Origin of the sequence: Mycobacterium liflandii (assembly GCF_022354805.1) — a bacterium.
GTDB classification, from domain to species: domain Bacteria; phylum Actinomycetota; class Actinomycetes; order Mycobacteriales; family Mycobacteriaceae; genus Mycobacterium; species Mycobacterium marinum.
Genome location: NZ_CP023138.1, coordinates 3400072 through 3630757, shown reverse-complemented (window position 1 = coordinate 3630757; position 230686 = coordinate 3400072). Strand labels below are relative to the sequence as shown.

Here is a 230686-nt window from a genome sequence, read left to right as displayed (position 1 = left end):
CACCAAGTGCGAGGACTTCACCACGCAAGACGAGAAGAAACAGAGCGAAGAAGTCGGCAAGATGCTCAAGGACAAGAGCGGCAAAGACCCGACGAACCTCGAGATCTCGGCCACTCGTCTGTCCGCAATGACTTACTGCCAAACGTTGGGCAAGCCCGACACCAAGATCTCCGAAGCGCCACACGGCTAGCACCATCTTCGCCGGACGCCTGTCCAGGACGGGACGTATTGGCTATCACCCAGCAACCTGCGGGACCACGGTGTCACCAGAATTGGCGTGACGCTAGATTTTGGTGATGAGCAGCGACATCCCCAGTGCGGTGCAGCGAATCTTCGCGCTGGCCGACCAGGTGCCTGGATTCATGCCGGCCGATGAGGGGGAGGCCCTGTTCAACGCCGCGCTGCGGTACTTCAATGGCGGGCTCGGTGTGGAAATCGGGACCTACTGCGGCAAGTCCACCCTGTTGCTCGGCGCCGCGGCGCAACAATGCTCCAGCGTCCTCTACACCGTCGACCATCATCACGGCTCTGAGGAACACCAGCCCGGTTGGGAATACCACGACGATTCACTGGTCGATGAGATCACTGGACTGTTCGACACCCTTCCAACCTTCCGGCGCACGCTGGACTCTTCCGGCCTGGACGACCATGTGGTGACCGTCGTGGGCAAATCGCCGATCGTGGCCCGGGGGTGGCGATCACCGCTGCAGTTGCTGTTCATCGATGGAGGTCACACCGAGGCTGCCGCCGCGCAGGACTTCGAGGGCTGGGCCAGATGGGTGAGCCCAGGGGGAGCGCTCATCATCCACGATGTGTTCCCCAACCCCGCAGACGGTGGCAGGGCGCCGTACCACATCTACCGCCGTGCCATCGATTCCAGTCAATTTCAGGAGATTTCGGCGACCGGGTCACTACGGCTTCTCGAGCGCACTAGCGGGGGCCCCGGCGACCAGATCGAGGTTAGCGGCCGGGCCTGCTGACGACGCACTCGCAATCGAAGTCGGTTTGCAGGCCCGTGGGCAGCGCATGCCCACGGAAGATGCCGGCACCCCGAGTGGTATTCGATAGCGCATCCGCGGCGAGGATCATCGCCGCAGCGGTCCAGGTGGTGCGTTCCTCGGGCCAACGCTTCCCGTCTGCGAAGACCAATCCCGTCCAGTAGGACCCGTCGTCTTCGCGCAGGTGCTGCATCGCCGCGAACTGTTCATGCGCCGCGGCGCGGTGACCGATGGCGTCGAGCGCCAGCACCAATTCGCATGTTTCGGCTCCCGTCACCCACGGCCGGTCGTCGACGCAGCGAATACCGAGGCCGCCGACAACAAAGTCATTCCAGCGGTGGTCAATTCTGGCGGCCGCTGCCGGCCCGCGTAGCGCACCGCCGAGGATGGGGTAGTACCAGTCCATCGAGTAGCGCTCCTTTTCAGCGAACGCCTCCGGGTGCGCGACGATGGCGTGGCCAAGCCGACCGAGCGCCAGTTCCCACTCCGGCTGGGGCTCCCCGACAAAATCCGCCAGCGCCAGCGCACACCTCATGGCGTGAAAGATGCTGGCGCACCCGGTCATCAGGGCCTCCGTCAGTGGCCCGGACTCACTTCGAGCCCAACATATTTCGCCATTACCCACCTGCAGGTCGATGACGAAGTCGATCGCCTTGCGCACCACCGGCCACATCGTGACGGCGAATGACTTGTCGCCGGTCACGAGCACATGGTGCCAGATTCCGGTCGCGATGTAGGCACAGAAGTTACTGTCACTGTTTTCATCTTCGACAGTGCCCGTGCGGATTTGAATCGGCCATGACCCGTCGGCCCGCTGCGCGCGGCGACTCCAGTCGAATGCGGCGCGCGCCTGCTCGAGAAGTCCGGCAGCGGTGAGCGCCATCGCACACTCCACATGATCCCACGGGTCGGTGTGGCCACCCACAAACCACGGGATGGCGCCCGAGGGTTCTTGTGCGGAAGCAATGGATTGGGCCGTCTGCCGACATTGATCGCGAGTCAGGGCACCCGGCACCGCCGGCGGATTAGGCCGATGCAACTGAATGTCCCAAATCTGCTGGGCTTTGCGCCGATTCCCGCTTGTCGAAATACATCGCGACACTCTTACCCACCAGCGGATTGAGAACCGACTCGGCCATCCGCGTTACCCTGGGCCGCCGCATCAGATCCCACACCAGCAGCTTGTGATACGCGGCCACCAAGGGGTGGTCCGCATTCGACACACCGACAGCGCATTTCAGCCACCAGAATGGCGAGTGCAGCGCATGGGCGTGATGGGCGTGGGTCAAGGCCATTGGGTGGCGAGTGATCTTTTCGCGCAACTCGCTGGCCCGGTAGACCCGCACGTGGCCACCTTCGTTGCTGTGGTACTCGTCCGAGAGCAGCCAGCACACTCGCTCGGGAAGCCATCGCGGCACGCTAACCGCAAGGGTGCCACCGACTTTGAGCACCCTGACCAGTTCAGCGATTGCTGCGTCGTCTTGTGGCACATGCTCCAGAATCTCGGACGCGATGACGCAGTCGAATGTTTCGTCCGGATACGGCAACGCAAGCGCGTCACCGAGAACCACTTTCGCCGATGCCGCGGCCGGCGCCTCACCCGTCTGCGCCATTGCAGCCAACATGGTGTCCACCGCACGCAGTTCTGCCGCATCCCGGTCGAAGGCGACGACATCGGCACCGCGTCGGTACGCTTCGAACGCGTGCCGGCCAGCACCGCAGCCTACGTCGATGACCGTGGCGCCAGGACCGATACCTAGGCGGTCGAAATCAACTGTCAGCATTGAGCATTGCTTTCAGGTGCGGTCGTTGTTCGCTCGATCGCAGCGGCATAGACTCGCACGGTTTGCGCGGCCACCGCTTCCCAGCTGAACACACCGAGGGCCCGCTGCCGCCCGGCTTCGCCGAGGCTGCGACGCTTGTCCGGAGAATCGAGAAGCTCGCCCAGCGCGTGGGTCAGCGCGCCGACATCGGCGGCCGGAACCAGCTGCGCGCAGGCACCGTCAGTGCCCAACACTTCGGGCAATGCTCCTACCCGGCTGGCGACTATCGGAGTTCCGCTCGCCATCGCTTCTACCGCGGGAAGCGAAAATCCCTCGTAGAGAGAAGGAATGCAGGCGACCTCAGCCGAAGCGAACAAGGCCGCTAGCTGCGCATCCGAGAGCCCGTTGCTGATGTGAACGATGTCGGAGACCCCCAGTTCGGCGATGAGTTTTTCGGTGGGGCCATTGGGTTCCACCTTCGCCACCAGCCGTAACTCAATCTCGCGGTTCACCCGCAGCTTGGCGACTGCGTGAAGCAGTGTGCTGACCCCTTTGAGGGGCGTATCGGCACTTGCGATCGCCATGACGCGGCCCGGTTTCCGTGGGCCGACTCCGGGCTCGAACAATTCGGTGTCGACGCCGAGTGGCACCACATTTAGCTGATCGGGCGAAACTCCGAAATCAGTGACGATGTCCGCGGCCGATGACGAGGAGACGGTCAGCAGGTGCGGCAGCTGGCGCGCCACCTGCTTCTGCATGGCAGAGAATCCATACCAGCGGTGCACCAACGGTTTTCGCCACCATCGCGCGGCCGCGAGATCAAGCACTCTGTCCCGCGTGATGGGGTGGTGGACGGTGGCCACCACCGGTAGCCCCATGGCGGCGATGCGCAGCAGGCCGGTTCCCAGGCTCTGATTGTCGTGCACGAGGTCGAAGTCGCCAATGCGATCGGCCAGCAGTCGGGCGACGCGCAGCGAGAAGGTTCGCGGCTCGGGAAAGCCCGCTGTCCACATGGTGAAGAGTTCCAGCAGGTCTATTGAATCGCGGATCTCGCTCGGATGCGGGACCCGAAACGGATCCGGCTCGCGGTAGAGATCAAGACTTGGCACTTCGGTCAGCCGCACCCGCGGATCAAGCAGCTCCGGATAGGGCTGCCCGGAAAAAACTTCGACGTCATGGCCGAGGTCCACCAACCCGCGGCTGAGATGACGCACATAGACACCCTGTCCGCCACAATGAGTCTTACTGCGATAGGACAACAGGGCAATTCGCATACTTAACTCTTCTCCACTGGTGAGCGGCCAGGGAAGCGCGCCAAGCCCAGGGCGGTCAACGAAGCCTCGGACACCGCGACAGCAAACTGGACATTTGTCCAGACTATAGTTCGATGAACTAATCGACGCAACGCGTGCAGACGCTGGCTCATGCCCGCCGGCCGCTACTGCGGGCTTCGCGAACCCAGCTGTGCCTCGGGCCGCAAGTCGTCGAACAGGTGGTCACCACCGGCGGCCGCGGCCAGCTCGCTGCCCAGCGCCTGTGCGTGCTTGAAGAGGTTGTGCCCGGCGATGAAGAAGATCCCGTCGCACTGCCAGACCCCCACGCCGTCGGAACCCCACGGTAGCTCGGTGACCCAGCAATGCCGGATGTCGACGGGAGCGGGATCAAGCCCCGGCAAAGCGCGCTCAACGTAGGCATTGGCCCGCTCGCCTAGCCGGGCAAGCGCGGCGGGCGCCAGCAGGCCACCGCCGGGAGCGTCAACGTATTCGTTGAGTCCGACGGCGTAGCGCCGGTTGCCAGCCTCCGCGGCCGCATAGATGCCGGTCTCACCGAAACCGGTGGCACCGTCCTGCAGGCACGCCAGCCGAGGTGGCGGCTCGCCGCGAACGCGATAGGTGAGACGCACGTGGGCGCCCTCGCGCACGGGTAGCGCTAGACCGACACCGCGAGCCAGCGCAGCGGTCCCGCGCCCGGCGCACACGGCCAGGCGGCCATGCTCGGCAACCGCGCCGCCGGTGCGAACTTCGACCGTGCCGGCGGAGGTGGTGCGGACCAGCGGGACCTCGTCGGTGACCAACCGGTCAGCCAGCGCGGCCGTGAGCGCCGAGATCGCCCGCGTGGTGCGAATCGCCCCACCGCGCTCGTCGAGCACCGCGACGCCGTCGAAGTCCGCGTAGATCGGTAGCCGACGGTGCAGTTCGTCGGTGCCGATCCGCCGCGCAGGGCAGTCGCCGACAGCCTCGAGCACACCCAACCGACGCTCGGCCACCGGGCCAATAGCCACTACTCCATCACTGCAGAGCAGTTCCACACCCAGGCGCCGCCCCCATTCGTCCCAGATCAGCCGGCTCCTTTTGGCGAGGGCAACCATGCGGGCATCGTCGTGGGCATGCCGAAAGATGCGCGACTCACCGCCTGATTGCCCGTGACCGGGCACCCCACGCTCGTAGACGGTCACCGAGATGCCGCCCAGGGACAGGGCGTAGGCGGTAGCCAGACCGACGATCCCGGCCCCGACAACCCCAACATCGGTGCAACGCACACTCCCAATCAACCACGACTGTCGATGTTTGTCAGTCGGGCGACACCCGCCTCACCCAGGTGCCGACGACCTGGCAACGAATACGGCTGGCACTGAAAAAACTTTCAGTGCCCGCGTTTTCGCCTCCGACGGCAGTCCGGCACGCTGCGCGCGAGGCCGATTGGTCACTCGTAGTACCGGGCTTCGACCACATTGCCGTCCGGGTCTGCGAAGTAATATCCCTGCGGCGCCCATCCCCGGGCGCCATAGCTGCGGTTAAGCCGCGCACTGGTGTCCACACCGGCCGCCTGCAAGCGCTGATCGAGCGCGTCGTATTCGGCTTTCGTCATAGCCAGGCAGACGTGGTTGACCCGATGGCCGGCGCTGCCCGGGCCTCCGGTGAGGGTTTCGGTGTCGGCAACGCTATCCGGCGGCAGCAGGTCGATGATGGAGTCGGCAGAAACCCGCACACTCGGAAACGGTGCGTCTCCAGCCTCGAACTCGCTGACCCGTACCGGCGCAAGCCCCACTACTTGGGTGTAGAAATCCACGGAGGCACGGGGATCTGTCGTCCACAAAACGATGTGGTCCAGCCGCATCACCCTTGTCTACCCGGTCTATACCGCGATGACAAAGCACCGCGGATCCAGGCCATTCGGAAAGCGCACCGGACCCCGGGGTTGACCGACCTGTCGTGTTTCAAGGACGTGTCATGTTCCTGGGAGGGCGGCCGTTAGCCGACTTGGTAGTGGCCGAGCAACCTAGGATGCCGTCACCGACGCCGCCAACACGCTGGCGTTCGCTAGACCGATCGGAGTGACACGAGATGGATTTCGCACTACTACCGCCAGAGATCAACTCTGCCCGGATGTATGCCGGTCCCGGGTCCGGGCCGATGCTGGCCGCCGCGGCGGCGTGGGACGGGTTGGCGGCCGAATTGCATTCGACAGCAAGCTCGTATCAGTTGGTGGTCGCGGGGTTGACTACCGGCCCTTGGGTCGGTCCGTCATCGGTGTCGATGGCTGCTGCCGCCGCCTCGTACGTGGCATGGACCAGAATCACTGCCACCCAAGCCGAACAGGCGGCCAGTCAGGCCGCGGCGGCAGTGGCCGCCTATGAGGCAGCGTTCGCGGAGACGGTGCCACCGCCAGAGGTGGCGGCCAACCGCGCTCTGCTGATGATGTTGGTGGCAACCAACCTCTTCGGTCAGAACACCCCGGCAATCGCCAGTACCGAGGCGCAGTACGCCGAAATGTGGGCCCAGGATTCCGCGGCGATGTATGGCTACGCCGGCTCGTCGGCGTCCGCGACGCAGTTGACGCCTTTCGACTCACCGCCGTCGGACACCGCTCCCAGTGGGCTAGCGACGCAAGCGGCGGCAGTCGCCCAAGTCGCCGAGACGTCGGCGGGCAACGTGCAGTCCACCGTGGCGCGCACGCCGCAGGCGTTGGCCGCCGTCCCCAATACGCTCAACAGCCTGGCCGCACCGGCGGCGCTCCCAACGCTGACGCCGCTGGAGCTGCTGGATCTGTTGTCTGACCTCAGCGGGCTGTTCATCGACCCGGAAATTGGCGCAGCGGGACTTGGTGTCGACTCATTTGTCGGGATCACGGCCCTGCCTTACGATATCGTCGGCTATCTGATCGGTGTACACACCGACGACATCGTCAGTGGGTGGGCTGGGCTCGAGACCTGGCCGGGGCTGGCTTCGGTGCCACCAACCCCATTCCCGGCAGCGATCACCAACCTGGGCGGGTCGGCGATATCGGCGGGTTTGGGTGAGGCGAATTCCATCAGTGGGCTCTCGGTACCGTCAGCCTGGACCGTGTCGGCGCCGGCAATACGCACGCTTGCCCTGGAATTGCCCGGCACCAGCGTCGCGGCCGCCGCCGAAGCCTCCAGCGGAGGCCTATTGGGACAGATGGCATTGGCCAGTGTCGCGGGCCGGGCGATCGCCGGCACCGGCGGCCTGGGACGGCGAGACCGGCCCGGCGGCGCTACCACCCGTGATCAGGCAGCGCCGCAGACCGGTGCGCCAACCGGGCCGATCACCAGCATTGCCGCTGAGCTACGTGAGCTGGCGGCCCTGCGCGATTCGGGAATCCTCACCGAGGAGGAGTTCACCGAGCAGAAGCAACGCCTGTTGCAGGGCTCCGGCGTTGTTGATTAGCAGGCTTGTGAGCTGGGTTGATGATCTTTGGTGCCGCGCTATTGGGGCCGGAGTGTAGGCACGGGCTATCTGGAGAACGATCGAGTTGGTTACTGTTCGTCGTTGGTCTGGAGTTGCCCGTGCCTACCGTTTCAGTATTGCCTGTGTCGTCGGTTCCAGAGGTGTTCGACCGCTGGAGTCCTGGTGAGCGTAGCGAGCTCATCGGATCGGAGTTTCTCGATGTGTTGGTCTCGGTGCCAGACCCGAGGGACCCACGCGGTCGGAGGTATTCGCTGATGGCTTTGTTGGCGATCGCGGTTCTGGCCACTGCCGCGGGGATGCGCGGCTATGCTGGTTTTGCTACATGGGCGGCCACCGCTCCCGATGATGTGTTGGCCTAATTAGGGGTCCGGTTCCGGCGGCCCAGTGAGAAGACCTTCCGCGCTGTTTTGTCTCGGCTAGACCCCGCCGACCTCAACGCCAGGATGGGCAGTTACTTCACTGCACACGTGGCCAGCAGCGACCCCAGTGGATTGGTGCCGATCGCGTTGGACGGCAAGATGCTGCGTGGTGCTTTACGCGCCAAAGCGACAGCCACGCATCTCGTGTCGGTGTTCGCCCACCGTGCCCGATTGGTGCTCGGTCAACTCGCTGTCGCCGAGAAAAGCAATGAAATTCCCTGCGTACGTGCCCTGCTCACGCTGCTGCCGGGTAGCTTGCGGTGGCTGGTCACCGTGGATGCGATGCATACCCAGGTCGTCACCGCGAAGTTGATCTGCGCCACCTTGAAGTCGCACTACCTGATGATCGTCAAGTCCAACCAAGCCAAAATACTTGCGCGTATCACCGCGCTGCCCTGGGCCGAGGTGCCCGCAGCCGCTACCGACGACTCCCGCGGCCACGGCCGTGTCGAGACCCGCACCCTGCAAATCATCACCGCTGCACGAGGAATCGGCTTCCCCTACGCAAAACAAATCATCCGGATCACTCGTGAACGCTTGATCACCGCCACCGACCAGCGCAGCGTGGAGGTGGTCTATGCCATCTGCAGCCTGCCGTTCGAGCACGCCCGCCCTACCGCGATCATGACCTGGATGCGTCAACACTGGGGAATCGAGAACAGCCTGCACTGGATACGCGACGTCACCTTCGACGAAGACCGTCAAAGGGCACATACCGGAAACGGCGCACAGGTCCTAGCAACGCTACGCAACACCGCGATCAATCTGCACCGCCTCAACGGCGCCGACAACATCGCCGAAGCCTGCCGGATCACCGCTTTGACCGCCAACCGCCGCCTAGACCTCCTCAATCCACAATTCCCCAGCTCACAAGCCTGCTAATCAACAACGCCGGAGCCCTGACGCCTGTTGCCACACTGATCCCGGCAAGCCGAAAGCCGGTGTTGATCGCTGCGCCGAAACCTCTTGCGGCCCAGCATGATTGCAGGTCGCAGCGGCCGAGAACGAACCGCAGGAAGTTCGGGTAAATGGCCGGCATTTCCCCGCGCCGAAATATGCAATTTTCGAGCGCCCGCCGCGTTCTGGACCAGCAATAGAACAATGCAGTGGCGAAATATATCCCAGGTTAACCCTGGAAATTTGGATAAGTATTAATGGGCAATAGTTTTGGATCTAGCGTAGCTAAGCCGGCGGGCTTAATCTGTTTCACGTACTGCGCACACTCGCTGACTCCACATCGGATCTTTATCCCAGAAAAAAAGGACGGGCATGACATGTCTGCACGTCACTGGCTAGCCGCCTGCACTGCCCCTGTCGCGGTTGGTGCCGCGCTAGTATTCGGCACCGCTGTCGCCACGGCCGACGCGACCGATGACGCGTTCCTCGCCCAGATGCACAAGCTGGGATTTACCTGGCCAGCGGGCGACGATTCCGACATCGTCTCCATGGGTCACCAGATCTGCGCTGACCGCATGAGCGGCAAGACGCCGGACGCGATAGCCCAGGACATTCACACGACCTTGGGCGAAAAAGGCATTACGTTCGCGGACGTGACATCCATGGTTAGCGCCGCGGAATCAACGTATTGCTCGGATTAGCAAATTGCGGCCACCGCCAACTGTGGCCGTAAGATACAAATAACCTAGTTGTCCTTTTTCCTGGCACGCCCCGGCTCCCTCGAGGCGCGCAACCGCTCACTGAGTCGTGCAATTTATTCGGTGATCGCTGCGAAATCCACCCACAAGTGGCGGGGCCCGCGAAATATCTGATTGTGCCGATACGGAGGCGGGTCGACCACCAGCTTGGGGGACTGCACCCGCCGCAGGAAGATCTCCAAGGCGAGGTTGACCTCCAACCGAGCTAGCGGGCCACCCATGCACGTGTGGATCCCGCTGCCCCAACCGAAATGCTCGTTGTCCTCGCGCAGCGGGTCGAACCGATTCGGTTTGTCGAATCGCCGCGGATCCCGGTTGGCCGCGGCGTAAATCAGATGCACCGCCGAACCCGCGGGAATCACCGTTCCGCCGATCTCGATTTCATCGGTGGCGCTGCGGCTGGGGAAGAACTGCACCGCCGACTGCAGTCGCTGCACCTCTTCGATGGTGCGCGGAATCAACTCCGGGCGCTGGCGCACCAGATCCCACGAGCCGGGGTTTCGCAGCAGCGTCATCACACAGTTGGTGATGGTGTTGACCGTCGAGTCATGGCCGGCGACCAGCAACAGCAGGGCGTTGGCGGTTGTCTCTGGCACCGACATCGGACCATGGGGTCCGTCGTCGTGCAGGAGCTTGGGCAACAAGCCCTCGCCGGGGGTCTTTGCATAGCTGCGCACCAGGTCGCCCAAATAGTCCGTCAATGCCGCGGTGCTGACCCGGCCTTTCTCGGCCAGCACCTGTCCCTCCTCGGTGTCCCCCTCGGGGCCGAGGTCGGTGCCCGCCATGAAATCGAAGATCCAGGCGTGGAATTTCGGCTCGTCCTCGATCGGCACGCCGAGGATTTTGCAGATCACGGCGACGGGTATGGGGTACGCAAAGTCCTCGACGACGTCTAGGCGGGTGCTACCGCGCGCGCTGGCCTGGTCCAGGAGGTCGTTGGCCAGCCGCACCACGAACGGCTCCATGCTTGGAATCAGATCGGGGGAGTGGGGCGGGGCGAAATGACGCATCACCTGCCGGCGGGCCCGGTCATGATCGGGCGGGTCGGAGACGATGATGCTGGCATCTTGTCCGTAGGCCTGCACGTGTTCGCTGCCCGGTTCGGGCTGGGGGGCTTCACCACCGAAACCCGAAGGGCTTCGGGTGATGTCGGAGCTGATCCGCGGGTCATGAGCCAGGGCGAGCAGTTCGCGGTAGCCCGTGACGACATAGGTCTTCTCGGCAACCTTGGCCACCGGCGTCTTGCGCAACTCGTCGAAATAGGGATAGGGGTTGGGGCGGTTCTCGAACTTCATCGCCTCGGCCCAAGCGGTTTCGGCATTCATCGCCATCTCCTCACATCCTCATGTCACCAGTTGCGCAGCAAGTCAGCCTCGGCGGGGCCGGAATTCGGCACCCCGCGAGGTCGGATCGTGTCCGGTCAGCACCACATCGGGCATTGCGGTCGGTTCGCGTGGGTCCGGGAACCGGGCCGGCATCGGCTCGCAACTGACGGGGCAGTCATAGCCCGGCGGGGGCGGCGGGAAGGGGGCAGACTGCTCGATCAGGCTCGCGTAGTAGGGCAGCCACTTGCCGTGATCGAACGTGACCGCGCCGACGATGCGGCCGCGGTAGCCGTATGCGGCCGCGAAGCGACGTTGTTCGATCGATCCCTGGGTGAATACGATCTCGTCGCCGAATGAGCACACGCCGACACTCTTGATGTTGACGCCGAACTGCCCCGACCAGAAAGAGGGCAGCGGCAGGTGCGGGCGCCGACCCATTTCCAGGCTGATCATGTTGTTGGCTGCCACCTCGGCACCGAAAACAGCGTTGTCCCAATGCTCTTGAGACATGAATTCGTACTCGTAGAGCACATGCGGGGCCCGCGCTACGTCTCCGGCGACGAAGATGTTGTCGGTCACCACTCCGTTGATGTCGAATGCGCGGCAGCCCGCATCGCAGGCCACCCCCCAGAACCCGCTTGCCAGTTGCGCGCCTTCGAGCCATTCGACGTTGCGGATCGAGCCCAGCGAGGCGACCACCACGTCCACGTCGAGCACGGTTCCATCGGAAAGGCGGGCCGCCCGGACGTGTCCTTCCGCGTCGCCCTCGAGGCCTTCTACGGCCACGCCGGTCCGCAGGTCGACTCCGGCTTCCAACTGCATCTTTGCCGCGATATCGCCGATCACGCCGCCAAGCGCACCGACCAGTGGCGCCTTGCCACGCTCGGCCACCGTCACCGGGAGATCGAGATCCCGGCACACCGAAGCGATCTCCGACCCGACAAAACCCGAGCCGACGATGAGCACCCGGCGTGGCCGCCGTTTCAAGGCCGCGGCCAGCTTCTCGGCGTCATCGCAAGTGCGCACCGTGAACAGACCCTCGAGCGCAGCCTCCTGCGGGTTGAACCAGGGGCGCGCCCGGGTTCCGGTAGCGATCAGCAACCGGTCGTACTCCACCCGTTCACCGTTGGCCAACAGCACCTGGCGGGTGGACCGGTCCAGACCCACCGCCGCCACGCCCAACCGCCACTGCGCGTCAACCGGACGCAGCCGGGGCAGCTTCGTGTGGTGTGCCGGCACCCAACCCTTGAGCACCTGCTTGGACAGCGGAGGCCGGTCGTAGGGTTCGTATTGCTCGTCTCCGATGATAGTGAGATGCCCCGCAAAACCCCTGTCCCGCAATGCTTCCGCAGCGCGCAGGCCAGCCAGCGAAGCGCCCACGATGACCACGCGTCCCTGGGCTTTGAAGGTGTCGACGAGTTGGCCGACCAACGACCCCGGGTTCATTTGGTGTCCCGATCTGCCGGCGGGTCCACCTCGAGGATGATCGCCTGCACCGGACACGACGCCGCCGCACGTAACACCCGCTGCCGCTGGGAGTCGTCGGGGTTGGGGTCATATGCCAGCGCTTCCTCGCCAACCAGCTTGAATACCTCGGGCGCCAGCGGGACGCACTGGGCGTAGCCCTGGCACTTGTTGAGATCGACCACCAATCGCATATCCCGACCCTTCGTCTCCGCCGCCTGGTGCCCTCGCGCGCAGAGACTACTGCGTCGCGGCCAACAAGCGCAGAAATAATCGCGATCGGTCCGCTTTACCTCGCACAAGCGGGTGGCCGGAGCGAGTCGATCGCGGCCCCAGACCGGTGCGGGAAGGCGAATCGCGGTGTGACCTGTGCGTAAAACCGGGGTGGGGAAGCGGGTATCTGGATAGTCTTACTCGCAACAACATCAAGGGTTGATGCGGAGGGGAGCGGCGTGTCGCTTCTGGTGGTGGCGCCCGAGTGGCTGACATCAGCGGCTGCAGAATTGCAGAGCATCGAATCGGCGCTGAGCGCGGCGAATGCGGCAGCCGCCGTTCCGACCACGGGCCTGGCCGCCGCAGCGGCCGACGAGGTATCGACCGCGGTCGCGACGTTGTTTGCCGGATTCGGCCAGGAATACCAGGCGATCAGCACGCAGCTCAGCGCATTTCAACAGCAGTTTGCCCTGACCCTGAACTCATCGGCCGGGTCATACGCGGCCGCCGAGGCCCAGTCCGTGTCGGTACTGGACACGCTGGGACGCGACGTGTTCGGGGCAATCAATGCGCCCACCGAAGCGTTGCTCGGGCGTCCCCTGATCGGCAACGGAGCGAATGGGACCGCCACCAGCCCCAACGGGGAAGCCGGCGGGCTGCTCTTCGGCAACGGCGGCATTGGCTACTCCCAGACTGGGTCGGGGATAGTCGGCGGGGCCGGTGGTTCGGCCGGGCTGATCGGCAACGGTGGCGCTGGGGGCACCGGCGGTGCCGGCGCGACCGGTGGTGCCGGCGGCAACGGCGGATGGCTCTTCGGTAGCGGTGGAATCGGCGGGACGGGTGGCGCCAACGCCGGGGGCACCGGTGGGACAGGTGGACTCGGCGGCTCGGCGGGCCTGTTCGGTGGGGGCGGCAACGGCGGCGCCGGCGGCCTCGGCATCAGCGGAGATCTCGGAACGGGCGGTGCGGGCGGCACCGGTGGCTTCTTGCTGGGTGACTACGGGGTCAGCGGTGCGGGCGGTGACGGTCGTACCGTGCCGCTGGAGGTTGTCAACGTCACTGAACCGGTGGTCAACGTCAACGTCAACGGCGGACACAGCACCCCGGTTCTGATTGACACCGGATCCGCCGGACTGGTGATGCAAGTCAAGGATGTCGGCGGCCCACTGGGGCTACTGCGCATGGGGCTACCCAGCGGAATCAGCATGAGCGCCTACAGCGGGGGACTGACCTACCTATTCGCCACGTACCCCACCACGGTGGATTTCGGCAATGGAATCGTCACCTCGACCACCGGTGTCGACGTTGTCCTGTTCTCCATCCCGACGTCGCCGTACGCCTTGACGACTTGGCTCAACGCCTTGTGGAGCAATCCGTTGACCACCCCGTTCGACGCATACTTCCAGTCCGCCGGTGTCGACGGCGTGCTCGGGGTCGGCCCCAACGCGGTGGGCCCGGGCCCCAGCATCCCGACTCAGGCGCTGGGCGGAGGCCTGGGTCAGGGGTTGCTCATCGACATGCAGGGCGGCGAGCTCGTGTTCGGCCCCAACCCGCTGACACCCAATTTCTCGGTGAGCGGAGCGCCGATATCCACCCTGTGGGTGTCGGTCAATGGCGGCGCGCCGGTCGCGGTTCCCTCGATCATCGATTCCGGCGGCGTGATGGGAACCATCCCATCCTCGGTGATCGGCGGCTCGACCCTGCCTGCCAACACCAACATCACCGTCTATACCGACTCCACGATGACCAACGAGGTCTACCACTACAGCACGAACGACTACCAGCCGACGGTGATTTCGTCGGGCCTGATGAACACCGGGTTCCTGCCCTTCTGGATGCAGCCGGTGTATATCGACTACAGCCCGGCCGGTACCGGGACGACGGTCTTCAACAACCCGTAGTGGCCTCAGACGATCAACGCGGCCCCGTGCCGCGGCGGCAAGTTCAGTTGAGCTTGCCGGCCGCGAATGAGGCCGCTTGGTCGGTCATCCCGGCCTGAATGTAGGAGACGTGCGCCATGATGTTGCCGCCGCCGGTACAGATCGGGTCATCGGCGGCACACAAGTTGATCGTCTTGGCGCCATAGAGCGGGTTGATCGTCGGCAGCGGTTGACCGCCCCACAACATGCTCGAGAATCCACTCGACGGCTCACCGAACAGGGCGACCGCCGCGACGTGATCGGCCACCGTCGACGGCATCGCGGTGCTGGCCAGATCGATTACCGTCGCCCCCTGCGAGTACCCGCCGAGCACGATCTTGGTGTTCGGGCAGTTGGCGACGGTGCCCTGGATGTGCGCGCTGGCATCGTCGGAACCGAGCGACGCGCTGGTGTGGTAGTCGTCGTTGGCCGGGTAGTTGACCGCGTACACGTCCACTGAGCGCCCGCCGACCTGCGAGGTCAGCGAATCGACGAAAGCCTGCCCGATGTTGCCGAGACCGGGTTCCTGGTGGGTGCCCCGGGCGAAAACCACCGCGACGTCGGAGCACGGGTCGGCAGTGGCGGACGGACTGTAGATGGGTGCGCTCAGCACTCCCAAAGCCACCACCGCGGCACCAAGGATGCGAGCAAAACTGCGTGCGATCATTCCCAAATGCTTACATATCGGCGGCGGGGGTGCCGGTGGGGTCGGAGCTTCCGCACGTCAGGGCCCTAACTGCCGGTGCTGATGCCAGCGCCGTCAATGCGTTGTCAGCGCAGTCCGATGGCGGCCAGGCCCCGTTGGCCGGGGACCACGGCCGCGTCGGTGATCAGGTGGAAGTGTTCCAGGCCGGGGATATGGGTGTGGACTGCGGTGACCCCGTTGGAGCTGGTGTGTAGGTGCCGGAAGTAGGCAGTGAAGCCGCGCGAGTGCAACATCTGCAGCAACTGCTGTAGGTGCTCGTCTGGGGTGGACGCCACGAGGGTGTCGATAAATCCCGTCGCGGACATGGAGGTGGCGAACCTGCTGAGATCGAGCGCCATGGCGGCCTGTAACCCCGGATAGTCAGCCAGTTGACTTATCGCCAGCACACGTTTGGCGGCCTGGCCGGCTCCGGCCCGCTCTTGTTCGAGCTGGACTTGAACCAGCTCGGTTAGGGCCCGATAGACCGAATAGTGCCGGCGACAGCGAGGCTCCGCTGCCCAGCAAATACCGGACTCGGGAACCGGGGGAGTACGCCAAGGTGCTGGGTACTCCCAAGTCGGTGGTGATGTCGATGAGCCAGACCTGGCGGCCGATTCGGTTTTGAACCCGGCGCAGCAGCTCCAGCAGCTCGTTCGGCAGAGTTTCGGTTGCCAGCGCGACCGGCGCATCGGGTTCCTCGGCAAGAAACGTTTTGGCCAGAAACAACGACAATGCGTCGCGCTCGATGGCCTCGTTTATCGCGTGCACGGTGGCTTCGGTGCGGCTCGTGCCGATCGCCGAACCGTTGTTGGACGAATAGCGCGCCACCGCTGTGTAGTCCGCGGTGTCGCCCACCTCGGCACGCCGTTCGGCGGTGGCCGCCTCCGCCCACCATGGATTGGACAGGAACTGCGGTATAGCCAAAGTGTCGCTGCCGTCGATGGTTTGATATCGCCGGCAGGCGATGTGGTTGTCGGGCTGGTCGGCGAGGATGGCCGCGTACGCTTCGCCGGATAGCGCCGAGTGCGCGATTTGCCCGCAGGGCAGTAACTCGATATTGAACGGGGTCAAGCTCTCTCGATGGATCAGGTAGTGCTCGAGCGCTTCGTAGAGGGCACCGACGCGCGCTTCGGCGACTTGGCCCTTGCCGAACCCGATGCCCTGCCGGGCTTGGCTATTGGTGTCGAACAACTCGCAGTGCCACGCGGTGGGGTCACCCCCGTAGTAGCGGAACTGCGCCGTCAGGCCTAGCTCTTCGAGCAAACCCATCCCGTGGGCCTCGGACTCGGTAAGCGGTAGCTGTCGCTCACCGTGCTGGTGTCGGACGCTGCGATGGTCAACACTTGTCTTGCCCCAATGCATCGTGTTCACAGGAGATCTCCGACCTCCGAAGGGAGGCGCCTTTCCGGGCCCAGGTGTGCGAGCCCCTGAAATTCCGCCCGGAAAGGCGCGGTACGCGCTTTGAAACTTAGGTGCACAGCAACTTCAGCACGGCCTGCTCAGCCGGCGTCAGCTTCGCCTCCGCGTCATCTACGGGCCGGAGCCAAGGCGATCGGGTTGGCCGAACTTTCATCCTCATCATCAATCTCCCTTCGGGGTATACCATACCCCCTAGGGTAGTAGTAGGGGCCTGCCACTTATCCGGGTCAACCTCCACGGGAGGTGAAGTTTGTTGTCAATTACCTGTGTGGATACCCGTGCACAGCGGAGCGCTCGTCGCATCGAGCAACTTTACTACACCGATGCGCAATTCGCCGCCGCCCGGCCCAGTACGACGGTCGGTATCGCAATCAGCAAGTCCGGGTTGGGATTACGACAGATCATTCAAACGGTGATGGACGGATACCCGCAACGTCCGGCACTTGGGCAGCGGGCGACGCGCGTTGTTACCGATCCGAATACCGGGCGTAGCTCGGCGCAGCTGTTGGCGGAGTTCGAGACCATCACCTATCGGGAGTTGTGGAACCGCACCAATGCATTGACCAACGCATTCGCCGCCGAGGCACTTGCGGATCGCGGTCAGCGGGTCTGTGTGCTGGGATTCGCGAGCATCGACTACGCCACCATCGACTTGGCGCTGACGTTGCTCGGCGCGGTATCGGTTCCGTTGCCGACGAATGCGGCCCGCGCCCAGCTGTGCCATATCGTCTCCGAGACCCAGCCCAGCCTGATCGCCTCGAGTACCGAAAACCTGCCCGATGCAATCTCTTTGGTGCTGTCGCACCGCGCACCACACCGGGTGGTGGTGTTCGACTACCGCCCCGAACTCGACGCACACCGCGAAGCCCTCGAAGCCGCTCGCGCGCGCCTGGCCGCCATCCCGGTGACCGTCGAAAAGCTCACCGCCATCATCGCGCGCGGTCGAACGGTGCGGCCGGCCGAGGCCGATTGCGGCGCCCAGTCCGCTGATGCACCGGCGCTTTTGATCTATACCTCCGGAAGCACCGGGGCACCCAAGGGCGTCGTCTACACCCGCAACCGGGTGGCGGACTTCTGGCGTACCTCGAAAGCCGAGGTCGAACCGACCGAACAACGAACCGCTCCTTCGATCACCCTCAACTTCATGCCGATGAGCCACGCGAACGGCCGCCAGGTGCTCTACGGGACGCTGTCCAACGGCGGCACCGCGTATTTCACGGCCCGCAGCGACCTCTCGACGCTCTTCGATGATCTCGCGTTGGTCCGGCCCACCGAATTGGGCTTTCCACCGCGCATTTGGGACATGCTGTTGGAGAGGTTTGGGCGCGAAGTCGACCGTCGGCTCGGGGACGGCACAGCCGAGGGCGCCGACCCGGGCGCGCTGAAGGCTCGCGTGGCGGCCGACCTACGCCAGGTGCTGCTCGGCGGACGGTATGCGCTGGCGATGATGGGCTCCGCGCCAATCTCCGAGCAGATGAAAGCATCCGTCGAATCCCTGCTCGATCTGGACGTCATGGAGGGCTATGGCTCCACGGAAGCCGGAACGGTCATCATCAACAACGAGGTTCAGCGTCCCCAGGTGATCGACTACAAGCTGGTCGACGTTGCGGAACTGGGCTATTTCCTTACCGACCGGCCATATCCGCGAGGCGAACTGCTGGTCAAAACGCGGACACTGTTTTCCGGCTACTACCGGGACCCCGAAGACGGCGCCCAGGTCTTCGACCCGGACGGCTTCTACCGGACCGGTGACATCATGGCCCAAGTCGGCCCCGATCGGCTCGCCTACCTCGACCGGCGCAACAACGTGCTGAAGCTGTCGCAGGGGGAGTTCGTCGCGGTCTCGCGACTAGAAGCAATATTTGCCAATAGCCCGTTGGTCCGGCAGATCTTCGTCTATGCAAACGGTGCTCGCGCCTACCCACTGGCGGTAGTCGTGCCCACCGAGGACGCACAGTCGCGCCACGGTCGCGCCGAACTCAAGGCCGAGCTCCATACATCGCTGCACCGCGTTGCCATGTCGGCCGGTCTGGCACCCTACGAGATCCCACGCGACTTCATTGTCGAGACAACCCCCTTCACACCGCAGAACGGCCCGCTCACCGCAATCCACAAGCTGGCCCGGCCGCACCTCACGCAGCGCTATGGCGCACGTCTGGAGCTGCTGTACGCCGAGCTGGCCGACAGCCAGACCCGCCGGCTGCACCGATTGCGCCAAACCGGTGGGCGGCTGCCGGCGCTCGAGACCATCAGGCGTGCCGCCGGGGCGCTGTTGGGCACGGCGACCACCGAGCCGCGGCCCGAGGCCCACTTCAAAGATCTGGGCGGGGATTCGGTATCGGCGGTGACGTTCTCCAACCTGCTATACGACATCTACGGTTTCGATGTTCCGGTCGGTGTGATCCTCGGCCCGGCAACCGATTTGCGGGCGCTGGCCAGCCACGTCGAGAGCCGGCGCGGTGCCGGATGGTCGGGGCCCAGCTTCGCGTCGGTGCACGCGCCGCGGGCGACCTCGGTACACGCCGGCGACCTGAAACTGGCCAAGTTCCTGGACACCAAGACGCTCGCAGCTGCCACGAGCCTGCCCGCTGCCGATGCCCGGGCACGGACGGTGCTACTCACCGGCGCAACCGGATTCCTGGGACGCTACCTGGTGCTGGAATGGCTGCGCCGGTTGCGGGCCGTCGGCGGCAAGCTGATCTGTCTGGTGCGAGCCGCGTCCGACGAACAAGCCCGGGTTCGGCTGGATACGGCCTTCGATAGCGGCGATCCGCGGCTGCCCGAGCACTTTCGGCAGCTCGCTGTCGACCGCCTGGAGGTCATCGCCGGCGATAAGAGCGAACCAGGTCTCGGTCTGGACGGCCCAACCTGGCAGCGACTGGCCGACACGGTCGACCTGATCGTCGACCCCGCCACGCTGGTCAACCACGTGCTGTCGTACCGGCAGCTGTTCGCCTCCAACGTGGCGGGCACCGCCGAGTTGCTCCGCCTCGCACTCACCACCAAACGCAAGCCCTATGCCTACGTCTCGACCGTCAGCGTGGCCAACCAGATCGAACCGTCCGCATTCACCGAAGACGCCGACATCCGGGAGATCAGCCGCACCCGAACCATCGATGATAGCTATGCCAACGGCTACACCACCAGCAAGTGGGCCAGCGAGGTGTTGTTACGTGAGGCTCACAATCTGTGCGGACTGCCGGTCACGGTCTTTCGTTGCGACATGATCCTGGCGGACACCAGCTACGCCGGCCAGCTCAACCTCGCCGATACCTTCACCCGGCTGATGCTCAGTGTGGCGGCCACCGGGATCGCGCCCGCCTCGTTCTACCGGCTGGGCCCCGACGGCAAACGCCAGCCCGCCCACTTCGACGGATTGCCCGTCGAATTCATCGCCGAGGCGGTGGCCACCCTGGGGGCGCGGCGCCACGACGGGTTCCAGGTCCACCATGTGGCGAATCCGCACCACGACGGCGTTGGGTTGGACGAGTACGTCGACTGGCTAGTCGATGCCGGTTGCCCCATCCGGCGCATTCCCGACTATGGCGAGTGGCTGAGTCGATTCGAGACGGCGCTGCACGCGCTGCCGGATCGCAAGCGTCGTCATTCACTGCTTCCGCTGCTGCAGAACTATCGAGAACCCGCCGAGCCGATCCGGGGCGGCATCGCGCCCGCACCACGGTTTCGCGGTGCGGTACGGCAGGCGAAAATCGGCCGCGACAACGACATTCCCCATGTCGGCCCGGCGATCATCGCCAAGTACGCCAGCGACCTGCAGCTTCTCGGCCTGGCTTGAGCGGCGAGCGCCGGGGCGAACCGGCAAATGGCGCCGTGCTCAGCGCCACTTGATGCCGCAGCCGATCGACGGCCGCTGATCGGGCTGCACCGCACGCCCCGCCAAGATGGCATCGACGGCGGCCCGGATGTCGGCGGCCGTCACCGGCAGGTCGTTGCGTGGGCGTGAGTCATCGAGTTGGCCACGGTAGACGAGTCGGCGCTCGCCATCGAACACGAAGGTGTCGGGTGTGCAGGCCGCGGAGAAGGCGCGGGCGACGTCCTGGCTTTCGTCGTAGAGGTAGGGAAACGTCCACCCGTGCCGGCGAGCCTCGGCGGCCATCTGGTCCGGCCCGTCCTGGGGGTAGGTGACCGCGTCGTTGCTGGAGATGCCGACCATCGGCACACCCTGATCCGCCAGATCACGACCGAGCTGCGCGAGCCCGGCGGCGACGTGCTGGACATAGGGGCAGTGGTTGCAGATGAAGGTGGCGACAAGCGCAGGACCGGTCAGCTCCTCGAGACTGACCGTGGCTCCGGTGGCCGGGTTGGGCAGTGAGAAGTGCGGTGCGGGGTGCCCAGGGCAAGCATGGTGGATTCGATAGCCATGTCCGCCAGCGTAGGGCCAAGGGCGTAGCGCGCCACAGGGTTGCCGCGCCGCGGGTTCACGGATCCGATGCCCGGCGGATGGTCGCAATTCGGGTCCGGCGACCGGTTCCTACCGGAACGCTCGATTGCCGTATCTGTCCAGCGAAACGATCTCTGCGACGGGCCGGCGCGTGGTGGGCCCGTACTTACCGATCGGCCATCCAAGCGGCACCACCGCGCATGGCGTCACGTTCCACGGAAGGCCCAACGCACGCCGCGCCAGCACCGTGCTTCACAGCGGCACGGTGATCAGCCCCGCGCCCAGTCCCGCCGCACGCGCGGCCAGTAAGAGGTTCTGCACGGCGGGATAGATGGAACCGTAGGCGCTGCTGGTCGATATCCGCGGCCAGGGCGCGATGACGCCCCTGAGGCAGGCCACCACGACAACCGGGATTTCTTCGAAGTGGTCCGCCTGCCATTGCACGGCCTTCTGCAGCCGCAGCATCTTCTCGTCGCCTCGGCGCGCGATGGAACGCCGGTAGATCGGGCCGAACAGTTGCATGGCGCGGCGATTGAGGCGGCCCAGTTTGGCGACCACCTCGCGGTCCTTGACGACGATGAACTCCCAATTCTGCGCGTTGGAACCGGTCGGCGCCTTCATGGCCAGCTCCAGTAGATGCAGTACCAGCGAGTCGTCTACCGGGTCGCTCTTGAGCCGTCGAATCGACCGTTGTGTGCGCATCGCGTCTTCCAGCGGCATGGTCAAAGGCTCTGCCTGCGTCATAACCCCGATTCCAGCACAACCAAGCCCCGGTAGCCGAGCATGCCGGAGCGATTGGGTGCGGTCTCGACGCCGCGCCCAATAATGATTAGGCTCCTAACTATGTCCGGGACGCGCAAGGTTCCTCAGCTGCCGCAGCCGATCGAGACCACCAGGCAAGAGACGCTGAAATGGGTCGCCGCGTCCGCACCCGGACTCGCCGTCGACGACGCGGAACTGGGCACCGCGTTGTTTGCCGGTTCGGTTCGGCTGGTGCGGACCGTCGAAAGCCACCTGCAGCGGTACGGCCTGTCGTCCGGCCGGTTCGCGGTGCTCATCACATTGGGCGCGGCGCCAGAGGGCCGCCATACGCCCTCGGCGATCGCCGAACGCATCGCCGTACGACGACCCACCGTGACCGGGATCGTGAACGGATTGGAAAGCGCCGGACTGGTGCGCAGGAGCGCCGATCCGACAAGCCGGCGCAATCAGCTGGTGGAACTGACCGAGCGGGGGCGCCGGCTCGTCGCAGAAATCGCGCCCGACCATTTTGGGCGGTTAGCCGCGGCGATGGGGGAGTTCACGCCGGCCGAACGGGACACTCTGCGCGCCGCGATGGGCCTGCTGGACCGATTCGGTGAAGTCCTGCTCGACGAAAGGGATGCATGATGCTCGCGCTGCTCTACGTTCTGGCCCTGGTCGCACTCGTCGTCAGCACCGGCGCGTTCTATCTGACGCTCATCCCGGCTTTTCCCGCCCCCTGGGTCTACTACCACTACCGGGTGCGTAAGCCTGCGGTGTGGACTTTGTTCGCCGTGGGCGTTCTCGTCGTCGGGTGGGCGGCCCTTCGGCAGGGGACGTTTCCACTCGCCGCGCTGTGGCCTCTGCTGCTATTGGCGCTGGCAACGGTGTTCACCTACCGCCTGCACCAGGAGGTGGTGTTCCCCGCGGTGGACTTCCCACCGATGGCACCGGATGCGCTGCGGCTGCCCCTGCACGACGACATGCAACTGGCCCTGATCGAGTACCAGGGAGTCAGCAAGGCGTACCCGCTCGACTATGTGATCCACCACCACATCGTCAACGACCGCTTCGGCGAGGCCACCGTTTCGCTGACGTACTGCGCCATGTGTCGCAGCATCATTCCGTTCGACGTCACCGACATCGGACCGCTGTTCGTCGGCTCCTTCAAGAACGCCAACATGATCGTCGCGGACCGGCGCACCAAGACGTTCTTCCAACAGGGCACCTTCAGCTCGATCGTCGGCCCGCTGCATCCGCACACGCTGAACATGATTTCGTTTCAGATCCTTTCCTGGGCCGATGTGAAACAGCTCGAGCCGCTCCCACAGGTTGTCGACGTCACCGAGAAGGATCTGCGGCCGTTCGAGCTGCCCATCCACGGAGTGTGGCGGCGGATCCTCGCCAGCCAGGCCACACCGGGATTGCGGCGCGAGGACCGCGATCAGTCGATGCCAGCCCGCACCCGGGTCGTCGGCGTTCTGGAGTCCGCAGGCCGCCCGAGCCCGGTCTATGTCAAGGACAAGCTGCTCGAGCATGGCGTGGTGAAGGACCCGGAGACGGGCTGCTACCTAGTCGCGGTGCACGGTGCCGTCAACGGTTTCCGGGCCCGCGTCGATGGACACGACGTCGCTCTGAGCCTCGGTGCGGACCTGCTGCTGCACGACAAGACCAGCGCAACAACCTGGGACCTCACCGGACACCGTGCTCGCGGTCGGCTCAATGCGAACCTCACGCCCATCGCGGTCTCCGACGAGTACTGGTTTTCCTGGAAGTACGTTCACCCCGATGCCCGGGTGATCGACGTCTGAGCGCTCCGCGCGGGGCCCGCCGCACGGAGAACCCCACCCCGGCGGTCGAGATTGGGTCGTCCGTCGATGTCGCACCGGACCTGCCCGCGGGCCAATGACAGGCCACGGGCCGCGGCAGCCACCCGGCTAGGCTTTCGAATATGCCGCTGAACGAAGGTGACATTTTCGCCGGATACGTCATTCAGCGGCTGCTCGGCACCGGCGGCATGGGTGAGGTCTACCTCGCCCAGCATCCCCGTCTGCCCCGTCTGGACGCCCTCAAGATCCTGTCCCTCGACGCCACCGACGACGACGAGTTCCGCGCCAGATTCACCCGTGAAGCCGAGCTCGCGGCCACACTGTGGCATCCGCACATCGTCGGCGTGCATGACCGCGGCGAGTTCGACGGCCGGCTGTGGATCTCGATGGACTATGTGGACGGTACCGACGCCCGCCACCTGGTGGAACAGCGCTACCGGTCCGGAATGCCGCTGGAAGACGTCATCGAGATCGTGACCGCGGTGGCCGAAGCGCTGGACTTTGCGCATGAGCGTCGCCTGCTGCACCGAGACGTCAAACCGGCGAATATCCTGGTCACAGAGCCATCCGAGAGCGCCCGGCGCCGGGTACTGCTGACCGATTTCGGTATCGCCCGCGAAATCGATGACAAGCACCGTCTGACCGAGGCCCAAATGGCCATCGGCACCGTGGCCTACGCAGCACCCGAACAGCTTACCGGTAAGCCGCTTGACGGTCGCGCCGACCAATACGCGCTGGCGGCGACGGCCTTCCACCTGCTGGCCGGTGTGCCACCCTTCGATCACTCGAATCGCGCCGTGGTGGTCGGCCAACACCTCAACATGCCTCCGCCCCGGATCTCCAAGCGCCACCCCAAACTCGCGCACCTTGATGCCGCGTTCGCCAAGGCGCTGGCCAAGGATCCCGATGATCGGTATCCCCGGTGCATCGATTTCGCCAAGGCTCTTGCCGCGGGGCCCGGCAGCATCGCCGAGCACCAGGCCCGCCGCGGCGCCACATCCACGGAGCCGTTCGACGTCAACGCGGAGATGTCGGCCGAAGCGTTAGAACCCGCACGTCCGTCCGGCACGGCCCCGTCGGCGCAAGCTCAGCCACACCCGTCAGAGGCAGGCGTGTCCACCGCTTCACTCGGTGCTGCCGACCAGCCCGGTGCCGGCAAGGCGCGTCACACCAAGCGGCTGGAGCGCATGACGGTGGACGGCACCGCCGTCTCGGTCCAGAAGCGACCGGCCGGACCCGAGCAGGATGAAGAAGTCTGGTTGTTCTGCGTGCAGCGCTACGAGTCGACCGGCGAACCACACACCGTCATTCCGGTCGAATTGCGCGGCACGTCAATCACCGGGCAACTCGCCAACGGCGACGCGGTCGGGGTCAGCGGAATCTGGGATGGCAGCACGCTGTTCGCCGATGCGGTCGTCAACTACACCGCCGCAAATCAATGCCGACGGCGATCGTCGGCATTGAAGGTCGAGGGGGGCCTGAAAGAGGGCGAGGCCAGCGCACCGGCCAGACCCCCCGGTTCGAAGTCACGCAAAGGCCGGGCCTTCGCAATCGTCGCGGCGCTGCTGGCGCTCGCGGCGATTGCGGTGGCCGCTGTCTTAACCCACGGGTTCGGGTTGTGGTCGACCAGCGAACCGGGTCCGGTGGTGAAAGCGCAGCAGGCCACCGTGTTCTCTCCGGGTGGTACACTCGATCATCCCGGGCAGGCCGGCCTCGCCATCGACGGCGACCCGAACTCGGCGTGGCCAACCGACACCTATGTCGATGCGACCCCGTTCCCCGCCTTCAAGCAGGGGGTGGGTCTGATACTGCGGCTTGCCAAGCCGACCGCGCTGAGCGAGGTGACCATCGACGTGCCCAGCACCGGGACCGAAGTGCAGATCCGTGCGGCCGGCAGCGCGACTCCGGCCAGCCTGTCCGACACCACTGCGCTGACGCCCAACGTGGCACTTCATCCGGGGCACAACCGCATCCGGGTGGACAGCACGACGAAAACGGCCAATGTGCTGGTGTGGATCAGCAAGCTGGGCACAACCAAGGGGGAGAGCCGTACCGCGATCTCCGACATCACGCTGCGCGCACGCTAATCCAGCACTCTCGCCCATGGCGGACCCGCCATGGCTATCTCGCCGATGAGCGCCCGCCGGCAGGACGGTTGAGAGCTGACCGGCGCTACTCGGCCTCGTCCGCCGGGCGCAGCACCGACGACAGTTGCAGTCTTCAGGTTGGTTTCAGATCGCCTGTGTATCAACACACATATGACAGGATTCGCGCACTTCACCGCAACGACTGCCCTAGTAATCGCCGGCTTCGGGGTAGTCGGTTCGGGTATGGCCACCGCTACCCAAGCCGGGGCAGCCATCGCCCAAGACAGCCCGAAAATTGAACTGTCCGGTCTTGCGGAGTTCGGTCCCCAAGGACCCAACCCGCGCGACCCCGGCCCAGGTTGGCCAGGCGGTCCGGGCGGACCCGGCGGACCCGGCATGGGCGAGCTTGGGCCCGGTGGCCCCGGCGGCCCCGGCGGACCGGGTGGACCCGGCATGGGCGAGCTTGGGCCCGGTGGCCCCGGCGGCCCCGGCGGACCGGGTGGACCGGGTGGCCCCCCTGATCCAGCCGGACCGGGCGGACCCGGCGGTCCCGGTATTGGCGGATTCGGTCCCGGCGGACCGGGCGGGCCCCCTGATCCAGCCGGACCGGGCGGCCCCGGCGGACCGGGCGGACCCGGTGGACCCGGCGGACCCGGTATTGCCGGATTCGGCCCCGGCGGCCCAGGCGGACCGGGCGGCCCCGGCGGACCGGGCGGACCCGACGGACCGCCCCCCGCTGGTCCCGCTGTCAACGGTCACGGGCTTGGCGGGCAGTCGCAGTCCCCAACCGCGGTGTAGGCGGTCCACCAACGAACGGATCCGTCGCGCACCGGAGCGGGCCGGGATCGTCGGCATGCCACCTGCAAAAATTCGTCCTCGTCTCGGGGCAAAACCCGCGTAGGCTCCACGATGTCAAGGACACATCGCAGGTCAGGGGCGCAGCATGGATGTCGACATCGAGAGCAACGCCGAAGATGCCCGTCGGCTACGCGAATTCTCCGCTTTCGACGTCTTCTCCGATGCTGAGCTGGAGCGTGTCGTGGAGGCGGCACAGCGCATTTCGCAGTCCGTGCCGTGGCCTTTGATCCGCGAACAGACTCCATCAGATGCCTGCTACATCCTGCTCAGAGGGGAGGCCGGCGTTTACGTCGGCCGGGACCGCATCGCCGTACTAAGGCCCGGCGAAGTGATCGGTGAATCTGCGCTTCGCCGTGGGAAACTGCGGTCTGCGACAGTAACGACAACCGGCCCGGCCGAGGTATTGCGAATCGGCCGCGACGATCTCGCCCGCCTGCTTGATGAGATTCCCGCACTGCGCGAGACCATGGAGGCCACTACCGCTCGGCATGTGCCGGTAGCCCAGCCGCCGAAGCCAAAACCCGAACGCTCACCGCTGAATGCCTCGGCGCCGACGGAAGCGGTCGAACGTTTCGAGCAGGCAGCCGCCGCTGCCGGGGTGAGCGTCGGGGCCGCGCTCGAGGATGCGCTCACCCAGTGGATCGACCGGAACCAGTAGGCGTAGGCGGTCATCGACCCAGGTCTGAGGGCTAGTCCGGCGAGGGCGCCGGGTCGCCATCCCAGGTGCTCGGCATCGCAGGTGTTCGCGGGCCGTCGTCGTACCCGTCACCGGCCAACTTGATCAACCCGGCTGCGGTGCGGTCGCCGGATTTGCCGGCGACACCGGAGAACCCGAAAGTCCCCGCACTACCTGCCAAGCCGGACGCGGTGGTGATCCGCTCGCTGCCCGTCATCGAGTCGGGAGCCGTCTCCGATTCCAAATCCATGTACTCAAAGCCGCGGCCGAGCTGGCCGACCTTCGTGCGCCGGCGGCGCTGCGAGCGAGCCGGCTCCGATTGGGCCGGCGCGACGACCGGCACCTCGGCACCATCGGGCCGCGGGGCCTTCTTGCGGGCGCTGGCACGTGCGGCGCTCTTGGCATCCGCGCCCAGGCCACCCACCATGTAGCCGAAATTCTCCATCCCCACTCCCAGACCAGCACCGCTTACCGGCGGTGGTGCGGTCGACGGCGGTGGCGGCGGGGCCTGCGTGAGGGTAAGGGTGCTCGCGTCCACGGGTGCTGGCGCCGGGGGAGTGGGCGGGACGTTGGGGGTTAGCGCGACCGGCGGAGCGGCGGGCGCGGCGACCGGTAGCGCCGGTGGCGGCACGGCGACCAGCGCCGCCAACCCCTTGGCACCAAGCGGCACCAGCACCGCGCCGGCCGCCAACGGCACCAGCGGAGCGGCCAACATCGGTGCCAGGGCCGCGAGAAGCACAGCGGTCTGCTCCAGCAGGGTCTTCAGCAGCGCGATCATATCGGTGATGATCGTGCCAATGGCTTCCACGCTGGTGAACAAGATGGTGAGGCCAATGGTCATGGGATTGCCCGACGCGAACGCGGCGGCAAGGTCGGCACCGATGAATGCGAACGTTTGTGACAGGAGGGTGACATACGTAGCAAAGTCCATCGGGTAGCCGAGGGCGAAGGCGATGTTGAGCGGGCTGAGGTAGGTGAGCGGATTGCCGAGGGTGAGCAGATACGGGTCAAATCCGGAGAACAGCGCCTGCAGGAAGGGGATGTTCGCCAGCCAATCGACGAACGGCTTGATCAGCTTGTTGTAGAGGTCGACATACCCGATGTCCTTGAGCCATTGCAGAAACTGGCTTTGCCGGTCGGGAGGTAGCTCCGCTGCCTGTGCGGCGGCAGCCGCCGGCTCGGCGGCGTTCATGATCGGCGGGGCCGGGGCGGGCTGCGGCGCGGCAGCCACCGCCGTGGCCGAGACGTCCTGGTAGCCGCCCATGACCGCGGCGGCCTGAATCCACATCCGCACGTAATCGGCTTCGTTGACCGCGATTGGGATGGTGTTGATGCCGAAAAAATTTGTGACTACCAGCCCCGTATGGATCGTGTGGTTGGCCCCCAGCTCCGCCAATGTCGGCATCGCCGCCAGGGCGGCGGTGTAGGCGGCGGCAGCGGTTTGCTGCTGACCGGCCATTGCAGCGCTGTTGGCGCTGGCCTGTATCAGCCACATCAGATATGGCACGTGGGCCGCCACGTAGATTTCGGCGGTCGGACCGTCCCACGCTCCGGCCTGTACGGCGGCTAGCAGAGCGGCAAGTTCCTCCGCCGCCTCGGCGTAGGTGATGCTCAGCGAAGTCCACTCGCCCGCGGCCACCAGCAACGAACCGGGGCCCGGGCCGCTGCTCAACAGGGCCGAATGCACCTCTGGCGGCGCCGCCATCCAGATCGGCGCGGTCATCGATCACCGCCAGCGAACCGATGCTCACCGATGTGAGGCGCGGCCGACATCCTGACGGTGTGGGCACGTGGGGCCATCAATAGTCCTCCGGTACGACGGGATGTCCGCGCCTGGTGAACCGTGTTAGCCGCTAGAGCCGATGAATGGCGCCGTCTGCCCGGCACCGTGTCTGCATACCTACGACCATCCGCCCAATCCACGAGGCGACGCGCGCCGAACACAACGTGCCCGGCGCAACTGGCAGGTCTTCGGACTCGCAGGCCCGCACCGACGATGGTGCTCCTACTAACCGTCGCTTCCCAGTCCCAGGCTGTGGGGCCAGTGCCGATGACGGTGTTCGTTCCTGCATACCGCTGCGGGACAGTCCCGGATTCCCACCGGGTTCCCTCTCACGACGAAGCTGCGAAAGCCTCCGCCGCTTGATGCCGACAACACTCAGAATGCCGCCAGCAAACCAGCTGCGCGGCTTAGATTACTCGACGCGCACGCTTTGGGCCCAACGCTCACACCTAAATCACAGCGGGAAGCCAGGCGGATAGGCGACGCTGTTGCGGATTGAGATCCAAATGTAGGTGGGGTGCCCCCCTCGGCGGCAGCACCAAATCCGTTCGAGGGGGAGCGGCTGGAACAGCCATGTTGGCGACGAGTTTGCTGAGGTTGGGTCACAACTGCCGTGACCGGGCTTCATATTCGCCGCCGCCGCGCTGGCATAGGTGATAATGGCCGAAGTGTGGACGTCCAATGATGCTGATGCTCGACCGGCCCAGAGGTGGCTGTTCGCGAGGTCACGGATGCGAGGCTCCCTAGGCCCGGTAGCCGCGTGAACGCCTACCTGCATCAGCGATTCCCCGAGCTGCGCACCACCCTCGAGCGCGTCACCCTCGGCGACGGTCCCACACCCGTGCGCCCCCTGTCCCATCTGATCAGCGCTTGCCCGTCGATCTGGATCAAAGACGACGGCGCCTACGGCAACGGGGGCTGGGGCGGCAACAAAGTCCGCAAACTGGAATGGCTGCTGCCCGAAGTAAGGCGCCAACGGCGAAGCACGATCCTGACCTTCGGTGGGCTGGGCACCAACTGGGGACTCGCGGCCACGCTCTACGCCGCCGAGCTGGGCATTCATACCGCTCTGGCACTCATCGACCAGCCGGTAGACGAGCATGTCGAAGCCCAGCTCGACCGCCTTCGGGCATCCGGTGCCGACATCTATCTGACGCGCTCCAAGGCCCGAACGGTGGCCGCCGCCCCGTACCTATACCTGCGCCACCGACGTCCCTACCTGCTACCGGCCGGCGGGTCCTCACCCCTGGGAGTCATCGGCTATGTCGAGGCAGCATTCGAACTCGCCGCGCAGCTTAGAGACGGTGCGCTGCCGACGCCATCGTCGATCGTCACCGCGGTCGGGTCTGGGGGTACGGTGGCCGGCCTGCACCTGGGCCTCACGCTCGCCGGCCTGACCGATATTCAGGTGATCGGCGTCGTTGTCAACGACAAGCTCCGACTCGACCATCGATCGATCACATCGCTGGCTCGACGGGCCGCACGTCTGCTGCAAGATCGCGGCGCCAAGCTACCGTCCATCGACCTGCCTGCCGAACGGCTGACCCTGCTGCGCGACTGGCTGGGGCCCGGTTACGGCCACCCGACCAGCCAGGGGACTCTGGCACTGAAACTCGCGCGCGAATCCGAGCATCTCGATCTCGAACCCGTCTACACGGCCAAAGCGATGGCCGCCCTGCTCGACCTGACCACCAGCGGCCGGCTGCCAGTGGGACCGACGCTCTACCTGCACACCAACGGGCCGCGGTAGCGCGCACCGGGGTGCCGCGCCCGCACTGCTACGCCAAGGTGGGTGCCCCTTACCCGCCCTCGCCATCACGGATCTGCACGTGGTGATGTGCTGTGTGCTGTGCCCTATCACCGGTGCGCAATGCTGGGCTGCGATGTCAAGGAGGGAATCGAACCCTCTGCGCTGCCCTCCGCGCGCCAGCAGAGACCGGACTTTGCCCGCCGATCTTGGGCTTGTGCACGCCTCCGCGACAACTACCTGCTCCACCTCGGCCCGCTAATCCAGCAGCTCGACCTCCCAGTTGGACTGTTGGATCCGAACATCGAGCTCACGAAGTTCGCGGGCGAGCTCGTCGGCCTGGGCGCGCAGTTCGGCAACGGGCAGGGCCGGCAGCATCTTGAGCTCGGACCGCAGTTGGCGCGAGTAGGTGGGCTGGTTGCTACCGGCGGCCGCGTCCGCGGCGGCGGTGAGCACGTAGTGACGCAGACGCAGGGCGTCTCGGCGGGCCAGCGCGTCGGTCAGCGTGCCGTCCGCGCCGATCGCCGTGGCGGCGTTGGTGCGGTTGATGCGCCGGATCAGCGTCTCGTACTCATCCAGCGTCTCGCCGGCTTCGGCGAGCAGAGCCGCGGCATCCTCGGCCGGTTCCTCGCCTTCTTGATAGCGGGCGTTGCCCACGATGCGCGTGCGCAGCTGCTCGACCCGCCGCGCCGCGTTCGCGCGCAGCGATAACGCCTCTGGCAGCTTCACAATCCCTGCTCCTCAGTTCGTCACCCCAAGCGCCGGCTCTCGCCAAGGCCCGGCTGCAAGCCCTTAGCATGATGGCTCCAAATCAGGTAGCTGGCAACGTATTTTCGGTGCCCGGTCAGATCCGCGGACCGCGCTATCGAGGGGCAACGCGGCACCGCCTATCCTGACCGGAGTGGCCGATCTGTCCGTTGCGCAGCTGCGCAGCCGTCTCGACGGTCTGAGCACCCGTGACGCCGTGCGTCTGGGCAGGCGCTTGAAGGGGGCTTCGCGGCGCCAAGCCGGAGAGGCTGCAGCAGCTGACCGAGCAGATCGCTGTCCAGATTTCTGCGGCCGAGGCGCTGATTGCGACGCGACAAGCCGCCGTTCCGACGATCACCTACCCCGACCTGCCGGTCAGCGAGCGTCGCCAGGAGATCGCCGAGGCGATACGGGCGAACCAGGTGGTCGTCGTCGCGGGGGAGACCGGGTCGGGCAAGACCACCCAGCTACCGAAAATCTGCCTGGACATCGGCCGCGGGGTCCGCGGGACGATCGGACACACCCAACCTCGGCGGCTAGCCGCCCGCACGGTCGCGCAACGCATCGCCGACGAGCTGCAAACCCCGCTGGGCGACGCGGTCGGATACGCCGTCCGGTTCACCGACCAGGTCAGCGAGCGCACCCTGGTCAAGTTGATGACCGACGGGATTCTGCTCGCCGAGATCCAGCGCGATCGACGCTTGCTGCGCTACGACACGCTGATTCTGGATGAGGCCCACGAGCGCAGCCTCAACATCGATTTCTTGCTCGGATACCTGCGCGAGCTGCTGCCGCGCCGCCCGGACCTGAAGCTGATCGTGACGTCGGCGACGATCGAGCCGCAACGCTTCGCCGCCCACTTCGGTGGGGCGCCGATCATCGAGGTGTCCGGACGGACCTACCCGGTCGCGATTCGGTACCGGCCGTTGGAGGTTCCCGTTTCGACGGGGTCCCCGGAAGACTCCAGCGACCCGGACGACCCGGACCACGAAATCGTCCGCACCGAGACCCGCGACGAGGTGGAGGCGATCGTCGACGCGGTCCACGAACTGCAAAACGAAGCCCCCGGAGACGTCCTGGTTTTCCTGTCCGGGGAGCGTGAGATCCGCGATACGGCCGAGGCACTCAGCGGCCTCGAACACACCGAGGTGCTTCCGCTGTATGCCCGGCTGCCGACCGCCGAGCAGCAGAAGGTGTTCGCGCCGCACACCGGGCGCCGCGTCGTGCTGGCAACCAACGTGGCCGAGACATCGCTGACCGTGCCGGGCATCCGCTACGTCGTCGACCCGGGCAATGCCCGCATCTCGCGCTACAGCCGCCGCCTCAAGGTGCAGCGGCTACCGATCGAACCGATCTCCCAGGCGTCCGCCGCGCAGCGGGCCGGCCGATGTGGTCGGGTTGCCCCCGGCATCTGCATCCGCCTCTACTCCGAGGACGACTTCGCCGCCCGACCGCAATACACCGACCCGGAGATACTGCGGACCAACCTGGCCGCGGTGATCCTGCAGATGGCGGCGCTGCAGCTGGGCGAGATCGAGAACTTCGGATTTCTCGACCCGCCGGATCGGCGCAGCGTTCGCGACGGCGTACAGCTGTTGCAGGAACTCGGCGCCTTCGACCCAACCGGCGCGATCACCGATCTCGGCCGTCGCTTGGCGAGGCTGCCGGTTGACCCCAGGCTGGGCCGGATGATTCTGCAGGCCGGGGTGGAGGGGTGTCTGCGTGAGGTCCTGGTCCTAGCCGCGGCGCTGACGATCCCTGATCCGCGGGAAAGACCAACCGACCGCGAAGAGGCAGCCCGCCAAAAGCATGCCCGATTCGCCGACGAGGACTCGGACTTCATGTCCTACCTCAACCTCTGGAGGTACCTCGGCGAGCAGCGAAGGGCTCTGTCACGCAGCGCTTTCCGGCGGATGTGCCGCAACGAGTTCCTGCACTACCTGCGCATCCGGGAGTGGCAGGACTTGGTCGGACAGCTGCGCAGCATCTGTCGCGACCTCGGCCTAGCCGAGTCAGGACCGCAATCGGATGATCCGGCCGAGCCCGCCCGGGTGCACGCGGCGCTGCTGGCCGGGCTGCTCTCGCATGTTGGGATGCGCCGTGAAGACGGCCGGGAGTATCTGGGTGCGCGCAACTCGAGGTTCGTTCTGGCGCCCGGATCGGTGCTCACCAAGCGACCGCCACGCTGGGTCGTGGTGGCCGAGCTGGTCGAGACCAGTCGCCTCTACGGGCGCATCGCCGCCCGCATCCAGCCGGAAGTGGTCGAGCGAGTTGCGGGGGAGTTGGCCCAACGCAGCTACAGCGAACCGCACTGGGACGCCAAGCGCGGCGAGGTGATGGCCTACGAACGGGTGACGCTGTACGGTTTGCCGCTGGCCGCGCGCCGACGCGTGGGGTACTCGCGGGTCGAGCCCACGGTGGCACGGCAGCTGTTCATCCGCCATGCGCTCGTGGAGGGCGACTGGCAGACCCGTCATCACTTCTTTGCCGACAACGCGCGGTTGCGCACGCAACTTGAAGAACTGGAGGAGCGGGCCCGCCGACGCGGCCTGCTGGTCGATGACGATGACGTCTATGAGCTCTACGACGCCCGCATCCCCGCCGAGGTCGTCTCCGCACGGCACTTCGACACGTGGTGGAAAAAGCAGCGCCACCAGACGCCGGATCTGCTCACCTTTACCCGAAATGAGCTGCTGCGCAGCGATGATCCTGCCGACACCGATCGGCCGGACGACTGGCAGACCGACGACGCGGCACTGCCCCTGACCTACCGGTTCGAGCCCGGCGCCGCCGATGACGGCGTCACGGTGCACGTGCCGGTCGACGTGCTTGCCCGCTTGGGGGACGACCAGTTCGCCTGGCAGGTGCCGGCGTTTCGCGAAGAACTGGTCACCGAGCTCATCCGCTCACTCCCGAAAGACTTGCGCCGCAACTTCGTTCCGGCCCCCGATGCCGCCCGGGCGGTGTTGGCCGGGATCGACCCGGCCAAAGAGCCGCTAATGCAGGCGTTGCAGCGCGAACTACGGCGTCGCAGCGGCGTCTTGGTACCCATCGATGCCTTCGACCTGACCAAGCTGCCACCGCACCTGCGGGTGAATTTCGCCGTGGAATCCGCCGATGGCACCGAGGTCGCCCGCGGCAAGGACCTCAAGGCGCTGCAAGCCGAGCTGGCGGCCCCCGCCCAGCGGGCGGGGGCCGACGCGGTTGCCGGCGATCTGGAACGAAAAGGGTTGCGCGCCTGGCCCGATGACGTGGACGAACTGGCGCGCGTCGTCGAGCGCAGCGTCGGCGGGCGGGCCGTGCGAGGGTTCCCGGGGTTCGTCGATCAAGGCTCGCACGTGGACTTGCGGGTGTTCGCGACATCAGCCGAACGTGACCATGCGATGGCACCCGGCACCCGGCGGCTGGTGCGGCTCGGTGTGGCCGCACCGCTGAAAGCCGTCGAACGCCAGCTGGACCCACGCACCCGCCTGCTGCTCGGGACCAACCCGGATGGTTCGCTGACCGCGCTGCTCGACGACTGCGCCGACGCGGCGACCGACGCACTGACACCGGGGCCGGTATGGACGCGGGCCGAGTTCGTCGCCTTGTGCGCCGACGTGGCGAAAGCGCTGGTCCCGATGACCATCGACATCGTGGGGCGCGTCGCGAAGGTGCTCGCCGCCGCGCAGGAGGTGCAGCTCGCCTTGCCCGCGAAGCCACCGTCGGCGCAGACCGACGCGATCGCCGATATCCGCGCCCAGCTGGACCGGTTGGTTCCACCGGGCTTCGTGGCCGCAACCGGGCGGGCACATCTCGGCGACCTCGCCCGCTACCTGATCGCGATCCGTCGACGCCTTGACCGGTTGCCGCATGCCGTTGCGGCCGACCGGGACCGGATGGAGTGGGTACAAGCCGTTGTGGAGGCCTACGACGAACTTGTGCACGCGCTGCCGCTGGCACGGGCCAGCGCCGCCGACGTCCGCGACATCGGCCGCCAAATCGAGGAGTTGCGGGTGAGCCTGTGGGCCCAGCAGCTCGACACCCCGCGTCCGGTCAGTGAACAGCGGATCTACCGGGCGATCGACGCCGTGCACCACAGCGACACGGAGCGCTGAGTTCGCGCCGGAATCCGAAGCGAAAGTGGCCCGCATCACAATAGGCTGTTGCTGACCCGAGCTCGTCGAAACCAGCCGGGAACCCCCCGGCTGGTTGTGAGCTTTATGGAGGTTCGACATGACCGCGCTGACGGCGGTTCCGGAAATCGTGGTACACGCGGCCACCTAGCTAAGGGACATAGGTTCTTCGGTCAACACCGCCAACGCCATGGCGACGACGCAGACCACAACCATCGTCGCCGCGGCCCAAGACGAAGTATCAGCGGCGATCGCGGCGCTGTTTTCTGTTCACGGTTAGACCTATCAGCAGTTGAGCGCGCAGGCGATAACTTTTCACGAGCAGTTTGTGCGGGCGCTGAGCAGCGCCGGAGGCGCCTACGCAGCTGCGGAGGCCGCCAACACCGGACCGCTTCAGCAGCTGCTGGAGGCGATCAATTCGCCGGTACAGGCGTTGACCGGGCGGCCGCTGATCGGCAATGGCGCCAACGGTGCGCCGGGCACCGGCGCCAATGGTGGCGATGGCGGCTGGCTGCTCGGCGATGGCGGCGCCGGCGGGTCGGGCGCCACCGGCCAAGTGGGAGGTAACGGCGGGGCGGCCGGGCTGCTGGGATCGGGAGGTGCGGGCGGGGCCGGGGGCGACTCCACGGTCGGTAACGGTGGTGCCGGAGGGGTTGGGGGACCGGGGGCTGGTTGTCGGGTAGTGGCGGAGTCGGCGGGGCAGGTGGGGCGACCAGCGACGTTGGCGCGGTCGGCGGGGCCGGCGGCGATGGCGGGGCCGGGGGTCTGCTGGGTGCCGGCGGAACCGGCGGGGCAGGCGGAGCGGGCCGTCTCGGGAGTGGCGCGACCGGTGGGGCCGGAGGAGCCGGGGGAGCCGGGGGGCCGTGGGCCGGACTGGTCGGTGCGGGCGGAGGCGATGGCGGCATCGGCGGGATGGGACAACACAATGGCGGAGCCGGCGGGACGGGTGGCAGCGCTGGGGTGCTCGGTGGCCCAGGCGGGGCCGGCGGCACCGGCGGATACGGCGGTGTGACAGGCGGCGGCGGTGGTTCCGGCGGTGACGCCGGCGGAATGTTCGGCGTGCGGGGGCTATTCGGCACCGGTGGGGCGGGCGGGACCGGAGGATTCGGCAGTACATCCGGGGCGGCCGGGGGGACCGGCGGTGACGGTGGGTTGTTCTTCTCCAGCGGCGGGGCCGGCGGGGAAGGCGGTGCCGGCGCGACCGCCGGCCCGGGTGGGGCGGCGGGGCCGGCGGATTGCTGTTCTCCGACGGCGGCGTCGGCGGAGTCGGCGGCTCCAGCACCGGCGGTGTTGGGGGCCAGGGGGGAACGGGAGGCCGGGCGGGCCTGCTGATCGGCAACGCAGGCGCCGGTGGCGCGGGTGGCGAAGGTACGGCGGCTGGAGGCGACGGCGGTAACGGCGGCAACGGAGTGCTGATCGGTAACGGTGGCAACGCCGGTACCGGCGGAGCGGGTCCGAGCAACGGTGGCAATGGTGTCGGCGGTACCGGTGGTGTGCTGCTGGGATTCGACGCCCCGGCGAGCAGCTCACCGCTGCACAGTTTGCAGCAACAAGCGCTGACCGCGGTCAATGCCCCCATTCAGGCGGCCACCGGGCGCCCGCTGATCGGCAATGGAGCCCCGGGGGCTACCGGCAGCGGCGCGAGTGGGTCGCCCGGGGGTTGGTTGCTTGGTGACGGCGGGGCCGGCGGCTCCGGAGCTGCCGGCTCGGGTATCGCCGGTGGTGACGGCGGGGCAGCCGGGCTCATCGGTACCGGCGGCACCGGCGGCGCCGGCGCTGGCTCGGCCTCCGATGACGGCGGCGGCGGCGGCTCCGGTGGGGCGGGCGGGTGGCTATCCGGTGCCGGCGGGAGCGGCGGGGTCGGCGGATTCTCACTGACCGGCGGTACCGGCGGGAGCGGCGGTGCCGGCGGCCTACTGGGTGGGCTGGTCGGCGCCGGTGGCGGCGACGGCGGGGCGGGGGGAGCCAGCGAGTCGGCAAACGGTGGCGCCGGCGGGGCCGGGGGCGATGCCGGAGCGTTCGGCGGGCCCGGCGGTGCGGGCGGGAGCGGCGGATTTGGCGATGTGGCTGGGGGGATTGGTGGCACCGGCGGCAATGCCGGGATGCTGTTCGGCAGCGGCGGGGCCGGCGGTGACGGTGGATTTGGCCTGGGTGTCGTGGGTGGGCACGGCGGGGACGGCGGCAACGCCGGCCTGTTGTTCTCCAGTGCGGGATCTGGAGGATTTGGCGGTTCCAGCACGAAAACCGCTGGTGACGGCGGGATGGGCGGGGCAGCCGGGTGGCTGGGCTTCGGTGGGGCCGGTGGAGCCGGCGGGTTCGGTGGCGTGGTCGGTGCAGGCGACGGGGGCTCGGGCGGCAACGGCGGTGCCGGCGGTCAATTGTTGGGAATCGGCGGGGCCGGCGGGGCCGGCGGACAGTCGCTATCGAGCGGCGTTGGAGGCGACGGCGGCACTGGCGGCAACGCCGTGCTGATCGGCAACGGCGGCAACGGCGGCAACGTTGGAACCGGCACCCCCGGCGCCGGTGGGTCAGGTGGGGTCCTGCTGGGCGACGAAGGGCTCAACGGCTCGCCCTAGTCGAGGCAACCAAACGACGGGGACCGCCAACTCAGGTCGCACGGCCCGCAGGTCGCGAATCAGTTCGAGGCGCTGAGGACCTTGATCGCGAAGACCAGTGTGTCGCCCGGACGGATGCCAGCGCTGGGCTGGCCGTCGGGGTAACCATCGGCGGAGGTCATTGCGACGGCAACCGTGGAGCTGACTTTTTGTCCCGCGATGGCCTTTTGGAAGCCCGGCACCACCCCATTGAGCGGGAAGACGACCGGGGCGCCCCGTTCGTAGCTGCTGTCGAAGACCGACCCGTCGCGCCCATTGACGCCCATGTAGCAGACGGAAACCCTCGCCGTACCCGGGACCACGGGGCCGTCGCCGGCTTGCAGCGTGTGCACCTGGGTTTGATTCACGCTGAACGGGGTCGACACCTTCACGACTGGAGCCGCCGTCTCGGTGGATCCGGTGACGGCAACGCTGCCGGTGGCCCCGTTGAGCGTCCACTCCGGCGTCGTGCCACTGGACGGCGCCGCGGTTGGACACGAAGCGGCGGCGGTTGCCGTTCCCGATGCGGCGAGCGGAACGCCGAATGCCGCGACGCAGGCGGCAAGTACAGCGGAGGAATAAACCCGGAAGGACTTCACGGCGCTCAGGCTACAGCCACTGGTCACCGCCCCAATTGGTAGCCCTGCCGTAGCCGACCAGGCGAAGCGGCGGCGCCACGCGGCGCATTGAGCTGTGTCCTTTGGAACCGCTCAGAAATGGCTGGGATTAGCGGGGTTCATCGGGCTCATCGGATTTGCCGGGTTCATCGGATTTGCCGGATTTGCCGGGTTCATCGGGTTTACCGGATCCATCGGGCTCGCGGGGTTGAGAGGACTGTTCGGCCCATACGCAGGGCTCCGGCGTTGTTGATTAGCAGGCTTGTGAGCTGGGTTGATGATCTTTGGTGCCGCGCTATTGGGGCCGGAGTGTAGGCACGGGCTATCTGGAGAACGATCGAGTTGGTTACTGTTCGTCGTTGGTCTGGAGTTGCCCGTGCCTACCGTTTCAGTATTGCCTGTGTCGTCGGTTCCAGAGGTGTTCGACCGCTGGAGTCCTGGTGAGCGCAGCGAGCTCATCGGATCGGAGTTTCTCGATGTGTTGGCCTCGGTGCCAGACCTGAGGGACCCACGCGGTCGGAGGTATTCGCTGATGGCTTTGTTGGCGATCGCGGTTCTGGCCACTGCCGCGGGGATGCGCGGCTATGCTGTTTTTGCCACATGGGCGGCCACCGCTCCCGATGATGTGTTGGCCTAATTAGGGGTCCGGTTCCGGCGGCCCAGTGAGAAGACCTTCCGCGCTGTTTTGTCTCGGCTAGACCCCGCCGACCTCAACGCCAGGATGGGCAGTTACTTCACTGCACACGTGGCCAGCAGCGACCCCAGTGGATTGGTGCCGATCGCGTTGGACGGCAAGATGCTGCGTGGTGCTTTACGCGCCAAAGCGACAGCCACGCATCTCGTGTCGGTGTTCGCCCACCGTGCCCGATTGGTGCTCGGTCAACTCGCTGTCGCCGAGAAAAGCAATGAAATTCCCTGCGTACGTGCCCTGCTCACGCTGCTGCCGGGTAGCTTGCGGTGGCTGGTCACCGTGGATGCGATGCATACCCAGGTCGTCACCGCGAAGTTGATCTGCGCCACCTTGAAGTCGCACTACCTGATGATCGTCAAGTCCAACCAAGCCAAAATACTTGCGCGTATCACCGCGCTGCCCTGGGCCGAGGTGCCCACAGCCGCTACCGACGACTCCCGCGGCCACGGCCGTGTCGAGACCCGCACCCTGCAAATCATCACCGCTGCACGAGGAATCGGCTTCCCCTACGCAAAACAAATCATCCGGATCACTCGTGAACGCTTGATCACCGCCACCGACCAGCGCAGCGTGGAGGTGGTCTATGCCATCTGCAGCCTGCCGTTCGAGCACGCCCGCCCTACCCAGGGCCCATACGGGCCGAGGTTGCATAGGGCATCCGCATTCGCCATGCAATCCGCAGGGTCAAACGGGTTGACCGGGTCCGCGCCGGCGGGGGCGGCAGCAATGAGGGCAGATGCGGCGCAAAAAGCGCCTATTGCCAATACTTTTCCAAAGCCACGGCGGGCACCAGAAAACGTCGTCAACCTCATCGAAATAATCCTTCTTTCTCTAGCGCCATCAAATAATCCTTCTTTCTCTAGCGCCATCAATGGTACCGAGGAAATCGATGCATATCGCACGGCGATCTTCCATGCCGTAAGTCCCGCCGGCGCCTGACCGACCCGAGACCCGGGGACCGGTCCGGTGTCACCGGTAGGGAACCCGTTTCACTAGCCTCTGGGGCATGAAGGCCATGGCGCAGCGAACGTGGAATCCGGCAGAACCGCTAGAACTCATCGAGCTACCCACGCCCGAACCGAAAGCCGGCGAAGTCCGGGTACAGGTCCAGGCGATCGGGGTCAACCCGGTCGACTGGAAGTCGACTGGAAGATGCGCAGCTCGGGCCCCCTGCGGCTGGCGGCACGCCTGATCGGACCAAAGCCACCGGTGGTGGTGGGGGTGGACTTCGCCGGAGTGGTCGAGGCGGTCGGTCCGGGCGTGACGCGCGCCGCCCCGGGAGACCGGGTGGTGGGCGGCACCAACTTCTCCCGTGGTCAGCGGGGTTCATACGCCGACACCGTGCTGGTGCGCGAGGACCAGCTCTGCCGCGTCCCGGACACGGTCGACATCGCAGTGGCCGCCGCCTTGCCCGTGGGCGGTGTCACCGCCTGGATGGCGGTCGTGGAGCTGGGCCGAATCCGGCAAGTGCCGCCCGCCGACCGGCGGGTGCTGGTGCTGGGTGCCTCCGGGGGCGTGGGCCAGCTGGCCGTGCAGATCGCCAAGCTGCAGGAGGCCTTCGTGGTCGGCGTGTGCTCGACAAAAAACGTCGAGATGGTCAAGGACCTAGGGGCCGACCTCGTTCTGGACTACAACCAGGGCGACGCACTGGCGCAGGCCAAGCCGCATGCCCCATTTCACGTCGTGATCGACTGCGTGGGCAGCTACTCCGGCGCCGGGTGTCGGGCACTGCTGTCTTCGCGCGGTCGCCACATCATGGTGGCCGGTGACGAGCCCAGCTCCGCCGTGCAAGTGGTGGTGCCCCCGTTCAAATCCAAGGCAATCCTGGGCAGACCCAACGGCGCGCGGCTGGAACCGCTGGTGGATGCTGTGGCCGCCGGCAAGCTGCGGGTGAGCATCGCCCAGAAGCTCCCACTCACCAGCGCCGAGGAGGCCCACCGGCTCAGCCAGACCAGCCGCATGACCGGGAAACTGATCCTCGAACCCTGAGATCGTCTGCCGGGCGCTTTGACTGTGCCGACGGTCAGTTGCGCGACAGTGCGGGGCCAATGCGGGGCACCCCGGGGCCCGACGAGTGCGGCGATGCCAACATCTCATGACGGTTTCGGTTGCGCAAAGGTACTGCAGCCCACCCGCGACGCAACGGCCAATATCGCTTTGATGTCTCTAGTGTTGGCTGTCATGGCCAGACTGGACAGCTTCGTGAAGCGCTGGCATACAGCGCTTCACGTCACTCTGTTGGCGTTGATGGTCGCCATCCCCGGACTCGCCATTAGCCCCGAGGCTCACGCAGCCGCGGCCACGGCAACGTTGACGGTGGAACATACGTGGCAGACCGGATTCATCGCGCGCTTCGCGATCACCAATGCGAGCCTGGTACCGATGAGCGACTGGCGGCTTGAATTCGACTTGCCGGCGGGAGAATCCATCTCGCACGCGTGGAATAGCACCGTCGCGCAATCCGGCACGCACTATGTTGTGAGCCCCGCGAACTGGAATCGCGTCATTGCACCTGGCGGTTCAGCTACCGGTGGATTCCGAGGAGTGTTGCTCGGCACGTACTCGCCACCGACCAATTGCATGCTCAACCGACAATATCGTTGCTCCTAGGAGCACTCCGAGGTCCAGAAGTCATCAGCCCTCGCGATGCGCCGGTGCAGCATCGGCGCTGGATGTGCCATGTCCTGCCTGGGCGTCCGACAGGAGTCGCCAAGTTGAGCTCGATGATCGGCTGTGCAGAATTCCGGCAACCTATAGGCTAACTACCGCGCGCGATGTCTGGCCATAGCGCGAACGTGACGGAGGGATGTAGCGCAGGTGAGTCAGGCACTCGGCGGAGGCACGCAGTGGTAGCCGTGTCGGCGCTGGTGCTTTCCGGCAAGGGCGGAACAGCGAAAACGCTTTGGCAGATGATGCTGGCAGGGGAAGCGTCGCGAGCCGGGATCTCGACCTTGCTGGTCGACGCAGACCCAGAGCGGAATCTGTCTAATCACTTTGGGGTGTCGCAGCATTCAACCGGCTTGGGTTCCGTCCTAGAAGATGCCGGAATCGACTTTTGAGGCAAGCCCGACCAGGGCGCCAAGCGGATACCCGAAGAGATTATTGAAACCACATGGCCCTCGGTGGATTTGGTGCCCGCCGGCGCTTCGTTAGGCCGCGTCGCGGGCATAGGCGTATCGGACACCGGGTTGTTGCGACGCATCTTTACAGTTGCGGGGATATTCGACCGCTATGAACTTCTGCTGATCGACACCGGCGGTCGCACCGGCTCTTTGGAAGCGCTGGCAATGCATCTAGGTGATGTGGCATACGCGCCGATCACCCCAACCCTCGATGCGGTACGGAAGGCCAAGGAGGCGCGGAACAGGGTGGAAAGTGTCCAACGAACACATCCACTCAGATGGTGCGGTGTTGGCTTGTCCGCCTTCGACAGTCGGATCGGCATCGAGCGGTCGATCCGGGAAAAGGCGTACCGCGAGTTTGGCGACGAAGTCCGCGCCGAGGTGCCGAGGCGTGCCGTCATAAATGAGGCTTTCCAAGGCGGCACGCGGCTCGGTGATTGCCACGACACCATCGCGACCAATCTCGCGCGAGTCTTCCAAGGCTTCCTGGAACGCGACCTGTTGGGTCGACCCGCTAGTACGCCCCCGAACGTGCAGCCCTGACGAATCGGTGGTTGGCGCAATAACACCGGTGAGGCTCTTGGGGTCTGTATGTCGCACGCGATGATGCCGAGCTCAGCGAACGCCAGCAGCGGCTATCGCGCATCGCCATTCCGATGCCCTTGATGGAGGTTCCACTGTCCGCAGTCCGGTGCCAGAACGTCGTTGACGTCGACTTCGAATCCGCCGACCCGCGGGCCAGGACTGGACTTGGTGCTCACGACGCGCTGGTAGAGAACGGCGGCCGGGTAGATCCGATGGCCGGACCAGGCTCGAGTTTGCCAGGCCCACCGGCGGCCGGGTGTGCCCGAAGATCCGATAACACCATCGGCCGCGGCCCACTGACACACATCGATTCCTCCGTAAACCCCGGTACGTTGAACCCCAAGAACCGAGTTGATTCCGCGAAACCATTGCAGCGCAACGCGGTTCCAGGTATCGCGATTGATGTCCTCATCGACCGTGAAGAAGACCGGCGCACCTTGGCCGCCGCCCGCGGCGGTGTGCAGCTGCCAGGCGGTGCGCGCATCCGCGACGCCGCCGGCATAGCCCCGCGTGAAGTCCGACGGCGCTGACCCACCCGGTTTGCCGTATTGGTAGTTACTGACTATCACCAAGCCCGCGGCCGTCAGTGAATCGGCGTAGCGCCGGGTAATCGGCTTAGCGCCAAACGATGAGCCGGGACGCGACAGCGAAACGTAGTTGACCACACCGCTGTAGCCGGCAGCTCGGATCTGCTGCGCCGGAATCTGATGCGCGGCGAAGTCGATCAGTCGAGGGGGAGCGGCGGCGGCCGCGGTGGGCATGCCGCAGGCCGCCGATGCGGCACCGAGCCCGGCCAACGCAGTCGTGTAGCGCAGCGCGTCGCGCCGGGAAATCGCTCGCGATCGAACAGCGCTGGGCGGCAGGGGCAAATTGTGCATCGCGCGATGTTAACGATGTGACTGCTGTTGCCGATAGACCTGCGCCAGCCGAAACGCGGGTGCGTTCCCAAATGGATACCAAGCGGTGACCGTTCGGCAATGGCCACGCCGAATGAGAACGCCTCGGCGTGTCGTTGGTGGGGCCGTCGACGTACGCTTCAGGTGGCGGCTACTGGTAACCCGCCATCTTCGGTTCTCTGCATAGTCATTCGGCCCAAGTGTCCGAACAGTCTCGAGTGTGCGTCCAAAGTGTGTCCAACGCCCGCGACTCCGAGCTGCCAAGTAATGCTTGGGCGTGGCGGTTGGGGACCACTCGGTATTGACCGACTCATCCCAGGATCGCCCGCGCTGCGCGCTCTGCGACCAGCATGACTGGCGCGTTGGTGTTCCCGGAAGTGATGGTGGGCATCGCCGACGCATCGGCCACTCGAAGACCGGCGACGCGGTACACGCGACAGTCGGTGTCGAGCACCGTGGCGGCCGACCTCGGCCTACCGCGTGCGTCAAAGGCTCCCATCGCGCAGGTGCCCACCGGATGAAAGATAGTTGTGCCGAGTTCGCGGGCCGCCTTCTGCAGGTCTTCGTCGCTCACCAGTTGCGGGCCGGGAAGCAACTCTTCTGGGCAGTAGCGAGCCAGCGACGGTGCCGCCATGATCTGCCGGGTCATCCGGAGGCCGCGCACGGCTAGTTGACGATCCTGGTCGGTGGACAGGTAATTGCAGAGGATCTTTGGCTTGGTCAGCGGATCTCCACTGGTTATGCGCACGTGGCCACGCGAGCTGGGTCGCAGATTGCACACCGAGGGAGTGATCGCTCCGAAACGGTGCAGGGGTTCGCCGAATTTCGGCAACGACAAGGGCTGCACATGCCACTCCAAATCGGGACTGGCCAGCGCGGGGTCGCTTCTGGCGAAGGCGCCCAGCGTGGAGGGCGGCATGGTCAAGGGCCCCGATCGCAGCAGTAGGTACTGAAGTCCCATGCCTGCCCGGCTGATCCAATTCCGGTACAGCGTGTTGACGGTCCGGGCGCCCCGGACCCGGTAGATCGTTCGCAGCTGCAGGTGGTCCTGGAGGTTTTCACCCACTCCCGGCAGGTCGACGGCCACCGGCACTTGATGCTCGGCAAGCAGCCCGGCCGGGCCCAGACCCGAGGCCTGCATCAGCTGCGGCGACCCGATCGCTCCGGCGCTCAGGATCACCTCTCGACGGGCTTGGACGTCGACGATTTGGCCATCTTTGAGCAGCCGCACGCCGGTGGCGCGGTGCTGAGCTGTGGTCCAGGCGCCGCGACGCTGATCGTCGTGAACCCGGTTGTCCACCAGTAGCTTTAAGGCCTGGGTCTGGGTGTAGATGGTGAGATTAGGCCGGTGGGCGACGGGATGCAGGAAAGCATCGGCCATCGACCAGCGCCGGCCACGCCGTTGGTTGACATGAAAGTACGCACTACCGGCGTTGTCTCCCCGGTTGAACTCGTCGATCGGAGCAATGCCCACCTGGGCAGCGGCGGCCTGCCAGGCGTCGAGGATCTTCCAATGCACCCTTGGCCGCTCAACGCGAATCTCGCCACCGGCGCCGTGCCAGTCGTCGGCTCCGCCGAAGTAGTTTTCCAACTTCTTGTAGATCGCCAGTGTCTCGCCGGAGCTGTCCGGGCCGCCCCAAAGCCATCGCTGGTCGCCGGTGGCCTGCGCCCATAGGTCGTAATCGCTGGCCTGTCCGCGCATGTGGATCATGGCGTTGATCGATGAGCAGCCGCCGATCACGCGGCCCCGTGCGTAGTGAATGCTGCGGCCGGCCAGACCCGGGTCAGCCTCGGTCGTGAAGCACCAGTCGGTGCGGGGGTTGGCAATTGTGTACAGGTAGCCCACCGGCACCTTGATTCAGAACCAGTTGTCCTTGCCGCCGGCCTCGATCAAGAGCACACGGTGATCAGGGTTGGCGCTGAGCCGGTTGGCGAGCAGGCAGCCCGCACTGCCTGCTCCTACGATGATGAAGTCGAATTCGGCGACCGGGCTCATTGCGGCATCGGTCTTCCATCTCATGCGTGTTCTGGTGTCACGCGAAGACAGCCCTATCCGCCGAGAGCGGGGTACGGCTGTCGGGTATCCGTCTTGTCAACCGGCAACTGCAGAATGCCATCTTCAGAGACATGGTCGTAGCGCGACTGTCTCAACGGTGTCCTCGTCTCCGTTGCAGCGGACGTGACCGATCGGAGTTCGCGGCCCTCAATGGCCCCCAGGTAGAGCCGAATGGATTCATCGTTGCCGCGGCCGGGGAGAGAAACCGCTCATGTGGCCCCCAACGATCGTCTTACAAAATGTCGTACACTGTTGCGATGGCTAACACCATCACCTTCAGGCCCGACGAAGACACAACGAAGGCGCTGGAGGTCTTGACCAAAGATGGAACTGCCGTGTCCGTAGCCGTTCGATCTGCTCTTATCGATGCCGCACGACGGAAGGCCAGCGCGGCGATTCGTGCCGAGGCGGAAAGGCTTGCTGAAGACGAGTCCGACCGCGCTGAGGCCATGCAGGTGCTCCGCGACATGGAGACGTTGCGTGCGTGGTGAGGTCTTTCAGTTGCGCGCCCCGCGGGGGAGTCGCGGCCACGAGCAGTCCAGTTCCCGCTACGCCGTCGTAGTCCAGTCAGATCAACTGCCCTTGTCGACCTGGCTGGTTGCACCAACATCCACGTCGGCTCGCGCCGCGAGCTTTCGTCCCGAAGTTGAAATCGCCGGCGTGAACACACGAGTGCTTGCCGAACAGGCCGCCGCGGTCGACCCAGGCCAGCTCGGCACGAGCGTCGGGTTCCTGAGCTTCGATGAGATGCGCCGCGTTGATGCGGCACTGCGCATCGTCCTCGATCTATGAGTATCCGGCAGCCTCTCTATAGCCAATGGATGCGAGGCCTTTTGGCCGACGCGGCGGGTGACGGCCGCTCACCACCGGTATGGCGGGCGAAAAGTCCTGCAACACAGCCGAAACGACGGGAGGAGCGGTGGCGAGAAACAGGTCAGGCGTTGATTCATCTGATGCAATATGCAGTGGTTAACTTGACATAATGTCACTTATCGGCACATTGGGTGGCATAGGGATCGCCACACACGTCTTGGTGACCGTCGCTTGTTGACACAGCCAGGTCTCCGACGTCGCCTGCCAACACCGCCACGACGACATCGACGCCGATGTGCTGCGCACGCACACCCCTGGGCACACGTTGACCCGGCGATGAATGACATGCCATTCCTTGACCACTCGGCCGCCTATGCCTACCGACCAACCGAAGTGGGCGCCCGACCTTCCCCGCGCCATGCGCACACGTTTTCGTCACGTGACAATAGCCAACGAGCGCATCTCCACAAACTATCGAGGCGATCATCGCGACGAGTCATCCCGAACGGACCGGCCGCGGATCCACACAACACACGGGACCGACCCGATTGCATGACCCCGCTTTGACCATCCGACCCGATTGCATGACCCCGCTTTGACCATCCGCGGATCTACCCCCCGTGCGTACCCCCCACCACCCAAAGAGCCCGCACCCGAGCCCCAGATCGAGGCCTAGCGCAGCACAGTTACGTCACATGACGTAATGGCAATCGATGGGCGAGATCCCCGAGCTCAATGGCCAGACGCGTCGAGTACGAAGATCGGCTTATGCCCGGCCTGCTTTGAGGTGAGCACCTCCGGCATCTCGTCCCATCCGTAGATCCCGGAGGTGACGAATTGGGGATGCAGCACATTCGCGGCAACCGCGTCGAGTGTCGGCGTCATGCTGGGCCGAGCGTGACCTTTGCCGTTGTGAAAATGGACTCCACGCATATATAGCTGCAGCATCGGCAACGCGACATCCTGGAAGTAGATGCCCACACTGTTGACATGTCCTTCCGGCACCACCGACCGCAGCGCCATCTTGAGCCGTTCGGGATCGGCAGAGGCATCCACCGCAAGATCGAAGTTTTTCTCCCGCTTGCCGTTGATGTCGGCGACTTCGGCTCCAAGTTGCTCAGCGACCGCCATCCGCACCGGGTCGTCGTCGTAGTAGACCGTGTGCGCACCAGCACAGTGCACCGCGGCGTCAACGCAGTAGAGCCCGATCGAACCCGTACCCCCGAAGACCGCCACCCGCGGGTCGGCGATCTCAGCGACCGTGGGCACCACCACTTCCCATCCCAGAGCTAGGTTGTCGCCGATGGAGGCCAGGTGCACGGGATCCACGCCGGCCGGCAGTGGCGCCAAGTTGTAGTCCGCGAACGGCACCCGAATCAATTCGGAGAACGTGCCACCCCACAGGCCGTTTACGGGCAGGCCATATTGCGCATCTCCGTAACGCAGGCATCGGGCGGGATGGTTGATACGGCACTGCGCGCACGTTCCGCAGGCGATATGCCACGCCACTCCCACTACATCGCCGATCGCGAAATCGGTACATTCGCTGCCGACCTCGACGACGGTACCCACGCATTCATGACCGAGGGCGAACGGTGCAGCCATGAGCGCGTCGCCCGGATCCAGGATGGTCGGAGCGTCGACCTCATCGAATCGCAACGTGCCGGGTGCAACGAAAGTCAGGCTCCTCATGGACACTCCTATAACGACCGTTATAACCTGGTGCCGACGCTAGACTATAACGATCGTCATAGCAAGGAGTACCGTCGTGGCCGAAGATTCCGGAAGACAGCGCATGGTCGCCGGTGCCGTAGAGATGATCAGCCGTCGTGGGCTCAACGCGACCAGCGTTCGCGAACTGGCCAAACACACTCAAGCGCCCCTGGGCTCGACCTATCACTACTTCCCCGGCGGCAAATACGACCTCGCGACCGAAGCCGTCCGGTGGGCCGACGACCTCACCGTTGGTGTCCTCGCCCGAGAGCTGGCGGCAGGACCACAGGCCGGTTTGTCGGCCTTCCTGGCGATGTGGCGAAAAATCGTGATTGACAGCAATTTTCATGCTGGATGCCCAGTCCTGGCGGTGTCAGTGGAGGACCTCCCCGAGGAGCATCACGCGCCCCGGAGTGCTGCAACCACCGCGTTCCAGCGCTGGACGTCAATGCTGGCCGATTCCCTGCGCGACGCCGGCGCTGCGGAGCAAGACGCACAACAGGTCGCAACTCTCATCGTGGCCTCCGTCGAGGGCACCGTCGCGATGTGCCGCGCCCAACAAAGCATCGCGCCGCTGGACCTCGTGACCGCTCAGCTCGGCCGTGCCATCGATGCCGTATTGCCCGGGGCCACGTCACCGGACGCCCACAGCTAGATCTCGTAGGGTCAGCCACCATGGTTGTGCGTTCAATACTGCTGTTCATTGTCGCCGCGGTCGCCGAAATCGGCGGCGCCTGGCTGGTCTGGCAAGGGGTACGTGAGCAACGCGGCTTGGCCTGGATCGGCGCCGGAGTCATCGCCCTGGGCCTCTACGGATTCGTGGCCACCCTGCAGCCGGATGCCCACTTCGGCCGGATCCTGGCCGCTTACGGCGGCATCTTCGTCGCCGGCTCACTGCTGTGGGGCATGGCCTTCGACGGCTTCCGGCCCGACCGCGCCGATATTGTCGGCGCCCTCATCTGCCTGGCCGGAGTGGGCGTCATCATGTACGCCCCACGCGCACACTAGATCGCGCCTAAACAAGCCGGAATGTCACTGCCCGGTAGCGCAATTCCTAGGAATGCTGCGCCGCTTGCTGAGCGAGTTGGACGCGGGAGTTGAAGCCGAGTTTGGTGTAGACGTGGGTGAGGTGCGTCTGCACCGTGCGCGGCGAGAGAAACAGCCGCTGGGCGATCTCCTTGTTGGAAAGGCCTTGCCCCACAAGACGTACCACGTTGAGTTCGGCTCGGGTCAGGGCCGCCCAGCCGCTTGTCGCCCGCTTTCTTTCGCCGCGGCGGTGTTGGAGGTAGTCGATCGCTTCCTCGGCGGAGAATGCGGCGCCGTGGGCCCAGGCGGTGTCGAATTCGTCAGTGCTCATCGTGGCGTGCAAGGCGGCTACCGACTTCTGATAGCCGGCGTCATAGATCTTGAACCGCATCGCGCCGATGCGCTGTCGGATGCCCTCGGCCGCGCCGTACACGCGAGCCGCCTCGCGATCTCTGCCCTGATCGGCGGCGAGCGCGCCGAGGCACTCGAGGATATCCGGCAGGCAGGTGCGCCCCCCGACGTCAGCCGCGCACGTGAGCGCTTCGTAAGCCGCACGTTCGGCTTGTTCCGGCTCGCCCTCGGCCATCGCCACCCGAGCGCGGGTGGTCAGCGCCAGCGCACGGTGCCACCCCGTCGTCACCGAGACGGCCTCATCGGCGCAGCGCTTGGCCCCGGCCACGTTTCCACAGGCAAGGGCGATCTCGGCCCGGAAGCTGTGCCAGAACATCGCCGCGTAGGGCTGCACACTCAGCTTGTGCCAGGCTAGGTCGCTTGCGTTGCGCGCCGTTTCGACGTCACCACCGGCCAGCGCCGCCAGCGCCACCGTCGAATAGCCCAGTCCCAGAGCATATTCGCTCGACTCGGCGGCACGCTCCAGCGCCGCCTCGGCCGCCGTCCTGGCTGCGTCGACGTCGCCGCGATAGGCCAGCGCGTCGCCGAGCCCCTTAGAGCTCAAAGAAGCAAGGTTTTCCGCTTCGGACAGCGCACCGAATTGCGTGGTGGCACCGGTCAAGTCGCCCTGCCAGAGTTGCGCGTATCCCAAGCTGAGCCGACACAGCCACGAATTGAACCGGTCCCCGATCGCATCGGCAAGATCGCGTCCTTCGGTACCGATTCGCCGTGCCGCAATCGCGTCACCGGCCACCACCGCCGCATTGCTCTGCCAGCTCAGAATCTGGCTCAGGCCCTACTGATCGTCCAATTCCTCAGCCAGGCTGGCCGCCTCGGCGAAATACTGCCCCACCGCTTCGGTGTGATGGCTGAAGCTCGCGGTCAATCCGCAGGCGGTCAGTGCCCGGACCAACGAGGCCGGGTCATCGAGCTCACGTGCGATCGCCAACGCCGCGGCGGCGCTTTCCAGACTTGTTGCGACGTCGACGAACATCGTCAGAACGGCCGCGTCGGCAAGCGCCCGGGCCCGCACCGTCGGGCTGACCTCGAGCACGCTCGCGCCGGCCAGGGCCGCATCAAACCAGCTGCGTCCCTCGCTGATCCGGCCCCGGACCAACCACAGCGGCTGCAGCCGCGACGCCAGCATCAGCGCCGATTCACCATCGGAGCTCTCCAACAACCACGCCGACGCGGCGCGCAGATTCTCTAGTTCGCCCTCGACCCGCGCCAGCAGGAAATCATAGTCGGCTCGCGCGGGTAGATCCAACGGGGCGACCACAGCCGTGTAATGGTCACAATGACGCGCACGCGCGATATCGGCCTCGCCGGCCTCACGCAGCTTCTCCAAGGCCAGCTGGCCTACCCCCTCGAACCGCCGATAGCGCGTTCTGCCGTTCGAGCTGTCGGCTACCACCAGCGATTTATCGACCAGCTGCGACAAATCGCCCAGCACGTCGCGGGGGTGCACGTCGCCGAAGGCGGCCACCGCTTGCGCCGCTTGCAGGTCGAATCCGCCAACGAACACACCGAGGCGGCGAAACAACACTCGTTCGGTATCGGTGAGCAGACCGTGGGACCACTCGAGTGATGCCCGCAGGGTCTGCTGGCGCGGGACGGCGGTACGCGCGCCGCCGGTGAGCAGCCGAATCTTGTCGTCCAGGCCCGCAGAGATCTCGGCCAATGACAGCGTCCGTACCCGCGCCGCCGCCAGCTCGATGCCCAGCGGCTGGGTATCCAGCCGTCGGCAGATCTGGCTCACGGTCCCCGCGTTGTCATCGGTGAGGGCGAAATCGGGTTGGGCCAGGCGGGCGCGATCGGTGAACAATGCGATCGCGTCGCCAACGGCCAACGGCGGCACCCGCCAGGTCACCTCGCCGGCGACCTTGATCGGCTCGCGGCTGGTGACCAGCAGCCTCAAGCCGGGGCAGTCGCGCAGCATGGCGCCCAGACGCGGGGCGCTGGCATCGAGTAGATGCTCACAGTTGTCGACCAGCAGCAGCATCTGGCGATCACCGAGGTGGTGCAGCAGCGTGTCCATCGCCGAGCGGCCGGGCTGGTTCGGCAGGCCCAGCGCGCGAGCCATCGTGATCGGCGCGACGGCGGGATCGGTGATCGAGCCCAGATCGACGTAGCGCACACCATCGACGAACTGCGCCGCCAGTTGGGCAACGACCTGTTCGGCTAGTCGGCTCTTGCCCACCCCACCGGACCCGATCAATGTCACCAGTCGGTTCTCCACCACCAGCCCGTGGACCTCGGCCAGCTCGCGGCCGCGGCCCACAAAACTTGTCAGGTGCACCGGAAGACCGGACGCGGCAGGGCTTTTCGTCACACAGAGCGGCGGGAACTCGTTGCGAAGGTTGGGATGGCACAGCTGCGCTACGCGTTCGAAGTGAATGAGATCGCGCAGCGGCACCAATCCGCGGTCGGTTAACCAGGCCTGCTCCGGAAGCTGGTTGATAACAATGTCCTTGGTCGCGGCCGACAGCAGCGTCTGGCCGCCGCGCGCCAGGTCCCGCAGCCGCGCCGTGCGGTCGATCGTCGGGCCGACGTAGGTGCCGTCGTCACGCGGCTGTGCCACCTCACCGGTGTGTATTCCGATACACAACCGAATGGGCGCCAGCGGCGCCTGCTGCAGCTGCAACGCGCACTCCACCGCGTCCTGCGCACGTCCGAACGCGACCACCAGGCTCTCACCGGGGGGCTGCTCGACAGCTCGAACACCGCCGTATGCCGACACGGCATCGGTCAGGATCTGATCCAGCCGTTCCAGCGCCGCACTGAGTTCGGTGGGTTGTGTCTGCCGCAGCCGCGCAGAATCCTCGATATCGGCCGATAGCAGTGTCACCGTGTCCGTCAGCAGCAACTCGTCCACGCTCCAGTCAATGACGGCCGGTCTGCAACGTCATCATCTTAACCAGCAGCTCAACGGCGATAGCCCAAATATCGGTCGAAGTACGTATGCACGGACGACGGCGCTCGCAAAGCTACGACCCCCGACCGACCGAGTTACGCGTTCCGACCGATTCCTTCGGGCAGCGCGCATGGGACCGTCGGATCATCCGCAATTTCCAGTACCAGCCCTGAAGGAATTCTGTCGTGCGTCACCCCGAAAAATCGCCAATCCCGCACGTGGTCATTGCCGGAGCAGGAATTGCCGGGATGGCTGCCGCGATGATCCTGGCAGAAGCCGGGGTTCGGGTCACGGTGTGCGAGGCGGCACCCGAAGCCGGTGGGAAAGCAAAGAGTCTGCGCCGCCCGGATGGTCACCCCACCGAACACAGTCTTCGGGTCTACCTGGACTACTACCAAACTCTGCTGACGCTGTTCTTGCGCATACCCACCGAAAGCGGCAAAACCGTTCTCGACAATCTCGTCGGGGTCAATGCGGTTCGCGTATACCGTCACCGCACCTTCGGTCGGGCCGCCGCCCCCGCTCCGGCGCGACGCCGGCGGACGACCTTCGCGTTGCTCGCCAGAGTGTTTGAGCCACTTGCACAATTCAGCCGGATGGTGGTGCGCAGCGCACTGGTCATCGTCGGCATGGCCTCCAGGGGAGTGTCACCCATCGATGCCATCCGCTACCTGCATGCACACGTGCGGCTGCTCTGGATGTGCCCAGAGCGACTGGCTGCGGAGCTGGCCGATGTCGCGTATGAGGATTATCTGCAACTCGGCAAGAAGGCCCCTCGCGCGCAGGCGTTCTTTTCAGCGTTGCCACGCATTTTCGTCGCAGCGCGACCTAATGCCGAGGCAGCCGCGATTGCACCGATCATCCTCAAGGGCCTGTTCCACTTCACCAGCCGACCGGCGGCCCTCAACGGCATTACCGCGCCGTCAATCATGATGATGAACGGCCCGACCAGCGAGCGCATGGTCGATCCCTGGATTCGGCACCTGCAGACCCTCGGTGTCGACCTTAAGTTCGACACGCGCATAGACGATCTCGAGTTTCGAGACGGCCGCGTCACCGCGTTGGTGTCGGCTGATGGGCGTCGGTTTGGCTGCGACTTCGCCGTTCTTGCCCTGCCCTATCTCACGCTGCGCCGGCTAGCCGAACGAGATTGTGTCAGCCGACATCTCCCTCACCTCACCCAGCAGCACGCGATCGCGCTCGAGTCATCGAACGGATTGCAGGTCTTCTTGCGCGACATTCCCCCAACATGGCCTGCGCATGTGCGACCGGGAGTCGTCGGTACGCACTTCGAAAGCGAGTGGGCGCTGGTTTCGGTTCTGCAGGGCGAAGGGTTTTGGGCAGATGTCGCGCTGCCCGCGGGCACCAAATACGTTCTGTCGATCACCTGGAGTGACGTCGACACGCCTGGCCCGGTTTTCGGTCGGCCGGCAAGCGAGTGCACGCCGGATGAAATCGCGACCGAATGTCTGGCCCAATGCGGCCTTGATCGCTCGCACATAGCGGGTTGGCACATTGATGATGAGCTGAAACACCTGAGCGAGAACGACTATCAAAGCCTGGCCAGTGATTTGCCTCCGCATCTGGCCAGCGCGCCGGCCCGCGGACAGCGCATGGTCAATCTGTCACCGCTCACCATTTTGCTGCCCGGTGCGCGCGACCGATCGCCACGCATTCGCACCGAGGTAGGCAACCTCTTTCTGGCCGGCGAGGCCAGCTATTCACCGGAGTTGACTTTTCTGGTCCCCACCATGGAGAAGGCCGCAAGCTCAGGCTATTTGGCGGCCCACAACATCCTCGGTGTCGGCGCTGCCGACGCCGCACCCGAATTACGGATCGACTTCAACGATCCCGTCCCATTCGCGGTTCTGCGACGGGTGGATCGATGGTTTTGGAACCGTCGCCGCCCTCCCGAATCACCCTGCGATCCACCCGGCGCAGCCTGCCCATCAGAGAACGGAGTCCCCCATGGCTGTCCAACCCCTGTCCCCCACCCGGAAAGCGCCCCCCGTCGGTGACGCGGAGCCCGATAGACCCGGGCGCCTTGGCGGCCCTCATTTCCGGCTTGGCCGGCGACGCCAGCCTTCCCCGGCCACGGTGTTGCTGGTAGCGGCCTTCGGCGCCTTCCTGGCGTTTCTCGACTCCACAATCGTCAACGTCGCGTTCCCCGATATCCAGCGGTACTTCCACAGCGGCATCAGCGATTTATCGTGGGTACTCAACGCCTACAACATCGTCTTCGCCGCATTCCTGGTGGCCGCGGGCAAGCTCGCTGACTTGCTGGGGCGCAAGCGGCTCTTCGTCTACGGCGTCGTGTTGTTCACCATCGCGTCCGGGCTCTGTGCGGCCGCCGACAGCGTCGAGCAGCTGGTTGCATTCCGGGTGCTGCAGGGCATCGGCGCGGCGGTGCTGGTTCCGGCGTCACTCGGCCTCGTCGTGGAGAGCTTTCCCGCCGAGCGGCGAGCCCACGGGGTGAACCTGTGGGGTGCCGCCGGGGCGATCGCGGCCGGTCTCGGCCCACCCATTGGGGGCGCGCTCGTCGAGGCGCTGAACTGGCGCTGGGTCTTCTTGGTGAATCTGCCGCTGGGCATCGTGGCAGTGCTGGCCGCGCGCCGGGCGCTGGTGGAGAGCCGGGCTTGCGGGCGTCGACGGGTGCCCGACGTTCGAGGCGCGGCGATGCTGGCCACTGCGCTGGGACTGCTGACCCTGGGCTTGATCAAGGGCCCGGACTGGGGCTGGTCCAGCCTGCCCGCAATCGGGTCCTTGGTGGCCGCGGCGCTGGCGATGATCGGATTTGTCATGAGCTCGCGAAACCACCCGACGCCGCTGGTGGAGCCGGCGCTGTTGCGCATCCGCTCGTTCGTGGCCGGCAGCGCACTCACCGCCATCGCGAGCGCCGGCTTCTACGCCTATCTGCTTACCCATGTCCTGTTCCTGAGTTACGTGTGGGGTTACACGCTGCTACAGGCCGGCCTGGCGGTGTGTCCGGCCGCGATCATCGCGGCCGTCACCGCGGGGCTGCTGGGCCGGGTTGCCGACCGGCACGGCTACCGCGTCATCATCGGCGTCGGCGCGCTGATCTGGGCCGGCAGCCTGCTGTGGTACCTGACCTGCGTCGGGACCACCCCCAACTTCCTCGGCGAATGGCTTCCCGGCCAGATATTGCAGGGCATCGGTGTGGGCGCCGCGTTCCCGCTGTTGGGCAGCGCCGCCCTGGCCGGGCTGGCCTCGGGCAGCAGCTATGCCACCGCTTCGGCGGTGACCGGAACCATCCGCCAGGTCGGGGCCGTAATCGGCGTCGCGCTGCTGGTGATTCTGGTGGGTACACCGGCGCCTGGTGCGGCTGAAGAGTCTCTGCGCCGCGGCTGGACGATGGCGGCGATCTGCTTCGTCGCCGTCGCGCTCGGCGCGGTTTGGCTGGGCCGCATCCGCCCTGCCCCCGCAGAGGCCGTCACGCCCGAATCCGTACCGCCGGCGCAGGCGCCCCTACCGCAGCCGAGCGTGGCCCCGGTTGTGTCGACTTCCCCCGATATCGACGTGCTGCAGGCCGTGCCCGACCTGCATCGCCACGCCGAACACGTTGAGCTGCAAGCGGGTTCGTACCTGTTCCGGGCCGGCGACGTATCGGACTCGCTCTACGTGGTGCGCAGCGGGCGCCTGCAGGTGATCGACGAACACGGCTTGGTGGCCGAACTGGGTCGCGGCCAGCTGGTGGGCGAAGTCGGGGTGCTGCGCGACGCGCCCCGCAGCGCGTCGGTCCTGGCGGTGCGCGACTCGTCCCTGCTGCGCGTGCCCAAGTCCGAATTCGCCAAGATCGCCGACGCGCGGCTGCTCGGTGTGTTGGCCTCGGTACTGGCCAATCGTCAGGTGCCGACATCGCGCACGGCTAGCCGGCCGCCGGCACGCGAGGTCGTCGTCGCGGTCATCGGTGTCGACGCCGGCGCGCCCGCGACGGTGGTGGCCACCGAACTGTGCGCTGCCCTGTCCCAGCGGCTGCGGGCGGTGGCCCCCGGCCGGGTCAACGCCGACGGGCTGGAGCGTGCCGAGCGGTCCGCCGACCGGGTGGTGTTGCAGGCGACGGTCGGTGACGGACCGTGGCTGGACTTCTGCGTGCGCGTCGCCGATCGGGTGGTGCTGGTGGCCCGGGACTTCTTGGCGCCTCCTCGGCGACTAACGGCCAAAGCACCGGGCGTCGACCTGGTCCTCACCGGCCCCTCGGCGGCTCCCGTGTACCGGCGGGAGTGGGAGGAGTTGATCACCCCGCGGTCGGTGCATACGGTTCACCCCGCAACGATTGCCGACGACCTGCGCCCTCTGGCCGCGCGCATCGCCGGCCGTTCGTTCGGGCTGGTCCTTGGCGGCGGCGGTGCGTTGGCGTGTGCCCACCTAGGCGTGTTGGAGGAGCTGGAGGCGGCCGGGATCACCGTCGACCGCTACGCCGGCACCAGTATGGGCGCGCTCATGGCGGCGCTGGCCGCCGACGGCGTGGACGCGGCCGGAGTGGACGCCTACATCTACGAGTACTTCGTGCGCAAGAACCACAGCGACTTCACCCTCCCGAGTAAGGGATTCCTGCGGGGGAAGCGCACCGAGGTCGCCCTGCGCAGTGCCTTCGGGGACCGGCTGGTCGAGGAGTTGCCGAAGCAATTCCGCTGCGTCAGTGTCGATCTACTGGCCCGCCAGTCGGTCGTGCACCGCAGCGGTCTACTCACCGACGTGATCAGCTGCTCGATGCGGCTGCCGGTGATGTACCCGCCGATGGCCCATGCGGGGTCCCTGCACGTCGACGGCGGCATCCTCGACAACGTGCCCGTGACCGCGCTCGCCGGGCCGGAAGGCCCGGTGATTGCGGTGAACGTGGCCGGCGGCAATCGGGACAGCGCTCCAGACAGTCGGCATGGTAAGCGGCTACAGGTGCCAGGGATCACCGATACCCTGTTGCGCGCGTTGACGATTGGCAGCGCTATGACCTCCTCCGAGGTACTAGCGCACGCCGACGTGGTGATTCAGCCCAATCCCAGCGGCATTGGGTTTCTCGAGTTCCACCAGATCGACCGCGCCCGTGAGGCGGGACGGATGGCTGCTCGCCAAGCGCTGCCGCAGATCATGAAGCTGGTGTTCCCGTGAACCGACAGGCCGCCAACAAATCCCCCCTGCCTGACGCACCAGGACGCCAGCGGGGTTGGGCGTGAACCACCCACCGCCGGTGGCACCGCCAGCAAACTGAGTGGTCCCCCGTTTTCGACGCCCGCCCAATCTTTTGAATGCTGCGCAGAAACTTGCCGCACCGTCAGAGATCGGCGTTTATCCTGGTGACCATCATGTTCTACCCCACGGTGGTGTCCTACGGGCTACGCGAGACTGCGCGCAGGCGCTGGGCGACGAGATAGTGCGGCGATGACGCAGATCTTCGGCGGCTACCCGCGGATGAGAGGCGTCACACGGCAGTTGCTCGGGCGCACCGTCGGGGAGGCGCCGACGGTTGGATCCGATCGGCCCAGCGGTAGGCCCGGAAGCCCCGTCACCGCGGGAGCACCCTCGTGACTCACGGCATGGTGCTCGGGAGGTTCCTGCCACCCCATGCCGGACACGTCTATCTCGGCGAGTTCGCAAGCCGATGGGTGGATGATCTGACCATCGTGATCTCGGTACAGGACGAAGACCCGATTTCGGGTACCCAACGATTTGCCTGGATGCGTGAGCTGTTTCCCTTCGACCACGTGGTTACCGTTGCCGTGGAAAACCCACAGCATCCGCCGGAGCATCCGTCGTACTGGGACATCTGGAAGCAGCGCCTCGAGCGGGTACTCCCCCGGCGCCCCGACTTCGTCTTTGCTTCCGAGCCTTACGGCGAGGACCTCGCCAAGGTTCTCGGAGCGCGTTTCGTGGCGGTCGATCAAGCCCGCAACATCGTTCCGGTGAGCGGAACGCGCATCAGAGCGGACCCGCTTGCCTACTGGCGCTACATCCCACGGTGCGTGCGGCCTGCCTTCGCGAAGCGCATCAGCATCATCGGCCCCGCATCCACCGGTAAGACCACCCTCGCACGAGCCCTCGCCGAAAAGCTCGGAACGACGTGGGTGCCGGAGTGGGCAAGGACACCGCGGGGGCTCAATCCCGACTCGCTAGAGGATTGGACCGAGATCGTTCGCGGACAAATCGCGTCGGAAGAGGCGCTGGCCCGCAATGCCGATCGCATCCTGATTTGCGACACCGGTCCCCTCGCGACCACCGTATGGGCCGAGTTCCTGCTTGGGCACAGCCCGCGCGAACTCGACTGTTGTGCCCGGCGTCCTTACGATCTCACGCTGCTCACCAAACCCGATCTGCCCTGCAACGCAGACCAGAGGGGTGGCCGGCCCGGCGATCGCGGCGAGTTCTTCGCGCGCTGCCAACACGCCCTGAAGACGGCCAGACGCCCGTTCGTGGTGGTCAATGGCGACTGGGACGAAAGGACGTCGACGGCTCTGCGCGCCATCGAAGAGCTCACTCCTGCGGTCCGCGTGAAGGACAGCGGTGTGGACCGCGCGGAACGCCAAGTTGGGGCGTCGCGCTCCCCGTGACAAATTCCATCACCCCCAGTCGGCGCCAACGGCCGGCTCTAGCTCCAGCGGCGGACGCGTCCCCGACCCCAACTTCCGGCGTGGCCCAAGGGTTCCGGATCCTATGGTGATGCGCCGCGCGGGCACCCCGCGCCGACCGAGATTACCGGACACTCATCCGGACAACCGAGACCAACACAGCTATCCGGACCGGCTGGACGCCGGACTGTGGCGGATTGCCGGCGTGTGCGTTCTGGGCTCGATCATGACCATGGTGGACACCAGCGTCGTCACCGTCGCACAGCGCACATTCGTCGACACCTTCGGTTCGACCCAGGCCGTCGTTGCCTGGACGATCACCGGCTACACGCTTGCGTTGGCTGCTGTGGTCCCCCTGGCAGGCTGGGCGGCCGACCGATTCGGTACCAAACGAATGTTCATGGGTTCGATATTGGTGTTCACCCTGAGCTCACTTCTGTGCGCGATTGCGCCAAACATCGCCCTGCTGATCGCTTCTCGAGTGGTGCAGGGTCTCGGTGGCGGCATGCTGGCGCCGCTGGCCCTGACCATCGTCAACCGCGAGGCGGGCCCCAAACGGGTTGGCCGTGTGATGGCCGTGCTGGGGATTCCGGGTGTGCTCGCTCCGGCTTTTGGTCCCGCCTTGGGCGGCTGGCTCATCGACAGCTATAGCTGGCAGTGGATCTTCTGGGTCAACTTGCCGGTCGGGGTGGTCGCGGTGGGTCTGGCCGCGGTCGTGTTCCCTCGAGATACGCCCGCACCGTCGGAAACCTTCGACGTCGTCGGGATGCTGCTGCTGTCGCCGGGCCTGCCGGCGTTTTTGTACGGGATGTCGGAAATCCCCATCTATGGCACCGTGGCCGATCGCCACGTGTGGGTACCGGCGGGAATCGGTATCGCCTTGATAGTCGGGTTTGTGTTTCATGCCCTCTACCGCGCGGACAAGCCCCTCATCGATCTGCGCCTGCTCACCAACCGCGCGCTCACCTTGGCCAACGTGGCGATGTTTCTCTACATCGTCTCGACTTTCGGCGCCGGGGTGCTCTTTCCCAGCTACTTCCAACAGCTGCTCGACCACACCCCGCTGCAAGCCGGGATGAGCTTGCTGCCCCGCGGAATCGGCGCCGCGCTGGCAGTGCCGTTGGCGGGAGCGTTGGTGGACAGACGCGGTGCTCGCGGGGTACTCGTCATCGGCGTCACGCTGATTGCCACCGGTATGGGCGTCTTCGCCTTCGGGGTCGCCACCCAGCGCGACTACCTTCCGATGCTGTTGATCGGTCTGACGATCCTGGGCATGGGCATGGGCATGGGCTGCACCAGGATGCCGCTTGTCGCGGTGGCAATGCAGAGCCTGGCCCCCAACCAGATCGCGAGGGGTTCAACGCTGATCAAAGTCAATCAGCAGATGGCAGCCGCGGTAGGCACCGCGCTAATGTCGGTGATCCTGACCAGCCAGCTCAACAATGGCGAAAATGCCTCCGGTGCCAGCAAGGCCGAGATCTTGCGTGAGCACCGACCCGGCGTCCCCCTTGACCAGCCCGTGTTGCACGAACTTTCGCGCGCGTACAGCGTGGTGTTTGTGGTGGCAGTCGTCCTGGCGGTGTTGGCCTTCATACCGTTGGCTTTCTTGCCGAAATGGTCGGCGCTGACCGCACTGAGCCAAACGTCGTCGCTCGAGCGCACGCCCGAACCCGACGCTGCACCCCATGGCCGGCAGTCGCCACCAGAAGACACCCGGCCCGGCGCCGGCCGCAACAGCTCATCGAACGACCTGACGCCGTCCGGGCCGGATGGCTGAATCATGCAGCGCACTGGGTACCCGGTGTCGGAAGCTCGTGGTTGGCTGGTTGCATGCGAAGAATCGAAGTCGGTGACGTTCTCGCCGCGCATCAACTCAGCGGCATCCATGACCAGACGGTGCCAGTGCCCGACCCGGATCACCTGGTACATCTACAGTTCCGCCGCTTCGCCGGCTGCCCGATCTGCAACCTTCATCTCCGGTCGATCAGCGGACGACACGATGAGATCGTCGCCGCCGGAATCCGAGAGGTCGCGGTGTTTCACTCCAGCGCTTCGGCGATGCGTGAGTATCAGGCGGAACTGCCCTTCGCGACGATCGCCGACCCCGCCAAAGAGCTCTACCGCGAGTTCGGTGTCGAGTCCTCGCCGAAAGCCGTGCTAAGCCCACGGGCCTGGATGGCCGCGAGCCGGGGAATGAAGGGCCAATCGTGGCGCGGCGCCGCGGGGATCGGTGAGGGACACTTGGGACTTCCGGCCGACTTCCTCATCGGTTCAGACGGCCGGGTGCTGGCCACCAAATATGGAAACCACGCCGACGATCAGTGGTCGGTAGACGAACTATTGGACCTGGCCGCCTCCTCCCGCTGAGGCGGCTGGTCACGAGAGGTGCGATCGTGATCGATGAGCCACACCGGCCCCTGAGCCGCCGTCGCCTCTTCGGAATCGCGATGCCCGTAACCGGTGCGATCGCCCTGTCGGCTTGCACCGGTTCACCGCGCAAGCCAGCCGACGCGGGCGCATCCTCATCCGAGCAGGTGACCGTCACCGCTCCCGAAGACCTGATGCGCGAGCACGGGGTCCTCAAACGAATCTTGCTGATCTACCGAGAAGGGATCCACCGCCTGCAAGTTGGCGATCCGGCTCCCACACAAGAACTCAACGCCAGCGCTCAGATAATCCGAGCGTTCGTCGAGAACTATGACGAAGCCCTCGAAGAACGATATGTCTTTCCCATGCTGGAGCAGGCCGGAAAATTCACCGACACCACTTCCGTACTGCGCACCCAGCACCAACGAGGCCGGGGAGTCACCGACCGGATTCTCGCCGCTACCGCCGCAGCGGGTAGCGCGCCCGGCCAGCCAGGGCGAGACGCCCTGGTCCGGGATATGACGGCGTTCATCCGAATGTACGAGCCGCACGAGGCACGCGAAGACACCGTCATCTTTCCGGCGTTGCGGGACGTGATGCCGGCCGGAGAGTTCCGCGACCTGGCCGAGGTGTTCGAAGACGAGGAGCACCGGCAGTTCGGCCAGGCCGGTTTTCAAGGGGTGGTCGACCAGGTCGCCGATGTCGAGAAAGCCCTCGGCATCTACGAGCTGGGCCAATTCACGGCCAGCTAGCCCCGCCTGCGCAACGCCTGCCGCCCTGCACCGAAATCGCCCTCTCCGAACTGACGAAATGCATTGCTAGGCAACATTTCCCGTTCAATCACACCGTTTGCACCGAATAGTTTTCCAATGCCATACATACTGTTTGGCATTGGCAGGCATCCAACGAGCGGCTAGCGACGGCACCTAACTAGACGGGGGCCGAGCGAGGCCCCGAGTTGTGGCCTGAACTAGAACGCAAACCGGTTGAGCACGTCGAAGTTTCGCACCGGTGTGGCATAGACCAGCCGCCATAGCAGTCGTATCGGCGCCGAGGGTATGCGTGCACAAAGCGCCCCAACATGGGTCTGCTCGAGGAAGCGCAGCCGCGGGTTCCATTGCTGGAGGTCCCGCACGTCACTGATACCCCACTTGGTGATGCCCTTGGTAAAGGCCTTGGACAGCCGCGGCCCCAACGGCGACGTTGTGTCAAAGGCAAGCTCCCCGGCACCAAACCGATCCGTCACACGCTGCAGCAACATCCGGACCTCCGGCTCGGTGAGATACATGAGCAGGCCCTCTGCGACCAGCAGCGTTGGGCGATCGGTGGGTATCTCGTCCAGCCACGCCTCATCGGTCACCGACGACCCGATCATCCGGTAGCCGGCGCAGTCGTCGTAGAGCTTGCGCCGCAACGCGATCACATCCGGTTGATCGACGTCGTACCATTGCGCGCTCTGTGGCGGGTGCAGCCGGAAGGCTCGGGTATCCATGCCGCACCCCAGGTGCAGAACCACGGCGTTGCGATGGCGCCCCAGGAAGTCCGTGCACCAGTCATCGAACTGCTTGGCCCGCATGGTGACCATGTATTGGCTGGTTGCGGGCCACATGGTGCGGTCCATGCGGCCCCAGTCGTATTCGATGCGCTGCACCGCCTCCGCTGCCGCCGTGTCGCCCAGAATTGGCGCCGGCGAGCGGCTCTCGCATGCCCGCAAGTACAGCGTGCAGAGATTTGTCCACTCCACCGACCCCCACCGCACATCGCTGAAGTCGACCTTGTGCGTCTCGGTCATTGCTGCCTCCGTTTGCCCGATTACGACTGCCGCTACGAACGCCGCCTTACCCCGAATTGTGCAGTGCCACTCAAGTATCAGAATCCTCCCCACCAGGGTGATCTCCACGATGCCACCGATACGAACTACCCGACAGGCCTGGGCCTGCGATCAAGGCCCCGTTTCGCATTGATAGGCGCCGATTGTTGAACCATTCGAGATCAGTCTTGGACGGTCACTCGCCGGCGCTGCGACGATCCGAGGTATGGCAAAGGCATCGACCCAAGCCGGTTGCCGCTACCGGAGAGGAACCTTCAATGACCACGACGTCCGACCGCCTCACCACCCACGCCATCTCCCTGTGGGATGGCGAAATCGTTGAGGAAAGCGACCTGGGTTCGATCCGCCGAGTCACCGCTGACACCTTCCCGATCCTGCGAGGCATGTCGATCAAGCGAGTGCTGATCAACCCGGGCGCGATGCGTACCCCCCACTGGCATGCCAACGCCAACGAGCTGACCTACTGCGTGTCCGGAACCTCACTGGTGTCAGTGCTCGACAGCGGAAGCCAGTTCTCGTCATTCACCGTCAGCGCCGGCGAGATGTTCCACATCGACTCGGGGTCGCTGCACCACATCGAGAACATCGGCGAGGACGTCGCCGAGTTCATCATCGCCTTCCGCCACGAACGCCCCGAAGACTTCGGCTTGGGCGCTGCGTTTGGCGCGATGACCGATGCCGTGCTGGGCAACACCTACGACCTGGACGCCGCCGCGTTCGGCACGATCCGTCGTCGCGCCTCCGACCGAGCGCTGGCGGCCCGATCCGGCCCTGCGGTGGCCCCCGGCACTGCCTGGTACAACGACCCGCACAAGTTTGCGGTGGAGGCTCAGCAACCGCCCATCAGCGTCGCGGTCGGTTCGGCGCGCCTCGCGCGGGTGCAGTACTGGCCGGCGTTGAAGGACTTGTCGATGTACTCACTGCGGATCAAGGAGGATGGCATGCGCGAACCGCATTGGCACCCCGTCACGGCCGAAATGGGTTATGTACAACAGGGTTCGGCCCGGATGACAGTCATGGACCCCGATGGCACCCTGGACACTTGGCACCTGAACGCGGGAGACGTCTACTTCATCCCGCGCGCCTATCCGCACCACATCGAGGTGATCGACTGCGACGAGTGGCACTTCACCATCTTTTTCGACCAACCCACACCCGGCGACATCGGCTACCGCGCTTCGGTGAGCGCCTACTCGCGCGAGGTGCTGGCCGCCACCTTCAACACCCACATCGACGACCTGCCGGACTTCCCGTTCACCCGGACTGACCCCCTGGTCGTCAATCGCATCAATCCCGTCGACCGGCACCTGGTAGGTGAGTGACCGCAAGCCGGCCGAAACCGGACAGCTGCGAATGTGAGCGCGGGCCCCGACCAGGTAACGACGAAAGTCCCTAGTGGAGCTGGCAAGGTGCTGCGATCGTTTCTGCCATGCCAATGGGTCGATGATGACCGGGCAGGAGGTAGACATGTCATTTCTCACCGTGCTGCCGGACATGGTGGCCACGTCCGCGGAAAATCTGGTGGATGTTTGTTCGACGCTGGGGGTGGCGAACGCGGCGGCCGCGGTCCCCACGACGGGGATAGCAGCCGCAGCCTCCGATGAGGTATCCACCGCCATTGCAACGCTATTCGGCTCCTACGCTCAGGGTACCAAACCCTCAGCGCCCGGGCGGCAGCATTTCATGACGAGTTCGTGAGCGTGTTGAAAGGCAGCGGGGCCGCATACCTAAGCGCCGAAGTCGCCAACGCCGAGCAGAATCTGATCAAGACGGTGAACGCGCCCGCTCGAGCATTGCTCGGGCACCCGTTGATCCCCACCGATGGTTCCGCAACCGCTGGCCCCGGCACTGGCGTCATCGGGACCGCAGGCCTGCGAACCGTCGATGCCGTAGCGACTGCGGTGCGTAGCGGCGCGAACGCCACACTTGGCCGGGTCACTGCGGCCGAGTCCGTGGTTGCCGCCTCGGCCACCCGGGTCGCCAGCGCGGCCACGCTCCTTCCCGGGCACGTCGCGGCCAGCGTGGAATCCGTTTCCGCATCGTTGCCTGCCTCGCTCGCGTCGCTGTCGCTGCTCGGCTCCACCGCGGCACCGGCGGCACAGGCGACGGTGGACATTGCCGCCCCGTACCAGGAACTGATCGAGAACACGGCCGCCAACCTGCAAAGCCTGGGCAGCACGTGGGCCGCCAATCCGGCGCCCTTCTTGAGTCAGATCCTCGCCAACCAGCTTGGTTACGGGCAAACGATCGCCACGTCGCTGCAGAACGCAGCCCAGGACCTCGGTGCCGTGCTGTATGACCCGTCGGCGCTGAATCGGGCGTTGGCTGACCTATCCCCGATCTCGGCCATTGGGGGACAGATCCAGCAAAACCTCATCAATCTCGGTGGCACAGCACTCACCGACGTGGCACCCGCGGTGGCGTTCGTGGCAGCAGGTCCCGCGCTCAGCACACTGCAGGGGTTCGGAATTAGCTTGAACGCCTTCACCACCGCGGTGCAGAGCGGGGACATTGCGGGGGCATTGGGCGCCCTCGTCGATGCTCCTGCTGTCTTGGCCAACGGCTTCCTCAATGGTGGGGTGACGCTGCCGTTGTTGCTGCCGATCGGTCTGGGATTCGTGGTCCTCGATGTCCCGTTCGACGGGATTCTCGTTGCTCCACATGCCACCACAGCGACCGTGACCTGGTTCCTGCCGTATTTTCAGGAGGTTGTCTCGGGTCCCACCGTTGGCGGCATCGTTAGCACGCTATTGACCTCTGTGCCACAAGAATTAGCGACGGCGATCACTCCCGCCTAGCCGTCCAAGCTGCCGCCCTTCACCGACATCTGTCGGCACGGGGTAGCCGCGGTTGTCACGGTTGCTCCCGATGATCGGGTGCGGGCAACGGTTTCCACGCCGACGACACCGACGCGCTCCAACGTGGGGCGCGGTGCTGCAGGAACGCCTCGACTCCCTCGCGTGCATCGGCACTGCCCATGACCCGCCGATGCAGTTGTGTCTCCAGCTCGGCGACCTGACGCGGTGTGTAGCCGTTGATCAGGGTGTCCCACAGCAGCCGCTTGCTCAGCGCGACCGACATCGGTGCGGTGTTGGCCGCGATGTCGCGCGCCACCGCCATTGCGTGTCCGAGCACGTGCGGACCCGGCAGTGTTCGGGTGGCGATTCCCATGGCCAATGCCTCCGCGCCGTCGAACGTGCGCCCGGTCAACAGGATGTCCGCTGCCGCCGCACTGCCCACCAGATGCGGCAGGGTCCAATGCGACATGCAGTCGGCAATGACTCCGCGACGGACCTGCACGACCGCGTATTTGGCGAACTCCGCCATGATCCGGATGTCGGCTTGCAAGGCGATGGTCAGACCGATCCCGATGGCGTGGCCGTTGACTGCGGCGATGACGGGCGTGCGCAACTCGAATGCCGCGGGATCTATCGGTGCTGCGGTAAACCCGCCGCCACCGTCGGGCGCGTCAAAAGGATTTGTGTCCCCGGAGAAATCGGCGCCGGCGCAAAACGCATCACCGGCTCCGGTGACCACGATCGCGCGCACCGCATCATCGTCATCGCACTGCCGGTAGGCCGAGCTGAGCGACAGTCCCATCTCGGCGGTGTAGGCGTTGCGGCGCTGCGGACGGTTCAGGGTCAATATCGCGATGCCGTCGGTGACGCTCACGGTGAGATCGGTCATGTCGAGGTACCGATCGCCGGTGACCACCGCCGATCCATCGCCGCACGAACTTCGCCGGCGAGTGCATCGAGCTGAGCGCTCACGCTGGCATCGAAGCCCTGTTCGGCGATGGCCTGCTGAACGCGGACGAGCCGGCCGGCGACGGCACGTCGATGCACCGGCAGCCGCGCCGTCCAGGCTAGTTCGCGAAGCAGCGACAGCAGTCTGGCCAGCACCACCGGATCTCTGGAGCCATACTGCTGCACCTGCGTGCACACGACATCAAGTAGCGCGGCCAGGTCCGGCGCGGCGACGACTACCCGGGGCGCCCCGTCGTCGTCGCGCAGCACCCGATAGCCCAGCCGGTAGTTGACGAGGTCACACAAAACGGCCGCACAAGAACTCAAGCCGTGCACCGCGGTGGTCGGGTCGTTGATGCCCGGGGAAAGTGCCCGGATCACGACATCGGTGAGCTGTCGCAGCCCGTAGCTGATGTCTTGGGTGCTGGTGCGCTCCATACCGGTGCACATCGCAGCGCAGACGCGTTTGCGCAGCGACGCCAGTCTTTCCGCATCAAGCGGACACGACGGATCCGCCGACCAGCAGAATGCGGCCGGCACGCCCGCGATCAGCGAAGATCCGACTTGACGGTCGAGCCAGACGACGGCGTCGGCGTCCACCGCTGCGGCCAGGACGGCGCGCTCATCGACTTCCACCAGGAAACCCGACGCTTGGGTCACGATCATCGAATGCGCCGTCGGAGGTGATGGAATGCGGTCGTCGGGCTCGTCGTCATCGAGCGGATCCAGCACGCGGTGGGCGGTCGCGGTCGCCTCAGCCGAGACGTGGCCGAGCATCATCTCGATCCGGATCTGACGCACCAGATGGCCCAGAAACAAGACCAGGGCCAGCACACTCACCATGGCCAACAGATAGGACAGCGTTACCGCGATCTGGGGAACGAACTCGGCGCCTTCACCGCGCTTGTTGCGGACGCTGCGCAGGACCGTCAGCGCATAGGCGAACGTGGCGAGGAACACCGCCAGCGTGCGCTGAACGAAATGATCGGCGGCGAAGGTGCGGAGCAGTCTGGGCGTGTACTGACTGCTGGCCAGCTGCAGGGTGATCAGGGTCAACGAGAACGTCAACGACGTCACCGTCACCAACGAGGTCGCGATCGCGCTCAGCAGTTCCCGCGCCGCATCGGCGCCACCACCGAATATGTAGCTGGTCAGCGCGGGCGGCATGTGCGGATCGACGGCGCTGTCGACTTCGGGTAGCGCCAGCCCAACCGCGATCGCCATCACTACGCCCAGTGCCGGCGTTGGCCACAATCGGCTGCGCAGGCCTTCGGCGATCGCGACTCGACGCTGGGTGAGAGCCTGCAGAAAGCCCCGCAGGCCCGAATTCCGCTCACCCCCGCGCGACACCCGGCTACCCGCCGCCCGAGCCTGATCGATAGGTGCGTTCTCGGGTGTTCGGGTCCGTCATGGGGCCTCCTCAAACATGCAGCCCAACCAGTCATACACCCGGAGGTGCTCCGCAGACACCCCTGCGGGCTCCCGCGCGTCGCTTGCCGCGGCCCATCCACGGTCGGTCCAGTGGCGCGCGGGCTTAGACTCCATTCGGCGCGGCGGTAGCAAAGGAGCGCTTCGCCAGGGCGACGGTGGGTCGCGTACCGTCAGCGGCTTCAGTGTCGCCCCATACCGATGCGCGAAGGAGAGCATGTGCAGGCGCCAGCAAAAGCCATTGAAGCCGATTACCTCGTGGTGGGAGCCGGTGCAATGGGAATGGCGTTCACCGACACGCTCATCACCGAATCCGATGCGCGGGTGGTTATCGTCGACCGCGCGCATGCGCCGGGTGGGCACTGGACCACGGCTTACCCCTTCGTACGGCTGCATCAACCGTCGGCGTACTACGGCGTCAACTCACGGCCATTGGGCAACAACACCATTGACGCCGTCGGCTGGAACCAGGGGCTGAACGAACTCGCACCCGTCGGCGAGATCTGCGCCTACTTCGACGCCGTCATGCAGCAGCAGTTTCTTCCCACCGGCCGGGTCGAGTACTTCCCGATGACCGAATACCTCGGTGATGGCCGGTTCCGGACCCTGGGTGGAGCAGAACACCAGGTCACCGTCAGCCGTCGCATCGTCGATGCCACCTACCTGCGTGCCGTCGTGCCGTCCATGCGGCCGACGCCTTACCCGGTGGCGCCCGGGATCGACTGCATTGCGCCCAACGATCTGCCCAAGTTCACCGGAAAAGACCGGTACGTGATCGTCGGCGCGGGCAAGACCGCCATGGATGTCTGCCTTTGGTTGCTACGCAATAGCGTCGATCCCGGCCAGCTGACCTGGATCAAGCCCCGAGACGCGTGGCTGATCGACCGCGCCACGCTGCAGCCCGGGCCGACATTCATCAAGCAGTTCCGCGATAGTTACGGCATCACTCTCGAGGCAATCGGTAGAGCAACATCGATCCGGGATCTGTTTGACCGGCTCGAAAAGGCCGGAACATTGCTTCGGCTCGACCCTGCGGTACGGCCAACCATGTATCGGTGCGCGACGGTGTCACAGCCCGAATTCGACCAACTGCGCCGCATCGAGGACGTGGTGAGGCTGGGCCACGTCCAGCGCATCGACTCCACCGAGATCGTGGTCGACGGCGGATCGGTCCCCTGCTCAGGGTCGGCCCTCTATGTCGACTGCACCGCCGACGGCGCACCGCAGCGCCCGGCCAAACCCGTCTTCGACGGCGATCACCTCACCCTGCAGGCGGTACGCGGATGCCAGCAGGTATTCAGTGCCGCCTTTACCGCGCACGTGGAACTCGCCTACGACGGGGACTCGGTGAAAAACCAGGGCTCCGGCGTTGTTGATTAGCAGGCTTGTGAGCTGGGGAATTGTGGATTGAGGAGGTCTAGGCGGCGGTTGGCGGTCAAAGCGGTGATCCGGCAGGCTTCGGCGATGTTGTCGGCGCCGTTGAGGCGGTGCAGATTGATCGCGGTGTTGCGTAGCGTTGCTAGGACCTGTGCGCCGTTTCCGGTATGTGCCCTTTGACGGTCTTCGTCGAAGGTGACGTCGCGTATCCAGTGCAGGCTGTTCTCGATTCCCCAGTGTTGACGCATCCAGGTCATGATCGCGGTAGGGCGGACGTGCTCGAACGGCAGGCTGCAGATGGCATAGACCACCTCCACGCTGCGCTGGTCGGTGGCGGTGATCAAGCGTTCACGAGTGATCCGGATGATTTGTTTTGCGTAGGGGAAGCCGATTCCTCGTACAGCGGTGATGATTTGCAGGGTGCGGGTCTCGACACGGCCGTGGCCGCGGGAGTCGTCGGTAGCGGCTGTGGGCACCTCGGCCCAGGGCAGCGCGGTGATACGCGCAAGTATTTTGGCTTGGTTGGACTTGACGATCATCAGGTAGTGCGACTTCAAGGTGGCGCAGATCAACTTCGCGGTGACGACCTGGGTATGCATCGCATCCACGGTGACCAGCCACCGCAAGCTACCCGGCAGCAGCGTGAGCAGGGCACGTACGCAGGGAATTTCATTGCTTTTCTCGGCGACAGCGAGTTGACCGAGCACCAATCGGGCACGGTGGGCGAACACCGACACGAGATGCGTGGCTGTCGCTTTGGCGCGTAAAGCACCACGCAGCATCTTGCCGTCCAACGCGATCGGCACCAATCCACTGGGGTCGCTGCTGGCCACGTGTGCAGTGAAGTAACTGCCCATCCTGGCGTTGAGGTCGGCGGGGTCTAGCCGAGACAAAACAGCGCGGAAGGTCTTCTCACTGGGCCGCCGGAACCGGACCCCTAATTAGGCCAACACATCATCGGGAGCGGTGGCCGCCCATGTAGCAAAAACAGCATAGCCGCGCATCCCCGCGGCAGTGGCCAGAACCGCGATCGCCAACAAAGCCATCAGCGAATACCTCCGACCGCGTGGGTCCCTCGGGTCCGGCACCGAGGCCAACACATCGAGAAACTCCGATCCGATGAGCTCGCTGCGCTCACCAGGACTCCAGCGGTCGAACACCTCTGGAACCGACGACACAGGCAATACTGAAACGGTAGGCACGGGCAACTCCAGACCAACGACGAACAGTAACCAACTCGATCGTTCTCCAGATAGCCCGTGCCTACACTCCGGCCCCAATAGCGCGGCACCAAAGATCATCAACCCAGCTCACAAGCCTGCTAATCAACAACGCCGGAGCCCTGGGTGAAAAACGAGCTCTGTACCCCGATTCCACATCCGGATACCGATCTGGACTGGATGCGGCTGACACACTCCGACCTTCGAAACTTTCAGCGCTGGCTCGACGATGTCGAGCTCACCGACTGGCTGAGTTCGGCGCGGTTGAACCTGCTAGCCGACTTGCTCCCGCCCCTGTAGCACAAGCCGAGGGTGCGCGACCGGGTGGTATCGATGTTCCGATCGAAGTTGAACATCGCCAGCGAGCAGCTGGAGAAGCTGCTCAGCGATCATGGTCACGACGGCGCAAGTCAACAACAGTGAGGACAGGACGTGCCGGACAACACTGACGCCCAAGCGCCGTTGGTCGCCCTCCCCGGTGCTGGATACGTATACCGAACAAGCTGGCGACTGGCCACCACCGATATCGACGAACACATGCGGCTACGCCTCGATGGTGTCGCGCGCTACATCCAAGAAGTTGGCGCCGAGCATCTCGCCGATGCCGAATTGGCCGAGGTCCACCCCCATTGGATCGTCCTGCGCACCGTGATCGACGTTATCGAGCCGATCGAGCTACCCAGCGAGATCACCTTCCGTCGTTGGTGCGCAGCCCTTTCCACCAGATGGTGCAACATGCGCGTTCAGTTGGAGGGCTCGCACGGTGGACGGATCGAAACCGAAGGCTTCTGGCTGTGCGTCAACAAGGACACCTTGACTCCGTCACGACTCACCGATGCTTTCCTGACCCGCTTCGGCAGCACCACCGACGACCACCGGCTCAAGTGGCGGCCTTGGCTCACCGAGCCGATCACGGCCGGTGTGGACACACCATTTCCGTTGCGTCGCACAGATATTGATCCGTTTGAGCATGTCAACAACACCATCTACTGGCACGGCATACACGAGATACTCAGCCAACAGACGACCTTGACGGCCCCCTACCGCGCCGTGCTCGAGTACCGCAGCCCGATCAAGTTTGGCGAAACGGTCACCATCCGCTCCGAGCAACGCGACGGGGTGACACACCTCCAGTTCACCGTCGGTGACGACGTTCGCGCGGCGGCCCTGTTGCGCAAGCTTTAGCGCGGTTATCTCCCGTGCCCGATCCCCAGCGGCGATCGGCCGCTCTGGACCGAAACGCCGATCGAGATCGTCCACCCGGATACTTGTGGACCCCCCAAATATCCTTGCGCTAATTCTATTGATGAATTCTAGTTCTAAATTCTAATTGTGAATTCTAGTTACGCATTCTAGTCATGAATCCAGTATTGGTTGCACGGTGTCGCGAGCTTTGGTAATTTGACACCGACGACGTCAGAAAAATTGTCCGATTTGCAGACGGCAGAATTTGCATGAGTCTTCAACAGCAACAGTCTCCGCAGGTAATGCCTACGTAGCGTTAAGGTTTCGATGTTTGAAGCATTGAAACCAATGGCATCTACGCCAAAATAACGGCAATTGACCGCATAGTCGACTTTTATAAAAGCACGAGCCATAGGATTTGCCAGTGCCCCATAATAATTCTGGCGTTCTGCCGCCAGGGCCACCATTTTCTCGGTCACTACAAGCCGCATTGATGTTGCTGCGCGGGCCGCAATTTCTGGCCGCCTGCCGGCGCCGGTACGGCGACGTATTCACACTGCGGACCGCGAGGATGGGCACGCAGGTATACCTGGCCGATCCTGGCGACATCAAGACGGTGTTTACCGGCGATACCCACATCTTCCACGCGGGCGACGCGAATGCGCTGTTGAGCGGCTTGATCGGGGACAGCTCGTTGATGGTGCTGGATGAAGAAGCGCATCGATGCCGGCGACGCACCATGCTGGCCCCCTTCCACCGCGACGCCGTTGCCCGCCAAGCCGGGCTGATGGCTGAGATCGCCGCGGACAATGTCGCTGGGTGGCCGGCGGGAAGAACGTTCCCGGTCACCGTGAGGATGTCTGAGATCACTTTGGAAGTGATCCTGCGGACGGTAATCGGCGCCACCGACCCGGCTCGCCTCGCGGCGCTGCGCACGGCCGTGCCGCGGCTGCTGAGCATGGGCCCTTGGGGCACCTTGGCGCTCGCCAATCCGAAGCTTCTCAGCCACCGTCCGTGGCGAGGGCTGCGAAAGCGAATTGCCGATGTGGATAACCTCCTGTACGCGGAGATCACCGACCGTCGCAACGACGCTGAACTAGGCAAACGCGCCGATGTGCTGGCGATGCTGATCCGCACTGAAGGCAACGACAATGCAATGACGGACCGCGAACTACGTGACCAACTCGTCACGTTGCTAGTGGCCGGGTATGACACCAGCGCGACAGGCTTGGCCTGGGCGCTAGAGCGCCTGACCCGCCACCCAACGATCTTGACGAGGGCGGTGGCGGCGGCCCACGCCAGCGCGGCAGGCGATGCCGCCGGCGACGAATACCTCGACGCGGTAGTAAAGGAAACGTTGCGGATCCGCCCGCTGGCATTCGCGGTGGGCCGGGTGCTTGCAGCGCCCGTCGAGGTGGCCGGCTACCAGCTACCGGCTGGGGCATGGGCGCTGCCGGGAATCGGGCTGGTGCATGCCAGCGCCGCGCTCTATCCCGATCCCGACCGATTCGACCCAGATCGGATGATAGGCGTATCTCCGGGGCCGACCACCTGGCTACCGTTCGGAGGCGGCGCTCGCCGCTGCCTCGGGGCCACCTTCGCCCTCGTCGAAATGAGAGTTGTCTTACGTGAGGTCCTGCGGCGGGCCGAATTGATAACCACAACGGCGGCCGATGAGACGCCGACGCTAAAGTACGTCACCTTGATACCAAGCCGCGGCGCGCGCATCAGCGTCCGGACAATCAAGAACATCCCGCCGGCGTCGCCGGTGGGAGCGGAAAAGCCGGCAACAACTCCGGGGTGCCCCGCCACGGAGAATGTTGGCGCTACCCGGCCGGCGTTTTAGCCGGAGACGTCCTGCGCACTAATCATTCGCGCTTGATTCCGGTGGTATCTAGGTCGCCGCTGTCCAAGCACGATGAAAGATGCGGATCAAAAGATCTGGGGGGGGGGGGGACGGATATCAAGGACGAGCAGCCCATTCGACCATAGCGACAGCGCAGGGTGCGGATCGCGCATGTTCGGAGTCCGGACGAACGTCGGCATCGGACGGCCGCATCCACGAGTCGGGGTAAATGGGTCCGGGCCGCCGTTCTGCCTCTCGACAGTGCCGCACCATTGTCTCGCGGTGTGAATTACATTACGATCCGATCGTAATGGAGTCAACGGCATGGACTGACCAGCCCGAACCTCGAGTTCGATCGCAGGGACGACCGAGGGATGCCCGCATCGATGCCGCGGTGTTGCGTGCGACGACCGAGCTCCTCGAGGAGATCGGGTATGCCCGGCTCACCATTCCCCTGGTCGCGGCGCGGGCCGGCGCCACTCCCCCGGCCGTCTACCGCCGGTTCCCCACCAAGATCGAGTTGGTATACGAGGCGGTCTTTCCCAACCCGACCAGTACCGAGCTGCCGTTGACCGATGGACTCGAATCGGGCATCCGCGCACTACTGCGTGCCGCCATCGATCTGTTCAGCAGACCGGCGGTGCATTCCGCGTTGTCCGGGCTGATGGCCGAATTGCCCTCCGAGCCCGGCCTTTCGGCCCGGCTACTCAGCCGGCTACAGAGCAGCAGCTACGGTCAACTGCAGCGCTTCCTCGACCACGCCGCGGCCAGCGGGCAAGCCACCCCCGACGTCGACGCCCGGATCTTGCTGGACATGATCGGCGGAACCGTGATGATGGCCCTGGCAAACGAACGCGATCTCGATGCCGCTTGGATGGACCACACCACCACACTGCTGTTGGGCGGGCTGGCCCGGTGAGCGAGTCAACGCGGCGCGCCATGCAGATGATCGCGTCCTGGCCGCCACGAATGGACCTCAAGGACGTCGCCGCTTGGGCACAGCGGGTGGAGCGGCTGGGCTTCGACGTGATCCATGTTCCGGAAACCATTCATGACGCGTTCACCGTGGCAACGCTGGCGCTGACTCATACCCAGCGAATCATCGTCCGCACCAGCATGATCGTGGCCTTTCCGCGCAGTCCGATGCTTACCGCCTACGCCGCATGGGATCTGGCGAAGTATTCCGATGGCCGCTTTGAGCTCGGGATCGCCTCGCAGGTGCGCGGCAACATCGTCGGCCGATTCTCCACCGAGTGGTCGGACCCGGTGTCGCGCCTGGGCGACTACGTGAATTCGCTACGCGCGATTTTCGATTCGTTCCAGACCGGCGCGCCCCTGCATCACAGCGGACCGCACTACCGATTCGAGCGGCTGCAGCCCTACTTCAACCCGGGCCCGATAGCTCATCGGGCGCCGCGGATCTGGACCGGTGGGGTGAACCGGCGCATGTGCAACCTGGCCGGCGAGTTGTCGGACGGCTTCGTGTGTCACCCCACCAACTCACACCCGCGCGTGCTGCGGGCGAGCACGCTTCCCGCTCTGGCGCAGGGGGCCGCGACCGCCCAGCGAGCCGACGGCGGTCCCGCCGTGGTGACCAATCCCCAGCCCATGATGGCCGCGACCCACGATGGCGTCGAACGCCTCCGCGAGCCCCGTCGCGCCGAGTTGGCGTTCCTGTACAGCACCCCCGCGTATCGCCGACAGCTGGAGTACTTCGGCCTCGAAGATGTCGGGCTGGCCCTCTCCGAGATGGCCCATCGGGCGGACTGGACGGATCTCGCCGGCCACCTCACCGACGAAGTAATGGATCTCGTTGTGCCCCAGGGCAGCTACCCGGAGATCCCCCACATCCTGGCCGAGTGGTATTCGGGCGTGTGCTCGGGGATCAGCTTGTCGGTTCCGGGCGATGCCGAGGACGACGCCAGCCTCGCTGAGCTCGTCGGACGGTGCAAGCACATCGAGCCCGCGGCCGCACTGGCGCCACCGGAGGTGGACGAATCGGCGGAATCCCGACCAATATGAACCTAGGTTCGGCAACGCAACGAAGCGACGAGGAGAGGCTATGGCTGGGCGGTTGACCGGAAAGGTCGCATTGGTCAGTGGCGGCGCACGCGGCATGGGCGCATCGCATGTTCGGGCGCTGGTGGCCGAAGGCGCTCACGTGGTCCTCGGCGACATCCTCGACGACGAGGGCAGGGCCGTCGCCGCCGAACTGGGCGACGCGGCCCGCTACGTCCACCTCGACGTCACCCAGCCCGAGCAGTGGACGGCCGCGGTGGACACCGCGGTCAACGAGTTCGGTGGACTGCATGTTCTGGTCAACAACGCCGGCATCCTGAACATCGGGACCATCGAGGACTATGCGCTGTCGGAATGGCAGCGGATCCTCGACATCAACGTCACCGGTGTCTTTTTGGGGATCCGCGCCGCGGTCAAGCCCATGAAGGAGGCCGGCCGCGGATCGATCATCAACATCTCATCGATCGAAGGGCTGGCCGGCACCATCGCCAGCCACGGCTACACGGTCAGCAAGTTCGCTGTGCGCGGGCTGACGAAATCCACCGCACTCGAGTTGGGGCCCAGCGGCATTCGAGTGAACTCGATCCACCCCGGGCTGGTCAAGACGCCAATGACCGAGTGGGTCCCCGAGGACCTGTTCCAGACCGCACTGGGCCGTGCCGCCGAACCCATGGAAGTCTCCAATCTGGTCGTCTACCTGGCCAGCGACGAGTCGAGTTACTCGACTGGCGCGGAATTCGTGGTCGACGGCGGCACCGTGGCCGGCCTCGCGCACAAGGACTTCAGTGCCGTCGATGTCGCGGCTCAGCCGGAGTGGGTGACGTAATCGGCAAGCGAAGGGGCGACCGAGCCCGCCAGGTCGATCATCAGGCAACGCCAACCGAAACGCGGCCCAACACAGGCGCCAAGAAACCGGTGCGCGACCTTGCGGTGGACTACTACCGCGTCTCCGGTGTGGTGCTCATCGTCGCAGGGCATTGGCTGGCCGGATCCGTCACCTATCACGATGGGCGGTTCGGTCGGCAGAACCCACTGGTGGAGTTGCCCTGGACGCAGTGGCTGACCTGGCCATTCCAGGCGGTGCCGGTGTTTTTTCTGGTCGCCGGCTATGCCGGTGCGGTGTCGTGGCGACACCACTACGACGGCGACCGTGCCTCGCGCGAGGCTTGGGTGCGGCATCGGCTGGCCCGAGTGCTCGGCCCCACGGCGGTGTATGTCGGGCTGATCTCGGCAATAGTGGTCACGCTGCGCGGTTTCGGCGTGCCCGGCTCGGTGCTGGATTATGCGGGTTGGGCGGTGGCGATGCACCTGTGGTTTCTCGCCGTCTATGTGGTGCTCGCGGCCCTCACCCCCATTGCCATTGCCGCACATGATCGCTGGGGCTTGGTCGTACCGCTGGCACTGGCGGCGGCCGTGGTGGCGGTAGACGCGGTTTCCCTGGGGGGCCATCTCCCCCAGCTGGGCTGGCTGAACTACTTGTTCTGCTGGGGCATGCTCTACCAGCTCGGAATCGCTTGGCAAACAGGGCTGTTGACGGGCAGCCGACCCGCGGTGCTAGCTGCCGTGTCAGCGATTGCGCTGACCCTGTTGATTTGGATCGGCCACTATCCGATCAGCATGATCGGCGTTCCCGGCCAAGCCGTACAGAACACCACACCGCCCACGGCTGCCATGCTGGCGTTCGGATGCCTGCAAGCCGGAATCGCGGTGATGGCCGCGCCTGCGCTCAATCGCGCACCGCGATCCGGACGGGTTCATCGGGTGCTGTCGTTCGCCAACAACAACGTGATGGCGCTCTATCTGTGGCACATGGTGCCGGTCGTGATCGTGGCCGTCGTCGCCTATCCGGCTGGGCTGTTGCCGCAACCGGAGCTCGGAACAACGGCTTGGTGGTTGGCCCGCCTGGAGTGGGAGGTGGTGCTGATGCTGGTCACCGCGGTCGAGATGGTGATGCTGTGGTGGCTTCGGCGCCTCTTCGAGGCTCCGCTGCCCACGGTCGGTGTGGCGCTGCCGGCGCGGTGGGCCGAGTCGGTCATGCTGACCGGCGCCGCCATGTCAGCGTACTTCCTGTGGTTCATCGCCACCGAGGGCTTCGCACCGTCCGGCAGATTTCCATGGGTAGCCGCGATCGTTTTCGCCTTCGGGTTGGTGCTAGTGGCCTGCCGCCCGGCTAGGGCCGAGTGAACTCCCCCACACCGCGACGCCAACACCTGACGGGCGAGGGCCGGCCGCGCACCGAAAAGGACCGGCCGTGCCGGAAACCCGCGACGGCAACCACAGTCACTGATTCGCCCGCCAACCCCACGGCGCACCGATAGCATCCAAGGGCAGGGGGAACGAGGCAAACCAATGTCCAGGTTCGGCAAACATCCCGGGATTGTGGTCGGCGTCGACGGTTCGCCCGGTTCCAAGATCGCGATCCGCTGGGCTGCGCGCGACGCCGAGTTGCGCAACGTTGCACTGACTTTGGCTCATGTGCTGCCCACCACCGCGGGGACCCGGCTGAGTTCCTCGTTAGCTCCGCAACACACCGGCAAACTGCGAGAACGCGGCCAACAACTGCTCGACGAGGCCCTGCAGATCGCCAACGAAAGCTGTCAGCGCGGCCCGAACCAGATCAACCTGGAAATGCCCAGCGGGACGGCGGTGTCTGCGTTGGTCGACATGTCCAAAAACGCCGACTTGCTGGTGGTCGGATACCTCGGTACCGGCACCCTGCGGGGACGCCACCTGGGCTCGGTGAGCGCCGGCCTCATCTATCACTCGCACTGTCCCGTGGTCGTCATCCACGATGACGTCGACTTGAATCCCGACAGGGAGCGGTCCACGGTACTGGTCGGCATCGATGGCTCCCCGACTTCGGAACTGGCGATCGCGCTCGCATTCGACGAGGCCTCACGTCGCAAGGTCGATCTGACCGTGGTGCACACGTGGCAACCGCCGAATGTGTTTGATCCGATCGTCGGCTTTCCCGGTCCGGGCTGGCGGACGCTGCGTTCCCGAGAGGACCAGATCGTGGCCGAGCGACTGGCCGGCTGGACCGAGAGGTACCCCGACGTCGCCGTTCACCGCATCATCGCGCGCAACAACGCCGCACCTGAGCTTGTCGACAGCTCGACGCAAGCCCAGCTGGTGGTGATCGGCAGCCATGGCAGCGGCGGATTTGCCGCAATGCTGTTCGGTTCGGTCAGCGCCGCGGTGGTGCTACTGACCCATGTTCCGGTCATGATTGCGCGACGATCGCCGCCGACGCCCGGCTAACTCTGCCCGTAAAGCGCTGTGCGACAGCGACTCTGACGAGAACCAAGCCACCGGCCAGGCGGCCGGCAAGCCATTCGGGTTGCGCTGCCCATATGGGTAGCCTACCCTAACTTCCAGCGACAGAAAGGCTGGTTGCACGCCCATGCTGCCCATCGATCCACACGCCGATGCCTCCCGATGGGCTTGGCTACCGTGCCCACGCTGCCCGTGGGGCCGCGACACATGCCAGGACTGCCGTAGCGGCCGCAACTGCGGCACCCATTGGCAATATCTACTGAGCAATCGCGCGACCGAGTTGCACCTGCAGTGCCCGAGTTGTGCGGCCCTGTGGTCGACGGATACGCGAAATCGTCCGCGGACCCACGCCGTCGGCCAACACTAGGGCTACCTGCGCGAAAAGCGGCAAACACGCCGCCCCAGGGCGGCCATCACGCGGCCGAGTCGGGTTGATCCCAGCCGTCCAGGTCCGGCAGTGGGCGTCGACAGATGGCGCGAGCCTGCTCGGCATCGAGTCCGAATAAGCGCAATAGGTCTTCGGTCACCGCGTCGGCGGCCGCACAGCCGTCCCGTTGCGGGTCGGCCCGCAACAAGGTGCCCAGGCCCAGCAGCGCCCCGCCGGCCATGGCCAGCGCTAGTTCCGGGTCCTCTACCCGAAACCGACCCGCATCGGAAGCGGCCTTGATGTCACGCAGGGCCCGAGGAGCCAGTCCCCGGTCCGAGGACAGCAGGGCCGCGCCATTGGCCAACAGGATCTCGCTCTCTTGCGGGCGGCGCCGGAAGAGTCTGCCAGTCAGCCGAAAACTGGCAGCAAACGTTTCGGCGGGGTCTTCGATCGACGCGGTACACCGGTCCAGCAGCGCCCCGTGTGCGTCCAGCACATCGGCGACAGCGGCCTCGAACAACTGCTCCTTGCTATCGAAGTGGTTGTAGAACGAGCCCATGCCGACGTCGGCAGCTTGGGCGATTTCCAGCACCGGCACATTGAGTTTGCCTTCGGCGATCAATCGTTGCGCAGCCCTGAGAAGGGCCGTGCGGGTGCGCCGCTTACGCCGCTCCGAGCGGTTCGCCTGGGCGGGCGCGCCCCGATCCGATGTCGTCACCAAAGCAGTATGCATCACTTGTGATGATTTCGTCAGAAATGTTGACCGAGTGGCGCCTCGTATGTGACGATTTCGTCAGTTAGTGACCAGGAAGTGGCGGTGGACGCGATGGTCGACATCGGCGGTGACCTGAAGAAGGGCGTACATCAGGACATGCACAGCGAACAGGGCGCCCGGCCTGACGAACACCCCGGCAGGTCCGGTAATCCGATCATCAAAGTTGTCGACCTGGCGTGGCTCGAGTTCGAGAAGCCGGATCTGGTTCGTACCGAGGCGTTCGCGCGCGCCTTCGGCCTACAGACCGCATGACGCAGCCCCGACGAGCTTCGGTTGCGTGGCACCGATGCGGGCGCGGCCTGTGTGATCGTGCGCCGTGCGCCACGGACCCGATTCGCCGGCGTGGCCTACCGGGCCTGCGATGAGGTCGACGTCCTGCGTCTTGCCGATAAATGCGGGGCAACCGCACGACCGCTGCCGGAGACCATCGGCGGGCTTACGGTCGATCTGGTCGACCCCAGTGGAATGGCGGTACGCGTGGTTGCGGGCATGGATGAACTGCCCACGCTTCCAACGCAGCAACCAAGCGTTCTGAATTTCTGACATGATCTGTCACGCGCCAACCTTCCCCAGCGCCCCCGCGGGTACCCGCCCGGATACAGCGGCTAGGCCATGTGGTGGTGCAGTCTACCAGGTACGCCGAAGCGCTGAACTGGTACCTGGACCACTTGGGGATGATCGTCAGCGACTTCCAGTTCTTCCCCGGTCAGCGCGACCGCGGCCCCACCATGAGCTTCATCCGCTGCGATCGCGGCTCGACACCGGCAGATCACCACACCTTGGCGATGGCACTGGGTCCGGCCAACCGCTACCTGCACTCGGCCTATCAGGTAAGTGACCTCGACGCCCTCGCCGCCGGTGGCGAATACCTCAAGGAGCGCGGCTACTTTCGCTCGTGGGGCATCGGCAGACATATTCAAGGCAGTCAGATCTTCGACTACTGGCGCGATCCCGACGGCTTCCTTGTCGAACACTTCACCGATGGCGACATGTTCGACAACAGCCTCGAACCCGGCTGGGCCCCGTTGACCGCTTCAGGCTTGGCCCAGTGGGGGCCGCCGGCGACCAAAGACTTTCTCGGAACCGGCCCGAAATCCGCTCGCCACGAGCTAGTTTCGATGATCACCGCATTGCGGGCAACCAATGAGTTCGACTTCAACCGCCTCATCGGCCTACTGAAAGTTCCCTCCCTATGACCATATCCGTACTGCACACCGCCGACGGCTGGTGGGTAAAGACCGCGAGTGGAGCCGCGCAGGTGGCCACCGCCGCGGTTACCACCGCCGAGTTGCTTACCGACCGGGCCGCGATCGACCTGGCTGCAAACAGCGGCGACCGTACACCCATCGACGGCCTCCAGCTGATCTCACCGGTGACCCGACCCTGCCGGGTCGTGGCTCAGATGACCAATTTCGAATCGCACGTCAAGGATGCGGGGATGGACCCGACCGCGGTTCCGTTGACCTTCTTCCGCAAAGCGTCGGCATCGATCACCGGCCCGTTTGACGACATCGTCAAGCCCGCACACGTCCAACTCCTCGACTATGAGGTGGAGATAGGGCTGGTGATCGGTCGGGCAATTCCCTTGGGAACCAATCTCTCCGATGCGAATCTGGCCGACTTCATCGCCGGCTTGGTCGTCGCCAACGATGTGTCGGCACGCGACATTCAGCTTCCGCAGACACAATTCTATGAAGCCAAGTCCTACCCGACCTTCACACCAATCGGACCGCAGCTTGTGTTGCTCGACGCCGACGAACTCCGGCGCTTCGGCGAGCTGCGACTGCGACTGCGACTGCGACTGCGACTGAGCGTGAATGGTGACGAGCGACAGAACAGCCTTGTCGAGGGCGACATGCTGTACCGGCCCCTGCAGGCCCTGCAATCACTCAACCAGTTTCAGGAACTCGCGCCCGGCGACTTGGTGCTCACCAGCACGCCGGTGGGCACCGCACTCAGCGCGCCGCCCAAGCCGGTCGAGATCATCGGAAACCTGTTGCCGCCGGCCCTCAAATGGAAAGCGTTCTTCAAGCGTCAGGCCAGCAACCCGAAATACCTTCAAGACGGTGACATCGTCGAAGCCTCGGTGCGCACCGACGATGATCTCATCGACCTCGGAACCCAACACACCGCTGTGCGATACGCGTGAGTGACAAGCCATTCCAGACGATCCGGCAGGTACCTGTCGTCATCGTCGGCGCCGGGCCAACCGGCATCACCGCCGCGACCTTACTGGCCCAATACGGCGTCGAATCCATGGTTCTGGAACGTTGGACCGACGTGTACCCACAGCCCCGGGCCGTACACCTCGACGACGAAATCTACCGGGTGATCGCTCGTCTGGGCATCGCCGACGAATTTGCGGCAATCTCTCGGCCGACGCAGGGTTTGCGGCTGCTCGACAACCGATTCAACGTGCTCACCGAATTCCATCGCGACCCCGCACGCAGCCTCCATGGCTTCCCGCAAGCCAACATGTTCGACCAGCCGGAGTTGGAGACCTTGCTGCGGGCAAACCTCAAGCGCTACGCACACGCGCAATTGCGTGGCGGCGCGGAGGTCATCGAGATCTGCGATACCAACGAACTGCTGCGCGTTACGTTTACCGATCGATCCGACGGCAGGGTCCACCATGTCGACGCCGAATACGTACTGGGCTGCGACGGCGCCAACAGCATGGTCCGCAGCCACATCGGATCCACGATGGCGGATCTGAACTTCCAGCAACGCTGGCTGGTCGTGGATGTGGCCACCGAGTGCGACCTGGCGCAGTGGGACGGCGTGTACCAAGTGTGCGATCCGTTTCGCGCCGCCACCTACATGCGCATCGGGCAATCTCGCTATCGGTGGGAGTTTCAGCTACGCCCCGGTGAACGTACCGAGGATTTCAACTCGATAAGCGCGTTGCGTCCGCTGATCGCACCGTGGACTACCGACATCGCGGAGGGAGACCCACCCTGTTGCGCGTCGCCGAATACACGTTCCGCGCTCAAATCGCCGACCAGTGGCGCCGCGGCAACATCTTCATCCTGGGGGACGCAGCGCACCTCACTCCCCCGTTCATCGGCCAGGGCATGGGAGCCGGACTGCGCGACGCGATGAACCTCAGTTGGAAGATTGCCGCCGTCCGATGCGGCACTCTGACCGCAGATGCCCTTGACACCTACCAGCAGGAACGCAAACCGCACACCCGCCAGCTGATCCGACTGGCGCTGGCCATCGGTCAGTTCATGACCGGCGGCGGCCGGTTGGGCAACGTTGTTCGCCGCGCCCTACTACCCCGAGTCCGTTTCGTTCCCGGCCTGCGCGACAAGATCAGCGACTCGACCACGCCCGCACTGCATGCTTCGGCGTTGGTGCACAAGACACATCGGCTCGGCCGATCACGACAGCTCGCCGGCTCGCTATGCCCTAATCCACTACTGCCCGAAGGCCAACGACTCGACGCTGTGATCGGGACGCGGTTTGCCGTCATCACCTCGACGTCACTGGGCGAGGCCCAGGAACTGCTCTTGCGCCGGCGCGATGTGTTGGTGGTGGTCACCCCGCCCGCGAGTAGCCTTGCCGATTGGCTGCGCCGCGGCGGAGTCAAGGCGGTGCTGGTGCGGCCGGACCGGACGGTGATGCGGGCAGCACGTGACACGGTCGCCCCGTGCTCATGGGCCGACCGCGCGCTGCAAGCCAGTTAGTGCCGATGTCCACCGCCGGACCCGCGCTGTTAGGCACGAGCCGCGGCTGACCTAGCCTGGTCGGATGAATGCGCCCAACGAGTTTTTGCTGCGGCCGTGTCGTGGGCAGGCTGAATGGCCTGCGCTGGTGCAAATCTGGCGCGGCGCGGTCGAGGCGACTCACCACTTCTTGACCGCCGACGATATCGACTTCTACGAGACGAAGCTGGCCAATGAGTACCTGGGACTGGTTGCGCTGACGGTCGCGGTCGCCGAGAATTTACCGGTGGGGTTCTCCGGAATCGCCGACGGGAAGTTGGAAATGCTGTTTATTGATCAGCAGTTTCGCGGACGCGGCGCCGGTTCTGCCTTGCTGCGCGCTGCGTTGGCCGCAATTCCGGACCTGTTGGTCGATGTGAACGAGCAGAATCCGCAAGCCGTCGGCTTCTATCATCGCCACAGTTTCGTGACGTTCGGGCGCTCGGAAACCGATGGCGACGGGCGTCCGTTTCCGCTCCTGCATCTGCGGCGCGGGTCGGCTCCACCGCGCCCCAGCTGACCACGGCCCAACCAGCCGCGGGTGACTGCCTGGGCCGCTCGAGGTGACTCAGGCCACACGTTTGAGCCTGAAGCCTTCTGGAAACCCCTCTTCGTGCAGGGGAATTCCGGATCCAGACGTGAAGAAGACGCGCTAGTGCTCCGGACTCTGCTGGCTGAGCGCACCGATCGAACTGCGCGGTAGCCGTTTGACAACAAGCATCAAGGAGGAATCCATGGCGGACAAGAGTGGCCCCCAAGAAGCTGTCGAGGGCGTCGTTGAAGGCGCCAAGGGCAAGGCAAAGGAAGTCTTTGGAGCCGTGACCGGTCGCGATGACGTCAAGCGCGAGGGTCAGGCCCAGCAGGACAAGGCCGACGCTCAGCGTGACGCGGCCAAGAAGGAAGCCGAGGCAGAAGCTGCTCGCCGCGGCGCCGACGTCGCCGAAGAGCGCCAGAAGGCCAATCAGTAGTCAGCACCCTCCGATGGGCTCAGTCCGAATGGCGGACTGGGCCCATCGGCTTGCAAACGGGTCACGGTACCGGCCCCACAGCGCGCGAGTCTAGGTAATGGACTGCAGCTAAACGGTTTTCGACCGCATTGCGCGGACCTGTCAAGAAGTGTCGCCGCCCTCACCGTTCTCGGCGGACCGCCCATGGTTCATCAATCTCACGGCCGCCCTCGCGGCATCGCGCAGGGAGCGATTGCTGGCCAGCAGGTCGCAATTCGCCGCAGCCAGAGCGGCATTGTCGTCTTCGAGGTTAAGAATGCGTGAGATTCCGGCCAGATTGATGCCGGCCTCGATGAGGACGCTGACGCGCTGCAGCCGGACCAGATCATCGGCACTGTAACGGCGGGTACCACCTTCGCTACGCGCGGGGGTCACCAGCCCATGGCGCTCATACAGACGAAGCGACTGCACCGCGATACCCGAAAGCTCCGCCGTCACCGAGATGCCGTACACGCCGACATCGGGGGCCGGCCCTCCGGCGTGGCCGGGACGATCGGCCATGGCCACCTCCTCGACTACCCCTCGCGCAGAAAACCTGTCTATCACACTTGCGCTGTGCTACCGATAGTGTTATACATAAATCTATGTCGTCTGACATAGATAAATTGAACTACCAATTACAGGATTGGAGTGAGAGGTGGCCGCAATGTTGATGCGTACCGACCCGTTCCGCGACCTGGACCGCTTCGCCCAGCAAGTGCTTGGCACGTCGGCCCGACCAGCGGTAATGCCGATGGACGCGTGGCGAGAGGGTGACAAATTCGTCGTCGAGTTCGATCTGCCGGGCATAGACGCCGACTCCCTGGACATCGACATCGAACGCAATGTGGTGACCGTTCGCGCCGAACGGCCGGCCGTGGACCCGAATCGAGAGATGCTGGCCAGCGAACGACCCCGTGGAGTATTCAGCCGCCAGCTAGTACTTGGCGAGAACCTCGACACCGCCAGGATCGCGGCCTCCTACACGGAAGGTGTGCTGAAGCTGCAGATCCCGGTGGCCGAAAAGGCCAAGCCGCGTAAGATTTCGATCACCAGAGGTGCTGGCGACAAAACCATCAGCGAAAACGGTGCGCATCCTGAGGTGATAGAAGCCTGATCCACTACTGGGCGAAGCGCGGCCGTCCCGCCGGACGCTAAACCTTGCCGGAGTTGACAACAGCCGCGCTTCGCCCAGACACATCCGCAGTTGGACGCCACACAACAGCAGCGCTTAGTCGCCAAATTACTTGCACGCTTTGGGTTTTAGCTGATGACACGGGGCTGTCGGCGTATCGCTTGGCGGCAAGCATCTGGAAGGTATCCGCGAGTACCTGGCCCGCTTCCCTCAATCGGGGGACATCTCTTTCACCCCCATTCATGACTGATCAGCCGACAGACAACGGCGCGCCGCGGCGGCACCATGACAGTGGAGCAGTGACCAAGTCGCGCGCTCTTGGCTGACACCCCCGCAAGCAAGAGGGTTCCAACGTGAACATCGTGACCATCGCCGCCTGCCAGATGATTCGGGCGGTGGGATAAGCGCCATGCCATCGGCACCCCACCAGGGGCGCTACCAGATGCCGCCGTTGCGGCCCAGCGCCTGGCAAATGACAAATGACGGCGTCGCGTACGGGGCGGCGTCCTACCACCCGAATTCGGGCTACCCGCATTCGGGCCGGCGCCCGATGAATTCACCGGCGTGGTACGACAACAACCCAGACCTGGCCGTCGAATGCGCCGTCCAGCAGTTACTCGACGCACTGGGCGTGGACGACGGAGAGCACACCGCCGGGACGCCCGCGCGCGTCGCACGAGCGTGGCGAGAGATCACGAGCGTGGCGAGAGATGTTGTGGGGATATCACGAGGTACCGGAGGACCAGCTCGCTACCGACTTTCCCGCTCCCGATGACCCGGGACTGATCGTCATGCACGGCATTTCGTTCTCCTCCACCTGCGCACACCATCTCTTGCCGTTCACCGGCACCGCCACGATCGCCTACCGCCCGCATCCGGGCCAGCGCATCGTCGGCTTGTCCAAACTGGCCCGGCTGGTGGACGGTTACGCCGCACGGCTGCAGGTACAAGAGCGCATCGGACAGCAAGCGGTGGACGGAATAATGCGCAGGCTCAACCCCTCCGGAGCCATGTGCATCATCACCGCCAGACACGATTGCATGCGACTGCGCGGGGTACGCGATCCGGCCGCCGAGGCGACTACCGAAGCGCGAAAAGGTATTTGGTCAGATCATGAAATGGCGTTGATTCATCGCCTGCACGGCGGAGCCCGCTGAAATCGGCGCCGTCATCGGATGTAGCGAAACCGAATCACGATGACCGCGCCACTATCACCGGCATCCGCACGGCATGCACGACCGCGTTGCTCACCGAGCCGAGCAGCACACCGGTGATGCCGCCACGGCCGTGACTGCCGACAACCACCAGTTGAACGGTTTGCGACATTTCGACCAGCTGATGAGCGGGTTTGTCGCATACGACCACCCGCCGGACGGTCACATCGGGATAGCGTTCCTCCCAGCCTGCCAGCCGCTCAGCGAGGCTCAGCCGGGCTTCGGCTTCCATCGTCGACCAGTTCAGGCCCGGTAGTTCGACCACATCCTGGTCACTCCACGCGTGCACCGCGATCAGCTCGACGCCGCGGCGTGATGCCTCATCGAACGCGACCGCGGTAGCCAGCTCCGAAGCCGGGGAGCCGTCGATCCCCACCAGGACCGGCGCATGCAGCGGATCCGGGATCATCGGATCTTCGTCGCGAATGACCGCCACTGGACAGCTGGCACGTCGCACCAGGCTCGAGCTGACCGAACCCAGTAGCACCCGGGCCAGCGCTCCGTGCCCAGAGCTGCCCACGACCATCAGTTCTGCCTCGGCGGACATCTCGACCATGGTCGGTACCGGCAAGGAGAAGACGATCTCACTTTTGATGGTGAGCTCGCGGTCCCCCGCCACCGACTCCTCGGCGATCTTGACCGCACCGGCAATGACCTTGCGCCCCTCGTCTTCCTGCCACACGGCCCAGGTATCGGGATAAGGCATCGGCGGCCACGTCGCCACATCGGTGTTGACCACGTGGACCACGGTCAGTAGCAGATTCCGCATCGCCGCGTCCCGGGCTGCCCAGCAAACGGCGGCATTCGATGCCGGTGAACCGTCGACTCCAACGACAACGCCGAGACGCTTTCCGAGTGTGGACATGTCCGTGCTCCTCCGATTACAAGCCGCTTGGCGGCATGGCAGCGATCAAAGGTGTGTCGACACCGATGCGCCCCACTGTATCCGCACCGCCCGGCGAGCCGAGCGGTGCGTCGCGGCCCGGCAGGATCTCGCGGAAAAAAGCCGCATTGTCGGCGAGGTGGTGTCGCTGCTCGTCCGGAAGGTCCTCTTCCCAGTAGATCGCGCCCACCCGGCAGGTCGTCTTGCAGGCACCACAATCAACGCACTCATCGGGGTTGATGTACATCGTGCGAGCGCCCTCATAGATGCAATCAACAGGGCATTCCTGAGTACACGACTTTTCGGCGACGTCCACGCATTCTCGGCCGATCACATAGGTCATGGCCACAAGTTACAAAACACCTGGCGATACCCGCGTCTATCGAAAGGCCTGACGAGCAGGGACCAAAGACCTTTGTCGGGCGGCTGCCACTAGGCGGGACGGACGACGATCACCGGAACTTTCGCCGAGTGGGCCACCGTCGAGCTGACCGAACCCAGGAGCATGCCGGGGAACCCTCCGCGGCCCCGATTTCCGACGATCACCAACTGTGCGTGCTGAGCTTCCTCGAGCAGCCAATGCGCGGGCTTGTCGCAGACCAACGAACGCTTGACGTGCACATCGGGGTACTGCTCCTGCCAGCCCGCCAGGCGCTCAGCCAGGATCTCCTCTCCTTGACTCTCACGCTCGCGCCAATCCATACCGAGGATGGGAAACACGCCAACGTCGCTCCATGCATGCAGGGCTACCAGGTCCACGCCCCGGCGGGACGCCTCTTCGAACGCCATAGCGGTGGCGGCTTCCGCGGCCGGTGATCCATCGATACCCACGACCACGGCCGCGCCTGGGTCCGGAGCCGCGCCGCTATCGGAGTGAACCACCGCGACCGGACAATGGGCATGGTGAAGCAGCGCCGAGCAGACCGAGCCCAACAGCATGCGGCCCAGTGCGCCCATCCCCTGGCTGCCCACTACCACCATCGAGGCCTGCGTTGAGGCTTCGATAAGCGCGGCCACCACATTGGAATAGACGACCTCTGTGCGCACGTCTGGCGACTCCGAATCACCCAGCGCCTCCGAGAGGACCTTACGGGCCCGCTCCATCACGCTGTTGGCTTCGTCCCGCTGCCAATCAGGCATTTCCGCATACAGCTGGCCAACAGGCCAACCGACGACCACGGGGGCCACCCCGTGCATCAAGGTGATGGGTGTGCGATGAAGACCCGCCTCGCGGGCGGCCCAGGCTACCGCGGCATCCGACTGCGCGGAGCCGTCAACAGCGACCAAGATTCCATATTTCTTTGCACCACTCGACATTCCATACTCCTCGCGTCGGGCCCAGGTACCTGGCGAGCGATAGGCCAACCGGGATCCCGGCACCAGATCGCCCTGGTTTGAGTCCCGACCTGACCGTATACGACAGACCGCGTTGAGCAGCAGAGTCCATGGACCCCACATTGCCGCCCAGGCTGACCCGCGAACACCTCACTGCTCGCTGGCGCGAAACGCGTTGATCGCGTTGATGACCCCCGCGATCTGCTCGTTGCTGAGCTTCTCCCCGTCGAAGGCGACGTTGAGCAGGATCTTCAGATCGAGCATTTGTTGCAGGTAGACGAGACACGGAGGACAGTCCTGCAGGTGTTTTTCCACAATCGCTCCCCACTGCTGCGGATCCGCATCAACCAGGTCATCAACGAGGTGGACGAACTCGACGCAGTCAATCGCAGGAACTGTGTTGTCGTAGACGGTCATCGTTGGTAGCGCTTCTCCAGTTCGGCGCGAAGGTTTCCTCGCCCCCGGTAAAGCAAAGCGCGTTGCGCTTCGGCGGACAGCTCAAGAGTATGGGCTGCCTCCTCGGCAGATATCCCTAACAGATCGCGCAGGATGACCAGTCGTCGCTGGCATGGTGGCAGCGCATCCAGCGCCGCCCTTACGAAACCGACGGTTTCCTCCGCCACAGTTTGATCTTCTGGGATGAACCGCCTCGACGGCGGCACGCTCCAGTGCCCGGCATCCGGATGGCCGGCGGGATGCATGCGCCCAGAGAGCGGATCGATTTCTTCGGTGGCCAGCACCTCGTGCGCACGGATCCGTGAGTCACGGCGCCGGTACCGCGATGCGGTGTTCTTAACGATGCCGAATAGCCAGGTTGCCACCGACGATCGCCCCTCGAAGGAGTCCGAAGACTGGATGACCTGCACCCACGCTTCCTGTACCGCTTCTTCGGCTATCGTCGGCGGACTCACCATGGTGCGAGCGAAATTCACCATCTGCCTGTGGTAGTCCCGAACCAAGCTGGCCAGCGGGATGCCGCCGACCATGTGCTCGGATGTGGGCTCGGGGGGTACCGCGGTCGGGGTCATCGTTGACCCACACGGTCACTCAACGGCATCTATCCAGTTCCCAGCGCAGCTGGGCCTCAGATGGCGACTGCACCGGAAGGAAGGCAGCCTCACGGTAGCGGCGGTTCGTCGGCGTCCTACTCGCATAGCCTTTGCCTCCGGCCACTCGTATCTCCAGGTCAGCACTAGCACAGGCGATCTTCGCGGAACTGAGTCGCAGCGAGAGCAACTCGCGCCGGCCCGCAGGCCGCTGTGTGCCGACCGACGCGGCCGCACCGGACAACGTGGACTCGGCCAGGGCAAGCCGTTCCGCGATGAGGTCGAGATCGGGAGCATAGACCGAGTTCACCCCGGCCAGAGCGATCCTGCTCTGCGCCAATGCGGTTCTGGCCAGGCCGATGCACATGGCCGACTGCAGCACCAAGAATGTCGGGCGGACCGCGTCGAGGAATCCCCCGCAGTCGGTGGACAGAACTTGTTCCGACGCGACGTACACATCCTGAAGTTCCAGCTGCGACGACGCCGTGCTGCCCATCGCCAACAGCTCGAAGTGATCCCCGACGGCAACGCCTGGGGTGGCCAACGGCAGAGCCACGATCAGCTTCTCGCCTCGCTCGGTGCGTGCCGCCGTCACCAACACAGAGTCCTGGTAGAGGTTGCTGGCCCACCGGATCGACCCACTGAGCTGGTAGCCGCCCGTGACCGGTCTGGCGGTCAGCTCCAGGTCGCCACAACCGGCCGCCTCTTTGAATGCTGCTGCCATGCCGCTAATCCCCAGTGCAGCGCCGGCTAGCAGGGGGCCGACGACGGCGAGGCTGTATTCCGTTGCGGCGTTGAGCAGGTACTCGACAGCCATGCGACTGGCCAGACACTAAATCCGGTGCTCATACACTCCCCCGAGATGACGGAGATCGCCTCCGCCATCTGGGGCAGGCACCCGTCGGAGTTACCCGGTGCGCCCAGCCCGAGCACTCCGACAGCGCCAAGGCCCGGAAAGCTCCGACGTGCGGTTCCGTCCCCGCGGTCCAACGCACTGGCATGAGCGCGAATTTCAGCTAGCAGCTCCGAATGCAGCAAATCAGTCGCGGCATCCACGGTTGCGGTCACAGCGGGACCTCCTGTTCAGTGCTGTTGCAGGGGTAGCCGAGAAAAAACCTGCCGCGAAAGATCACCCGATCACCGAGGGGCCCGCGACGATGCTCGACCCGTACGGAGCCGGGGTGGAATAGTTCCGCGGCCGGGCACGACCTGCTCGCGTTATGGCTCATGACGAACCGCCTAGCCGATCTTCAGTGTCGAGTAGACAGTTGCCGGCCGGCGGAAGGTACTCACCACGGGCGACCACGCGATCGCGTTGTCGTGGATCTCGTTGAGCGTCGCTTCGTCGGCATCGCCGGCGAGGCTGACTTTGCACCGTACCGCGGTGAAACCAAGGAGCTTGTCGGCCGGGGTGTCACCTACGCCCCACACGGCGGAGATGTCGATGTCGGCTTCCATCTCGACCTCGATTTTGGTCAAGGCGACGCCACGGTGGGTCGCGTTGGCCAGCAGGCCCACCGAGATACATGACCCCACGGCGGCCAGCGTGGTCTCGGAGGGGTTTGGTGCCGAGTCATAGCCGAGCAGCGACGGCGGTTCGCCGACGAGCACCGGCGCCAGGTCCCGCACGTAGGTCATGTTGCGAAAGCCGGCTTCACACACTGTCTTGGCCTTGAGCGTCTTCTTACCCGCGCTGGGGTCCGCCTTGGCGCCACAGGACAGCCGGTCGAGCCCCTCGGCGTCGATCGCAAGCACGTCGGTCATTCGGATTCTCCTTCTCGCAAGGCGAATATTTCTGGGTTGCAGCCGTTTAGTGCTTGGCGAGAAGCGAAACGTGACGAAAATGCACTGTGATCTACGTATCCGAACCGCCGATCACATCCCTGAAACATTCCAGACGTTGTCCTGTTCGATGTCGGGCATTGCACCGAGACAGCGCCGTCAAGGCGAGAGAAGCTCTGTTCACCAACAGTTTTGGGAGGGCGTCTCACAACGCAAGTAACCCAAAGGCCAAGCTGAGCCGGTGCCGACAGCACCATCCACAGCGCGCTGGCCGCGAAACCACCGCGCTGGTAATCGATGCTGCCGACCGTCCGGCAATCACTAACTGCTAGAGCATATTCCGACGTACGTGCCGGCCTAGGCCGGCGAACTTTACCGACGAGCGCACTAGGCGCCCCATTTAGCCGCTTCGGCTTGGTCACGAGCGCTCATGGCCAGGGTATTGGATTCATGGGTGCTTGCCATCGACTGATAGGCGCGCACCAAGTCCTCCATGGCCTGATTCCACTGGGTCTGCCAACCTTGGTAGGTCACACCGGTATCGCCCTGCCAGGCATTGGACAGCGCGGCCTGCTCGGCGGCGATATCAGCACCCAGGCCGTGCAGCGAGCCGGCATAGCCCGACATGTCGCCGGCATGAGCCGGCATCGCCGGGTAGTTGTACATGATCTGTGACATATGGATCCTTTCCTCGAGGCAACGTGTTGGAAAACTCAGAAGCCGGGATAGCTCGATGCGGCGGCGGCATCGGTAGCCACATACGTGCCCGCGGCATCCCCGAGGTTTGCCTGCGCCACGTCCAGCAGGGTGTTGACTTTTCCGGCGGCCTCCACAAAGCGGGCATGCGCGGCCTGAAAGGCCGTCGCGGACTCGCCGATGTGGAAGGCCTGCGCCGACAGCGCCGATTGCTCCGCCTGACCGATGGTGTGACGCATCAGCCCGACTTTGCCGGCAAACGCCGACTGCGAGGCCACCAACTGGCCGATGTGGGCATCCAACAGACTCATAAATGTCCTTTCTATCGATATGTTTCGGCGTACTACCTATGACAACGCCAGCTCCACCATCCTGTTCTCGCCCACCGGGGCGAAACAGTTTGTTTGCCAGAGACTGGGCAACAGCGGACTGGCTGCACCGCGCCCGTATTCATCACCGCCGAAGAGCGCCAGCCCGGCCGGTTGCACCACCGCCTTGCTGACAGTAGTTCCGGCAAAGCCCGACGTGCCCGCGTGCTGGCTGCCGGTCTCGAGCGGCATCGGCTCTACGCCGGAAGTGTCGTGTACCGATGAAGGCCGCGCAGCCTGGCCCACCCCCGACACCTCATCCGGCCCGCGCAGCACATCACGGTAAGACCCTTGATCCCCAACGGAAATCGGCACGTCTCCGAGATGCTGGGTGATTGCCAGCGGCAAACTGGCCGACAACGAAGCCCCGGCTCCCACCGCCAGCGAGATGGTGGCCGGCGCCACAGCACCGGCCGCGGCGGCCTGAACCATGGACAGGAGACCGACCGCTAGGGAGGGGTTTTCGTTGAGCAGAGCACCGAACTGCGGCAGAAACTGGTACTGCCAATAGTGGACGTAGTACGCAGCACCGATGTGATGGGCATCAACGGTAACGCAATCCACACCGATGCTCGATTGATCGAACATGGATCCGAAAGCGGTTGAGTAGGAGGCGTCCGAGAGCACGGATGCCGTGTCGATGAAGCTTCCGAATCCGGCGTGTCCCGAGTCGTCGTTGTCAGCAAGCATGTCCAAGTGGCTGACCGCGACGGCTGGCGCGTCGATACCGGGATTCACCAGCACCGGTGCCGGAGCCGCTGGCGGCACTGCCGCCAACGCAGCGGTCGAGCAGGCCTGATACACGCCCATCACGCCAGCGGCCTGAATCCACATCCGCACATAGTCGGCTTCGTTTAGAGCGATGGGAGCCACGTTGACGCCAAAGAAGTTCATTGCGACCAACACCTCGTGCACGGTGTGGTTTTCGGCCAACTCCGTCAACGTTGGCATCTCGGCCAACGCGCCGCTGTATGCCGCTGCGGCGGCCTCAAGAGCTGCGGCAGCTTCGGCACACACCAGGGCCGCCTCGGCCAGCCATGCCTTATACCGAATGTTTTCGGCTACATAGCTTTCCGCGCCTGCGCCTTCCCATTGCCAGCTGACTTCACCAAGCACAAAGCTGATGTCAACCGCCGCCAGCGCGAACTTCTCGCCGAGGCCCGCCCAGGCGGCCGCGGCCGCCTGCAGCGGTCCGAGCCCGGGGCCGCTGCTCAGCAACGCTGAATGCACTTCAGGCGGAGCAGCCATCCAAATGGGCGACGTCATCTCGAGTAGCTCACATGAACAACCCATAGGTCAACGCTGCAGCGGCGTCACCACTGGCATAGCTCAGACCCGATTCACCCACACCAACACCGGAACGGCCTAGTTCCTCAATGCCTTCCGTAGTGACGGCGACATGCTCGACACCGTGCGCGCTGAACCCGATCGCCGCCTCCAGCGACACCGGATCAGCCGCCGGCGGTACCACCGCAGTAATCAGCGGCGCCAATGCAACATTGGCAGCTGCCAGCCGAGCGGTCAACGCCTCCACGGCCGCGCTGGTCGCGACCAGACCTTCAGGAACTACCCGCAATACCACTACCTTCCCCCTTCTGACTCATCAACGAAATTCGATTGCTTTCCACCGCGTCTCGCACGGAATGCGAGCCCAAGAAACTGAACTTCAATAGACCTACAGCACAGTGCATTCCATACATTCCGCCGTCGTGACTCCGCCGAGAGCAACAATGCGCCGCCCGGCGGCCTCGCCTGCACCATCCACTCCTCGCATTCCTCGGCCCGTAGCGAGGCATCAGCCCGTCGTAGCCAGTTCAGCCGTGCCCGTGGTGCCGCCACAGCGACACCACGACCGGTCATCGTCAGGACAGCGCCGTGACGGCGGATGCCCACGCCACCTACGGTGCCGCAACACGGCGACCGTCTCTTGACATTCCAAGACATTGTTTTGACTTTTCAGGACTTCGGCGTGTTGCGTACCCCACAGGCCACGCCCACGTGAGAGTCGCGTTACGCCTGGTTACCAGGTCGCCGGCAGCATCGGCTCCCGCAAGCCGCCCTCAAACTCGCTGCCGCCCAACATCATCAACCCCGCCGGGCGCACAGTGGACCCTTTGGCGGAGGTGCCGGCAAAATTCGACATGTCGGCACCCCGCTCAGAAGCCACCGCCGAAGCCGGGTTGCTTGCCGGCACCGCCGATCCAGCCGAGGCCAGTCCCGCCGCCGGCGCCGGCGCGGTTGACTCCGCCAACGACGGCGCCATCCCCCCGCGCGCGCCCACGAACACCACCTGGTCCTGGCCGGCATCGCCCAACTCACCCCTGCGCGACTGGTCCGCCAGGTACGCGGGAATGCCAATCGGCAATGCCGTCGCCAATGAGACCGGCACCCCCGTCGACAACCCGATCACAGCGCCGTTGAGGAGCAATGGCGCGGCGATCGTAAGAAGCGGGGGCCCGAATAGCAGCCCCAGGAACCCCACGAAGATCGAGAACATGAGCCCCAGAATCGTGAAGACAAACCCCTCCACAAGGATCAGAAAAGGCAGGACAAAGGCCAAGATGATCGTGTAGGCGACGATGGCATACAGGATCTCGAGCAATATCAGAATGATCTGAACCAGGATCCACAGGATGGACGGGCCGTCGGCCGGCGCGGCGGGCAGAGCGGCCGCAGAAACACCCTCCGCCGCAACCGCTTTGAGCACCACCGGGGCCGGCATGCCGCGCGGCGCGGCAGCCAGCGCCGCAGTCGAGCCCGCCTGATAGACACTCATCACCGTGGCCGCCTGGACCCACATCCGCGCATAGTCGGCCTCATTAAGCGCAATCGGAATGGTGTTGATCCCGAAGAAGTTCGTCCCAAGCAACACCGCATGAGTGGCATGATTGCCGGCCAGCTCCGCCAAAGTAGGCATCGCCGCCAGCGCCGCAACATATTCCGCAGCAACCACCTCTTGCTCAGCAGCCATCACCGCATAGTCGGCACTGGCCTTGGTCAGCCACGCCGCATAAGGCAGATGAGCCGCCACATAGCTGGCCGCGCTCGGCCCTTGCCACGCCTGAGCCTGCACCCCGCCAAGAACACCAGCAAGGTCCTCGGCCACCGACGCATACTCAACACTCAACGACGCCCACGCCGTTGCAGCCTCCTGCAACGGCCCCGGCCCCGGACCCGCACTCAACAAAGCCGAATGCACCTCAGGCGGTACAGCCATCCAAAAAGCCGCCGTCATGCACTCACTCCTTCAGGCACAGCGAACAAATATGCGGTCACACGCCTTTAGTGCTTGGCGCGCAGCCACACGTGACGCCATTGGGCAGCGATTTACACGATCGACATGAACGTCATATGCCCGAAATGTCAGTGAGGCGCATTGTGAGCCGAGGACAAATGAGATGTTCGCCAACGGTTTTGGTCACTTGTGGCGCGCGCCACAAATTGTGAGCCGGATCAGCGCGGCCTGGACGACCAAGTGCGACTAGGTGACGTTCGGCAATAATCGGCGGCCCAGTACGGCCAGCGCACGGGCCGTCGTGAATGGTATCGGGCAGGCTGGCAGCGGACGCCCCCCGAGCAGCCGACAGCGGGATGCTAGATATTGCCCAGACACGTTGTTGACGCCGCGGTATTGCCCTCGCGGGTGCGTTGACCGTCCCCAGAATCAGGGAGACACATCACCCGACACAACGTGTCAGTTGGCCACGCCCACCAACGCCGACCCTCACGTCGCCGGCAGCATCGGCTCCCGCGATCCGCCCTCAAACTCGCTGCCGCCCAACGCGGTCAGGCCCGCTGGCTGCCCAACGGACCCTTTGGTGGAGGTGCCGGCAAAGCTCGACATGTCGGCACCCCGCTCAGAAGCCACCGTTGAGACCGAGTTGCTCGCCGGCACCGCCGATCCAGCCGAGGCCAGTCCCGCTGCCGGCGCCGGTGCGGTTGACGCAGTCAGCAATGGCGCCATCCCCGCGCGCGCGCCCACGAACACTACGTGCTCCTGGTCGGTGTCATTCAACTCGTCCCTGCGCGACTGGTCGGCCAGGTACGCGGGAATGCCAATCGGCAGTGCCGTCGCCAACGACACCGGCACCCCAGCCGTCAACCCGATCAAGGAGAGCCAGTCAACAGGAATGGCGACGAGACCAACAGAATCGGAGTGCCCAAGATAACCGCCACGACCGACAGGACAAACGCCTCTACGACGACGATAATCGGCAAGATGATGCTCAAGATGATCGTGTAGGCGACGATCGCATACAGGATCTCGAGCAATACCAGAATGATCTGGATCAAAATCACAATGATGATCGGCAATTCCGCCGCCGCGGCGGGCAGAGCGGCCGCAGAAACACCCTCCGCCGCAACGGCTTTGAGCACCACCGGGGCCGGCACGCCGCGCGGCGCGGCAGCCAGCGCCGCAGTCGAGCCCGCCTCATAAACACTCATCACCGTGGCCGCCTGGACCCACATCCGCGCATAGTCGGCCTCATTAAGCGCAATCGGAATGGTGTTGATCCCAAAGAAATTCGTCCCAAGCAACACCGCGTGAGCGGCATGGTTGATGGCCAGCTCCGCCAAGGTAGGCATCGCCGCCAGTGCCGCAACATATTCCGCAGCCGCCGCCTCATGCTCAGCAGCCATCACCGCATAGTCGGCACTGGCCTTGGTCAGCCACGCCGCATAAGGCAGATGAGCCGCCACGTAGCTGGCCGCGCTCGGCCCCTGCCACGCCTGAGCCTGCACCCCGCCAAGAACACCAGCGAGCTCCTCGGCCACCGACGCGTACTCAGCACTCAACGACGCCCACGCGGCCGCAGCGTTCTGCAACAGCCCCGGTCCCGGCCCCGTACTCAACGAAGCCGCATGCACCTCAGGCGGTGCAGCCATCCAAATAGCCGCCGTCATGCGCGCACACCCGCGCCGGGCGCCACATCACGCGCCCGCCTCACGTGGAAAGACTCGACTAAAAGCAAGCCGGTCATGCACTCACTCCTTCCGGCACGGCGGACAAATATGCGGCCACAGGCATCTGGCGCATGGCGCGCAGCCATACGTGACGCCACTCCGCAGTGATCTACACCATAGACACGAGCATCACCACGCCCGACAGCGCAGGGGTGTGTTGGATGTTGGCGGCTGCGCATGCCTGCGCCCACGAGCAGCAACGCACCCCCCAGCCCGATCTCGCCGTCGATAGCTGCTTAGGTTTGCTAATCGCTTCCCTAAAGACTGTGGCGCAGAACACAATGCCGGTGGAATCCGCTGCGGGCGGATCTAGCGGGAGCCAGCGTGCGAGATCGCCGGCGTCGCGCTGCGGTTTTGCCATCGTGCGTGACGGACCGTCACCGGCCGGATGCTGGGCCAGACCCAACGGCTCGAGCACGAATGCGCAGCCTGCCCTCGCACCGGAGCGCGAAATGAAATCACGGCGATCATTTTTCCCGCGGCGTGCCATCAATGCGCGAGCTGCCAGAGGATGGCCAGCTCGTGCCACCAGCTCCGCGGCACGCACCCGGTCCGTCCTCGGCGTGACGGACAATGGCGCCGCGGTGGGCGGTGGTCACACGCCAGGCGCGGTCACGAAGTCGATGAGTTCTTCCACCCGACCGATCAACGCCGGTTCCAGATCGTTCCAGTCCCGCACCTTGGAGCGGATGCGCTGCCAGGCGCGGGCGATGTCCGCCTGATCGGCATGCGGCCAGCCGAGCGCCTCACAGATGCCGTGCTTCCACTCGATGTGTCGCGGCACATTCGGCCACTGCTTCAGACCGAGCCGCTGCGGCTTCACGGCTTGCCAGATATCGACATAGGGATGACCAACGACCAGGGTATCGCAACCACCCGGTCCCTGGCGTACCGCCTCGGCTATCCGTGCCTCTTTCGAGCCGGCCACCAGGTGGTCCACCAGAACACCCAGCCGACAGTCCGGACCGGGTCTGAAGTCGGCAACGATTTGGACCAGGTCGTCAACGCCGCCGAGATACTCGACGACGACGCCTTCGATGCGCAAGTCTTCGCCCCAAACCTGGGATATCAGTTCGGAATCGTGGCGGCCCTCGACATAGATCCGGCTCGCGCGGGCAACTCGGGCACGCGTCCCCACGACCGCGACGGAGCCCGATCGCGTCCGGCCCGGACCGGACGGAGCGGGCCGCTTCGGCGCGGTGAGAATCACCGGGCGACCGTCAATCAGATAGCCCGGGCCGAGTGGAAATCCGCGGGTCTTGCCGTGCCGGTCTTCGAGATCGATGCGGCCGTATTCGACGCGGACCACCGCCCCCACGTAGCCCGACTGTGCGTCCTCGACCACCATGCCGAGCTCCACCGGGTGCTCAACGGATCGGGGTTTGCGTCGCGCTCCCGCGGCCAGCACATCGGTTCCATAGCGATCCACCACGCGGCAATAGTAGGAAACCGGACGGGCGATCGTCGCTGCGGCGCGCCGGTTAGACCTCGAAAATCACTGCGCTGGAAACATTTTGCACGATGTCGGACAGCTGATGACGGGCGCGCAAGCTAGCTCCTGGAAAAACGGGATCCGCGCCGGTGGCCGCTGGTCCGGGCACAACCGGTTTGAGGCAGCGCACCCGCAGTCGCCTACCCCTACCCGTTCTGCCCGGCCGAGCCGATCAGTCCTCCCCTGCCACCGGAGCCGCCGGACGCCGGCGGGACACCGGCTCCGCCGTTGCCGCCCGTACCGATCAGGAGCGCGGCATTGCCACCGTTGCCGCCGGCACCGCCGGTGCCCGCACTGCCGCCGGTTCCGCCGGCCCCGCCGTCGCCACCGTCACCGCCGTTGCCGAATAACAGTCCGCTTGACCCGCCCTGGCCGCCGACACCACCGTCACCACCGTCGAAGCCGGTTCCACCGACGCCGCCGTGACCGATCAACCCCACGCCATCGACGCCGATCGGTCCGAGCGTTATGTTGCCAACCCAGCCGCCCTCGCCGCCAAGGCCGCCGAAGCCCGCGAAACCGTTGGCGCCGGCGTCGCCGCCCTGACCCCCATTACCACCAGCGCCACCATTGCCCAATACCAAACCACCCGCACCGCCATCCCCGCGGAGCCGCCATTGCCGCCGCTACCGCCGAAGATGCTTGCACCCCCTAGCGTGGACCCGGCGGCTCCCTTTCCGCCGCTACCGCCGGCTCCGCCGTTGCCGATGACCCCCGCGTCGCCGCCCCCACTGGCGAGTCCGGCACTGCCACCGGTGGCACCGTTCATCACACCGGTTTGGGTTTCGTCGCTGCCGCCACCGCTGCCACTGTCCCCGCCATTTCCGGCGTTACCGATCAGCCAGCCACCGTGGGCACCGGAGCCGCCATTGCCGCCAGCGCCTCCGACACCGCCCAAATCCGAGCTTGTTGTGGCGCCGGTCGCTTGTCCACCCACGCCGCCGAGGCCCCCGCTACCGCCGTTACCGAACAAGAGCCCGGCGTGACCGCCCGAACCCCCGGCACCGCCGGCGCCGCCGTCCAGGCCCGCTGCGACCGATCCCGATGCCGTGGCGTTGCCCCCGGCACCGCCGATGCCACCGTCTCCACCGTGGCCATAGATCCATCCACCGGCGCCGCCGTTGCCGCCGGCACCGCCCGCGCTGCCGGCTTGACCGCTCGCGCCGTCGGCACCGGTGCCGCCCAGGCCGCCGTTGCCACCGCGGCCCCACAGCCCGGCCGAACCGCCGCTACCGCCATTCTGGCCGACCCCTCCGGACCCGCCGTTGCCCCCGTTGCCGATGAGCCAGCCGCCATCGCCGCCGTTTTCGCCGGTCCCCGCCGCCCCGTCGGCGCCATTGCCAATCAGTGGACGCCCGGTCAGCGCCACCGCGGGGGAATTGATCAGGTCGAGCACAGCTTGCTCGACCGTCTGCAACGGTGACGCGTTGGCCGCCTCAGCGGCGGCATATTGCGCGGCCCCACCACTCATCAGCTTGACGAACTGCTCGTGCAATGCCAGCGTCTGAGCGCCGAGCGTCTGATATGCGTTCCCGTGCGCTTCGAACAACGCCGCAATGCCCGCCGAAACTTCGTCGGTGCCCGCCGGCAGTAGCCCCGTTATCGGAGCCAACGCGGCCGCATTGGCCTGGCTGATCGTCGAACCAATAGTTGCCAGATCGTTGGCCGCCATCTCAACTACCGCGAGCACCACGGTGACCTGCAAGATCGACACCTCCCAGTGACTCTTCGCCGCCGGTCGCGACAAAGTGATCCACGACACACTCGGAATTGGTGCAAATGGTACGTTCGTCCGAGGCAAGTTGGGCGGCATTGACCAAAATCACTCCGCCGATATCCGCTGAGCCCTCTTGGCCAAGCGCGCCGGGGCAAGACGCTAGGGCGAGGGCGCGGCAGGACTCCCGCACTCAGTCAGGTAGTCGGCGTAATTCCAACTCTGCAAAAACTTGCGGCCCGCCTGTAATCCGCGCCGGTAGAGCGCATCCCGTTGTTCGGACGTGATGTCGAAGTCGATCGGGCTCACGCCGTCAGCCGGTACGAAGATGGTGCGTTGCACGGTACATGGATCGTCAATGTAGGCGTTGTCCTGATTGCTCACCAGCGTCTCAATCGCGGCGATTCCCAGTGACACTGGACCGTGCACCGGACGGGTGGGAGGAATTCCCGGGCGCGCCGACAGCCGGATTCCGAAGGTCGGCCACCGCGGTTCGCCGTCGGCACGATCGAACAGTGCCACAGGAAAATTGGACAGCAAACCACCGTCAACCCAGGTAGCTCCGCGCACCCGAACGGGTTCGAAGACGAAGGGGATGGCCGAGGAGGCGTGCACCGCCCGCGCCACCGAAAATTCTTCCGGGTCAAGGCCATAGGAGTCCAGATCCCACGGGATGCGGACCAGCCGGCGCCGGGACAGATCACTGGCGGTGACCACCAGCGACCAGGCGAACTGCTCGGGCTGCTCGCCGGTGCGCAGATCGCCAAAAGTGTGCACGCCAAGATCGGCGAGTAAGCCGGCGAGCAGCTGTTCGAGGTACGCGCCTCGATAGACCCCGTCGGACACCAGCAGCGAGAGCCCGCCACCGATCAACGGGATATGCCCGATCAGGTTACGGTCAAGGAACTTCCGGTAATCGAGGGTGCGCATGATCTCCGCGAGCCGCGACAGCGGTTCACCGGCGGTCTGCAAAGCGGCGACCATCGCAGCGACAATGGCACCCGCACTGCTGCCCGCGACACGCGGAAACTCGTAACCAGCCTCGGCCAAGGCATCCACCGCACCGACCAACCCGATGCCGCGGACCCCGCCTCCTTCGCACACCAGATCGACACGCGCTGCGCTCACGGGCGCCAGGGTAGCCCGATCGAGTCGATTTGCCGGTAGGCGGCGCGCCGGACGACGGAGGGTTCCGGCGCCGGGGCATGAACCCGATCGGAACGCTGCGGCTCAAGCGATACGGCGGCCGTCGACGGTGAAGAAGTGCAATTGCGCCGGTTGTGGATACAGCCGCACCCGACTACCCCGCTCGGGCGGGTTGCTGCCATCCGCTCTAGCCACAACGGATTGGTCGATCATCGTGCCGCCGTTGCTGATCCGACCGTAAAGGTAGGCGTCGGCGCCGAGCTCTTCGACCACGTCAATTTCCATTTCGACTCCGAGGTTGCCCACTTCGAAGTGCTCGGGCCGGACTCCGACAACGACCTCGGGTGCCGGCACGGTCACCTCCCTGGGTAGCTGAATCAACCAATCCCCCAGCAACACTGAGGAATCGACGATCGGCAGGATGAACATGTTCATGGCCGGCGATCCGATGAATCCGGCGACAAACACATTGTCGGGCCGGCGGTAGAGTTCACGCGGGGCCGCGCATTGTTGTAGTATGCCGTCGCACAGCACCGCAACACGATCGCCCATGGTCATGGCCTCTACCTGATCGTGGGTCACGTAGACGGTGGTGGTACCCAACTGCCGTTGCAGTCCGGCGATCTGGTTGCGGGTTTGCACCCGCAGCTTGGCATCAAGATTCGATAGCGGCTCGTCCATCAGGAACACCTGGGGGCGGCGCACGATAGCGCGCCCCATCGCTACTCGCTGGCGCTGGCCGCCCGAGAGGTCTTTGGGCTTGCGATCGAGATAAGCCTCGAGATCGAGCAGTTTGGCTGCCTGAAGGACCCGGTCGCGGATCTCAGCCTTGGGGTCTTGGCGACCTTCAGTGCAAATCCCATGTTTTGTGCCACGGTCATGTGCGGGTACAGGGCATAGTTCTGGAACACCATCGCCACGTCGCGACTCTTCGGATCGACATTGGTGACGTCGCGCTCAGCGATCCGGATCCGCCCGGCATCTACCTTTTCCAATCCGGCCAGCATCCGCAGCGACGTCGTCTTGCCGCAGCCGGACGGACCGACCAGCACCACGAATTCGCCGTCGTCGACCACGAGATCAAGGCTGTCGACGGCCGGACGGTCCGCACCCGGGTATCGACGTGTTGCCCCCTCGAAACTCACCGAAGCCATCCGGGTCACCCGCCCAGTCCAGTCACGGCGATACCACGGATGAAGGCGCGCTGCGCGACGGCGTAGACGGCCACCAGTGGCAACAGAATCAGCATCGATGTTGCCATCAGTACCGGCCACCGAGCCACGTACTCTCCCTGCATCCGCACCAGACCGAGGGTTAACGTGGCGATGCTGTCGCGCTGGACCATCAACAGGGGCCATAGGAAGTCGTTCCACACATTGACCCAGGTGAGCACACCGAGCACCATCACCGCTGGCCGCGCGTGCGGCAGCAGGATTCGCCAGTAGATCTGCCACGGCGAGCAACCATCGAGAGTCGCGGCCTCCTCCAAGTCGCTGGGCAGCGTCCGGAAGAACTGGCGCATCAGATAGGTCCCGAACGCGCTACCAAACAGTCCCGGCACGATCATCGCCCAGGGCGTGTCCACCAAGCCCACCGTTCGCATCAGGATGAACTGCGGAATCACCGTCACGGTGAGCGGCACCATCAAAGTGCCCAGGTAGAGGACGAAAAGTGTGTCGCGGCCTCGAAACTCGAGTCGCGCAAACGCATATCCGGCCAGTGAGCAGAAGAAGATCTGCCCGGCGGTGACGCAACCGGCATAGAGCACGGTGTTGAAGAACATTCGCCAGAAGGGCATCAAGGTGAATACCTCAGCGTAGTTGGACCACTGTGGGTCCGACGGCAACAATCTCGGTTCGCTGACCTCACCGCCCTTCTTCAGTGAGCCGGACAGGGCCCACAGAATCGGAAACAGAGCACACCAGGCGATCGCGATCAGCGCCGCATAGAGGGCGACAGCACGCACAATGTTGCGCTGCACCACCCGGTCAGCTGAGCCCACTGGACGCCTCCCACGACCGTCGCCGGGTGATCCGGAGCTGCAGCACGGTCAACACCAGCAAGATGGCAAAGATCACCCAGGCCAGCGCGGACGCATATCCGAACTCCAGGAACGAAAAGGCGTGCTGAAAGAGCATGATGCCCAGCACATAGGTTCCCGTTTCCGGTCCGCCGTTGGGACCGGTGAGGACGTAGACGAGGTCGAATGCCTGGAAGGCGTGAATGATCGAGATGACAACGACGAACGACATTGCGCCACGAATCAGCGGGACCGTGATGGACACAAACTGCCTGATCTCGCCCGCGCCATCGATTTTGGCGGCCTCGTAAACGGTCTCGGGGACGCCCTGCATCGCGGCCAGCAAGACGACGGTGGCGAACGGGACACTTCGCCACACGCTGACCAGACACAGCGAGACCATGGCCCATCTGGGCTCGATCAACCACGGGACGGGACCGACTCCGATCCAGCCGAGGATGATGTTGAGTAGCCCGTTGTTGGTATCGAAGACGAACTGCCACACGACCGCCATCACCACGGACGAGATGGCCAACGGCAGGAAGACGATTGTCCGAAAGACACCGATTCCGGGCACTTTTCGGTTCAGCACAGCAGCCACCACGAGGCTGATCAGAACGGTCGGCACGACGGTTCCAGCGGTGTAGACCACCGAGTTCCGCAGGGCGATCAGAAACAACGGGTCAGACGTGAACAGCTTGGCAAAGTTCTGCAAACCGACAAAGGTGGGGGCGCGGAACAGATCCCAGTTCTGAAAGCTCATGTAGAGCGAGAATCCCAGCGGGAACAACAGGAACACCGCAACGGCGGCGAGATTTGGAGCCACGAACATGCGGCCGGCCCACGAGCGGCGTTGCCAGCGGCGCGACCGGCCCGTTTCGGCGCCAGGTTCTGGCGTGCTGCGCGTGTCGATGGACGTCATGGGCTGCGCAGCACTTCGTCAAGGGCCCGCGACATGCCGATCAACGATGTCGCGGGCCGAGATCCGCGCAGAACCGGGCCGAAGTTGCGATCCATCAAGGCGTGGACCTTCGGCCACGCCGGTGTGATCGGTAGCCCCTGTGAGTGGCCCGGCCCCGCGGTGAGCACAGCCAGATTGCCAACCCTGCGGTGGGCTTTGGCGAACCCGGCCGAGTTGAGCGCGGACCCCAGCACAGGGACGAACAGATCGGTCTCGCCGATCAACGCCTGCCCGGCCGGACCGGTGGCGAACTTGACAAACTCCCAGGCTTGTTCTTTGCGTGCACTGCTGGCCGCAATCGCCAGACCGGTGGCGCCGATGTTGGAGCACGCAGCGCGCCCGTTGGGACCCAACGGCAACGCGGTGACGTCGAACTCCAACCCGTCGGCGCGGTCGAAGGTCTGGTATCGCCAATGGCCGCCCAGTGCCATCGCCGCCTTGCCCAACGAGAAGAGGTCGGTGGTGGCTATCGACTGCAGCTCCGATGCGGTGGGGGCCACCTGGTGCTTGGCGGACAGGTCCGCGTAGAACTGCACGGCCTGGATGAAGGCGTCGTCGTCAAAATTGAGGTGGGTCGGATTCATCCGCGGAGTCGACCGCGGTACGCCGTTGTTCAACGCGAACAGCCCGGCCGAAAGCGGCGGCACAAACGTGTCGACAAATCCCCACTGTGTGACCCGGCCCGCGCCGTCGCGCTTGGTGAGCGCGCGGGCCGTGTCCAGAAACTCGGCGAAGCTCCAGGGCTGGTCCCAGCTGGTCGGCGGAGGTGGCACACCGCCGTCCGCGAAGAGCCCTCTGTTGTAGAACAGGAAGTTTCCCGACCACTGCTCGGGAAACGCGTACTGGCCCCCGTTGTAGGCGAAGGTGTCATACAGTGCCCCGATGCTGTCCGCGGCCAGCTCGTCGGCGAACTTCTGGTCCCGCGCCAGCATGGTGTTCAGATCCAGGAACACGCCTCGATCGGCCAGTTCGGCGTAACTCAATTCCCACGCCATCAATACATCTGGACACTTGCCGCCGGCACAAAACGTCGATATCTGCTGCAAGGCCCCCGGACCTGACAACAACGTCCGCACCTTGATGTCGGGATGACTGCGCCCGAACGCCTCGACAACCCGGATCCGGGCGTCCGCTTCCTCAGGATTCGCCGCGAAAAAGAACGTCAGGGCGTCATCGTCGGAAGCGCAACCGGCCGCCACCGGTGCCAGGGCCGCCGCGGTGAGTAGTCCAGCACCCCGCAGCAGCTCCCGGCGCCGCAGCGGCTTGTCGAACATTTCGCTCCCGATGGTGGCCCCGGCTCCAACGCCGACGGTATCTAGGTCCTTAGTACCCGCGTTGCGCCGGATTGGCCGCGATCAGCTCGGGAAGTAGCGGACTCGGTGGATTTCATTGCCTCGCCAGGGCAACTCGGCGAACATGATGCCCCGCCCGTGATCAGTGACAACTGACACCGTGACGGTGGACCCGGATCCGATCATCTTCGACCAGGTGGCCCGACGAAGCTGCTCGATGAGTTCAGCCAGCTCCAGCACATCGTCGTCGCCCAAAGTTATTGTGGCCGTGTCCGAGAGGGTCCGCGTTGCGGCCTGGCTGTCGCCACGAACGACGGCGTCGAGGAAGGTCGACACCAGCGCTTGGTGACGCGCACCCGACCGCCGGAATCCGGTCATGAAACCCGCGGTCCCGCGCAACCCCTGATTGCCCAGTAAACCCCGGGAGAGCATGAGTGCGGGCTTGGCTACCTGCGCTCCCCCGCGCAGGAACTGCAGCATCATCGCCGGCAGGTCCCAATACGCCCGCAGCACGGCGATCTTCCATTCGTCGCTGGCCTTTCGCAGGTCGTAGCGAAGAAAGGCGGGGACGAACATCGTGACGCCCGCAGCCATTGCCACCTCGAGTTCGACATCGCGCAGTACCACCGTGCCGCAGACGATGTCGAGGTCCCGGTGGAACTTGATGTCTCGTGGACCGATGAACGTGTCGAAGAACCGGCCGATCTGTTCATGCCCCACGTGTGGCATCGACCCCACTGGGTCTTCGACGCGGCCGTCGCTGGTGAACAGACTCACCCAGCCGGCGCGATCGTGGGCCGCGGCGGCCCGTGGCGACCGCTCGACGGCGGCCAGGAGATCGTCGCGCTTGGGTAGGGCCATTACCGGCTCCCGACCAACGCGACCCCGGCGGTGCGCATCCCGGCCAGCGCCACCTCGGTTGTCTCGGCCGAAATGCCCGCGGTCAGGTCCAGCAGCACCCGGGTAGCGAAGCCGGCCCGAGCCGCGCCTTCGGCGGTCTGACGCACGCAGTGGTCGGTGGCAACACCAACCACGTCGACCGCATCGATACTTCGCTGTCGCAGCCAGTCCTCCAGCGTCGTGCCGTGGTGATCCACACCCTCGAATCCGCTGTAGGCAGCGCAGTAGGCGCCCTTTCGGAACACCGCCTCAATCGGGGCGACGTCCAGATCCGGACAGAACTGGGCGCCGGTACTGCCGGCACGACAGTGCGGCGGCCATGACGACGAGTAATCCGGGCAATCCGAGAAGTGAGCACCAGGATCGATGTGAAAGTCCTGGGTGGCCACCACGCGGTCATATCCGGGGCTACCAGCCAGATAGTCGTTGATCGCGCGTGCCACGAGGTCAGCGTTTTGCACTGGCAGCGCGCCGCCGGCGCAGAAATCGTTCTGCAGATCGACGATGATCAACGCTCGCACAGCGTCCACCATATCGCCAGCGGGACGTGGTCACCGTGCGGCGGGACAAACCGGCCGTGGGTTTGTTCGCCGGCACAGCGGGTAATACGAGAATCATGTTGATCCGCAGAATCGCACGACCCATGCTGTCGGCGGCGTTCATCGGCCAGGGCGTCGAGTCGCTGCTGAACCCCAAGCCGGCGGCGCAGGCCGCCGCACCCGCGGTGGCGGGTTTGCGCACCCTGCCGGAACCGATGGGCAGCCGCGTCCCGGCGGATCCCGAAACCGTCGCCCAGATCAACGCCGCCGTTCAGATCGGCGGTGGCCTGCTCCTGGCCACGGGCCGGTTGCCGCGCCTGGTCTCCGCTGCGCTGGCCTTGACGGTGGTACCGGGAAACCTTGGCGCCCAAATGTTTTGGAACGAGCCAGACCCGGACCGCAAAGCCCAGAAGCGACGGGAATTCCTCACTGACGTAAGCCTGCTCGGCGGACTGATCATCGCGTCCGCCGACACCGCGGGCAAGCCGTCATTGGCCTGGCGGGGCCGGCGGGCCGCCGAGAAGTTGTCCGGCGCGGTGTCTTCGGCTCTGCCGGGATCCGACGACATGCGGCTGGAGTCCGAGTTGGGCGACAAGATCGTGCATGGCATACAGGCGGGAGCCGAGCGCGGCCGCGAGCTGGCCAGCACCGCAGCGGAGAAGAGCGCCCCCTATGCGGAAGCCGCGCTGGAACGCGGCAGGGAGCTGGCAAGCACCGCAGCGGAGAAAGGTGCCCCGCTGGCCGAGGCGGCACGCAGGCGGGGCGAGCGCCTAGCCCACAGCGCCCGCGTTCGCGGGGCTGAACTTGCCGAGACCGCACGCCACCAAGGCACCCAGCTCGCCGACACCGCGCGTGCGCGGGTCGAGGCCCCGGTTAGGGGCCGTCGGCACTAGCCACTAGCCAGGAACGCCTCGACGATCGAATCGACATCGCCGCCCACACCGTCGATGTCCACGGTTACACCTCGCTCGTCGTCACCGAGCGGCTCCAATGTGTCCAGTTGGGAGCGCAGCAGGGTGGCCGGCATGAAGTGATCCGACCTGGCGGCCAAACGGCGGCCGATCAGTTCTGCGGAGCCGCTCAGATGGAGAAACTCAACCTGCGGACAGTTCTCCCGCAACGCGTCGCGGTACCGGCGCGCCAGCGCCGAACAGCTGATCACGCCCCCGCCGGGATGGTCGGCCAACCACCGCCCGACCCGCCGCAACCAGGGGCGGCGATCATCGTCGTCAAGGGGCTTGCCGGCGGCCATCTTCGTGACGTTGGCCTGCGAATGCAGCGTGTCAGCCTCCGTGAACGGCACCCCCAAACGCTGTGCCAGCGCCGCCCCTACCGTCGACTTGCCTGCCCCGCAAACACCCATCACCACGATCGGTGACGGTTTCGGCGACCGGTGGACGCTCACACCTGGTTGCGGTTCCATTCCATCCATCCGACGCCGCTGCGACCATCCGTGGTGGCCACAGCGACCCACGCGCGCGGGAAATGGCTCACGCGCCCGTCGGAGGCACTCAGGCGTACCGGCGCGTGGGCACGTACGTCGACTTTCGCCGTGATATCACCCGGTTTCAGACTCAACGTCGTGTTCTGCGGTAAGCCGTTGCCGCCGAACGCTTCCCGAAAGTTCACGGCCTGCAGCTCGGTGAGGTTCCCGCCGGAATCCTGAACGTAGCCAACGCTGAAGGCGGGAGTGCCCGGCAGCTGGATGTTCACCCCGTGCAGGTGGGTTCCGTCGTCGAGATGCAGCGCACTCCACATCCAGTCCATGCTCCACCAGTCGCGCACACCCCAGGAATGGTCACGCTGTCCGGGGACCGCATCGACGCGATAGTGCGTCCTGTCGACGGTCACGGTACCCGCTACCGTGCAAGGGATCTCGTAACGCGACGTCAGCCGGTATTGGTAGGGGACTCCGTTGGTTGTCCAGACCAGGTTCATCGTTACCTCGACCGGATCCCCGGGCTCCCCGCGCAGCAACGCTGACGGGTCCTCGTATGCCTGGCCTCGCGCCCGCAACTCCACCGCATAGGTCTGCAGCGGTGCCGTGGCATGGTGGCGCAGCTCAATATCACCGGTTCGCACCGCCCACGGGTCATCGGGTAGCGCGACCTCGATGTCGGCAACCGCCACGGTCGCCATGTCGGGCCCGCACAGCAACGCGTGTACCCACGCCTTCTGCTGGTTCGCTATTCGGCCGAGACGAAACCAGCCGCCCAAACCCTGTGCGGCATCGCCGAAATCGGCGTACCAGCTTTCACTCCAGAGCGGCTCATCGGTGGGCTCGTGCGCCATTTCGTCTTGCTCACCCGGGCACAACGGTTCCGGCGGTGCCGCATCCGGCAGCGTGGCCAGGGCGTCGGTGTCCAGAACGTCTTCGCAGTGGCGGTGCAGCATCGTCATGAACAGCCGATCGCCCCGGTCGGTCCGTTCCACCAGCATCGATGACACGATCGCCATCATCACGCCGAAAAAGCTCTGCCGCCGTACCTCGTCGGCGACTTGCTCGAGCGTGATCGGCGCTTCCGGGCCCAACGCATCGTGATAGGTCCGCAGCAGGTCGTCGTAGTGCGCGCGCCGCTCATTCGGTTGCAGGGCACAGCCCAGGAAGTAGGCCAGATCTGTCAGAGCCGGGCCCCAAGATACGGTCTGCCAGTCCACCACTGTCAACGGCCGCTCGGCACCGGCGGCACCGAAAAGCAGGTTGTCCAAACGGTAGTCACCGTGCACCAAGCCCTGGATTGCGCCTCGGGAGGACTCCTGAGCCAGGTAGCCGTCGAACGCCGCCACCAACCGTTCACACACCATGCGACTGCGTGGGTCGATCTGCTCGCCGTAGCGGTCGAGGAACCCCGCGTACAGCCCGCTGACCATGGCTTGGTTCAGCGGCGAATCACGGTTGAGCCATGGCGCTTCGGCCAGTGCCGCGTCACCGAGCAGCGGACCGTGCAGCCGCCCCAGCTGACTGACCGCGAGCTGTGCCTGTGCGACCGTGGCACCGGCAATATCGTCGCCGACCAGCGCTGGCCCCGCATCACCGAACAACAGGTCGAATGCGCCCGTTTGGGCGTCGACGGCGGCGTGATAGCACGGCGCTATCGGCCCACCCAGACGCGGCGCCACTTCGGCGTAGAAGCGAACTTCGCGTTCGTAGAGCCCCAGCGCCTGGCCGTTCTGGCGGCTCATCGGATCGGTGGCCGCGACCTTGAGCACCACCGACGACGGACCGCCGGGCACCGCGTAGGTGAGCTGGACGCGGTAGCACTCGCTCATCTGGCCGGTGCCGATCCGCTCGACGGTGAATTCGGTGACGTCCCCGGCGCCGATCTTTTCGGTCAGCCACGACGCGGTGAGGTCGCCGGGTTCTTCGATGATGCCCGCGTTCTGGTGGCCCTCGTCGTTCATGACGTTCACCGCGCCAGCGAGAAGCCGTCCCACGCCAGCCTGCGGTGCTGGTGCGGATCGATCTCGACGCGACTCTTGCGGTCGATCACCATGACAGCACGGCGGGTGTGCGTGTAAGCCGGCCAGTCCTCGCCGGGCGTACCGGTCTGGCTGAACGAGCGCCAGCGCCGGATCACCTCGTCGCTGACCCGCAACGCGTGTCTGCGGTCGGCGGCGGCGGTCAGAAGCGCGCCGAACCTGGTTCGATAGATGTCGAAGACGGCGAACAACTCGGTCGCATGCGTGGCCCCGAACCCGGACCAGCGCAATGTCCGTGGCGCGTAGTCATAGCGATAGAGGTACGTGGGAGCGTGCGCTCCTTGGGCTTCGGCGATCTGCCAGGCCGCGGCGTTGAATGCGAAATCACCGCCCAGCTGTATGCAGGCAGCGGACTCCGGATAGTTCGGGTAGGCCGCGGTGATGCGTTCACGGGTAGCCGGTTCGGTGTCGGCGAGCAACTCGTCGATCATCGCCTTGTTGGTCGGCAGCATTTTGAGGAACCGGGTGAACAGGCGGCCCTCGTCGGCGTTGGTGCCGACGATGAGCGGCACTTTGTGTGATTGCCCGGCGCGCATGGCCTCGACGGGGTCCAGCGGCAGGCAGTCATCACCGAAGGTTGGGCCGATTGGGAAGGCGCCCAAGCGTTTCTGCATGCCCTGATCGATCAGCCGGTGCTGGGTTTGCACCAGTTGAGCCGCGGTTGCCCGCATCAGCGCGCTGGCGGCGTCGTGCTTGCGCGCACCGAGCAGTCGGGCAAAGCGTGTCGCGAATTCGGCCGCGATTTCCCGCGGACGCACCATACCGGCGGCCGGACTCTCCGAGATCGCGCGGGCGAAAAGACCTTTGGCCGCCGGAACCGCCAGCAGCGTGGCGGTGATATGCGCGCCCGCGCTTTCCCCGAAGATGGTGACGTTGTCCGGATCACCACCGAACTCCGCGATGTTGTCCTGGATCCACTGCAATGCCATCACCAGGTCGCGCAGGTACAGGTTACCGTCGATGGCGATGTCCGGTGTCGACAGCGAAGACAGATCCAGACACCCGAGCGCGCCCAGCCGATAGTTGACCGAAACATAGACGCAGCCTCGCCTCGCCAGTGCCGCGCCGTCATATATCGGAGTCGCCGAGCTGCCCAGGATGTAGCCCCCACCGTGGATGAAGACCATGACCGGCAGCGGTCGATGCGTGGGGGCTTCGGGTGCGACGACGTTGAGGGTCAGGCAGTCTTCGCTCATCGGCTGGTATTTGCCCAGGCCGAGCATGGTGTAGCGGCGCTGCTGAGGCGAGCAGTGAGTGAACCCATGACAGTGGCGGACACCCGACCAGGGCTGCGGGGGCCGCGGCGCGCGGAACCGGAGCGGGCCGATCGGAGCCCGCGCGTAGGGGATGGACCGCCAGCGGTGCACGCCGTCGCGAGTGAAGCCTTCAACGACGCCGGTGGCCGTGCGGGCGCGGACGGTGCGCTCATGCATAACCCGACGTTAGCGGACCCGAAACGCACACGGCGTGCGTACCACTTAAAATCCCCTCAGGGCGGCTAGCCTGACGGGATGCGAATCGCCGCGCTAGTCGCAGTACCGTTGCTGGTTGCCGGGTGCGCACATGACGTCGACAGCGACTCGGGTCGTTCGCAGACCAGCACCCCGGCGACGCCGAGCAGTAGCGTTTCTTCCTCGACAAGCAAACTTCCCACAGCGTCGAAGGTGCCGTCGGCCGGGGCGCCGATCTCCGAGGTCATTGCCTGGATAGAGGCTGGTCACGCCGCTGATCCGGCGCGCTATCACAGTGTGACGCGAGAGGATGTCACCACCGAGCTCGGCGACGATATCGCATTCAGCGCCCAAGGCGGCAAAGTGTCCTGCCTGACCGACACCAAGCACACCGGTGACGCGATGGCCTGCCTGGTCAGCCTGACCAACCCGTCTCCCCCACCCCCCACCGCCTACGGCGAATGGAAGGGCGGCTGGGTCGATTTTGACGGCACCAACTTGCGGGTCGGGGCCTCCCGAGGCGACCCGGGACCGTTCACCAACGGCAACGGGCCCGAGTTGGCCAACGGCGACTCGCTGTCGTTCGGCGACTACCGTTGCCGAGCCGATCAGGCCGGCGTTTTTTGCGTCAACTACGCCCATCAGTCCGCCATTGGGCTCAGCAGCGCCGGCGTCGAGCCGTTCGGCTGCCTGCGGTCGGTACCGCCACCCGACGGTGTGGGCGCCGCGTTCAGCTGCTGAGGCGTGCCCGTCGGCTGCTATGCCTCGGTGATATCCAGTGCAATGGGAAGGCAGCCCCCCTTTGGCGGGCCACGCGGTGGGGCCGATGACTTGCCCGACTGTGGCGGGTTTGTAGAGATGTCAACAGATTTCACCTCGCGGTCTGGCCCGCATCGGCCAGCTACGGTTGACGTCGTCAGCTACTCTGCGCAGTCCGGGTGCCGGGGCGTGATTATCGAGGATGCTTCACCGGCGGCGGGCAGGCAGCCGCTCAGGTACTCGACTTCGGCTGCCGCCGGTGGATGAACTACTGACGCACCCACCATGGCCATGACACCATCACGCCCGTCATGGGCGTTACATTCCACAAGCTGGCGCCGTTGGTCGGCACCCGCACCCGGGGCAGGCTGGTGGGCATCCTCGGATTTCCGCTGCTAAGGATGGCGGTTCGCTCACCGCTGCCAATCTCGCCTTGCGCAACACGTCCGGCGCCGCTGACCTGGAAGCAAAGTGTTGCGCCAGACATCGAAATCTGGAAGCATCCGGCGGCGGTGCGGCAGGGGCATGATCCGCAGTTGGAGCGCGCCGCAACCGTCGCCATGGAAGCCCTCACCAAGAACCCAGCGCCCGCGCCTGCAGAGCCCGTCTATCCCAACTACGCGAAGTAGATCATGATCGAATACGACTCGCACAAATGGCTGGACCACTTTTTTGACATCCGCGGCTCGCTGGTCCGGGAGATCAGCGGTCGCGTCTCCCTATGCGTCGCGTGGTCGGCGGCGGTTGTCACCTTTCACAACTATGTCGCGCCGGTCGGCATGCCGTTCCAGCTGCACACCCTGATGGGCCTCGCTCTCGGTCTCCTTCTGGTTTTCCGCACCAACTCCAGCTACGACCGTTTCTGGGAGGGGCGCAAGCTATGGGGAGGCATCGTGAATGCAACACGCAACCTCGTCCGGAGCGCCAGCGTATACATCACCGGAGATCCCGCGCTGGTGGCCCGACTTACCCGATGGACAGCCGTCTTTCCCTGGGCGGCCATGCACAGCCTGCGCGGTACCAAAGGCCTCGGGCCACAAATCGCCGAACTTCCGCCCGCCGAGGCGCAGGAGGTGATCGACGCCCAGCATCCGCCTCTCGCTGTCGCCGGCAACATGTCCGATTGCCTCCGGGAGGCGCGCGAGCGCGGCCTGATCTCCGACATCATGCTCACCTCGATGGACCAGAACATTCAGCTCCTGGTCGACTACCTCGGCGGCTGCGAACGAATTCGCAAGACGCCGATGCCCTTCGCCTACGCCGTGCACCTGCGCCGGGCGCTTGTACTCTATTGCTTCACCCTCCCCTTCGCCATGGTCGAGACCTTCGGCTGGACGACCATTGTCGACGTCCTCATCATCGCCTACACATTCTTCGGCATCGAGGAAATCGCCGTCGAGATCGAAAGCCCCTTCGCGAATGACGCGAACGACCTCCCGCTCGAGGACATCTGCGAAACCATCCACAAGAACGTCTACGCCCAGGCGGGCATCTAGCAGCTCGCGTGCCCGAGGGGCTTCAACGCATGGCCCGCCGGGCCCGCTGGCAGGTCAACAACGAGCGCATCCGCCAGCTCGGGCGCGAGGAGGGGCTACGGGTTAGCGCCCGGGTGATTTCTGTGGCTACTAACTCGCCGACTAGGCCAAATCAGCGGGATCGCTCTGCGTAACCGATGAATCGCCTTCGGCCGCCAGCTCGAGCACTTGGATCTCCCCGGTGGTGCCGTCGACCTCGATGAGCGCGCCCGGCGGCAAGAACCGGGTGGCGCCCTGGGCGTCCACCACACAGGGGAACCCGAACTCGCGGGCCACCACAGCCGCATGCGACATGGGGCCACCCAGTTCGGTGACGACGGCCGCCGCGTAGCAGAAGGCAGCCGTGTAGCCGACGTCGGTGACCTCGGCGACCAGAATTTCGCCCGGCTCTAGTTCATCGATGGTCTCCGGACGCACGATCCGCACCCGGCCACGCACCCGCCCGCCGCAGACGCCGACTCCGCGCAAGGTGCCCCCGGCCGTTAGCGCCGCCGCCGAGGCGGTCGACGGCTCCCACTTCCCACTGAACACCGTGGGTGGGACGACGGCGGTCAGCCTGCGTTGTTCTGCGCGGCGCCGGGCCACCAACTCGGCCACGTCCGCGGGCAGTGCGTCGAGTTCGTCGACCAAGAGGTAGAAGACATCGTCGGAGGCGTGCAGCACGCCGGCTTCGGCCAGCCGGCGCCCATGCTCGCGCAGCAGGGCGCGCAGCACCCAGATCGCGCGAACCATCTTGTCTCGGCGCGCTTCCCGGTCACGCAGTTGGCGTGCGGCCAGCACCGCGATCGGCTTGGCCTGCAATGGTATCGACGGCTGCGGCGATTGCGGCACCGAGGAGGTGCTCAATGTCTTGGCCACCATGCCGACCAACAATTCCGGGTTGTCGGCGTAGCTGGTCGACATCATCTCGACTTCCGCCGGCCCACGGTGCCCAATCAGCGAAAGCTCTTGGCGCACTGCATCGTAGAAGTGCGGCGCCGCCACCGCCAGCTTGCCGAGGCGGTCCCCGGGTTCGGACAGCAGCCGAATCACGGCTTCGTCGTGGCGCGCCGCGTCCACCAGGCGCTGTACCGCTTCCACCGAACGGGCGCTGACCAGTTCGGGCCCCGCGGCCGGGGCGGTGTCGCGGCCGCTCACGGCGCGCAACAGCACGTTGAATGCGGCACAGAGCATGAAGGAACCCGAAGCCAGCACCCAGCCGTGCACCACGTGGTCGCGGGCCAGCAGAATCAGGCTCAGCAGGCGCCGATCGTCAAGCGTGGTGACATCGCCCCCGACAAGCTGCTCCAGGCGGTCGACATCGGCGATGAAATCGTTGGTGTCCAAGGCCGAACCGGCGCTCAGGCCGACCAGGTTGACGCCGAATACGCCGATATTGCGGACGGTGCGCAGTTGCCGGCGCACGAAGCTGGATTCTGCCGGTGGGAGTTCCTCGCCGAAAATGGGCAGCGAGCCCATGCTCGGGCCGAAGAACCCGCTGTTGCTGACGATCATCGCCGGCTTGGCGAATGGCACTGTTTCGGCCATGAAGTGCGCCGATGTGATGGCCCCGTAAAGCCGATGGGCGAACACCGCGACGGTGCGCATTGCGATCTCGCGCTGAATCACTCCACCTGGCCGCAACCGTTCGGCAATACCGACGCCGCCCGCACGCAGGCCACGCACGGTGACCGATGCCGATGAAGGCGAGAACGGACCGGGCAACGCTTCGGACAGATTGGTGGCCAGAAACGTCGGGAAACGCGGATCGATAGGTGTGTCGAACTCCCCGTTGACACCTTCCGGGCCTGCCAGCCGGGGAACCACACCGTCTTGCGCGGGAGCGTCAACGGCGGGCAGGTCCTGGATGTTGGCGAGTCGCCAGGGCAGCGATACCACCCGTCTGCCCAACGAGACTCGGCCACGCACGGCCAGCGCGAAGTCCTCGACGGACCCCTCGGCGGTGAAGGCCGGCTGGAACTTCCATTCATCGTGCAACCGCGCGGTGTCCATCACGGGAACGCCTTGCACCAATTGGAATTCGGCGACCGACCCAATACGGCGAAGCGCCGCGCCGACCGGCAGGATGGGGCGTCGCAGTGCCGTGGCGATCTCGCGCAACGTGGGTAGCCCCGGGGCGGCGAGATTGACCGGACCGGTGCCCGCACCGACGTCCGATACCGCGCGCGTCAGCAGCCGAAGTACGTCGTCGAGGTGCACCACCTGCAGTACGTCATCTGCCGAACCGTCGGGGAACGCCGGCAGAGCAAACAACCGGCGCACCCAGTTGTCGATGTTGCGCCCGACGATGAGCGCCGAACGCACGGCAACCCATTGCGCGCCGGACTCCTGCAGCATCTGCTCGACGCCCGCCTTGTGCCGCCCCTCGGCCGAAGCTGGCGCCACCGCACCGTGTTCGGTGGCCGGCATCGGCAGACCCGGCCGGTAGACGTGGGGGGAGCTGGGGAACACGATGCGGCCGGTACCGCAGGCTGCCATCGCATCCAAGACGTTGCGGGTTCCGCCGATGTTGATCTGCTGGCTGATCCGGCCGTCCGGACCCGGGTTCCGGGCCCATGCGCAGTGGGCGACCACGTCCGCGCCCGTGATTGCGCGCCGGACCGCGGCCGCGTCGCGGATATCGCCGGCAACGAAGTCGGCCTGACTCGGCCAGCTGTCGGGCCGCCGGCGCGACATCCCGACGACTTCGTGGCCCTGGCTGAGCAATCGGGAGGCCAGGCCACGGCCCAGCACCCCACCGGCCCCGGTGACCGCGACCCTCACTGAGTTTCCTCGCTAGTGAGCACCGCTCCTCCTCATTGCTTTACTCTGCACCCCTGCGGGTGCGGCTCATGTCTACTCGTCGTCGTTCATGAACGCCGCGTTGACCAGGGCGTCGAGGTCCATGTCCGCTAGATCTTCCTCGCTGGTCTCCGCGGTCACCGCGGCCTGCCCATTGCCGCCGGTCTCATTTGCCAACGCGAGCAACAGTTCCAGCACCCCGGCTTGGCGCAGGCGCTTGACCGGAATCGAGGCGACCACCCGCTGCAGTTCGGCTTCCCCGGGTGCCTCGGCCGTGGTGTCGCTTTGCGGCGACGCGCCGACCAGTTCCCGGTGCATGTAACCGGCCAACGCGGCGGAGTTGGGGTAGTCGAAGATGAGCGTGGGCGAAAGCGCCAGCCCCGTCGCCGACTTGAGTCGGTTGCGCATCTCGACCGCGGTCAGCGAATCGAAGCCAAGTTCCTGGAAGGCACGGTCCGGGTCGATCGCGTCCGGGCTGGAGTTGCCCAGCACTGTCGCGATGTGGGAGCGCACCAAGTTCAGCAAGATGGCGTGCTGCTCATCTTCGGGCAGTCCTTCGAGGCGTTGCAGCAGAGCCGATTTCGACTTCGCCGCGGCCAGGGAATCATCGACCTGACGTCGAGTGGGCGCGTTGATCAGATCAACGAACATCGGCGGCAGGGTCCCGCCGTCGAACTTCACCCGCAATGCGGCAAAGTCGATGTGGGCGGGCAACATGAATGGTTCGCCGAGGACCATTGCGGCGTCGAGCAATCCGAGCGCTTCATCGGAGGACATGGCCACGATGCCGTCTCGGGCGAACCGCTTGAAGTCGACCGCTGCCAATCCGCCGGTCATGTTGCTGGCCTGATCCCACAGACCCCACCCCAGCGAAATCGCCGGCAGGCCGTGCGCTTGCCGGTGTACGGCCAGCCCATCCAGGAACGAGTTGGCGGCCGCGTAGTTGCCCTGGCCCGACGAACCCACCAGGCCGGCCATCGACGAAAACATCACAAACGCGGACAAATCCATGTCGCGGGTGAGCTCATGCAGGTTCCACGCCGCATCCACCTTTGCCCGCAGCACCATTTCCATGCGCTCGGGCGTCAGCGAGGTGACCACCGCGTCATCCAGCGCCCCAGCGGTGTGAATCACGGCGGACAGCGGGTGCTGCACCGGAATCTCGGCAATCAGCTTGGCCAGCGCCGCCCGGTCGGCGGCGTCACAGGCGACCACCTGGACTTGGGCGCCAAAGGCGCTCAACTCCTCGGCCAGCTCTGCGGCCCCCGGAGCGTCCGGACCACGCCGACTGACCAGGACCAACTGACGCACCCCGTGGTGAGCCACCACATGGCGGGCCAGCGCCGAGCCGGCCATCCCGGTGCCACCGGTGATGAGTACCGTGCCTGCCGCCCACGCGTCGGGCATGGTCAACACGACCTTGCCGACATGGCGGGCCTGGCTCAGGTAGCGCAAGGCCGCCGGCGCGCGCCGCACGTCAAATGTCGTCACCGGAAGAGGCCGCAGCACATCCTCGCTGAACAGCGCGGCGTGCTCGGCGAGGATCTGCGCGATGTGATCCGGCCCCGCCTCGAAGAGGTCGAAGGCCCGGTATCGCACACCGGTGTGCTGCTGGGCGACCACCGCGGCCTCGCGGATGTCGGTCTTGCCCATCTCCAAGAAGACACCGCCGGGGGCAACCAGCCGTAGCGACGCGTCGACGAATTCGCCCGCCAACGAGTCGAGCACCACGTCCATGCCGCGCCCGCCGGTGGCCGCCCGGAACTTGTCCTCGAATTCCAGGCTGCGTGAGTCACCGATGTGGTCCTCGTCAAAGCCCATGGCCCGCAACGTATCCCACTTGCCCTTGCTGGCCGTGGCGAATACCTCGAGACCCCAGTGCCGGGCCAGCTGCACGGCCGCCATGCCGACGCCACCGGTGGCCGCGTGCACCAGGATCCGCTGTCCGGGCTGCACCGAGGCCAAGTCCCGCAGCGCGTAGAAGGCGGTGGCGAACACGACCGAGGTGGTGGCGGCCGCGGTGTCAGACCAACCCGCGGGGATCTTGACCAGCAGTCGGTGGTCGGTAATGGCGATTGTCCCGGTGCCCTCCGGGAACAGACCCACGACCCGGTCGCCCACCGCGAAACGCCAGTCTGGCGAGGCGGTTTCGACGACGACGCCGGCGCCTTCCACGCCCATCGCCGCGTCCGGGTCGGGGTAGAGACCCAGCGCGATCATGACGTCGCGGAAGTTTGCGGCCATCGCCGACAAGGCGACCCGAACGTGCCCCGGTTGCAGCGCGGCATCAGCATCGGGAATCGTTTCCAGGCGCAGGTTTTCGAACGTGCCCGCGGTGCTCATACCCAAGCGCCACGGGCCATCACCCGGTGGCACCAGCAGGCCGGCAACCGCGCGGCTGCCGTGTACCCGCGCGGTGTACACCTCGCCGTTGCGCCACAGCACCTGCGGCTCGCCGGCGGCCAACACCGCCGCTACAGCATGTTCGTCAAGTTGCGCATCGGTGTCGACCAACACGATTCGACCGGGGTGCTCGGTCTGTGCCGAGCGCACCAATCCCCATACCGCCGAGCCTGCCAGATCGGTGACATCCTCGTCCGGCAGCGCCACCGCGCCGCGCGTGGTGATGACCAATTGCCCTACCCCATCACGGGACAGCCAGGATCGCAGCACCTCGAGCACGGCGGCGGTGGCCGCATACACACCCGCCACCACCTCACCGGCCTGAGGCACGGACTCGAACACCACCGAGGCCCCGGGGTCGTCATCGCCTTCGGACTCCACTGCGCCCCAGATACGTACCGGCACAGGCTGCAATTCGGCCGAGGGCTGCGCCGTCCAATCCACCCCGAACAGGCGATCGGGTCCGGCCCCTGATACCGCAGCCCGCAGCTGCTGATCGGTCACTGGCCTTGCCAGCATCGACGCAACCGAGAGCACCGGTAGTCCTAGCCCATCGGACAATTCGATCGAGACCGCGGATGGCCCCGCGGGCGCAATGCGCGCCCGAACCGCCGAGGCTCCCGCGGCATGCAGCGTCACGCCCTGCCAGGCGAACGGAACCAGGACCGAACCCTCGGGGACCCCGAAATCGTCGGCGCCATCGGAAGCCAGTATCACGGCGTGCAACGCGGCGTCCAGCATCACCGGATGAATACCGAAGCCGGACACCGATACCCCGGCGTCGGCGGACAAGGCAACCTCGGCGAACACTTCGTCGCCGCGACGCCACATCGCATTCAGGCCACGGAACGCCGGGCCGTAGCCGTACCCGCGTTCGGCCAACTGCTGGTATCCGTCGGCGTTTTCCACCTCGACGGCGCCGACCGGCGGCCACGTCGACAGATCGGTGGCCGGCTCCGGCGAACCAGAACCCAGCGAGCCCTCGGCGTGCAGTACCCAGTCCGAGCCGGCGTCGCCACGCGAGTACACCGACACCGCGCGGGCACCGGAGTCATCGGGGCTACCGACTACCACCTGTACCGCGACCGAGCCCCCGGACGGCAGTACCAGCGGTGCGGCCAGCGTCAGTTCGTCGACCACTCGACAGCCCACCTCGTCGCCGGCGCGAATGGCCAGCTCGACGAAGCCGGCACCCGGGAAGATCACCACACCGCCGACGGCGTGGTCGGCCAGCCAGCCCTGCGCCGCAAGCGACAAGCGGCCGGTGAGCACCACTCCGCCCGATGCGGGGAGCTCCACCACCGCGCCCAGCAGTGCGTGTTCGCCGGCCTGCAGCCCCAAGCCGGCCGCGTCGGCGGCAACTGCATCCCCCGAGAGCCAGAACCGTCGCCGCTCGAAGGCATAGGTCGGCAACTCCACAAAGTGGGACTGCCCCACCACGGCTCGCCAGTCCACGGCGGTGCCGGCGACAAATACCCCTGCCACGGCGCTCACCAGGCTCACCGGCTCCGGTCGATCCTTGCGCAGCGCGGAGGCCGTGGCCACCGGGTTGGTCACCGCAGCATCGGAGAGCACCTCTTCGATCAATGCGGTAAGACCGCTGCTGGGACCCACTTCCAGGAATCGGGCGGCACCGGCTGACTGCGCGAAGCGGATGCTGTCGGCGAATCGCACCGCATCCCGGACGTGACGCTTCCAGTAGGCCGCCGAGCCGAAGTCCTCTCCGGCCAGCTGCCCGGTCAGGTTGGAAATGATCCCGATGGTGGGCGCATTGACCGTGAGTTCACCGGCCACCGTTGCGAATTCGTCGATCATCGGATCCATCAGCGGCGAGTGGAAGGCATGCGAGACGGCTAGCCGGTGCACCCTGCGGCCGTCGGCTCGAAGCTGCTCGGCCACGGCGCTCACCGCGTCCTGGGCGCCCGAAATCACCACCGACGCCGGTCCGTTGATGGCCGCGATGCTGACCTGGGCACCGAGTAGGGGCAGCACTTCCTGTTCGGTTGCCTGCACGGCAATCATCGCGCCACCGTCGGGCAGCGCCTGCATGAGCCGGCCGCGCGCGGCTACCAGCACCGCCGCATTCTCCAGCGACAAGACACCGGCGACGTGGGCGGCCGACAATTCACCGACCGAGTGCCCCATCACGAAATCGGGTCGCACACCCCAGGACTCCAGCAGCCGGTACAACGCGACTTCCACGGCGAACAGCGCCGGCTGGGCGAACTCCGTTGTGTTGAGCAGATTTTCGTCGTGGCCCCAGATGACCTCACGCAGTGGGCGCAACAGATGGCGGTCCAGCTCACCGACAACGGTGTTGAACGCCTCGGCGAAGACCGGGTATCCGGCGTGCAGTCCCATGCCCATTCCCAGCAGCTGGGAGCCTTGGCCGGGGAAGACGAACACCGTCTTACCCGCGGCAGCAGCCACACCCCGAATCACCGAAGCCCCACCGAACTCGTCACCGGCCAACTCATCCAGCCCGGCCAGCAACCCATCCCGATCAGCCCCCAGCACCACCGCACGATGCTCAAAGGTCGACCGACCCGCCAACGACCACCCCACATCAGCAACATCAAGCTCATCGTGAGACCGCACATGCGCCGCCAACCGCGCCGCCTGCGCCCCAACGCCGAACCCGACTTCGCCGACACCACCCACGGCACCACCGGCACCGCACCACCAGAGGACCCACCAACCTCAACCCGAGGAGCAGCCTCCACAATCACATGCGCATTAGTGCCACTGATCCCAAACGACGACACCCCCGCACGCCGAACCCGATCCCCCGCCGACTCAGCCGGCCACGGCTGCGCCTCGGTCAACAACTCCACCGCACCCGCCGACCAATCCACATGCGGAGACGGCACATCCACATGCAACGTCGCAGGCAACACCTCATGGCGCATCGCCTGCACCATCTTGATCACACCCGCAACCCCCGCCGCGGCCTGAGTATGACCCATATTCGATTTGATCGACCCCAACCACAACGCTTTTCCAGCCGCCCCAGCCGACCCACGATCCTGCCCATAGGTCGCCAACAACGCCTGCGCCTCAATCGGATCACCCAACGTGGTCCCAGTCCCATGACCCTCGACCACATCAACCTCAGCCGCACTCAACCCCGCATTGGCCAACGCCGCACGCACCACCCGCTGCTGCGACGGACCATTGGGAGCCGTCAACCCATTGGAGGCCCCATCCTGATTCACCGCCGAACCACGCACCAACGCCAACACCGGATGCCCCAACCGCTGCGCATCCGAAAGCCGCTCCACCACCAACATGCCGCCGCCCTCGGAGAACCCGGTGCCGTCGGCCGCGCCCGCGAAGGCTTTGCAGCGTCCATCCGCTGACAATCCACGCCAACGACTGAATTCAACGAAGATGTCTGGGGTGGCATTGATGGTGACGCCGCCGGCCAGCGCCAGATCACACTCACCGGACCGCAGCGACTGCACCGCCATATGCAACGCCACCAACGACGACGAACACGCCGTATCCACCGACACCGCCGGGCCCTCCAACCCCAGCACATAAGCCACCCGACCCGAAGCCACGCTGGAGAGCTGCCCGGTCAGACGGAAGCCTTCGACGGGTTCGGCAGCGAACATGCCGTAGCCCTGCGTCATCACCCCGGCGAACACACCGGTGGCGCTGCCACGCAAACCGCCCGGCTCAATCCCGGCGCGCTCCAAGGCTTCCCAAGACAGCTCCAGGAACATCCGCTGTTGCGGGTCCATCGCCAGCGCCTCACTGGGCCCAACACCGAAGAAGGCGGGTTCGAAATCACCGACTCGGTCTACGAAACCGCCGGTGCGGGTGTAGCAAGCGCCGGGCACGTCAGGATCCGGGTTGAACAGGCCGGCCAGATCCCAGCCTCGGTCGGCCGGGAAGTCAGACAGCACGTCGCGACGGGCCATCAGCATGTCCCACAGGTCGTCCGGCGACTCGATGCCACCGGGGTAGCGGCATGACATGCCGACGATCGCGATCGGATCGTCACCGGTGACGCGTACGGCCGGGGTGTGCTTGACCTCTTGCGGGGCACCAGCGAGTTCGGCACGAATGTAGTTGGCCAAACCGTTGGGGGTTGGGTAGTCGAAGATCAACGTTGGCGAAAGCGAAAGTCCGGTAACCGTTTTGATCCGGTTACGCATTTCGACGGCGGTCAGCGAGTCAAAGCCCAGCTCCTGGAACGCCTTGTCCGGGTCGATGGCCTCGGGCGTGATGGTGCCCAGCACGGTGGCGATGTGCGACCGCACCAAGTCCAGCACCACGGCGTGCTGCTCGGGCTCCGGCAGTCCGTGCAGGCGATGTGCCAGAGCGGATTTCGATTTCGCCGCGGCCAATGCGTCGTCGACCTGACGCCGGGTCGGAGCGCTGACCAGATCACTGAACATCGGCGGTACCGCCACCGCGTGAGCGCGCAGTGCGGCCAGATCTATCCGGGCCGGAGCCAGGAACGCCTGGTTGACGATGAGGGCGGTGTCGAACAGTTCCATTGCCTCATCGGAGGACAGCGCCAAGACACCCTCACGACCCAGCCGGGCCCGGTCGGCGGCATCCATTCCACCGGTCATATCGCTGGCCTGATCCCACAGGCCCCAGCCCAGCGAAATGGCCGGCAAGCCGTGCGCCCGTCGGTGTGCGGCCAGGCCGTCGACGAACGTGTTGGCCGCCGCATAGTTGGCCTGGCCCGAGGATCCGACCACGCCGGCCATTGACGAAAACATCACGAACGCAGAAAGATCCAGATCACGAGTCAACTCGTGCAGGTTCCACGCGGCATCGACTTTGGCCCGCAGCACCGTGTCGACACGTTCGGGGGTCAGCGAGGAAATCACCGCGTCATCAAGCACACCACCGGCGTGGACCACGGCGGACAGCGGCCGCTGCGCGGGAATTTCGGCGATCACCTTGGCCAGCGCCGGACGGTCGGCCGCGTCACAGGCCACCACCTCGACCTGTGCTCCGGCAGCGCTCAACTCGGCTACCAGCTCGGTAGCCCCCGGTGCGGCGGGGCCCCGCCGGCTGATGAGCACCAGATGGGCCACGCCGTGGTGGGCCACCAGGTGCCGCGCGAGCGCCGAACCCGCCATGCCGGTTCCACCGGTGAACAATACCGTTCCGCCACCAAGCGCACCACCTTGGTCGGCAGGCATGGTCATCACGACCTTGCCGACATGGCGGGCCTGGCTCAGGTAGCGCAACGCCGCCGGCGCGCGCCGCACGTCGAAGGCCGTGACCGGCAGTGGCCGCAGCACGCCGGCGTCAAACAGCCCGGCCAGGTCGAGCATGTACTGGTGCATGCGCGGGCGACCGGGTTCGAACAGGTCGAATGCGCGATAGCGCACACCCGGATATTCCTGGGCGATGACGCCGGGGTCGCGGATGTCGGTCTTGCCCATCTCCAGGAACACCCCGCCAGGGCCCAGCAGGCGCAGCGAAGCATCCACGAATTCGCCGGCCAGCGAGTCCAGCACCACATCCACGCCACGGCCACCGGTGACCTCGCGGAATTTCTCCTCGAATTCCAGGCTGCGCGAATCCGAGATGTGGTCTTCGTCAAAGCCCATGGCCCGCAAGATGTCCCATTTGCCCTTGCTGGCGGTGGCGTACACCTCCAGACCCAGGTTCCGGGCCAACTGCACGGCCGCCATGCCCACCCCGCCGGTGGCGGCGTGGACCAGTACCCGTTGGCCTGGCTGGACATTGGCCAGGTGCACGAACGCGTAGTAAGCGGTGGTGAAAACGGCTGAGATTGCGGCCGCTTCGGCGTAGGACCAGTCGGCGGGCTTGGGCAGCAACAGCCTGACGTCGCCGGCCACCAACGTGCCGCTGCCGTCCGGGAAGAATCCGTATACCGCATCGCCGACCGCGAATTCGGTTACTTCCGGGCCGATTTCGACGACAAAGCCGGCACCTTCGCCGCCGATCAAGGCGTCGTGGGTGAACATGCCCAGCGTGATCATGATGTCGCGGAAGTTGGCGGCGATGGCGCGCATGGCCACCCGCACCTGGCCCGGGCCCAGCGGCGCGCCGGCGTTGGGAACCGGCTCCAGCTGCAGATTCTCGAAGGTGCCCGCGCTGCTCAGCCCCAACCGCCACGGCCCGTCGACAGGCGGCACCAGGATGCCGTCTGCGGCGCGGCTGGCGTGCACCCGCGCCGTGTAGGGCTGCCCGTTGCGCAGCACTACTTGTGGCTCACCGACCGCCAGGGCCGTCGCTACCGCCGCAGCGTCGACCGCAGCGTCGGAATCAACCAGGACCAGCCGGCCTGGGTTCTCGGTCTGCGCCGAGCGCACCAATCCCCATACCGCCGCGCCGGCCAGATCGGTGACGTCCTCGCCGGCCAGCGCCATGGCGCCCCGGGTGGCCACCACCAGCACGCCCGAATCATGTTCGGTCAGCCACGACTGCACAGCCGCCAGCGCCTGATGGGTGCGCTGATAGGTCCCGCTGAGCGGATCGCCTTCAGCCGCAACGGATTCAAAGAGTTCATAGGCGGGTGCCGCATCGGTGGCGGCAACCGTCATCGGCGTCCAGACCACCTCGAACAGCCGGTCTGGACCGGATGCGGACACCACGGCGCGCATCTGCTGCTCGCTTACCGGGCGGGCCGCCATCGCCTTGACCGAAAGCACCGGCAGACCAAGGTCGTCGGCGAGTTCCACCGAGACCGACGAGGGGCCAACCGGCGCGATCCGTACCCGCACCGACGCGGCCCCCGCCGCGTGCAGAGACACGCCCTGCCAGGAGAACGGCAACACCAGGTCCGCGTCGGGATTGGCGATCACCGCGGTGTGCAGCGCGGCATCCAGCAGCGCCGGGTGCACGCCGAAACCTCTGGTAGATCCGGCCGCCTCGGGCAACCGGGCTTCGGCGAACAGCTCCTCGCCACGCGCCCACATCGCAGTCAGTCCACGGAACGCGGGCCCATACCCGTACCCACGTGCATCCAGCCGCTCGTACCCGTCAGCCACGTCGACCGCGATGGCTCCAGCGGGAGGCCAGGCCGACAGGTCGGCCGCGGGCTGGGCGGAGTCGGCGCCCAGGGTTCCCTCGGCGTGGCAGACCCACACCGAGCCGGCGTCGGTGTCGGTGCGGGAGTAGATCGACACGCTGCGCTCCGCCGAATCGGCGGCGGCACCGACGACCACCTGTACCGCAACCGAACCCGATGCCGGGAGTACCAGCGGCGTGCGCAGTGTGAGTTCGTTGACCACCGAGCAGCCGACTTCGTCGCCGGCCCGGATTGCCAGCTCGACAAACCCGGTGCCGGGAAACACCACTACCCCCGACACCGCGTGATCGGCCAGCCAGCCGTGCGCGCCGAGCGCCAAGCGGCCGGTCAACACGACACCGCCCGATTCCGGAAGCTCCACGACAGCGCCCAGCAGCGCATGCCCGCCGGCGCTCAACCTCAGTCCGGATGCGTCGACGCTGACGCCCTCTCCGGAGAGCCAAAAGCGCCGCTTCTCAAAGGCATACGTGGGAAGCTCGACCAGGCCGGCACCGTCGAGCGGGCCGCGCCAGTCCACATTCACGCCGGCAACGAAGGCCGCGGCGGCCGACGCCAGGAATCGCTGCAGCCCACCGTCTTCCCGACCCAAGGTGGGCACGACGATGGGGTCGGCACCGGAATCGGCCGCGCAGTTGCGATAGATGTCCTCGATACCGGCGATCAGCGCGGGGTGCGGGCTGGATTCGATGAAGGTGCGGTATCCGTGGCCACACGCGCTGCGCACGGCCTGGTCGAACTGCACCGTCTGCCGGATGTTGCGGTACCAGTACTCGGCATCCAACTCTGCTGTGTCCAAACGACTTCCGGTCACCGACGAGAAGAACGCGGTCCGCGACGAAAGCGGCTCGATCCCAGCCAGAACTTCGGTCAGCTGGCCTTCGATCGCCTCCACCTCGACCGAGTGCGACGCATAGTCCACATCGATGCGACGGGTACGCAGCTCCCGGTCCGCGCACTGCGCGATCAGCTCCTCGAGCGCTGCCACCTCGCCGGAGACCACTACGGCAGAAGGGCCGTTGATGGCGGCGATGCTGACCCGATCGCCAAAGGGCTCCAACAACTCCCGCGCCTGTTGCTCGCCACAGGCCACCGACACCATGCCGCCCGGTCCGGCCAGTCCGACAAGCAGCTTGCTGCGCAGGGTGACCACCTTGGCGGCATCGCGCAACGACAGCGCACCAGCCACATATGCGGCAGCGATCTCGCCCTGAGAGTGCCCGATGACGGCATCCGGGCGCACCCCGACCGACTTCCACAGTTCGGCCAGCGACACCATCACCGCAAACAGCACCGGCTGCACGACGTCGACCCGGTCAAGCCCGGGTGCCCCCGCAGCGCCGCGGAGCACGTCGAGCAGCGACCAGTCGACGAATTCCGCGAAGGCCTGACCGCATGACTCGATGTGGCGCGCGAATACCGGTGCGGTGTCGAGCAATTCGATACCCATGCCGATCCACTGGGAGCCTTGGCCGGGGAAGACGAACACCGTCTTACCCGCGGCACCAGCCACACCCCGAATCACCGAAGCCCCACCGAACTCGTCACCGGCCAACTCATCCAGCCCGGCCAGCAACCCATCCCGATCAGCCCCCAGCACCACCGCACGATGCTCAAAGGTCGACCGACCCGCCAACGACCACCCCACATCAGCAACATCAAGCTCATCGTGAGACCGCACATGCGCCGCCAACCGCGCCGCCTGCGCCCCCAACGCCGAACCCGACTTCGCCGACACCACCCACGGCACCACCGGCACCGCACCACCAGAGGACCCACCAACCTCAACCCGAGGAGCAGCCTCCACAATCACATGCGCATTAGTGCCACTGATCCCAAACGACGACACCCCCGCACGCCGAACCCGATCCCCCGCCGACTCAGCCGGCCACGGCTGCGCCTCGGTCAACAACTCCACCGCACCCGCCGACCAATCCACATGCGGAGACGGCACATCCACATGCAACGTCGCAGGCAACACCTCATGGCGCATCGCCTGCACCATCTTGATCACACCCGCAACCCCCGCCGCGGCCTGAGTATGACCCATATTCGATTTGATCGACCCCAACCACAACGCTTTTCCAGCCGCCCCAGCCGACCCACGATCCTGCCCATAGGTCGCCAACAACGCCTGCGCCTCAATCGGATCACCCAACGTGGTCCCAGTCCCATGACCCTCGACCACATCAACCTCAGCCGCACTCAACCCCGCATTGGCCAACGCCGCACGCACCACCCGCTGCTGCGACGGACCATTGGGAGCCGTCAACCCATTGGAGGCCCCATCCTGATTCACCGCCGAACCACGCACCAACGCCAACACCGGATGCCCCAACCGCTGCGCATCCGAAAGCCGCTCCACCACCAACATGCCGCCGCCCTCGGACCAGCCGACCCCGTCGGCCGCGCCCGCATAGGCTTTGCTGCGCCCGTCCGGCGCCAGCCCACGATGCCGGCTGAACTCCACGAAGACGGTCGGGGTGGCATTGACGGTGGCACCGCCGGCCAGCGCCAGATCACACTCACCGGACCGCAGCGACTGCACTGCCATATGCAACGCCACCAACGACGACGAACACGCCGTATCCACCGACACCGCCGGGCCCTCCAACCCCAGCACATAAGCCACCCGACCCGAAGCCACGCTGGAGGTCATGCCCGTCAGGCGGTAGCCCTCGATCTCCTCGGCGAACATGCCGTAGCCCTGGACGATCAGTCCGGCGAACACACCGGTGGCGCTGCCGCGCAAGCCGGTCGGATCGATGCCGGAGCGCTCCAGTGCCTCCCAGGACAGCTCCAGCAGCATCCGGTGCTGCGGGTCCATCGCCAGCGCCTCGCTGGGGGCGATACCGAAAAAGCCGGGATCGAAGTCGGCCACGCCGTCGACGAAGCCGCCGGTGCTCGCGTAGGACTTGTGCGGCGTGTCCGGATCCGGGTCGAATAGGTCGGCCAGATCCCACCCGCGGTCGGTGGGAAAGTCCGACATCACGTCGCGGCCCTCGGCCACCATCTGCCACAGGCCTTCGGGGGAATCCACCCCGCCCGGGAAACGGCATGACATTCCGACGATCGCGATCGGCTCACTCGACCGCTCCAGCAGCGCACGATTGGTGCGCTTGAGGCGCTCAACCTGGACCAGCGCTTTGCGCAACGCTTCGGTCGCATGCTGAAGTTGATCAACCATTACTGACCTCGCCTAACCCTCATCTAGCAATTGGTCGTCGACCGCCGGCCCTCGCCGGATCACGGAAGTTGCTGCACGAAGCGATGTCGCTGCATTTTCGACCACCGTCGTGCTGCGTTCCGACCGAAGAATGTCGCTGGTGAGTATCGCCAACTCCGGCAAGATTTCAAAACGTCCAATACTCCCAGCTATTTGCGAAACGGGCGGGCGCCAATGCGGCCGGATAACCCGTGGGCTGGATTTCCGTTGCACTGTGGTCCCGTATACCCCTGCGTACACCAGGCCCGCCGTCCATGGCGCGACTTTACCCGGCGCGCCGAGGCCAAACGGTCAGACACCCACTCGGTGCCAGCCGTCGGCGGCCCTGGCGGCCCGCAGCAGCTCGTCGCACAACTCACGCAGCTCGTCGACGCCGGCTCCCTCGTCAAGCGCGGTGGCGACGTCCTCGGCTGCGCATCGCACCTGGTAAACGCGATCCGACAGGTCGGCCGCCTCGTCCGCCGACAACACCACGGCATCGGCCGGCAGCGCCAATGCGGCCCCCGCATCGCCCCGGGTCATCATGGCCCGTTGCTCGTAGGCCCGCTGCCGGCATGACTGCCGGCAGTACTGACGACGACGGCCCATACCCGCGTCGGTGACGTCACGGCCGCACCAGCGGCATGGTTGAGGGCGAGGACGATTCACGCCTGCCGACTTTAGTCGGCCTCGCTCGACGCACTCAGTATCATTAATGGTCGCGTCGTGCGCCCGGGAACTATGTAGCCGGTCGCGACGTTTGGCAATCGGAAAGAATCACCAGTACGGAGCCCACCAGCTCGATGATCCGGAGGAGTAGCGGCGATGGCTGATCGTGTCCTTAGAGGCAGTCGATTGGGGGCCGTAAGTTACGAAACCGACCGCAACCACGACCTCGCCCCGCGTCAGATTGCTCGATACCGCACCGAGAACGGCGAAGAGTTCCAGGTGCCGTTCGCCGACGATGCCGAGATTCCCGGCACCTGGCTGTGCAAGAACGGCATGGAAGGCACCCTGATCGAGGGTGATCTGCCGGAGCCGAAGAAGGTCAAGCCGCCGCGCACGCACTGGGACATGCTGCTCGAGCGTCGCTCGGTCGAAGAACTCGAAGAGCTGCTCAAGGAACGTCTTGACCTGATCCGGTCGCGTCGCCGCGGCTGATGCCGCGGCCGGACCGCCGGCTAGCTGTGGTCGTGGGTGTGGGCGCGGTCGCCCCCACCCTCAGAACCCGCCCTCAGAACCCGCGAACCTGCCCTTGACGCCCCACCGGGTGACTTTGAACAGCGCCTCGCGGATGTTGGACCCGCTCATCTTCGATACGCCGATCTCGCGTTCGGTGAAGGTAATGGGAACCTCGGCGACGACGAAGCCGCTGTTCACGCTGCGCCAGGTCATCTCGATCTGGAAGCAGTAGCCCTTGGAGTCGACGCTGGCGAGGTCGATCTTCTCCAGCACCTCACGGCGGTAAGCCCGGTAGCCGGCGGTGATGTCGTGCACCCCAATACCGAGCGCGAGCCGCGAATAGGTGTTGGCCGTCTTGGACAAGGCCAGGCGCCGCCACGGCCAGTTTCGTACCGTGCCCCCGGGGACATAGCGCGAACCGATGGACAGGTCCGCACCGGCGTCGACGGCGTCCAGCAGGCGGTGTAGCTGTTCGGGCGCGTGGCTGCCGTCGGCGTCCATCTCGACCAGCACCGAGTACCCCCGGCTCAAGCCCCAGGCGAACCCTTCCAGGTAGGCAGCACCCAGGCCGTTCTTGGCCGTGCGATGCAGGACATGAATGCGATCGGGATCGGCGGCGACCAGCTCGTCGGCAAGCCGCCCGGTGCCGTCGGGGCTGTTGTCATCGACGATCAGCACGTGTACGTGCGGGCACGCGTCGACCACCCGCCGATGGATCAGGGGCAGGTTCTCCCGCTCGTTGTAGGTGGGAATGATCACCAGGGTGCGCTCGCTGGGACGAGGTCCCGGGCTCTGGGGCGCAGGTTGGCCGGTGGTCATGTAGCTCCTTATATGTCGCCCGAAATCAGGTTGAGTGGTGGCCGCCCGCCTCAGGCGGGGTGCCGGTTGCTGTCTGCAGGTCGTCCTCGGATTCGTTCCGGGACGCCGCGCCCGAGTCGTCAGCTTCGTCCTGGGGCGCATCGGACTGATCAGCTTCGCCCGCGGGCCCGGACCGCCGACGCGTCGGACGCGGGAACCACCCATTGTGCCGCATCGCGACCAGAATCAGCACGCCAGCCGCCCCCACCATCAGCCATTGCAGGATCGGAGCCCAGCGTGTTGCCGGGGTGAGTCTGGTCTTGAGACGGACCTGTATGTCCAGATACGCGGGCTCGAAGAAATCGGTCCGAACCAGCTCGCGGCCGTCTGGCGCTATCACCGCGCTGATTCCGGTGGTGCCGGCGACCACCACATATCGGTCGTGTTCGACGGCCCTCACCTTCGCAAAGGCCAACTGCTGCTCGCTCATCGTCTTGTTGAACGTGGCGTTGTTGCTGGGCACGGCCAGCAGTTGGGCCCCGTTTCGGACGGCCTTTCGCGGAGCCCTGTCAAAGATCACTTCCCAACAGGTCGACACGCCCACCGGTACGCCTGCGATGTTCACCACATCCGAACCCGGCCGGGGTACGAAGTGCCCGGCCCGGTCGGCATACCCGGAAAGATGCCGGAACAGCCACGGCATGGGCAGATATTCGCCGAATGGCTGCACGATTTCCTTGTCGTGGCGGTCGCCCGGTCCGGTGGTGGGATTCCAGACCAGCACGGTGTTGGTGTACTCCGCGTTCTCCAGGTTCTTCTGGCTGCTGCCCGGAGCGTCGAGCACCGTACCGACCAGGATCGGCGCTCCGATCGCCACGGCGGCCTTCGAGATCTGCTGCGCAGCGTCGGGGTTGATCAGTGGATCGATGTCCGAAGAGTCCTCCGGCCAGATGACGAACTGCGGCTGCGGAGCTAGGCCGGCTCGGACGTCCTCGGCCAGCTCGAGTGTCTCGCGGACGTGGTTGTCCAGGACCGCGCGACGCTGCGCATTGAAGTCCAGACCCAGCCGGGGCACGTTGCCCTGCACCACCGCGACGGTGATGGTGGGTTCTCCGCCGGATCCCGCACCGGCGTGGCGCACCTGCGGCCACACAATGACCGCGGCGAACAACACCAGACAGACGGCGATACCCGGCAGCAGGACCGCGGGGGGCTTGGCCGGCTCAACCGGCTGGGCCGCCTCGGGGTCGGCCTGCGGAGCGGCCGGGCTGCCGGTGCGCCACCACTTCTCGATCTCCAGGGCGATAGCGGCAAAGCTGGAGCCCACCAGCACTACCCCGGTGGACAACAGCGGCACACCGCCGAGCTGCGCCAACGGCAGCAGCGGCCCGTCAACCTGGCCGAACGCCACCGATCCCCAGGGGAAACCGCCGAACGGAACGATCGACTTCAGCCATTCTTGTGCGCCCCACAGCACCGCGAACCAGATCGGCCAGCCCGGCAATCGGCGCACCACGACCGCCGACAGGCCGAACAAACCCGGGAACAGCGCCGAGGTGGTGGCCAGCACCAGCCAGGGCACCGGCCCCACCAACGTCCCGATCCACGGCAACAGCGGCACGAAACAGGCCAACCCGAACACGAATCCATAGCCCAGCCCGCCCACAGGGGTGCTGGCTGGGTGCATCAGCACCCAGGTCAGCAGCGCCACCGAGACGATGGCAGCCCACCACCAGTTGGTGGGCGGGAAGCTGGCATACATCAGGAATCCGGCGACAAGCGACACCACCAACCGCACCAGCCGCGGGCGAGTTGCGGCCCACAGGCCGGGCAGTCGAGCCGCCGCTCCGGCGCCAAATGCCACCAGCCCCTGGCGCGCGGCAGTTCCGAGCCGAACGGCAGCGCTCGGCCCGGCGCTCACCTGCGTGGTCTCGGCCTCGGTCTCGGAATCCTGCGCCTCGTCCTGCGCCTCGTCCTGCTCGTCGGCGAGATCATCGGCGATCGCGGCGTCATCGCCCGGGTCAGCGGTATCCGCGTCGGGCTCTCGTTCATCGCCAAGCGGACCTGTTTGGTCAACGCCGGGCTCAGGTTGCACAACCTCCGGATTGTCCTCTTGAGCATCCACAGGCAGCCTTTCGCGACCGAGCCAGTCCCTAGCCATAAATGACCGCACCTCGATGCACGGTTTGACGACACCGCGGCAGCGGATCCGCCGGATCCAGCCGCGGCAGCGCGGGCACGCGCGACCGCGGGTCGGTAGACCAACGCTGGACGGCATCGCGGGGTGCGCTGACGGTCAGAGCGCCGGCGTCCCACACGGCATACGAAGCGGGCGCCCCGGGAACCAGGGTTCCGGTCTTTCCGTCCCGCACGCCCGCGGCCCGCCAGCCGCCGCGCGTTGCTGCCGCGAACGCCGCCCGCGCTGACACCGCGCTGCCCGCGGTGTGGTGGTTGACCGCCGCACGCACGCTCGCCCAGGGGTCAAACCCGGTGACGGGTGCGTCGGAACCAAACGCGAGGGGCACGCCTTGGGATGCTAACAGCGCAAGCGGATTGAGCAGGCGCGCTCGCTTCGGACCAAGGCGCCGGGCGTACATGCCCTCAGCGCCTCCCCACAGCGCGTCAAAGTTTGGCTGCACGCTGGCGATGATGCCCCACGCGCCCAGCTTCGCCGCCTGTTCAGCGGTGACCATCTCGGCGTGTTCCAGGCGGTGGCCGCAACGAGCCACGGCGACCACCCCGAGGTCGGCCACGACCCGCTCGAACGCGTCGACCACTGTCGCGACGGCGGCATCACCGATGACGTGAAATCCCGCGGTGACTTCCGCCTCGGTGCAGGCTCGCGCGTGTGCTTCCACCGCTGGCCCGTCCAGGTGGCAGGTTCCGACGCAGCCGGGCTGATCGGCATAGGGCTCATGCAGCCAGGCGGTACGCGACCCGAGCGCCCCGTCCACGAAGAGATCACCGGCCAGGCCGCGCGCGCCCGTTTCGGCCATCAGCGTGCGCGCCTGGGCGGCAGTGGTAACCGCCTCACCCCAGTAGCCGATCACCTCGACACCGTGCGGCAGGGCGGAGAGCTGCAGCCAGTCGTCGAGGCCACCGATTTCGGGGCCGCCGCACTCATGCACCGCGACGATGCCGGCGGCCGCCAGCGACCCCAGCGCCGCGGTCCGCGCCTCGGCGAGCTGTGGTTGAGTCAGCAGATCGCGGGCGCGGGCGCGGACCAGGTGGTGGGCTTCGCCGGTCAGGGGCCCCTGCTCGGTGAACCCGGCGGCCTCCGACAGGTGCGGGACCAGCCGGCGCAGGCCCGAGGAGGCCAGCGCGGAATGGACGTCGACTCGAGCCAGGTATGCGGGCCGTTCACCGAGCACCGCGTCGAGTTGAGCGGTGCTGGGGGCTATGTGCTGCGGCCATGCCGACTCATCCCAGCCATGGCCCCACAGCGGCTGGCCCGGGTGCGCCGCGGCGTGGTCGGCAGCCAACTGCAGGCACCCCCCAGTGAGCTCGCGGGCCGCAGGTCCAGCCCACTGATCGTCAGACCGGTCGCGGTCAGGTGGATGTGGCTGTCCACGAACCCCGGCGCAACCAATCCGCCGTCGAGATCCTCTACCTGCGCATCGGGGAACTGGTTGCGGCCGACGTCGTCGCTGCCCAGCCAGGCAACGGTATCGCCGCGCACCGCCATGGCGGTGGCGTCAGGATGCGTCGGGCTGTAAACCCGGCCGTTGACCAGCAGCTTGGTGGAAATCCGCGTCACACCGCAAAACTACGTGGGCGGGCCGGCCAGCTACCTGGCACCCGGCGCCGAGCGGTGGCGCGTCGAGGTACGCACGTTTCCGAAACTGTCGAAGCGAGTAAAGCCGTTGAATCGATCGAAACCATCGAAATCATCGAATTCGTCCAATTCGTCGACCTCGACCACCGCCTGCGGCAAGGTCGGCGGCTCACCATCGATGACGTCGATAACCTCGCCGTCGATGAAGTCGCGCTGCTCACGGGCGTTGCGGCGGTTGAACGCATCAGCCATGCTCGCCGCCGCGGCGCCGGTCAGCGGCACCCGTCGCAGCAAACCTGGCACCGCGATAGCGGTCAGGCCGGGACGGGCTGCGGCCCGGATCGGCGGGGCCAGCAGCAAGAACCCGAACACGGTGGTGACCAGGCCGGGAACCAGCACGAGCCCGGTGGCCACAGCAACCAGCGCGCCGTCGCTGAGCACGCTTCGCGGTTCCTGCAGGCCGGAGCGCAACTGCCCGAGCTGACGGCTCAGCTGCCAGCCGCCCATTGGGGCCCAGAACACCAACCCCAGGACAAAGCTGGCCAACAGCACCAGAACTGCCCAGGCGAACCCGATCGCTGCCGTAAGCCCAATCAGTGCCATGAGCTCGACAACGGCGTAGATGAGAATTAGCCAACCTACCATGTGACGCCAACGTATGGGAACTGCGCCCGAGTTCCGCGTACGGTCGCAACACGGCTGCAGTTAGATGACGCTATGACGACGATTGATATCGACACCCCCGCCGGACCAATCGACGCACTGCTGGGCGTTCCCACCGGAGAAGGTCCGTGGCCGGGGGTGGTCGTGGTCCACGACGCGATCGGTTATGCCCCCGACAACGAGGCGATTTCCGAGCGCATCGCCGCGGCAGGCTACCTCGCGCTGACTCCCAACATGTATGCGCGCGGCGGCCGCGCTCGTTGCATTACCCGCGTCTTCCGCGAGCTCTTGACCAAGCGGGGCCGCGCGCTCGATGACATCTTGGCCGCCCGCGACCACCTATTGGCCATGGCCGAATGCTCCGGCCAGGTCGGCATCGCGGGCTTCTGTATGGGCGGTCAATTCGCCTTGATCCTGTCACCCAGAGGCTTTGGCGCATCGGCACCGTTTTATGGCACCCCGCTGCCGCGCCACCTCAGCGAGACGCTCGACGGCGCGTGTCCGATCGTGGCGAGCTTTGGCAACCGCGACCCGCTGGGCCTGGGCGCACCCAGCCGGTTACGCGAAGTGACCCAGGCCAAACAGATCCCCGCCGACATCAAGGGCTATCCGGGTGCCGGGCACAGCTTCGCCAACAAGCTTCCCCGACAACCGCTGCTGCGCATCACCGGCTTCGGCTACAACGAAGCCGCGACCGAAGACGCGTGGGGCCGGGTCTTCGCGTTCTTCGGCGAGCACCTGGCCGCCGGGACTTCGGGTAGCTGAGCACCGCCAGAGCGGTTGGCATTCGGCCCGCGGACGTCGGTGCGAAATCGCCAGCGCGAGGTTGCATTACGGCAAACGCCGCGGCGTGTCGCTGCCCGAAAAGCCGGCAAATTGTCACACTGCCGGTAAGTTTCGTCCCTCAACAGACGATCACCGCCAGCAAAGTGGCTGGTGCAGAATGAGATCCGCACCCCGACCGCGATAGGCGACCCGACTGATGACGGTGGAGCTGCCCCCCAAACCGATGCTGACCGAAATTCCCGGCCGCAGCGCCGTGGGCGAGTCCGATGACCGGGCCACAACCGACCCAACCGACCCGAAGGGCAGGGCGGTTCCCTGGCGACCAAAGTTATTGCCGGTCGAGGACCGTCGCTCGATCATGGACACGCTGATGGTGACGCTGTCCGGCGGGGCGCTGTGGCGCTTCGCGGCCCTGATGGTCCTGTCCAGCATGGTCGCCTCGATCGGCCTGCTACAGAATTCCGCGGCCGTCGTCATCGGTGCGATGATGATCGCCCCCTTGATGGCCCCGATCATGGGGATAGCCGCCTGCCTGATCATGGGATGGGGACACCGGCTGCTGCGTGGACTGGCGCTGGTAGCGGTATCGGCCATGGTTGCCGTCGGGGTCGGATGGATCACCGCCACGTTGCTGCCCGCGACCGGCACCGGTCTGCCCAGCGAGGTTGTCGCCCGCTCCAGCCCGGACATCCGCGACCTTCTGGTCGCGATGGGTGCCGGCGCGGTCGGAGCGCTGGCCACGGTGCACAAGAAAATCTCTGCGGCCCTGCCGGGCGTCGCGGTCGCCGTCGCGGTCGTTCCCCCGCTGGGCGCGGCCGGCGTCCTGCTCGGGCGCGGACAGCCACAGTTGGCCCGCGGTGCCGTCATCCTGTTTTCGACGAACCTCGTCGGCATCGTGGTGATGGCGGCGGTGGTCTTCCTGCTGAGCGGACTGGTCCCGCTCCACAAGTTCCGCACCCACCGCCGCCAGATCGTCGCGTCGCTGGGTTTGGCGGCGGTCAGCGCCGTGGCGGTTGCCATGATCCTCACCCCGCGGTTCATCGCGCTTACCGGCCATGCCCGTGATCTCGAGATCGCCACCCAAACGCTGACCGACATGCTCAGTCCGGGCAGCGTGCTCAGCCACATCACCGCCACGGGCAGCACGGTCCGAGCCGACATCACCAGCCCCACCTCGCCCCCACCGGTGCAGACCGTGGCCGCCAGTCTCAGCCGGGCCCTGGGGCACCCGGTCACCGTGGAGTTGAGCTGGATTCCGGTGCGCGATCCCGAGCACAGTCGCCCGGACACACCCCAGGGCTCCGGCGTTGTTGATTAGCAGGCTTGTGAGCTGGGGAATTGTGGATTGAGGAGGTCTAGGCGGCGGTTGGCGGTCAAAGCGGTGATCCGGCAGGCTTCGGCGATGTTGTCGGCGCCGTTGAGGCGGTGCAGATTGATCGCGGTGTTGCGTAGCGTTGCTAGGACCTGTGCGCCGTTTCCGGTATGTGCCCTTTGACGGTCTTCGTCGAAGGTGACGTCGCGTATCCAGTGCAGGCTGTTCTCGATTCCCCAGTGTTGACGCATCCAGGTCATGATCGCGGTAGGGCGGGCGTGCTCGAACGGCAGGCTGCAGATGGCATAGACCACCTCCACGCTGCGCTGGTCGGTGGCGGTGATCAAACGTTCACGAGTAATCCGGATGATTTGTTTTGCGTAGGGGAAGCCGATTCCTCGTACAGCGGTGATGATTTGCAGGGTGCGGGTCTCGACACGGCCGTGGCCGCGGGAGTCGTCGGTAGCGGCTGCGGGCACCTCGGCCCAGGGCAGCGCGGTGATACGCGCAAGTATTTTGGCTTGGTTGGACTTGACGATCATCAGGTAGTGCGACTTCAAGGTGGCGCAGATCAACTTCGCGGTGACGACCTGGGTATGCATCGCATCCACGGTGACCAGCCACCACAAGCTACCCGGCAGCAGCGTGAGCAGGGCACGTACGCAGGGAATTTCATTGCTTTTCTCGGCGACAGCGAGTTGACCGAGCACCAATCGGGCACGGTGGGCGAACACCGACACGAAATGCGTGGCTGTCGCTTTGGCGCGTAAAGCACCACGCAGCATCTTGCCGTCCAACGCGATCGGCACCAATCCACTGGGGTCGCTGCTGGCCACGTGTGCAGTGAAGTAACTGCCCATCCTGGCGTTGAGGTCGGCGGGGTCTAGCCGAGACAAAACAGCGCGGAAGGTCTTCTCACTGGGCCGCCGGAACCGGACCCCTAATTAGGCCAACACATCATCGGGAGCGGTGGCCGCCCATGTAGCAAAACCAGCATAGCCGCACATCCCCGCGGCAGTGGCCAGAACCGCGATCGCCAACAAAGCCATCAGCGAATACCTCCGACCGCGTGGGTCCCTCGGGTCTAGCACCGAGACCAACACACCGAGAAACTCCGATCCGATGACCTCGCTACGCTCACCAGGACTCCAGCGGTCGAACACCTCTGGAACCGACGACACAGGCAATACTGAAACGGTAGGCACGGGCAACTCCAGACCAACGACGAACAGTAACCAACTCGATCGTTCTCCAGATAGCCCGTGCCTACACTCCGGCCCCAATAGCGCGGCACCAAAGATCATCAACCCAGCTCACAAGCCTGCTAATCAACAACGCCGGAGCCCTGGGACACACCCCAGCCACCGCTGAACGAACTGGGCCCGGTGATCCGAAGCTGGCTGGGTGCTCAGTCGTTGACCCTGCAAGGGCTCAGCTACGAGTCGGGGACGCTGGTGGTTTCCACCGCCGGGCCATTTCCACCGAAACGGGCCGAGGAGCTGACGTCGCTGATCGACTCGCGGTTCAACTACCGCATCCCGGTCAGCCTGGCCTGGACTCGCACCTTAGGCCCAGCCAAGTCCGATGGCACTCAGGCCGCGCTGGATACCGCGCGCACAACCGCGACCGCCTGGGCCGCCAAGAGACCGGACGTCGCGGTGTTGAGCACCAATGGCACCGCCAGCGCCATCACCATCACCCTGATCGGCCAAACCCAACCGGAAGTCGACTCGCTGGAAGCCGACCTGCAGACCGCCCTGCCGCAGTCCACCATCACCATCCAATGGATTTCCGGCGGCGTGCTGGTCGTCGCCACGCCCACCCCCGAACCCACGCCGGCTCCGGCACCAGAGCCCGAACCGACGCCCGCAAAGGTGTCCACCTCGACGCGCTGACCGAGACGGCCGGCGAGGACGGCTAGGACTCGTCCCGGTGACCACCGTGACCGCCGTGACCGCCGTGCCCCCCGGTTCGGTCGTTGTCCTCGGCGGCGTCGGAGTGGTCGGTCGACGCCGGCTCGAGCGCGACACTTCGCGATTGTTGGCCTCGGGTGTTGGTCGACTGCGCGTTCTTGGTCGGTTCCAGGCGCACCACTCGGCCGACGGCCCGACGTAGTCCGGGCGGACCCTCGATCCGCAACAAATGACCGATCCGTCCGGCGCGATACCGCAGTGGTGAGCCGACGAACTCACCCAGCACCACCCCACTGCCCAAGGCGAGCGCGGTCGCCGCCGCCGACAACAACTGGCTTTGCGCCTCATCGAAATGCGAGTCGGCAGCGAAGTAGAAGACAGCGCGGAAAACCGCCAGACCGGGCAGCATCGGCACGATGCCCGCTGTGGCGGTCACCAGCGCGAGGGCTTGACGGCGAATGGAGATCAGGGTCGCCAGAAAACCGACCCCGACCGCAGCGATCCCGGTGGCGATCACCTGACCGAAACCGGCGGTGCCAAGACCGATCAAGACCAGGTCGGCGAGTCCGGCCGCGAACCCGGCGGTGACGGCCGACCGCAGCGGCGCGTAACTCGCCACGGTCAGGCATGCCCCGGCCAGCATGGCTCCGAGCACCGTGAGCAGGATCGGCAGCGGCCCCTGCGGAACAACGAACCCGCCACTCCCATGGACACGCAGCTCGATCTCGACGCCCGCGGTCTTGGCGATCTGCAGGCCGGCAAGGATGCCGACGACGATTCCCGACGTCAGGAACAATGCCTCGCCGATCCGGGCAACCGCGGTGACCATATAGCCGGTTATCGCGTCCTGCATCGCACCGACCAGCGTCAATCCGGATAGCAGCATCACGATCCCGGTGGCCACCAGGGCCGCCAGCCCCTCACCGGTGAACAGATAGGCCGCCACCGCGACCAAGGTCGCGACGGCCGCTCCGGTCACCCGCTGGAAGAAGTACGGGGTCCCGATCCGGTTCAGCACCCGGCCCAGTCGATCGATCGTCGCGGCGGTCAGCGCGGCGATGGCGCAGGTCCGCCAGTTGGCTCCCAGCATCATGGCGATGCCGAGGGAAAAGCCCGCCCAGCAGACGGTCGCCAGCCAGCGCGGGTATGGATGCGGCCGTTGGGTCAACTCGTCCATGGCTTCGTGTGCCTCATCGACGGTGACCCCACCGGCGGTGATCTCCTGGACCAGCCGGTCCAGTTCGGCCAGCCGGGTGAAGTTGGTGGAGCGGGTCCGCACCGAGCGCACGATGGTGACCGGCGCACTCTCCGCGGTCGGCAGGGCCGACACGATGATCGTGGTGACCGTGATGTCGACGACGCAGTCGGTGATCTGATACGCCTGAGCCACGTCGTTGGCGGTGGCGACGACGTCGGCGGTACCCGAGCCGGAGGACAACATCACCTCGGCTAGTCGAATGGTGAGGTCCAAAACCTTGCGGACGTGCTGATCACCCATACCGCTCGAGGTCCGGCTGCGCTGTCCGGCGACAGGCACTGGGTCGCGCCGTCCGCGCAGCGCGATCCGCAGCCCGCGCCGCGAGCCGGCCACGCCATCCAATCGATCCTGCACCCCAGGCAGGATACTGATTTTTGAGGGTGAACCTCGGACCGCGAGCACAACCGCCACGACCGTCAGCGGAGCCAGCCCGCCCATGGTGGCCGTCGATAGCTCGAGTCCGCCGCGCTAGCGCAGGTCAAGACCCCGCATCGGGATGCCGCGAGCTCAATTTCCACGACAACACCTGCGCAAACGTGTGCGTATCACCTGGCCAGCGCGCTGACACGTAGCCGCCGTCGTCGACCACAAACGCCGGCCGCGAGTCGGTCGCGGTGTCACGCACCATGCCGGAAGTCTTGAGCCATCGGTGCGGGGCAGTGCGAGCAACATCACAGAAGTCGGTGGGATCTTCAAGCGCTCGGGTGACTTCCGCCTGCACCGACATGTATCCGCGGGCCTGGCCCGGCTCCTCGGTATAGGTGCGGTAGTAATCGGGATCCCAGCGGCGGGTGCGGCGGGTGAGCTGCCACGCCCGCCGCTCCAACGCCCAGGTCAGTGCGGTCGTCCGGCGCCCGTAGAGCACCGATCTGCCGGTAGCCGGATCGATGCTACGAGCGGCGAGCAAGACGCCATGACAGATCGCGGCCACGATCAGCCCACCCGCAAAGGCCTCTACCACCAGCCCCTGCAGTGTCTGGCTGTCGATGTAGCTGCGCATTCCGCGGGCCCGGTGCCCGCCCGGAAGCAGCAGTGCGTCGACCCCGGCCAGAGTGGCTTGTGCCCAGCTGAGGGGGTGCTGGAACTCGACCGACTGCCGCATCAGTGCATAGCAGCGGCGACCGTCTTTGTTGGCTCGAAGCATCCGACCGATGAGCGAGACGGAACCCAAGACGGGAAGCGCCGACCAGATGTCCAAACCTCGGCCGCTCACCATGATGTCGTCGGCGATCCCCGTAGCACCGCTTTCGGTGGCAAAAATGACCCGATGGCCGTCTTGGGTCAGCACGCGCCAGCTGACCGCAACCTCGGTGGGGTCGAAATCACGGTCCGGGATCGGAATCAGGACGGTGCCCATGCGATCGGCCCTAGGCCACCCTGAGCTCGAGTCCGACGTTCTTGTCCATGCCGCCGCGCAGTTTGCTGAATAGGTTGAAGACCTTGTCCACGATGCCGTAGCGCTTGCCGATCGCGTCGTACACGGCCGCCGTTTGCGACTTGTCCAGGATGGCGGCGGTGCCTTCGACGGCCTCGCTCTTCGGACGACCGCGCATGTCGCAGATGGCCAGCGTGACACGCGGTGTGTTGCGGATCCGCTTGACCTTCCACGACTTTCCCTCGGTGATCACCAGCAGGCGGTCACCGTGGTCACCGTCCAAAGCGGCCCAGACCGGCACCGGCTTGGGTCGGCCGTCCTTGGTGAAGGTGGTGAGCAGGATGTATTGCGCCTTGGCCAGATCAGCGAACGTGGGTGTCACGCTGTCAACCTACCGCGGGCCGGTTCCCCTAGCTCGCGAGCAGACACAGAATCGCACTCGGAGGGCTATCCGAGTGCGATTCTGTGTCTGCTCGCGCCGGGGGGGCTACCCCTCCAGATCACCCTCGGTTTCCAGCAGCGCCTGGCGCAGAGCGTCGAGCGTCTCGGGCTGCGGCTGAGCCCACATCCCGCGCCCGGCCGCCTCCAGCAGTCGCTCGGCCATGCCGTGCAGCGCCCAGGGGTTGGACTCCGTCATGAACTTGCGGTTCTCCGGGTCCAGCACATAGCGCTCGGTGAGCTGCTCATACATCCAGTCGGCCATCACCCCGGCAGTCGCGTCGTAGCCGAACAGGTAATCGACCGTCGCCGCCATCTCGAAGGCGCCCTTGTAGCCATGCCGGCGCATGGCGGCCATCCAGCGGGGATTGACCACCCGCGCCCGGAACACCCGGGTGGTCTCCTCCGACAGTGTTCGGGTGCGGATCGCGTCGGGGCGAGTGTTGTCGCCGATGTAGGCGGCCGGCGCTTGGCCGGTCAGGGCACGCACGGTGGCCACCATGCCGCCGTGATACTGGAAGTAATCGTCGGAATCGGCGATGTCATGTTCTCGGGTGTCGGTGTTCTTGGCGGCCACGGCGATGCGCCGGTATTGGCGGTTCATGTCGTCGACCGCTTCGCGGCCCTCCAGGTCGCGTCCGTACGCGAATCCGCCCCAGGCGGTGTACACCTGCGCCAAGTCGGCGTCGTCGCGCCAGTTGCGGCTGTCGATCAGCTGCAACAGCCCGGCGCCATAGGTTCCCGGTTTGGAGCCGAAAATCCTTGTGGTGGCTCGCCGTTGGTCGCCGTGCTGAGCCAGGTCGGCCTGGGCGTGCGCGCGTACGTAATTGTCTTCGGCCGGCTCATCGAGTTCGGCCACCAGCCGCACGGCATCGTCGAGCATCGTCACCACGTGCGGGAACGCGTCGCGGAAGAACCCGGAGATCCGGACCGTCACGTCGATGCGCGGCCGGCCCAGCTCGGCCAGTGCAATGGGAGTCAGGTCCACCACGCGCCGGGACGCCTCATCCCACACCGGCCGAACGCCCAGCAGCGCGAGCACTTCGGCGATGTCGTCACCGGCGGTGCGCATCGCCGAAGTGCCCCACACCGACAGCCCCACCGACTGCGGCCACCGCCCGTGGTCATTGCGGTATCGAGTCAACAGTGAATCCGCTAGCGCCGCACCGGCTTCCCAGGCTAGCCGGGATGGTACGGCCTTGGGGTCCACCGAGTAGAAGTTACGTCCGGTCGGCAAGACGTTGACCAGACCGCGCAACGGCGACCCCGACGGACCCGCGGCAATGAAGTGTCCGTCCAGGGCACGTAGCACCTGGTCGATCTCGGCTTCCGTCCCGGCCAGCCGCGGCACCACTTCGGTAGCGGCGAACCGCAGCACCGCCGCCGCCTCGGGATTGTCGGTGATCTGTTCGACGGCAGCGCAATCCCAGTCCGCGGCCTGCAGCGCGGCCACCAGACCACGGGCGGCCGCCTCGATCCGGTCCACTGCCGCACGCTCGTCCGTGCCGTCCTCGGCCAGGCCGAGTGCCTGGCGCAAACCGGGTAGCGCCTGCGCACCGGCGAACAGCTGGCGGGCCCGCAGAATGGCCAGCACTAGATCGAGTTCGGTCTCCCCCGTTGGCTTTTGCCCGAGGATGTGCAGGCCGTCGCGGATCTGGACATCCTTGATCTCGCAGAGCCAACCATCGACATGCAGCAGCATGTCATCGAAGCAGTCCTCTTCCGGGCGCTCGGTCAGCCCTAGGTCGTGGTCCATCTTGGCGGCCCGGATCAGCGTCCAGATCTGCTGACGGATGGCCGGCAGCTTGGCCGGGTCCAGCGCCGCGACGTTGGCGTGCTCATCGAGCAACTGCTCCAGCCGGGCGATGTCACCGTAGGTTTCGGCGCGGGCCATCGGCGGGATGAGGTGATCGACCAGAACCGCGTGTGCCCGCCGTTTTGCCTGGGTCCCCTCACCGGGGTCGTTGACCAGGAACGGATAGATCAACGGCAGATTGCCCAGCGCGGCATCGGATCCACACGCCGCCGACATGCCCAGCGTCTTGCCCGGCAACCATTCCAGATTGCCGTGCTTGCCCAGGTGCACCACCGCATGAGCCCCGAAGCCCGCATCCAGCCAGTGGTAGGCGGCCAGATAGTGATGACTCGGCGGCAGGTCCGGGTCGTGGTAGATCGCCACCGGGTTTTCCCCGAAGCCGCGTGGCGGCTGCACCATCAACACCAGGTTGCCCGACTGCATCGCGGCGATGACGATTTCGCCATCCGGATCATTGCTGCGGTCGACGAACAGCTCCCCCGGCGGCGGACCCCAATGCTGGGTCACCGCATCGGTCAGCTCGGATGGGAGCGTGGCAAACCAGCGCCGATAGTCCTTGGCGGATACCCGGATCGGGTTACCGGAAAGCTGACCTTCGGTGAGCCAGTCCGGATCCTGGCCGCCGCGCTCGATCAGCGCGTGGATCAGCGCGTCGCCATCGGCCGCTTCGACACCGGGCAGCTCGCCCACCTGGTACCCACGTTCGCCCATAGCCCGCAGCAGCGCCACCGCACTGGCGGGGGTGTCCAAGCCGACCGCGTTGCCGATGCGCGCATGCTTGGTCGGGTAAGCCGAGAACACCAACGCCACCCGTTTGTCGGCGGGGTCAACGCCGCGCAGTCGCGCGTGCCGCAGCGCCAGGCCCGCGACCCGGTCGCAGCGCTCCGGATCGGCGACATAGGCGATCAGGCCGTCGTCGTCGATCTCCTTGAACGAGAACGGAACTGTGATGATGCGGCCGTCGAACTCCGGTACCGCGACCTGAGTCGCGACGTCGAGCGGGGACAGTCCGTCGTCGTTGACGCACCATTGCGCCCGCGGGCTGGTCAGGCACAGCCCCTGAAGAATCGGAATATCCAGGGCCGCGAGGTGTTCCACGTTCCAGCTGTCGTCATCACCGCCGGCGGATGCGGTTGCCGGCTTGACCCCACCGGCGGCCAGCACGGTGACCACCATGGCATCGGCACTACCCAGCGTTGTCAGCAGCTCCGGCTCGGCGGTGCGCAACGAGGCGCAGTACGCCGGAAGCGCACGTCCGCCCGCGGCTTCGATCGCCGCGCACAACGCCTCCACATAGGCGGTGTTGCCGGCCAAGTGTTGCGCGCGGTAGTACAGCACGGCAATGGTGGGACCGGCGCTGCCGGCATCCGGTCGCCGCAGCACCCCCCAGGACGGGATGGCAACCGGCGGACCGAAACCAACGCCCGTCATCAGCACGGTGTCGCAAAGGAACGAGTGCAACTGGCGCAAGTTGTCCACGCCCCCTGCGCCAGGTAGATGTGAGCCTGCAGCGCGATACCCGCCGGGACCGAGGAACGGTCCATCAACTCCGCGTCAGCGGCCTGCTCGCCGCTGACCATGACCGCGGGGACGCCGGCGGCCAACACGGCCTCGATGCCGTCCTCCCAGGCCCGGTAGCCGCCGAGAATCCGCACCACCACGATCGCGGCGTCGGTTAGCAGGTCCGCCAGCTCCAGATCGGACAGCCGCGCCGGGTTGGCCCACCGATAGGCCCTGCCGCTGGATCGGGCACAGATCAGGTCGGTATCCGACGTCGACAACAGCAGGATGGTCGGCTCAGCCACCAGTCATTCGTACCGCAGCGCCCTCATGGCGACGAATCGGCACGTAGGGTTCCCATATGAGCAGGGGTTTCGTCGTTACCTTCGCGGTCGGGCTGATCATCGCGCTATTCGGGTCGATCTGGGCGCTGCAGGGATTCGGAGTGCTCGGCGGCAGCCCGATGAGCAACACCACCACCTGGTCTGTCATCGGGCCGATCACTGCGCTGGTCGGCATAGTGATCGCGGTGATCAGTTGGCGCAGGATGTCGTCTAAATAGACCTCACTTGTCCACCACGGTGAAGGTCACCGTGTGCCAGCCGGTAGCGCCATCGGGAACCGGATCGGCCCGATCTTCGGTTTGCACCGCCCCGGTGTTGTCGATGGCCCGCACAGTAATGGTGTGAGTCCCGGGGCTTTTGGCCTGCCAAGGCAAACTCCACAACCGCCACGTCGCATTGGAATAACTCGCGCCCAGTTCAGCGCGCTGCCACCCGCCGTCCCCGATACGGACCTCCACGGCCCGCACGCCACGATTCTGCGCCCATGCGACACCGCCGAACACCACGGGCCCCACCGGCACCTTCTGACCTCTTTTCGGCACATCGATCCGCGACTCGGTCTTGATCGGCGCCCGCGCGGCCCAGCCCTGCCGCGTCCAGTACGCCTTGGCCCTGTCGAACCGGGTCAGCTCCAGCTCGACCACCCATTTGGTTGCCGACACGTAGCCGTAAAATCCGGGCACCACCAGGCGGGCGGGGTAGCCATGCTCGACCGGCAGGGGCTGGCCGTTGAGGCCCAGCGCTAGCAGCGCTTCACGGCCGTCGGTGAGGGCCTGCACCGGAGTACCGGCGGTGAACCCGTCGATTGAAGTCGAGAGCACCATATCGGCGGTTTTGTGCACACCGGCGGCCGACAACAGATCCGCGACCCGGTATCCCGTCCAGATGCCCGTTGAAATGAGGTTTCCACCAACCGGATTGGATACGCAGGTCAGTGTGGCCACCGTTTCGACCACGTCGAATTGGGTGAGGTCGTCGAACGTGTAGCTGATTTCGCGGTCCACCATGCCGTGAATGCGCAGCCGCCAGTCACCGCGGCTGAGTTGCGGCACAACAAGTGCGGTGTCGATCCGGTAGAAGTCGGCGCTAGGTGTGATGAAGTCCGGGAGCGCAACACCTTTCGGTTGCACATCGGCCGGTATTGGCGGCGCCGTTGTTCCTGGCTGGGGAAGGGTGAATGCCTTGCGGTCGGCCGCCACCGAATGCGCCAGGCGCACGAGGACCGCACCCGTTACCCCGGTTACGACTCCGAATCCCAGCAAGCCCAACATGATCAACCTGCGCCGGCCGGCGTCCGACTGGTCGCCGCTGCCGTTCGGATCCTCTGCGTCGGGCCAGAACCGGCGCATCAGCACGCGCAGCAGCAGCACACCGCAGGCGGCGCCCGCGATGGTGGGAATCGTGTCCAGGAGGGTCCCACCCTGGCGCGACAGCACGGCGGCGCAGCCGAGAACACCCGCCGCGGCGATCACGGCGCTGCCGAGCGGGCGGCGCTGGGTCTCGAGGGTCCCGGCCAGCGCCGCCAATGTCGCGATCACTACGAGCACCACGATGGCTAGGAAGGGTTTGTCCAGTGGACCGAGGGCCTGGATCGCCCACTCTTTGATCGGCCCCGGGGTGATATCGATGACCGCAGAGCCGACCGCCGTGCGTGCGTCGGCGCGCGTCCCAAACGGGATGCTGACCACCTGGGCGACACCGAGCGCGACGGACGCAGCGGCAACCCCGGCAAGCATCCGCTCGTTCGCCGAGGGCCCCGCCATCCCAGCGACTCTACTCGCGCCGCTCTCTGCCAGCGCAAAAGTTCCGCCGCACAAGCAAACCAGCGCATTCGGCACGGTTGCGTCTGCCACTGGCGGAGCCGGTGCGGATCCCTCCGTTGATGTGGGTTCCTGGGGACAGTCGCCAAGTCGTACCGTGTAGCGATGACATCTTCGGTTGCCGGAAAAGTCGTCGCCATCACCGGTGGGGCTCGCGGAATCGGTCTGGCTATCGCCACGGCGCTACACGGCTTGGGCACCAAAGTCGCGATCGGCGACATCGATGTGTCCACGGCCAAATCATCCGGCGACCGGCTCGGGCTGCCGCTGGCCTGCGGATTGGATGTGACAAAACGGCAGTCGTTCACCGCTTTCCTCGACACCGTCGAGGACAAGTTGGGGCCACTGGATGTCCTGGTGAACAACGCCGGTTTGATCTCGGTGGGCAGCGCGGTCGATGAGCCTGACGATGCCACTCACCGCCTGTTCGACGTGAACGTCCACGGCGTCATCCTCGGCACCAAATTGGCCATGCAGCGGATGCTGCCCCGACGCCGCGGGCACGTCATCAACATCGGCTCGGTGGGCAGCATGCTGCCCACCGAAGGCATCGCAACCTACTGCGCCACCAAGCATGCCGTGCTCGGCTACACCGACGCGGTCCGAATGGAAACCCGCGGCAAGGGAGTCCATTTTTCGGTGATCATGCCGACGCTGACCAATACCGAAATGGTCGCCGGTGTCGGACATGCGAAGGGCTTCAAGAATGCCGAGCCGGAAGACGTCGCGCGGGCGGTCGTCGGCGTGATTGCGAAGCCGGAACCCCATGTGGCCGTGCCTCGTTCGCTGGGTGTGACGCTGTGGGCGCAGCGTCTGATGCCGTTGGGCCTGGCGGAGGCGCTTGGCCGCGCGCTGGGGTCCGGGCGCGTTTTCACCACCGATCTGCGACGCGACCAGCACGACGTCTACACCCGGCGGACCGGCATTTCGTGACCCCGGTGAACACTCGCGTCGACCTGGGGCCCGAGTCGCTGCTCTGGCGCTGGGCGGGCGACATGCGAATCGCTTTCGAGGGCGGTACGGCGGGTCTGATGCAGACGATGCATCCCGCGATCGGCCAAGGGCTCATCGACCACTCGAACTTTTTCGACGATCCGGTAGACCGGGTATTCCGTTCACTGCCCGGCATTCTCGGCACCATCTACGACGGACCCGATGCGGACGCGACCGGGATCAGGGTGCGCGACTTCCACCGCGACATCAAGGGCCAACTGCCCGACGGGCAGCGCTACCACACACTCAAACCCGAGACGTACTGGTGGGCACACGCCACCTTCCAGATGATGGTGCACCGGCTCGCCGAGCACTGGGATGTCCACCGGTTGACCGATCGCGAACGCGAACGCCTTTACCTCGAGGGCTGCGAATGGTACCGGCGATACGACATGACCGACTCGGTGCTGCCCCCGACGTTGGCTGATTTCAACCGTGAATACGAGCGCTACTGCACCGAAGTGCTGCAGCCCAACGCTGCTTCGGATTTTCTGATCGAGTTCATCCAGCGCACGGCGATCCCCGACATGAGCACCTCGCCGGATTATCCGAGCACTCCGCTGCTGCGCCCGATCATGGACGCCCTGCTGCCCACGATGCCGGTTCGCACCGCGCTGGCAACGCCGATGCGCCTGGTCATCTTTGGCGGTCTGCCTCCGGTTGTGCGGGAGCGCTTCGGGATTGGGTGGTCCGGCGTCGACGAGGCAAGCTATCGCGCGTTGCGGACCACCATCAAACAGGGTTGGCGCACCGTGCCCGCGTCGCTGAAGTGGCACGACACCGCGCGCCGGAGCTGGCTTCGTGAGCTGGGCCGCATTCCACGCCGGTTCTAGCCGGGGGCAGCACAGCACCGTGCTTCGCGGGGACTGACCGCCCGCGACAACCGCTAGTTGCCGATCTGGGCTCGGTAGTTCCGATTTACCCGGTCCGCTCCCCCAGCACTCGAAAGTGGGTGATCGGCGCATCGATTTCCGCCATGGCCACAGCTGCGCACCCCTCCAAGTCGAAATGGTCACGTACCAGGGCCGCAACGGTGTGCGAGACCACCGCGGCGCCCGGCGGCGCCTGGCCGGACACCCGGGTAGCAACGTTGGCGGCCAGCCCGTAAACGTCGTCTCGAGTGATGTCGGAGTACACCAGCCCGCGATGCACCCCGGCTCGCACGGCGATCCCCACGCTGAATCGGCGTTGCGCGTAGTCGCTGAGCTTGCTGACCTCTCGGGTGATCTCCAAGCTCGCCCGCACGGCACGGTGCGCGTCGTTGTGCTGCCCCGCCCGATGCCCGAAAACCACCAGCAGCCCATCCCCCTTGGTCGAGGCGATGCGCCCGTCATGGCGGTCCACGATTCGCTGGACCAGATCGCGGTAGCCGCCCACCAGTAGCCGATACGGTTCGGGATCCAGCCGGGTCGACAGCACCGTGGAGTCGACCAGGTCGGCGAACACGATCGTCAAGCGCCGGATCTTGCCCCCGTCGCCCGGGGCCGCCGCCAGCACGCCCCGGGCCTCGATGTTTCCCTGTTCGACCGCCAGCACCTGCTGCGCGAGAGCATCAGCCACACCACGGTCGCCCCGGTTGAGGGCCAGCACGGCGCGGTCCAGCAGCTCGTCGAGCGACCCAGCGGCGCGGTTGGGTTGCTCGGGGCGCGGCTGACCCTCGCTCACGTCAATATCGTGTCACCTACCCGCATCGGCGTGAAGTGGCGCGATCGGGCACCCGGCGTCGGAGCAGCGCGGCCCGGGGCATTTTCCTTCCCCGATCACCCGCCGACGGTGACACGATTGTTGGCGATGCCCGACTCCAGGCCGCGCGGTGCGGCGAACGACGACGTTGACCATCCAGCTGGGACGTCGATCGATGAATTGCTGGATCAGGCGGTAGCGGCGATCAACCGTGGTGATCGAGGTGCCGCCAGTGAGCTGGCCGGGCAGGTGCTTGCCGTCGACTTAGGCAACGCCGATGCCGAGGATCTGCTGACGCTGCGCAGCACCGGCGGTGAGATCCGCCGCTTGACCATCCTGTTCGCCGACCTGGTCGACGCCACCATTCTTTCGACCCGACTGGAGCCCTGTAGCTACGGGCTGTTGGTGGGCCGCTATCGAGACCTGGTGCTGGAGATCGCGAACCGGTTTGGCGGCCACATCGGCTCGCCGAAGGGCGAGGGGCTGCTGGCGGTATTCGGCTACCCCCAAGCCCATGAGGATGATGCGCGCCGCGCCGTGTGGGCGGGTTTGGAAATCAGCCACCAGGTGGCCCGCCTCGGTGAACAGCTGCGCCGCCGCGTCGGGAGTCAGCTTGCGGCCCGGGTGGGGATTCATCGCGGGCTCGTCTATCTGGACACCGGCCAAGACGACGTCTACGGACTCGGTGCCAACCTGGCCGCGCGCGTGGCGGGCCTGGCCCCGCCCGGAGCGGTCGTGGTCTCCGACGTCGTTGCGCCGTTGCTTCAGGGCGCCTTCGAGCTGCAGGAGTGCCCGGCTGCGGCGGTCAAGGGAGTCGTGGAGCCGATCGTGCATCACCGGGTACTGGGCGAGCGGGAGACTGCTGCCAGATCCGCGCGGGGGCCCCTGGTGGGGCGCGACCGCGAGGTCGCGCGGCTGCAAGACAACTGGGCAGATGTTCAGGCCGGCACTCGCGCCACTGCCGGGCTGGTGTTGTGGGGCGAGCCGGGGATCGGGAAGTCCCGGTTGGCGGCCGCGGCCGCCGGGATCGCCGAGAACTCGGGGGCGGTGGTGCTGGAGTTGGCTGGATCGTCGCTGCACGCCGACGCCGGTCTGCACCCCATCCGCACCTTGCTGGAACATCGCAGCGGCATCAGCCGGCTCACCCCGCAGGACGAGCGGCTACGGCTGCTGGAAGCCGAGGTCAGCGCTCGTGGTCTGGATCCGCTGACCACGGTGCCGCTGTTGGCGCCGGTACTGAGCATCGCACCCGAGTATGGATATCAGCCGGCGCCGGCCGAAGGCCGCCGGCTCTACGAACTGATCAAGCAAGCGGTGCAGGACTATGTGCTGGCCAGTGTGGGTGATCGCGCCGGACTGGTGATTGCCGAAGACGCGCACTGGTTCGACCCGTCGACCATCGAGATGCTCGGCTCATTGCTGGCCAACGGAACCGGTCGACTACTGCTGGTAATCACCGGACGCCCCGGCGACTGGCTTCCGCGGCAGTGGCCGGTCGAAGTGATCGAGTTGAAGCCGTTGACCCAGGAACAGACCGATACCCTGATCGACGCTCTGGATCCCGGCCTGTCCTCGGACGATCGCGCGGCGATAGCTGGCCGTTGCGACGGCGTGCCGTTCTACATCGAGCAGGTCGTCACCGGCCTGCGCACCAGCGGAGTTCCGGAGGGCCTCTACGAGCCCCTGCTGGCCCGGCTGCGCGCGAGCGCCAACGTCGTCCCGGTCGTGGAGGCCGCCGCGCTCATCGGCCGCCACCTGGATCGTGGCTTGTTGACCTCGGTGGTCGACCTGAGTGACGACGCGCTCGACGATGTCCTGGGCGAACTCGAGGATGCGCAGGTGTTCGAGCCGTGGGGTACCAACGGCTGGCGATTCCGCCACGAGTTGCTTCGCGAGGTAGCCGCGGAGTTGGCACCGCCCAGCGTCCGCCGCGAACTGCATTCCAAGGTGGCCAACGCCTTGATCGGCGGGGCGGGCGGCGAACCCGACTGGCAGCTGGTAGCCGCACACTACGAGCGGGCCGAGAACCACGGCGAGGCCGTAGCGGCGTACCAGCGGGCATCCACCGCCGCCAGACGCCGCGGCGCCGTCGGCGAGGCCCGCGGCTACCTGACAAACGCACTCACGCAGATCGATCGACAGGGGGCCGAGCGCGCCCGCGATCTGCGGGAGATGGCGGTGCGGCTGGAACGGGGGTTTCTCGCCAGCGTTGCCGAGGGCCCGCTCAATCGCGCCACCGCGACCGACTTCGAGTGCTGCCTGCGGTTGGGCGGGGCCGAGGTCCGTGATGACGAGGTCTTCGAGACGTTGCTCGCCCTGGCCGGGTATTACTTCGCGGTGGGCGACCTGGCCCGCTCTACCGGAGTATTCGAGGCGTTACGCGCTGGCCTCACCGACGGGCGGGAGTTCTTCGGGTTGTTGATCAGGATCTGTCTCGGCATCGCAGCGTGGCTGCGCGGTGCGTTTGCCACCGCGGGCCCGCAGATACAGTGCGCCGTCGAGGAGTTGCTGGCCGCAGACCAGCACACAATCGAGGCCATGTGGTTCGCGCCGACAGATCCGCTGACCATGGCACACGGTGTGCTGGCTCTCGATCGGATCGCCCACGGCGATCTGCGCGCGGCACAGGCCCAGGTTGCTCAGGCCGCCCGGCGGGCCGACGGACTCAGCTTCCCGCACGGTCCCTTCAGCGTCGGCTTTGCGCGGTTCTTCGAGATTTGGGTGGACGTCTAAGCCCACCGGTTCGACCACGCCGCGGCGGCGGCCTCCGGCCTGATCGACCACGCCCAGCGGCACGGGTTCGAGGTGTGGGCACTGTGGGGTACGGCGCTGCGGGCCACGGTCGACGCGCTGGCATCGATTGGGTCGGATGACCCGGCCGTGATCGGCGCGAGCATCGCGCGCGCAACCGAACTGGTGCAGACCGTTCGCGCGGCCGGTTTAACGGTGTACGTCACCCTGTTCGAGGGTGCCCTCGGGCAGGCGCTGGCCGCCGCTGGGCATCGCGAGCAGGCCCGCGCCCGCTTGGAGGAGGCGATCGCGTTGGGCCGTAGCACCGAAATGTGCTTCTACGAAGCCGAATTGTTGCGGCTGCGCGCACATACCCAGGACGACCCCGCCACCCGTAGTTCGGAGCTGGCCGCCGCCCTGGACCTTGCCCGCCGACAGGGCACCCCGCTCTACGAATTGCGCGCCGCACTCGATGATTTCGAACTACGCGGGGGCCCGCCCGCCAGGCGCTCGTGGAAGCTTTCAACCGGATGCCCACCGATAGCCCGCTGCCCGAACTGGCGCGTGCTCGCCGCATGCTGGCCTGAGCCGCTGCGTGGGTCACCCCACTTTCGGGGCCGCACCCGGAGTCGGTTGATACGGCGCGCTTGCTGCGTCCCGTACCGTGAGCAGGTGACCCGTGCGCGTGATGCCGACGCCTGTCCGGGTGCGCTGCAAGTGCATCAGGCCGCCGACGGCGCTCTGGTGCGGGTTCGGTTGCCCGGCGGCCGGCTCACCGCCGACCAGTTGGCGGCGCTTGCCCGCGCCTCCAACGAGTTGGCATCGGCAACGCTGGAGCTGACCGCCCGCGGCAACCTGCAACTGCGCGCGATCACCGACGTGATGGCGGTGGCCGACGCCATTGCCAATGCCGGGCTGTTGCCGTCACCCACCCATGAGCGGGTCCGCAATATCGTGGCCTCGCCACTGTCTGGCCGCGTCGGCGGGCTGGCCGACCTGCAGTCGTGGGTCGGCGAGCTGGATGCCGCGATTTGCGCCGAACCCCTGCTGGCGCAATTGGGCGGCCGGTTCTGGTTCAGCATCGACGACGGGCGTGCCGATGTGTCCGGGCTGGGTGCCGATGTGGGTGTGCACGTGTTGGCAGACGGATGCGCGGTGCTGCTGGACGGGCGTGACACCGGTGTCCGGCTGGCCCCCGACGACGTGGTGCCAACCCTCACGGAGCTGGCCGTGAGATTCACCCAGATGCGCGGAAACTTCTGGCGGGTAAACGAATTGATCGATCCGAGCGTCCTGGTTCCCGGCGCCGCGCCGGGCTCGCGATTTCCGGCCGTCACCAAGGCTCCGGTGGGCTGGATACCGCAACGGGACGGCCGCGTCACGCTGGGCGCTGCGGTGCCGCTGGGGATTCTGCCCGCCCGCGTCGCGGAGTTCCTCGCCGCGATCGAGGCTCCGATAGCGATCACCCCGTGGCGATCGGTGCTGGTATTTGATCTCGATGAAGCCATCGCCGACACCGCACTGCGGGTGCTCGCACCGCTGGGGTTGGTGTTCGACGAGAACTCTCCCTGGCTCAACGTCAGCGCGTGCACCGGCAGCCCCGGCTGCGCCAGCTCGGCCGCCGATGTTCGGGCGGATGCGGCGCTGTCGGTGCGTACCGAAGCCGCAGCTTCCGGGGTGCACCGGCACTTCGTCGGCTGTGAGCGGGCGTGTGGGAGCCCGCTGGCGGGTGAGGTATTGGTAGCCACCGCGCAGGGCTACCGGCTGCTGCGAAAAGCCTGACGTCTTAGGGTGAGCGAGTGCTCGACTACATCCGTGACGCCGCGGAGATCTATCGACAGTCGTTCGCGACCATCCGCGCCGAGGCCGATCTGAGTCGGTTTCCCGCCGATATCGCACGGGTGGTGGTACGGCTGATCCATACCTGCGGACAGGTCGATGTCGCCGAGCACGTGGCCTACACCGCTGATGTGGTCACCCGGGCCGGGACCGCGCTACGCGATGGTGCCCCGGTGTTGTGTGATTCCTCGATGGTGGCGGCCGGGATAACCGTCGCACGGCTGCCCGCCGACAATCAGGTGGTGTCGCTGGTCGCCGATCCCAGGGCGGCCGGGCTGGCCGCGCGACGCGAGACGACCCGCTCGGCGGCCGGGGTGGAGCTGTGGGCGGATCGGCTGGCCGGCGCGGTGCTGGCGATCGGCAACGCACCCACCGCCCTGTTCCGGCTACTCGAGTTGATCGACGAGGGGGCGCCAGCACCGGCCGCGGTGCTGGGCGGTCCGGTGGGCTTCGTCGGCTCGGCCCAGTCCAAGCAGGAACTCATCGACAGACCGCGCGGCATGTCCTATCTGGTGGTAGGTGGCCGCCGCGGCGGTAGCGCCATGGCCGCGGCCGCCGTCAACGCGATTGCGAACGACAGCGAATGACCGATCGGGGCACACTGTGGGGTGTCGGGCTGGGGCCCGGTGATCCAGAGCTGGTGACGGTCAAGGCCGCCCGGGTGATCGGCGAGGCGGATGTGGTGGCTTACCACAGCGCCCGGCACGGCCGCAGCATTGCCCGCGGCATCGCGGAACGGTATCTGCGGCCCCGCCAGATCGAGGAGCATCTGATCTATCCGGTGACCACCGAAACCACCGATCATCCCGGCGGTTACGCCGGCGCGCTCGAGGACTTCTATGAGCAGGCCACCGAGCGCATTGCCGCGCACCTCGATGCCGGGCGCAACGTGGCGCTGCTCGCCGAGGGAGACCCGCTGTTCTACAGCTCATACATGCACCTGCACACCCGGTTGACCCAGCGGTTCGACGCCGTCATCGTGCCGGGGGTGACCTCGGTGAGCGCCGCCTCCGCGGCCATCGCCACCCCGCTGGTGGCCGGCGACGAGGTGCTGTCGGTGCTGCCCGGCACCCTGCCGGTTGCCGAGCTGACCCGTCGCCTCGCCGACGTCGACGCGGCCGTGGTGCTCAAGCTGGGACGTTCGTATCACAATGTCCGCGAAGCACTTTCGACTTCCGGCCAGCTCGATGACACGTTCTACGTGGAGCGAGCCAGCACGCCGGGGCAGCGCGTGTTGCCAGCCGCCGACGTCGACGAAGCCAGCGTGCCCTATTTTTCGCTGGCCATGCTGCCTGGCGGCCGTCGGAGCACGGTGGTCGCCGGCACCGTTGCCGTGGTCGGATTGGGCCCCGGCGACACGGACTGGATGACGCCACAGAGCCGCCGGGAGCTGGCACGGGCGACCGACCTGATCGGCTATGGCCCCTACCTGGACCGGATTTCGGTCCGTGACGGCCAGCGGCGTCATCCCAGCGACAACACCGACGAACCCGCCCGAGCCCGGCTGGCCTGCTCGCTGGCCGAGCAGGGGCGCGCGGTGGCGGTGGTGTCTTCTGGCGACCCGGGCGTGTTCGCAATGGCCACTGCCGTGCTCGAGGAGGCCAAACAGTGGCCCGGGGTGCCGGTTCGGGTCATTCCCGCGATGACGGCGGCCCAGGCCGTGGCCAGTCGGGTCGGCGCCCCGCTGGGACATGACTACGCGGTGATCTCGCTGTCGGACCGGCTCAAGCCGTGGGAGGTGATCGCGGCACGCCTTGGCGCTGCCGCCGCGGCGGACCTGGTGCTGGCGATCTACAACCCGGCGTCGAAGACTCGGACGTGGCAGGTCGGCGCGATGCGAGAGCTGCTGCTGCAACACCGGGACCCAGGCACTCCGGTGGTGATCGGCCGCAATGTGTCCGGACCCGATGAGGATGTCCGCGTGGTGCGCCTGGCCGACCTGAACCCAGCCGACGTCGACATGCGCTGCCTGCTGATCATCGGCTCGTCCCAAACCCAGTGGTATGCCGTTGATTCGACCGACCGGGTGTTCACGCCCCGCCACTACCCCTAGCCGGCTGGGCCGGTATTGAGCGCCACCGCAATGAAATCCAGCCGCCACAGCGACTTGAAGAGGTGGCGGCCGAACTCCTCGAGTTCGGCGATGCCGCCCCCGGGGCCCTCGCCGCTTTGCGCGACACCGGCCACGATTTCTCCAATGGTGCGACGGCCGTCGACCTTGCGTAAGAAGGCCAGCTGCTCTGGCTTGGGCGTCATCTGGAAACCGGGCCAGATCATTTCGTTGCCCGACACCACACAGCGCGTCCGCAGCACCGGAACGTAGTCCAACGCGTCTGCGGCCGAAAAGTCAATCGTGTAAGACTCTTTGGGCCGATCCGGGTGACAGGCCATGAACAGATGGACGCCGTTCAATGTTTCCACGCGCTCCATCACCGACCACAGTTTCGGCTCCGGCAACGCGTTCACCGCCGCATAGAACTTGCTGTTGGGCACGAAGAAATCGTGCGGATAGTACGGTGTCTTCTGAAACCAGCCCTGGAATACCAATCCGGCGTCCGCGACGAGGTCGACGCACTCCTCCACGGTGTAGCTGCGTTGGCGGCCGTGCAGAAAGGTATCGACCAAGGCAGCATCGGAGGTCAGGTCCCGAGCCTTTTTCAGATAGTTCTGAACCGGATGGTAGGGCGGCATCAGAGCGATGGCTTCCTTGACCATCGTCACCGAAACGTCGTCCTGGCCCAGACCCAGGTCGCGGAAAACCGAATCCAGCAGATCGACGCCGATGCGACCGTACTTGCCGTACAGCATCGCCGCGACCACGCCATCGGGGCGCAGGCAACCGGCCAGCGCCTTCATTCCGGTCAGCGGATCTGCCATGTGGTGCAGGACGCCGCTGGATACCACGAGATCGAAGTCACGCCCCAGCGTGTGCAGGTCTTCGATTGGCAGCAAATGCAACTCGAGGTTGGTCAGCCCGTACTTGTCTTTCAGATACTGCTGATGATCCAGTGAAGTCTGACTGACATCGACGGCGACGACCTTCGCCGATCGATTCGTGAACGCGAAAATCGCTGCCTGGTTGGTTCCGCAGCCGGCGATCAAGATATCGAGATCGGGCTGGTATGCCCGGTCCGGCCACAGAATCCGGTGGGAGTACACCGGATCGAACCACTCCCAGTTGGCTGAGGTCCATGCCGGCAAATCCTCGATGGGATGCGGGTAGACCCACCGCTGGTACTGACGAGAGACGATGTCGGCACGCGGATCGTCGTTCACTTCGGCGCTGGCTCCTTCGGTTGTCGGGCCAGCTAACGAGCGCTCCCGCCAGCACCGCCCGTCTCCGGCGCCGGAGCAGCTGCTGGGACAGTGGCCGGATCGCCGTTAGAACGTTCAGGCGAACCACCGTATCCAGCCGGCTGGGAAGTCGCCACATCTGTGGGCTCGCCCAGCAGCAGGGAACGAACCAGCCGGCGCGGCCCGAAGGGGCCCAGCATGTAGCTGGCCGGGCGCGGCCGCACTCGCAGCGGCCACCAGAACCAGCGTCCGAGCAGCGCGGCCACCGATGGCGTCATCAGCGAGCGCACGATCAGGGTGTCGAACAACAGGCCGAGACCAATCGTGCTGCCGGCCTGGCCAATCGAGCGCAGGTCGCTGGCAACCATGGACAACATGGTGAAGGCGAACACCAGTCCGGCCGCGGTCACCACACCGCCCGTTTCACCCATCGAGCGAATGATGCCGGTCTTCAGTCCTGCGCCGATCTCTTCCTGGAAGCGCGAAACGAGCAGCAGGTTGTAGTCGGATCCGACCGCCAACAGAATGATCACCCCGAACACCGGCGCGATCCAGTTCAAGTCCAGGCCCAGGATGTGCTGCCAGACCAACACGGACAGCCCGAATGCGGCGCCCAACGACAGCAACACCGTTCCGACGATCACCAGTGAAGCCACCAAGGCCCGGGTGATGATCACCATGACCACGAAGATCAACGTCAGCGCCGCGATTCCCACGATCAGGATGTCGTACTTGGAACCGGTTTGGATGTCGTTGTAGATCGCCGCTGTCCCGGTGAGATAGAACTTGGCGTCGGCCAGCGGCGTCCCCTTCACCGCTTGGCGCGCGGCATTGAGTTCCGGCTTGACCGCCGCGATACCTTTCGGAGTTGCCGGGTCGGAGTCGTGGGTGATGATGAAGCGCGCGGCCTTACCGTCCGATGACAAGAACAGTTTCAGACCCCGCTGGAAGTCAGGGTTGTCGAACGCTTCCGGCGGCAGATAGAAGTAGTCGTCGGCCTTGGAAGCGTCAAACGCCTGGCCCATCGCGCTAGCGGTGTCGGTCATCCGCGACATCTGTGTGACAAGCCCCGAGAAGCTGCTGTGCAGGGTGAGCAGCGTGCCTCGCATGGAGGTTGCCACCGCGATCATCGACGGGAACTCGGCCTGCATCCGGGGCAGTATCGAGTCGACGTCGTTCATATCGCCGATCAGCGCGTCCATGTTCTCGCTGAACTTGTCGACGCCGTCGATGGCGTCAAAGACCGATCGCGACGCCCAACAGACCGGGATGTTGAAGCAGTGCTGTTCCCAGTACAGGTAGCCGCGGAACGGTCGCGCGAAATCATCGAAATCGGCCAGATGATCCCGCATTTCGTTGAGCGTGACCCGCATTTCGCCCATGTCGCCGACCATCCGGTGCGTCGTGCCGCTCATCTGACCCAGCAGACCCTGCATGCGCTCCATCGAGGCGATCATGGCGCCCAGGTCGTCGCTCATCTTGAGCATGTCGGCCGTGCGCTCTTTCATGAACTTCAGATTCTGTTGTATCGGCAGCGCTTGCATGCTGACCTGGAACGGAATCGACGAGTGCTCGATGGGGCTGCCCAGGGGCCTGGTGATGCTTTGCACCTGCGCGATACCCGGTGCCCGGAACACCTCCTTAGCGATCCGGTCCAGCAGAATCATGTCCGAGGAATTACGCATGTCATGATCGCCCTCGATCATGAGGATGTCGGGGTTCAGTCTCGCCGCACTGAAATGCTGCTCCGCGGCGACGTACCCAACGTTGGACGGCAAGTTACGCGGGATGTAGTAGCGATCGTTGTAGCTGATCTTCATGCCCGGCACGACCATCATCCCGACCAGGGCAATCAGCAGTGACGCCACGAACACCGGCCCAGGCCAGCGGACGGTCGCGGTACCGATGCGCCGCCAGCCGCGGACCTTGATCATCCGTCGCGGATCGAGCAGGCCGAACCGGGTGGCCACCGCGACGATGGCCGGCGCCGCCGTCAGCGCACCGGCAATGACAACCAACAACCCCAACGCAGAGGGGATGCCCAGTGCCTTGAAGTAGGACAGCCGAGCCAAGTGCAGACAGAACCTTGCGCCGGCGATCGTCAGCCCCGAGCCCAAGATGACGTGATAGGTGCCGCGGAACATCGAATAGTAGGCCGTCTCGCGATCTTCACCGGCCTGGCGTGCCTCTTGGTAACGGCCGATGAGAAATATCGCGTAGTAGGTGCCCGCCGCGATTGCCAGCGATGACAACATGGCCACGACGAACGTCGAGAACCCCAGCAAATGGTGGTGCCCGAGCAGGGCGATGACTCCCCTGGCGGTGCCCATCTCGAAACCGACCATCGCCAACACCAGCAGCACCGTGCTGACCGAGCGATAGACGATGAACAGCATGATCATGATGACCACGCCGGTCACGCCCATCATCTTGAACATGCTCTTGTCGGCGGCCTCGTTCATGTCGGTGGTCAAAGCCCCCGGACCGGTGATGTAGACCCGCATTCCGTCAGGTGGCGGTGACCGGTCCACGATGGCGCGCACCGCGTCGACAGACTCGTTACCCAGGGTGCTGCCTTGGTTTCCCGCGATGTTCAGTTGCACGTAGGCGGCTTTGCCGTCGCCACTTTGAACACCCGCGGCCGTGATTCGGTCCGCCCACAGGTTGTGGACGTGCTGGACGTGTTCGGTGTCGGCCTCCAGCTTTTGCACCAGGCCGTCGTAGTAGCGGTGTGCGGCGTCGCCGAGTTCCTTGTCGCTCTCGAGAACGATCATCACGATGCTGTCCGAGTCGGACTCGTGGAACGTCTTGCCGATGCGCTTGGCGGCGATCATCGCGGGCGCATCTTGCGGCGACATCGTCACCGCGTTATCCCTTGCGACAAACTCGATTTGCGGCACGAAGACATTGACCGCGATGGTCAGCAACAGCCAGATCAGGATGATCGGTATCGCGAACGCGCGCACCATCCGCATGAATCGGGGGCGGTCGTTGCCGCTCTTGCCGCTCATGCTGCTTTCACCAAGCAGAAGGTCTGGGCGTGGTGTCCCTGCGCGGATTGCTCGTCCTTGACGTCACCGTTGACGGTGATGCGACAACCAATGCTGTCGCTGTTGCCCTGCGCCACGATGTTGGCGATGATCGCCGGGATTGTCGTCGTGATCGTGCGGGTCCAGGGCAGGGTGCTGAAATCCGCTTCCTCGGGCTCGGCGTTCTTGTTCAGATAACTCACGCTGCCAGCCGTACCACTTGGCCCAAAAACCTCGTAGGTCAATTGTTTTGGGTTGAACGGCACGATGGTCTCCACGCTGCTGCCGGTCGACGAGAAGATCTCGTCGGAGCCGAACACACCCCGAAGACGATCGACCGCTGTGCCCCCGATGGCGACCGCGATAACAACAACGATCGGCACCCACGCCCGCTTCAGAAAGGTGAACACTTACGTTTCCCTTCGCTCATGGCCCCTAGCCACCGAATTAGTCTGGCTCGCCCGCTGTCGCGTGGAATAGGGCCATTTGCCCCTGCGAGCGGTGGTCATCAGGCCCAAAGAACGCCCCGCCCTGACCACGTCAACACCACTTTCACCGCCCCACGCATGCCGGCACGACACGGGACGACCAGTTGCTGACATGCGCCAACTCACCCGTCCCCTCCTTCGCTCACGACATCCTCCCGACGACCATTTATACCATACCCCGTAGGGTATATATGAAGGCCGGCGGAGCGAACCAAGACGATGCCGATACATGTGGCTAGCGCACGCCGCCGGCCAATTCAGGCAAATGCAGGCTCAGGCAGACCACTGTGCGAGAACGTCGGCCACGCACTTGGCCGCGTCGGCTACCAGCGGATCACACCAGGGGGCCTCGGGGCCGCCGCCGACTCGATCGGTCATGATCGCCACCACGTAGGGCGTGCCACCCGGTGACCACACCACCGCAACGTCATTGGCCCGTCCGTATTCGCCCGAGCCGGTCTTGTCGATCACCCGCCAGTCAGCCGGGAATCCGGCCCTGATTCGCTTGGCACCGGTGGTGCTGCGCCCCAACCAGTCGATCAGCTTGTCGCGCTTCTCGGGGAGCAACGCGTCACCGAGAACCACCTGTTGATAGTCCATAGCGATGGCATGGGGGGGTCGCGCACGTCTCCGGGCGGATTGCGGTTCAGCTCTGGTTCCATCTGATCAAGCCGGCTTACCGAGTCACCCAGGCTCCGCAGGTACTCGTTGAAGGCCGCGATACCGCCGATGTCCTGGAGCAACAGATTGGCCGCGGTGCCGTCGCTGTAGCGAATCGTCGCATCGCACAGCCCGCCGATGCTCATCCCGGTCGCCAGATGCTGCTCGGTGATCGGCGACGTCGACCGGATATCGGCACTGTTGTAGGTGATCACCGTGCCGAGATGGGCAATCGAATACCGGTACAGGACCGCGGCACCGAGCAACCCCTTGAACGTGGAGCAGAAGGCGAATCGTTCATCGCCGCGATGCTCGACCGCCGCCGTCGCGTCGGTTCCCGGCACGTACACCCCCAGTCGTGCCTCGTACTTCTGCTCGAGTTCAGCAAAGCGGCTTTCGAGGTCCGGGCTGGGCACCGCCATCGTCGAGGCCAAGTGTTGATCACTGGCCGCTTTGGAGCATGCCGAAAGCGGGACCAACGCAGCCATCGCCGCTAGCAACTGACGCCGGTTTACCGCCGACCGCGGGTTTGAGGGACGCATATCGCGAACGAGTGTCCCACGATCCCGGTTTCAGCGTGTCGCTTCCCCGGCGCTGCGGCGTGGGGCGGCCCCGCCGCGGCGCTCTACGACGGCCGGTCGTAGGGCGCCGCACCTGCCCGGTTAAGGTATTTGCCCATGACCACGTCACCGGACGACGAGGCCGTCACAGCATTGGCTCTGGCGGCCGCGGATGGTGACGCGCGGGCATTCGAAGCGTTCATCAAAGCCACCCAGCAAGACGTGTGGCGTTTTGTGGCCTACCTGTCGGACGCGGGCAGCGCCGACGATCTGACCCAGGAGACCTTCCTGCGCGCCATCGGCGCCATCCGGCGGTTCGGCGGGCGGTCCAGTGCTCGAACCTGGCTACTGGCGATCGCACGGCGGGTGGTGGCCGATCACATCCGCCACCTGCAAGCACGGCCGCGCGCCGCACACGGGGTGGACCCCGAGCTGCTCCTTGACCGTGGACGGCGCGCTCGCGGCTTCGAAGACCTGGTGGAAGTGACCACGATGATCGCCCAGCTGACCTCCGATCAGCGGGAGGCGCTGCTGTTGACCCAGCTGCTGGGCCTGTCCTACACCGACGCCGCCGCCGTGTGCGGCTGCCCGGTGGGGACCATCCGGTCCCGTGTCGCCCGGGCGCGCGACGCGCTGCTCGCCGACAACGAGCGCGACGATCTAACCGGCTGACGTAGCTAGCGCAGGAGCGCGACCCAAGCGGCGGCCTCCTCGACCGTGCCGACACTGCTCACGCCCGCCGGTAGCCGCGGTCGCGCCACCATCACCACCGGGACATCGAGTGCGCCAGCGGCATCCAGTTTGGCGCGGGTCATGGCGCCGCCGCTGTTCTTGGTGACCAGTGCGTCGATCCGGTGTTCGCGCAGCAGCCTCACCTCGTCGTCGTAGTGGTATGGCCCCCGGGAGAGCACCAGCTGGTGACGACGCGGCAACAAGGCGCCGTCAGGCGCGGTGACCGCGCGAATCAGAAACCATGCGTCGCTGTCGATGAAGGCCGCCGTGCCGGATCGGCCGGTGGTCAGAAATATCCGCGAGAACCGTTGTTGTGCTACCGATTCCGCCGCTTCGATGTCGGATCTCACCACCAGGGCCGCCCCCGGATCCCATGGTGGGCGAGCCAAGACGATGTGGGGTAAGGCCAGTTCGGCACAGACTTGGGCGGCGTGGGCGGTCATGGTCGCCGCGAACGGATGAGTGGCGTCCACCACGGCGTCGATGCGCTCGTCAACGAGCCAGCGTCGCAGCCCGTCGACACCGCCGAACCCGCCGATGCGCACCGGGCCAACCGGCAGCGCGGGGTCGGGCACCCGCCCGGCCAGCGAGCTGACCAGGTCGACCTGCGGATGTAGCCGGGCGGCCAGGGCGCGCCCCTCGCTGGTGCCGCCGAGCAGCAATAGCCGCGTCAATGCGCCCCCCGGCGGGCCACCGAGTACAGGTAGCTGTCGGTGAAGCCGTCGGCCGCCAGCACGTCGCCCACGACGATGACCGCGGTCTTGGTGATGTTGGCGTTGTGCATCTGTGCCGCGATGTCGGACAGCGTGCCGCGCAGCACGGCCTGTTGCGGCCAACTGGCGAAAGCGACTACCGCGGCGGGTGTTTCGGGTCGGTAGCCTCCGGCCAGCAGTTGCGGGATGATGGCATCGATCTGCGCGGCGGCCAGGTGTAGCACCAGCGTGGCGCCGGGCTTGGCCAGGGCAGCCAGGTCCTCCCCCGGCGGCATCGGCGTGGACAGGGTGGAAATCCTGGTCAACGTGACGGTCTGCGACACCCCGGGCACGGTGAACTCGCGCTTGAGTGCGGCCGCGGCAGCGGCGAACGCCGGTACGCCCGGAACGATTTCGTAGCCGATGCCCAGCGCGTCGAGTCGGCGGCACTGCTCGGCCAGCGCGCTGTACAGCGACGGGTCACCCGAGTGCAGCCGGGCCACGTCGTGGCCGGCGGCGTGAGCGGCGGCGAGTTCGGTGATGATCTGCTCGAGGGTGAGCGGACCGGTGTCGACGACTTTCGCCTCAACCGGACAGTAAGCGAGTAGGTCATCGGGCATGATCGAGCCTGCGTACAGGCACACCGGGCAGCTTTGGAGCAGCCGTTGACCGCGCAGCGTGATCAGATCCGCTGCCCCCGGCCCGGCGCCGATGAAATAGACCGTCATCGCTTGGTCACCGCCCATTGGGTGACCGGCATCTGCGGGCGCCAGCCGGTGAAGCCCCCCAGCGGCTCGCCCTGATAGTGCTGGAATCGTCGCAGCTGGCCGCCGAGGCGCGAGTGCGCGTGCACCAACGCGGCTTCCGACTCCGCGGTGACCACGTTGGCGACCAGGCGCCCGCCCGTGGGCAGGTGGCCCAGGCAGCTGTCGAGCAAACCGGGCTGGGTCAGGCCACCGCCGAGGAAGATCGCCGATGGTTCGGCGGTGCCCTCGAACGCCAGCGGCGCTTCGCCGCGCGCATCGACGCTTACCCCGAAGGACACCGCGTTGGATTCGATGTTGGCCCGGCGCCGCTCGTCACGCTCGAAAGCCACCGCGGTGCAGCCCGGCCAGCTGCGGCACCACTGGACGGCGATGCTGCCCGAGCCCGAGCCGACGTCCCATAGTCGCTCACCCGGCCGCGGCGCCAGGGCCGCCACGGTCAGCGCGCGGATGCCGTGTTTGGTGATCTGGCCGTCGTGAGCGAAGGCGTCGTCGGGCGGCGCCAGTACCCGCGCCTCGGGCAGATAGCGGATGGCGATGACGTTGAGGTCGTCGACGTCGACGGGGGCCTCGGCGGCCCACTTTCTGGCGGTGCCGTGGCGGTGGCGCTCGACCGGACCGCCGAGCTGTTCGAGCACGCTGAATTCGGAGTCACCGCTGCCGTGCGCATGCAGGAGCGCCGCCAGCTGCGAGGGCGTGGCCTTGCTGTTGGACAAGATGATCGCCTGCCCGCCGCGGCGTAGCGCGGTGTGCGGCGGCGCGGTGACCAGGCTGATCACCTCGGTGTCATGCACGTTCCAGCCCATTCGGGCGCACGCGAGCGTCACCGCGGAAACGTGCGGCACGACCCTGACGTGTTCGGGGCCGAACAGCCGGATGAGGGTGCCGCCGATGCCGTGCATCAGTGGATCGCCGCTGGCGACAACGTGGATGTCGGGTCCATCGGCGGGCAGTTGTTGCAGCGCCGGCAGCATCGGCGACGGCCACTCACGACGACTGGCGGTGACCGTCTCATCGAGCAGGTCAAGCTGCCGTTTGGAGCCGTAAATTATTGTGGCTCTTTGCAGTTCGCAGCGCGACGCATCGGATAGCCCGGGTATGCCGTCGGCGCCGATACCGACCACGACAATCATCGCGGCATCTTTCGCCACACGAATTGCGGCAGTAGCCGCAGCACGAAGAACATCGGCCGCAGTGCCCACGGAATCCAGACGGTGCGCCACCCTTTGGCCAGTGCCCGCGTGGTGGCGGCGGCCACCTGGTCCGGGGTGCTCGATAGGGGTGCGGGGGCCATGCCCTCGGTCATCCGCCCGATGACGAAACCGGGCCGCACGATCAGCAACCGCACCCCGGTGCCGTGCAGCGCGTCGGCCAATCCGCTGGCGAAGCCGTCCAGGCCGGCCTTGGCCGATCCGTAGACATAGTTGGCGCGACGTACCCGCGCCCCGGCCACCGAGGAGAACACCACCAGCGCCCCGCGGCCGGCGGTGCGCATCGCCGCCGCCAGGTGGGTGAGCAGACTGATCTGAGCGACGTAGTCGGTGTGCACAATGGCGATGGCATGCTCGGCGTCGCGCTCCGCACGGGCCTGGTCGCCCAGGATCCCGAAAGCCAGCACCGCGGTACCAATCGGCCCGTGATCGGCGACGATCGAGGCAACCAACGGGCCGTGGCCGGCCACGTCGTCGGCGTCGAACTCGCGGGTGTGCACCGCCGCCGCGCCGGCGGTCTTCAGGGCGGCGACCTGCACGTCAAGCTGGTCGGCGCCCCGCGCCGCCAGTATCACCGTCGCCCCCGGAGCCAGCCGGCGCGCGAGTTCACTGCCGATCTCGCTGCGACCGCCGAAAATTACCACCGGACCTGCGCTCGTGTCGTCCACGGCTGCGATTATCGCCTGCGCTAGCGTGGGTAGCGATGGCCAAGACGACTACCCGGCTTACCAATGACGCGCTGGCGTTTCTCTCCGAGCGCCATTTGGCCATGTTGACCACGCTACGGGCCGACAACTCACCTCACGTGGTGGCGGTGGGGTTCACCTTCGATCCCCACACCCACATCGCACGCGTCATCACCACCGGCGGTTCCCAGAAGGCGGTCAACGCCGACCGGGGCGGGATCGCGGTGCTCAGCCAAGTGGATGGTGCGCGGTGGCTGTCACTGGAAGGCAATGCCCTGGTGAACAACGACCTCGACGCCGTGCGTGACGCGGAATTGCGTTACGCACAGCGCTATCGCACCCCCCGGCCCAACCCGCGACGGGTGGTCATCGAAGTCGAGATCCAGCGGGTGCTGGGGTCCTCGTCGCTACTTGACCGCGGCGACTAGCCCGCTCCCCCGGCGACGTCGTCATGACGCGGGGGTCACTCAGAAACCACCGGCGACTGTCAGACGCAGTTCGTGAGCGGATCAGCCCGGATTTCGGAAACCAAGTTTCTGCCCCTGCGGCAAATGGGCTTTCGTGATCGCCGAATTGGCGACTCGCATCGGTGTGCACGGGGGAAGGCTTCACTGGGAATGAATTACGTTATGCGGGCGCCTGAGATCAATTCATTGTTGATCTATTCCGGCGCGGGTTCGGGACCGATGTTGCAGGCGTCGGCGGCCTGGGCTGGGTTGTCCGATGAATTGGGCGCGGCGGCGCAGTCTTTCCGCTCATCGATCGCGAACCTGGTGTCGGCGGCGTGGCGGGGTCCGGCGTGGGCGCTGGCGGCGGCGGTTCCAACGTTGGCTTCTTCAACTCGGGTAGCGGTGGCTACAACTCCGGTTTCATGAACTCCGGCAAGTACGATTCCGGCGCCATCAACACCCGCACGGAGCAATCGGGATTCTTTGGCCGTTAGGGCCGCTGACCACCCTGCGCGCGTCAGGTTCCCGGCGAGAGGGTGTATCGCACCCACGCACCCCCGACCAAGCTGGACACGGCGTGCAACCGGGCGTTCTGATCACCGGATCGGGGCAGTGCAAAATCGGCCCCAGCGGCGGTGCAGGCCAACGGAGCACCCGCGAACGTGACGGCCGTCGAGGTCACCGCCCATGTTCCCGCCGCGGTCACGCAGGCCGCGGGGTGCGCGTCGGTACACGGCGCCGACACCCAACGTCCGTCCCGGTCCTGCAAGGTGCACTCGCCGGCGCCGGCGCGAGGTTCATCTGGTGCCCAACTCCACAGCGACGCCTGGATCCGTCCGTCCTCTGGCAGCAGCTGGTCGAAGCCAAACAGATTGACGCCGCAGTCGATCATGGCTTTGGCTTTCGCCGGTGCGAGTGCTTCCGGATCCGTCGGCGGCCGGGTCGGTTTGACCAGGGCGGAGACCAAAGTGGAGTCCTCGTAGTAGCGGACCAGTCTGGAGGCGTAGGTGCCCGCGCCGTAGGTGGCGTCGCAAGCCGGATAGGCCCGGTAGCCGGAGGTGGAGCCCTTCTCCACCTCGACACCGTCCCAGTTGAAAACATCCGACGCCCACCCGGATGCACACGAGCCGACCACCACAACCTGTGCACCAGATGCGCGAACGTCATTGCGCGACAGGTTAAGCGGCAGCCGCACGCAGCCGTCTGCGGCGCGCTGGGCCGGGTTGGGTCGGTAGATGAGGCTGCTGCCGTCCGGACGACGCAAGACACCGTCAAGGGTGCCAACCGCCGAGGCGTACGCGCGCGCGTCCTTCAACTCGTCTTCGAGGTAGAGCAGGATGACCTGATCGGAATGTGCCGGCGTGCCGAGCCAGTTGGCGATTTCGGGTAACACGTTGCCAAAGGCCGGTTCGGTGGTGCAGCCCAGGTTGGCCTTGTCCGGTCCGAGCCCGTGACACACCGTCACCCCACGTCCGCCGACGAGGTCGAGCCGCCGGATGTAGTGCAGGTCCAACTCCAGCGCACGGACGTCGATATCGAGCTGCTGGGCCAGCGAAAGCTGTTGGTTCGAGTCGGCATGCGAGGGCGTGAAAGACTCGCTGAGGCTGTTGAACGAGTTGTGGGTGCCCAGCCACTGGGCCTGCCGTAGCGGCAACTCGTCCTGCAGCGCGTACTGGAACTGCGCCACGCGGTGGACCCAAGATTGCAGGTAGGCGTCCCGCGTAGCCTGAGTTACCTTGTGCGCCAATGGCAGAACACAGTGCGCGTCGGCTATGCCGACCCGGCGGCATTCGGCGCCGAACGCATCGGTGGCCTTGCCGAGCGCAACACACGGGACCGCGATGGGGCTGATGGCGTCGCACGGCGCGGTTGGCGAGGGCGGAGCCACCACCCCGGAGGTGTCGGCGGCCACCGGCGGGATGGTCGTCAACACCACCCCGAACACGCCGATGACGACGGCGCCCTTCATCCATCGGCTGCCGGGCATGCGCTACCTTGACACGCCAGCGCGCCGACATCGAGAGATGTTGTCGAAGTGTTGCAAGGACGGTTGGAAGGTGTAAGCGGAGTTCTGAGCCGACCTCGGTAGTCCCGGAACTGTCTTCTCCGCCTTGGGCGCCACCGTCCCGTCGTCTCAGCTCAGTGGCCCTACCTCAACCGAACCGGACTCATCGGTGCACACGCACGCCACCACAACGGGCCAAGCGGTCACGTCGATACCGGGTTCAGCCGTCCACACCAGGGTGAAATCGTCCAGCGCCGCAGGCCAACCCGCGGCGGCGCCGCAGGCGTACTCGTCGAACCTTCACCCCAAAAACGCTGCGAGGCTTGACCTTCTCATGCATTCGCGCTCGTTGACGGCCAGCCGGGAGACGCCGGCAGGGTCGGAAACAACGACCGGTCATATTCCTCGCCGGGCACAAGGTCGGGGTGCGGGGGCGCCTTCGCGAGACAGGTGTCTCTGTCTTCGGCAGCACCCGGCCAGTCCGACCCCACTCCAGCTGCGACGAACCACCCACCCTGGCGGCTGGTGATCCTCCAACCGGCGAAAACATCGATCGACGGCGCGCGCGCCGGTCCCTGCTGGGCGGGCAGCGGCGCAACAGGCTTGACAGGAGCGGTCATGGTGATCCGCATCTTATCGATACCCGAATACGGTTCTGGCCCTACAACATGCGCGCGCCACCATCCTCCACGCAAATAGCTTTCACTGGCGACGCCGAACGTGTATTCGCAGACTATTACCGTCACGTCGCGGCCGGATGTCGTCACCGACAGAATGTGATCGCGCTGGGTGCCCACCCACCGAGGCTCCCGCGGGTCGTCGGTCTTGGGCCACAGAAACTGTGTGCTGATCGGATCGTGGATGGATTTGTTGGGATCAACCGACTGCGCAAAACCCGGATAAAGATACTTGTCATCACGGGTGATGGAGGCCAGCAGGAACGACTCGGTGTAGGCACGCACCACCACCGCGGGCCACGCGGTCACGTCGATACCGGGTTCGGCCGTCCACACCATAGTGAAATCGTCCAGCGCCGCAGGCCAGCCCGCCGGCGCCACCGCAGACGTACTGGCCGGACCCTCACCCGAGCGCCCACCCGAACCGCATCCGCCGACCAACAGCACAGCAACCGCCAAAAACGCTGCGATGGTTCGCAACTCGGGTCGGATTCGCATCACTTCCTGCCCTGATCGGGGTGCGGGACACCAACGATATCGTCGTAGCGGCTGACCAACGCCGCATCCGGGGACAAGCTCTCGCTGGGAGGCCTGGGTTCGAGCGACTGCGACAAAGCGGGACCAATGACGTTGCTGTATTGACCGGGGGTAATGCCTTGCGGCTCAAGTTCTTCCAGCGTCGCGATGCGCCCGTTGGGGTGGTCGTCGTCGTAGACGATGTAACCGGGCGGCAACCCGGTGACGGTATGTCCCGTTCCGAGCATGGCGTTGAGGATCTCCTGGTCGGCCATGCCCAAAGACATGGGCTGTATCGGATTTTCGGTCGGCGCGGTCGGTGCTGGCCCGAGGATGCCATTTTCCAGGTTCTGGCCCAGGACGCCGATGGTAGGACCAGCGATGCGGCCGACCCCGGGGACAAAGCCACCAGCTGCGGTGAGACCTTGTAAGCCCGTTTCATATGCCGATTTCTTGGACTGGTATTCCGAGACATCCTGGTGATAACCATTGTCCTCGTTGGCTTGAAACCCGTTGTGGGCCCCGACGTCGACCAGCGCCCGCAACGTCGCGGCGTCGTACAGATGCTGGTTGTAACCCGAATGCGTGGGATCAGCGGCAAAGGCGCCCTCGTGAAGCACGGCCTGCGCGTATGCCTGGCCGTTGAAGTACTGGGCCGCCTCGTTGTCGCTGCTCAGCACCGAGAAGACACCCTTGGCCACCGGCAGCGCACCAGACAGGGTTTTGCCGTCCAGCGGATCACCGAATCCCGGTAATCCCCCAGATGTCTCGGCGATGTTGTTGACGTAGGGCCCCAGCCCGTGGGCCATATCGCGGACCAGGTTCGGGTTCACCTGGCCAAGGGTGTGGTTCCCCGGAAGGTGCAGCAACTCCTGCTGGTTGTTGCCGATGTATGAACTGTAGGCGTGGGCGGTGTCGGCGGCGATCCCTTCCTGCGGACCTTGCACCACCGCAGGGTCTCCCGTCCAGGAAAACAGCGACCCAACACCTTGGCCGTTGTCCTTCCAGTAATGGTGGGTGATGTTTTCCAGGAACTTGTCGTGGTCGGCTCCGGTGATGGTGTCATGCACCACCTGGTGATCCGGCGAGACCGCCGAGAGGGCATTGGAGACCGCCGGGTCTAGAACGGGATCGCGTTCGACGTCTTGGCCTTGGCTGGCAGGGTCGGCATGCCAGATCGGCGTGTCCAACATGACCGATGCCTTGTGAATCATTGCGCGATCCAGCTCGGTATTCGTCTGAAAGCCCTTGTCCCCGTCCTTGACGATACCGGCGATGTCGTTCATTTGATGTGTGAAGAGTGCTCCCGGCGAATTCAACGCCTGCTGGACGCTTTCAGGCAATTGCGTAACACCACCTTTTACCGTGTCGGAACCCTGCTTGGCCCCGACGGTCAGCGGAGTCTTGGGGAAGCTCATATTCGGGTTGCTCATCAGCTGCCAAGAATCGGCGATCATGCCCCTTTGTGCGCCCAGGCGCTGCTCTGCGGCCGCGAGCGCCTCAACGGACATGCCGTGTTCTTGAGCTTGCAACTGGCTCAACACCGAGGCCTGCTCGGCGGTCAACGGAACCTTGCCCGCCAACTGATCGGGGGTGATAGAACCCAGTACAGCATTGACTCGTCCAGCCGCACCCTGGTCACCAGCGAGTGCATCATGGACGTCTTGTTCAGCTTGTTCAGCCGACTCCGGCTCGTGATTGTCGGCGCCCCAAATCCGAGCGGGGTCGAACCCGTCGACAGCCAGACTTTTCTCCGCGGTTCTCAGGAAATTTGAATACCCGTCGCGGATCGAATTCAGCTCAGCCAGGGCAGCCTGGGTGTCGCGAATCGCGTCGTCTTCGCACGCGTGCATGAAAGCATCCAGTGCTGCCTTGTCCTCAGCGGTGAGCTGGTGGTTTCTCTCAAGCATCACTGCCTGGCCGATCTCATCATCGAGTTGCCGCAGCTGACCCTCGAGTCCAGCGATCTTCCCACTCGAGGATCGCTGCACCTCGGCCAAAGCGGCGGCGATGTTTTCCAGATCCACCCCGATCTTGGGTAATTCCAGGGACTGGGCGCCCAGCGACTGGGCAACTCGCTGCACCTCAGCGGAGTCGTTGATCGGGTGCTCGCCGTTCTGCCGATTCCAGGCTTCCTCGAAGCGGCGCCGGGCCTGATCAAACGCGGCGTCCGCCTCCGCGGTGCACCGGCCGGCAGCATGAAACGCCCCCCCAGGTCCGAAATCTGCGCCGGGCGACCCGCTTGGAGGCTTTGATCTATCGCCCACGGATCACCACCGGCTTCGGCGATCAGCAGAGGGATACTTATGTAGCGAAGCTGCACTGCACCCTCCGGGGTTTTGGGTCATCCATATCGGCGAAAACGTACCGGCTCCTGCCTCGTAGCGCCGCTGATGACGACTCTTCGGCAGCCACCCGGGCCACCCGCGGTGGACATCCTACGGAGTCGACGCCGAAGGAGCCACGCGCGAATTCTGCCTTACGGCATGAGTTGTCGCCATTCACTCGATGCTCCTGCACTCCGGAGAAGGGACTGCGGAAGCATCGGGCCCCTCCCGCACTCCTGGAGGTGTGGCAACCACATCTGTCCTCGACATCGTCGCCAGCCCAACAGCCACGAGAGTGGGAATCGGCCGCGACAGGAATGGCCTCACCCAGGCCACGACGACCACCCGCTACCCGAACGGCAGGCCCCACCTCGCTCCGAGACATGGCCGGAAGGTGCCCTGTCGGCCGTTGCCGTCTTACTCGGCGTCCCTCTGGATTCACCGTCAGCGGAGCAACGCGCGGAATTCTCACGTGCGGCGCTAGAACCGGTATTCCCCCCGGTCTCAAACGGCGACAAAAGGGGCGCCACGGCCGCGTTGCCAGCACAATCAACCGATCCACGGGGGTAGCCACCATCGCAGCAATACATTCGTCCACGCTCTGGCCCGCCACGACATGGTCGGCACGGTCGGCGCCATGGGTCGCGTCCAGGCCGCCGGCGACAACGCCGCTATGGCGTCGTTTTTCAGCCTCCTGCGAAAGAACGTGCTCGGTCGCCGCCGCTGGGAAACCCGCGAGCACCTGCGCATCGCGATCGCTACCTGGACCGAAACGCACCTACGACCGCCGCCGTCGGCAAGTCGCTCTCGGCCGGTTGCCCCCGTCAGATTCGAAGCAATCATGATCAGTCGCGCCACCCAGGCCGCGTAGCCGAAACTGTCGCCTATCAGTGCGGCAGACCCACCCGCCGATATCTCCACACGGGCAGGTGAGTTGCCCGATGCGCCTATCCAATCCACGATTGGACCGCAAGGTCAGCGCCAGCGACGGGAGGCTCATATCATGGCTGACGACATATCAGCTCGATTCTGGCTACCACCACCGCCGACGCATCCTCGCGAAGGTCATCAACGATGACCCATGCTCCACTCACGGCAACACATTTACGGCAACGAATAGCCTTGTGGCGTGACTACTAACCCCTCACCCGCCGCGCAATGGGTACCGAACTATCCTCCCCAGCCGGTAGCAAGCCCGCGCACGTGGCCACTCGTCGCCCTGGCCATCATCGCCATAGTGGGTGTTGTGCTCGGGGCCGCAGCACTAGTTGTGGCACTCACGCGCCCAGGGAACGCAGGATCCGCCGCGGCCCCAACAACGACAGCCTCGCCGACATATACAGCTGAGGAGACGCCGCAGCGCATCAGAAGTTGTGTGAGGTGTACAAGCTGGCTGCGCGTTCTGTGCAGATTGACACCAATGGCGGCGATCCAGCGCTCGCCCGCGTAACTGGTGTGAATGGCGCGGTGATGTTGGAGCAAGCACTGCGTACGGCCCCAGCGCTGGCTCCCGACGAGCGCGACGCCGCCTTTGCACTGGCCGAGGCCTACACCAATGCAAATGCCGTAGCGAGCTTTTCGACTGGACGTGGCGATCCTGCATGGCGGGCAGCGGCCGACGACGTCATCGCCAAGGATGCGGAAATGAGGGCGACCTGTGGTGGGGGCTGACCTACCACCCGGCAAGTGGTCTGCATGGCTGGTCGGCGCTTGGTGGCCCGCATTGCCAGACGCACCCGCGACCGGTGCTACTTACTGGCGCGGGGCGGGGGCAATCAAGCATAACGAGGCGCGCGATCTCCAGAACGAACGATCGCAATTAGCAGTAAATCAGGGCCGCACCGCCGACGACCTAATGGACCGTTACTGGCGGGGCGAACAACGTCTCACCGCTATCGGCGACCAGTGCGATACTAAGAGTGTCCAGAGCGGCCGTGTAGTCGATGCAGTCAACAACCTGCGTGATCGGCTGCGCGACATCGCTCATTCGGGCAATGATGAGACTGACCGAATTCTGTCCGGCAAAGGGCCAACAGAAGCAAAAGTTGCTGCGGTGAACGCCGTTATCGCTGAGAGAAACAGCGAAGCCGCCAACGCGGCAGCAACGACGATGTCCAACATCATAGACGCGACGCAGCGGGTACTCGATGCAACCATCGGCGGCAATGCGCGAACCTGGCTGAGTCAGCTTGGCGCGGACATCGACGGCCCACCACCGACACTCCCAATCACCCAAAACGACCTGGATTCCCCACCGCACACCCCGCCCGAATCATCAACGTTAGGTTTGGCTCTGCAGGACGCATCGGCCCCTAACGAGATTGCGCCAGAGCCACCGCCATCGTCAACTGTCGGCGGAGCCCTTGCGTCCCACGGTTCTTCGACTTCTGCTGTGGTAGCGCCTACGCCTTCACCAGGAGACACAACGTTTGGTGGAGCTATTCGGGGACTGCCAGGCGCACCAGCGTCGCCGACTGGCTTCACCCCCGCCCCCTCGCCCCTCCAGCCCGGTGCCCCCGCAGTCGGCTTCGGAGGCCCATCAATCCCCGGCGTCTCGACACCTGCAGCGTCTGCTCCCCCCTTATCGCCACAGTCCCTGGCTCAGTCTTTTACGAATGGAATGTCGACGGGCGCCCCGGCGGCAGCCGGTGCGAACTCCATATCTGCCGGCGCAATGACCGCGGCCACTGAGCCCCCGCCCCCGACGACCGCTCCTCCGGCGGCGCCGCTCATACCCCCCTCGACCGTCCCAGCCACTGGTGCGGGTTTCACCCATGTTCCAGACGCAGGCCTTGGTGCGGCCCCCACAAGCCCTCCGCCTGTGGCACCACCGACCAGCGACATGACCGGCGGCGTGACGACCGTAGCCCCGATGATGGCCGGCGGCCCTGTCACTGGATCGGTAGCACCGGCGGTCGGGGCGCCCGCGGGGCCGCTGCCCGCCTACGGCTCTGATCTGCGTCCACCGACCGTTGCGCCGCCAGCCGTCCCTTCAGCACCGACCGGCCCAGTGTCAGGCGCGCCGGTGGCCTCACCCTCATCGTCACCGTCCGCCGGTGGGTCGATGGTGTCACCGGTCGCAAAATCCGCCGCCCACGATGCCGCCCAGGCTCAAACTACGAGCGGGCCGACGTCGATGGCCGGCGCGACAGCCGCTGCCACCACCGGGGCGGTGACTGGCGACTCAGCGAAACGATCTGCCGAGCAGCAACGCTTGCGTCGCATCGTCGATGCGGTGGCCCGTCAAGAACCGGGACTATCGTGGGCCGCCGGACTACGCGACGACGGACGAACCACGCTGCTGGTCACCGACCTTGCTGGCGGCTGGATTCCACCCCATGTTCGGCTGCCCTCGCACGTGACCCTGCTGGAACCGGCCACGCGGCGCAGTGATATCGGCGCGGCCGACTTGCTGGGTGCGGTCACCATCTCGGCAGTGCACCAACCGCACGGCTACATTGGCGAGCCGGGAAGAGACGCGCCGAAACTGGCCGGGGACCGCGCGGCGCGGATCGCTCCCGAGATCGACGAACTCGGGCCAACGCTGGCCGAGCACGTGCGTCGCCGCGACGGCTTGCCCCGGGTTGCGCAGGTGGTGGCGGTGGCCGCCGCACGCAATTACGGGGTGCCGGACAACGAGGCGGAGTTGCTGCGCGACAGGGCCAGCGACATTCACCGTTCGGTTCTTGCGGCATACCCGCACCATGATTTGGCCGAGGCCACCGATTGGATGCTGCTGGCAGCCATTGACGCCCTGATCGACGGCAACCGCACGGCAGCGAACTATCACCTAGCCTGGGCAATGGCGGCGATGTCAATGAGGAGACCCACATGACCATCAACTCCGTTCCGGAAAGCTATGGCCACGCGACAGGCATGCCGGCGCCGATACCGCTGGCACCCGGACCTGTCCACCCTGGCGGAACGTCACCGGTTGATGCTGCGATGGCGGGATTTGGCATGGCCACCAACGCCGATCTGGGACCCATAAACGGCGAGATCGCCGCCGATGATGCCGATCGCCGAGCCCACGCGGCCGATGCCGCGGCGAAGTTCCCGGCGAATGAGGCCGATGCCGCCCAACAGTTCCAAGGCGTGGGCGCCGACGGAATGGCCCAAATGATCCCGCAGATGGCATCGGGTATCGGCGGTGCGCTCAGCGGTGCGCTCGGCGGTGTGCTCGGCCCGCTGACGCAAATACCCCAGCAGGCGCTGCAGGCCGGGCAGGGCGCGCTGCAGCCGCTGATGGGCGCGCTTCAGCAATCCGCCAGCGTTGAGGGCTTGGAGGCCGCGGACGGGGCCAGGCTGGTCGACAGTCTTGAAAGCGAACCCGGTCTTGGCGGCGGCGGAGCTGGTGAGCTCGGCACAGGCGGCGGAGGCGGTGGCGGTGGCACCATCCCGACGGGCTATCTGGGCCCGCCGCCGGTGCCGACGTCATCGCCGCCCACTACTCCTGCCGGGGCGCCGACCAAGCCCGCATCAATGATGTCCACGAGTGGCACACCGTCGAGCTCCACACCGATGGGGGCGACCGGCATGCCCATGATGCCGCCGGGTGCAATGGGTGCCGGCGGCACCGGGGGCAGCAAGGAAAAGCCGGCCGAAAAGCGGGTGACCGCCCCGGGCGTGCCCAATGGCCAGCCGGTCAAAGGCCGCTTGACGGTTCCGCCGAGCGTCCCGGTCAAATCCGTTGACGGCAAACCACCCGTGGTCACCCGATCGACGCGGCGAATCCTGCTCCCTGATCGCAACGAAATCGGACGCAATATCTCCGATGAGAAGACGGACGGCAACGAGTAACGACGCGGCGTCAGCGTTCGACCCGGTTTGCGCGCAGACCGATGCGTGAAGATCCGCGGAGCGCCACAACCAGCCACCGAACCAGTCCGGTGTGCCTCACACCCCGGCTGGTACTCGTTCCGCCGTCTTGCGCATCTCTTGTCGCAGCGACGTGAACTCCGAGATCGTCCTGGTCGCCACCGACGCCACCGGTCGCGCGTTGCCGCCGGTGGGTTCGGTTTTGGACACCATCACCACGCTGTCGATGTAGGGCTCGATGGTGGTGGCGTTCTGCACCGTCGCGACGATCACCAGCTGGAAGCCGAACTTGCGGAATGCGTGCAGCGCCTGCTGCGCGAATTGGGGGTCGGACTTCGAGAACGCCTCGTCGAGCATCAGCTGCGCGAAAACCGGCTTGTTGTTGTCACTTTCGGGGCTGGCCAGGTTGAAGCTCAGCGCGCCGGCGAGGCAGAACGCCATCAACTTCTCCTGCTCGCCACCGGAGTTGTCGCCGGCGTTGCTGTGCGTGCGGATCAGTTCCTCGGTGTCGACGTCCCATTCGGCGCAGTCGAACGTGAACCGGTTGCGCACGTCGAGCGCGTCGCGCGTCCACGCCTTGTCCTCCGGCGCCGTGGAGGCCAGCCGGTTGCGTAGTCGGAGGATCTCGGCGTACTGGTCGAGGATCGCCTGCTTGTCGCCCAGCCCGACCTCGGCGATGCGCCGCGAGATGGACCGCACGATCTGGGTCAGCTCATCCACCGCTACCAGGTGCCGCGGGGTCGCCCGCAACGTCAGCCTGGTGCCACGGTTGAACTCCACCGCCGCCAAACCCGTGTTGACGCGGTCGATCTGGCCGCTGATCCGTCGCGCCTCCTGCTCGGCGACACGGTGCAGCGTGAGGATCGCATCGGGCGCCTGCTCGGTGACCAGCCGCATCATCCGCTCGTAGGCTTCGGGAAGTTCGCGTTCGTCAATGTGGCGGCACAGCGCGACGTAATCGTGCACACGCTCGTCAAAATCGTCGGAGTCATTCGGAATCGCATCGGGAAACGACGTGTCGAACGTGTTCAGGATACGGGCCAATTCGTCATAGGAACGACGGCGGCTTTCACGCAGTTGTTCACGTTCCTTCTTGATCGCGGCGAACAGCGCATCGCGGTGAGGTTCCGGGTCAAGCAGCTCTAGCGCGACGGGCAGCTGCGCGGCGTAGCGCTGCAGCAGCTCTGTCAACGGCTCGGACACGAACGCCGGGGACAGCCGCTCCTGGAGCTCCAGCAGCCGGGTGCGCCGCTCGTCGAGGCTGTCGCGGCGCGTGTGGATCGCGCCGCGGCGCGTCATCAGTTTCTGAATCTGCGACCAGCATTCGTCGGCGCGGGCGTTGAGCGCCTCGATGTCGGGATTGTCGGCCATCAGCAGTTCGTACTGCTCGCGCAGCCGCTCGGCATGCCCGTCGGCGGTCTCGGTGTCGATCTGACTCCACTGCGGGTATTGCTCGCAGATCGCCTTGCACGCCGCCGCCCGGTCGCGCCACTGCTGGCGCTGGGCGGCGATGTCGTCGGCGGTGCGGCGGGCCTTCTGATAGGCCTCCTCGGCGGCCGCCAGCTCGACGGTCAGCGCGTTGATCTTCGCGGTGACGTCGCCCTGGTAGAGGTACTCGGACAGCTTGACCGGTCGCCGGTCATCCTTGACGGCCAGCCGGTCGGAGTCCTTGTACAGCCCCGTGTCGGTGACCGCGCGGCGGAACCGCGAGAATACGTCGGGAGTATCAACGCACACATGGTCGCCGGCTCCGGTGATGACGTCGACAGCTTCGGCGGCACAAAGATGCTTCGGATCGACGGGGAAAAGCTTGCCCGCCAACGTGTTCGGCTCGGGCGCAGCAGGTTCGGCGCCGAGGAACTTCGCCCGCACGTGGTGCAGCTGCAGTCGGCCCCGCATGTCGGTCTCGTTGACGAACCGCAGCACCTTCTCCCAATGCTGGTCGGGCACCAGTAGCCGCAGGCCCACCCCGCGCAGCACCTTCTCGACAGCGAGGCGCCAGCGGGTCTGGCCGGGCCTGAGATCCAGCAGTTCGGCGATGTAGGGCAGCTCGGCGGCGTCGACTTTGATTGCAGCGCAGATGTGGTCGCGCATCGCGAGCGCGAACTCCGGCAGCGCCGAACCGACGTGTTCGACGCGCTTGAGCTCCTTGGCGACATCGTCGCGGGCGATGCGGGCAGCCTTCTGCGCGTACTCGGCGTCGGTGGATGCCTCTCGGTTTCGTTCGACCTTGGCGAGCAGTTCGGTGGCCTGCGCGAGCAGTTCCTCGCGAAGGTTCCAGAACTCGTCTGCGGTGTCGGGTATTTCGATACCCTGGGCGGCCAGCATGTCCTCGTAGGTCGTTCGGCGGCGCTCCACCTGCTCGGCCTGGGTCTCGGCGGCGGTGACCTGCGATTGCAGCGGAGCGATGTTCGCGCTGGAACCGCTGATCTGCGCGTTGAGCGAATCCGCCTCGGCCTTGGCCAGATTGAGGCTGCGGGTAACGTCCTCGTATTCGTTTTCGAGCTGGTCGACGGTGCCGTCGAGCGTGGCGATCTGGGCGGGACATTGCGCAAGCCGGGCGTGGTCGGTGTAGGCGCGCACCATCGGCGCGTCGACGAGGTCGATGATGCCGAGGTCGGAGGACTCCGAGGCGTAGCGCTGCTGGATCTGTTCGATGTCGCCCAGGATCTTGCGTTTCTTCTGCGCAACGGCCAGCAGTTCGCGAGCCTCGACCAGGGGGTCGATCTGCTTGAGCGCCTCGGGCAGCCGGGCCAGGCTGTCGGGTTCGTCGAGCATGAATTCGCGGACGAATTGCTCTATCCCACCAACGCTTTTCAGCGACTTGGCCTTACCGAGCAGCTGCTGGGCGGCGTCGGACGCGCGAATCCCGATCGCCGCGTAGAGCTGGGCGAGGTACTGCGATTCGACCTTGGTGGAAAACCGCCAGTCTTCTTTGAAGACTCCTGCGTCGAAACGGCCGGAGGCCCAGCGGTTGCAGACTTCCTCGATGTCGAGGTCACCGTCACCGAGTACGAAGCGGCTCGACGAGTCGTTGCGGGACTCGCCTGTCAGCCATTTGAGCACCAGGCCGGTGACGGTGCGGCCGGAGTCACTGGCGTAGGTGACGGCCACGGCCGACCAGGCGGTGCCGTCGCCGCGCAGATACATCACCCGGCTGGTGCCGCCGTCGCTGCGCTGGCCCCAGGCGCCGCGGACGTACTTGTCGACAGTGCGGCGCCCGGCGCTGGACCCGGCGGCGGTGTTGTCTCCGGACGCGTTGAAGTTGCGGCGGTTGAACGGCAGGAATCCCAGCGAAATCGCATCCAGCAGTGACGATTTGCCGCTGCCGGAGGCTCCAGCGATGAGTGCGCCGCCTACGCTGAACGGGATCGAGTGGTAGCCGTCGAACACGCCCCAGTTGATGACCTGCAGCCGAGACAGGTGGAACTGTTCAGTCACCTTCGGGTTCTTCTTCCTCTGCTGGCGCACCGCCGTTGAGCAGCTGCTCGAACTGCTGCTGCAGCTCGGTGATCACCGAGGCAGTCATCACGGCGGTGATGACGGGGCTGATCGTGTAGCTGTCCTCGTCGTCGCGGGTCTTGCGCAGGATCTCTAGGCCGGTCAGCCGGGCGATGGCGCCGTCGATGCGGCCGGCGAACGAGACCGCGTCGCGGTCGGTGTCGTTGAGCACCCCGGAGAATAGGCCGTGCATCTCCTCACGGCTGATCAGGACGGTCTGCCCACCGGAGGCACGCATCATCTGGGCCAGGTGCAGGGCAAGGATCGAGTCATAGGTGCCGAGCGGCTCGCGGCGTAAAAGCTTGATTCCCCTCGCAGACTCGTAGCGGGCCTGTTCGACAAAAGCGACATCGGCGGCGTCGACGATGCGCAGCAGCAAGTCGAGTTCGGAGAGCCGGACGGCCAGGTCCTTGCGGTATTCGAGCACCCAACTGTAGACGTCGGCGTCGGCTTCGGCGCTGATGTAGCGGCGGGTAAGCAGGTGCTGCAGGGCCCAACAGGCCCGGTCGGGCAGTTCGGAGACGTCGCCGTCGAAGCGCGGCCGGCGCTGAACCGGTGGGCGGGCATTCTGGTCGACCTGAGGGAGTGAGGAGAAGTCGATGTCGACTTCATCGTCTTGGAGGGTCACGTGCTGGCTCCGGCGATGGTGTTGATGGGCTCGGTAAATGTCAAACGAGGTACCGCGATTTCGAGGTCACGGCCGTCCAGGGAGCGGAAGCGGACGGCGGTCGACTCGGCGGTGTCGGGGTTGGGCTGTTTGAGGGCCCAGGACCACAGCACGATGACGTGGCCCAGGTAGGCGGTGTCGAGCATGGCGACGGCGTCGGGTAGCGCGACAAGCCCCGCGGTGATCGCGTGGTTGAGCATGTCGGACATCGCGGGCGCGTCGACCTGGGTGGTGAAGGCGGCGAAGCTGGTGAGGTCGACCTCGGTGTCGCCGGGTTTGGCGGGCTTGGGGTTGGACAGGTCGCCGATCCGGAAGCCGAGGGCACCGACGGAACTGATCGCGTGCCGCGCCAGCGGGACCTCGATGTCCAGGCGTGAGTCGGTGAACGACGACTTGAGCAGGGCGCGGGCTGCAGCGATGGCTTCGTTGAGTTGGCGGGCGACACCGCGGCTCTGTTCCATGGTGCCGAACGCGGTGAAGCGTTTGACGCGCTGGGCGCAGCGCTGCTGGATGCGCTCGACTTCGTCGATCTGATGGCCCACGAGCTCGAAGAAGCCGGCCATGACCTTGCGCAGGGCCGGGTCGAGGCTGGGCAGGGCTTCGGCGACGGCGGCGACGTCGGCCTCGAACTCGGCGCGTTGGTCGGGGTCGTTGATCATGCGCAGGAAGGCGCGGTGGGAGTCGCGGCCCTGGGAGTCCCATGCGGCCTGGTAGTCGCTGTACATCTGGCGTTGGCGGTCGCGGTACTCAGCGTTGGAATCGATGGGTTCATCGAGGGCGGAGGTAGCCCGCTCGATCATCGTGCCGTACTGGCCGATATCGGTGATCAGGCGTTCCATCTGCAGGGCGATCGCGCGGGCCTCGTCGTAGCAGTCGGTGACATCGGTTTGGGGACGCTGGCCAGCATCGAGCTGGTCAAGCTCCTCGTGGAGCGCGGCGATTTCGGCTTCGATGTGTTTGCGGATCCGGGCGGGGTCGTTATCCACTTTGACGGCCACTTGCTTGAGGCGCGCGGCGATGCCCGTAATCGAGCCGCCGGTGGCGATGGTGTCCTGGCGACGCAAGCCGCGGAGAAAGTCCAGCGCCCGGCGAGCGTCCTGGGTCAGATAGCAGACATTCTGGCCGTGGCGCTCGTCGACGATGCGGTGCAGCCAGCCCTGCGCGGCCCAGGACTTGATCAGGGCGAGCCCGGGCTGCGGATCGTTGACGTCTTCGAGGTCGCGCTCGAGCTGTACGACGAGCTCGGTCTCAGGCAGCGCCCCGTCGCTGAGGTGGCGCTCCATGAGCGTCGCGTAAAGGCTGAGGTTGGTGGTGGCGAGCAGGCGAATGGCGCGAGAGCCCTGCAAGTCGCGATTGAGATCGAGCAGCTCGGTCGCCGACAGTCCCGCGTTGTCGTCGTGCATCTGCGTCCTCGATCTGTAGTTGGTCGGACGCCTCAACATAGGGCAAGACGGCGACATCTCTGGTGTCGGCCCAGTCCGTGTCGGGCGGGATTTTCGTCACCGCGCATGTTTACCGACGTCAGCGGAATGTTCGCTCTCCCAAGGCTTGCGCCGACTCGGCGAACTTGTGGTGCTTCTGTGGATTGTGAGGCCTGTGGTGCTTTCGGGGTGTGCACGCCAGCGCACACCAAGCCCGGCGTTCGTCGGCACACCAGCTGAGCGTCACCGTGACGAACCTCCCGGTATGCCCGGCGGCGCGCGTTGATCGATGGCAACAGAGATGGACCCGTGTTGTTGGACGGCGGGTTAGGTGGCGCCGGCGCAGGCGTCGGGGGCCAGGAACGCAGCACGCTTTGCCTCGGCGCCAGGGCTCCGGCGTTGTTGATTAGCAGGCTTGTGAGCTGGGTTGATGATCTTTGGTGCCGCGCTATTGGGGCCGGAGTGTAGGCACGGGCTATCTGGAGAACGATCGAGTTGGTTACTGTTCGTCGTTGGTCTGGAGTTGCCCGTGCCTACCGTTTCAGTATTGCCTGTGTCGTCGGTTCCAGAGGTGTTCGACCGCTGGAGTCCTGGTGAGCGCAGCGAGCTCATCGGATCGGAGTTTCTCGGTGTGTTGGCCTCGGTGCCAGACCCGAGGGACCCACGCGGTCGGAGGTATTCGCTGATGGCTTTGTTGGCGATCGCGGTTCTGGCCACTGCCGCGGGGATGCGCGGCTATGCTGGTTTTGCCACATGGGCGGCCACCGCTCCCGATGATGTGTTGGCCTAATTAGGGGTCCGGTTCCGGCGGCCCAGTGAGAAGACCTTCCGCGCTGTTTTGTCTCGGCTAGACCCCGCCGACCTCAACGCCAGGATGGGCAGTTACTTCACTGCACACGTGGCCAGCAGCGACCCCAGTGGATTGGTGCCGATCGCGTTGGACGGCAAGATGCTGCGTGGTGCTTTACGCGCCAAAGCGACAGCCACGCATCTCGTGTCGGTGTTCGCCCACCGTGCCCGATTGGTGCTCGGTCAACTCGCTGTCGCCGAGAAAAGCAATGAAATTCCCTGCGTACGTGCCCTGCTCACGCTGCTGCCGGGTAGCTTGCGGTGGCTGGTCACCGTGGATGCGATGCATACCCAGGTCGTCACCGCGAAGTTGATCTGCGCCACCTTGAAGTCGCACTACCTGATGATCGTCAAGTCCAACCAAGCCAAAATACTTGCGCGTATCACCGCGCTGCCCTGGGCCGAGGTGCCCGCAGCCGCTACCGACGACTCCCGCGGCCACGGCCGTGTCGAGACCCGCACCCTGCAAATCATCACCGCTGCACGAGGAATCGGCTTCCCCTACGCAAAACAAATCATCCGGATCACTCGTGAACGCTTGATCACCGCCACCGACCAGCGCAGCGTGGAGGTGGTCTATGCCATCTGCAGCCTGCCGTTCGAGCACGCCCGCCCTACCGCGATCATGACCTGGATGCGTCAACACTGGGGAATCGAGAACAGCCTGCACTGGATACGCGACGTCACCTTCGACGAAGACCGTCAAAGGGCACATACCGGAAACGGCGCACAGGTCCTAGCAACGCTACGCAACACCGCGATCAATCTGCACCGCCTCAACGGCGCCGATAACATCACCGAAGCCTGCCGGATCACCCCTTTGACCGCCAACCGCCGCCTAGACCTCCTCAATCCACAATTCCCCAGCTCACAAGCCTGCTAATCAACAACGCCGGAGCCCTGGCTTCTCCGCGCTCAATCCGTGACCTGACACATCGTCCCCGTGGGCATCACCTCCATCTGCAGTCCCATGAGCCGTGCCGTCGCGCGGTGGTTCAGCGTGGCGAGCGCCGTGGGACGCGTCGCCCGGTCCATGTGGACCACCGCCGTGCGGGGCAATCCGTGCGGATGTCCCCCGGACGGACCGGCGTCGCCAAGCCCGTGTGGAACACCGCCGTGCGGCGCTGATAGCTCAGCCGGGCGACCCGCGCCGGTCATCACGTGGGCCCCGGGCGCGGCCGGTATTGCGGCCGGTGCCGAATGCGCGCCAGCAGGTACCGGCCCAGCGGCAGCGCCGACGGGAACACCCGGCGCTCGTGCCGGTTCACCCACGTGCGGGGTGACCGGCGACACCCGCTCACCCGGCGTCACCGCCGTTGCTGCTGGATGAGATCCGGCCACTGGCGCCGATGCCGGGTCATGCGGGCCGAACGCAGGTTCGGACCTGCCAGGGACGACCGAACCGGGCGCCCCGGAAGGCGCCTCGAGGGCCGGCTTGCCGGGTGGCACCGATTCCACTGGACGCGGCGTCGGCTCGATCGGGGCACCTGCCGGCTTCGGGGGCGGCAGGGCCACCGGGCGACCGCCGACGGGGGATCAGCCTTGGGTAGATCACCGCCCAGATTTGCCAGATCCTCGGTCAGACCACGACCGGTCTTGCCGATGTCGCCCAGTGTCCGGCCGGCGCCCGCGAGGTCACCAACCTCACCGGCCAGTCGACCACCCCGACCGGCTGCCGCAGCGGCATCGGCCGCCTCGCCACCAACCTCGGCTGCCCGCGCGGCTCCCGCAGCGCCCTTGGCACCCGCGCCGGCTCCCCCGGCTCCCGGAACAAATAGTGTCGCGACGTCGAACAGGTTTCCCCCGAAACCCAGTCCCGGCCGATCGCGGCGCCAATCCTCAAGGTGCAGAAGCCCTTTGACCATCTCTTTGTCCGCGGCGACTGCCTCCTCGGGGTTGAGCAAGTGGTTGATCAATCCCGTCTTGGTCATGGCTTTCCAGGTTTCCGCCGCCCCCTGCGGGTCGATCAGGAAACGTTGCGGGTTGAGTTGCTCGATGCCTTCCACCATCCCGACAGCGGCTTTGAAAACTCCTTCCTGCGTATTGGTGTAGGCGTCGAACACGGTCGCCAGTGGATTGCCGACATCTTGACCGAGGAACTGGGTGAGCTGACCGCGCACGTAGCGCTGCATTCCCACCACCAAGCCGTCGATGGCCTGCATCCCTTGCTGCATCAGCTGCTGTTGAGCGCGGGCCTGACGCCCCAGGTTGCTCAGCACGGCCCGGATGTCCTCGGCGATCTCTTTGATCTCGTCGAGCGCATCACCCTCGAAAATGGCCACCACCTGATTCCACAGCCCCGAGACGGACCCGAATCGATCCAACAGATCCCGGATCGCGTCCTGGGTGTCGGCCACCTCATCGGCGAAGTCGTCGAGTGCACCGGCCAGTTTCCGGCACTGTGCCCCCACGCCGGCCAGATCGGAGCCGATTGCCGATAGGACCTGCTGAATCTGTACGCCTTCGGGAATGTCTTGTCCGGCCACCACCGATTTCGGAGAGTTCAGTGCGCCCTGCACGCCGTTGAGGGCCGCCGCGAAGTCGCGCCAGTGCCCCGCGGCCGCGTGCAAGCCCGCGACATCCCCGTTGGGCCACAGGTCACCGACGAAGGCCTCGACCACCGACCACAACGCCGGAGCAAGCACCCCGGAACCTAGCGTCCCCGGCGCTCCGGGAGCCGTGAACTGCGCCGGTTCCGACGGCGCAGGCAAGACGCCGGCTCCCCCGCCCAGCGTCGAGGCCGCCTCGGCAGCCGAGTAGTTCGACGCGGAGAGCTGAATCTTGGCGCCGTTGTGGCGCAAAGCGTTGATCCCGGCCCCCGCCGCTTTCACCAACGACTCCGCCGCGTCCTGATAAGCCAGCCCGAACACCTCGCCGGCCGTATCCTGACCGGTGTTGGCCGAAAAGCCCGTGGTCAGCGAGCTCAATGCCGCCGCCAAGGCATCGCCCGCGGCGGCCACGGCACTGCCGGCACCCGACAGCGCCTCGGGATCAACCGACAACGGAGCCACGCCCGGATTTTTGCCCAAAGCGCCGCGTCGCGGTATTCACCCTGTTTTTGCGCGCTAAATCTAGCGACGACTGGTGGGGAGCACCAGCCACCAGTCCACAGCCCCTAGCAAGGGGTGCGCAGACAACGCGTGGCCGATGACGTCAACGCCAAGGACGCCACAATGAAGGCCCGCTGCGCCGGCGGCTAGCCGACCCATCAGCGGCCGCGACGCGTCAGCTACGCGTCAACGTAATACTGTGCCGCCCAATAGGAACCGACACCGTCGTACCTACTGGCTGATCATCCAGCTTCACCTCCACCCCGGCGGGCAACGCGCCAAGCGTGATCTGTGCGGCGGTGTCGGTAGCCACCTGAATCGTCGATGACGGCAGCGAGGCCAACCCCGCGCGCTTGACGTCGACGGTCAGGCTGGCCACCCCGGTGAGCCGCAGGGTGAGATACGGCAGCTCGTCCACGGGCCCTCCCACCTGCCAATCCAGCTCGGTGTAGAGCCCGGGTGTGGGATCGAAATGCGGAACGAAACCGCGATGGCGCCGAATGCTGTGCATCGGGTCAGGTCGGGCATAGGAACGGGCATCGACCTCGGCGGTGGCCCCGCGGCGCGCCGTCACCGCGGGGTCGGCGGTCAGCTCCGACAACCACCACACCTGGTGCGGCCCGATCCCCAAATCGGCCCGCACCAACTGCGGATACCACGCAAAGGTGATGTGCCCCGGATCCGCTTGGCGCAGGCCGGTTCCCATGTGCGCGATCGGATCGTTGAACTTGTCCTGCAGGATCCAGGCGATGTGGTCTTCGAACGGATAGACGGTAAATCGGTGCCGGTAGCCGAGGCGGTCCAGCTCGAGCACCTGCTCGGCCACCGACGGGAACGGCACCAGCTCGTCGAGCAGGCCATGGGCGATCACAAGCGGCAGCCAGCGCGCGTTGCCCAGTAGCTCCCAGCTATCGCCCTCCCGGGCGCAGGGCGAGTCCAGGTTGAAATCGGCCGGGATGTCGACGTTGGGCACCAGGCGCACCCCACACGTCGGCGGCCCGGCCAGCACAACTGCCTGGGCAAACACCTCGGGATAGGTCAAGCCCAGCTTGTAAGCGCCGTAGCCGCCCATCGAATAGCCAGAAACCACCGTGCGGTTGGGATCGGTCCCCAACTGCTCGGCCACCCGCGCCCAGACCTCCCACGCGTCGAGTTCACCGGCGCCGAAGTACCAAGTAGACGGACCACGCGCCAGCGGGGTGACCACCACCGAGCCTCGGGTTTCGCAAACCTCGTGCAGCAGGTGCGGATCGATCGAAGCGAACTGGTTTTGCCCCAGCGCAAGCGAATGCAGCAGCAAGGTAAGCGGCATCGCGCGGCTGGGAGCATAGGTCGAGGGCAAGCACACCGAGTACGGCTGCACCCGGCCCAGAAACTGCGGATCGGTGTCCAGAACGTTTCCCGCAGCCACACCCTGCCCGAGCTCCACCGAGGACACATACCAGCGCGTCGAGGGACCGGTGATCACCGGTTCGGGTGCGGTTTCTCGGCCTGCCAACTGGTCCCACGCCACGGCTACCGCGAATTCCGAAACGTCACCGCTGGTCAGCGCGGCGGCTTGGGCCTCGTCAGACCAGAAGTTCAGATGCGGCTGCTCCTGATTGTGGGTGCGAAACGCCACGTTGTAGACGTTGGGCTGGCCCGGCAGGGCACCCCGTTCGGCGGGCATGTCGGCGAACCCGTCCCCCGCCGAGTTGGCCAATCCGGCGGCCAGCCGAACGGTCCAAGTCCCTGACGGCTCCACTACCGACCGCGGCACCCGCGCCAGAAACGACCGTGCCGGCAGGTCGACGCTGTGTTCGACGGGAGTCTGCACGTGCGTGACCAGATCGATCAGCCGGGCGCTGCGCCCCGAGATCAGCAGCGCCATGTCGATGCCCTCCGAGCGCACACCGGCCCCAGCCGGCCAGTCCGCTGACGCGCTACGGCTGCGATCGGTGTCGAAGGTGAACAGCGCGATTGGCACGGTGGCGTCCTGCAGCGTGTTCCAGTCGACGCGCCACCAGGTGTGCGTCTCGGTGAGCCCGATCGCCACGCGAAAGATGTCGGCGCCGTTGCCGGCCGCGGGACCATCGGGATAGACGTAAGTGCCCCGCGGCGGCGCCTGGATCTTCAGATCGCCGACCGGCAGACCCGTCGCGCCATGATCATCGTAGATGAAGTCGGTCCAAAACAGCGCCCCGCCGGCCAGGCGAGCGGCGCCACACGTACGCGGGAATTCCTCGCCGAACGGCCATCCCGCCGGTACCGGAAGCGTCGGCTCAGGCCGTCGCGCGGCCGGTGGCACCCCCTCGGGCATCCCGTCGACCACGATGAGTTCGGCCGGGGGTGTCGGCGAACGTTGCCCCACGGGCACCACGGCCTCGGCAACGCTACGCGCGATACGAAAAGGAAGCAGCGCTAGATCCACCAATGACACCCCGCCAACCTACTTGGCGCAGCCGACATCTGGACGCTAAGACACCGGCACCACCATCAGCTCGTGCGGCCGATTGTTGACCGATAACGCACCGTTTTCGGTAACCACCACAATGTCCTCGATGCGGGCTCCCCACCGGCCCGGAAAGTAGATGCCCGGCTCGACCGAGAACGCCATGCCCGCGACCAGCGGCAACTCGTTGCCGGCGACGATATAGGGCTCCTCATGCACACACAGCCCGATGCCGTGTCCGGTGCGGTGCACAAAGTACTCGGCCAATCCGGCGTCGGCCAGCACGTCACGGGCGGCAGCGTCGACCTGTGCCGCCGTAACCCCCGGACGGACCGCATCAACGGCCGCACGCTGAGCCCGCTGCAGGGCCGAATACTGTTGTGCCACATCAGGACTAGGATCGCCGATGCTGTAGGTTCGGGTCGAGTCCGAGTAGTATCCGGGCTCGTATGTCCCCCCGATATCGACCACGACGATGTCGCCGACCTGCAACTTTCGGTCCGAATATCCGTGGTGCGGATCGGCGCCATGTGGACCGGATCCGACGATGACGAATGCCACTGCCGAATGCCCCTCGGCAACAATCGCTTCGGCAATGTCGGCGGCAACCTGCGCCTCGGTGCGGCCGGGCACCAGAAACGCCGGTACCCGGGCATGCACCCGATCAATGGCGGCTCCGGCCTTGGCCAGCGCGTCCACCTCGGCCGCCTCCTTGACCATCCGCAGCTGACGCAGCACATCGGTAGCCAATACCGGCAGCACCCCCAGCGCATCGGCCAGCGGCAACAAGTGCAGGGCCGGCATCGAATCGGTAACCGCGGTAGCTGCGGGCGCACCCCCCAACGCCTCGGCCACCAGCTGGTACGGGTCATCGCCGTCGACCCAATCGCGCACGCACACTCCCAAATCCGATGCGGCCGACTCCTTGAGCGACGCGAGCTCCAAGCGCGGCAAGACGATGGTCGGCACCCCAGAAGCGGGCAGCACCAGCGCGGTGAGCCGCTCGAACGTATCGGCGCGCGAGCCGATGAGATAGCGCAGGTCATAGCCCGGAGTGATGACCAGACCGGCAAGGCCGGCCTGCTCGGTCGCGGCCGCCGCCGCGGCCAAACGTCGCGCGTACACCGCGGTGTCGAATCGCCCAGAATCCATGCCAGCCAGGCTAATGCCCGGCGACTAGCGGATGCGCGGTTGCCCGGCTCCTCCTCACCCGCTGCGCGCCCACATCGTCGCCAGGGGGACCGCCCCCGCACCGGCGCTGGCAGGATAGCCCGCATGCCTGCACCCCTGCTGTTGCTGGATGGAGCCAGCATGTGGTTCCGCTTCTACTTCGGCGTTCCTTCGTCGATCACCGCTCCGGATGGCCGGCCGATCAACGCCGTCCGCGGATTCATCGACTCGATGGCGGTGGTGATCACCCAGCATCGGCCCAGCCGGCTGGCGGTCTGCCTGGACCTGGATTGGCGCCCGCAATTCCGGGTGGACCTCATCCCGTCCTACAAGGCGCACCGGGTCGCCGAGCCCGAGCCCGCCGGACAGCCCGACGTCGAGGAAGTGCCAGACGAGCTGACTCCGCAGGTCGACATGATCATGGAACTGCTTGACGCCTTCGGAATCCCGGTCGCGGGCGCAGCAGGTTTTGAAGCCGACGATGTGCTGGGAACGCTGGCAGCCCAGGAACAGCGGGACCCGGTGGTCGTGGTCAGCGGGGACCGCGACTTACTGCAGGTCGTGGCCGACGACCCGGTCCCGGTTCGGGTGCTCTACCTGGGCCGCGGGCTGCCCAAAGCCACGCTGTTCGGGCCCTCCGAGGTCGCCGAACGGTACGGGTTGCCCGCGGAGCGGGCCGGGGCGGCCTATGCCGAGCTGGCCTTGCTGCGCGGCGACCCCTCCGATGGCCTGCCCGGGGTGCCCGGGGTCGGTGAAAAGACCGCGGCTACCTTGCTGGCCCAGCATGGCGCACTGGATCGGATTGTGGCCGCCGCGCACGACCCCAAGTCCACGATGGCCAAGGGTGTGCGGACGAAACTGCTTGCGGCCTCGGCCTATATCGATGCCGCCCGCTCGGTAGTACGGGTGGCCACCGATGCGCCGGTCACCTTCACGACGCCCACCGACGCGCTGCCGCTGGTTGCCGCCGACCCTCAGCGCACCGCCGAGCTGGCTACCGAATATGGCGTCGGATCGTCGATCGCGCGACTACAGAAGGCTCTGGACGCGTTGCCTTCGTGACGCTTCCGACCGCTATTGCGGTCGGCCAACCTCGTAGGTGCCCTTGTTGTCCTGGAAAGTCACGGTCACGTGCTTAGATGCGCCGTCGATGCTGACGGTGCAATCGAAGGTGGCACCCTTCTTGACGGTGGGGTCGGTGCCGTCGTTGCACTTGACGTCTTTGACGTTCTTGGCGCCGTAGCCATTGGTCTCATCGGTCAGAACCTGCTGCACACCGGCATTGGCCTTGCTGACGTCGAGCTTGGTAGTCACGAAGAATCCCGGCACCCAGAACCCGAGCACCAGAATGACGACCACGAAGAGCAGCGCAATTCCGCCGACCACCCCGCCGATGAGCGCCATCGAGCGCTTGGATCCCTGACCCGACTGGTCGTACGGGCTGAATTGGCCCGGGTACTGACCCGGCTGACCGTATTGCCCCGGTTGCCCTGGCTGCCCCGGCTGGCCATATTGGCCGGGCTGGCCGAACTGTGGAGGCGCCCCGAACTGGGTGGGCTGGGAACCGAAGTCGGACTGCCCATAGCCGGGTGCGGCCGGGTACTGCTGCGGATAAGCCGGCTCGACAGGTTGCTGGTACTGCTGGTAGTCAGCGGCCGGATACGACGGCGGTTGCCACGACCCTTCCTGGCCTGGCTGCTGCCAAGGCGATCCGGCAGCCATGGTCGGGTCTGAGGAATGGTCACCGCCCTGGCCGGGTGGTTGCCACGACTGTCTAGGATCTGGTCCCTGCGGTCCGCTCATCGTTTCTCCTCAGTTCGTTCGTCTGTCCTGGCCACGAACTGGCCCCAAGTGTCCTCTGGTGGTCCTGCGATCACATTTCCGGATCTAACCGTAGCTGCGGCCCAGCCTACCCGGCGTCAACTGCGACGACGCCGCGCCGGACGTCATTGATCGCGCGCTTTGCGGCGGCCCGCACTTCGGGGTCCGGGGCGGCGTTGCGCACCTGGTCAAGCAGGTCGAGCACCTGGCGGCACCAGCGCACGAAATCCCCCGCTGACAAGGGAGAACCGGGGCCCTCGATGTCCGCGGCGGCCAATGCCGCCGACAGGTCCCCGGTGCGCGCCCAGCGATAAACGACGTTAACAAAACCATCGTCGGGTTCGCGGCTTTGGCCGATCCGGTGCACTTGTTCGTCGGCACGCAGCGCCACCGACAGCCGCGACGTCTGGATGAGCGCCTGACGCAACCGCGGCGTCGGCGCCTCGACCCCGGGACGGCCACCGCCACCGTCACTGCCGCGCGTTTCGTAGAGCACGCAGGACACCACCGCCGCCAGCTCCGGCGGCTTCAACCCCGCCCACGCGCCGGTGCGCAAGCACTCGGCCACCAACAGATCACTCTCGCTGTAGATCCGCGCCAACAAGCGGCCATCATCGGTGACCCGAGGATCATCGGCTGGGCCGTGGATGTACTCACGCTCGGTGAGCAGGCCGACGATCCGGTCGAACGTGCGAGCCAACGAATTGGTGGCGGCGGCGACCTTGTTCTCCAGCTGCGCGTTGTCCCGTTCGATGCGCAGGTAGCGCTCGGCTTGACGGATCCGGCTTTCGACTCCGGGCGCGTTGTGGCAGGGATGCCGGCGCAGTTTTTCGCGGAGCGACGCCAGATCGGGATCGTGCGGCGCTCGCGTCTTCTCGCGGCGGGCCGCCGGCGCCGTCATACCCGCGGCGGCCGACCGCAGTGCCGAGGCCAGATCGCGGCGGACCCGCGGCTGGCGATGTTCGACACGCTTGGGCAGTGTCATCGATCCGACCGGCGGCGACTCGCCGGTGTAGTCGGCCGACGAAATCCGCCCAGCCCACCGGTTTTCGGTCAGCACCAACGGCCTCGGGTCGGAGCTGTCGCGGGCGGATTCCAGCACCACTGCCAGCCCGCCACGGCGTCCGTGCGTGATGGTGATGATGTCTCCCTTGCGCAGCGCGGCCAGCGCTTCGCTGGCCTCCTGCCGACGCTGCAGCCGGGATGCACGGGCCTGGGATCGCTCCATCTCGGTCACCCGCGCACGCATCCGGGCATAGTCCAGGATCGGCGCGTCGGGCCCACCGAGCTCGGCGGCCAGCTCGTCGAGCATCTCCCTGCCCCGCTCAATGCCGCGGACCAGGCCCACCACGGATCGGTCGGCCTGGTACTGGGCGAACGATTGTTCCAACAGCCGATGCGCCTGCTCCGGGCCCATGTGCTGCACCAGGTTGATCGTCATGTTGTACGACGGGGCAAACGAACTGCGCAGCGGGAAGGTGCGGGTCGAGGCCAGCCCGGCCACCGCCGACGGATCGGCGTTTTCGTCGGTGGGATGCCAGAGCACGACGGCGTGGCCCTCGACATCGATACCGCGACGACCGGCGCGCCCGGTCAGCTGCGTGTACTCCCCCGGCGTCAGCGGGACGTGCTGCTCACCGTTGAACTTCACCAACCGTTCCAGCACCACGGTGCGCGCGGGCATATTGATGCCCAGCGCCAAGGTCTCGGTGGCGAAAACGGCTTTGACCAAGCCGGCGGTGAACAGTTCCTCAACGGTGTGCCGAAACGCCGGCAGCATCCCGGCATGGTGGGCGGCCAGGCCGCGCAGCAGCCCCTCGCGCCACTCGTAGTAGCCCAGTACCGCCAGGTCGTCGTCCTCAAGATCGCCGCACCGGTGATCGATCACCTCGGCGATTTGGGCGCGTCCCTCCTCGCTGGTCAACCGCAGCGGTGAACGCAGGCACTGCTGGACCGCCGCATCACAACCAGCCCGGGAGAATACGAAAGTGATCGCCGGCAACAAACCCGCCGAATCCAGGGTCGCGATGACGTCCGGACGTGGCGGCGGGCGGTAAAACCGCGGCCGGCCCCCTCTGCCGTATTCGCCGCGTCCAGACCGACGCGGCTCCCAGTCCGACATCCGATCCGCCTCGCGGCGATGCGCGATGTGACGCAACAGGTCCGGGTTGACGCGCGCCTGACGGCTCGAACCCGCCGGTTTGTCAGCCTGGTAGTCGAACAGGTCGAACAGGCGCTTGCCCACCAAAACGTGCTGCCACAGCGGTACCGGCCGATGCTCATCGACCACCACGGCCGTGTCGCCCCGAACGGTTTGGATCCAACCGCCGAACTCCTCGGCGTTGCTCACGGTCGCGGACAGGCTGACCACCCGCACCTCGTCGGGCAGATGCAGGATCACCTCCTCCCACACCGGGCCCCTCATCCGGTCGGCGAGAAAATGCACCTCGTCCATCACCACATAGGACAGCCCCGGTAGCGCGGGAGAATCCGCGTAAAGCATGTTGCGCAGCACCTCGGTGGTCATCACGACCACGGGCGCGTTTGCGTTGACCGCCAGATCACCGGTCAACAACCCGATCTTGTCGCGGCCGTAGCGCGCCGTCAGATCGGTGTGTTTCTGGTTGCTCAGCGCCTTGAGCGGCGTGGTGTAAAAGCACTTGCCTCCCGAAGCCAGCGCCAGGTGCACCGCGAATTCGCCGACCACCGTCTTTCCCGCGCCCGTCGGGGCGCACACCAGCACGCCGTGCCCACCTTCCAGGGCAGCACAGGCGCGCCGTTGGAAGTCATCGAGCGCGAAGGGTAAGTCGGCGGTGAACCGGGCTAGCTCGACCAGCTCTGTCACGCGGCCGCCCGAGGGCGCGAGGGTGCGCAGTTGCACGGCCAGTGCGGCGTGTCGCTGTCGCGACACGCACGCTCGCGGCGAGGTGGCCTAGGTGATGTCGTCATGGGATCCGCCGGGGGCCGACGGCGTCGGTATCGGCTCGGGCTCCTCGATTGACGATGCTTCGTCATCGGCAAGCAACACCTCGCGCTTGGCTTTGCGCTTGTCGTGCAGCCGGGCGATCTGGATGGCGAACTCGAGTAGCACCGTCAGGGCCACGCCCAGTGCCGTCATCGAGAACGGATCCGACCCGGGCGTGAACACCGCCGCGAACACGAACATGGCAAAGATCAGACCGCGCCGCCAGGACTTGAGCCGCTGGTAGGTCAACAGACCAGCCATGTTGAGCATGACGATCAGCAGGGGGAATTCGAAGCTGACCCCGAACACCACCAGCAGATTGATCAAGAAGCCGAAATATCGGTCGCCAGACAGCGCCGTCACCTGCACGTCGCTACCGACGGTGAGCAGGAAGCTCAACGCTTTGGACAGCACCAGGTAGGCCAGCACGGCGCCGGCCACAAACAGCAGCGCCGCGGGGATGACGAACGCCACCGCGAACCGGCGTTCCTTCTGGTAGAGCCCAGGGGTGATGAACGCCCACAGCTCGTAGAACCAGATCGGGCACGCCAGCACAATCCCGGCCGCCATCCCGACCTTGAGCCGCAACATGAACTGGTCGAACGGCGCGGTGGCCAACAACCGGCACTGCCCGTCCGCGCTGATGTCCGCTCGCGCCGACTGCGGCAACGAGCAGTAAGGCTGACGCAGCCACTCGCCCAGACTTTCTAGTCCGAAGACCGGATGCGAGTACCAGATGTACCCGAAAATCGTCGTGAGCAGGATCGCGGCCAACGAGATCAGCAACCGGGTACGCAGCTCGGTCAGATGATCGACCAGCGACATCGTGCCGTCAGGATTGACGCGGCTACGCCGCATCCGAGGATTGAGTCGTTTGAAGAGAGCCCCGGCGCGTGCTGAGGCCCGGAAACCGTTCACCACGGTAGGTCAGTAAAGCTCAGGCAACCCGACGGTGCTGCCGGCCTAGGCAGGCCTCGCCTCGGTCTGGTCCTGACCTGTGGCCGCTGCAGGGTCGATCCGCTGCGACTGCACCGGCGTGGGGTTTGCCGTGCTGGTCTCGATAGCAGAGGGTTCCGCTTTGGTCTCGCTCTGCATTTCCCGCATCTCCGACTTGAAGATTCGCATCGACTTGCCCAACGAGCGCGCCGCATCGGGAAGCTTCTTGGCACCGAACAGCACGATCACCACAACAGCGAGGATCGCCCAATGCCACGGACTAAGACTGCCCACTTTGATTACCTCCAGACGTCAACCCCCGATGCTACCGCAGTAGGGGCTGCTCGCCCGGCTAGGCAAACAACACTCCGTGCCGCGCGCCGCGGGTACGGGCCGCACATCGACGGCTTGAATTCGGCCTTAGGCCAGCTCGGCGGCCTGATACGCGTTTAGGGCAGTCGCCGCGGCGGCCCGCACACGCTGCGCTAGCGACTCGGGCTCCAGCACTTGCACCGTCGACCCGAAGCCCAGCATCAGACGGGTCATCCAATCCTCAGAGGCGTAGGTCATGGCAACCTCGCAGGATCCATCGGCGAGCTGGCGCAGCTCCCGGATCGGGTAGTACTCGAACATCCACGACGCCGAGGGCGCCACCCGCAGCGTCGCCGACGGCAGTGCCGGGTCGCCGTCGAACAGCGACGTGTCGGGGGGCGCCTGCACCGCGGGCTCCGGCGGCATCGCGGGTTCACCGAGTTCGACGGCGTCCACGATCCGGTCGAAACGAAACAGTCTGACCCCTTCGGACTCGCGTGACCAGGCCTCCAGATAGCTGTGGCCGCCGATCAACAACACCCGGATGGGATCGACGGTCCGGGTGGTCAACGTGTCGTGCGATGCGGAGTAGTAGTCGATGGTCAACGCGCGCTTGTCGAGCACGGCGGAGCGCACCGCGGCAGCGGCGGGGCTCTCCAACGGAGCGGGCTCGTCGACCGCCGACAGGGTGCTGCTATGCCTGGCCGCGCCGGCCGCCGCCGCGATCTTGGCGATCGCGCTGCGCGCGGCCTGCGGGTCGACCACGCCTGGGATGTCCGCCAGCGCCCGCAGCGCCACGAGCAGGCCGGTGGCCTCCGGTGACGTGAGTTTGAGTGGACGGTCGATGCCGGCCGAGAACGTCACCTCGATGGTGTCGCCGGAGAACTCGAAATCGATCAGATCTCCAGGGAAATAGCCGGGCAGGCCACACATCCACAGCTGGTTGAGGTCCTCCTCCAGCTGTTTGGCCGACACGCCTAGCTCGGCGGCGGCCTCAACGCGGGTGATCCGCGGGTTGGCTTGGAAGTACGGCACCATGTTGAGCAGCCGCACCAGCCGAGTGGATACGGGACTCATCAGCGCCGCTCCTTCTCATCGCTTCGCCGCGCATCGTCGTCGGCGGGGTTCACGCAAGCGCCTCTTCGACCCCGGCCAGCGCCCGCAGCCGGGCCAGCACATCCTCGCGCAGCGCGGGCGGCTCGAGCACGATGGCGTCGGCACCGTGACCGGTGATGTCGCGGGCCAGCCGATCGCTGGATCCGATTTCGAGTTCTATGACTTCGCCGTCGCGGCCGGCCAGTCGCCGTGGCCCCATCGACCGTCCGGCACGCCGCAGTGCGGTGGCACGCCCGTCGGCGACCCATACCGTGGCCTGCATGCCGGTCGGTGACTCAGCGACGGTCCGGGCGACAATCTGTCGCAGATCCACGTCCTCGGGTACCTTCGATTCCCCGAGCGCACCGACCGGTGCGACGTCGGCGCCGATCCGCGACAGCCGGAACGTGCGGGTCGCTCCCCGGTCGCGGTCGTGGCCCACGAGATACCAGCGCCCCTTCTCGGTCACTACCCCCCAAGGCTCGACGGTGCGGGCGACGTAGGGCTCGTGGCGGGACGCCCGGTGCGGGAACCGCACCGCCTGACCGGAGTCAATGGCCGCCAACAAAATTCCGAGGACGTCCTCGGAGCCGCGCAAACCCGGCACCCCGGCCGGCGAGGCAATGGCCACCGGCGCGTCGGGATCGACGTCGACCCCGGCGGCCCGCAGCTTGAGCAGCGCGCCCTGGGTGGCGGTGATCAGCTCAGGGGACTCCCACAGTTGGGTGGCCACCGCGACAGCCGCCGTTTCATCGGGAGTCAACTCGACCGGCGGCAGCGCGTACGCGTCGCGGTTGATCCGGTAGCCCTCGGTGGGATCGGTACTCGATACCCTGCCAACCTCGAGCGGGATACCCAGGTCACGCAACTCGTTCTTGTCGCGCTCGAACATCCGCGAAAACGCCTCAGCGGTCGGGCTGTCCGAATAGCCCGCCACGCTAGACCTGACCTTCTCAGCGGTGATGTAGCCACGAGTGGACAGCAAAGCGATGACCAGATTCACCATCCGCTCGACTTTGGAAGTCGCCATTTACACCAACCTAGATTTGCCCAGCTTCACCGATCACCCGCGCGCGGGCTCGGCTACATGCTCGCGATCAGCCGCTTGACCCGCTCGTCGACCGCCCGGAATGGGTCCTTGCAGAGCACCGTGCGCTGCGCCTGGTCATTGAGCTTGAGGTGCACCCAGTCGACGGTGAAATCACGACCGGCCGCCTGTGCGGCGCTGATGAACTCACCGCGCAGCCTGGCGCGGGTGGTTTGTGGTGGGTTGTCGACGGCGTCGGCGATTTCCTCGTCGGTGGTGACGCGTGTCGCCAGGCCCTTGCGCTGTAGCAGATCGAAGACGCCGCGCCCGCGCTTGATGTCGTGGTAGGCCAGATCGAGCTGGGCGATCTTGGGGTCCGACAGCTCCGTGTTGTAGCGGTCCTGGTAACGCTGGAACAGCTTGCGCTTGATCACCCAGTCGATCTCGGTGTCGACCTTCGCGAAATCCTGACTTTCGACGGCGTCAAGCTGGCGGCCCCACAGATCAACGACCTGCTCGACCTGTGCGTTGGGCTCCCGGGTTTGCAGATGCTCGACGGCGCGGGAGTAGTACTCCCGCTGAATGTCGAGCGCACTGGCCTGACGCCCGCCGGCCAGCCGAACCGGACGCCTACCGGTGACGTCGTGGCTGACTTCACGGATCGCACGGATGGGGTTGTCCAGCGAGAAGTCGCGGAACGGCACTCCCGCTTCGATCATCTCCAGCACCAGCGACGCGGTGCCCACCTTGAGCATGGTGGTCGTCTCGCACATGTTGGAGTCGCCGACGATCACGTGCAGACGCCGGTACTTCTCCGCGTCGGCGTGCGGCTCGTCGCGGGTGTTGATGATCGGACGTGAGCGGGTGGTCGCGCTCGAGACGCCCTCCCAGATATGTTCGGCGCGTTGGGACAGACAAAATGTTGCGGCCTTGGGGGTCTGCAACACTTTTCCCGCCCCACAGATCAGCTGACGAGTGACCAGGAACGGCAGCAACACGTCGGAGATCCGGGAAAACTCGCCGGCCCGCACGATCAGGTAGTTCTCGTGGCAACCGTAGGAGTTGCCGGCCGAGTCGGTGTTGTTCTTGAACAGGTAGATGTCGCCGCCGATGCCCTCGTCGGCCAACCGCTGCTCGGCGTCGACCAGCAGGTCTTCGAGCACCCATTCGCCAGCCCGGTCGTGGGTAACCAGCTGCACCAGGCTGTCGCATTCGGCGGTGGCGTATTCCGGATGGCTGCCCACGTCGAGGTAGAGACGCGCGCCATTGCGCAGGAATACGTTGGAGCTGCGCCCCCAGGACACCACCCTGCGGAACAGGTACCGGGCAACCTCGTCAGGGCTCAGCCGGCGATGACCGTGGAAGGTGCAGGTGACGCCGAACTCTGTCTCGATGCCCATGATTCGTCGCTGCACGTAATCGAGCGTACTGGTTGTCGCACCGCAGCGGTGCGCAGCCGCACCGGCGGGGCGCTAATCAGACGAATCGGCGTCGGATTTTTTGCCCGTTTTCTTGCCCTCTTCGGACTCTATGGGCTCTTCTGACTCGGCAGATTCCTTGGAATCCCGCTCCTGCAGCAGTGTTTCGAGGGTCGAGCGAGTCAGCCGGCGAAACGCGCGCCGCGGCTTGTTGGCGTCCAGGATGGCGGCTTCGAGGCTGGCCACACCGAGTACGGGCTGGTCATTGCTGGAATTCTCCGCGCTACCGGCGCGTAGCGCCTCCACCGCGATATCCAGCGCGTCCGGCAAATCGGCGTTTTCGGTGTAGGTGTTCTTGAGCGCCGTCGTGATCGGCTCGGTGGTCCCGCCCATCACCACGAAATGCGGCTCATCGGCGATCGACCCGTCGTAGGTGATTCGGTAGAGCTCGGGCGCCTTCGTTTCCCCGTAGTGCGCCACCTCAGCGACGCATAGCTCGACCTCGTAGGGCTTGGCCTGCTCGGTGAAGATGGTGCCCAGCGTCTGTGCATACACGTTGGCCAACTGGCGTCCCGTGACGTCACGACGGTCGTAGGCATAACCGCGGGTGTCGGCGAACTGAATCCCGCCCCGGCGCAAGTTGTCGAATTCGTTGAACTTGCCGGCGGCCGCAAAACCCACCCGGTCGTAGAGTTCGCTGATCTTCTGCAGCGACCGCGACGGATTCTCGGCAACGAACAGCACACCGCCGGCGAAGGCCAGCGCCACCACGCTCTTGCCGCGCGCAATACCCTTTCGCGCGAGCTCGCTGCGCTCGCGCATCGCCTGTTCCGGCGAGATGAAGTAAGGGAAGCTCACTTCTCACCACCGTCAGGGCCGAAAGTGTCAGCGCGTGAACGACTTCCGATGACTTCACGAGCCAGTTCGGCGATGCGGACCTCGGGTACGTCAACCGCACCGTCGGCATTGATGGTGACCGCTGTCGGGTATATCCCGCGGACCAGATCCGGGCCGCCGGTGGCCGAATCGTCGTCGGCTGCGTCGTAGAGCGCTTCGACGGCCACCCGCAGCGCGGAATCGGCGTCGGTGACTTGCGCGTACAACTTCTTGATCGACGATTTGGCGAAGATCGATCCAGAACCCACCGCTTGGTAGCCCTCTTCCTCGATGTTCCAGCCGCCGGCAGCGTCGAACGAGACGATGCGACCAGCGGACCTCGGGTCAGACGCGTGGATGTCATAGCTTGCCAGCAGCGGCAGGGCCACTAATCCCTGCATTGCGGCCGCCAGGTTGCCACGCACCATGATGGCCAGCCGGTTGACCTTGCCGGCGAATGTCAGCGGCACGCCCTCGAGCTTTTCGTAGTGTTCGAGTTCCACGGCGTAAAGACGCGCGAACTCAACGGCGATCGCGGCGGTGCCGGCGATGCCGGTGGCGGTGTAGTCGTCGGTGGTGTAGACCTTGCGCACATCGCGCCCGGCGATCATGTTGCCCTGCGTCGAACGCCGGTCCCCGGCGATCAGGACACCACCGGGATACTTCAAGGCGACGATGGTGGTGGCGTGCGGCAACTGGTCACCCACGGCACCCCCACCGTGTTTGATGCTCGCAGGTAATAACTCCGGCGCCTGGCGGCGGAGGAATTCAGCGAACGATGATAGGTCTACAGCGGATCCGGAAATGGCCGAATTTATGGACAGGCGATCAGGCAACGGCCAGGTCACTGGCCGCCCTTTTGGACGTACGCGCGAACGAAGTCCTCGGCATTCTCCTCAAGGACGTCGTCGATCTCGTCAAGCAGATCGTCGGTGTCTTGAGCTAACTTCTCGCGGCGCTCCTGGCCCGCGGCGGTGGTGCCGGTGACGTCTTCGTCATCGCCGCCACCACCGCCACGTTTGGTCTGTTCCTGAGCCATCGCCGCCTCCTGCTTCGTCATGGCCGATTAGATGCCGGGGGGTCGTGACTCACGCCCCCGCCGGTCTTTCCCTAACAGTACCGGCCAGCCCCGACGTTTCCCGGCTGAAGCCCCATTTGTCGGGCTATGCCGTCACCATCTCGCCTCACGCGCCTGCCCCATCAAGGGCCCTCAGCTGGTGAGTTGTTCCACCAGTTCGACCGCGCTGTCCACCGAATCCAGCAGCGCTCCGACATGGGCCTTGCTGCCGCGCAGCGGTTCGAGCGTGGGAATACGCACCAGCGAATCCCCACCCAGATCGAAGATCACTGAATCCCAGCTCGCCGCGGCGATGTCGGCGCCAAACCGGCGCAGGCATTCGCCGCGGAAGTACGCGCGGGTGTCGGTGGGCGGGTTCTCCACGGCCTCGAGCACCTGGTGTTCGCTGACCAACCGCTTCATCGATCCGCGCGCCACCAGCCGGTTGTAGAGCCCCTTGTCCAGCCGGACATCGGAATACTGCAGATCGACCAGGTGCAGGCGGGGCGCCGACCAGTTCAAGTTCTCCCGCTGCCGGAAACCTTCGAGCAATCGCAGTTTGGCCGGCCAGTCCAAGACCTCGGCACAATCCATCGGGTCACGCTCGAGCCGGTCGAGCACGTCTGCCCAGGTTTCCACGACGTGTGAAGCCCGGGGATCGGGGTCACGGCCATCGACCAGTTTCGCCACCCGTTCGAGGTAAATCCGTTGTAATGCAAGACCGGTCAGTTCACGGCCGTCGAGAAGCGCCACTGCCGTCCGCAGCGAGGGATCACGACTGATGGCGTGCACCGCGTGTACCGGGCGGGCCAGCGCCAAGTCGGTCAGGTCGATGCCGTGCGCCGGACCTTCCTCGATCAGGTCGAGCACCAGCGCAGTGGTGCCGAGCTTCAGGTAGGTCGACGTCTCAGACAGGTTGGCGTCGCCGATGATGACGTGCAGCCGGCGGTATCTATCGGCGTCGGCGTGCGGTTCGTCGCGGGTGTTGATGATGCCGCGCTTGAGCGTGGTCTCCAAGCCGACCTCGACCTCGATGTAGTCGGATCGCTGGGACAGCTGGAAGCCCGGCTCATCACCGGAGGGCCCGATGCCGACACGGCCGGAGCCCGTGACCACCTGCCGAGACACCAGAAAGGGCGTCAGACCGGCAATGATGGCCGAAAACGGGGTTTGCCGGCTCATCAGGTAGTTCTCGTGCGATCCGTAGGACGCGCCCTTGCCGTCGACGTTGTTCTTGTACAGCTGCAGCTTCGCGGCACCGGGGACGCTGGCGACATGGCGGGCCGCGGCCTCCATCACCCGCTCCCCGGCTTTGTCCCAGATCACCGCGTCGAGCGGATCGGTGCATTCGGGTGCGGAGTACTCGGGGTGTGCATGGTCGACGTACAGCCGCGCCCCGTTGGTCAGGATCATGTTTGCCGCGCCGACCTCGTCAGCATCCACCACCGGCGGTGGACCCGCGGAGCGGCTCAGGTCGAAACCCCGAGCGTCGCGCAGCGGTGATTCCACCTCGTAATCCCACCGGGTCCGTTTGGCGCGCTGGATGCCGGCGGCCGCGGCATAGGCCAGTACCGCCTGCGTCGAAGTGAGGATCGGGTTGGCTGTCGGGTCCGACGGCGACGAGATGCCGTACTCGACCTCCGTTCCGATAATCCGTTGCATGCCTAGAGCCTAGGCCCGCCGACCCAGAACATCTCAGCGGCCCGTGCCGCGGGCGAGGTGGGCGTCCCCGGGCTGGCATGCCGCGCTGGGACAGCAACCTCCGCAATTCGCGATACAAGTTGCCCGCACGCCTAGTGGTGCGGACCGCGCGGGGTTGATACGGTCTCGGCTGACCGTCGTATCGAGCCCCTCGGAGAATCTACGTTGACGTTAAAAATCTTGCAGCCGTTGCTATTTCCGATGAGTTTGCCGACTTCTCCTCGCACCGCCGGCACGGCTACCCGGGGCGGCCAACGGTGAGCCCGAACCCTTTTCAGCAAGGGCAGGACGTCACCGACCTGATTCCGGCCGGGCCGCTGCTCGACGGCGGGATTGCCTTCACATTCGCGATCTATTACCTGCCCATGCCTGCCGCAGACCCCTTCGACACCCTGGATGAACTGCTGGCGAACACATCCGCCGGATTTCACCAGGTGGAGTCCATCAACGGTGACGAGACGGAGCCGACGGTATGTGCCTTCGCCAACATCGATCCGCGAAACGACTATCCCCCGCCGGATCCGGAATTTGTTGAACTCTTCAACTACGGCGTCAGCCCGCAGCTGGCCGTCGCTCTACAGTCCACCCAGGGCTCCGGGCAGGTGGTAGTGGTCGCGTAGTCCACCGTCTTTGATTACAAGCACAAACGCAGTGACGGCACGATCGACGGGAATGAAACCGAAAGACACATCATCAGCACGTTGAACTAGCACAGCAGCAACGGTGGGCCGCCGCTAGGGTTGAGCCGGCATGAACCCTTCCCCGCACCGCGCTCCGGCACGCCGAGACCCGTCGAGTGCCGCGGCGGAAAGCTGGTTTCTGGAACGGGGCTTGCCCGCGGTGCTGACCAGGCGGGCCCGTTGGCGGCGGCTGTGGTCACGGTCTGCCCCGGTGCTGGCCGCGTACGCGACACTGCACTGTTGGACACTCCCGATTCTGCTGATCACCCACGGCGACGAGGTCGTCATCGATGGGCAACCGACACCCCGCGAATGGGTGCTGGTGACCCTGGTCGCGATCGCACCGGTCTTGATCACGTTCGTCGGCTGGCTGGTGTCGCGACTGTCCGACAGCCGGAAGCGTTCGGTGGCGGCGACCGTGGCGGTCAGCCTGGTGGCAATCGTCCTGATCGTTGAGACCTCGGTGTCTCATCTGCCGGACGCGGCCCTGGCCGCGGTGATGGTGCTGTTGCTCACCGGTAGCGGTATCGGATCGGTCACCGGGTGGTCGGTCCGAATGACGCTGTCGCACCTGGCGACGATCGGCGCCCTGGCGGTTCGAGCCTTGCCCGTCGTTCTGCTGACCACGTTGGTCTTCTTCAACAGCAACATCTGGCTGATGGCCTCCACAATCAGCGCGGAGCGGCTGGCCCTGGCCATCGCATTTTTGGTCGGTATCGCGAGCGTATTCGTCATCTCCACCACCGCGGAGCGAGTCAAACCCATGCTGCAGGCACCGACCGTGCAGCCCAAGAACTGCCAGGAACTGGCCGACACCCCGTTTGCGGCGATGCCGGATCCGCCGAGCAGCCGGCCGCTAACCCGAGCCGAGCGGGCCAATGTGGTCTTCGTGCTCACCGCCCACCAGTTGGTGCAGATCATGGTGGTGGCGATGCTGACCGCCACCATCTACGTCATCCTCGGGCTGATCGTGCTCAGCCCAGCCCTGCTCCAGGAATGGAGCCACAACGTGTCCAGCAACGCGACCGTGCTCGGGCTGACCGTGCCGGTGCCGGATTCGTTGATCCATCTCTGTCTGTTCATTGGCGCGTTGACCTTCATGTACATCAGCGCCCGCGCAGTTGGTGACGCCGAATACCGTGCAACATTCGTCGACCCGCTCATCGAGAACCTGCACATCACCTTGATCGCACGCGGCCGCTACCGCGCCAACATCGATGACACCGATGTTGACGCCAGTCCCGGCGGTGATTAACTTCACGCTGGTGTCCGTACCCGAGCAGGTAGAAGACTTATCCGGGAAACGCTACGGCGAGGTGCTTCTCGTCGAAATCGGTGAATCCGGTCCACAAGCCACCGTCTACAACAGCTTTCCGCTCAACGATTGCCCCGCGGAACTGTGGTCCGCCCTGGACGCGCAAGCCCTGGCCGCCGAAAACGGGGTGGCCGCAGCCCTGCTCAACGGGCCCCGCTACTGGCTGATGAACAGCATTGAGAAGGAGCCCCAGGGGCTGCCGGAGAGCAAGTCATTCGGCGGAATCGAAATGCTCAAGCAGGCAACCGTGCAGATGTCGTCGATGAGCCCCGCCCCCTACACCGTCAATCGGGTGAACCGTCACACGGTGTTTGTCTTCAACGCCGGCGCAGAGATCTACGAACTCATCGACCCGGGTGGACAACGCTGGGTGATGCAGACCTGGAGCCAGGTGGTGGACCCCAACCTTGCCCGCGCCGACCTACCCGGCCTGGCCGCACGACTGGACCTGCCGGAAGGATGGTCCTATGAGCCGCGCGTGCTGGCCGAGACGCTGCGCGTCGACACCACCGACCGCCCCGCTCACGTGACGCAGGACGACCTGTCCAACAGCTACTCGCTCGAGGTCGACTGACCCTCTTCCAGGTAGCGCCCCTTACAGGTACTGGCCGAGGTTGGACTCGGTGTCGATCGCCCGGCTGGCACTCGACGACTTGCCGGTCACCAGGGTGCGGATGTAGACGATCCGCTCGCCCTTCTTGCCCGAGATCCGTGCCCAGTCATCGGGGTTGGTGGTGTTGGGCAGGTCCTCGTTCTCGGCGAACTCGTCGACGATCGAGTCGAGCAAATGCTGAATGCGCAGGCCTGGCTGGCCGGTCTCGAGCACCGACTTGATCGCATTCTTCTTGGCTCGGTCGACAACGTTCTGGATCATCGCCCCGGAGTTGAAGTCCTTGAAGTACATGACTTCCTTGTCACCGTTGGCGTAGGTGACCTCCAGGAACCGGTTGTCGTCGATCTCGGCGTACATCCGATCGACGATCTTTTCGATCATCGCCTTGATGCACGCCGGACGTTCGCCCTCGAACTCGGCAAGGTCGTCGGCGTGAACAGGCAGCGTCTCGGTGAGGTACTTCGAGTAGATGTCCTGTGCCGCTTCGGCGTCGGGCCGCTCGATCTTGATCTTCACGTCCAGTCGCCCTGGCCGCAGAATGGCCGGATCGATCATGTCCTCGCGGTTGGAAGCACCGATGACGATGACGTTCTCGAGTCCCTCCACCCCGTCGATCTCACTGAGTAGCTGCGGAACCACCGTGGTCTCGACATCGGAGGAAACCCCGGTGCCGCGAGTACGGAAGATCGAGTCCATCTCGTCGAAGAACACGATCACCGGTGTGCCCTCGGAGGCCTTCTCCCTGGCCCGCTGGAAGATCAGCCGGATGTGACGCTCGGTTTCACCGACGAACTTGTTCAGCAGCTCGGGGCCTTTGATGTTGAGGAAGTACGACTTCGCCTCGCGAGAGTCATCACCGCGGACCTCGGCCATCTTCTTGGCCAGCGAGTTCGCCACGGCCTTGGCGATCAGTGTCTTGCCGCAACCAGGCGGGCCGTAGAGCAGCACGCCTTTCGGCGGGCGCAGCGCGTACTCCCGGTACAACTCCTTGTGCAGGAACGGCAGCTCGACCGCGTCACGAATCTGTTCGATCTGGCGCGTCAGGCCACCGATGTCCTCGTAGCTGACGTCGGGCACCTCTTCGAGCACCAGATCCTCGACCTCGGCCTTGGGGATGCGCTCAAAGGCGTAGCCCGCCTTGGTGTCGACGAGAAGTGAGTCACCCGGACGCAGCTTGCGTGGCTTCGTGTCGTCGTTGAGCGCGTCGGGAAAACCATCCGGCAGGTCCTCGGCAACCAGCGGCTCAGCCAACCAGACGATGCGTTCCTCGTCCGCGTGGCCGACGACCAGCGCCCGATGACCATCAGCGAGCACCTCTCGCAAGGTCGAGATCTCGCCGACCGATTCGAACGTGCCGGCCTCTACGACGGTCAGGGCCTCATTGAGCCGAACCGTCTGGCCCTTCCGCAGCAACGAGATTTCGATGTTGGGCGAGCAGGTCAGGCGCATCTTGCGGCCGGAGGTGAACACGTCGACCGTGTCGTCGTCGTGCGTCGACAGCAGAACGCCATAACCGCTGGGCGGTTGACCCAACCGGTCGACCTCTTCGCGCAGCGCCAGCAACTGCTGCCGGGCTTCTTTAAGAGTTTCCATTAATTTGGAGTTGCGGGCGGCAAGCGAGTCGATGCGGGCTTCGAGCTGATGCACATCGCGGGCAGACCGCGCCGTGCCTTGCGGCCCAACTGCGCTCTCGAGTTGCTCACGCAGCACCGCGGCTTCACGCCGCAGCTGTTCTAATTCGGCAGCATCTTTGCTGGACAAGGGGGTGTCGTCGGGTGTCCCGAATGCTTCAGAACGCTCTGAATCAGCCATGTTGCGCTCCTTTCCCACACCAGGAATGGTGCAGCGGATACCCCAACGCTACCGGCGATCGCGGCTTCATGTGCGGAACCAAATGCCGTTGAAAAGTTACAAGTTGAAGTCCACTGGTAATCTCGGCTACCACTTGGGCCGACAGAAAGGAGCGCCGCGACGTGAAATCCCTAGCCACAGCCGCCGCGGTCCTGATGCCGATGGGCGCCGCGCCCGAGGGTGTGATTTGCACTCCATCTTCGCGAGTGTCGTCTTCGCGAACTTCCCTGAAACGCCGATAGCCGACCCCGCCGCTGGATGCACCGAAACCGCCGCTTGGCCATCACCGCCATCACTGCCGTGGCGACGTTGGGGGTCGCGGGGTGTTCACCGTCACCGGACAACGCCGAGAGCTCGACGTCGGCCGTCGCACCCGCGCCACCGGCCGCACCCAGTGCCCTGCCGGTCCCACCGTCCGCTCCCCTGCCACCCCCCGAAGCCCTAGTCGATGTGCTGTCCCGGCTCGCCGATCCGAACATTCCGGGAGACAAGAAACTGGACCTGGTTGAGGGGTCAACCCCTGACACCGCTGCGGCCCTGGACCGGTTCACCACCGCCGCCCGAGATGGCGGGTACCTGCCGATGAACTTCGCTGCCAACGACCTCGCGTGGTCGGCGACCAATCCGTCCGATGTGGTGGCCACCGTCGTCGTCACCACCGCCCAACCGGAGAATCGCGAGTTCACGTTCCCGATGGAGTTCACGCCGATCCACGGCGGCTGGCAGCTATCCCAGCGAACCTCGGAGATGCTGTTGGCTCTCGGCAATTCCCGGGGATCCCAGACGGCTACGCCAGAGCCCAGTCCTGGCCCTGCCCCCAACCCAGAACCTGCCCCGGTCGAGCCGGCCCCCGAAGAAAGCCCACCAGCGACTGGGTCTGTCGCCCCGTCTTCGGGTCCTCCCGGCTGAGTCTGCGGATGTGGATCGGCTGGCTGGAGTTCGATGTGTTGCTGGGCGACGTGCGATCACTCAAACAAAAGCGGTCGGTGGTTCGCCCGGTTGTCGCCGAGCTCAGGCGCAAGTTCGCCGTGTCGGCCGCCGAGACCGGATCACTCGAGCTGCACCGACGGGCCGGAATTGGGGTGGCCGTGGTTTCCAGCGAGCGCAGCCATGCCGTTGATGTCCTCGACGCGGCCGAACGCCTGGTAGCCGCGCACCCCGAGTTCGAACTGTTGTCGGCGCACCGCGTCCTGCACCGCAGCGAGGACTGGCTCGGTTAGGCCTGTTCCCAGGGCTCCGGCGTTGTTGATTAGCAGGCTTGTGAGCTGGGGAATTGTGGATTGAGGAGGTCTAGGCGGCGGTTGGCGGTCAAAGCGGTGATCCGGCAGGCTTCGGCGATGTTGTCGGCGCCGTTGAGGCGGTGCAGATTGATCGCGGTGTTGCGTAGCGTTGCTAGGACCTGTGCGCCGTTTCCGGTATGTGCCCTTTGACGGTCTTCGTCGAAGGTGACGTCGCGTATCCAGTGCAGGCTGTTCTCGATTCCCCAGTGTTGACGCATCCAGGTCATGATCGCGGTAGGGCGGGCGTGCTCGAACGGCAGGCTGCAGATGGCATAGACCACCTCCACGCTGCGCTGGTCGGTGGCGGTGATCAAGCGTTCACGAGTGATCCGGATGATTTGTTTTGCGTAGGGGAAGCCGATTCCTCGTGCAGCGGTGATGATTTGCAGGGTGCGGGTCTCGACACGGCCGTGGCCGCGGGAGTCGTCGGTAGCGGCTGTGGGCACCTCGGCCCAGGGCAGCGCGGTGATACGCGCAAGTATTTTGGCTTGGTTGGACTTGACGATCATCAGGTAGTGCGACTTCAAGGTGGCGCAGATCAACTTCGCGGTGACGACCTGGGTATGCATCGCATCCACGGTGACCAGCCACCGCAAGCTACCCGGCAGCAGCGTGAGCAGGGCACGTACGCAGGGAATTTCATTGCTTTTCTCGGCGACAGCGAGTTGACCGAGCACCAATCGGGCACGGTGGGCGAACACCGACACGAGATGCGTGGCTGTCGCTTTGGCGCGTAAAGGCACCACGCAGCATCTTGCCGTCCAACGCGATCGGCACCAATCCACTGGGGTCGCTGCTGGCCACGTGTGCAGTGAAGTAACTGCCCATCCTGGCGTTGAGGTCGGCGGGGTCTAGCCGAGACAAAACAGCGCGGAAGGTCTTCTCACTGGGCCGCCGGAACCGGACCCCTAATTAGGCCAACACATCATCGGGAGCGGTGGCCGCCCATGTGGCAAAACCAGCATAGCCGCGCATCCCCGCGGCAGTGGCCAGAACCGCGATCGCCAACAAAGCCATCAGCGAATACCTCCGACCGCGTGGGTCCCTCGGGTCTGGCACCGAGGCCAACACATCGAGAAACTCCGATCCGATGAGCTCGCTACGCTCACCAGGACTCCAGCGGTCGAACACCTCTGGAACCGACGACACAGGCAATACTGAAACGGTAGGCACGGGCAACTCCAGACCAACGACGAACAGTAACCAACTCGATCGTTCTCCAGATAGCCCGTGCCTACACTCCGGCCCCAATAGCGCGGCACCAAAGATCATCAACCCAGCTCACAAGCCTGCTAATCAACAACGCCGGAGCCCTGGGCCTGTTCCCGGCTAGCCATCGCGCCCCTCGCGTTTGCGCCCCAGTGGCGCGGGGGCTACCGCACCCGGCGCCAGCCGGCGTGCGGCGACCAGAAACGCGGTGTGTCCGCGCATGGAATGCTGCGGCCGTACGGCCAGCCCGACAACGTTCCAGCCCCGCTGCAGGGTCTCCCACGATCTCGGCTCTGTCCAGCACTGCTGGGTCCGCACGGCCTCGACAACCTTGGACAGCTGGGTCACCGTGGCCACGTAGATCATCAACACGCCACCGGCGACCACCAGCCTGGAGACCGAGTCGAGCACCTCCCACGGCGCCAACATGTCCAGCACTACCCGGTCGATCGAGCCGTCGGGCAGCTCCGAGTCGGCGATATCGCTGATGATCAATTGCCAGTTTTCGGGCGCCTCGCCGTAGAAGTTGGTCACGTTGCGACGAGCATGCTCGGCATGATCGGCGCGCTGCTCATAGGAGATCACCTGCCCCTGCGGCCCGACCGCTCGCAGTAGTGACAGGGTGAGTGCCCCGGATCCGGCGCCCGCCTCGAGCACCCGGGCACCGGGAAAGATGTCGCCCTCATGCACGATCTGCGCGGCGTCCTTGGGGTAGATCACCTGGGGCCCGCGGGGCATCGACATCACATAGTCGACCAGCAACGGGCGCAGCACCAGAAACAGCGCGCCATTGCTGGACTTGACCACGCTGCCTTGCTCCAGGCCGATGATCACGTCGTGCGCGATGCGGCCACGATGGGTGTGGAACTCCGCGCCCGGAGTGAGGGTGATGGTGTAGTGACGCTCCTTGGCGTCGGTGAGCTGAACACGTTCGCCGACGTGAAACGGACCGGTCGCTGACACGTCGTCTAGGGTGCCAGCTGACGCGCCGTAGCCGGTGTCCGGGGTTGTCGGTGCCCAGTCATAGGCTGCGAATATGACGGACCAGCCGGGCTCCGTGGCGAGCGTGTATATCCGACCGGCGCTGTCGCCGTCACGGGCCGCCGATTTCAAACAGTGCCCACTGCTGTACCGGTTTCGGGCGATCGATCGATTGCCCGAGAAACCGTCAACGGCGCAGCTGCGAGGCTCTGTGGTACATGCCGCCCTCGAGCAGCTCTACGCTCTACCCGCGGTGCAACGCGGACCGGACACCGCCCGGTCACTGGTGGAATCCGCCTGGGAGCAGGTGATCGCCGGTGAGCTAAACCTGGCCGGAGAGCTGGCAGCCGACCAGCAAGCCCAATTGCTCGAGGATGCCCGTGCACTGTTGTCGGGCTACTACCGGCTGGAAGATCCGAGGCGATTCGACCCGCAGAGCTGCGAGCAGCGCGTCGAGGTGGAGCTGGCAGACGGCACGCTGTTGCGCGGCTATATCGACCGGATCGACGTCGCCGCTACCGGTGAGTTACGGGTGGTCGACTACAAGACGGGCAAGGCCCCGCCCGCCGCCCGGGCGCTGGCGGAGTTCAAAGCCATGTTCCAGATGAAGTTCTACGGAGTAGCGCTGTTTCGGTCGCGGGGCGTGTTGCCCTCCCGATTGCGGTTGATCTATCTGGCTGACGGGCAGGTGCTGGACTATTCGCCGGATCGTGACGAGCTGCTTCGCTTTGAGAAGACCCTGATGGCCATCTGGCGTGCCATCCAATCGGCGGGACAGTCGGGCGACTTCCGCCCCAATGCATCGCGGCTATGCAATTGGTGCCCGCACCAGCAGCACTGTCCGGCTTATGGCGGGACACCACCGCCGTATCCCGGGTGGCCGGATCGGCCGCCCGCCGAAGCGGTTTCGTGCTCCGCAATCGAGCCGACGGCATGAACGGTTGCTACTACCGCCGCCTGCCCGGGGCCGACGGCGATTACCAGATGTTCGACTCGACCGACTTCACCCGCAGCAATTGGGATCCCGACATTCAGCACGGATCTCCCCCGTTGGCGCTGCTGACCAAACTGATCGAAGAACTGTCGGCGGGATCGGGTTTGCGGATCGGCCGGCTCAGCCTGGACATCCTCGGGGCCATTCCGGTGGCTCCGGTCCGGGCCCGGGCTTGGGTGCAGCGCCCGGGGTCGCGGGTCGCCATGATGGTTGCGGAGATGGTGGCCGATCGCGTGCTGGCCCGGGTGACCGCGTGGCTACTGGCGGTCAGCGACACCACCGACGTCGCATCCGATCGGTATCCCCCGCTGGTGGAGGGACCGGCGCAACCCCGTCCAGCCGCTTTTGCCGGGGTCGGTGGCTACTTCGACGCACTCAGCTGGCGCCCGCAGGACACTGAAGGACAACCCGCCGCGGTGTCCTGGTTCAGGCCGACGGCTCACATCGTCGACACCGATCCGGCGTCACCGCTGCAACAGCTGGCCGCCGTGGTCGACTGCGCCAACGGCGTCGGCGCGATCCTGGATCCCAACCGGTTTCTCTTCATGAACACCGATACGGTCGTTCATCTGCACCGACTTCCGACCGGCACCGATTTCGCGTTGCGCGCTCGCGCCTCCGTCGGGCCAGATGGCCTGGGAGTGACGACGGCTGAGATTTTCGATACGACCGGATTTGTGGGGACGTCGGCGCAGACGCTGCTGGTGCGGCGCCGGTAGTCCGGCGGCGCAACGTCGGCTCAAGCTTCTAATAGTTTCTTGAGTTGTTCGCCGTACATGCTGAGCGATTCGGCGGTCAGCATCTCATGGTGTGTGCAGTCGACGGAGTACGTTGTAATGTCGCCGGCAATATACTTTCGCCAATTTTGCAGTTGGGACGAATGCTCATTTGTCCACTTCGCCCAGCGAGAAATATGGTCATATCTCCGTCGAACACGTCGGCCTTGTGTTCCAGAAGATACGACTGGACCGCCTTGGCATTTCGGGCTGCGAAGTCAAAGATTCCAATGGGTAGAGCGGTAAAGTCCACCACTTCTCGCAGTTGGTTAATCAGCTGCTCCGCTTGCTCTCGAATAGCCGCGTGGTTAGGCCGCGAGCCGCCGTCCACGATCTGATCTTCTTCAACCCCAAGGCTTCTCAATGTGCTGCCGGGCAGTTGTGGCGGATCCAACAGGATCAACCGTTGCACCACACATCCGCGTCGGTGAAGTTCGATGGCAAGCTCGTGAGCCACGACGCCACCAAAAGACCAGCCGAGGAGGTTATAGGGTCCGGCCGGGTAGGCCGCTTGAAGCCTGTCCGCGTAGTTTGCCGCCATGCTGCGAATCGATTCGGGTTCAGCTTCGCCATTTTCCGCGATTTGGTTGATGCCGATTATCGGGCAGTCCAAATAATTTCCCAGAGCCCGATATGACCAGCTGAGCCCGAGGCCATCATGTATACAGCACAACGGAACACCCGCGTCCTCCTTCAGGATCTCGACAGGGACTACTTCCATTCCGTTGTCACTTGTGTGCAGTCGCTGACTCAAGATTCTCACTGAGGGCGCGTCGCGCAAGGTGCGCGCCGGAAGTTCAAGACCGAGGGCTTTGTTGACCTTGGCGATCACCCGCAGCGCAGAGAGTGAGTCTCCACCCAGTTCAGAAAACGAGTCCTCAACCCCCCACCCAGGGCTCCGGCGTTGTTGATTAGCAGGCTTGTGAGCTGGGGAATTGTGGATTGAGGAGGTCTAGGTGGCGGTTGGCGGTCAAAGCGGTGATCCGGCAGGCTTCGGCGATGTTGTCGGCGCCGTTGAGGCGGTGCAGATTGATCGCGGTGTTGCGTAGCGTTGCTAGGACCTGTGCGCCGTTTCCGGTATGTGCCCTTTGACGGTCTTCGTCGAAGGTGACGTCGCGTATCCAGTGCAGGCTGTTCTCGATTCCCCAGTGTTGACGCATCCAGGTCATGATCGCGGTAGGGCGGGCGTGCTCGAACGGCAGGCTGCAGATGGCATAGACCACCTCCACGCTGCGCTGGTCGGTGGCGGTGATCAAGCGTTCACGAGTGATCCGGATGATTTGTTTTGCGTAGGAGAAGCCGATTCCTCGTACAGCGGTGATGATTTGCAAGGTGCGGGTCTCGACACGGCCGTGGCCGCGGGAGTCATCGGTAGCGGTTGCGGGCACCTCGGCCCAGGGCAGCGCGGTGATACGCGCAAGTATTTTGGCTTGGTTGGACTTGACGATCATCAGGTAGTGCAACTTCAAGGTGGCGCAGATCAACTTCGCGGTGACGACCTGGGTATGCATCGCATCCACGGTGACCAGCCACCGCAAGCTACCCGGCAGCAGCGTGAGCAGGGCACGTACGCAGGGAATTTCATTGCTTTTCTCGGCGACAGCGAGTTGACCGAGCACCAATCGGGCACGGTGGGCGAACACCGACACGAAATGCGTGGCTGTCGCTTTGGCGCGTAAAGCACCACGCAGCATCTTGCCGTCCAACGCGATCGGCACCAATCCACTGGGGTCGCTGCTGGCCACGTGTGCAGTGAAATAACTGCCCATCCTGGCGTTGAGGTCGGCGGGGTCTAGCCGAGACAAAACAGCGCGGAAGGTCTTCTCACTGGGCCGCCGGAACCGGACCCCTAATTAGGCCAACACATCATCGGGAGCGGTGGCCGCCCATGTGGCAAAACCAGCATAGCCGCGCATCCCCGCGGCAGTGGCCAGAACCCCGATCGCCAACAAAGCCATCAGCGAATACCTCCGACCGCGTGGGTCCCTCGGGTCTAGCACCGAGACCAACACACCGAGAAACTCCGATCCGATGAGCTCGCTGCGCTCACCAGGACTCCAGCGGTCGAACACCTCTGGAACCGACGACACAGGCAATACTGAAACGGTAGGCACGGGCAACTCCAGACCAACGACGAACAGTAACCAACTCGATCGTTCTCCAGATAGCCCGTGCCTACACTCCGGCCCCAATAGCGCGGCACCAAAGATCATCAACCCAGCTCACAAGCCTGCTAATCAACAACGCCGGAGCCCTGAACCCCCACCCGCTCCAACCCCAACACCTCGGCATAAATACCCGCCAAAATCTCCTGCACCGGACCCACCAGAGCCCGATAACGATCACCATCGCCATACTCCGGCGCCGGCAAAGCCCGCCTATCCAACTTCCCATTAACCGTCAACGGCAACCCCGCCACCACCACCACCGCGGCCGGCACCATATACCCTGGCAACCGCTGCCCCAACACCCCACGCACCACCACCGGATCCACCGCCCCCGTCACATACCCCACCAACCGCCGATCACCACCACGATCCTCACGAACAACCACCACCGCCTGACCCACCCCATCAACAGCACCCAACGCCGCCTGAACCTCACCCAACTCAATCCGATACCCACGAACCTTCACCTGATCATCAACACGCCCCCGATACTGCAACTGCCCATCCCGACCCCAACACACCAAATCCCCCGTCCGATACATCCGCTCACCAACACCCCCAAACGGACACGCCACAAACCGCGACCCCGTCAACGACCCCCGCCCCCAATACCCCACACCCACCCCAACACCAGCCACATACAACTCCCCCACCACACCCACCGGCACCGGCCGCAACCACCCATCCAGCACAAAAAAGCCCAGATGCCCCAACGGCACCCCAATCGGACTCACCGCACTCTCAACGTCAGCGCCAACAATCTCACGCACCGAGGCATGCACCGTCGTCTCAGTCGTGCCATACAAATTGATCAACCGCGCCAACCCCGAACGCCGCGCCAACCACACCCCCGCACACTGAGGCTCAAACGCCTCCCCCGCCAAAAGCACCGCCTCAACCCGCAACTCACGCCCCAAACCAGACCGGACCGCAACAGCACCCTGCAACGCATAAAACGCCGACGGCGTCTGACTCAACACACTGACCCGCTCAGCCACCAACAACGCGAGGAAATCCTCAGGCGAACCCACCACCTGCTCGGGCACCACCACCAACCGCCCACCACTTAACAACGCCCCCCCAAATCTCACACACCGAAACATCAAAGGCATACGAATGCCACTGCGACCACACCCCCGCCACCGGCACACTCGAGGCCAACGACTCCACCAACGCGACCACATTGCGATGACTAACCGCCACACCCTTAGGAATGCCGGTGGTCCCGGAGGTATAGATCAGATACGCGATGTCATCAGCAGCCGGTGCCACCAAACCCGTACCCGCACAAGCCTCAACACCCGCATCAGCAACATCGACCACCACACAACCGCACCCATCCAACCCCGCACCCCACCCACCGGTAGTCACCACCGCCACCGGCCCAGCATCAGCAACCATGAACTGCACCCGCGCCGCCGGCAACCCCGGATCAATCGGCACATACGCCGCCCCCGTCTTTAACACCGCCAAAATCGCGGTCACCGCCTGAGCACAACGACCAAACACCAACGCCACCCGCTGCCCCGGACCCGCACCCAAACCCACCAAAAAACGCGCCAACCGATTCGAGGCCTCATCAAGCTCGCCATAAGTCAGGCTCTGACCCTCAAAACTGAGCGCCACCGCATCCCGACCACGGACAGCCTGAGCATCAAACAACGCCGGAATCGACACCCCCACCGGCACCGACGCACCCAACACCGACCGATTACCCCACCCATCCAACCGAACACGCTCCACCGAATCCAACACATCCAACGACGAAACCCGCACCTCCACATCACCAGTCATCGCCACCAACACCCGACCCAACCGCTGCACGAGGTCGGCGACCCCAAGGCCCGTCTCGGGAGTGAGCACGCTGAGCGCGTCGCCCGTGGCCGCGATCATCAGCGTCAGCTGGTCCCTCGCAAATTCGGCGGTCACGGTCACCGGGAAATGCGTCGGACTGTGCGCAGCCACCCGGCGGAAGGTCGCCGCCCCGACGGGAACATCCTTGCCGACGGCCAAGCCACCGGTCGGGAAGTTTTCGAATACCAGCAACGTGTCGAACATCTCACCGACACCAGCCGCCTGACGCAGCCACGCATGACTGAAGTAGGCATATTCACGCACCAGTGCGGTATCTCGCCGCACCGCCGCGCACACGTCGGCGATGACTGCTTGCGGATCGAGTCGGACGCGCAACGGCACGGTGTTGATAAACAGACCGACCATTGACTGCACGCCGGCCAGCTCAGAAGGCCGCCCCGACACCGCAATCCCGAAAACCACATCGTCACGACCGGTCAGCGCCCCTAACACCAACGCCCACGCCACCTGCACCAGCGAATTCACGGTGACGCCACGACTGCGAGCACCATCAACCAGCCGAGCCGTCACTTCCGCACCCAGACATAACTCAATACGCTGGGGCTCCTCGGCCACCTGCCCACCCTGGCCACCGGCCAGCGCCCGCGACAACATGGTGGGCGCCGACAGCCCAGCCAGGTAGTCACGCCAAAACTGTTCACCCGACTGCGAATCCCAGCCGTCCAGCCAGCCGAGGTAGTCGCGAAATGGCCGCGGCGGCGCCGCAAGCACATCGATGGCCCCACCCGCCCGATACAAAGCGAAGAGCTCGTTGACAAACACCGCCAGCGACCAACCATCGATCACAATGTGATGGGCGGTGATGACGAATCGCCAACGCTCGTTTGGCAACTCGACAAGCAGAAACCGCATCGTCAGGCCACGTTCGAGATCGAATCCCGACCGTTGCTCATCGGCCTCCAGCGAGGCCACCTCTTCGGGCATCGCGACCACCTGCCGCCACGACAGATCCACGTCACTGGGCACAACCTGCACCGGATACGGCAAGTCACCGTATATGAATCGGGCTCGCAGATTCGGATGGCGATACAACATCGCTGTAGCGCAGTTGCGAAGCAATACGGTGTCCAGCTGCCCGAGCACATCAAAGGTTGTCGCGATCGTGTACGGGTCATCGACCGGGGACTCGCTGAACATGGCCAGCGCGAACAGCCCCTGCTGCAGCGGAGTCAGCGCCATCACGTCCTCGACGCCGACCAGCCCACCGGCTGCCTGGTCTCTATCGCGCTGATCACCGGTTCTCGCCAGAATGTCGGATAGCTCGGCTAATTCGGCTGCCGACAAACCCGACATACCCATCGGCGGGCAAGACAGGCCCGCGTCTCGAAGATCAGCGATCGGAATGGTTTCTAGAGTATTTCGCAGTTCGTCGTCGGGATCAGCAGGTGACGGCCTCGATCCGCCATCTGTTGGGACAACATTGTTTTCGCCCAGTCGCTGGCTCAGATACCCCGCTAGTAGCTGGGGAGTGGGATAGTCGACGATCAAGGTGGGTGGCAACGCCAGCCCAGAGATGATCTTGAGTCTGTTGCGCAACTCCAGATCCGTCAGTGAGTCCAGTCCCAGGTCCCGGAACGTGTGCTCGGGGTCGACGTCGTCCCCGTTGGGGCGACCCAACACCGCGGCCGCCTGCTCACAGACCATCTCGATGAACGCAACTCTGTGGCGCTCCGGGGCCAGGTCGTTGAGGCGTTGGGCCAAAATCGATTTGGCGGCCATGGTGTCGTTGTCGACGCGGCGCCGCACTGGACGGCGAATCAGATCGTTGAACAGCGGCGGCAGCTGGGAACTGATGGTGGGGTTGGCCAACGCGGCCTCGTCGAGTCGGGAGGTCACCACGGTGGGGTGATCAAGAACTAGTGCGGCATCGAAGAGTTCGATGGCCTGCTCCGCCGAGATCGCCCGCATCCCGATACGGGTCATCCGGTCCACATCGCGACCACGCAAATGCGCGGTCATCGTGCTGGATTGTTCCCACAACCCCCATGCCAGCGAGATGCCGGCCAGCCCGGTAGCGTGCCGATGCGCTGCCAGCGCATCGAGGAATGCGTTGCCAGCGGCATAGTTGGCCTGTCCTGGGGCCCCCAAGGTCGCCGCGATCGACGAGCACAACACAAAAGCCGACAGCCCCAAATCACGGGTGGCCTCGTGCAGATTCCAAGCGCCATCCACCTTGGCCCGCAACACCGCATCCACCCGCTGCGGCGTCAGCGAAGTGATCAACGCGTCGTCGAGTGTCCCTGCGGCGTGTATCACCGCGCTCAGCGGCGGACACTGCTCGGGTAGCTGATTCATCAGCCGTGACACCGCGGCTGGATCTCCGACATCACAAGCGACCACCCGCACCGTGGCCCCCGCCGCGGTCAGTTCGTCGACCAACTTGCTGGCCCCCGCGGCCGCATCACCGCGCCGGCTCACCAACACCAGATGCCTCACCCCATGGCTGCTGACCAGATGGCGAGCCAAAGCCGCTGCGACCATCCCAGTCCCCCGGTGATCAAAACCGTGCCCGCCGCCAGCGCATCGGGCAACAAGGTGGGCATGGTCAATATCACCTTGCCGATATGACGCGCCTGGCTGACAAACCGGTACGCGGCCGGAGTGCAGCGCACATCCCAGGTCTTGATCGGCAGCGGATGCAACGCCCGAGCCTGAAACAACTCCAGCAGCGCACCCAACATCGCCTGGATACGCGCGGGGCCAGACTCCAGCAAGTCAAACGCGCGATAGGTCACACGGGGATGGTTCTGGGCAATCGTGTGTGGGTCCCGGATATCAGTTTTGCCCATCTCGATAAAGCGTCCGCCACGGGCCAGCAACCGCAACGAGGCATCGATGAACTCCCCGGCCAGCGAGTTGAGCACCACGTCGACCCCGCGGCCGTCGGTGACCGCCAAGAACTTGTCTGCGAAGTCCACCGTGCGCGAATCACCGATGTGGTCATCGTCAAACCCCATGCGCCGCAGGATGTCCCACTTACCGCGGCTGGCCGTGACAAACACTTCCAGTCCCCCAATGCCGGGCCAGCTGCACCGCGGCCATGCCCACCCCGCCGGTCGCGGCATGCACCAATACCGACTCCCCAGACCGCACACCCGCCAGATCCGACAACCCGTACCAAGCCGTCAAGAACGCCACCGGCACTCCTGCGGCTTGCGCCAACGACCACCCGCTCGGCAACTTGACCAGTAGGCGCTGATCGACGACGGCCTCAGGCCCGGCCACCCCTACCAGTCCCATCACCTGGTCACCAACACTCAACCTGCGCACGTGGTGGCCGACCTCGACCACCACGCCCGCGCCCTCCCCGCCCAGCGGCGGGGCCTGCCCGGGGTACATCCCCAACACCACGAGTACATCCCGGAAATTGACCCCCGCCGCGGCCACCGCCACCCGCACCTGCCCCGGCCCGAGCGGCGCCTGCGCCTGTGGGTTCGGCTCCATCACCACGCCGGCGAGTGTGCCTTCGCCGCCTGCGGCCAGCCGCCACTGCTGGTGGGTGGGGAGGACGAGGGTTTCCTCCACCGCGGCAAGACGCGCCGCGTGCACCCGTCCGGCACGCACCATGAGTTGGGGTTCTTTGGTGGCCAGCAACCCCGCCAGGTCGACCACGGCAGTATCGGTGTCGATCAGGACGATCCGGCCGGGGTGTTCGGTTTGTGCTGAACGGACCAAACCCCAGACGGCCGCTCCGGCCAGATCGGTGATGTCGTGTTCCGCCGATCCCACGGCGCCATGAGTCGCGATCACCAGCGTCGCCGACCGATCCCGGGCCAGCCAGCGCTGTAACACCTCGAGCGCGGCGTGGGTGGCGCGATAAGCCTAATCGAGCACCCTTCCGCCGGCCGGCTCGCAACGCCACAGCACCACATCGGCTTGACCGGCGGCGTGATCATCATCGGCCGCCACATAGTCCGCCCACTCCAACACCACCGGTCGATGACCACCGCTCGTGGACTCCACCGTGATCGGTGACCACGCCAGCTCCAACAACCCTTGATCGGTCTCGCGCGCTGCCGCGCTCAACGCGGCACGTAGTTCCGCGGTGCCGACCGGGCGCACTGCCAACGAGCCTGCCGATAGCACCGGGCCTCCCGCGCTATCGGCAAGCTCTATCGAGACCGTCCCAGAGGCGCTGGGAGTGATCCGCACCCGCAACCGCTCGGCACCACCCGCATACAAAGACACGCGCTGCCAGGAATACGGCAACACCGCTTCAGCGTTGCCGGCGCGCGACCCGCCGAAATCCAAGGCGCCATACAACCCCGCGTGCAGCGCCGCATCCAACAAAGCCGGATGAATCCCGAACCGGCCCGCTTGAGCGCTGACTTGCTCGGGAAGGGCGACTTCCGCGAACAGCTCCTGGTCGCGCCGCCACAACGCGGTGCACCCGCGAAACGCCTGACCATACTCAAAGCCACGCGCCGCGAGCTGCTCATATGCATCGGAGATTTCCACCCTCACGGCACCGGCCGGAGGCCACTCCGACACCTCCGCCGGCGGCTGCACGACGTCAACGTCCAGCACACCCTGGGCATTGAGCAGCCACCCGGAATCGGGGCGATCGGCATGCGAATACACCGTCACCGAGCGGCTCCCGTCACCACCGTCGGGGGCGACCACCACCTGCACCTGTACCGGTACGTCGCGGCTCAACACCAACGGAGCAACCATCGTCAACTCCCGCACCAACGTGCAGCCCACCACGTCACCGGCACGGATCACCAACTCCAAAAACCCTGTGCCTGGGAACAACATCACCCCCAGCACCGCATGGTCGGCCAGCCAAGGTTGAGCACTCAGCGATAGGCGTCCGGTGAGAATCACCTCCCCCGAATCGGGATGCTCGACTGCGGCGCACAACAAACCGTGCCCAGCCTCACCCAACCCCAAGCCCGCAGGATCGACCGATCCTGTTGGGGCCGGCGGCAACCAGAACCGCTGCCGCTGGAACGCATAGGTTGGCAGTTCCACCAACCGCGCACCCCAGCCGGCGTACACCGCCCGCCAGTCCATCCCCACCCCAGCAACATGGGCCTGGCCGGCAGACATCCAAAACCGCCCCAACCCGCCATCGTCGCGTCCCAGCGTGGGCACCACCACCACGTTCTTCGCGGCGTCTCCCGTCTCCTCTGCCAAGGTCTCCTCAATTGCATTGAGCAACAACGGATGCGCACTGGCCTCCACAAACACCCCGTAGCCCTGCGCGCCCGCGGCCCGTACTGCCTCCGCAAACTGCACCGTCTGGCGAATGCTGCGAAACCAATACCCGCCATCCAGTTCCACGGTACCCATCAACCCGCCGGTGACCGTCGAGAAGAACGACGTCGAACTCGGCCGCGGCTCGATGCCTGCCAATGCCTCCATCAAAGGCCCAGCGATCGCATCGACCTGAGCCGAATGCGACGCATAGTCGACCTCGATGCGGCGAGCCCGAACACCCTGGGTCTCAGCGAGGTCCATCAGCTCCAACACCGCATCGACCCGACCCGAGATCACCACCGCAGAAACTCCATTGATGGCGGCAAGGTCGAGCCGATCACCGAAGCCGGCCAGCAACTGCTCTGCCCGCGCCACCCCACAGGCCAGCGACGCCATCGCCCCGGCACCGGCCAAATCCACCAACAGCCGGCTACGCAGTGCCACCACCGCCGCGCCATCTCGCAGCGACAACGCCCCGGCCACACATGCCGCCGCGATCTCCCCTGCGAATGACCGATCACCGCATCCGGTGTCACCCCCACCGAACGCCACAACTCGGCCAGTGACACCATGATCGCCCACGACAGCGGCTGCACCACATCGACTCGATCCAGCCCCGGCGCCCCCGCTACCCCGGCTACCCCGGCTACCACATCCAATAGCGACCACGAGACAAACTCCGCTAGCGCCTCATCGCAGCGGCGCATCCGCTCGGCGAACACCGGTGATTCGTCAAGTAACTGGCGGCCCACCCCGGTCCACTGGGCGCCTTGGCCGGGGAACACCAGCACCGTTTTGCCCACCGCCGCGGCCTGACCCACCACCACACCAGCACCCGGCTCACCGCGCGCCAGCCCGGTCAACCCCGCCAGCAACGCCTCCCGATCCCGACCAACGACCACCGCGCGATGCTCAAAGACGCAACGCTGCGCCAGCGACAACCCCACATCAACGGGATCGAGGCCATCATCACCACCGACACGACCCAACAACCGACTCGCCTGAGCCACCAACGCCTGCCTCGACTGAGCCGACAACACCCACGGCACCACAGACGCCCGCACCACCGACTCGACCGAGCCCACACCCTGCCCGCAAACCCCTGACACACCGCCACTTTCGGCCACCTCAGGCAACGCCTGCTCAACAATGACATGCGCATTAGTGCCACTAATCCCAAACGAAGACACCCCAGCCCGACGCGGACGCCCCGGCACACCCGGCCACGACCTCGCCCGACTCAACACCTCAACCGCCCCCGCCGACCAATCCACCTGCCCCGAGGGCTCATCAACATGCAACGTCTCAGGCAGCAACCCATGACGCATCGCCTGCACCATCTTGATCACCCCGGCCACCCCCGCCGCCGCCTGAGCATGACCCATATTCGACTTGATCGAACCCACCCACAACGGCCGACCCGGCTCACGATCTTGCCCATAAACCGCCAACAACGCCTGAGCCTCAATCGGATCCCCCAACCTGGTACCCGTCCCATGAGCCTCAACCACATCCACATCCGCAGGCCCCAACCCCGCACCTGCCAACGCCGCCCGAATCACCCGCTGCTGCGCCGGCCCATTCGGAGCCGTCAACCCATGAGAAGCCCCATCCTGATTCACCGCAGACCCACGCACCACCCCCAACACCACACGACCCTGCCGACGCGCATCCGAGAGCCGCTGCAAGACAAGCACTCCCGCACCCTCACCCCACCCCACCCCATCCGCAGCCTCCGCAAACGCCTTACACCGCCCATCCGGAGCCAACCCCCGCTGCCGAGAAAACCCCACAAACACCGACGGCGTCGCCATCACCGTCACCCCACCAGCCAACGCCAGATCACACTCCCCCAACCGCAACGACTGCACAGCCTGATGCACCGCCACCAACGACGAAGAACACGCGGTATCCACCGACACCGCCGGCCCCTCCAACCCCAACACATACGCCACCCGCCCCGAAGCCACACTGGTGGCGGTGCCAGTCATGGCATATCCATCCGCGCTGTCTGAACCGCCATCCCCATAGGGCTGAGCCCAGGTGCCCACGAATACCCCGGTAGCGCTTCCCCGCAGCGCCTTTGGGTCAATCCCGGCGTCTTCCAATGCCTCCCACGACACCTCTAGCAAGACTCGCTGTTGGGGATCCATCGCCAGCGCCTCGCGCGGGGCGATCCCGAAGAACCCGGCATCAAAGCCGGCCGCATCCTCCAAGAACCCGCCCACCTGGCAATACGTCCTACCCAGTGCATCCGGATCCGGATCAAACAACCTCCCCGCATCCCAGCCCCGATCACCCGGAAAATCCGAAATCACATCCCGGGCCGACACCACCATGTCCCACAAGGAGTCCGCCGAATCCACCCCACCCGGAAACCGGCACCCGATACCGACGATGGCCACCGGGTCTGCCGGAAGCGCCACTGCGCCAGCGTCACTCGCCGCATGATGCCCCAACCGTTCTCGCACTCCACGCTGGTGACGTGTCTTTTCACCGAGGCTCAGGATCTGGACCAGATCTCCAACCGTGGGATGGTTGAAGATGTCTACGGGTTGCACGTCTTGGCCCAGCACCTGAGTTAGCCGCGACGCCAACTCGGTGACTCCGATCGAGTTGAGGCCCTGATCCCCCAGCGATCGATCGATATCCACACTGGCCGCGCCGATACCCAAGACCTCGGCCGCCTGCCCGCACACCACCGATAGCAGCTGCTCGGTCGTGGGCGCGGCGCCAACGGGTTCATCGTCTGTGCGGCGGTCCACCAGCAGCGCTTGGGCTTGCAGGGTGCCGTCGAGAAAGCGGGCGCGGCACCGCGAGCGCTGCACTTTGCCGCTGGTCGTCTTGCTCACGCTCCCCGGCGGCCCCAGCACTACCACCCCACAGCGCAGCTGGTGGTCTTTCAACACCGCCGCCCGGATCGCTGCCACTACCCCTGCGAGCAGGTCGGGCGACCCGTCGGTGCGCACCTCGACCAGCACCGCCAGCGTCTCGCTGTTGCCGTCCGCTACGGCGAAAGCCGCGAACCCGCCCGGCCTGATCGCGGGGTGGCAATCTCGCAGGCTGTCCTCAATAATGTCTTGCGGATAGATGTTGCGCCCCGCCAGGATCAGCAGATCCTTGATTCGCCCACACACATACAGCTCACCGTCGTGCAGAACGCCCAAATCCCCCGTTCGCAGGTAGCCGCGGCCACCCTCGACCCCGGCTAACGCAGCCTGAAACGTGGCACGGCTTTTCGCTGACAATCCCCAGTAGCCGGCGGCTTTGCTCGGCGAGTCCGCCCAGATCTCCCCCACCTGTCCGTCGCCGAGTGGAACACATAGCTCGGGGTCCACGATGCGCACATCCACGTCATCGGTTGGCTGCCCGCAGCCCATCAGGACCTGGGCATCGGGAGCGTCGCTAGGAACCGCTAGCTGCCGCGTTTCCAGCTGGCAGCGATCCACCCGCAGGCTCGAGCGCCCGGACACGGTGATGCCGACGGTGTGTTCCGCAAGCCCGTAGCACGGACAGAAGGCTTCCCGGCGGATCCCTGAGGCGGCAAAGGCTTCAAAGAAGCGGCGGGTGGTGTCCTCGCGCACCGGTTCCGCGGCACTCACTATCACCTGCAACGGGCTCAGATCCCAGCCAGCGCGCTGCTCGGCAGTGGTCTTGCGCATCGCCAACTCGAATCCGAAGTTGGGTGCGACAGTGACGGTGGCGCGAACCCGGTCCATGACCTCAAACCACAAGGCAGGGCGCTGGATAAAGCTCATCGGCGACATCATGGTGAGGTCGAAATTGCCGGCCACGCGCTCAGAATGCCGCTGATGAGGCCGAAGTCGTGGTACGGCGGCACCCAGAAGACAGCCCGATGGCCCGGGCCGAGTCCGATGAAGCGGCGGTTGAACTCGGCCTGATGCACCACGTTGCCATGGGTGATGACCACACCCTTGGGGTCCGATGTTGAACCCGAGGTGTACTGCAGTAGGGCAGGCGTCTGCGGGCTGGGGGCCCACTCTGAGATCGCCTCACTCACGGCCCGCGGGGCGCTCTTTCCGCGCCCACTGGCCCCCCGCGATGTCACGTGCCAGGGAAGGGCATTCGGCCAGTCCTCATCGAAGGCGGTCCCCACCGGAGCGGCCACGTCTAGCTGCCGAGCGTCGGCATAGTGGTGGCTGGTCAGGACCGCTGTTGCGCCCCAGTCGAGTGCCACCCGCCGGAAGGCTTCGCCGGACTTTTGTGGGTTGATCGGGTCCGGGGGGGGAACACCGGCACCGCGATTACCCCGGCCGCCATGCACCCAGCAATCCACACACGAAGTCCAGACCGGGCGGATACACCAAGACCGCCCGATCTCCGGGCGCCAAGCCGCAATCCTGCCGCACGGACTGGGCAACCTTATTCATTTCGGTCACCACACCGGCGCGACTCATCGATTCGGTGACCAGGCCTCGATCATTCACAAAAGAGAGGGCAGCGGCGTCTGGGATTTGCGTTCCCAGTTCCCGAACCCGGT

General features: G+C 65.6%; 149 protein-coding genes, 36 pseudogenes and 1 riboswitch (1 of these 186 cut by a window edge). Of the genes and pseudogenes, 82 read left to right on the top strand and 103 right to left on the bottom strand.

What is annotated here, in order from left to right; all coding sequences use genetic code 11:
* Nucleotides 1-190: the 3' portion of a hypothetical protein gene (locus CKW46_RS16275; protein WP_117437160.1), read on the top strand. Its footprint begins 89 nt before the window's first position; the window shows 190 of its 279 coding nt (coding positions 90-279); its start codon lies off the left edge, out of view; its stop codon occupies nucleotides 188-190.
* A gap of 106 nt (nucleotides 191-296) precedes the next feature.
* Nucleotides 297-980 (top strand): class I SAM-dependent methyltransferase, encoded by a 684-nt coding sequence (locus tag CKW46_RS16270; protein WP_015355784.1) that lies wholly within the window; start codon nucleotides 297-299, stop codon nucleotides 978-980.
* Here CKW46_RS16270 and mmpH read toward each other — a convergent pair.
* From mmpH to CKW46_RS16245, 5 genes are all read right to left on the bottom strand, one after another.
* Nucleotides 961-2037 (bottom strand): MMP endo-(1,4)-3-O-methyl-alpha-D-mannosidase, encoded by a 1077-nt coding sequence (gene mmpH / locus CKW46_RS16265; RefSeq protein WP_117437161.1) that lies wholly within the window; start codon nucleotides 2035-2037, stop codon nucleotides 961-963. The genes CKW46_RS16270 and mmpH overlap by 20 nt on opposite strands.
* Nucleotides 2024-2782: a class I SAM-dependent methyltransferase gene (locus tag CKW46_RS16260; protein ID WP_020725418.1), complete on the bottom strand. Its 759-nt coding sequence runs from the start codon at nucleotides 2780-2782 to the stop codon at nucleotides 2024-2026. Before CKW46_RS16260 ends, mmpH begins: the two co-directional genes overlap by 14 nt.
* Nucleotides 2776-4035: an MMP alpha-(1->4)-mannosyltransferase gene (gene manT / locus CKW46_RS16255; protein ID WP_015355781.1), complete on the bottom strand. Its 1260-nt coding sequence runs from the start codon at nucleotides 4033-4035 to the stop codon at nucleotides 2776-2778. Before manT ends, CKW46_RS16260 begins: the two co-directional genes overlap by 7 nt.
* A gap of 164 nt (nucleotides 4036-4199) precedes the next feature.
* Nucleotides 4200-5300, bottom strand: coding sequence for an NAD(P)/FAD-dependent oxidoreductase (locus tag CKW46_RS16250; RefSeq protein WP_482052138.1), 1101 nt, complete (start codon nucleotides 5298-5300; stop codon nucleotides 4200-4202).
* Nucleotides 5301-5464: 164 nt separating this feature from the next.
* On the bottom strand, nucleotides 5465-5878 hold the full coding sequence (locus CKW46_RS16245; RefSeq protein WP_015355779.1) for a VOC family protein: 414 nt from the start codon (nucleotides 5876-5878) through the stop codon (nucleotides 5465-5467).
* Between the two features lie 227 nt (nucleotides 5879-6105).
* Between CKW46_RS16245 and CKW46_RS16240 the strand changes: the two genes are divergently transcribed.
* The 3 genes and pseudogenes from CKW46_RS16240 to CKW46_RS16230 all read left to right on the top strand — a co-directional run bounded on the left by CKW46_RS16240 (nucleotide 6106) and on the right by CKW46_RS16230 (nucleotide 9487).
* Nucleotides 6106-7449, top strand: a complete 1344-nt coding sequence (locus tag CKW46_RS16240) for a PPE family protein, SVP subgroup (RefSeq protein ID WP_117437163.1) — start codon at nucleotides 6106-6108, stop codon at nucleotides 7447-7449.
* A 119-nt stretch (nucleotides 7450-7568) separates the two neighbouring features.
* Nucleotides 7569-8771: pseudogene (locus tag CKW46_RS16235) on the top strand (ISAs1-like element IS2404/ISMul1 family transposase).
* Nucleotides 8772-9163: 392 nt separating this feature from the next.
* Nucleotides 9164-9487, top strand: coding sequence for a DUF732 domain-containing protein (locus tag CKW46_RS16230; protein ID WP_020725423.1), 324 nt, complete (start codon nucleotides 9164-9166; stop codon nucleotides 9485-9487).
* Nucleotides 9488-9600: 113 nt separating this feature from the next.
* On the opposite strand, the gene CKW46_RS16225 is transcribed toward CKW46_RS16230, so the two are convergent.
* Genes CKW46_RS16225 through CKW46_RS16215 form a run of 3 tightly spaced genes read right to left on the bottom strand, consistent with a single transcriptional unit; the run spans nucleotide 9601 to nucleotide 12527 of the window.
* On the bottom strand, nucleotides 9601-10869 hold the full coding sequence (locus CKW46_RS16225; RefSeq protein ID WP_482052137.1) for a cytochrome P450: 1269 nt from the start codon (nucleotides 10867-10869) through the stop codon (nucleotides 9601-9603).
* 42 nt (nucleotides 10870-10911) lie between these two features.
* Entirely contained in the window at nucleotides 10912-12315 is a 1404-nt protein-coding gene (locus CKW46_RS16220; protein WP_012394628.1) for an NAD(P)/FAD-dependent oxidoreductase, read from the bottom strand.
* Nucleotides 12312-12527: a ferredoxin gene (locus CKW46_RS16215; protein ID WP_015355775.1), complete on the bottom strand. Its 216-nt coding sequence runs from the start codon at nucleotides 12525-12527 to the stop codon at nucleotides 12312-12314. Before CKW46_RS16215 ends, CKW46_RS16220 begins: the two co-directional genes overlap by 4 nt.
* A gap of 258 nt (nucleotides 12528-12785) precedes the next feature.
* On the opposite strand from CKW46_RS16215, the gene CKW46_RS16210 reads away from it, so the two are divergent.
* A complete protein-coding gene (locus CKW46_RS16210; RefSeq protein ID WP_015355774.1) occupies nucleotides 12786-14447 on the top strand; it encodes a PecA family PE domain-processing aspartic protease in 1662 nt (553 codons plus the stop codon).
* 43 nt (nucleotides 14448-14490) lie between these two features.
* On the opposite strand, the gene CKW46_RS16205 is transcribed toward CKW46_RS16210, so the two are convergent.
* From CKW46_RS16205 to CKW46_RS16195, 3 genes are all read right to left on the bottom strand, one after another.
* Nucleotides 14491-15132, bottom strand: coding sequence for a cutinase family protein (locus CKW46_RS16205; RefSeq protein WP_020725426.1), 642 nt, complete (start codon nucleotides 15130-15132; stop codon nucleotides 14491-14493).
* A gap of 104 nt (nucleotides 15133-15236) precedes the next feature.
* Nucleotides 15237-15614, bottom strand: coding sequence for a YcaO-like family protein (locus CKW46_RS16200; protein WP_252872531.1), 378 nt, complete (start codon nucleotides 15612-15614; stop codon nucleotides 15237-15239).
* Nucleotides 15532-16512, bottom strand: a complete 981-nt coding sequence (locus CKW46_RS16195) for a YcaO-like family protein (protein ID WP_482053425.1) — start codon at nucleotides 16510-16512, stop codon at nucleotides 15532-15534. The genes CKW46_RS16200 and CKW46_RS16195 overlap by 83 nt, the downstream gene beginning before the upstream one ends.
* 325 nt (nucleotides 16513-16837) lie before the next feature.
* On the opposite strand from CKW46_RS16195, the gene car reads away from it, so the two are divergent.
* Nucleotides 16838-20365 (top strand): carboxylic acid reductase, encoded by a 3528-nt coding sequence (car, locus tag CKW46_RS16190; protein ID WP_482052136.1) that lies wholly within the window; start codon nucleotides 16838-16840, stop codon nucleotides 20363-20365.
* A gap of 39 nt (nucleotides 20366-20404) precedes the next feature.
* On the opposite strand, the pseudogene CKW46_RS16185 reads toward car, so the two are convergent.
* Nucleotides 20405-20952: pseudogene (locus CKW46_RS16185) on the bottom strand (thioredoxin family protein).
* Between the two features lie 109 nt (nucleotides 20953-21061).
* Nucleotides 21062-21691, bottom strand: a pseudogene (locus CKW46_RS16180) (nitroreductase family protein).
* 123 nt (nucleotides 21692-21814) lie between these two features.
* On the opposite strand from CKW46_RS16180, the gene CKW46_RS16175 reads away from it, so the two are divergent.
* The 3 genes from CKW46_RS16175 to CKW46_RS16165 all read left to right on the top strand — a co-directional run bounded on the left by CKW46_RS16175 (nucleotide 21815) and on the right by CKW46_RS16165 (nucleotide 25628).
* Nucleotides 21815-22360 (top strand): MarR family winged helix-turn-helix transcriptional regulator, encoded by a 546-nt coding sequence (locus CKW46_RS16175; protein WP_012394635.1) that lies wholly within the window; start codon nucleotides 21815-21817, stop codon nucleotides 22358-22360.
* Nucleotides 22360-23523 carry a DUF3179 domain-containing protein gene (locus CKW46_RS16170; protein ID WP_117436873.1) on the top strand — a complete coding sequence of 388 codons (1164 nt, stop codon included), beginning with the start codon at nucleotides 22360-22362 and terminating at the stop codon, nucleotides 23521-23523. Before CKW46_RS16175 ends, CKW46_RS16170 begins: the two co-directional genes overlap by 1 nt.
* Nucleotides 23524-23663: 140 nt before the next feature.
* Entirely contained in the window at nucleotides 23664-25628 is a 1965-nt protein-coding gene (locus CKW46_RS16165; protein ID WP_482052135.1) for a serine/threonine-protein kinase, read from the top strand.
* 207 nt (nucleotides 25629-25835) lie between these two features.
* Here the strand turns inward: CKW46_RS16165 and CKW46_RS16160 are convergent, their stop codons facing one another.
* Nucleotides 25836-26483 carry a TrbL/VirB6 family protein gene (locus CKW46_RS16160; RefSeq protein WP_482052134.1) on the bottom strand — a complete coding sequence of 216 codons (648 nt, stop codon included), beginning with the start codon at nucleotides 26481-26483 and terminating at the stop codon, nucleotides 25836-25838.
* An 88-nt stretch (nucleotides 26484-26571) separates the two neighbouring features.
* On the opposite strand from CKW46_RS16160, the gene CKW46_RS16155 reads away from it, so the two are divergent.
* Nucleotides 26572-27144 (top strand): cyclic nucleotide-binding domain-containing protein, encoded by a 573-nt coding sequence (locus CKW46_RS16155; protein ID WP_117436866.1) that lies wholly within the window; start codon nucleotides 26572-26574, stop codon nucleotides 27142-27144.
* Nucleotides 27145-27175: 31 nt separating this feature from the next.
* Here the strand turns inward: CKW46_RS16155 and CKW46_RS16150 are convergent, their stop codons facing one another.
* Nucleotides 27176-28885, bottom strand: coding sequence for a PPE family protein (locus tag CKW46_RS16150; protein WP_482052133.1), 1710 nt, complete (start codon nucleotides 28883-28885; stop codon nucleotides 27176-27178).
* 222 nt (nucleotides 28886-29107) lie between these two features.
* Nucleotides 29108-29320: riboswitch (cobalamin riboswitch) on the bottom strand.
* A 385-nt stretch (nucleotides 29321-29705) separates the two neighbouring features.
* Here CKW46_RS16150 and CKW46_RS16145 point away from each other — a divergent pair.
* Nucleotides 29706-30695 (top strand): 1-aminocyclopropane-1-carboxylate deaminase/D-cysteine desulfhydrase, encoded by a 990-nt coding sequence (locus CKW46_RS16145; RefSeq protein WP_012394641.1) that lies wholly within the window; start codon nucleotides 29706-29708, stop codon nucleotides 30693-30695.
* A gap of 255 nt (nucleotides 30696-30950) precedes the next feature.
* Here CKW46_RS16145 and CKW46_RS16140 read toward each other — a convergent pair whose 3' ends face one another.
* Nucleotides 30951-31421, bottom strand: a complete 471-nt coding sequence (locus tag CKW46_RS16140; RefSeq protein ID WP_015355764.1) for a DIP1984 family protein — start codon at nucleotides 31419-31421, stop codon at nucleotides 30951-30953.
* 172 nt (nucleotides 31422-31593) lie between these two features.
* Here CKW46_RS16140 and hrpA point away from each other — a divergent pair.
* The 3 genes and pseudogenes from hrpA to CKW46_RS16125 all read left to right on the top strand — a co-directional run bounded on the left by hrpA (nucleotide 31594) and on the right by CKW46_RS16125 (nucleotide 38130).
* Nucleotides 31594-35536: pseudogene (gene hrpA, locus CKW46_RS16135) on the top strand (ATP-dependent RNA helicase HrpA).
* A gap of 178 nt (nucleotides 35537-35714) precedes the next feature.
* Nucleotides 35715-36592 (top strand): annotated as a pseudogene (locus tag CKW46_RS16130) (PE family protein); the annotation flags it as partial.
* 197 nt (nucleotides 36593-36789) lie between these two features.
* Nucleotides 36790-38130, top strand: a complete 1341-nt coding sequence (locus tag CKW46_RS16125; RefSeq protein WP_499017990.1) for a hypothetical protein — start codon at nucleotides 36790-36792, stop codon at nucleotides 38128-38130.
* 59 nt (nucleotides 38131-38189) lie between these two features.
* On the opposite strand, the gene CKW46_RS16120 is transcribed toward CKW46_RS16125, so the two are convergent.
* Entirely contained in the window at nucleotides 38190-38756 is a 567-nt protein-coding gene (locus tag CKW46_RS16120; RefSeq protein WP_482053424.1) for an FKBP-type peptidyl-prolyl cis-trans isomerase, read from the bottom strand.
* Nucleotides 38757-38841: 85 nt separating this feature from the next.
* On the opposite strand from CKW46_RS16120, the gene CKW46_RS16115 reads away from it, so the two are divergent.
* The 6 genes and pseudogenes from CKW46_RS16115 to CKW46_RS16090 all read left to right on the top strand — a co-directional run bounded on the left by CKW46_RS16115 (nucleotide 38842) and on the right by CKW46_RS16090 (nucleotide 43121).
* The gene (locus CKW46_RS16115) at nucleotides 38842-39018 is read left to right on the top strand and encodes a hypothetical protein (RefSeq protein WP_153269205.1); all 177 of its coding nucleotides are present in this window, start codon (nucleotides 38842-38844) and stop codon (nucleotides 39016-39018) included.
* Nucleotides 39019-39141: 123 nt separating this feature from the next.
* Nucleotides 39142-40080, top strand: a pseudogene (locus CKW46_RS16110) (ISAs1 family transposase); the annotation flags it as partial.
* A 528-nt stretch (nucleotides 40081-40608) separates the two neighbouring features.
* A complete protein-coding gene (locus CKW46_RS16105; protein ID WP_482052132.1) occupies nucleotides 40609-41445 on the top strand; it encodes an NAD(P)-dependent alcohol dehydrogenase in 837 nt (278 codons plus the stop codon).
* 192 nt (nucleotides 41446-41637) lie between these two features.
* On the top strand, nucleotides 41638-42066 hold the full coding sequence (locus tag CKW46_RS16100) for a cellulose-binding domain-containing protein (protein WP_041299198.1): 429 nt from the start codon (nucleotides 41638-41640) through the stop codon (nucleotides 42064-42066).
* A gap of 245 nt (nucleotides 42067-42311) precedes the next feature.
* On the top strand, nucleotides 42312-42515 hold the full coding sequence (locus CKW46_RS16095; RefSeq protein WP_238559607.1) for a ParA family protein: 204 nt from the start codon (nucleotides 42312-42314) through the stop codon (nucleotides 42513-42515).
* Nucleotides 42516-42647: 132 nt separating this feature from the next.
* The gene (locus CKW46_RS16090; RefSeq protein ID WP_240274825.1) at nucleotides 42648-43121 is read left to right on the top strand and encodes a ParA family protein; all 474 of its coding nucleotides are present in this window, start codon (nucleotides 42648-42650) and stop codon (nucleotides 43119-43121) included.
* A gap of 92 nt (nucleotides 43122-43213) precedes the next feature.
* On the opposite strand, the gene CKW46_RS16085 is transcribed toward CKW46_RS16090, so the two are convergent.
* Both CKW46_RS16085 and CKW46_RS16080 read right to left on the bottom strand, forming a co-directional pair.
* Entirely contained in the window at nucleotides 43214-44041 is an 828-nt protein-coding gene (locus tag CKW46_RS16085) for a DUF1906 domain-containing protein (RefSeq protein WP_012394648.1), read from the bottom strand.
* A gap of 328 nt (nucleotides 44042-44369) precedes the next feature.
* Nucleotides 44370-46055: pseudogene (locus CKW46_RS16080) on the bottom strand (GMC family oxidoreductase).
* Between the two features lie 317 nt (nucleotides 46056-46372).
* On the opposite strand from CKW46_RS16080, the gene CKW46_RS16075 reads away from it, so the two are divergent.
* Together CKW46_RS16075 and CKW46_RS16070 are read left to right on the top strand one after the other, a co-directional pair.
* Nucleotides 46373-46606 carry a hypothetical protein gene (locus CKW46_RS16075; protein ID WP_015355758.1) on the top strand — a complete coding sequence of 78 codons (234 nt, stop codon included), beginning with the start codon at nucleotides 46373-46375 and terminating at the stop codon, nucleotides 46604-46606.
* Entirely contained in the window at nucleotides 46596-46907 is a 312-nt protein-coding gene (locus tag CKW46_RS16070) for a type II toxin-antitoxin system PemK/MazF family toxin (protein ID WP_015355757.1), read from the top strand. Before CKW46_RS16075 ends, CKW46_RS16070 begins: the two co-directional genes overlap by 11 nt.
* A gap of 753 nt (nucleotides 46908-47660) precedes the next feature.
* Here CKW46_RS16070 and CKW46_RS16065 read toward each other — a convergent pair.
* Nucleotides 47661-48620, bottom strand: a complete 960-nt coding sequence (locus tag CKW46_RS16065) for a zinc-dependent alcohol dehydrogenase (RefSeq protein ID WP_015355756.1) — start codon at nucleotides 48618-48620, stop codon at nucleotides 47661-47663.
* 76 nt (nucleotides 48621-48696) lie between these two features.
* Between CKW46_RS16065 and CKW46_RS16060 the strand changes: the two genes are divergently transcribed.
* Together CKW46_RS16060 and CKW46_RS16055 are read left to right on the top strand one after the other, a co-directional pair.
* On the top strand, nucleotides 48697-49296 hold the full coding sequence (locus CKW46_RS16060; RefSeq protein ID WP_015355755.1) for a TetR/AcrR family transcriptional regulator: 600 nt from the start codon (nucleotides 48697-48699) through the stop codon (nucleotides 49294-49296).
* A gap of 20 nt (nucleotides 49297-49316) precedes the next feature.
* Nucleotides 49317-49649: a YnfA family protein gene (locus tag CKW46_RS16055; RefSeq protein WP_015355754.1), complete on the top strand. Its 333-nt coding sequence runs from the start codon at nucleotides 49317-49319 to the stop codon at nucleotides 49647-49649.
* 46 nt (nucleotides 49650-49695) lie between these two features.
* Here the strand turns inward: CKW46_RS16055 and CKW46_RS16050 are convergent.
* Nucleotides 49696-52932: pseudogene (locus CKW46_RS16050) on the bottom strand (LuxR C-terminal-related transcriptional regulator).
* A 287-nt stretch (nucleotides 52933-53219) separates the two neighbouring features.
* Between CKW46_RS16050 and CKW46_RS16045 the strand changes: the two are divergent.
* From CKW46_RS16045 to CKW46_RS16020, 6 genes are all read left to right on the top strand, one after another.
* Nucleotides 53220-54989, top strand: coding sequence for a hydroxysqualene dehydroxylase (locus CKW46_RS16045; protein WP_252872293.1), 1770 nt, complete (start codon nucleotides 53220-53222; stop codon nucleotides 54987-54989).
* Entirely contained in the window at nucleotides 54940-58098 is a 3159-nt protein-coding gene (locus CKW46_RS16040; RefSeq protein WP_482053354.1) for an MFS transporter, read from the top strand. Before CKW46_RS16045 ends, CKW46_RS16040 begins: the two co-directional genes overlap by 50 nt.
* Before the next feature lie 413 nt (nucleotides 58099-58511).
* Complete coding sequence (locus tag CKW46_RS16035; protein ID WP_117435551.1) at nucleotides 58512-59534, top strand: AAA family ATPase; 1023 nt, start codon at nucleotides 58512-58514, stop codon at nucleotides 59532-59534.
* A 109-nt stretch (nucleotides 59535-59643) separates the two neighbouring features.
* On the top strand, nucleotides 59644-61329 hold the full coding sequence (locus tag CKW46_RS16030; RefSeq protein WP_252872290.1) for a DHA2 family efflux MFS transporter permease subunit: 1686 nt from the start codon (nucleotides 59644-59646) through the stop codon (nucleotides 61327-61329).
* A 53-nt stretch (nucleotides 61330-61382) separates the two neighbouring features.
* On the top strand, nucleotides 61383-61919 hold the full coding sequence (locus CKW46_RS16025; protein ID WP_015355750.1) for a peroxiredoxin-like family protein: 537 nt from the start codon (nucleotides 61383-61385) through the stop codon (nucleotides 61917-61919).
* Nucleotides 61920-61945: 26 nt separating this feature from the next.
* Nucleotides 61946-62671 (top strand): hemerythrin domain-containing protein, encoded by a 726-nt coding sequence (locus tag CKW46_RS16020; protein ID WP_117435550.1) that lies wholly within the window; start codon nucleotides 61946-61948, stop codon nucleotides 62669-62671.
* Between the two features lie 218 nt (nucleotides 62672-62889).
* Here the strand turns inward: CKW46_RS16020 and CKW46_RS16015 are convergent, their stop codons facing one another.
* A complete protein-coding gene (locus CKW46_RS16015; RefSeq protein WP_012394665.1) occupies nucleotides 62890-63711 on the bottom strand; it encodes a class I SAM-dependent methyltransferase in 822 nt (273 codons plus the stop codon).
* A gap of 296 nt (nucleotides 63712-64007) precedes the next feature.
* On the opposite strand from CKW46_RS16015, the gene CKW46_RS16010 reads away from it, so the two are divergent.
* The 3 genes and pseudogenes from CKW46_RS16010 to CKW46_RS16000 all read left to right on the top strand — a co-directional run bounded on the left by CKW46_RS16010 (nucleotide 64008) and on the right by CKW46_RS16000 (nucleotide 66548).
* The gene (locus CKW46_RS16010) at nucleotides 64008-65072 is read left to right on the top strand and encodes a cupin domain-containing protein (RefSeq protein ID WP_015355748.1); all 1065 of its coding nucleotides are present in this window, start codon (nucleotides 64008-64010) and stop codon (nucleotides 65070-65072) included.
* A 121-nt stretch (nucleotides 65073-65193) separates the two neighbouring features.
* A pseudogene (locus CKW46_RS16005) lies at nucleotides 65194-65438 on the top strand (PE family protein); the annotation flags it as partial.
* Between the two features lie 6 nt (nucleotides 65439-65444).
* The gene (locus tag CKW46_RS16000) at nucleotides 65445-66548 is read left to right on the top strand and encodes a PE family protein (RefSeq protein WP_482053513.1); all 1104 of its coding nucleotides are present in this window, start codon (nucleotides 65445-65447) and stop codon (nucleotides 66546-66548) included.
* A 55-nt stretch (nucleotides 66549-66603) separates the two neighbouring features.
* Here the strand turns inward: CKW46_RS16000 and CKW46_RS15995 are convergent, their stop codons facing one another.
* Together CKW46_RS15995 and CKW46_RS15990 are read right to left on the bottom strand one after the other, a co-directional pair.
* Entirely contained in the window at nucleotides 66604-67437 is an 834-nt protein-coding gene (locus tag CKW46_RS15995; RefSeq protein ID WP_036427291.1) for an enoyl-CoA hydratase-related protein, read from the bottom strand.
* Entirely contained in the window at nucleotides 67434-68846 is a 1413-nt protein-coding gene (locus CKW46_RS15990) for a DUF2254 domain-containing protein (RefSeq protein WP_482053353.1), read from the bottom strand. Before CKW46_RS15990 ends, CKW46_RS15995 begins: the two co-directional genes overlap by 4 nt.
* 279 nt (nucleotides 68847-69125) lie before the next feature.
* Between CKW46_RS15990 and CKW46_RS15985 the strand changes: the two are divergent.
* Nucleotides 69126-70283, top strand: a pseudogene (locus CKW46_RS15985) (NAD(P)-binding protein); the annotation flags it as partial.
* Nucleotides 70284-70300: 17 nt separating this feature from the next.
* Here CKW46_RS15985 and CKW46_RS15980 read toward each other — a convergent pair.
* Nucleotides 70301-71503 (bottom strand): annotated as a pseudogene (locus tag CKW46_RS15980) (ISAs1-like element IS2404/ISMul1 family transposase).
* A 144-nt stretch (nucleotides 71504-71647) separates the two neighbouring features.
* On the opposite strand from CKW46_RS15980, the pseudogene CKW46_RS15975 reads away from it, so the two are divergent.
* Nucleotides 71648-71944 (top strand): annotated as a pseudogene (locus CKW46_RS15975) (NAD(P)/FAD-dependent oxidoreductase); the annotation flags it as partial.
* A gap of 9 nt (nucleotides 71945-71953) precedes the next feature.
* The gene (locus CKW46_RS15970) at nucleotides 71954-72706 is read left to right on the top strand and encodes an acyl-[acyl-carrier-protein] thioesterase (protein WP_015355746.1); all 753 of its coding nucleotides are present in this window, start codon (nucleotides 71954-71956) and stop codon (nucleotides 72704-72706) included.
* Nucleotides 72707-72873: 167 nt separating this feature from the next.
* Here CKW46_RS15970 and CKW46_RS15965 read toward each other — a convergent pair whose 3' ends face one another.
* Nucleotides 72874-73185 carry a hypothetical protein gene (locus tag CKW46_RS15965; RefSeq protein WP_482053512.1) on the bottom strand — a complete coding sequence of 104 codons (312 nt, stop codon included), beginning with the start codon at nucleotides 73183-73185 and terminating at the stop codon, nucleotides 72874-72876.
* Here CKW46_RS15965 and CKW46_RS15960 point away from each other — a divergent pair.
* The 6 genes from CKW46_RS15960 to CKW46_RS15935 all read left to right on the top strand — a co-directional run bounded on the left by CKW46_RS15960 (nucleotide 73131) and on the right by CKW46_RS15935 (nucleotide 79832).
* Entirely contained in the window at nucleotides 73131-74552 is a 1422-nt protein-coding gene (locus tag CKW46_RS15960) for a cytochrome P450 (RefSeq protein WP_482053352.1), read from the top strand. The genes CKW46_RS15965 and CKW46_RS15960 overlap by 55 nt on opposite strands.
* Before the next feature lie 394 nt (nucleotides 74553-74946).
* Nucleotides 74947-75471 (top strand): TetR/AcrR family transcriptional regulator, encoded by a 525-nt coding sequence (locus CKW46_RS15955; protein WP_020725453.1) that lies wholly within the window; start codon nucleotides 74947-74949, stop codon nucleotides 75469-75471.
* 20 nt (nucleotides 75472-75491) lie between these two features.
* Nucleotides 75492-76574 (top strand): LLM class flavin-dependent oxidoreductase, encoded by a 1083-nt coding sequence (locus tag CKW46_RS15950; RefSeq protein WP_015355743.1) that lies wholly within the window; start codon nucleotides 75492-75494, stop codon nucleotides 76572-76574.
* Between the two features lie 40 nt (nucleotides 76575-76614).
* Nucleotides 76615-77397, top strand: coding sequence for an SDR family oxidoreductase (locus CKW46_RS15945; RefSeq protein ID WP_012394675.1), 783 nt, complete (start codon nucleotides 76615-76617; stop codon nucleotides 77395-77397).
* 89 nt (nucleotides 77398-77486) lie between these two features.
* The gene (locus CKW46_RS15940) at nucleotides 77487-78755 is read left to right on the top strand and encodes an acyltransferase family protein (RefSeq protein WP_238559603.1); all 1269 of its coding nucleotides are present in this window, start codon (nucleotides 77487-77489) and stop codon (nucleotides 78753-78755) included.
* A 165-nt stretch (nucleotides 78756-78920) separates the two neighbouring features.
* A complete protein-coding gene (locus tag CKW46_RS15935; protein WP_020725455.1) occupies nucleotides 78921-79832 on the top strand; it encodes a universal stress protein in 912 nt (303 codons plus the stop codon).
* 428 nt (nucleotides 79833-80260) lie between these two features.
* Here CKW46_RS15935 and CKW46_RS15930 read toward each other — a convergent pair whose 3' ends face one another.
* Nucleotides 80261-80947 carry a TetR/AcrR family transcriptional regulator gene (locus CKW46_RS15930; RefSeq protein WP_117435955.1) on the bottom strand — a complete coding sequence of 229 codons (687 nt, stop codon included), beginning with the start codon at nucleotides 80945-80947 and terminating at the stop codon, nucleotides 80261-80263.
* A gap of 93 nt (nucleotides 80948-81040) precedes the next feature.
* Here CKW46_RS15930 and CKW46_RS15925 point away from each other — a divergent pair.
* The 5 genes and pseudogenes from CKW46_RS15925 (at nucleotide 81041) to mbp1 (ending at nucleotide 85664) form a co-directional block, all read left to right on the top strand.
* Nucleotides 81041-82185: pseudogene (locus CKW46_RS15925) on the top strand (VOC family protein).
* Nucleotides 82182-83138, top strand: a complete 957-nt coding sequence (locus tag CKW46_RS15920; protein ID WP_117435954.1) for a fumarylacetoacetate hydrolase family protein — start codon at nucleotides 82182-82184, stop codon at nucleotides 83136-83138. Before CKW46_RS15925 ends, CKW46_RS15920 begins: the two are co-directional and overlap by 4 nt.
* Nucleotides 83135-84678 (top strand): annotated as a pseudogene (mhpA, locus tag CKW46_RS15915) (bifunctional 3-(3-hydroxy-phenyl)propionate/3-hydroxycinnamic acid hydroxylase MhpA). Before CKW46_RS15920 ends, mhpA begins: the two are co-directional and overlap by 4 nt.
* 64 nt (nucleotides 84679-84742) lie before the next feature.
* Complete coding sequence (locus CKW46_RS15910) at nucleotides 84743-85216, top strand: acetyltransferase (protein WP_015355737.1); 474 nt, start codon at nucleotides 84743-84745, stop codon at nucleotides 85214-85216.
* A gap of 214 nt (nucleotides 85217-85430) precedes the next feature.
* Nucleotides 85431-85664, top strand: a complete 234-nt coding sequence (mbp1, locus tag CKW46_RS15905; protein ID WP_012394683.1) for a microaggregate-binding protein 1 — start codon at nucleotides 85431-85433, stop codon at nucleotides 85662-85664.
* A gap of 141 nt (nucleotides 85665-85805) precedes the next feature.
* Here the strand turns inward: mbp1 and CKW46_RS15900 are convergent, their stop codons facing one another.
* Complete coding sequence (locus tag CKW46_RS15900; protein WP_012394684.1) at nucleotides 85806-86204, bottom strand: MerR family transcriptional regulator; 399 nt, start codon at nucleotides 86202-86204, stop codon at nucleotides 85806-85808.
* Nucleotides 86205-86349: 145 nt separating this feature from the next.
* Here CKW46_RS15900 and CKW46_RS15895 point away from each other — a divergent pair, with 145 nt between their 5' ends.
* Both CKW46_RS15895 and folE read left to right on the top strand, forming a co-directional pair.
* Nucleotides 86350-86799 (top strand): Hsp20/alpha crystallin family protein, encoded by a 450-nt coding sequence (locus CKW46_RS15895; RefSeq protein ID WP_012394685.1) that lies wholly within the window; start codon nucleotides 86350-86352, stop codon nucleotides 86797-86799.
* A gap of 728 nt (nucleotides 86800-87527) precedes the next feature.
* Nucleotides 87528-87974: a GTP cyclohydrolase I gene (gene folE / locus CKW46_RS15890; RefSeq protein WP_482053351.1), complete on the top strand. Its 447-nt coding sequence runs from the start codon at nucleotides 87528-87530 to the stop codon at nucleotides 87972-87974.
* Between the two features lie 34 nt (nucleotides 87975-88008).
* On the opposite strand, the gene CKW46_RS15885 is transcribed toward folE, so the two are convergent.
* From CKW46_RS15885 to CKW46_RS15780, 22 genes and pseudogenes are all read right to left on the bottom strand, one after another.
* Nucleotides 88009-88896: a universal stress protein gene (locus tag CKW46_RS15885; protein WP_015355735.1), complete on the bottom strand. Its 888-nt coding sequence runs from the start codon at nucleotides 88894-88896 to the stop codon at nucleotides 88009-88011.
* Between the two features lie 16 nt (nucleotides 88897-88912).
* On the bottom strand, nucleotides 88913-89257 hold the full coding sequence (gene fdxA / locus CKW46_RS15880; RefSeq protein WP_012394688.1) for a ferredoxin: 345 nt from the start codon (nucleotides 89255-89257) through the stop codon (nucleotides 88913-88915).
* Between the two features lie 89 nt (nucleotides 89258-89346).
* Nucleotides 89347-90231, bottom strand: coding sequence for a universal stress protein (locus CKW46_RS15875; protein WP_012394689.1), 885 nt, complete (start codon nucleotides 90229-90231; stop codon nucleotides 89347-89349).
* Between the two features lie 168 nt (nucleotides 90232-90399).
* Nucleotides 90400-90666 carry an anti-sigma factor gene (locus CKW46_RS15870; protein WP_015355734.1) on the bottom strand — a complete coding sequence of 89 codons (267 nt, stop codon included), beginning with the start codon at nucleotides 90664-90666 and terminating at the stop codon, nucleotides 90400-90402.
* Nucleotides 90663-91277, bottom strand: a complete 615-nt coding sequence (locus tag CKW46_RS15865; RefSeq protein WP_117435951.1) for an RNA polymerase sigma factor — start codon at nucleotides 91275-91277, stop codon at nucleotides 90663-90665. Before CKW46_RS15865 ends, CKW46_RS15870 begins: the two co-directional genes overlap by 4 nt.
* A gap of 19 nt (nucleotides 91278-91296) precedes the next feature.
* Nucleotides 91297-92363 (bottom strand): annotated as a pseudogene (locus tag CKW46_RS15860) (acyl-CoA dehydrogenase family protein).
* A gap of 171 nt (nucleotides 92364-92534) precedes the next feature.
* The gene (locus CKW46_RS15855) at nucleotides 92535-93059 is read right to left on the bottom strand and encodes an OsmC family protein (protein WP_117435950.1); all 525 of its coding nucleotides are present in this window, start codon (nucleotides 93057-93059) and stop codon (nucleotides 92535-92537) included.
* Between the two features lie 405 nt (nucleotides 93060-93464).
* Entirely contained in the window at nucleotides 93465-93755 is a 291-nt protein-coding gene (locus CKW46_RS15850) for a WXG100 family type VII secretion target (protein WP_015355730.1), read from the bottom strand.
* Between the two features lie 35 nt (nucleotides 93756-93790).
* Nucleotides 93791-94084: a type VII secretion system protein EsxG gene (gene esxG, locus CKW46_RS15845; protein ID WP_012394694.1), complete on the bottom strand. Its 294-nt coding sequence runs from the start codon at nucleotides 94082-94084 to the stop codon at nucleotides 93791-93793.
* Between the two features lie 36 nt (nucleotides 94085-94120).
* Nucleotides 94121-95407, bottom strand: a complete 1287-nt coding sequence (locus tag CKW46_RS15840; RefSeq protein ID WP_117435949.1) for a PPE family protein — start codon at nucleotides 95405-95407, stop codon at nucleotides 94121-94123.
* 10 nt (nucleotides 95408-95417) lie between these two features.
* Nucleotides 95418-95723 (bottom strand): PE family protein, encoded by a 306-nt coding sequence (locus tag CKW46_RS15835; RefSeq protein ID WP_117435948.1) that lies wholly within the window; start codon nucleotides 95721-95723, stop codon nucleotides 95418-95420.
* Between the two features lie 438 nt (nucleotides 95724-96161).
* Nucleotides 96162-97376 carry a PPE family protein gene (locus CKW46_RS15830; RefSeq protein WP_117435947.1) on the bottom strand — a complete coding sequence of 405 codons (1215 nt, stop codon included), beginning with the start codon at nucleotides 97374-97376 and terminating at the stop codon, nucleotides 96162-96164.
* Between the two features lie 489 nt (nucleotides 97377-97865).
* Nucleotides 97866-99046, bottom strand: a pseudogene (locus CKW46_RS15825) (PPE family protein).
* Nucleotides 99047-99701: 655 nt separating this feature from the next.
* Nucleotides 99702-100538, bottom strand: coding sequence for a DUF3097 domain-containing protein (locus CKW46_RS15820; RefSeq protein WP_020787250.1), 837 nt, complete (start codon nucleotides 100536-100538; stop codon nucleotides 99702-99704).
* 206 nt (nucleotides 100539-100744) lie between these two features.
* Nucleotides 100745-102270, bottom strand: a pseudogene (locus CKW46_RS15815) (PE family protein).
* 204 nt (nucleotides 102271-102474) lie between these two features.
* Nucleotides 102475-103449 carry a patatin-like phospholipase family protein gene (locus CKW46_RS15810; RefSeq protein ID WP_085981850.1) on the bottom strand — a complete coding sequence of 325 codons (975 nt, stop codon included), beginning with the start codon at nucleotides 103447-103449 and terminating at the stop codon, nucleotides 102475-102477.
* A gap of 93 nt (nucleotides 103450-103542) precedes the next feature.
* Nucleotides 103543-104612: pseudogene (locus CKW46_RS15805) on the bottom strand (ABC transporter ATP-binding protein).
* 5 nt (nucleotides 104613-104617) lie between these two features.
* Nucleotides 104618-105460, bottom strand: a complete 843-nt coding sequence (locus CKW46_RS15800; protein ID WP_015355721.1) for a carbohydrate ABC transporter permease — start codon at nucleotides 105458-105460, stop codon at nucleotides 104618-104620.
* On the bottom strand, nucleotides 105447-106400 hold the full coding sequence (locus CKW46_RS15795; RefSeq protein WP_015355720.1) for a carbohydrate ABC transporter permease: 954 nt from the start codon (nucleotides 106398-106400) through the stop codon (nucleotides 105447-105449). Before CKW46_RS15795 ends, CKW46_RS15800 begins: the two co-directional genes overlap by 14 nt.
* Nucleotides 106397-107713, bottom strand: coding sequence for an ABC transporter substrate-binding protein (locus CKW46_RS15790; RefSeq protein ID WP_015355719.1), 1317 nt, complete (start codon nucleotides 107711-107713; stop codon nucleotides 106397-106399). Before CKW46_RS15790 ends, CKW46_RS15795 begins: the two co-directional genes overlap by 4 nt.
* Nucleotides 107714-107794: 81 nt before the next feature.
* Complete coding sequence (locus CKW46_RS15785) at nucleotides 107795-108592, bottom strand: ketosteroid isomerase family protein (protein WP_020729244.1); 798 nt, start codon at nucleotides 108590-108592, stop codon at nucleotides 107795-107797.
* On the bottom strand, nucleotides 108592-109152 hold the full coding sequence (locus CKW46_RS15780) for an isochorismatase family protein (protein ID WP_041300310.1): 561 nt from the start codon (nucleotides 109150-109152) through the stop codon (nucleotides 108592-108594). The genes CKW46_RS15785 and CKW46_RS15780 overlap by 1 nt, the downstream gene beginning before the upstream one ends.
* 95 nt (nucleotides 109153-109247) lie before the next feature.
* On the opposite strand from CKW46_RS15780, the gene CKW46_RS15775 reads away from it, so the two are divergent.
* Nucleotides 109248-110063: a DoxX family protein gene (locus CKW46_RS15775; protein ID WP_482053349.1), complete on the top strand. Its 816-nt coding sequence runs from the start codon at nucleotides 109248-109250 to the stop codon at nucleotides 110061-110063.
* Here the strand turns inward: CKW46_RS15775 and CKW46_RS15770 are convergent.
* The 3 genes from CKW46_RS15770 to CKW46_RS15760 are packed head-to-tail and all read right to left on the bottom strand — an operon-like array spanning nucleotide 110060 to nucleotide 114083.
* Nucleotides 110060-110575: a gluconokinase gene (locus tag CKW46_RS15770; protein WP_020725481.1), complete on the bottom strand. Its 516-nt coding sequence runs from the start codon at nucleotides 110573-110575 to the stop codon at nucleotides 110060-110062. The two genes, CKW46_RS15775 and CKW46_RS15770, sit on opposite strands and share 4 nt — an antisense overlap.
* Nucleotides 110572-112572, bottom strand: a complete 2001-nt coding sequence (locus CKW46_RS15765) for a DUF7064 domain-containing protein (protein ID WP_482053422.1) — start codon at nucleotides 112570-112572, stop codon at nucleotides 110572-110574. The genes CKW46_RS15770 and CKW46_RS15765 overlap by 4 nt, the downstream gene beginning before the upstream one ends.
* A 5-nt stretch (nucleotides 112573-112577) precedes the next feature.
* A complete protein-coding gene (locus CKW46_RS15760) occupies nucleotides 112578-114083 on the bottom strand; it encodes a carboxylesterase/lipase family protein (protein ID WP_015355713.1) in 1506 nt (501 codons plus the stop codon).
* 78 nt (nucleotides 114084-114161) lie between these two features.
* Here CKW46_RS15760 and CKW46_RS15755 point away from each other — a divergent pair, with 78 nt between their 5' ends.
* The 3 genes from CKW46_RS15755 (at nucleotide 114162) to CKW46_RS15745 (ending at nucleotide 116356) form a co-directional block, all read left to right on the top strand.
* A complete protein-coding gene (locus tag CKW46_RS15755) occupies nucleotides 114162-114842 on the top strand; it encodes a hypothetical protein (RefSeq protein ID WP_012394711.1) in 681 nt (226 codons plus the stop codon).
* A 329-nt stretch (nucleotides 114843-115171) separates the two neighbouring features.
* Nucleotides 115172-115489 (top strand): S41 family peptidase, encoded by a 318-nt coding sequence (locus CKW46_RS15750; RefSeq protein WP_015355712.1) that lies wholly within the window; start codon nucleotides 115172-115174, stop codon nucleotides 115487-115489.
* 3 nt (nucleotides 115490-115492) lie between these two features.
* The gene (locus CKW46_RS15745) at nucleotides 115493-116356 is read left to right on the top strand and encodes a bestrophin family protein (protein WP_117435941.1); all 864 of its coding nucleotides are present in this window, start codon (nucleotides 115493-115495) and stop codon (nucleotides 116354-116356) included.
* Between the two features lie 141 nt (nucleotides 116357-116497).
* Here the strand turns inward: CKW46_RS15745 and CKW46_RS15740 are convergent, their stop codons facing one another.
* The 3 genes and pseudogenes from CKW46_RS15740 to CKW46_RS15730 form a co-directional block, all read right to left on the bottom strand.
* Nucleotides 116498-119158: a sugar epimerase family protein gene (locus CKW46_RS15740; protein WP_482053348.1), complete on the bottom strand. Its 2661-nt coding sequence runs from the start codon at nucleotides 119156-119158 to the stop codon at nucleotides 116498-116500.
* A 72-nt stretch (nucleotides 119159-119230) separates the two neighbouring features.
* Nucleotides 119231-131793 (bottom strand): annotated as a pseudogene (locus tag CKW46_RS15735) (type I polyketide synthase).
* Between the two features lie 330 nt (nucleotides 131794-132123).
* The gene (locus CKW46_RS15730; protein ID WP_117435939.1) at nucleotides 132124-132480 is read right to left on the bottom strand and encodes a hypothetical protein; all 357 of its coding nucleotides are present in this window, start codon (nucleotides 132478-132480) and stop codon (nucleotides 132124-132126) included.
* A 156-nt stretch (nucleotides 132481-132636) separates the two neighbouring features.
* Between CKW46_RS15730 and rbpA the strand changes: the two genes are divergently transcribed.
* Nucleotides 132637-132972, top strand: coding sequence for an RNA polymerase-binding protein RbpA (gene rbpA, locus CKW46_RS15725; protein WP_011740265.1), 336 nt, complete (start codon nucleotides 132637-132639; stop codon nucleotides 132970-132972).
* Between the two features lie 60 nt (nucleotides 132973-133032).
* Here rbpA and lnt read toward each other — a convergent pair.
* From lnt to CKW46_RS15710, 3 pseudogenes are all read right to left on the bottom strand, one after another.
* Nucleotides 133033-135952 (bottom strand): annotated as a pseudogene (gene lnt / locus CKW46_RS15720) (apolipoprotein N-acyltransferase).
* Nucleotides 135945-137476: pseudogene (locus CKW46_RS15715) on the bottom strand (amidohydrolase). The pseudogenes lnt and CKW46_RS15715 overlap by 8 nt, the downstream one beginning before the upstream one ends.
* A 246-nt stretch (nucleotides 137477-137722) precedes the next feature.
* A pseudogene (locus CKW46_RS15710) lies at nucleotides 137723-138211 on the bottom strand (FxsA family protein); the annotation flags it as partial.
* Between the two features lie 72 nt (nucleotides 138212-138283).
* On the opposite strand from CKW46_RS15710, the gene CKW46_RS15705 reads away from it, so the two are divergent.
* Nucleotides 138284-138994: a dienelactone hydrolase family protein gene (locus tag CKW46_RS15705; RefSeq protein WP_094360182.1), complete on the top strand. Its 711-nt coding sequence runs from the start codon at nucleotides 138284-138286 to the stop codon at nucleotides 138992-138994.
* A gap of 217 nt (nucleotides 138995-139211) precedes the next feature.
* Nucleotides 139212-140333: a DUF389 domain-containing protein gene (locus tag CKW46_RS15700; RefSeq protein WP_482053346.1), complete on the top strand. Its 1122-nt coding sequence runs from the start codon at nucleotides 139212-139214 to the stop codon at nucleotides 140331-140333.
* On the opposite strand, the pseudogene CKW46_RS15695 reads toward CKW46_RS15700, so the two are convergent.
* Nucleotides 140330-141532, bottom strand: a pseudogene (locus tag CKW46_RS15695) (ISAs1 family transposase). The gene CKW46_RS15700 and the pseudogene CKW46_RS15695 sit on opposite strands and share 4 nt — an antisense overlap.
* A gap of 180 nt (nucleotides 141533-141712) precedes the next feature.
* Between CKW46_RS15695 and CKW46_RS15690 the strand changes: the two are divergent.
* Entirely contained in the window at nucleotides 141713-142222 is a 510-nt protein-coding gene (locus CKW46_RS15690; protein ID WP_083866449.1) for a hypothetical protein, read from the top strand.
* A 22-nt stretch (nucleotides 142223-142244) separates the two neighbouring features.
* Here CKW46_RS15690 and CKW46_RS15685 read toward each other — a convergent pair whose 3' ends face one another.
* From CKW46_RS15685 to cobN, 4 genes and pseudogenes are all read right to left on the bottom strand, one after another.
* A complete protein-coding gene (locus tag CKW46_RS15685) occupies nucleotides 142245-143936 on the bottom strand; it encodes a threonine/serine exporter family protein (protein ID WP_015355700.1) in 1692 nt (563 codons plus the stop codon).
* Nucleotides 143937-143976: 40 nt separating this feature from the next.
* Entirely contained in the window at nucleotides 143977-144855 is an 879-nt protein-coding gene (locus CKW46_RS15680; protein ID WP_011740273.1) for a type 1 glutamine amidotransferase domain-containing protein, read from the bottom strand.
* Nucleotides 144856-144865: 10 nt separating this feature from the next.
* Complete coding sequence (locus CKW46_RS15675; protein ID WP_117437649.1) at nucleotides 144866-145255, bottom strand: PPOX class F420-dependent oxidoreductase; 390 nt, start codon at nucleotides 145253-145255, stop codon at nucleotides 144866-144868.
* Between the two features lie 105 nt (nucleotides 145256-145360).
* Nucleotides 145361-148932, bottom strand: a pseudogene (cobN, locus tag CKW46_RS15670) (cobaltochelatase subunit CobN).
* A 56-nt stretch (nucleotides 148933-148988) separates the two neighbouring features.
* On the opposite strand from cobN, the gene CKW46_RS15665 reads away from it, so the two are divergent.
* Nucleotides 148989-149189 (top strand): hypothetical protein, encoded by a 201-nt coding sequence (locus CKW46_RS15665; protein ID WP_015355697.1) that lies wholly within the window; start codon nucleotides 148989-148991, stop codon nucleotides 149187-149189.
* Nucleotides 149190-149192: 3 nt separating this feature from the next.
* Here the strand turns inward: CKW46_RS15665 and CKW46_RS15660 are convergent, their stop codons facing one another.
* Nucleotides 149193-150734 carry a molybdopterin-dependent oxidoreductase gene (locus tag CKW46_RS15660; RefSeq protein ID WP_482053344.1) on the bottom strand — a complete coding sequence of 514 codons (1542 nt, stop codon included), beginning with the start codon at nucleotides 150732-150734 and terminating at the stop codon, nucleotides 149193-149195.
* Nucleotides 150735-150896: 162 nt separating this feature from the next.
* Here CKW46_RS15660 and CKW46_RS15655 point away from each other — a divergent pair, with 162 nt between their 5' ends.
* The gene (locus CKW46_RS15655; protein WP_117437652.1) at nucleotides 150897-151724 is read left to right on the top strand and encodes an SDR family oxidoreductase; all 828 of its coding nucleotides are present in this window, start codon (nucleotides 150897-150899) and stop codon (nucleotides 151722-151724) included.
* A complete protein-coding gene (locus CKW46_RS15650) occupies nucleotides 151721-152617 on the top strand; it encodes an oxygenase MpaB family protein (protein WP_482053343.1) in 897 nt (298 codons plus the stop codon). Before CKW46_RS15655 ends, CKW46_RS15650 begins: the two co-directional genes overlap by 4 nt.
* An 85-nt stretch (nucleotides 152618-152702) precedes the next feature.
* Here the strand turns inward: CKW46_RS15650 and CKW46_RS15645 are convergent, their stop codons facing one another.
* Complete coding sequence (locus tag CKW46_RS15645) at nucleotides 152703-153449, bottom strand: adenylate/guanylate cyclase domain-containing protein (RefSeq protein ID WP_482053342.1); 747 nt, start codon at nucleotides 153447-153449, stop codon at nucleotides 152703-152705.
* Nucleotides 153450-153479: 30 nt separating this feature from the next.
* Here CKW46_RS15645 and CKW46_RS15640 point away from each other — a divergent pair, with 30 nt between their 5' ends.
* The 4 genes from CKW46_RS15640 to CKW46_RS15625 all read left to right on the top strand — a co-directional run bounded on the left by CKW46_RS15640 (nucleotide 153480) and on the right by CKW46_RS15625 (nucleotide 160089).
* Entirely contained in the window at nucleotides 153480-156200 is a 2721-nt protein-coding gene (locus CKW46_RS15640) for an AAA family ATPase (RefSeq protein WP_499017976.1), read from the top strand.
* Nucleotides 156201-156869: 669 nt separating this feature from the next.
* Nucleotides 156870-157979, top strand: coding sequence for a precorrin-3B synthase (cobG, locus tag CKW46_RS15635; protein WP_011740282.1), 1110 nt, complete (start codon nucleotides 156870-156872; stop codon nucleotides 157977-157979).
* A gap of 17 nt (nucleotides 157980-157996) precedes the next feature.
* Nucleotides 157997-158623, top strand: a complete 627-nt coding sequence (locus tag CKW46_RS15630; protein ID WP_012394735.1) for a precorrin-8X methylmutase — start codon at nucleotides 157997-157999, stop codon at nucleotides 158621-158623.
* Entirely contained in the window at nucleotides 158620-160089 is a 1470-nt protein-coding gene (locus CKW46_RS15625) for a precorrin-2 C(20)-methyltransferase (RefSeq protein WP_015355691.1), read from the top strand. Before CKW46_RS15630 ends, CKW46_RS15625 begins: the two co-directional genes overlap by 4 nt.
* Here CKW46_RS15625 and CKW46_RS15620 read toward each other — a convergent pair.
* From CKW46_RS15620 to bla, 4 genes and pseudogenes are all read right to left on the bottom strand, one after another.
* Nucleotides 160086-161312, bottom strand: coding sequence for a class I SAM-dependent methyltransferase (locus CKW46_RS15620; RefSeq protein ID WP_117437658.1), 1227 nt, complete (start codon nucleotides 161310-161312; stop codon nucleotides 160086-160088). The genes CKW46_RS15625 and CKW46_RS15620 overlap by 4 nt on opposite strands.
* A gap of 32 nt (nucleotides 161313-161344) precedes the next feature.
* Nucleotides 161345-164341, bottom strand: a complete 2997-nt coding sequence (locus CKW46_RS15615; RefSeq protein ID WP_499017972.1) for an MMPL/RND family transporter — start codon at nucleotides 164339-164341, stop codon at nucleotides 161345-161347.
* The gene (locus CKW46_RS15610; protein WP_015355689.1) at nucleotides 164338-164769 is read right to left on the bottom strand and encodes an MmpS family transport accessory protein; all 432 of its coding nucleotides are present in this window, start codon (nucleotides 164767-164769) and stop codon (nucleotides 164338-164340) included. Before CKW46_RS15610 ends, CKW46_RS15615 begins: the two co-directional genes overlap by 4 nt.
* A gap of 351 nt (nucleotides 164770-165120) precedes the next feature.
* Nucleotides 165121-165929: pseudogene (gene bla / locus CKW46_RS15605) on the bottom strand (class A beta-lactamase).
* A 255-nt stretch (nucleotides 165930-166184) separates the two neighbouring features.
* Between bla and sigC the strand changes: the two are divergent.
* Nucleotides 166185-166739 (top strand): RNA polymerase sigma factor SigC, encoded by a 555-nt coding sequence (gene sigC / locus CKW46_RS15600; RefSeq protein ID WP_012394740.1) that lies wholly within the window; start codon nucleotides 166185-166187, stop codon nucleotides 166737-166739.
* A gap of 5 nt (nucleotides 166740-166744) precedes the next feature.
* Here sigC and CKW46_RS15595 read toward each other — a convergent pair whose 3' ends face one another.
* From CKW46_RS15595 to dprE2, 4 genes are read right to left on the bottom strand one after another with little or no spacing between them, the layout of a single operon-like run.
* On the bottom strand, nucleotides 166745-167473 hold the full coding sequence (locus CKW46_RS15595) for a cobalt-precorrin-6A reductase (protein ID WP_482053339.1): 729 nt from the start codon (nucleotides 167471-167473) through the stop codon (nucleotides 166745-166747).
* The gene (cobM, locus tag CKW46_RS15590) at nucleotides 167470-168219 is read right to left on the bottom strand and encodes a precorrin-4 C(11)-methyltransferase (protein ID WP_011740290.1); all 750 of its coding nucleotides are present in this window, start codon (nucleotides 168217-168219) and stop codon (nucleotides 167470-167472) included. Before cobM ends, CKW46_RS15595 begins: the two co-directional genes overlap by 4 nt.
* The gene (locus CKW46_RS15585; protein ID WP_015355687.1) at nucleotides 168216-169388 is read right to left on the bottom strand and encodes a bifunctional cobalt-precorrin-7 (C(5))-methyltransferase/cobalt-precorrin-6B (C(15))-methyltransferase; all 1173 of its coding nucleotides are present in this window, start codon (nucleotides 169386-169388) and stop codon (nucleotides 168216-168218) included. The genes cobM and CKW46_RS15585 overlap by 4 nt, the downstream gene beginning before the upstream one ends.
* Nucleotides 169385-170134, bottom strand: coding sequence for a decaprenylphospho-beta-D-erythro-pentofuranosid-2-ulose 2-reductase (gene dprE2 / locus CKW46_RS15580; protein WP_240274847.1), 750 nt, complete (start codon nucleotides 170132-170134; stop codon nucleotides 169385-169387). The genes CKW46_RS15585 and dprE2 overlap by 4 nt, the downstream gene beginning before the upstream one ends.
* 35 nt (nucleotides 170135-170169) lie before the next feature.
* Here dprE2 and CKW46_RS15575 point away from each other — a divergent pair, with 35 nt between their 5' ends.
* From CKW46_RS15575 to CKW46_RS15565, 3 genes and pseudogenes are all read left to right on the top strand, one after another.
* Complete coding sequence (locus tag CKW46_RS15575) at nucleotides 170170-170580, top strand: F420-dependent biliverdin reductase (RefSeq protein WP_012394745.1); 411 nt, start codon at nucleotides 170170-170172, stop codon at nucleotides 170578-170580.
* Between the two features lie 189 nt (nucleotides 170581-170769).
* Nucleotides 170770-170949, top strand: a pseudogene (locus CKW46_RS15570) (PPE domain-containing protein); the annotation flags it as partial.
* Entirely contained in the window at nucleotides 170937-171095 is a 159-nt protein-coding gene (locus CKW46_RS15565) for a hypothetical protein (protein WP_231507077.1), read from the top strand. The pseudogene CKW46_RS15570 and the gene CKW46_RS15565, both read left to right, overlap by 13 nt.
* 23 nt (nucleotides 171096-171118) lie before the next feature.
* Here CKW46_RS15565 and CKW46_RS15560 read toward each other — a convergent pair whose 3' ends face one another.
* From CKW46_RS15560 to CKW46_RS15550, 3 genes and pseudogenes are all read right to left on the bottom strand, one after another.
* On the bottom strand, nucleotides 171119-172588 hold the full coding sequence (locus CKW46_RS15560) for a phosphoinositide-specific phospholipase C-related protein (RefSeq protein ID WP_482053338.1): 1470 nt from the start codon (nucleotides 172586-172588) through the stop codon (nucleotides 171119-171121).
* A gap of 350 nt (nucleotides 172589-172938) precedes the next feature.
* On the bottom strand, nucleotides 172939-173781 hold the full coding sequence (locus CKW46_RS15555; protein WP_015355684.1) for a hypothetical protein: 843 nt from the start codon (nucleotides 173779-173781) through the stop codon (nucleotides 172939-172941).
* Nucleotides 173781-176122, bottom strand: a pseudogene (locus CKW46_RS15550) (putative alpha/beta hydrolase). The gene CKW46_RS15555 and the pseudogene CKW46_RS15550 overlap by 1 nt, the downstream one beginning before the upstream one ends.
* 569 nt (nucleotides 176123-176691) lie before the next feature.
* On the opposite strand from CKW46_RS15550, the pseudogene CKW46_RS15545 reads away from it, so the two are divergent.
* The 4 genes and pseudogenes from CKW46_RS15545 to CKW46_RS15530 form a co-directional block, all read left to right on the top strand.
* A pseudogene (locus CKW46_RS15545) lies at nucleotides 176692-176971 on the top strand (integrase core domain-containing protein); the annotation flags it as partial.
* Between the two features lie 374 nt (nucleotides 176972-177345).
* Nucleotides 177346-177797: pseudogene (locus CKW46_RS15540) on the top strand (hypothetical protein).
* Complete coding sequence (locus CKW46_RS15535) at nucleotides 177787-179961, top strand: DUF5631 domain-containing protein (RefSeq protein WP_482053421.1); 2175 nt, start codon at nucleotides 177787-177789, stop codon at nucleotides 179959-179961. Before CKW46_RS15540 ends, CKW46_RS15535 begins: the two are co-directional and overlap by 11 nt.
* Before the next feature lie 176 nt (nucleotides 179962-180137).
* Nucleotides 180138-180242 (top strand): annotated as a pseudogene (locus CKW46_RS15530) (hypothetical protein); the annotation flags it as partial.
* Nucleotides 180243-181022: 780 nt separating this feature from the next.
* Here the strand turns inward: CKW46_RS15530 and CKW46_RS15525 are convergent.
* The 3 genes from CKW46_RS15525 to CKW46_RS15515 are packed head-to-tail and all read right to left on the bottom strand — an operon-like array spanning nucleotide 181023 to nucleotide 186515.
* A complete protein-coding gene (locus CKW46_RS15525) occupies nucleotides 181023-184385 on the bottom strand; it encodes an ATP-binding protein (protein WP_482053337.1) in 3363 nt (1120 codons plus the stop codon).
* On the bottom strand, nucleotides 184378-185073 hold the full coding sequence (locus CKW46_RS15520) for a DUF4194 domain-containing protein (RefSeq protein ID WP_015355679.1): 696 nt from the start codon (nucleotides 185071-185073) through the stop codon (nucleotides 184378-184380). Before CKW46_RS15520 ends, CKW46_RS15525 begins: the two co-directional genes overlap by 8 nt.
* A complete protein-coding gene (locus CKW46_RS15515) occupies nucleotides 185070-186515 on the bottom strand; it encodes a DUF3375 domain-containing protein (protein WP_015355678.1) in 1446 nt (481 codons plus the stop codon). The genes CKW46_RS15520 and CKW46_RS15515 overlap by 4 nt, the downstream gene beginning before the upstream one ends.
* A 547-nt stretch (nucleotides 186516-187062) precedes the next feature.
* Between CKW46_RS15515 and CKW46_RS15510 the strand changes: the two are divergent.
* Nucleotides 187063-188265 (top strand): annotated as a pseudogene (locus tag CKW46_RS15510) (ISAs1-like element IS2404/ISMul1 family transposase).
* A 32-nt stretch (nucleotides 188266-188297) separates the two neighbouring features.
* Here CKW46_RS15510 and CKW46_RS15505 read toward each other — a convergent pair.
* From CKW46_RS15505 to CKW46_RS15490, 4 genes are all read right to left on the bottom strand, one after another.
* Nucleotides 188298-188693: a hypothetical protein gene (locus CKW46_RS15505; protein WP_499017964.1), complete on the bottom strand. Its 396-nt coding sequence runs from the start codon at nucleotides 188691-188693 to the stop codon at nucleotides 188298-188300.
* Nucleotides 188690-190393 carry a WXG100-like domain-containing protein gene (locus CKW46_RS15500; RefSeq protein ID WP_499017962.1) on the bottom strand — a complete coding sequence of 568 codons (1704 nt, stop codon included), beginning with the start codon at nucleotides 190391-190393 and terminating at the stop codon, nucleotides 188690-188692. The genes CKW46_RS15505 and CKW46_RS15500 overlap by 4 nt, the downstream gene beginning before the upstream one ends.
* Before the next feature lie 214 nt (nucleotides 190394-190607).
* Nucleotides 190608-192851: an alpha/beta hydrolase-fold protein gene (locus tag CKW46_RS15495; RefSeq protein WP_482053335.1), complete on the bottom strand. Its 2244-nt coding sequence runs from the start codon at nucleotides 192849-192851 to the stop codon at nucleotides 190608-190610.
* A 36-nt stretch (nucleotides 192852-192887) separates the two neighbouring features.
* Complete coding sequence (locus CKW46_RS15490) at nucleotides 192888-194015, bottom strand: M24 family metallopeptidase (protein ID WP_015355676.1); 1128 nt, start codon at nucleotides 194013-194015, stop codon at nucleotides 192888-192890.
* Nucleotides 194016-194138: 123 nt separating this feature from the next.
* Between CKW46_RS15490 and CKW46_RS15485 the strand changes: the two genes are divergently transcribed.
* Nucleotides 194139-195095: a 5'-3' exonuclease gene (locus CKW46_RS15485; protein WP_117435387.1), complete on the top strand. Its 957-nt coding sequence runs from the start codon at nucleotides 194139-194141 to the stop codon at nucleotides 195093-195095.
* 12 nt (nucleotides 195096-195107) lie between these two features.
* Here CKW46_RS15485 and CKW46_RS15480 read toward each other — a convergent pair whose 3' ends face one another.
* From CKW46_RS15480 to dop, 11 genes are all read right to left on the bottom strand, one after another.
* Nucleotides 195108-195836, bottom strand: a complete 729-nt coding sequence (locus CKW46_RS15480) for a DUF4333 domain-containing protein (protein ID WP_015355674.1) — start codon at nucleotides 195834-195836, stop codon at nucleotides 195108-195110.
* Nucleotides 195837-195942: 106 nt separating this feature from the next.
* The gene (locus CKW46_RS15475) at nucleotides 195943-198699 is read right to left on the bottom strand and encodes a DEAD/DEAH box helicase (RefSeq protein ID WP_482053334.1); all 2757 of its coding nucleotides are present in this window, start codon (nucleotides 198697-198699) and stop codon (nucleotides 195943-195945) included.
* A gap of 87 nt (nucleotides 198700-198786) precedes the next feature.
* Nucleotides 198787-199677: a twin-arginine translocase subunit TatC gene (tatC, locus tag CKW46_RS15470; RefSeq protein WP_085979824.1), complete on the bottom strand. Its 891-nt coding sequence runs from the start codon at nucleotides 199675-199677 to the stop codon at nucleotides 198787-198789.
* A 105-nt stretch (nucleotides 199678-199782) separates the two neighbouring features.
* The gene (gene tatA / locus CKW46_RS15465; RefSeq protein ID WP_117435389.1) at nucleotides 199783-200049 is read right to left on the bottom strand and encodes a Sec-independent protein translocase subunit TatA; all 267 of its coding nucleotides are present in this window, start codon (nucleotides 200047-200049) and stop codon (nucleotides 199783-199785) included.
* Between the two features lie 126 nt (nucleotides 200050-200175).
* Entirely contained in the window at nucleotides 200176-201144 is a 969-nt protein-coding gene (locus CKW46_RS15460) for a helix-turn-helix transcriptional regulator (RefSeq protein ID WP_482053333.1), read from the bottom strand.
* A gap of 49 nt (nucleotides 201145-201193) precedes the next feature.
* Nucleotides 201194-202192, bottom strand: a complete 999-nt coding sequence (locus CKW46_RS15455) for a helix-turn-helix transcriptional regulator (protein WP_482053332.1) — start codon at nucleotides 202190-202192, stop codon at nucleotides 201194-201196.
* A gap of 53 nt (nucleotides 202193-202245) precedes the next feature.
* Nucleotides 202246-203604: a Pup--protein ligase gene (gene pafA, locus CKW46_RS15450; RefSeq protein WP_085981849.1), complete on the bottom strand. Its 1359-nt coding sequence runs from the start codon at nucleotides 203602-203604 to the stop codon at nucleotides 202246-202248.
* Nucleotides 203605-203661: 57 nt separating this feature from the next.
* Nucleotides 203662-204465, bottom strand: coding sequence for a proteasome subunit alpha (gene prcA / locus CKW46_RS15445; protein ID WP_011740317.1), 804 nt, complete (start codon nucleotides 204463-204465; stop codon nucleotides 203662-203664).
* Nucleotides 204462-205331 (bottom strand): proteasome subunit beta, encoded by an 870-nt coding sequence (gene prcB, locus CKW46_RS15440; RefSeq protein ID WP_117435392.1) that lies wholly within the window; start codon nucleotides 205329-205331, stop codon nucleotides 204462-204464. The genes prcA and prcB overlap by 4 nt, the downstream gene beginning before the upstream one ends.
* Nucleotides 205328-205522: a ubiquitin-like protein Pup gene (locus tag CKW46_RS15435; protein WP_012394770.1), complete on the bottom strand. Its 195-nt coding sequence runs from the start codon at nucleotides 205520-205522 to the stop codon at nucleotides 205328-205330. The genes prcB and CKW46_RS15435 overlap by 4 nt, the downstream gene beginning before the upstream one ends.
* A gap of 171 nt (nucleotides 205523-205693) precedes the next feature.
* On the bottom strand, nucleotides 205694-207202 hold the full coding sequence (gene dop / locus CKW46_RS15430; RefSeq protein ID WP_012394771.1) for a pup deamidase/depupylase: 1509 nt from the start codon (nucleotides 207200-207202) through the stop codon (nucleotides 205694-205696).
* Nucleotides 207203-207498: 296 nt separating this feature from the next.
* On the opposite strand from dop, the gene CKW46_RS15425 reads away from it, so the two are divergent.
* The 3 genes from CKW46_RS15425 (at nucleotide 207499) to CKW46_RS15415 (ending at nucleotide 209810) form a co-directional block, all read left to right on the top strand.
* Nucleotides 207499-207861 carry a hypothetical protein gene (locus CKW46_RS15425; RefSeq protein ID WP_041299177.1) on the top strand — a complete coding sequence of 121 codons (363 nt, stop codon included), beginning with the start codon at nucleotides 207499-207501 and terminating at the stop codon, nucleotides 207859-207861.
* A gap of 130 nt (nucleotides 207862-207991) precedes the next feature.
* Nucleotides 207992-209176 carry an SH3 domain-containing protein gene (locus tag CKW46_RS15420; protein ID WP_200861949.1) on the top strand — a complete coding sequence of 395 codons (1185 nt, stop codon included), beginning with the start codon at nucleotides 207992-207994 and terminating at the stop codon, nucleotides 209174-209176.
* A gap of 10 nt (nucleotides 209177-209186) precedes the next feature.
* Entirely contained in the window at nucleotides 209187-209810 is a 624-nt protein-coding gene (locus CKW46_RS15415) for a hypothetical protein (protein ID WP_041300283.1), read from the top strand.
* Nucleotides 209811-209831: 21 nt separating this feature from the next.
* On the opposite strand, the gene arc is transcribed toward CKW46_RS15415, so the two are convergent.
* Entirely contained in the window at nucleotides 209832-211661 is a 1830-nt protein-coding gene (arc, locus tag CKW46_RS15410) for a proteasome ATPase (protein WP_015355667.1), read from the bottom strand.
* A gap of 297 nt (nucleotides 211662-211958) precedes the next feature.
* Here arc and lppK point away from each other — a divergent pair, with 297 nt between their 5' ends.
* Nucleotides 211959-212609, top strand: a complete 651-nt coding sequence (lppK, locus tag CKW46_RS15405) for a lipoprotein LppK (protein WP_015355666.1) — start codon at nucleotides 211959-211961, stop codon at nucleotides 212607-212609.
* 8 nt (nucleotides 212610-212617) lie between these two features.
* Nucleotides 212618-212920 (top strand): DUF503 domain-containing protein, encoded by a 303-nt coding sequence (locus tag CKW46_RS15400; protein ID WP_012394777.1) that lies wholly within the window; start codon nucleotides 212618-212620, stop codon nucleotides 212918-212920.
* Between the two features lie 29 nt (nucleotides 212921-212949).
* Here the strand turns inward: CKW46_RS15400 and CKW46_RS15395 are convergent.
* Nucleotides 212950-214153, bottom strand: a pseudogene (locus tag CKW46_RS15395) (ISAs1-like element IS2404/ISMul1 family transposase).
* 156 nt (nucleotides 214154-214309) lie between these two features.
* Nucleotides 214310-215152: a tRNA (adenine(58)-N(1))-methyltransferase TrmI gene (gene trmI / locus CKW46_RS15390; protein ID WP_482053331.1), complete on the bottom strand. Its 843-nt coding sequence runs from the start codon at nucleotides 215150-215152 to the stop codon at nucleotides 214310-214312.
* 73 nt (nucleotides 215153-215225) lie between these two features.
* Between trmI and CKW46_RS15385 the strand changes: the two genes are divergently transcribed.
* Together CKW46_RS15385 and CKW46_RS15380 are read left to right on the top strand one after the other, a co-directional pair.
* A complete protein-coding gene (locus tag CKW46_RS15385) occupies nucleotides 215226-216107 on the top strand; it encodes a RecB family exonuclease (protein ID WP_482053330.1) in 882 nt (293 codons plus the stop codon).
* A complete protein-coding gene (locus tag CKW46_RS15380) occupies nucleotides 216104-216883 on the top strand; it encodes a thioesterase family protein (RefSeq protein WP_015355661.1) in 780 nt (259 codons plus the stop codon). Before CKW46_RS15385 ends, CKW46_RS15380 begins: the two co-directional genes overlap by 4 nt.
* Nucleotides 216884-217328: 445 nt before the next feature.
* Here the strand turns inward: CKW46_RS15380 and CKW46_RS15375 are convergent.
* From CKW46_RS15375 to CKW46_RS15355, 5 genes and pseudogenes are all read right to left on the bottom strand, one after another.
* A pseudogene (locus CKW46_RS15375) lies at nucleotides 217329-217823 on the bottom strand (thioesterase domain-containing protein); the annotation flags it as partial.
* Nucleotides 217824-217851: 28 nt separating this feature from the next.
* Nucleotides 217852-219054 (bottom strand): annotated as a pseudogene (locus tag CKW46_RS15370) (ISAs1 family transposase).
* Between the two features lie 134 nt (nucleotides 219055-219188).
* Nucleotides 219189-228839, bottom strand: a pseudogene (locus CKW46_RS15365) (amino acid adenylation domain-containing protein); the annotation flags it as partial.
* Between the two features lie 180 nt (nucleotides 228840-229019).
* Nucleotides 229020-229904, bottom strand: a pseudogene (locus CKW46_RS15360) (AMP-binding protein); the annotation flags it as partial.
* 47 nt (nucleotides 229905-229951) lie between these two features.
* Nucleotides 229952-230383, bottom strand: coding sequence for an AMP-binding protein (locus tag CKW46_RS15355; RefSeq protein WP_482053329.1), 432 nt, complete (start codon nucleotides 230381-230383; stop codon nucleotides 229952-229954).
* Nucleotides 230384-230686 lie beyond the last annotated feature (303 nt).

Bases quoted from the DNA above. Each gene is read 5' to 3' on its own strand.
- CKW46_RS16170 (WP_117436873.1), top strand. From the start codon at position 22,360: ATGCTCGCGCTGCTCTACGTTCTGGCCCTGGTCGCACTCGTCGTCAGC.
- CKW46_RS16215 (WP_015355775.1), bottom strand. From the start codon at position 12,527: ATGCGATTGGTGGTCGATCTCAACAAGTGCCAGGGCTACGCCCAGTGC.
- CKW46_RS15490 (WP_015355676.1), bottom strand. From the start codon at position 194,015: ATGGATTCTGGGCGATTCGACACCGCGGTGTACGCGCGACGTTTGGCC.
- sigC (WP_012394740.1), top strand. From the start codon at position 166,185: ATGACCACGTCACCGGACGACGAGGCCGTCACAGCATTGGCTCTGGCG.
- CKW46_RS16150 (WP_482052133.1), bottom strand. From the start codon at position 28,885: ATGACCGCGCCGATCTGGATGGCGGCGCCGCCAGAGGTGCATTCGGCC.
- CKW46_RS15745 (WP_117435941.1), top strand. From the start codon at position 115,493: ATGATCGAATACGACTCGCACAAATGGCTGGACCACTTTTTTGACATC.
- CKW46_RS16165 (WP_482052135.1), top strand. From the start codon at position 23,664: ATGCCGCTGAACGAAGGTGACATTTTCGCCGGATACGTCATTCAGCGG.
- dop (WP_012394771.1), bottom strand. From the start codon at position 207,202: ATGCAACGGATTATCGGAACGGAGGTCGAGTACGGCATCTCGTCGCCG.
- CKW46_RS15885 (WP_015355735.1), bottom strand. From the start codon at position 88,896: ATGTCCACACTCGGAAAGCGTCTCGGCGTTGTCGTTGGAGTCGACGGT.
- CKW46_RS15790 (WP_015355719.1), bottom strand. From the start codon at position 107,713: ATGTTCGACAAGCCGCTGCGGCGCCGGGAGCTGCTGCGGGGTGCTGGA.
- CKW46_RS15840 (WP_117435949.1), bottom strand. From the start codon at position 95,407: ATGACGTCGCCCATTTGGATGGCTGCTCCGCCTGAAGTGCATTCAGCG.
- CKW46_RS16100 (WP_041299198.1), top strand. From the start codon at position 41,638: ATGGCCAGACTGGACAGCTTCGTGAAGCGCTGGCATACAGCGCTTCAC.
- CKW46_RS15830 (WP_117435947.1), bottom strand. From the start codon at position 97,376: ATGACGGCGGCTTTTTGGATGGCTGTACCGCCTGAGGTGCATTCGGCT.
- CKW46_RS16195 (WP_482053425.1), bottom strand. From the start codon at position 16,512: ATGCATTGGGGCAAGACAAGTGTTGACCATCGCAGCGTCCGACACCAG.
- CKW46_RS15945 (WP_012394675.1), top strand. From the start codon at position 76,615: ATGGCTGGGCGGTTGACCGGAAAGGTCGCATTGGTCAGTGGCGGCGCA.
- CKW46_RS16065 (WP_015355756.1), bottom strand. From the start codon at position 48,620: ATGAGGAGCCTGACTTTCGTTGCACCCGGCACGTTGCGATTCGATGAG.
- CKW46_RS16015 (WP_012394665.1), bottom strand. From the start codon at position 63,711: ATGACCGAGACGCACAAGGTCGACTTCAGCGATGTGCGGTGGGGGTCG.
- cobM (WP_011740290.1), bottom strand. From the start codon at position 168,219: ATGACGGTCTATTTCATCGGCGCCGGGCCGGGGGCAGCGGATCTGATC.
- CKW46_RS16160 (WP_482052134.1), bottom strand. From the start codon at position 26,483: ATGCCGACGATCCCGGCCCGCTCCGGTGCGCGACGGATCCGTTCGTTG.
- CKW46_RS15460 (WP_482053333.1), bottom strand. From the start codon at position 201,144: ATGAGTCCCGTATCCACTCGGCTGGTGCGGCTGCTCAACATGGTGCCG.
- CKW46_RS15515 (WP_015355678.1), bottom strand. From the start codon at position 186,515: ATGCACGACGACAACGCGGGACTGTCGGCGACCGAGCTGCTCGATCTC.
- CKW46_RS15755 (WP_012394711.1), top strand. From the start codon at position 114,162: ATGCGAATCGCCGCGCTAGTCGCAGTACCGTTGCTGGTTGCCGGGTGC.
- CKW46_RS15685 (WP_015355700.1), bottom strand. From the start codon at position 143,936: ATGGGCGGGCTGGCTCCGCTGACGGTCGTGGCGGTTGTGCTCGCGGTC.
- CKW46_RS15785 (WP_020729244.1), bottom strand. From the start codon at position 108,592: ATGGCCCTACCCAAGCGCGACGATCTCCTGGCCGCCGTCGAGCGGTCG.
- CKW46_RS15900 (WP_012394684.1), bottom strand. From the start codon at position 86,204: ATGGCCGATCGTCCCGGCCACGCCGGAGGGCCGGCCCCCGATGTCGGC.
- CKW46_RS15865 (WP_117435951.1), bottom strand. From the start codon at position 91,277: ATGACCCCGACCGCGGTACCCCCCGAGCCCACATCCGAGCACATGGTC.
- CKW46_RS15680 (WP_011740273.1), bottom strand. From the start codon at position 144,855: ATGGGCACCGTCCTGATTCCGATCCCGGACCGTGATTTCGACCCCACC.
- CKW46_RS15795 (WP_015355720.1), bottom strand. From the start codon at position 106,400: ATGACGTCCATCGACACGCGCAGCACGCCAGAACCTGGCGCCGAAACG.
- CKW46_RS16105 (WP_482052132.1), top strand. From the start codon at position 40,609: ATGCGCAGCTCGGGCCCCCTGCGGCTGGCGGCACGCCTGATCGGACCA.
- CKW46_RS16025 (WP_015355750.1), top strand. From the start codon at position 61,383: ATGCGAAGAATCGAAGTCGGTGACGTTCTCGCCGCGCATCAACTCAGC.
- CKW46_RS15930 (WP_117435955.1), bottom strand. From the start codon at position 80,947: ATGCATACTGCTTTGGTGACGACATCGGATCGGGGCGCGCCCGCCCAG.
- CKW46_RS16030 (WP_252872290.1), top strand. From the start codon at position 59,644: ATGCGCCGCGCGGGCACCCCGCGCCGACCGAGATTACCGGACACTCAT.
- manT (WP_015355781.1), bottom strand. From the start codon at position 4,035: ATGCGAATTGCCCTGTTGTCCTATCGCAGTAAGACTCATTGTGGCGGA.
- CKW46_RS15995 (WP_036427291.1), bottom strand. From the start codon at position 67,437: ATGACCGATCTCACCGTGAGCGTCACCGACGGCATCGCGATATTGACC.
- CKW46_RS15380 (WP_015355661.1), top strand. From the start codon at position 216,104: ATGAACGGTTGCTACTACCGCCGCCTGCCCGGGGCCGACGGCGATTAC.
- CKW46_RS16260 (WP_020725418.1), bottom strand. From the start codon at position 2,782: ATGCTGACAGTTGATTTCGACCGCCTAGGTATCGGTCCTGGCGCCACG.
- CKW46_RS15400 (WP_012394777.1), top strand. From the start codon at position 212,618: ATGTGGATCGGCTGGCTGGAGTTCGATGTGTTGCTGGGCGACGTGCGA.
- CKW46_RS15935 (WP_020725455.1), top strand. From the start codon at position 78,921: ATGTCCAGGTTCGGCAAACATCCCGGGATTGTGGTCGGCGTCGACGGT.
- CKW46_RS16055 (WP_015355754.1), top strand. From the start codon at position 49,317: ATGGTTGTGCGTTCAATACTGCTGTTCATTGTCGCCGCGGTCGCCGAA.
- CKW46_RS15455 (WP_482053332.1), bottom strand. From the start codon at position 202,192: ATGGCGACTTCCAAAGTCGAGCGGATGGTGAATCTGGTCATCGCTTTG.
- esxG (WP_012394694.1), bottom strand. From the start codon at position 94,084: ATGAGTCTGTTGGATGCCCACATCGGCCAGTTGGTGGCCTCGCAGTCG.
- CKW46_RS16205 (WP_020725426.1), bottom strand. From the start codon at position 15,132: ATGATCGCACGCAGTTTTGCTCGCATCCTTGGTGCCGCGGTGGTGGCT.
- arc (WP_015355667.1), bottom strand. From the start codon at position 211,661: ATGGCTGATTCAGAGCGTTCTGAAGCATTCGGGACACCCGACGACACC.
- CKW46_RS15485 (WP_117435387.1), top strand. From the start codon at position 194,139: ATGCCTGCACCCCTGCTGTTGCTGGATGGAGCCAGCATGTGGTTCCGC.
- CKW46_RS15775 (WP_482053349.1), top strand. From the start codon at position 109,248: ATGTTGATCCGCAGAATCGCACGACCCATGCTGTCGGCGGCGTTCATC.
- CKW46_RS15870 (WP_015355734.1), bottom strand. From the start codon at position 90,666: ATGACCGTCTACGACAACACAGTTCCTGCGATTGACTGCGTCGAGTTC.
- rbpA (WP_011740265.1), top strand. From the start codon at position 132,637: ATGGCTGATCGTGTCCTTAGAGGCAGTCGATTGGGGGCCGTAAGTTAC.
- fdxA (WP_012394688.1), bottom strand. From the start codon at position 89,257: ATGACCTATGTGATCGGCCGAGAATGCGTGGACGTCGCCGAAAAGTCG.
- CKW46_RS16155 (WP_117436866.1), top strand. From the start codon at position 26,572: ATGGATGTCGACATCGAGAGCAACGCCGAAGATGCCCGTCGGCTACGC.
- CKW46_RS15700 (WP_482053346.1), top strand. From the start codon at position 139,212: ATGACGGTGGAGCTGCCCCCCAAACCGATGCTGACCGAAATTCCCGGC.
- CKW46_RS16270 (WP_015355784.1), top strand. From the start codon at position 297: ATGAGCAGCGACATCCCCAGTGCGGTGCAGCGAATCTTCGCGCTGGCC.
- CKW46_RS16085 (WP_012394648.1), bottom strand. From the start codon at position 44,041: ATGCACAATTTGCCCCTGCCGCCCAGCGCTGTTCGATCGCGAGCGATT.
- CKW46_RS15585 (WP_015355687.1), bottom strand. From the start codon at position 169,388: ATGATTGTCGTGGTCGGTATCGGCGCCGACGGCATACCCGGGCTATCC.
- CKW46_RS15855 (WP_117435950.1), bottom strand. From the start codon at position 93,059: ATGACCGACGTGCTTGCGATCGACGCCGAGGGGCTCGACCGGCTGTCC.
- CKW46_RS15895 (WP_012394685.1), top strand. From the start codon at position 86,350: ATGTTGATGCGTACCGACCCGTTCCGCGACCTGGACCGCTTCGCCCAG.
- CKW46_RS15560 (WP_482053338.1), bottom strand. From the start codon at position 172,588: ATGCCCGGCAGCCGATGGATGAAGGGCGCCGTCGTCATCGGCGTGTTC.
- CKW46_RS16245 (WP_015355779.1), bottom strand. From the start codon at position 5,878: ATGCGGCTGGACCACATCGTTTTGTGGACGACAGATCCCCGTGCCTCC.
- CKW46_RS16225 (WP_482052137.1), bottom strand. From the start codon at position 10,869: ATGAATGCCGAAACCGCTTGGGCCGAGGCGATGAAGTTCGAGAACCGC.
- CKW46_RS15665 (WP_015355697.1), top strand. From the start codon at position 148,989: ATGAGCAGGGGTTTCGTCGTTACCTTCGCGGTCGGGCTGATCATCGCG.
- CKW46_RS15760 (WP_015355713.1), bottom strand. From the start codon at position 114,083: ATGCATGAGCGCACCGTCCGCGCCCGCACGGCCACCGGCGTCGTTGAA.
- CKW46_RS16220 (WP_012394628.1), bottom strand. From the start codon at position 12,315: ATGAACCCGGGGTCGTTGGTCGGCCAACTCGTCGACACCTTCAAAGCC.
- CKW46_RS15435 (WP_012394770.1), bottom strand. From the start codon at position 205,522: ATGGCTCAGGAACAGACCAAACGTGGCGGTGGTGGCGGCGATGACGAA.
- lppK (WP_015355666.1), top strand. From the start codon at position 211,959: ATGCACCGAAACCGCCGCTTGGCCATCACCGCCATCACTGCCGTGGCG.
- CKW46_RS15660 (WP_482053344.1), bottom strand. From the start codon at position 150,734: ATGGCGGGGCCCTCGGCGAACGAGCGGATGCTTGCCGGGGTTGCCGCT.
- CKW46_RS15575 (WP_012394745.1), top strand. From the start codon at position 170,170: ATGGCCAAGACGACTACCCGGCTTACCAATGACGCGCTGGCGTTTCTC.
- CKW46_RS15625 (WP_015355691.1), top strand. From the start codon at position 158,620: ATGACCGATCGGGGCACACTGTGGGGTGTCGGGCTGGGGCCCGGTGAT.
- CKW46_RS15615 (WP_499017972.1), bottom strand. From the start codon at position 164,341: ATGAGCGGCAAGAGCGGCAACGACCGCCCCCGATTCATGCGGATGGTG.
- CKW46_RS15850 (WP_015355730.1), bottom strand. From the start codon at position 93,755: ATGTCACAGATCATGTACAACTACCCGGCGATGCCGGCTCATGCCGGC.
- CKW46_RS16230 (WP_020725423.1), top strand. From the start codon at position 9,164: ATGTCTGCACGTCACTGGCTAGCCGCCTGCACTGCCCCTGTCGCGGTT.
- CKW46_RS15950 (WP_015355743.1), top strand. From the start codon at position 75,492: ATGCAGATGATCGCGTCCTGGCCGCCACGAATGGACCTCAAGGACGTC.
- CKW46_RS16010 (WP_015355748.1), top strand. From the start codon at position 64,008: ATGACCACGACGTCCGACCGCCTCACCACCCACGCCATCTCCCTGTGG.
- CKW46_RS16240 (WP_117437163.1), top strand. From the start codon at position 6,106: ATGGATTTCGCACTACTACCGCCAGAGATCAACTCTGCCCGGATGTAT.
- CKW46_RS15920 (WP_117435954.1), top strand. From the start codon at position 82,182: ATGACCATATCCGTACTGCACACCGCCGACGGCTGGTGGGTAAAGACC.
- folE (WP_482053351.1), top strand. From the start codon at position 87,528: ATGTTGTGGGGATATCACGAGGTACCGGAGGACCAGCTCGCTACCGAC.
- CKW46_RS15875 (WP_012394689.1), bottom strand. From the start codon at position 90,231: ATGTCGAGTGGTGCAAAGAAATATGGAATCTTGGTCGCTGTTGACGGC.
- CKW46_RS15555 (WP_015355684.1), bottom strand. From the start codon at position 173,781: ATGCGAATCCGACCCGAGTTGCGAACCATCGCAGCGTTTTTGGCGGTT.
- CKW46_RS15655 (WP_117437652.1), top strand. From the start codon at position 150,897: ATGACATCTTCGGTTGCCGGAAAAGTCGTCGCCATCACCGGTGGGGCT.
- CKW46_RS15385 (WP_482053330.1), top strand. From the start codon at position 215,226: ATGACGGACCAGCCGGGCTCCGTGGCGAGCGTGTATATCCGACCGGCG.
- CKW46_RS15910 (WP_015355737.1), top strand. From the start codon at position 84,743: ATGAATGCGCCCAACGAGTTTTTGCTGCGGCCGTGTCGTGGGCAGGCT.
- CKW46_RS15480 (WP_015355674.1), bottom strand. From the start codon at position 195,836: ATGAGCGGACCGCAGGGACCAGATCCTAGACAGTCGTGGCAACCACCC.
- CKW46_RS16175 (WP_012394635.1), top strand. From the start codon at position 21,815: ATGTCCGGGACGCGCAAGGTTCCTCAGCTGCCGCAGCCGATCGAGACC.
- CKW46_RS16040 (WP_482053354.1), top strand. From the start codon at position 54,940: ATGGCTGTCCAACCCCTGTCCCCCACCCGGAAAGCGCCCCCCGTCGGT.
- CKW46_RS15705 (WP_094360182.1), top strand. From the start codon at position 138,284: ATGACGACGATTGATATCGACACCCCCGCCGGACCAATCGACGCACTG.
- CKW46_RS16045 (WP_252872293.1), top strand. From the start codon at position 53,220: ATGGCTGCCGCGATGATCCTGGCAGAAGCCGGGGTTCGGGTCACGGTG.
- CKW46_RS15750 (WP_015355712.1), top strand. From the start codon at position 115,172: ATGGGCGTTACATTCCACAAGCTGGCGCCGTTGGTCGGCACCCGCACC.
- CKW46_RS16075 (WP_015355758.1), top strand. From the start codon at position 46,373: ATGGCTAACACCATCACCTTCAGGCCCGACGAAGACACAACGAAGGCG.
- CKW46_RS15420 (WP_200861949.1), top strand. From the start codon at position 207,992: ATGAACCCTTCCCCGCACCGCGCTCCGGCACGCCGAGACCCGTCGAGT.
- CKW46_RS15765 (WP_482053422.1), bottom strand. From the start codon at position 112,572: ATGAACGACGAGGGCCACCAGAACGCGGGCATCATCGAAGAACCCGGC.
- mbp1 (WP_012394683.1), top strand. From the start codon at position 85,431: ATGGCGGACAAGAGTGGCCCCCAAGAAGCTGTCGAGGGCGTCGTTGAA.
- tatC (WP_085979824.1), bottom strand. From the start codon at position 199,677: ATGCGGCGTAGCCGCGTCAATCCTGACGGCACGATGTCGCTGGTCGAT.